General features: G+C 37.1%; 246 protein-coding genes, 13 pseudogenes and 3 riboswitches (1 of these 262 cut by a window edge). Of the genes and pseudogenes, 179 read left to right on the top strand and 80 right to left on the bottom strand.

Going from position 1 to position 230,686, the window contains the following annotated elements; translation table 11 throughout:
- Positions 1 to 878, top strand: partial view of a D-alanyl-D-alanine carboxypeptidase/D-alanyl-D-alanine endopeptidase gene (dacB, locus tag MKX65_RS13855; RefSeq protein ID WP_160547075.1) — the 3' portion only. The gene continues 604 nt to the left of window position 1, outside the view; 878 of the gene's 1,482 nt are visible here — the last part of the coding sequence; its start codon lies beyond the left edge, outside the window; its stop codon occupies positions 876 to 878.
- A 26-nt stretch (positions 879 to 904) separates the two neighbouring features.
- Here the strand turns inward: dacB and MKX65_RS13850 are convergent, their stop codons facing one another.
- Complete coding sequence (locus tag MKX65_RS13850; protein ID WP_160547076.1) at positions 905 to 1,339, bottom strand: hypothetical protein; 435 nt, start codon at positions 1,337 to 1,339, stop codon at positions 905 to 907.
- A 79-nt stretch (positions 1,340 to 1,418) separates the two neighbouring features.
- Here MKX65_RS13850 and MKX65_RS13845 point away from each other — a divergent pair, with 79 nt between their 5' ends.
- From MKX65_RS13845 to MKX65_RS13790, 12 genes are all read left to right on the top strand, one after another.
- Entirely contained in the window at positions 1,419 to 1,712 is a 294-nt protein-coding gene (locus MKX65_RS13845) for a putative quinol monooxygenase (protein WP_160547077.1), read from the top strand.
- 81 nt (positions 1,713 to 1,793) lie between these two features.
- Positions 1,794 to 2,708, top strand: coding sequence for a CBASS cGAMP-activated phospholipase (locus tag MKX65_RS13840; protein ID WP_160547078.1), 915 nt, complete (start codon positions 1,794 to 1,796; stop codon positions 2,706 to 2,708).
- 98 nt (positions 2,709 to 2,806) lie between these two features.
- Positions 2,807 to 3,562: an exodeoxyribonuclease III gene (locus MKX65_RS13835; protein WP_160547079.1), complete on the top strand. Its 756-nt coding sequence runs from the start codon at positions 2,807 to 2,809 to the stop codon at positions 3,560 to 3,562.
- Positions 3,563 to 3,599: 37 nt separating this feature from the next.
- The gene (locus MKX65_RS13830) at positions 3,600 to 4,172 is read left to right on the top strand and encodes a branched-chain amino acid aminotransferase (protein WP_160547080.1); all 573 of its coding nucleotides are present in this window, start codon (positions 3,600 to 3,602) and stop codon (positions 4,170 to 4,172) included.
- A gap of 71 nt (positions 4,173 to 4,243) precedes the next feature.
- Positions 4,244 to 5,158, top strand: coding sequence for a DUF1002 domain-containing protein (locus MKX65_RS13825; protein ID WP_160547081.1), 915 nt, complete (start codon positions 4,244 to 4,246; stop codon positions 5,156 to 5,158).
- 162 nt (positions 5,159 to 5,320) lie between these two features.
- Positions 5,321 to 6,040 (top strand): DsbA family protein, encoded by a 720-nt coding sequence (locus MKX65_RS13820; RefSeq protein ID WP_160547082.1) that lies wholly within the window; start codon positions 5,321 to 5,323, stop codon positions 6,038 to 6,040.
- A 22-nt stretch (positions 6,041 to 6,062) separates the two neighbouring features.
- On the top strand, positions 6,063 to 6,587 hold the full coding sequence (locus MKX65_RS13815) for a type 1 glutamine amidotransferase domain-containing protein (protein WP_160547083.1): 525 nt from the start codon (positions 6,063 to 6,065) through the stop codon (positions 6,585 to 6,587).
- Between the two features lie 498 nt (positions 6,588 to 7,085).
- Complete coding sequence (locus MKX65_RS13810; RefSeq protein WP_340904067.1) at positions 7,086 to 7,595, top strand: hypothetical protein; 510 nt, start codon at positions 7,086 to 7,088, stop codon at positions 7,593 to 7,595.
- 106 nt (positions 7,596 to 7,701) lie between these two features.
- Entirely contained in the window at positions 7,702 to 8,832 is a 1,131-nt protein-coding gene (locus MKX65_RS13805; protein ID WP_340904065.1) for a sensor histidine kinase, read from the top strand.
- Positions 8,829 to 9,428: a response regulator gene (locus MKX65_RS13800; RefSeq protein WP_160547084.1), complete on the top strand. Its 600-nt coding sequence runs from the start codon at positions 8,829 to 8,831 to the stop codon at positions 9,426 to 9,428. Before MKX65_RS13805 ends, MKX65_RS13800 begins: the two co-directional genes overlap by 4 nt.
- 140 nt (positions 9,429 to 9,568) lie before the next feature.
- Positions 9,569 to 9,763 (top strand): hypothetical protein, encoded by a 195-nt coding sequence (locus MKX65_RS13795; RefSeq protein ID WP_119708635.1) that lies wholly within the window; start codon positions 9,569 to 9,571, stop codon positions 9,761 to 9,763.
- Positions 9,764 to 9,933: 170 nt separating this feature from the next.
- On the top strand, positions 9,934 to 10,434 hold the full coding sequence (locus MKX65_RS13790) for a spore coat protein (RefSeq protein WP_160547085.1): 501 nt from the start codon (positions 9,934 to 9,936) through the stop codon (positions 10,432 to 10,434).
- A gap of 48 nt (positions 10,435 to 10,482) precedes the next feature.
- Here the strand turns inward: MKX65_RS13790 and MKX65_RS13785 are convergent, their stop codons facing one another.
- The 4 genes from MKX65_RS13785 to MKX65_RS13770 all read right to left on the bottom strand — a co-directional run bounded on the left by MKX65_RS13785 (position 10,483) and on the right by MKX65_RS13770 (position 15,233).
- Complete coding sequence (locus tag MKX65_RS13785) at positions 10,483 to 12,042, bottom strand: LysM peptidoglycan-binding domain-containing protein (RefSeq protein WP_160547086.1); 1,560 nt, start codon at positions 12,040 to 12,042, stop codon at positions 10,483 to 10,485.
- 85 nt (positions 12,043 to 12,127) lie between these two features.
- Positions 12,128 to 13,549, bottom strand: coding sequence for a prenyltransferase/squalene oxidase repeat-containing protein (locus tag MKX65_RS13780; protein WP_340904059.1), 1,422 nt, complete (start codon positions 13,547 to 13,549; stop codon positions 12,128 to 12,130).
- A gap of 26 nt (positions 13,550 to 13,575) precedes the next feature.
- Positions 13,576 to 13,740: a hypothetical protein gene (locus MKX65_RS13775; RefSeq protein ID WP_340903365.1), complete on the bottom strand. Its 165-nt coding sequence runs from the start codon at positions 13,738 to 13,740 to the stop codon at positions 13,576 to 13,578.
- 53 nt (positions 13,741 to 13,793) lie between these two features.
- Entirely contained in the window at positions 13,794 to 15,233 is a 1,440-nt protein-coding gene (locus MKX65_RS13770) for a DDE-type integrase/transposase/recombinase (RefSeq protein ID WP_160549950.1), read from the bottom strand.
- Positions 15,234 to 15,400: 167 nt separating this feature from the next.
- Between MKX65_RS13770 and MKX65_RS13765 the strand changes: the two genes are divergently transcribed.
- The 4 genes from MKX65_RS13765 (at position 15,401) to MKX65_RS13750 (ending at position 17,989) form a co-directional block, all read left to right on the top strand.
- A complete protein-coding gene (locus MKX65_RS13765; protein WP_340904056.1) occupies positions 15,401 to 15,856 on the top strand; it encodes a hypothetical protein in 456 nt (151 codons plus the stop codon).
- Positions 15,857 to 16,193: 337 nt separating this feature from the next.
- Positions 16,194 to 17,117 (top strand): GNAT family N-acetyltransferase, encoded by a 924-nt coding sequence (locus MKX65_RS13760; protein WP_340904055.1) that lies wholly within the window; start codon positions 16,194 to 16,196, stop codon positions 17,115 to 17,117.
- 127 nt (positions 17,118 to 17,244) lie between these two features.
- Positions 17,245 to 17,397 (top strand): hypothetical protein, encoded by a 153-nt coding sequence (locus MKX65_RS13755; protein WP_340904054.1) that lies wholly within the window; start codon positions 17,245 to 17,247, stop codon positions 17,395 to 17,397.
- Positions 17,398 to 17,476: 79 nt separating this feature from the next.
- Positions 17,477 to 17,989, top strand: coding sequence for a GNAT family N-acetyltransferase (locus MKX65_RS13750; RefSeq protein ID WP_340904053.1), 513 nt, complete (start codon positions 17,477 to 17,479; stop codon positions 17,987 to 17,989).
- A 41-nt stretch (positions 17,990 to 18,030) separates the two neighbouring features.
- Here MKX65_RS13750 and MKX65_RS13745 read toward each other — a convergent pair whose 3' ends face one another.
- Entirely contained in the window at positions 18,031 to 18,786 is a 756-nt protein-coding gene (locus MKX65_RS13745) for a MerR family transcriptional regulator (protein ID WP_340904051.1), read from the bottom strand.
- Positions 18,787 to 19,029: 243 nt separating this feature from the next.
- Between MKX65_RS13745 and MKX65_RS13740 the strand changes: the two genes are divergently transcribed.
- The 4 genes and pseudogenes from MKX65_RS13740 (at position 19,030) to MKX65_RS13720 (ending at position 22,484) form a co-directional block, all read left to right on the top strand.
- Positions 19,030 to 20,229: an MFS transporter gene (locus tag MKX65_RS13740; RefSeq protein ID WP_340904049.1), complete on the top strand. Its 1,200-nt coding sequence runs from the start codon at positions 19,030 to 19,032 to the stop codon at positions 20,227 to 20,229.
- A gap of 121 nt (positions 20,230 to 20,350) precedes the next feature.
- Positions 20,351 to 21,063 (top strand): annotated as a pseudogene (locus tag MKX65_RS27120) (DUF421 domain-containing protein).
- Positions 21,064 to 21,136: 73 nt separating this feature from the next.
- On the top strand, positions 21,137 to 21,814 hold the full coding sequence (locus tag MKX65_RS13725; RefSeq protein WP_340904047.1) for an NAD(P)H-dependent oxidoreductase: 678 nt from the start codon (positions 21,137 to 21,139) through the stop codon (positions 21,812 to 21,814).
- Positions 21,815 to 21,950: 136 nt separating this feature from the next.
- Positions 21,951 to 22,484 (top strand): topology modulation protein, encoded by a 534-nt coding sequence (locus MKX65_RS13720; RefSeq protein ID WP_340904046.1) that lies wholly within the window; start codon positions 21,951 to 21,953, stop codon positions 22,482 to 22,484.
- Between the two features lie 51 nt (positions 22,485 to 22,535).
- Here MKX65_RS13720 and MKX65_RS13715 read toward each other — a convergent pair whose 3' ends face one another.
- Together MKX65_RS13715 and MKX65_RS13710 are read right to left on the bottom strand one after the other, a co-directional pair.
- Entirely contained in the window at positions 22,536 to 22,859 is a 324-nt protein-coding gene (locus tag MKX65_RS13715; protein ID WP_340904045.1) for an ArsR/SmtB family transcription factor, read from the bottom strand.
- Positions 22,859 to 23,275: an SRPBCC family protein gene (locus MKX65_RS13710; RefSeq protein WP_340904044.1), complete on the bottom strand. Its 417-nt coding sequence runs from the start codon at positions 23,273 to 23,275 to the stop codon at positions 22,859 to 22,861. The genes MKX65_RS13715 and MKX65_RS13710 overlap by 1 nt, the downstream gene beginning before the upstream one ends.
- Positions 23,276 to 23,533: 258 nt before the next feature.
- On the opposite strand from MKX65_RS13710, the gene MKX65_RS13705 reads away from it, so the two are divergent.
- The 3 genes from MKX65_RS13705 to MKX65_RS13695 all read left to right on the top strand — a co-directional run bounded on the left by MKX65_RS13705 (position 23,534) and on the right by MKX65_RS13695 (position 26,318).
- Positions 23,534 to 23,980: a MarR family winged helix-turn-helix transcriptional regulator gene (locus tag MKX65_RS13705; protein ID WP_340904043.1), complete on the top strand. Its 447-nt coding sequence runs from the start codon at positions 23,534 to 23,536 to the stop codon at positions 23,978 to 23,980.
- A gap of 74 nt (positions 23,981 to 24,054) precedes the next feature.
- Complete coding sequence (locus MKX65_RS13700; RefSeq protein ID WP_340904042.1) at positions 24,055 to 24,918, top strand: permease; 864 nt, start codon at positions 24,055 to 24,057, stop codon at positions 24,916 to 24,918.
- 122 nt (positions 24,919 to 25,040) lie between these two features.
- Positions 25,041 to 26,318: an IS110 family transposase gene (locus tag MKX65_RS13695; protein WP_340903327.1), complete on the top strand. Its 1,278-nt coding sequence runs from the start codon at positions 25,041 to 25,043 to the stop codon at positions 26,316 to 26,318.
- Positions 26,319 to 27,013: 695 nt separating this feature from the next.
- Here the strand turns inward: MKX65_RS13695 and MKX65_RS13690 are convergent.
- On the bottom strand, positions 27,014 to 28,450 hold the full coding sequence (locus MKX65_RS13690) for a DDE-type integrase/transposase/recombinase (RefSeq protein WP_235252829.1): 1,437 nt from the start codon (positions 28,448 to 28,450) through the stop codon (positions 27,014 to 27,016).
- 414 nt (positions 28,451 to 28,864) lie between these two features.
- The gene (locus MKX65_RS13685) at positions 28,865 to 30,304 is read right to left on the bottom strand and encodes a DDE-type integrase/transposase/recombinase (RefSeq protein ID WP_340903366.1); all 1,440 of its coding nucleotides are present in this window, start codon (positions 30,302 to 30,304) and stop codon (positions 28,865 to 28,867) included.
- Between the two features lie 166 nt (positions 30,305 to 30,470).
- Here MKX65_RS13685 and MKX65_RS13680 point away from each other — a divergent pair, with 166 nt between their 5' ends.
- The 4 genes from MKX65_RS13680 (at position 30,471) to MKX65_RS13665 (ending at position 35,379) form a co-directional block, all read left to right on the top strand.
- On the top strand, positions 30,471 to 32,399 hold the full coding sequence (locus MKX65_RS13680) for an endonuclease MutS2 (RefSeq protein ID WP_340904041.1): 1,929 nt from the start codon (positions 30,471 to 30,473) through the stop codon (positions 32,397 to 32,399).
- Between the two features lie 129 nt (positions 32,400 to 32,528).
- The gene (locus MKX65_RS13675) at positions 32,529 to 33,467 is read left to right on the top strand and encodes a DUF3231 family protein (protein ID WP_340904040.1); all 939 of its coding nucleotides are present in this window, start codon (positions 32,529 to 32,531) and stop codon (positions 33,465 to 33,467) included.
- 100 nt (positions 33,468 to 33,567) lie between these two features.
- Complete coding sequence (locus MKX65_RS13670) at positions 33,568 to 34,590, top strand: zinc-binding alcohol dehydrogenase family protein (protein WP_340904039.1); 1,023 nt, start codon at positions 33,568 to 33,570, stop codon at positions 34,588 to 34,590.
- Positions 34,591 to 34,698: 108 nt separating this feature from the next.
- Positions 34,699 to 35,379: an ElyC/SanA/YdcF family protein gene (locus MKX65_RS13665; protein WP_160545404.1), complete on the top strand. Its 681-nt coding sequence runs from the start codon at positions 34,699 to 34,701 to the stop codon at positions 35,377 to 35,379.
- A 275-nt stretch (positions 35,380 to 35,654) separates the two neighbouring features.
- On the opposite strand, the gene MKX65_RS13660 is transcribed toward MKX65_RS13665, so the two are convergent.
- The 6 genes from MKX65_RS13660 to MKX65_RS13635 all read right to left on the bottom strand — a co-directional run bounded on the left by MKX65_RS13660 (position 35,655) and on the right by MKX65_RS13635 (position 40,458).
- The gene (locus MKX65_RS13660) at positions 35,655 to 35,975 is read right to left on the bottom strand and encodes a hypothetical protein (RefSeq protein WP_340904038.1); all 321 of its coding nucleotides are present in this window, start codon (positions 35,973 to 35,975) and stop codon (positions 35,655 to 35,657) included.
- Between the two features lie 411 nt (positions 35,976 to 36,386).
- Complete coding sequence (locus MKX65_RS13655; RefSeq protein WP_340904035.1) at positions 36,387 to 36,827, bottom strand: hypothetical protein; 441 nt, start codon at positions 36,825 to 36,827, stop codon at positions 36,387 to 36,389.
- Between the two features lie 50 nt (positions 36,828 to 36,877).
- A complete protein-coding gene (locus MKX65_RS13650; RefSeq protein ID WP_340904033.1) occupies positions 36,878 to 37,255 on the bottom strand; it encodes a hypothetical protein in 378 nt (125 codons plus the stop codon).
- A 38-nt stretch (positions 37,256 to 37,293) separates the two neighbouring features.
- Positions 37,294 to 38,169 carry a glycosyl transferase family 2 gene (locus MKX65_RS13645; RefSeq protein ID WP_160545402.1) on the bottom strand — a complete coding sequence of 292 codons (876 nt, stop codon included), beginning with the start codon at positions 38,167 to 38,169 and terminating at the stop codon, positions 37,294 to 37,296.
- A 58-nt stretch (positions 38,170 to 38,227) separates the two neighbouring features.
- Entirely contained in the window at positions 38,228 to 39,196 is a 969-nt protein-coding gene (locus MKX65_RS13640) for an NAD-dependent epimerase/dehydratase family protein (RefSeq protein ID WP_340904031.1), read from the bottom strand.
- A complete protein-coding gene (locus MKX65_RS13635; RefSeq protein ID WP_340904030.1) occupies positions 39,196 to 40,458 on the bottom strand; it encodes a nucleotide sugar dehydrogenase in 1,263 nt (420 codons plus the stop codon). The genes MKX65_RS13640 and MKX65_RS13635 overlap by 1 nt, the downstream gene beginning before the upstream one ends.
- 250 nt (positions 40,459 to 40,708) lie before the next feature.
- Between MKX65_RS13635 and MKX65_RS13630 the strand changes: the two genes are divergently transcribed.
- On the top strand, positions 40,709 to 41,044 hold the full coding sequence (locus MKX65_RS13630) for a hypothetical protein (protein ID WP_340904029.1): 336 nt from the start codon (positions 40,709 to 40,711) through the stop codon (positions 41,042 to 41,044).
- Between the two features lie 79 nt (positions 41,045 to 41,123).
- Entirely contained in the window at positions 41,124 to 43,307 is a 2,184-nt protein-coding gene (locus MKX65_RS13625) for a glycosyltransferase (protein ID WP_340904028.1), read from the top strand.
- Positions 43,308 to 43,567: 260 nt separating this feature from the next.
- Here MKX65_RS13625 and MKX65_RS13620 read toward each other — a convergent pair whose 3' ends face one another.
- Positions 43,568 to 45,067: a transposase gene (locus MKX65_RS13620; RefSeq protein ID WP_340902990.1), complete on the bottom strand. Its 1,500-nt coding sequence runs from the start codon at positions 45,065 to 45,067 to the stop codon at positions 43,568 to 43,570.
- 256 nt (positions 45,068 to 45,323) lie between these two features.
- Between MKX65_RS13620 and MKX65_RS13615 the strand changes: the two genes are divergently transcribed.
- The 9 genes from MKX65_RS13615 to MKX65_RS13575 all read left to right on the top strand — a co-directional run bounded on the left by MKX65_RS13615 (position 45,324) and on the right by MKX65_RS13575 (position 56,028).
- A complete protein-coding gene (locus MKX65_RS13615) occupies positions 45,324 to 45,509 on the top strand; it encodes a hypothetical protein (protein WP_160545397.1) in 186 nt (61 codons plus the stop codon).
- A gap of 284 nt (positions 45,510 to 45,793) precedes the next feature.
- Positions 45,794 to 46,078: a glycosyltransferase gene (locus MKX65_RS13610; protein WP_340906258.1), complete on the top strand. Its 285-nt coding sequence runs from the start codon at positions 45,794 to 45,796 to the stop codon at positions 46,076 to 46,078.
- 674 nt (positions 46,079 to 46,752) lie between these two features.
- Entirely contained in the window at positions 46,753 to 46,917 is a 165-nt protein-coding gene (locus MKX65_RS13605) for a hypothetical protein (RefSeq protein WP_160545395.1), read from the top strand.
- Between the two features lie 86 nt (positions 46,918 to 47,003).
- Positions 47,004 to 48,521: a glycosyltransferase gene (locus MKX65_RS13600; protein WP_160545394.1), complete on the top strand. Its 1,518-nt coding sequence runs from the start codon at positions 47,004 to 47,006 to the stop codon at positions 48,519 to 48,521.
- Positions 48,522 to 49,174: 653 nt separating this feature from the next.
- Positions 49,175 to 49,741, top strand: coding sequence for a hypothetical protein (locus tag MKX65_RS13595; protein WP_160545393.1), 567 nt, complete (start codon positions 49,175 to 49,177; stop codon positions 49,739 to 49,741).
- Between the two features lie 12 nt (positions 49,742 to 49,753).
- Positions 49,754 to 52,096, top strand: a complete 2,343-nt coding sequence (locus tag MKX65_RS13590; protein ID WP_340904026.1) for a putative bifunctional diguanylate cyclase/phosphodiesterase — start codon at positions 49,754 to 49,756, stop codon at positions 52,094 to 52,096.
- A 178-nt stretch (positions 52,097 to 52,274) separates the two neighbouring features.
- Positions 52,275 to 53,333 (top strand): LLM class flavin-dependent oxidoreductase, encoded by a 1,059-nt coding sequence (locus MKX65_RS13585; RefSeq protein WP_340904024.1) that lies wholly within the window; start codon positions 52,275 to 52,277, stop codon positions 53,331 to 53,333.
- A 262-nt stretch (positions 53,334 to 53,595) separates the two neighbouring features.
- A complete protein-coding gene (locus MKX65_RS13580) occupies positions 53,596 to 54,042 on the top strand; it encodes a DUF6376 family protein (RefSeq protein ID WP_340904022.1) in 447 nt (148 codons plus the stop codon).
- Positions 54,043 to 54,429: 387 nt separating this feature from the next.
- A complete protein-coding gene (locus MKX65_RS13575; RefSeq protein WP_340904021.1) occupies positions 54,430 to 56,028 on the top strand; it encodes an aspartate:alanine exchanger family transporter in 1,599 nt (532 codons plus the stop codon).
- Between the two features lie 47 nt (positions 56,029 to 56,075).
- Here MKX65_RS13575 and MKX65_RS13570 read toward each other — a convergent pair whose 3' ends face one another.
- A complete protein-coding gene (locus MKX65_RS13570) occupies positions 56,076 to 56,453 on the bottom strand; it encodes a hypothetical protein (protein ID WP_160549570.1) in 378 nt (125 codons plus the stop codon).
- Complete coding sequence (locus MKX65_RS13565; protein WP_160549571.1) at positions 56,450 to 56,605, bottom strand: hypothetical protein; 156 nt, start codon at positions 56,603 to 56,605, stop codon at positions 56,450 to 56,452. The genes MKX65_RS13570 and MKX65_RS13565 overlap by 4 nt, the downstream gene beginning before the upstream one ends.
- Positions 56,606 to 56,770: 165 nt before the next feature.
- Between MKX65_RS13565 and MKX65_RS13560 the strand changes: the two genes are divergently transcribed.
- Complete coding sequence (locus MKX65_RS13560; protein WP_340904020.1) at positions 56,771 to 57,001, top strand: LacI family DNA-binding transcriptional regulator; 231 nt, start codon at positions 56,771 to 56,773, stop codon at positions 56,999 to 57,001.
- Positions 57,001 to 57,732, top strand: coding sequence for a substrate-binding domain-containing protein (locus MKX65_RS13555; RefSeq protein WP_340904019.1), 732 nt, complete (start codon positions 57,001 to 57,003; stop codon positions 57,730 to 57,732). Before MKX65_RS13560 ends, MKX65_RS13555 begins: the two co-directional genes overlap by 1 nt.
- A 132-nt stretch (positions 57,733 to 57,864) precedes the next feature.
- On the opposite strand, the gene MKX65_RS13550 is transcribed toward MKX65_RS13555, so the two are convergent.
- Positions 57,865 to 58,005: a hypothetical protein gene (locus tag MKX65_RS13550; protein WP_340904018.1), complete on the bottom strand. Its 141-nt coding sequence runs from the start codon at positions 58,003 to 58,005 to the stop codon at positions 57,865 to 57,867.
- Positions 58,006 to 58,332: 327 nt separating this feature from the next.
- Between MKX65_RS13550 and MKX65_RS13545 the strand changes: the two genes are divergently transcribed.
- The 4 genes from MKX65_RS13545 (at position 58,333) to MKX65_RS13530 (ending at position 62,495) form a co-directional block, all read left to right on the top strand.
- Positions 58,333 to 59,433, top strand: coding sequence for a GGDEF domain-containing protein (locus MKX65_RS13545; RefSeq protein WP_340904016.1), 1,101 nt, complete (start codon positions 58,333 to 58,335; stop codon positions 59,431 to 59,433).
- 207 nt (positions 59,434 to 59,640) lie between these two features.
- Complete coding sequence (locus MKX65_RS13540; RefSeq protein WP_340904015.1) at positions 59,641 to 60,510, top strand: cation diffusion facilitator family transporter; 870 nt, start codon at positions 59,641 to 59,643, stop codon at positions 60,508 to 60,510.
- Between the two features lie 237 nt (positions 60,511 to 60,747).
- Positions 60,748 to 61,986, top strand: coding sequence for an ATP-binding protein (locus MKX65_RS13535; RefSeq protein WP_340904014.1), 1,239 nt, complete (start codon positions 60,748 to 60,750; stop codon positions 61,984 to 61,986).
- A gap of 53 nt (positions 61,987 to 62,039) precedes the next feature.
- Positions 62,040 to 62,495: a DUF523 domain-containing protein gene (locus MKX65_RS13530; protein WP_340904013.1), complete on the top strand. Its 456-nt coding sequence runs from the start codon at positions 62,040 to 62,042 to the stop codon at positions 62,493 to 62,495.
- A gap of 20 nt (positions 62,496 to 62,515) precedes the next feature.
- Here the strand turns inward: MKX65_RS13530 and MKX65_RS13525 are convergent, their stop codons facing one another.
- Positions 62,516 to 63,601, bottom strand: a complete 1,086-nt coding sequence (locus MKX65_RS13525; protein ID WP_340904011.1) for a thermonuclease family protein — start codon at positions 63,599 to 63,601, stop codon at positions 62,516 to 62,518.
- 235 nt (positions 63,602 to 63,836) lie between these two features.
- On the opposite strand from MKX65_RS13525, the gene MKX65_RS13520 reads away from it, so the two are divergent.
- Positions 63,837 to 64,457, top strand: a complete 621-nt coding sequence (locus MKX65_RS13520) for an NUDIX hydrolase (protein ID WP_340904010.1) — start codon at positions 63,837 to 63,839, stop codon at positions 64,455 to 64,457.
- On the opposite strand, the gene pdxR (MKX65_RS13515) is transcribed toward MKX65_RS13520, so the two are convergent.
- Positions 64,449 to 65,861: a MocR-like pyridoxine biosynthesis transcription factor PdxR gene (pdxR, locus tag MKX65_RS13515; RefSeq protein WP_340904009.1), complete on the bottom strand. Its 1,413-nt coding sequence runs from the start codon at positions 65,859 to 65,861 to the stop codon at positions 64,449 to 64,451. The two genes, MKX65_RS13520 and pdxR (MKX65_RS13515), sit on opposite strands and share 9 nt — an antisense overlap.
- Positions 65,862 to 65,966: 105 nt before the next feature.
- On the opposite strand from pdxR (MKX65_RS13515), the gene MKX65_RS13510 reads away from it, so the two are divergent.
- From MKX65_RS13510 to MKX65_RS13495, 4 genes are all read left to right on the top strand, one after another.
- On the top strand, positions 65,967 to 66,365 hold the full coding sequence (locus tag MKX65_RS13510) for a GNAT family N-acetyltransferase (RefSeq protein ID WP_340904008.1): 399 nt from the start codon (positions 65,967 to 65,969) through the stop codon (positions 66,363 to 66,365).
- Positions 66,366 to 66,466: 101 nt separating this feature from the next.
- A complete protein-coding gene (locus tag MKX65_RS13505) occupies positions 66,467 to 66,916 on the top strand; it encodes a hypothetical protein (RefSeq protein WP_340904007.1) in 450 nt (149 codons plus the stop codon).
- The gene (locus tag MKX65_RS13500) at positions 66,913 to 67,323 is read left to right on the top strand and encodes a hypothetical protein (RefSeq protein ID WP_340904006.1); all 411 of its coding nucleotides are present in this window, start codon (positions 66,913 to 66,915) and stop codon (positions 67,321 to 67,323) included. The genes MKX65_RS13505 and MKX65_RS13500 overlap by 4 nt, the downstream gene beginning before the upstream one ends.
- Positions 67,324 to 67,482: 159 nt before the next feature.
- On the top strand, positions 67,483 to 68,055 hold the full coding sequence (locus tag MKX65_RS13495; protein WP_340906256.1) for a DUF2179 domain-containing protein: 573 nt from the start codon (positions 67,483 to 67,485) through the stop codon (positions 68,053 to 68,055).
- Between the two features lie 20 nt (positions 68,056 to 68,075).
- Here MKX65_RS13495 and MKX65_RS13490 read toward each other — a convergent pair whose 3' ends face one another.
- Entirely contained in the window at positions 68,076 to 68,762 is a 687-nt protein-coding gene (locus MKX65_RS13490; RefSeq protein WP_340904004.1) for a TetR/AcrR family transcriptional regulator, read from the bottom strand.
- Between the two features lie 191 nt (positions 68,763 to 68,953).
- Here MKX65_RS13490 and MKX65_RS13485 point away from each other — a divergent pair.
- From MKX65_RS13485 to MKX65_RS13470, 4 genes and pseudogenes are all read left to right on the top strand, one after another.
- Positions 68,954 to 70,528: pseudogene (locus tag MKX65_RS13485) on the top strand (BCCT family transporter).
- Positions 70,529 to 70,562: 34 nt separating this feature from the next.
- Positions 70,563 to 72,611, top strand: coding sequence for a CocE/NonD family hydrolase (locus MKX65_RS13480; protein WP_340904003.1), 2,049 nt, complete (start codon positions 70,563 to 70,565; stop codon positions 72,609 to 72,611).
- A 149-nt stretch (positions 72,612 to 72,760) separates the two neighbouring features.
- Positions 72,761 to 73,342, top strand: coding sequence for a pyridoxamine 5'-phosphate oxidase family protein (locus tag MKX65_RS13475; protein ID WP_445677952.1), 582 nt, complete (start codon positions 72,761 to 72,763; stop codon positions 73,340 to 73,342).
- 107 nt (positions 73,343 to 73,449) lie between these two features.
- Positions 73,450 to 74,196 (top strand): GTP pyrophosphokinase, encoded by a 747-nt coding sequence (locus tag MKX65_RS13470; RefSeq protein WP_160549908.1) that lies wholly within the window; start codon positions 73,450 to 73,452, stop codon positions 74,194 to 74,196.
- Between the two features lie 54 nt (positions 74,197 to 74,250).
- Here the strand turns inward: MKX65_RS13470 and MKX65_RS13465 are convergent, their stop codons facing one another.
- Positions 74,251 to 74,841, bottom strand: coding sequence for a guanylate kinase (locus tag MKX65_RS13465; protein WP_160549909.1), 591 nt, complete (start codon positions 74,839 to 74,841; stop codon positions 74,251 to 74,253).
- Between the two features lie 356 nt (positions 74,842 to 75,197).
- On the opposite strand from MKX65_RS13465, the gene MKX65_RS13460 reads away from it, so the two are divergent.
- From MKX65_RS13460 to MKX65_RS13415, 10 genes and pseudogenes are all read left to right on the top strand, one after another.
- Complete coding sequence (locus tag MKX65_RS13460) at positions 75,198 to 75,761, top strand: FAD-dependent oxidoreductase (protein WP_160549910.1); 564 nt, start codon at positions 75,198 to 75,200, stop codon at positions 75,759 to 75,761.
- Between the two features lie 141 nt (positions 75,762 to 75,902).
- Positions 75,903 to 76,952, top strand: a complete 1,050-nt coding sequence (locus MKX65_RS13455; RefSeq protein ID WP_340903998.1) for an NAD(P)/FAD-dependent oxidoreductase — start codon at positions 75,903 to 75,905, stop codon at positions 76,950 to 76,952.
- Positions 76,953 to 77,076: 124 nt separating this feature from the next.
- On the top strand, positions 77,077 to 78,525 hold the full coding sequence (gene hpaB / locus MKX65_RS13450; RefSeq protein WP_340903996.1) for a 4-hydroxyphenylacetate 3-monooxygenase, oxygenase component: 1,449 nt from the start codon (positions 77,077 to 77,079) through the stop codon (positions 78,523 to 78,525).
- A gap of 97 nt (positions 78,526 to 78,622) precedes the next feature.
- Positions 78,623 to 79,459: pseudogene (locus MKX65_RS13445) on the top strand (glycoside hydrolase family 32 protein).
- A gap of 70 nt (positions 79,460 to 79,529) precedes the next feature.
- On the top strand, positions 79,530 to 80,162 hold the full coding sequence (locus tag MKX65_RS13440) for a glycoside hydrolase family 32 protein (RefSeq protein ID WP_340906253.1): 633 nt from the start codon (positions 79,530 to 79,532) through the stop codon (positions 80,160 to 80,162).
- Positions 80,163 to 80,328: 166 nt separating this feature from the next.
- On the top strand, positions 80,329 to 80,676 hold the full coding sequence (locus MKX65_RS13435) for a PadR family transcriptional regulator (RefSeq protein ID WP_119707851.1): 348 nt from the start codon (positions 80,329 to 80,331) through the stop codon (positions 80,674 to 80,676).
- Positions 80,657 to 81,292, top strand: a complete 636-nt coding sequence (locus tag MKX65_RS13430) for an HAAS signaling domain-containing protein (protein WP_340903994.1) — start codon at positions 80,657 to 80,659, stop codon at positions 81,290 to 81,292. The genes MKX65_RS13435 and MKX65_RS13430 overlap by 20 nt, the downstream gene beginning before the upstream one ends.
- 68 nt (positions 81,293 to 81,360) lie before the next feature.
- On the top strand, positions 81,361 to 82,830 hold the full coding sequence (locus MKX65_RS13425; RefSeq protein WP_340903993.1) for a DUF4153 domain-containing protein: 1,470 nt from the start codon (positions 81,361 to 81,363) through the stop codon (positions 82,828 to 82,830).
- 106 nt (positions 82,831 to 82,936) lie between these two features.
- The gene (locus MKX65_RS13420; RefSeq protein ID WP_340903992.1) at positions 82,937 to 83,077 is read left to right on the top strand and encodes a hypothetical protein; all 141 of its coding nucleotides are present in this window, start codon (positions 82,937 to 82,939) and stop codon (positions 83,075 to 83,077) included.
- Positions 83,078 to 83,206: 129 nt separating this feature from the next.
- On the top strand, positions 83,207 to 83,842 hold the full coding sequence (locus MKX65_RS13415) for an FMN-dependent NADH-azoreductase (protein ID WP_340903991.1): 636 nt from the start codon (positions 83,207 to 83,209) through the stop codon (positions 83,840 to 83,842).
- A gap of 39 nt (positions 83,843 to 83,881) precedes the next feature.
- On the opposite strand, the gene MKX65_RS13410 is transcribed toward MKX65_RS13415, so the two are convergent.
- Both MKX65_RS13410 and MKX65_RS13405 read right to left on the bottom strand, forming a co-directional pair.
- Positions 83,882 to 84,427 carry a GNAT family N-acetyltransferase gene (locus tag MKX65_RS13410; RefSeq protein WP_340903990.1) on the bottom strand — a complete coding sequence of 182 codons (546 nt, stop codon included), beginning with the start codon at positions 84,425 to 84,427 and terminating at the stop codon, positions 83,882 to 83,884.
- A gap of 154 nt (positions 84,428 to 84,581) precedes the next feature.
- Positions 84,582 to 85,715 carry an IS110 family transposase gene (locus MKX65_RS13405; protein ID WP_160549954.1) on the bottom strand — a complete coding sequence of 378 codons (1,134 nt, stop codon included), beginning with the start codon at positions 85,713 to 85,715 and terminating at the stop codon, positions 84,582 to 84,584.
- 443 nt (positions 85,716 to 86,158) lie between these two features.
- Here MKX65_RS13405 and MKX65_RS13400 point away from each other — a divergent pair, with 443 nt between their 5' ends.
- From MKX65_RS13400 to MKX65_RS13365, 8 genes are all read left to right on the top strand, one after another.
- Positions 86,159 to 86,674 carry a GNAT family N-acetyltransferase gene (locus MKX65_RS13400; protein WP_340903989.1) on the top strand — a complete coding sequence of 172 codons (516 nt, stop codon included), beginning with the start codon at positions 86,159 to 86,161 and terminating at the stop codon, positions 86,672 to 86,674.
- The gene (locus MKX65_RS13395; RefSeq protein WP_340903988.1) at positions 86,674 to 86,916 is read left to right on the top strand and encodes a hypothetical protein; all 243 of its coding nucleotides are present in this window, start codon (positions 86,674 to 86,676) and stop codon (positions 86,914 to 86,916) included. Before MKX65_RS13400 ends, MKX65_RS13395 begins: the two co-directional genes overlap by 1 nt.
- Positions 86,907 to 87,149 carry a GNAT family N-acetyltransferase gene (locus MKX65_RS13390; RefSeq protein WP_340903987.1) on the top strand — a complete coding sequence of 81 codons (243 nt, stop codon included), beginning with the start codon at positions 86,907 to 86,909 and terminating at the stop codon, positions 87,147 to 87,149. Before MKX65_RS13395 ends, MKX65_RS13390 begins: the two co-directional genes overlap by 10 nt.
- A 334-nt stretch (positions 87,150 to 87,483) precedes the next feature.
- Positions 87,484 to 88,362: a putative bifunctional diguanylate cyclase/phosphodiesterase gene (locus MKX65_RS13385; RefSeq protein ID WP_340903985.1), complete on the top strand. Its 879-nt coding sequence runs from the start codon at positions 87,484 to 87,486 to the stop codon at positions 88,360 to 88,362.
- A gap of 101 nt (positions 88,363 to 88,463) precedes the next feature.
- Positions 88,464 to 89,090: a DUF3267 domain-containing protein gene (locus tag MKX65_RS13380; RefSeq protein WP_340903984.1), complete on the top strand. Its 627-nt coding sequence runs from the start codon at positions 88,464 to 88,466 to the stop codon at positions 89,088 to 89,090.
- On the top strand, positions 89,083 to 89,562 hold the full coding sequence (locus MKX65_RS13375; RefSeq protein WP_340903983.1) for a GNAT family N-acetyltransferase: 480 nt from the start codon (positions 89,083 to 89,085) through the stop codon (positions 89,560 to 89,562). The genes MKX65_RS13380 and MKX65_RS13375 overlap by 8 nt, the downstream gene beginning before the upstream one ends.
- Complete coding sequence (locus MKX65_RS13370; protein WP_340903982.1) at positions 89,546 to 91,165, top strand: ABC1 kinase family protein; 1,620 nt, start codon at positions 89,546 to 89,548, stop codon at positions 91,163 to 91,165. The genes MKX65_RS13375 and MKX65_RS13370 overlap by 17 nt, the downstream gene beginning before the upstream one ends.
- Positions 91,166 to 91,231: 66 nt before the next feature.
- On the top strand, positions 91,232 to 91,564 hold the full coding sequence (locus MKX65_RS13365; RefSeq protein ID WP_340903981.1) for a PTS sugar transporter subunit IIB: 333 nt from the start codon (positions 91,232 to 91,234) through the stop codon (positions 91,562 to 91,564).
- A gap of 58 nt (positions 91,565 to 91,622) precedes the next feature.
- Here the strand turns inward: MKX65_RS13365 and MKX65_RS13360 are convergent, their stop codons facing one another.
- The gene (locus MKX65_RS13360) at positions 91,623 to 92,303 is read right to left on the bottom strand and encodes a hypothetical protein (RefSeq protein WP_160546859.1); all 681 of its coding nucleotides are present in this window, start codon (positions 92,301 to 92,303) and stop codon (positions 91,623 to 91,625) included.
- An 80-nt stretch (positions 92,304 to 92,383) separates the two neighbouring features.
- Entirely contained in the window at positions 92,384 to 92,575 is a 192-nt protein-coding gene (locus MKX65_RS13355; RefSeq protein ID WP_160546858.1) for a DUF5370 family protein, read from the bottom strand.
- Between the two features lie 106 nt (positions 92,576 to 92,681).
- On the opposite strand from MKX65_RS13355, the gene MKX65_RS13350 reads away from it, so the two are divergent.
- From MKX65_RS13350 to MKX65_RS13330, 5 genes and pseudogenes are all read left to right on the top strand, one after another.
- A complete protein-coding gene (locus tag MKX65_RS13350) occupies positions 92,682 to 92,888 on the top strand; it encodes a hypothetical protein (RefSeq protein ID WP_340903980.1) in 207 nt (68 codons plus the stop codon).
- Positions 92,888 to 93,094, top strand: coding sequence for a hypothetical protein (locus MKX65_RS13345; protein WP_340903979.1), 207 nt, complete (start codon positions 92,888 to 92,890; stop codon positions 93,092 to 93,094). The genes MKX65_RS13350 and MKX65_RS13345 overlap by 1 nt, the downstream gene beginning before the upstream one ends.
- An 18-nt stretch (positions 93,095 to 93,112) precedes the next feature.
- Complete coding sequence (locus tag MKX65_RS13340; RefSeq protein WP_340903978.1) at positions 93,113 to 93,859, top strand: hypothetical protein; 747 nt, start codon at positions 93,113 to 93,115, stop codon at positions 93,857 to 93,859.
- Positions 93,860 to 94,182: 323 nt separating this feature from the next.
- Positions 94,183 to 94,509 (top strand): MGMT family protein, encoded by a 327-nt coding sequence (locus MKX65_RS13335; protein ID WP_160546856.1) that lies wholly within the window; start codon positions 94,183 to 94,185, stop codon positions 94,507 to 94,509.
- Between the two features lie 13 nt (positions 94,510 to 94,522).
- Positions 94,523 to 94,687, top strand: a pseudogene (locus MKX65_RS13330) (S4 domain-containing protein); the annotation flags it as partial.
- A gap of 160 nt (positions 94,688 to 94,847) precedes the next feature.
- Here MKX65_RS13330 and MKX65_RS13325 read toward each other — a convergent pair.
- The gene (locus tag MKX65_RS13325) at positions 94,848 to 96,461 is read right to left on the bottom strand and encodes an ATP-binding protein (RefSeq protein WP_340903977.1); all 1,614 of its coding nucleotides are present in this window, start codon (positions 96,459 to 96,461) and stop codon (positions 94,848 to 94,850) included.
- A gap of 186 nt (positions 96,462 to 96,647) precedes the next feature.
- Here MKX65_RS13325 and MKX65_RS13320 point away from each other — a divergent pair, with 186 nt between their 5' ends.
- The 15 genes and pseudogenes from MKX65_RS13320 to MKX65_RS13255 form a co-directional block, all read left to right on the top strand.
- Complete coding sequence (locus tag MKX65_RS13320) at positions 96,648 to 97,181, top strand: hypothetical protein (RefSeq protein ID WP_340903976.1); 534 nt, start codon at positions 96,648 to 96,650, stop codon at positions 97,179 to 97,181.
- Positions 97,182 to 97,290: 109 nt separating this feature from the next.
- Entirely contained in the window at positions 97,291 to 98,457 is a 1,167-nt protein-coding gene (locus MKX65_RS13315) for a TraB/GumN family protein (RefSeq protein ID WP_340903975.1), read from the top strand.
- A gap of 193 nt (positions 98,458 to 98,650) precedes the next feature.
- On the top strand, positions 98,651 to 99,058 hold the full coding sequence (locus MKX65_RS13310) for a His/Gly/Thr/Pro-type tRNA ligase C-terminal domain-containing protein (RefSeq protein WP_340903974.1): 408 nt from the start codon (positions 98,651 to 98,653) through the stop codon (positions 99,056 to 99,058).
- Positions 99,055 to 99,507, top strand: a complete 453-nt coding sequence (locus MKX65_RS13305) for a GNAT family N-acetyltransferase (protein ID WP_340903972.1) — start codon at positions 99,055 to 99,057, stop codon at positions 99,505 to 99,507. The genes MKX65_RS13310 and MKX65_RS13305 overlap by 4 nt, the downstream gene beginning before the upstream one ends.
- Positions 99,508 to 99,529: 22 nt before the next feature.
- A complete protein-coding gene (locus tag MKX65_RS13300) occupies positions 99,530 to 99,823 on the top strand; it encodes an antibiotic biosynthesis monooxygenase family protein (protein WP_160546850.1) in 294 nt (97 codons plus the stop codon).
- Between the two features lie 652 nt (positions 99,824 to 100,475).
- Positions 100,476 to 101,294, top strand: coding sequence for an SRPBCC domain-containing protein (locus MKX65_RS13295; protein ID WP_340903970.1), 819 nt, complete (start codon positions 100,476 to 100,478; stop codon positions 101,292 to 101,294).
- Positions 101,295 to 101,411: 117 nt separating this feature from the next.
- Positions 101,412 to 101,759 (top strand): ATPase, encoded by a 348-nt coding sequence (locus MKX65_RS13290; RefSeq protein ID WP_340903969.1) that lies wholly within the window; start codon positions 101,412 to 101,414, stop codon positions 101,757 to 101,759.
- A 103-nt stretch (positions 101,760 to 101,862) separates the two neighbouring features.
- Complete coding sequence (locus MKX65_RS13285) at positions 101,863 to 101,940, top strand: YjcZ family sporulation protein (protein WP_160546877.1); 78 nt, start codon at positions 101,863 to 101,865, stop codon at positions 101,938 to 101,940.
- 153 nt (positions 101,941 to 102,093) lie between these two features.
- A complete protein-coding gene (locus MKX65_RS13280; protein ID WP_340903968.1) occupies positions 102,094 to 103,113 on the top strand; it encodes an ROK family transcriptional regulator in 1,020 nt (339 codons plus the stop codon).
- 24 nt (positions 103,114 to 103,137) lie between these two features.
- Entirely contained in the window at positions 103,138 to 104,358 is a 1,221-nt protein-coding gene (locus tag MKX65_RS13275; RefSeq protein ID WP_340903966.1) for an MFS transporter, read from the top strand.
- 24 nt (positions 104,359 to 104,382) lie between these two features.
- Positions 104,383 to 104,763, top strand: a complete 381-nt coding sequence (locus MKX65_RS13270; protein ID WP_340903964.1) for a VOC family protein — start codon at positions 104,383 to 104,385, stop codon at positions 104,761 to 104,763.
- 77 nt (positions 104,764 to 104,840) lie between these two features.
- Positions 104,841 to 105,053, top strand: a complete 213-nt coding sequence (locus MKX65_RS13265; RefSeq protein WP_340903962.1) for a helix-turn-helix domain-containing protein — start codon at positions 104,841 to 104,843, stop codon at positions 105,051 to 105,053.
- 87 nt (positions 105,054 to 105,140) lie between these two features.
- A complete protein-coding gene (locus tag MKX65_RS27115; RefSeq protein WP_445677917.1) occupies positions 105,141 to 105,629 on the top strand; it encodes a site-specific integrase in 489 nt (162 codons plus the stop codon).
- Between the two features lie 87 nt (positions 105,630 to 105,716).
- The gene (locus MKX65_RS13260; protein ID WP_340903327.1) at positions 105,717 to 106,994 is read left to right on the top strand and encodes an IS110 family transposase; all 1,278 of its coding nucleotides are present in this window, start codon (positions 105,717 to 105,719) and stop codon (positions 106,992 to 106,994) included.
- Between the two features lie 382 nt (positions 106,995 to 107,376).
- Positions 107,377 to 107,877: pseudogene (locus MKX65_RS13255) on the top strand (tyrosine-type recombinase/integrase); the annotation flags it as partial.
- A gap of 146 nt (positions 107,878 to 108,023) precedes the next feature.
- On the opposite strand, the gene MKX65_RS27110 reads toward MKX65_RS13255, so the two are convergent.
- The 3 genes and pseudogenes from MKX65_RS27110 to MKX65_RS13245 form a co-directional block, all read right to left on the bottom strand.
- Positions 108,024 to 108,281: a DUF5348 domain-containing protein gene (locus MKX65_RS27110; protein ID WP_445677951.1), complete on the bottom strand. Its 258-nt coding sequence runs from the start codon at positions 108,279 to 108,281 to the stop codon at positions 108,024 to 108,026.
- Positions 108,281 to 109,081: an ExeA family protein gene (locus MKX65_RS13250; protein ID WP_340903961.1), complete on the bottom strand. Its 801-nt coding sequence runs from the start codon at positions 109,079 to 109,081 to the stop codon at positions 108,281 to 108,283. The genes MKX65_RS27110 and MKX65_RS13250 overlap by 1 nt, the downstream gene beginning before the upstream one ends.
- Positions 109,074 to 109,574: pseudogene (locus MKX65_RS13245) on the bottom strand (Mu transposase C-terminal domain-containing protein); the annotation flags it as partial. The gene MKX65_RS13250 and the pseudogene MKX65_RS13245, both read right to left, overlap by 8 nt.
- A 164-nt stretch (positions 109,575 to 109,738) precedes the next feature.
- On the opposite strand from MKX65_RS13245, the gene MKX65_RS13240 reads away from it, so the two are divergent.
- Entirely contained in the window at positions 109,739 to 110,983 is a 1,245-nt protein-coding gene (locus tag MKX65_RS13240) for a site-specific integrase (RefSeq protein WP_340906251.1), read from the top strand.
- A gap of 175 nt (positions 110,984 to 111,158) precedes the next feature.
- Here MKX65_RS13240 and tnpC read toward each other — a convergent pair whose 3' ends face one another.
- The 3 genes from tnpC to MKX65_RS13225 all read right to left on the bottom strand — a co-directional run bounded on the left by tnpC (position 111,159) and on the right by MKX65_RS13225 (position 113,358).
- Entirely contained in the window at positions 111,159 to 112,727 is a 1,569-nt protein-coding gene (gene tnpC / locus MKX65_RS13235; RefSeq protein ID WP_340903960.1) for an IS66 family transposase, read from the bottom strand.
- A 90-nt stretch (positions 112,728 to 112,817) separates the two neighbouring features.
- The gene (tnpB, locus tag MKX65_RS13230) at positions 112,818 to 113,171 is read right to left on the bottom strand and encodes an IS66 family insertion sequence element accessory protein TnpB (RefSeq protein ID WP_340903959.1); all 354 of its coding nucleotides are present in this window, start codon (positions 113,169 to 113,171) and stop codon (positions 112,818 to 112,820) included.
- Positions 113,161 to 113,358, bottom strand: a complete 198-nt coding sequence (locus MKX65_RS13225) for a hypothetical protein (protein ID WP_340903957.1) — start codon at positions 113,356 to 113,358, stop codon at positions 113,161 to 113,163. The genes tnpB and MKX65_RS13225 overlap by 11 nt, the downstream gene beginning before the upstream one ends.
- Before the next feature lie 60 nt (positions 113,359 to 113,418).
- Here MKX65_RS13225 and MKX65_RS13220 point away from each other — a divergent pair, with 60 nt between their 5' ends.
- Both MKX65_RS13220 and MKX65_RS13215 read left to right on the top strand, forming a co-directional pair.
- Positions 113,419 to 114,315, top strand: a complete 897-nt coding sequence (locus MKX65_RS13220; protein WP_340903955.1) for a tyrosine-type recombinase/integrase — start codon at positions 113,419 to 113,421, stop codon at positions 114,313 to 114,315.
- Positions 114,312 to 115,331, top strand: a complete 1,020-nt coding sequence (locus MKX65_RS13215) for a site-specific integrase (RefSeq protein ID WP_340903953.1) — start codon at positions 114,312 to 114,314, stop codon at positions 115,329 to 115,331. The genes MKX65_RS13220 and MKX65_RS13215 overlap by 4 nt, the downstream gene beginning before the upstream one ends.
- Positions 115,332 to 115,411: 80 nt before the next feature.
- On the opposite strand, the pseudogene MKX65_RS13210 reads toward MKX65_RS13215, so the two are convergent.
- Positions 115,412 to 116,194 (bottom strand): annotated as a pseudogene (locus tag MKX65_RS13210) (DDE-type integrase/transposase/recombinase); the annotation flags it as partial.
- 131 nt (positions 116,195 to 116,325) lie between these two features.
- Positions 116,326 to 116,856 carry a hypothetical protein gene (locus tag MKX65_RS13205; protein WP_340903952.1) on the bottom strand — a complete coding sequence of 177 codons (531 nt, stop codon included), beginning with the start codon at positions 116,854 to 116,856 and terminating at the stop codon, positions 116,326 to 116,328.
- 125 nt (positions 116,857 to 116,981) lie between these two features.
- Between MKX65_RS13205 and MKX65_RS13200 the strand changes: the two are divergent.
- Both MKX65_RS13200 and MKX65_RS13195 read left to right on the top strand, forming a co-directional pair.
- Positions 116,982 to 117,191, top strand: a pseudogene (locus tag MKX65_RS13200) (tyrosine-type recombinase/integrase); the annotation flags it as partial.
- 8 nt (positions 117,192 to 117,199) lie between these two features.
- On the top strand, positions 117,200 to 118,285 hold the full coding sequence (locus tag MKX65_RS13195; RefSeq protein WP_340903950.1) for a hypothetical protein: 1,086 nt from the start codon (positions 117,200 to 117,202) through the stop codon (positions 118,283 to 118,285).
- 292 nt (positions 118,286 to 118,577) lie between these two features.
- On the opposite strand, the gene MKX65_RS13190 is transcribed toward MKX65_RS13195, so the two are convergent.
- The gene (locus tag MKX65_RS13190) at positions 118,578 to 119,693 is read right to left on the bottom strand and encodes an IS4 family transposase (protein WP_197200116.1); all 1,116 of its coding nucleotides are present in this window, start codon (positions 119,691 to 119,693) and stop codon (positions 118,578 to 118,580) included.
- A 141-nt stretch (positions 119,694 to 119,834) separates the two neighbouring features.
- On the opposite strand from MKX65_RS13190, the pseudogene MKX65_RS13185 reads away from it, so the two are divergent.
- From MKX65_RS13185 to MKX65_RS13165, 6 genes and pseudogenes are all read left to right on the top strand, one after another.
- A pseudogene (locus MKX65_RS13185) lies at positions 119,835 to 120,719 on the top strand (tyrosine-type recombinase/integrase); the annotation flags it as partial.
- Between the two features lies 1 nt (position 120,720).
- Positions 120,721 to 121,092 carry a DUF6262 family protein gene (locus MKX65_RS13180; protein ID WP_340903947.1) on the top strand — a complete coding sequence of 124 codons (372 nt, stop codon included), beginning with the start codon at positions 120,721 to 120,723 and terminating at the stop codon, positions 121,090 to 121,092.
- An 828-nt stretch (positions 121,093 to 121,920) separates the two neighbouring features.
- Positions 121,921 to 122,742 (top strand): hypothetical protein, encoded by an 822-nt coding sequence (locus tag MKX65_RS13175; protein ID WP_340903946.1) that lies wholly within the window; start codon positions 121,921 to 121,923, stop codon positions 122,740 to 122,742.
- A gap of 94 nt (positions 122,743 to 122,836) precedes the next feature.
- A complete protein-coding gene (locus MKX65_RS27105; RefSeq protein WP_445677916.1) occupies positions 122,837 to 123,193 on the top strand; it encodes a DUF4181 domain-containing protein in 357 nt (118 codons plus the stop codon).
- Positions 123,194 to 123,984: 791 nt separating this feature from the next.
- Positions 123,985 to 125,153 (top strand): annotated as a pseudogene (locus tag MKX65_RS13170) (IS3 family transposase); the annotation flags it as partial.
- A gap of 198 nt (positions 125,154 to 125,351) precedes the next feature.
- Complete coding sequence (locus MKX65_RS13165) at positions 125,352 to 126,041, top strand: hypothetical protein (RefSeq protein WP_160546845.1); 690 nt, start codon at positions 125,352 to 125,354, stop codon at positions 126,039 to 126,041.
- A 34-nt stretch (positions 126,042 to 126,075) separates the two neighbouring features.
- Here MKX65_RS13165 and MKX65_RS13160 read toward each other — a convergent pair whose 3' ends face one another.
- On the bottom strand, positions 126,076 to 126,366 hold the full coding sequence (locus MKX65_RS13160; protein ID WP_340903944.1) for a transposase: 291 nt from the start codon (positions 126,364 to 126,366) through the stop codon (positions 126,076 to 126,078).
- 139 nt (positions 126,367 to 126,505) lie between these two features.
- Between MKX65_RS13160 and MKX65_RS13155 the strand changes: the two genes are divergently transcribed.
- Positions 126,506 to 126,655 (top strand): hypothetical protein, encoded by a 150-nt coding sequence (locus MKX65_RS13155; RefSeq protein WP_340903943.1) that lies wholly within the window; start codon positions 126,506 to 126,508, stop codon positions 126,653 to 126,655.
- A 125-nt stretch (positions 126,656 to 126,780) separates the two neighbouring features.
- The gene (locus MKX65_RS13150) at positions 126,781 to 127,386 is read left to right on the top strand and encodes a dienelactone hydrolase family protein (protein WP_340903941.1); all 606 of its coding nucleotides are present in this window, start codon (positions 126,781 to 126,783) and stop codon (positions 127,384 to 127,386) included.
- 42 nt (positions 127,387 to 127,428) lie between these two features.
- Here the strand turns inward: MKX65_RS13150 and MKX65_RS13145 are convergent, their stop codons facing one another.
- Positions 127,429 to 127,689, bottom strand: coding sequence for a hypothetical protein (locus MKX65_RS13145; RefSeq protein ID WP_340903939.1), 261 nt, complete (start codon positions 127,687 to 127,689; stop codon positions 127,429 to 127,431).
- 107 nt (positions 127,690 to 127,796) lie between these two features.
- The gene (locus MKX65_RS13140; protein ID WP_340903938.1) at positions 127,797 to 129,218 is read right to left on the bottom strand and encodes a sigma-54 interaction domain-containing protein; all 1,422 of its coding nucleotides are present in this window, start codon (positions 129,216 to 129,218) and stop codon (positions 127,797 to 127,799) included.
- Between the two features lie 212 nt (positions 129,219 to 129,430).
- Here MKX65_RS13140 and pruA (MKX65_RS13135) point away from each other — a divergent pair, with 212 nt between their 5' ends.
- The 9 genes and pseudogenes from pruA (MKX65_RS13135) (at position 129,431) to MKX65_RS13095 (ending at position 138,636) form a co-directional block, all read left to right on the top strand.
- The gene (gene pruA, locus MKX65_RS13135) at positions 129,431 to 130,975 is read left to right on the top strand and encodes an L-glutamate gamma-semialdehyde dehydrogenase (RefSeq protein ID WP_340903937.1); all 1,545 of its coding nucleotides are present in this window, start codon (positions 129,431 to 129,433) and stop codon (positions 130,973 to 130,975) included.
- A 17-nt stretch (positions 130,976 to 130,992) separates the two neighbouring features.
- On the top strand, positions 130,993 to 132,198 hold the full coding sequence (locus MKX65_RS13130; RefSeq protein WP_340903936.1) for an ornithine--oxo-acid transaminase: 1,206 nt from the start codon (positions 130,993 to 130,995) through the stop codon (positions 132,196 to 132,198).
- Positions 132,199 to 132,244: 46 nt separating this feature from the next.
- Positions 132,245 to 133,537 (top strand): Glu/Leu/Phe/Val family dehydrogenase, encoded by a 1,293-nt coding sequence (locus MKX65_RS13125; protein ID WP_340903935.1) that lies wholly within the window; start codon positions 132,245 to 132,247, stop codon positions 133,535 to 133,537.
- 338 nt (positions 133,538 to 133,875) lie between these two features.
- Positions 133,876 to 134,667 (top strand): annotated as a pseudogene (locus MKX65_RS13120) (amino acid permease); the annotation flags it as partial.
- Positions 134,668 to 134,805: 138 nt separating this feature from the next.
- A complete protein-coding gene (locus MKX65_RS13115) occupies positions 134,806 to 135,129 on the top strand; it encodes an MEDS domain-containing protein (RefSeq protein WP_160546833.1) in 324 nt (107 codons plus the stop codon).
- Positions 135,130 to 135,327: 198 nt separating this feature from the next.
- Entirely contained in the window at positions 135,328 to 136,470 is a 1,143-nt protein-coding gene (locus MKX65_RS13110) for an ATP-binding protein (RefSeq protein ID WP_340903933.1), read from the top strand.
- 30 nt (positions 136,471 to 136,500) lie between these two features.
- On the top strand, positions 136,501 to 137,034 hold the full coding sequence (locus tag MKX65_RS13105; RefSeq protein ID WP_160546831.1) for a DinB family protein: 534 nt from the start codon (positions 136,501 to 136,503) through the stop codon (positions 137,032 to 137,034).
- Between the two features lie 98 nt (positions 137,035 to 137,132).
- Positions 137,133 to 137,717, top strand: coding sequence for a CBO0543 family protein (locus MKX65_RS13100; RefSeq protein ID WP_160546830.1), 585 nt, complete (start codon positions 137,133 to 137,135; stop codon positions 137,715 to 137,717).
- A gap of 178 nt (positions 137,718 to 137,895) precedes the next feature.
- Positions 137,896 to 138,636: a TerC family protein gene (locus tag MKX65_RS13095; RefSeq protein WP_160546829.1), complete on the top strand. Its 741-nt coding sequence runs from the start codon at positions 137,896 to 137,898 to the stop codon at positions 138,634 to 138,636.
- Between the two features lie 56 nt (positions 138,637 to 138,692).
- Here MKX65_RS13095 and MKX65_RS13090 read toward each other — a convergent pair whose 3' ends face one another.
- Positions 138,693 to 138,998, bottom strand: a complete 306-nt coding sequence (locus MKX65_RS13090; RefSeq protein ID WP_160546827.1) for a DUF5634 family protein — start codon at positions 138,996 to 138,998, stop codon at positions 138,693 to 138,695.
- A gap of 167 nt (positions 138,999 to 139,165) precedes the next feature.
- Here MKX65_RS13090 and MKX65_RS13085 point away from each other — a divergent pair, with 167 nt between their 5' ends.
- Positions 139,166 to 140,173 carry a DUF3231 family protein gene (locus MKX65_RS13085; protein ID WP_160546826.1) on the top strand — a complete coding sequence of 336 codons (1,008 nt, stop codon included), beginning with the start codon at positions 139,166 to 139,168 and terminating at the stop codon, positions 140,171 to 140,173.
- 72 nt (positions 140,174 to 140,245) lie between these two features.
- On the opposite strand, the gene MKX65_RS13080 is transcribed toward MKX65_RS13085, so the two are convergent.
- The 4 genes from MKX65_RS13080 to MKX65_RS13065 all read right to left on the bottom strand — a co-directional run bounded on the left by MKX65_RS13080 (position 140,246) and on the right by MKX65_RS13065 (position 143,887).
- Positions 140,246 to 141,412: a chromate transporter gene (locus MKX65_RS13080; protein WP_340906250.1), complete on the bottom strand. Its 1,167-nt coding sequence runs from the start codon at positions 141,410 to 141,412 to the stop codon at positions 140,246 to 140,248.
- A 25-nt stretch (positions 141,413 to 141,437) separates the two neighbouring features.
- Positions 141,438 to 141,746, bottom strand: coding sequence for a helix-turn-helix transcriptional regulator (locus MKX65_RS13075; RefSeq protein WP_160546823.1), 309 nt, complete (start codon positions 141,744 to 141,746; stop codon positions 141,438 to 141,440).
- Positions 141,747 to 141,844: 98 nt separating this feature from the next.
- The gene (locus tag MKX65_RS13070; protein ID WP_160546822.1) at positions 141,845 to 142,747 is read right to left on the bottom strand and encodes an EamA family transporter; all 903 of its coding nucleotides are present in this window, start codon (positions 142,745 to 142,747) and stop codon (positions 141,845 to 141,847) included.
- Positions 142,748 to 142,918: 171 nt separating this feature from the next.
- The gene (locus tag MKX65_RS13065) at positions 142,919 to 143,887 is read right to left on the bottom strand and encodes a zinc-binding dehydrogenase (RefSeq protein WP_160546820.1); all 969 of its coding nucleotides are present in this window, start codon (positions 143,885 to 143,887) and stop codon (positions 142,919 to 142,921) included.
- Between the two features lie 216 nt (positions 143,888 to 144,103).
- On the opposite strand from MKX65_RS13065, the gene MKX65_RS13060 reads away from it, so the two are divergent.
- The 5 genes from MKX65_RS13060 to MKX65_RS13040 all read left to right on the top strand — a co-directional run bounded on the left by MKX65_RS13060 (position 144,104) and on the right by MKX65_RS13040 (position 146,830).
- The gene (locus MKX65_RS13060) at positions 144,104 to 144,991 is read left to right on the top strand and encodes a TSUP family transporter (RefSeq protein WP_160546818.1); all 888 of its coding nucleotides are present in this window, start codon (positions 144,104 to 144,106) and stop codon (positions 144,989 to 144,991) included.
- Between the two features lie 149 nt (positions 144,992 to 145,140).
- The gene (locus tag MKX65_RS13055; RefSeq protein WP_160546817.1) at positions 145,141 to 145,596 is read left to right on the top strand and encodes an Rrf2 family transcriptional regulator; all 456 of its coding nucleotides are present in this window, start codon (positions 145,141 to 145,143) and stop codon (positions 145,594 to 145,596) included.
- Entirely contained in the window at positions 145,574 to 145,759 is a 186-nt protein-coding gene (locus MKX65_RS13050) for a DUF2292 domain-containing protein (RefSeq protein ID WP_160546815.1), read from the top strand. Before MKX65_RS13055 ends, MKX65_RS13050 begins: the two co-directional genes overlap by 23 nt.
- A 183-nt stretch (positions 145,760 to 145,942) precedes the next feature.
- Entirely contained in the window at positions 145,943 to 146,107 is a 165-nt protein-coding gene (locus tag MKX65_RS13045) for a Fur-regulated basic protein FbpA (protein WP_160546814.1), read from the top strand.
- A 120-nt stretch (positions 146,108 to 146,227) separates the two neighbouring features.
- On the top strand, positions 146,228 to 146,830 hold the full coding sequence (locus tag MKX65_RS13040; protein WP_160546812.1) for a DUF6944 family repetitive protein: 603 nt from the start codon (positions 146,228 to 146,230) through the stop codon (positions 146,828 to 146,830).
- An 18-nt stretch (positions 146,831 to 146,848) separates the two neighbouring features.
- Here MKX65_RS13040 and MKX65_RS13035 read toward each other — a convergent pair whose 3' ends face one another.
- The gene (locus MKX65_RS13035) at positions 146,849 to 147,454 is read right to left on the bottom strand and encodes a LysE family translocator (protein ID WP_160546811.1); all 606 of its coding nucleotides are present in this window, start codon (positions 147,452 to 147,454) and stop codon (positions 146,849 to 146,851) included.
- Positions 147,455 to 147,561: 107 nt separating this feature from the next.
- Positions 147,562 to 148,284, bottom strand: coding sequence for a MurR/RpiR family transcriptional regulator (locus MKX65_RS13030; RefSeq protein ID WP_160546809.1), 723 nt, complete (start codon positions 148,282 to 148,284; stop codon positions 147,562 to 147,564).
- Positions 148,285 to 148,487: 203 nt separating this feature from the next.
- Between MKX65_RS13030 and MKX65_RS13025 the strand changes: the two genes are divergently transcribed.
- From MKX65_RS13025 to MKX65_RS13000, 6 genes are all read left to right on the top strand, one after another.
- The gene (locus MKX65_RS13025) at positions 148,488 to 149,942 is read left to right on the top strand and encodes a 6-phospho-beta-glucosidase (RefSeq protein ID WP_160546807.1); all 1,455 of its coding nucleotides are present in this window, start codon (positions 148,488 to 148,490) and stop codon (positions 149,940 to 149,942) included.
- 185 nt (positions 149,943 to 150,127) lie between these two features.
- Positions 150,128 to 150,904: a CPBP family intramembrane glutamic endopeptidase gene (locus tag MKX65_RS13020; protein ID WP_340903925.1), complete on the top strand. Its 777-nt coding sequence runs from the start codon at positions 150,128 to 150,130 to the stop codon at positions 150,902 to 150,904.
- Positions 150,905 to 151,010: 106 nt separating this feature from the next.
- Positions 151,011 to 152,006, top strand: coding sequence for a substrate-binding domain-containing protein (locus MKX65_RS13015; protein ID WP_160546805.1), 996 nt, complete (start codon positions 151,011 to 151,013; stop codon positions 152,004 to 152,006).
- A 144-nt stretch (positions 152,007 to 152,150) separates the two neighbouring features.
- Complete coding sequence (locus MKX65_RS13010) at positions 152,151 to 153,599, top strand: sucrose-specific PTS transporter subunit IIBC (RefSeq protein WP_160546804.1); 1,449 nt, start codon at positions 152,151 to 152,153, stop codon at positions 153,597 to 153,599.
- A 67-nt stretch (positions 153,600 to 153,666) separates the two neighbouring features.
- Positions 153,667 to 155,145, top strand: a complete 1,479-nt coding sequence (locus MKX65_RS13005) for a glycoside hydrolase family 32 protein (protein ID WP_340903923.1) — start codon at positions 153,667 to 153,669, stop codon at positions 155,143 to 155,145.
- Positions 155,146 to 155,159: 14 nt separating this feature from the next.
- The gene (locus MKX65_RS13000) at positions 155,160 to 156,128 is read left to right on the top strand and encodes a carbohydrate kinase family protein (RefSeq protein WP_340903921.1); all 969 of its coding nucleotides are present in this window, start codon (positions 155,160 to 155,162) and stop codon (positions 156,126 to 156,128) included.
- A gap of 62 nt (positions 156,129 to 156,190) precedes the next feature.
- On the opposite strand, the gene map is transcribed toward MKX65_RS13000, so the two are convergent.
- Entirely contained in the window at positions 156,191 to 156,934 is a 744-nt protein-coding gene (map, locus tag MKX65_RS12995; protein ID WP_340903919.1) for a type I methionyl aminopeptidase, read from the bottom strand.
- 187 nt (positions 156,935 to 157,121) lie between these two features.
- Between map and MKX65_RS12990 the strand changes: the two genes are divergently transcribed.
- Together MKX65_RS12990 and MKX65_RS12985 are read left to right on the top strand one after the other, a co-directional pair.
- A complete protein-coding gene (locus MKX65_RS12990; RefSeq protein WP_340903917.1) occupies positions 157,122 to 158,105 on the top strand; it encodes a ketoacyl-ACP synthase III in 984 nt (327 codons plus the stop codon).
- Between the two features lie 123 nt (positions 158,106 to 158,228).
- Positions 158,229 to 158,357 carry a hypothetical protein gene (locus MKX65_RS12985; protein WP_276131208.1) on the top strand — a complete coding sequence of 43 codons (129 nt, stop codon included), beginning with the start codon at positions 158,229 to 158,231 and terminating at the stop codon, positions 158,355 to 158,357.
- 26 nt (positions 158,358 to 158,383) lie between these two features.
- Here MKX65_RS12985 and MKX65_RS12980 read toward each other — a convergent pair whose 3' ends face one another.
- The 3 genes from MKX65_RS12980 to MKX65_RS12970 form a co-directional block, all read right to left on the bottom strand.
- A complete protein-coding gene (locus MKX65_RS12980; protein WP_160546796.1) occupies positions 158,384 to 158,782 on the bottom strand; it encodes a sporulation protein in 399 nt (132 codons plus the stop codon).
- A gap of 373 nt (positions 158,783 to 159,155) precedes the next feature.
- The gene (locus MKX65_RS12975) at positions 159,156 to 159,365 is read right to left on the bottom strand and encodes a hypothetical protein (protein ID WP_340903914.1); all 210 of its coding nucleotides are present in this window, start codon (positions 159,363 to 159,365) and stop codon (positions 159,156 to 159,158) included.
- A 69-nt stretch (positions 159,366 to 159,434) separates the two neighbouring features.
- Positions 159,435 to 159,641: a hypothetical protein gene (locus MKX65_RS12970; RefSeq protein ID WP_340903913.1), complete on the bottom strand. Its 207-nt coding sequence runs from the start codon at positions 159,639 to 159,641 to the stop codon at positions 159,435 to 159,437.
- Between the two features lie 131 nt (positions 159,642 to 159,772).
- Between MKX65_RS12970 and MKX65_RS12965 the strand changes: the two genes are divergently transcribed.
- Positions 159,773 to 160,438, top strand: coding sequence for a serine/threonine protein kinase (locus MKX65_RS12965; protein ID WP_340903911.1), 666 nt, complete (start codon positions 159,773 to 159,775; stop codon positions 160,436 to 160,438).
- A 114-nt stretch (positions 160,439 to 160,552) separates the two neighbouring features.
- Positions 160,553 to 160,652: riboswitch (purine riboswitch) on the top strand.
- Positions 160,653 to 160,693: 41 nt separating this feature from the next.
- Positions 160,694 to 161,983 (top strand): NCS2 family permease, encoded by a 1,290-nt coding sequence (locus MKX65_RS12960; protein ID WP_340903909.1) that lies wholly within the window; start codon positions 160,694 to 160,696, stop codon positions 161,981 to 161,983.
- A gap of 87 nt (positions 161,984 to 162,070) precedes the next feature.
- Here MKX65_RS12960 and MKX65_RS12955 read toward each other — a convergent pair whose 3' ends face one another.
- Positions 162,071 to 162,217, bottom strand: coding sequence for a hypothetical protein (locus MKX65_RS12955; protein ID WP_340903908.1), 147 nt, complete (start codon positions 162,215 to 162,217; stop codon positions 162,071 to 162,073).
- 147 nt (positions 162,218 to 162,364) lie between these two features.
- Here MKX65_RS12955 and MKX65_RS12950 point away from each other — a divergent pair, with 147 nt between their 5' ends.
- The 6 genes and pseudogenes from MKX65_RS12950 (at position 162,365) to MKX65_RS12925 (ending at position 166,508) form a co-directional block, all read left to right on the top strand.
- Positions 162,365 to 162,871 (top strand): CBO0543 family protein, encoded by a 507-nt coding sequence (locus tag MKX65_RS12950; RefSeq protein WP_340903907.1) that lies wholly within the window; start codon positions 162,365 to 162,367, stop codon positions 162,869 to 162,871.
- A 186-nt stretch (positions 162,872 to 163,057) separates the two neighbouring features.
- Positions 163,058 to 163,996: pseudogene (locus tag MKX65_RS12945) on the top strand (ring-cleaving dioxygenase).
- Positions 163,997 to 164,014: 18 nt separating this feature from the next.
- A complete protein-coding gene (locus MKX65_RS12940; RefSeq protein ID WP_340903905.1) occupies positions 164,015 to 164,623 on the top strand; it encodes a flavin reductase family protein in 609 nt (202 codons plus the stop codon).
- Between the two features lie 17 nt (positions 164,624 to 164,640).
- A complete protein-coding gene (locus tag MKX65_RS12935; RefSeq protein WP_340903904.1) occupies positions 164,641 to 165,588 on the top strand; it encodes a ring-cleaving dioxygenase in 948 nt (315 codons plus the stop codon).
- Entirely contained in the window at positions 165,585 to 166,187 is a 603-nt protein-coding gene (locus MKX65_RS12930; RefSeq protein WP_160546781.1) for an alpha/beta hydrolase, read from the top strand. Before MKX65_RS12935 ends, MKX65_RS12930 begins: the two co-directional genes overlap by 4 nt.
- 57 nt (positions 166,188 to 166,244) lie before the next feature.
- Positions 166,245 to 166,508 carry a hypothetical protein gene (locus MKX65_RS12925; RefSeq protein WP_160546780.1) on the top strand — a complete coding sequence of 88 codons (264 nt, stop codon included), beginning with the start codon at positions 166,245 to 166,247 and terminating at the stop codon, positions 166,506 to 166,508.
- A gap of 73 nt (positions 166,509 to 166,581) precedes the next feature.
- Here the strand turns inward: MKX65_RS12925 and MKX65_RS12920 are convergent, their stop codons facing one another.
- Positions 166,582 to 167,040, bottom strand: coding sequence for a DinB family protein (locus tag MKX65_RS12920; protein WP_340903903.1), 459 nt, complete (start codon positions 167,038 to 167,040; stop codon positions 166,582 to 166,584).
- Between the two features lie 154 nt (positions 167,041 to 167,194).
- Here MKX65_RS12920 and MKX65_RS12915 point away from each other — a divergent pair, with 154 nt between their 5' ends.
- On the top strand, positions 167,195 to 167,671 hold the full coding sequence (locus MKX65_RS12915) for a GNAT family N-acetyltransferase (protein WP_160546777.1): 477 nt from the start codon (positions 167,195 to 167,197) through the stop codon (positions 167,669 to 167,671).
- Positions 167,672 to 167,729: 58 nt separating this feature from the next.
- Here the strand turns inward: MKX65_RS12915 and MKX65_RS12910 are convergent, their stop codons facing one another.
- The gene (locus tag MKX65_RS12910; RefSeq protein WP_340906389.1) at positions 167,730 to 167,885 is read right to left on the bottom strand and encodes a hypothetical protein; all 156 of its coding nucleotides are present in this window, start codon (positions 167,883 to 167,885) and stop codon (positions 167,730 to 167,732) included.
- 88 nt (positions 167,886 to 167,973) lie between these two features.
- Here MKX65_RS12910 and MKX65_RS12905 point away from each other — a divergent pair, with 88 nt between their 5' ends.
- Both MKX65_RS12905 and MKX65_RS12900 read left to right on the top strand, forming a co-directional pair.
- Complete coding sequence (locus MKX65_RS12905) at positions 167,974 to 168,330, top strand: VOC family protein (protein WP_160546775.1); 357 nt, start codon at positions 167,974 to 167,976, stop codon at positions 168,328 to 168,330.
- Between the two features lie 12 nt (positions 168,331 to 168,342).
- Positions 168,343 to 169,224, top strand: coding sequence for an aminoglycoside 6-adenylyltransferase (locus MKX65_RS12900; RefSeq protein ID WP_160546774.1), 882 nt, complete (start codon positions 168,343 to 168,345; stop codon positions 169,222 to 169,224).
- A 102-nt stretch (positions 169,225 to 169,326) separates the two neighbouring features.
- Here the strand turns inward: MKX65_RS12900 and MKX65_RS12895 are convergent, their stop codons facing one another.
- Positions 169,327 to 169,725 carry a MarR family transcriptional regulator gene (locus MKX65_RS12895; RefSeq protein WP_160546772.1) on the bottom strand — a complete coding sequence of 133 codons (399 nt, stop codon included), beginning with the start codon at positions 169,723 to 169,725 and terminating at the stop codon, positions 169,327 to 169,329.
- A 301-nt stretch (positions 169,726 to 170,026) separates the two neighbouring features.
- Here MKX65_RS12895 and MKX65_RS12890 point away from each other — a divergent pair, with 301 nt between their 5' ends.
- Positions 170,027 to 170,428, top strand: a complete 402-nt coding sequence (locus MKX65_RS12890) for a VOC family protein (protein WP_160546771.1) — start codon at positions 170,027 to 170,029, stop codon at positions 170,426 to 170,428.
- A gap of 166 nt (positions 170,429 to 170,594) precedes the next feature.
- Here the strand turns inward: MKX65_RS12890 and MKX65_RS12885 are convergent, their stop codons facing one another.
- Positions 170,595 to 172,142, bottom strand: coding sequence for a sigma 54-interacting transcriptional regulator (locus tag MKX65_RS12885; protein WP_160546770.1), 1,548 nt, complete (start codon positions 172,140 to 172,142; stop codon positions 170,595 to 170,597).
- Positions 172,143 to 172,311: 169 nt separating this feature from the next.
- On the opposite strand from MKX65_RS12885, the gene pruA (MKX65_RS12880) reads away from it, so the two are divergent.
- Both pruA (MKX65_RS12880) and MKX65_RS12875 read left to right on the top strand, forming a co-directional pair.
- A complete protein-coding gene (gene pruA, locus MKX65_RS12880; protein ID WP_160546769.1) occupies positions 172,312 to 173,856 on the top strand; it encodes an L-glutamate gamma-semialdehyde dehydrogenase in 1,545 nt (514 codons plus the stop codon).
- A 63-nt stretch (positions 173,857 to 173,919) separates the two neighbouring features.
- Positions 173,920 to 174,834: a proline dehydrogenase family protein gene (locus MKX65_RS12875; protein ID WP_160546767.1), complete on the top strand. Its 915-nt coding sequence runs from the start codon at positions 173,920 to 173,922 to the stop codon at positions 174,832 to 174,834.
- Positions 174,835 to 174,900: 66 nt separating this feature from the next.
- Here MKX65_RS12875 and MKX65_RS12870 read toward each other — a convergent pair whose 3' ends face one another.
- Positions 174,901 to 175,242 (bottom strand): helix-turn-helix domain-containing protein, encoded by a 342-nt coding sequence (locus tag MKX65_RS12870; protein ID WP_340903901.1) that lies wholly within the window; start codon positions 175,240 to 175,242, stop codon positions 174,901 to 174,903.
- 176 nt (positions 175,243 to 175,418) lie between these two features.
- Between MKX65_RS12870 and MKX65_RS12865 the strand changes: the two genes are divergently transcribed.
- The 3 genes from MKX65_RS12865 (at position 175,419) to MKX65_RS12855 (ending at position 178,070) form a co-directional block, all read left to right on the top strand.
- Positions 175,419 to 176,423, top strand: a complete 1,005-nt coding sequence (locus MKX65_RS12865) for an asparaginase (protein ID WP_160546766.1) — start codon at positions 175,419 to 175,421, stop codon at positions 176,421 to 176,423.
- Positions 176,420 to 177,265, top strand: coding sequence for a YitT family protein (locus MKX65_RS12860; protein ID WP_340903900.1), 846 nt, complete (start codon positions 176,420 to 176,422; stop codon positions 177,263 to 177,265). Before MKX65_RS12865 ends, MKX65_RS12860 begins: the two co-directional genes overlap by 4 nt.
- Positions 177,266 to 177,488: 223 nt before the next feature.
- Complete coding sequence (locus MKX65_RS12855) at positions 177,489 to 178,070, top strand: cell wall hydrolase (RefSeq protein WP_160546763.1); 582 nt, start codon at positions 177,489 to 177,491, stop codon at positions 178,068 to 178,070.
- 28 nt (positions 178,071 to 178,098) lie between these two features.
- Here the strand turns inward: MKX65_RS12855 and MKX65_RS12850 are convergent, their stop codons facing one another.
- On the bottom strand, positions 178,099 to 178,926 hold the full coding sequence (locus tag MKX65_RS12850; RefSeq protein WP_160546762.1) for an STAS domain-containing protein: 828 nt from the start codon (positions 178,924 to 178,926) through the stop codon (positions 178,099 to 178,101).
- 201 nt (positions 178,927 to 179,127) lie between these two features.
- Positions 179,128 to 179,215: riboswitch (cyclic di-GMP riboswitch) on the top strand.
- A 121-nt stretch (positions 179,216 to 179,336) separates the two neighbouring features.
- Between MKX65_RS12850 and MKX65_RS12845 the strand changes: the two genes are divergently transcribed.
- The 3 genes from MKX65_RS12845 to MKX65_RS12835 all read left to right on the top strand — a co-directional run bounded on the left by MKX65_RS12845 (position 179,337) and on the right by MKX65_RS12835 (position 183,294).
- Complete coding sequence (locus MKX65_RS12845; protein WP_160546761.1) at positions 179,337 to 181,526, top strand: EAL domain-containing protein; 2,190 nt, start codon at positions 179,337 to 179,339, stop codon at positions 181,524 to 181,526.
- A 5-nt stretch (positions 181,527 to 181,531) separates the two neighbouring features.
- Entirely contained in the window at positions 181,532 to 182,401 is an 870-nt protein-coding gene (locus MKX65_RS12840) for an NAD(P)-binding domain-containing protein (RefSeq protein ID WP_160546760.1), read from the top strand.
- Positions 182,402 to 182,697: 296 nt separating this feature from the next.
- A complete protein-coding gene (locus MKX65_RS12835) occupies positions 182,698 to 183,294 on the top strand; it encodes a cell wall hydrolase (protein ID WP_160546759.1) in 597 nt (198 codons plus the stop codon).
- A 146-nt stretch (positions 183,295 to 183,440) separates the two neighbouring features.
- Here the strand turns inward: MKX65_RS12835 and MKX65_RS12830 are convergent, their stop codons facing one another.
- Complete coding sequence (locus tag MKX65_RS12830) at positions 183,441 to 183,572, bottom strand: hypothetical protein (protein ID WP_340903897.1); 132 nt, start codon at positions 183,570 to 183,572, stop codon at positions 183,441 to 183,443.
- Between the two features lie 129 nt (positions 183,573 to 183,701).
- Here MKX65_RS12830 and MKX65_RS12825 point away from each other — a divergent pair, with 129 nt between their 5' ends.
- The 3 genes from MKX65_RS12825 to MKX65_RS27100 all read left to right on the top strand — a co-directional run bounded on the left by MKX65_RS12825 (position 183,702) and on the right by MKX65_RS27100 (position 184,930).
- Complete coding sequence (locus tag MKX65_RS12825; RefSeq protein WP_340903895.1) at positions 183,702 to 183,830, top strand: hypothetical protein; 129 nt, start codon at positions 183,702 to 183,704, stop codon at positions 183,828 to 183,830.
- 111 nt (positions 183,831 to 183,941) lie between these two features.
- A complete protein-coding gene (locus MKX65_RS12820) occupies positions 183,942 to 184,550 on the top strand; it encodes a LysE family transporter (RefSeq protein WP_160546758.1) in 609 nt (202 codons plus the stop codon).
- A 74-nt stretch (positions 184,551 to 184,624) separates the two neighbouring features.
- Complete coding sequence (locus tag MKX65_RS27100) at positions 184,625 to 184,930, top strand: CBO0543 family protein (protein WP_445677950.1); 306 nt, start codon at positions 184,625 to 184,627, stop codon at positions 184,928 to 184,930.
- 76 nt (positions 184,931 to 185,006) lie between these two features.
- On the opposite strand, the gene MKX65_RS12815 is transcribed toward MKX65_RS27100, so the two are convergent.
- Positions 185,007 to 185,465 (bottom strand): CBO0543 family protein, encoded by a 459-nt coding sequence (locus MKX65_RS12815; protein WP_340906248.1) that lies wholly within the window; start codon positions 185,463 to 185,465, stop codon positions 185,007 to 185,009.
- A gap of 42 nt (positions 185,466 to 185,507) precedes the next feature.
- Positions 185,508 to 186,134 (bottom strand): DUF2238 domain-containing protein, encoded by a 627-nt coding sequence (locus MKX65_RS12810; protein ID WP_160546756.1) that lies wholly within the window; start codon positions 186,132 to 186,134, stop codon positions 185,508 to 185,510.
- Positions 186,135 to 186,338: 204 nt separating this feature from the next.
- Between MKX65_RS12810 and MKX65_RS12805 the strand changes: the two genes are divergently transcribed.
- From MKX65_RS12805 to MKX65_RS12795, 3 genes are all read left to right on the top strand, one after another.
- Positions 186,339 to 188,684 carry an EAL domain-containing protein gene (locus MKX65_RS12805; protein WP_160546755.1) on the top strand — a complete coding sequence of 782 codons (2,346 nt, stop codon included), beginning with the start codon at positions 186,339 to 186,341 and terminating at the stop codon, positions 188,682 to 188,684.
- 132 nt (positions 188,685 to 188,816) lie between these two features.
- Positions 188,817 to 189,962: a substrate-binding domain-containing protein gene (locus MKX65_RS12800; RefSeq protein ID WP_160546754.1), complete on the top strand. Its 1,146-nt coding sequence runs from the start codon at positions 188,817 to 188,819 to the stop codon at positions 189,960 to 189,962.
- A 61-nt stretch (positions 189,963 to 190,023) separates the two neighbouring features.
- Positions 190,024 to 190,350 carry a YnfA family protein gene (locus MKX65_RS12795; RefSeq protein ID WP_340906246.1) on the top strand — a complete coding sequence of 109 codons (327 nt, stop codon included), beginning with the start codon at positions 190,024 to 190,026 and terminating at the stop codon, positions 190,348 to 190,350.
- A gap of 54 nt (positions 190,351 to 190,404) precedes the next feature.
- Here MKX65_RS12795 and MKX65_RS12790 read toward each other — a convergent pair whose 3' ends face one another.
- Both MKX65_RS12790 and MKX65_RS12785 read right to left on the bottom strand, forming a co-directional pair.
- The gene (locus tag MKX65_RS12790; RefSeq protein WP_160546752.1) at positions 190,405 to 190,842 is read right to left on the bottom strand and encodes a GNAT family N-acetyltransferase; all 438 of its coding nucleotides are present in this window, start codon (positions 190,840 to 190,842) and stop codon (positions 190,405 to 190,407) included.
- Between the two features lie 51 nt (positions 190,843 to 190,893).
- Positions 190,894 to 192,099: an MFS transporter gene (locus MKX65_RS12785; protein ID WP_160546751.1), complete on the bottom strand. Its 1,206-nt coding sequence runs from the start codon at positions 192,097 to 192,099 to the stop codon at positions 190,894 to 190,896.
- Between the two features lie 109 nt (positions 192,100 to 192,208).
- Between MKX65_RS12785 and MKX65_RS12780 the strand changes: the two genes are divergently transcribed.
- Together MKX65_RS12780 and MKX65_RS12775 are read left to right on the top strand one after the other, a co-directional pair.
- Positions 192,209 to 194,179: a methyl-accepting chemotaxis protein gene (locus MKX65_RS12780; protein ID WP_160546750.1), complete on the top strand. Its 1,971-nt coding sequence runs from the start codon at positions 192,209 to 192,211 to the stop codon at positions 194,177 to 194,179.
- Positions 194,180 to 194,297: 118 nt separating this feature from the next.
- Positions 194,298 to 194,546: a Parvovirus coat protein VP1-like protein gene (locus MKX65_RS12775; protein WP_340903891.1), complete on the top strand. Its 249-nt coding sequence runs from the start codon at positions 194,298 to 194,300 to the stop codon at positions 194,544 to 194,546.
- Between the two features lie 43 nt (positions 194,547 to 194,589).
- Here MKX65_RS12775 and MKX65_RS12770 read toward each other — a convergent pair whose 3' ends face one another.
- On the bottom strand, positions 194,590 to 195,102 hold the full coding sequence (locus MKX65_RS12770) for a DoxX family protein (RefSeq protein ID WP_340903888.1): 513 nt from the start codon (positions 195,100 to 195,102) through the stop codon (positions 194,590 to 194,592).
- A gap of 60 nt (positions 195,103 to 195,162) precedes the next feature.
- Entirely contained in the window at positions 195,163 to 196,518 is a 1,356-nt protein-coding gene (locus tag MKX65_RS12765; protein ID WP_340903269.1) for a transposase, read from the bottom strand.
- Between the two features lie 402 nt (positions 196,519 to 196,920).
- Here MKX65_RS12765 and MKX65_RS12760 point away from each other — a divergent pair, with 402 nt between their 5' ends.
- On the top strand, positions 196,921 to 197,094 hold the full coding sequence (locus MKX65_RS12760; protein WP_160546748.1) for a hypothetical protein: 174 nt from the start codon (positions 196,921 to 196,923) through the stop codon (positions 197,092 to 197,094).
- A gap of 55 nt (positions 197,095 to 197,149) precedes the next feature.
- On the opposite strand, the gene MKX65_RS12755 is transcribed toward MKX65_RS12760, so the two are convergent.
- The 3 genes from MKX65_RS12755 to pdxR (MKX65_RS12745) all read right to left on the bottom strand — a co-directional run bounded on the left by MKX65_RS12755 (position 197,150) and on the right by pdxR (MKX65_RS12745) (position 201,178).
- Positions 197,150 to 198,520: an aldehyde dehydrogenase family protein gene (locus MKX65_RS12755; protein ID WP_160546747.1), complete on the bottom strand. Its 1,371-nt coding sequence runs from the start codon at positions 198,518 to 198,520 to the stop codon at positions 197,150 to 197,152.
- A gap of 15 nt (positions 198,521 to 198,535) precedes the next feature.
- On the bottom strand, positions 198,536 to 199,735 hold the full coding sequence (locus MKX65_RS12750) for an iron-containing alcohol dehydrogenase (RefSeq protein ID WP_160546746.1): 1,200 nt from the start codon (positions 199,733 to 199,735) through the stop codon (positions 198,536 to 198,538).
- A gap of 63 nt (positions 199,736 to 199,798) precedes the next feature.
- Positions 199,799 to 201,178 carry a MocR-like pyridoxine biosynthesis transcription factor PdxR gene (gene pdxR / locus MKX65_RS12745; RefSeq protein ID WP_160546745.1) on the bottom strand — a complete coding sequence of 460 codons (1,380 nt, stop codon included), beginning with the start codon at positions 201,176 to 201,178 and terminating at the stop codon, positions 199,799 to 199,801.
- Between the two features lie 105 nt (positions 201,179 to 201,283).
- Here pdxR (MKX65_RS12745) and MKX65_RS12740 point away from each other — a divergent pair, with 105 nt between their 5' ends.
- Together MKX65_RS12740 and MKX65_RS12735 are read left to right on the top strand one after the other, a co-directional pair.
- Positions 201,284 to 201,724 carry a GNAT family N-acetyltransferase gene (locus MKX65_RS12740; RefSeq protein WP_160546744.1) on the top strand — a complete coding sequence of 147 codons (441 nt, stop codon included), beginning with the start codon at positions 201,284 to 201,286 and terminating at the stop codon, positions 201,722 to 201,724.
- 168 nt (positions 201,725 to 201,892) lie between these two features.
- Positions 201,893 to 202,189: a DUF3817 domain-containing protein gene (locus tag MKX65_RS12735; RefSeq protein WP_160546743.1), complete on the top strand. Its 297-nt coding sequence runs from the start codon at positions 201,893 to 201,895 to the stop codon at positions 202,187 to 202,189.
- Positions 202,190 to 202,264: 75 nt separating this feature from the next.
- On the opposite strand, the gene MKX65_RS12730 is transcribed toward MKX65_RS12735, so the two are convergent.
- Entirely contained in the window at positions 202,265 to 202,507 is a 243-nt protein-coding gene (locus tag MKX65_RS12730) for a hypothetical protein (protein WP_160546742.1), read from the bottom strand.
- 165 nt (positions 202,508 to 202,672) lie between these two features.
- On the opposite strand from MKX65_RS12730, the gene MKX65_RS12725 reads away from it, so the two are divergent.
- The 3 genes from MKX65_RS12725 to MKX65_RS12715 all read left to right on the top strand — a co-directional run bounded on the left by MKX65_RS12725 (position 202,673) and on the right by MKX65_RS12715 (position 205,944).
- Positions 202,673 to 203,194 (top strand): hotdog domain-containing protein, encoded by a 522-nt coding sequence (locus MKX65_RS12725; protein WP_160546741.1) that lies wholly within the window; start codon positions 202,673 to 202,675, stop codon positions 203,192 to 203,194.
- Between the two features lie 169 nt (positions 203,195 to 203,363).
- A complete protein-coding gene (locus tag MKX65_RS12720) occupies positions 203,364 to 204,008 on the top strand; it encodes a pentapeptide repeat-containing protein (protein ID WP_160546740.1) in 645 nt (214 codons plus the stop codon).
- Positions 204,009 to 204,237: 229 nt separating this feature from the next.
- Positions 204,238 to 205,944 (top strand): methyl-accepting chemotaxis protein, encoded by a 1,707-nt coding sequence (locus MKX65_RS12715; protein WP_160546739.1) that lies wholly within the window; start codon positions 204,238 to 204,240, stop codon positions 205,942 to 205,944.
- Positions 205,945 to 206,015: 71 nt separating this feature from the next.
- Here MKX65_RS12715 and MKX65_RS12710 read toward each other — a convergent pair whose 3' ends face one another.
- Positions 206,016 to 206,216: an aspartyl-phosphate phosphatase Spo0E family protein gene (locus MKX65_RS12710; protein WP_160546738.1), complete on the bottom strand. Its 201-nt coding sequence runs from the start codon at positions 206,214 to 206,216 to the stop codon at positions 206,016 to 206,018.
- A gap of 226 nt (positions 206,217 to 206,442) precedes the next feature.
- On the opposite strand from MKX65_RS12710, the gene MKX65_RS12705 reads away from it, so the two are divergent.
- Both MKX65_RS12705 and MKX65_RS12700 read left to right on the top strand, forming a co-directional pair.
- Complete coding sequence (locus MKX65_RS12705) at positions 206,443 to 207,261, top strand: VOC family protein (protein ID WP_340903884.1); 819 nt, start codon at positions 206,443 to 206,445, stop codon at positions 207,259 to 207,261.
- A gap of 109 nt (positions 207,262 to 207,370) precedes the next feature.
- Positions 207,371 to 207,748 (top strand): VOC family protein, encoded by a 378-nt coding sequence (locus MKX65_RS12700; protein ID WP_160546736.1) that lies wholly within the window; start codon positions 207,371 to 207,373, stop codon positions 207,746 to 207,748.
- A 71-nt stretch (positions 207,749 to 207,819) separates the two neighbouring features.
- On the opposite strand, the gene MKX65_RS12695 is transcribed toward MKX65_RS12700, so the two are convergent.
- Both MKX65_RS12695 and yeiL read right to left on the bottom strand, forming a co-directional pair.
- Complete coding sequence (locus MKX65_RS12695; protein WP_160546735.1) at positions 207,820 to 208,293, bottom strand: hypothetical protein; 474 nt, start codon at positions 208,291 to 208,293, stop codon at positions 207,820 to 207,822.
- 100 nt (positions 208,294 to 208,393) lie between these two features.
- A complete protein-coding gene (gene yeiL / locus MKX65_RS12690) occupies positions 208,394 to 209,050 on the bottom strand; it encodes a transcriptional regulator YeiL (RefSeq protein ID WP_160546734.1) in 657 nt (218 codons plus the stop codon).
- A gap of 83 nt (positions 209,051 to 209,133) precedes the next feature.
- On the opposite strand from yeiL, the gene MKX65_RS12685 reads away from it, so the two are divergent.
- The 3 genes from MKX65_RS12685 (at position 209,134) to MKX65_RS12675 (ending at position 212,961) form a co-directional block, all read left to right on the top strand.
- Positions 209,134 to 210,285 (top strand): MFS transporter, encoded by a 1,152-nt coding sequence (locus tag MKX65_RS12685; RefSeq protein ID WP_160546733.1) that lies wholly within the window; start codon positions 209,134 to 209,136, stop codon positions 210,283 to 210,285.
- Positions 210,286 to 210,523: 238 nt separating this feature from the next.
- Complete coding sequence (locus tag MKX65_RS12680; RefSeq protein WP_160546732.1) at positions 210,524 to 210,664, top strand: hypothetical protein; 141 nt, start codon at positions 210,524 to 210,526, stop codon at positions 210,662 to 210,664.
- Positions 210,665 to 210,849: 185 nt separating this feature from the next.
- Entirely contained in the window at positions 210,850 to 212,961 is a 2,112-nt protein-coding gene (locus tag MKX65_RS12675) for a PBP1A family penicillin-binding protein (protein ID WP_160546872.1), read from the top strand.
- Between the two features lie 66 nt (positions 212,962 to 213,027).
- Here the strand turns inward: MKX65_RS12675 and MKX65_RS12670 are convergent, their stop codons facing one another.
- Positions 213,028 to 214,185, bottom strand: coding sequence for an alkaline phosphatase PhoX (locus MKX65_RS12670; RefSeq protein WP_340903879.1), 1,158 nt, complete (start codon positions 214,183 to 214,185; stop codon positions 213,028 to 213,030).
- A gap of 199 nt (positions 214,186 to 214,384) precedes the next feature.
- Here MKX65_RS12670 and MKX65_RS12665 point away from each other — a divergent pair, with 199 nt between their 5' ends.
- From MKX65_RS12665 to MKX65_RS12655, 3 genes are all read left to right on the top strand, one after another.
- Positions 214,385 to 214,570 (top strand): twin-arginine translocase TatA/TatE family subunit, encoded by a 186-nt coding sequence (locus MKX65_RS12665; protein WP_160546731.1) that lies wholly within the window; start codon positions 214,385 to 214,387, stop codon positions 214,568 to 214,570.
- Positions 214,571 to 214,645: 75 nt separating this feature from the next.
- Positions 214,646 to 215,395: a twin-arginine translocase subunit TatC gene (gene tatC / locus MKX65_RS12660; RefSeq protein WP_160546730.1), complete on the top strand. Its 750-nt coding sequence runs from the start codon at positions 214,646 to 214,648 to the stop codon at positions 215,393 to 215,395.
- A gap of 169 nt (positions 215,396 to 215,564) precedes the next feature.
- A complete protein-coding gene (locus MKX65_RS12655; RefSeq protein ID WP_160546729.1) occupies positions 215,565 to 216,803 on the top strand; it encodes an ATP-binding protein in 1,239 nt (412 codons plus the stop codon).
- Positions 216,804 to 216,876: 73 nt separating this feature from the next.
- On the opposite strand, the gene MKX65_RS12650 is transcribed toward MKX65_RS12655, so the two are convergent.
- Complete coding sequence (locus tag MKX65_RS12650) at positions 216,877 to 217,593, bottom strand: UTRA domain-containing protein (RefSeq protein WP_160546728.1); 717 nt, start codon at positions 217,591 to 217,593, stop codon at positions 216,877 to 216,879.
- A 90-nt stretch (positions 217,594 to 217,683) separates the two neighbouring features.
- Here MKX65_RS12650 and MKX65_RS12645 point away from each other — a divergent pair.
- The 3 genes and pseudogenes from MKX65_RS12645 to MKX65_RS12635 form a co-directional block, all read left to right on the top strand.
- A pseudogene (locus tag MKX65_RS12645) lies at positions 217,684 to 218,212 on the top strand (amino acid ABC transporter permease); the annotation flags it as partial.
- Positions 218,205 to 218,927, top strand: a complete 723-nt coding sequence (locus MKX65_RS12640) for an amino acid ABC transporter ATP-binding protein (protein WP_340903872.1) — start codon at positions 218,205 to 218,207, stop codon at positions 218,925 to 218,927. The pseudogene MKX65_RS12645 and the gene MKX65_RS12640, both read left to right, overlap by 8 nt.
- A 45-nt stretch (positions 218,928 to 218,972) precedes the next feature.
- Positions 218,973 to 219,761: a transporter substrate-binding domain-containing protein gene (locus MKX65_RS12635; RefSeq protein ID WP_160546727.1), complete on the top strand. Its 789-nt coding sequence runs from the start codon at positions 218,973 to 218,975 to the stop codon at positions 219,759 to 219,761.
- 133 nt (positions 219,762 to 219,894) lie between these two features.
- Here the strand turns inward: MKX65_RS12635 and MKX65_RS12630 are convergent, their stop codons facing one another.
- Positions 219,895 to 220,806: a LysR substrate-binding domain-containing protein gene (locus MKX65_RS12630; protein ID WP_160546726.1), complete on the bottom strand. Its 912-nt coding sequence runs from the start codon at positions 220,804 to 220,806 to the stop codon at positions 219,895 to 219,897.
- 147 nt (positions 220,807 to 220,953) lie between these two features.
- Between MKX65_RS12630 and gdhA the strand changes: the two genes are divergently transcribed.
- Entirely contained in the window at positions 220,954 to 222,336 is a 1,383-nt protein-coding gene (gdhA, locus tag MKX65_RS12625; protein WP_160546725.1) for an NADP-specific glutamate dehydrogenase, read from the top strand.
- A 354-nt stretch (positions 222,337 to 222,690) separates the two neighbouring features.
- On the opposite strand, the gene MKX65_RS12620 is transcribed toward gdhA, so the two are convergent.
- Complete coding sequence (locus MKX65_RS12620) at positions 222,691 to 223,530, bottom strand: PfkB family carbohydrate kinase (protein WP_160546724.1); 840 nt, start codon at positions 223,528 to 223,530, stop codon at positions 222,691 to 222,693.
- Between the two features lie 325 nt (positions 223,531 to 223,855).
- Positions 223,856 to 224,476: a helix-turn-helix transcriptional regulator gene (locus MKX65_RS12615; protein ID WP_340903870.1), complete on the bottom strand. Its 621-nt coding sequence runs from the start codon at positions 224,474 to 224,476 to the stop codon at positions 223,856 to 223,858.
- A 212-nt stretch (positions 224,477 to 224,688) separates the two neighbouring features.
- On the opposite strand from MKX65_RS12615, the gene MKX65_RS12610 reads away from it, so the two are divergent.
- The 5 genes from MKX65_RS12610 (at position 224,689) to MKX65_RS12590 (ending at position 228,670) form a co-directional block, all read left to right on the top strand.
- Positions 224,689 to 225,306, top strand: coding sequence for a Fe-Mn family superoxide dismutase (locus tag MKX65_RS12610; protein WP_160546870.1), 618 nt, complete (start codon positions 224,689 to 224,691; stop codon positions 225,304 to 225,306).
- Positions 225,307 to 225,501: 195 nt separating this feature from the next.
- Complete coding sequence (locus MKX65_RS12605; protein WP_160546723.1) at positions 225,502 to 225,708, top strand: hypothetical protein; 207 nt, start codon at positions 225,502 to 225,504, stop codon at positions 225,706 to 225,708.
- A gap of 157 nt (positions 225,709 to 225,865) precedes the next feature.
- A complete protein-coding gene (locus tag MKX65_RS12600; RefSeq protein WP_340903867.1) occupies positions 225,866 to 226,435 on the top strand; it encodes a YitT family protein in 570 nt (189 codons plus the stop codon).
- A gap of 88 nt (positions 226,436 to 226,523) precedes the next feature.
- Positions 226,524 to 227,390: a hypothetical protein gene (locus MKX65_RS12595; RefSeq protein WP_340903865.1), complete on the top strand. Its 867-nt coding sequence runs from the start codon at positions 226,524 to 226,526 to the stop codon at positions 227,388 to 227,390.
- Between the two features lie 95 nt (positions 227,391 to 227,485).
- Positions 227,486 to 228,670 carry an LL-diaminopimelate aminotransferase gene (locus tag MKX65_RS12590; RefSeq protein WP_160549315.1) on the top strand — a complete coding sequence of 395 codons (1,185 nt, stop codon included), beginning with the start codon at positions 227,486 to 227,488 and terminating at the stop codon, positions 228,668 to 228,670.
- 157 nt (positions 228,671 to 228,827) lie between these two features.
- A riboswitch (cyclic di-GMP riboswitch) is annotated at positions 228,828 to 228,910 on the bottom strand.
- A gap of 5 nt (positions 228,911 to 228,915) precedes the next feature.
- On the opposite strand, the gene sda is transcribed toward MKX65_RS12590, so the two are convergent.
- Complete coding sequence (gene sda, locus MKX65_RS12585; protein ID WP_340903860.1) at positions 228,916 to 229,230, bottom strand: sporulation histidine kinase inhibitor Sda; 315 nt, start codon at positions 229,228 to 229,230, stop codon at positions 228,916 to 228,918.
- A gap of 388 nt (positions 229,231 to 229,618) precedes the next feature.
- Positions 229,619 to 230,611 (bottom strand): MsnO8 family LLM class oxidoreductase, encoded by a 993-nt coding sequence (locus MKX65_RS12580; protein WP_160549316.1) that lies wholly within the window; start codon positions 230,609 to 230,611, stop codon positions 229,619 to 229,621.
- Positions 230,612 to 230,686 lie beyond the last annotated feature (75 nt).

The following is a 230,686-nucleotide window of genomic DNA, read 5'->3' as shown; positions in this document are numbered from 1 at the left end:
CACTAGAAGTAAAGCCTGCAAAAAAGGTAGGAGAAAAAGTAAGCTTTACGATGAGGCCAGAAAATACATATGTTCAGGTTGTAAATGAAGCAATAACAAGCGCAAAAGATAGTAAAGAGGATCTTACGTTCACTAGAGATCACTCTACCAATACGATCACGATTTCTGGTCAGATTCCTCAAGGTGCTACAAGTGAAAGTGAGTGGATAGCGGTTTTTGATGCTAGTAAGTATGTTGTACATGTTTTTGATGAGGAGTTAAAAAAAGTGGGTATCCAAGTGGATAAAGGATTCCGCCTAGGAGTGACACCAAGTAATGCGCGTTTAATTGACGAGCACAAATCGATCTCACTAAGAGAGTTATTAGTGCCTTTTATGAAGCTTAGCAATAATGGACACGGTGAGCTATTGGTGAAGGAAATGGGGAAGTATAAAAAAGGAACGGGTAGTTTTGAAGCAGGATTAGCTGTTATGAATGAGAAGCTAACCCCATATGGAATGGACTTTACCAACCAAGTGATAAGAGATGGTTCAGGGATTTCTCATGTGAATTTAGTACAACCGAATGAACTCACGAAGCTGTTGTTCTCTATACAAACAAAGAGCTGGTTTCCAAGCTATTATGGTGCCTTGCCAGTAGCTGGAGCAAAGGAAAAACTGGTAGGTGGAACATTACGGTATCGGATGAATCAAGAACCTTTAGTAGGGAATGTTGTGGCAAAAACCGGAACATTAACGACAGTAAGCTCCATATCCGGTTATGTAAAAACGAAATCAAAGGGCAACATGATATTTTCTATTCTAATAAATAATGTGATGGATGAAGAAAAAGCAAAAAAAGTAGAAGACCGAATGATAGCAATATTAGCGAATCAATAAAGAACCTAGGGAAGGAGCCCTAGGTTCTATTCCTTTTCTTTGGGTTGAAACTTTAATAACTTCATTAACTTTTCTGTTGAGGCTTTAATCGTGTAAAAGTGAGGATGGTTTTCATCATCCCAAATGAGGATATATGGCTCTTCCTCCTCATATGAGAAAATAAGAACAGCCTCATTGACAAAATCATTGAACCATTCATTTTTAACCGTGACGGGTGGATCTAGAGGTATCTTGACCATTACACCTTTTTTGGGGAGTGGATCAAGATTTGTGTACACGCCTGAAATACTTTTAATGATCTTTTCTGTTTCCTTTTGAATATCAGAAGTTGCCGGACTCTCCTGGACGACTTTTCCTTCTTCGATATCAAAAATCTCAACTGGTTTTTGCTCGGCAAAACTAGCAAGTGGAGCTAGAAGGAAAAATACGAAACCAATAACTAGAGTTTTTATTTTCATCATGCATCACCTCATAACTATTATTCCCAATTTAACCGAAATTTTGCTAAAATAAAAGAAGTTGAAAAAGGAGGCATTCTTGATGAATATTATTCATGCACATTTAAAAATAAAGTCAGAAAAACGTGAAGAATTTTTGGAAGTGGTTAAGCCGTTGGTTGAGGGTTCGCAAGCGGAAGAGGGAAATATTCGTTATGAACTATATGAGTTAACCACTGATACTAATACATTTGTCGTATTAGAGGAATGGAAAGACATGGATGCGATTAAGTTTCATAATGAAACTCCGCACTATAAAGACTGGGGGAAGGTAAGCTCAACCTATCTTGCGGCTCCACCTGTTGTGTCTGTTTTTGAAGCAACTAAAAAAAATTAATATTTAATGAAAAACAATCATGTAATTGGTTGTTTTTTTTTTGTTTGGGGAAGTTAAGAAGAATGGAGGAAAGGTGAAAACATGAAGATGTTATGTATTGATGGTGGAGGAATTCGAGGGGTATTTGCAGTTGCTATTCTTCAGGAATTAGAAAAGGATATAGGAATGAGCATTCGAGATTCCATTGACCTTGTTGCGGGTACAAGTACAGGCTCAATCATAGCTGCTTCCATTGCTGTAAAAAGGGAAATGGATGAACTCCTCGAAGGGTACCGCCACTATGGAAGAAGAATTTTCAAACGGAAAGCAAGAATAGGCTTGTTTCGCAGTATTTATAGTGATCGAGATCTACGCCGCTTTATACAAAAAGCATTCAAGGAGAAATCTCTTGCTGAAGTAGGAATTCCACTTTTAATTCCTGCAGTCAATGTAACGGAAGGGAAACCATATGTTCATCGTTCGCATTATGCTGTTCATGAGAAAGGCGAAAATGATCATATTAAGCTTTGGGATGCTGTATTATCCTCATGTTCTGCTCCTATCTACTTTCCACCTAACAATATTAATAATGAAGTCATTACCATTGATGGAGGTCTCTGGGCCAACAATCCGTCACTCGTATGTATTACGGAAGCCATAAACCATTACGAATTAGAAATGGGACAAATAAAAATATTGTCAATTGGACTTGGTCAACAAAAAATCAATTTTAATTCTAAAAAATCTCATTTATGGGGCATAAAGCATTGGATGCCTTTCCGGTTACATACGATGACCTTTACACCAAAGCTTTTGGACCTTGCCCTCCATTTATCATCGGAATCCATCTCATATCAGTGTCAACATTTACTTGGAGATAACTACTTACGATTAAATACGGATTTAGGTAAGGAAGTTCCTTTTGACCAAGTAGAGACAATTGACTGGCTTATTGAATTAGGTCGGCAAGTATATAAAGAGAAAAAACAGGAAATTCTGGGATTTTTACAAAACTAAAAATAAGGATGCAGAAACGTGCATCCTTTTTTCATTTTGGACAGACGATTTAAATTATAGTAAAATGAGCCTCAGATTTAAATAGAGGAGAAAAATAGATGAAGTTTATATCTTGGAATGTGAATGGTTTAAGAGCTTGTGTTAAAAAAGGCTTTTTAGACTATTTTAATGAAATGAATGCAGATTTCTTTTCGTTACAAGAAACGAAGCTGCAAGAAGGTCAAATTGATTTACAGTTAGACGGTTATTATCAATTTTGGAATTATGCAGAAAAAAAAGGTTACTCAGGCACAGCTATCTTCACAAAACATAAACCACTCTCTGTTTCATATGGTGTGGGTGAACATGAATCGCAGTCAGAAGGGCGAATTATTACCCTTGAGTATGAAAATTTCTACGTAGTAAATGTGTATACACCAAATTCACAACGTGATTTAGCTAGATTGCCCCTCCGTTTGCAATGGGAAGATGAATTATCTGACTACTTAACTCATCTAGATAAGAAAAAACCGGTTATCTATTGTGGGGATTTAAATGTGGCCCATGAAGAGATTGATTTAAAAAATCCAAAGAGCAATATCGGAAACTCTGGTTTTACGATAGAAGAAAGAGGTAAGATGTCCAACCTACTAAGCTCTGGCTTTGTGGACTCCTTCCGCTATTTATATCCAGAACAAAAAGATACGTATACTTGGTGGTCATATATGAGTAAGGTCCGAGAAAGGAACATCGGATGGCGTATTGATTATTTCATTTTATCAAATAGGATTGCTCCGAATTTAATAGACTCACAGATTCATTGCGATGTCATGGGAAGTGACCACTGCCCGGTATGTATTGAAGTGAGTTTGTAAAAACTGAATATAGCAATTACTTTAGGAGGATTCTCTCATGTTAAAAGAATCATTACAGAATTTAATTAAAAATCAAAGCAAAGTTGAATTGTATCCAGAGGAATACGATTTTGTCATAAACAATGGACTAACCAACTCTGATACGGAAGTTGTCAAAATTGATGGGAAATCTAGATTTCACGATGCATATATGGAACGCTCAAATAAGGAAACAGAAGAATTTCTGGGAGAGGAAAATGCGAACTTCTTAAATGAGCCGATTACGTATTTTAAGGAACATATGAATGAGTTTCTTTATATGGAATCGAAATGGTTTACGTTAATTGGAATCGATGCGATTTCCTTTGAAGTTGACGACTTATTTAAAACATACGATGTGATGCTCGGTCTAAAAATTCAAAAGAAGTATTCCTCAAAGCTTAGAGACTATTTTACGGAACACTCAGAAGATCCTGAAGAACCTGTAGACTTAATGTTTGACGCGCAAGAAGGCATTTGGAATATCAATTTTTCCCTACATACACTTCCAGGTTTTCGTGAGGATATGACCGTTGCGGAGGCTTACCAATTGGTATACTCATTTATCTTTTCATTTGTTCAAACGATTTAATTTAATGAAATATTAATTAGTCAAGAACATAGGATAGAGAGTACATGCTTACCCACTTAGGAGGAAATAAAATGAAGCTGTTAAAATGGATTTGTATGGTTGCCCTAGCTTTTGTAGTGGTCAGTTCAAATCAAATGGTTTATGCCTCAACTGATTCAAATGATGAGGAAAGTATTAATGAAAAATTTGGTCTTCCGATTGTTGTATATGGTGAAGCCTTGTCCGACAGTCAGAAAGCAGAGGTAAGAGACCTGCTTGAGATAAAAGATACTAGTAAAGTAACAGAAATTACTGTAACAGGGGAAGACCTTGTTTATTATATTGATGGAGATAAAAACTCAAATATGTACTCCTCCGCAAAGATTACACGTAAGGATAAAGGAGAAGGCCTGGTTATTAACCAAGTTACACCAGAAAACATTACAGAAGTAACGAGTGAAATGTATGCCAATGCTCTATTAACTGCGGGAATTGAGGACGCAATTGTAGATGTAGCATCACCTGTTAAGGTAAGTGGACACTCTGCTCTAGTTGGTATTTATAAAGCATACGACGAGGGTAAAGGGACAGAGTTGAATCAAGAACGTACGGAAGTAGCGAATGAAGAACTAACGCTAGCTACAGATCTAGCAAAAAAAGAAGGGCTCGATGAAGATAAGGTAAGTGAGCTGCTAACAGAAATAAAAAAAGAAATTGCCGAACAAAAACCAGCAACAAAGGAAGAATTGGAGCAATTGATTGACGAGAAGCTCCAAACCTTAAATGTTCAATTAACTGCAGAAGATCGCCAGCTACTAATTGACCTTTTTGAAAAAATGCGTAATCTCAATATTAATTTTGATAATGTTCAATCACAGCTAGAAGATCTATCAAAGGATATCCAAAATCGTATTGAGAATGCAATTAGTGAAAATAAAGGGTTTTTGGACACCATAGCTAATTTCTTTAAGTCGTTTATTGATAGTTTGAAGAGCTTGTTTTCATAAATTTTGAATCCCACTATGGTGGGATTTTTTCATGTGAGCAGAATGATTTACAGCGAAATGTGGGAGGGGTACAATTAACGAATCACAAGAGCGTTTAATTACGGTTTCTTGTTGCAAACTATGGTTCATATGCAAGTAAATTATGTTGTAGGTGGGGTTTCTATGAAGATTGAAGTATGGTCAGATTTCGTTTGTCCATTTTGTTATATTGGAAAAAGAAGATTAGAGGAAGCGATTAATCAATTTCAACATAAAGACCAAGTAGAGGTAGAGTTTAAAGCATTCGAATTGGATCCTAACTCGCCGTTAGATCCAACTATGAAAATTCATGAGGCATTGGCTAAGAAATATGGAATGAATGTGGAAGAAGCGAAACGAGCAAATGAAAACATGGCGAAGCAAGCAGCTTCTGTCGGCTTACAATTTCGCTTTGACGATATGATGCCAAGTAATACCTTTGATGCTCACCGTTTAGCTAAGTATGCTCAGACGGTAGGAAAAGAAAAGGAACTGACTGAAAAGCTTTTGTATGCTTATTTTACGGAGAACAAACAGTTATCTAAAAAAGACGTATTAGTAGAAATTGCTGAAAGTGTGGGTATTGGAAGAGTGGAAGTAATGAAAGTATTAGACGATAACACTCTTTATGCGAATGATGTTCGTATCGATGAAACGATGGCACAGCAGTACAAAATAACAGGCGTACCATTCTTTGTTGTGAATAATAAATATGGTATTTCCGGAGCACAGCCTTTGGAAACATTTAAAAATGCGTTAGAAAAGGTTTGGGAAGAGGAGAACGCTATTAGCCCGCTTCAAAATCTGTCTTCAGATGAGGCGGGAGTTTGTACAGATGATTCTTGTGAGATTCCAGAGAAGTAAATGGATATAAGGAGTGAGGAAATTGAAGTTAGAAGGGAAAAAAATCATCCAGTTGGTTAGCAATGACTTCGAGGACTTAGAATTATGGTATCCTGTTTTGCGACTTCGTGAAGAAGGGGCCATCGTTGATATTGTAGGAGAAAAAGCTGGAGAAACGTATATCGGGAAATATGGAGTTCCTATTAAATCAGATCGGGCCTTTGCAGATATTAACCCAGACGATTACGATGCCATTCTTGTTCCAGGTGGATGGTCACCGGATTTATTAAGAAGATTTGAATCGATTCTCAGCATGGTTCGTTCTATGGATCAGGCAGAAAAACCGATTGGCCAAATCTGTCACGCAGGATGGGTATTAATCTCTGCAAAAATCTTATCAGGCCGAAAGGTAACAAGTACTCCGGGAATTAAAGATGATATGATCAATGCGGGAGCTGAGTGGGTGGATGTTCCAGTTATCGTGGATGGACATATAATCTCTAGTCGCCGTCCACCAGATTTACCTGACTATATGAGAGAATTTATAGCTGTTTTAGCTAGTAAATAGTCACCACTCATTACAGACTTAGTAAAAGGTCTCGGGAGCATGAGCTCTTGGGACCTTTTGTCTGTTTTCTTTAATATCAATATTTGGAGATAGGTTGGAATGGGGGAGCTGAATTGAAGTTTAGGACCTTAGAATTCCAGAAATTAGTAGAATGAGGGAACAAAAATTAGATTTAGTGCCTTCGGATTCCAAAAATTAGTAGAATGAGGGAAAAAATTAGATTTAGTGCCTTCAGATTCCAGAAATTAGTGGAATGAGGGAACAAAAATTAGATTTAATGCCTTCAGATTCAAGGTATTAGTAAGGAGAACTAAATTAAATTTTATCCCATTTAGTTGGAGCGGAGGATGGTGACTCGGACCTGCCTGCCGAAATATCTCCGTATCACAACGCACATCTAACCGGTCAGTTTTTACTATTGCTAATATTAATGATCTGAATCTTTTTAAACATTGCCCCGTATATAAGATAAGTTAAAAGCAGTAAGGGGGAGTTCTGGTGAACCAAAAGAAACTGTATTTTTCCGATTCATTCTTTTCTACAGGGAAGACAGATATTTTAACGGAAGAGGAAGAAAAGATTGGAGAGATTGATCTTAAAAGTATGTTTTCTTCGTCTGTAGATATTTTGAATGGAAAACATGAAGTTTTAGTGAGTGGAAAATTCCCGATGCTAAGTATCCATTGGAGAATATTAGATCAAGAAGGTACTGAGTTAGGAAAGTTAAAGGAGAAATTTGCTTTCTTCTCAAAAAAATATTTGTATGAGGCATATGATCGGGACACGTTTTTCATCGACTCTGAATTGTTTTCAAAGGACTATGTGATCAAACGAGAGTCAGACGAAACAGTGATTGCGACATTTAAAAAAGTAAGTGGCATCTTTTCATCTGCCGCTTACGAATTAGACAATCTCTCTAATACGTTAACTTCACCAGAATTAATAGCTGTTATCATGGGTGTAAACGCTATGCAAAAGCGTAATAACTCATCAAATGCCGCAACATAATCTAGAGTTCGCTTACAAAGGTTGCTAATTATAGGCAACCTTCTTTTCATTTCGTAAAGATATGATACTATATAGAAAAAGCTGGTAAGAAAATGAGGTTTGATTCGTGTTTAAAAAACCAATATCAAAAAGAAATTGGGGAATATCGCCATATATTTGGAGCGTTATCAGCATACTCCCTTTTTATTTTATCTTTCAATCATCATCCACTCCTGAAATTGTTGCAGGAATCATACTGACTGTTATATTTTTCATTACCTTACGATTTGCGTTTTTATCAAAACGATGGCCTGTCTACTTATGGACGATGATATTAATCAGTATTTCTATTACTATGGCTATTCTTTTTTCGTTTGTGTACTTTGCTTTTTACATAGCTTATTACAACGGTAATATTAAAAAACGTGTTGCATTTATGACTTTATACGTCATTCATCTTGTCGCAACCACGTTTGCAATCAATTACAATGTGGTTTTACAAGATCCTCAGTTTATAAGACAGCTACCATTTGTCATTATCATCTGGATAAGTGTTATTTTATTACCTTTTAATATATATAATCGTAAGAAGCAAGAGGTGCTTGAAGAAAAGTTGGAGGATGCGAACAAGCGGATTGCCGAATTGGTGAAACAAGAGGAAAGGCAACGGATTGCTCGAGATTTACATGATACATTGGGACAAAAACTTTCTCTCATTGGCTTAAAAAGTGACTTAGCTCGAAGATTGATCGCGAAGGATCCTGAACAGGCCAAGGATGAGTTAAAGGATGTACAGCAAACGGCAAGAACCGCATTAAACGAGGTGCGACAATTAGTATCACAAATGAGAGGGATTCGGCTCGACGAAGAAATTGTACTCGTTAGACAAATATTGAAAGCGGCAGATATTGAGTTTATCTTTAGCCAAGGAAAAACAGTTACTAATATATCGCTTTTTCTTGAAAATATTTTAAGTATGTGTATTAAGGAAGCAATAACGAATGTTGTGAAGCATAGTCAGGCGAATGTCGTTCAGCTGACGATAAAACAATCATCAAAAGACCTAACGATCATCGTTCAAGACGATGGAATTGGTATTTGGCAAAAACAAAGCGAATCATCTGGGCATGGATTAGTGGGGATGAGAGAACGTCTTGATTTTGTTAATGGAAGTCTCAAAATCATCGGTGATGGTGGAACCAAGCTAATTATGAAGGTGCCTCTTGTACAGGTCGCAAAGGAGGAAAATTCAGTATGATTAAAATCGTTATAGCAGAGGACCAGCGTATGCTGTTAGGAGCCTTAGGATCTCTATTAAGTCTAGAGGATGATATGGAAGTAATCGGCAAGGCGAATAATGGAAACGAAGCGGTTTCCCTTGTGAAACAATTACAACCTGATATATGTATCATGGATATTGAAATGCCTGAAAAGACAGGGCTTGAAGCGGCTGAAGAGCTAAAGGGTGGAAACTGTAAAGTAATTATTCTAACTACCTTTGCACGTTCAGGCTATTTCCAGCGAGCACTAAAAGCGGGAGTAAGAGGGTATCTCTTAAAGGATAGTCCAAGTGAAGAATTGGCAAGTTCAATTAGAAATATTGTAGAAGGCAAGCGAATTTATGCACCTGAACTAATGGATGATCTTTATACTGAGGAAAATCCTCTAACGGAAAGAGAGCGCGAGGTTCTTGAGCTTGTTGCGGAAGGAAGGAATACGAAGGAAATCGCTGAGCAGTTAAACATTAAAACAGGAACGGTTCGAAATTACATATCAGCCATTTTGGAGAAACTTGAGGTTACGAACAGAATTGAAGCCATAACACAATCGAAAGAAAAGGGCTGGTTTAAGTAAAACTCTTATACATGCCCACCTGCTCTACCATAGGATAATTTCCTATGGTTTTTATTTTTTATTGAAAATTGGTCATATACCCTTAACACATCAAGAAGTATCGTGACATAACCTATATTAAAAAGGTAGGAGGGATTAAGATGAGTAATAAAGAAGAATTTGAAAAAATTTCCAAACAAAGTATGGATTTATTAATTAATGCTACGTTAAAAAGACATGGCATAAATCTTAATACAAAGCCACAGCTTTCAGATGAAGATAGAGCAGAATTAAAAAGTTTAATTGAAGGACTTAAGCAAAACGTGGAGTCTCTAACGAATATTACAAAAAAGTAAAGGGTAAAAGTGGTTGTGACAAGCAACCACTTTTTCTAGTTTAATACCTAAAAAAATAACTAGTCTATAGTCCATTTTTCTATAAATATAGTCTTTTGCCCTGACAGACCGGGTCAAACTTACATATACCAATAGTGTAATAACTAAAACCATTAAGGAGGAAATCATATATGGGTTCAAGAGTATGGAAAGGCGAAGCCCCAGTTCTTGCTGACAATAGAGGCGGCTACGCATACGACGCACCTCAAAAATTTAATGCATTAGATCCTAATTGCGCACATCCTTGGGATTTCTGCTCAGGTGATGAAACACAGGAAGCTGATCAAACAACTAAAAGCGTGCAAGCATCCTACGAGTCAATCGTAATTAAAGATTCTTGTGATGTGGAAGTAATCACTACTGACACGCAAGCAGCCATCAATCTTCAAGTAGCTCTTCAAGCTGCTATTCAACTAGTGATTAGCATCTCAATCGCTAGTAGCGAACAAGCTGAAGTATTAACACAAGAATTAACGCAAAAATTAATCAATAAGCAAGTCAATCGTCAACAAACGTATATCGAAAACTCTCGTGGCGTAAAAGTAACGACTACTGACACAGATTTAGCTGTTAACGTACAAGTGCTTCTACAAGTTCTACTAGCTCTAGTTGCTAGATTAGACATCCTATAATCATGAGAGAAAAACAAGGAGCTAAATAATAGCTCCTTGTTTCTTTATTTATCTCACTCCAGCAGCCTTTTCGACTTGGACTTGGTGGGAAGAATCAGGTTTGCCATCCACATGTCTTGTACTACCTGAAAAGTACACATCAAAGTGACCCGTAATTCCGTTGTCCATAATGTATTCTCGTTCATGTGGGTAAAAGCTCATACTTGCGGCCAGTTTTCTTCCGTCTACCTCAACAATGACAGCTCGTGGAGTCCAGGAATAGCCTCCCCAAATGTTTTTTGCGGTATTTGAATCGGTTACTGTAATCGTCTCACTATCTGCGTGATTAGCGCCAATCGTCCGTTTTATATTAAATGATTTGCCTGTAGCAACATCTGTTACCTTTGCTACTTTGCCAATTGTAAATACATATTGAGCTTCCGTCCACCAATTTAATAACTCACCATGACTCGGACTGACGGTCTCTTTTACAGGTATATTATGAACGGGGATTCGCAACTCTTGACCAATCGAGAGCATACTTGAGGTGGTTAACCCATTCGCTTGTAAAAGTTCTGCCTGTGGAATTCCGTATTTTATACTTAGACTCCAAATCGAATCACCAGCTTGAATTTTATGCGTGGTAAAGCTAACTGTGCTGATCGGAGTGGAAGTTGCTTTATCACTAATCCGTAATACTTGACCAATTCGTAATACATCACTAACTAATTGGTTACGAGATCTTAGTTCATCAACTGTTAATCCAAACTTTAGTGCGATAGAATACAGATTATCCCCACTTACAACTGTATATGTGTCAGGGAGCGATGGGGTAGATGAGATCGGTCCTGAAGTTGGAGCTTCCGATTGTGTTGAAGGAATCGTTAATACTTGTCCCAAACTTAATACGTCGCTTGATAGCTGATTATTCTTTTTTAGTGTATCCACTGTAGTATGATATTTTTTAGCTAGGCTATAAAGTGTATCTCCAGCAACAACCGTGTGGGTGACAGTGGTAGGTTTGGCTGTGGTTTCCGAAATAGTAGGAGTTTGTGCTATTTCAAGAATAGCTGGAATAATTAGTTTTTGATTTATGGATAGTGTTGTGGATGACATTTGATTGGCTTCTTTTATGCTATCAACTGTTATATTGTATTTTTTCGATAAACTATATAATGTATCTCCAGCTTGGACCGTATGGATCGCTTTTGGAATAACAAGCTTTTGTCCGATCGTTAATGTGTCAGAGGATAGCTTATTCGCACTTTTAATAAGATCCACAGAGGTCCCAAATTTTTTGCTTAATCCCCACAATGTATCACCAGGAGAAACGGAGTAAAAGAAGTTAGAATTTGTCTGCTCAATAGAAGTATTAGCAAAGGCGCGATCAGCTGCTATTGGCAAGGTGCTCATTACGAAACCACCTAACACAACCTTGACAACTGTAATTCTGATCGAAGGATAACGATTTTTTATTAAAAGAGTTGCTTGCTTCATAATATCAGTGCGGATGGATGACTTTGTGCCAAGTTCCTGTGAAAACTCAGTTAAAGTATCGTCCAAGTAAAGAATGAGTTCATATGCTCCGTTATGATTTTGGAGTAACTTATGCCTGATAAAATTGTCCATTCAAATACCTCCTAGAAAGACTACCTAGGAGGTATTTTCCACAGTAAAAAATTTGTTATGCATAAATGATCTTATTCACTGAATTCTATAAATATTTTCGTTGATAATTACTAATTGTAACAAGAGGCCAAATGTAGTTATAACTATGATAATGAATATAAAAACCACCAGGCAAACCGGCCCCTGTTGGATACTCAATCGTCCAATTTGTTTTTTCAAATGATGATAAGAGAAATTCCATTCCAAGCTCTATTTCTTTTGTTGGTTTATCATAATAATGTATCAGTGCGTCAAGAGCCCAAGCGGTTTGTGAAGGGGTACTAGCATAAAGCGGCGTATATTTCATTTTCATGTCACTTGAGCATGATTCACCCCATCCGCCATTATTGTTTTGAATGGAATTCAACCAATTGATCGCTCGTTCGATGGAAGGATCGGACCGATTAACTCCGCAAGCTAATAATCCGGTAACGGCTGCCCAAGTACCATAAATATAGCAAATTCCCCAACGACCATACCATGAGCCATCCTCAAGTTGATGCTTCTTTAGCCAATGTATTCCTTTTTTAATTGTGGCCGAATTTCTATCAATATTCGTGTATTCTCCTAGAAAATGAAGTGTCCTACCAGTCAAATCAGCAGTGGATGGGTCAAAAAGAACTCGATCCTGGTATCGGAAAGGGATAAAAGAGAGCCACTTGTTTGTGATATTTTTTTCAAAAGCAGCCCACCCTCCGTCCTTGTTCTGCATGGAAATTACCCAGTTTACTCCTTTTTTCCAAGCGGTTGAAGGAGTTTTTTTTGCAATAGTGGAAGGCGCAAGGGCACGTAAGGCAGCGGTCGTATCATCTATATCTGGGACCATCGTGTTGATTGGAGAAAAACCCCAACCACCCGGTGGAGTGTCTGGACAATTTATCACCCAATCACCAAAGGTAGTATGTTGGTGATTTAATAAATATTGAGTGGAGCTTGCTATCATTGTATCCGAATCCTTTACACCTGCGATATGCAAGGCACTGCTAATTAGTGCAGTATCCCAAACCGTAGATGGTGAGTTTTCAATATAATAGAGGTCTTTCTCTTCAAAGAGAAAAGATTTCATCCCCTCAATGGCATTTTTAATAAGGTGATGATCTTTTTTGTATCCGAGTGCTAATAGGGAGTAAATCATAAAAAAGGTAGAGCTAAAATAGCTAAATAGTGTACCATTCGACTCTATTCTTTCAAGCATGTAAGCTTCACCTTTATGAAAAGACTCTTCATGAATTTGTTGGGGTATTTTTGCTAGTTTTATAGCTTCTGATTTAATTTTTGAGAGTAATTTCATTGAGCGTTCGTCGATTTGTGACGGATCTTCTTCTCTATCTATATTCAAGTCTTCTAGAGAAGGGCATTGAGGGTGAATATTCATAAAATTTTTATTTGAACAAATGATAATCGGGACCCAATGAGCTCTAGCATAGCCAACGATTTCAAATATAGAAATGGGCGACGGTAGTGTCAAAAGTTCTATGAAAACTATGTAAAGTATTAGATCACTTCCATTGGGGGGACGTGAGGCCCCGCAATCGCTCTTGACAAACAGTCGAAAAAGGTTGCGATAAAAGTATCAAGGGCGATGGGAACAAAAGTAGGCATGACAAATAACCCTTGACCATTACCAATTTTAACCTTTTTCTCCATTCGGTTTGTCAAGAGTTCGCTTCGCCGATTACTGAATAGCCCAAGGGGCTCAGCTAAACAAAAAGTTAGGCGGTTTGCTGCTCGATAATCCAGTTTTGTGCTAACTCAATCAGTTTTGTCCAACGTGCTGGCATTGTCGGAAGCCCTGATAATTCTGGGTTCACGACAGGTACCTTACCTTCCAAGGTGGCGTGCGGCCTTAAAAAGTTAAAGTAAGCCACAAATAAGGTGACAAAAGAAACCGACCCTTGTTGCGAGCCAAAGCCATGAGTGGAGCGATAATTGCCTTTAAATGTTCGATTCAGTCTCTCGATTACCTGTTTTAAAGGTCTATATTCAGTTGAAACTGGGTCATCATTTGTAAGCCCGATTACTTGCTTCACATCAAACGAAATGTCATGTTGTGCGAAAAAGTGTTGAGCTAGTAGGTAGATTGGATTTCCATCTACTACGAAAGTTAGGTCTTTCGGGATCTCCTTCATCTTTACTAACACTTCATCTATCGCACGAATGGCTGACGCTGTATCTCGATTAGGAGACACCGGATAGGAAAGAATGATCTTTTTAACCGCATCAAAAAAGAAAAATAAATAATGCCAGCGTCCACCGACTCGAATATAAGTTTCGTCACCACAGAATTGGTCGGAAAGCTCATACGGATAGTAATCCACATATGGCTTAAGCATAAGAGCCACGCTATTTTCGTAGTTCAATATCGTTTGGTGGGAAATAGCCACACCATGAACATCCTGCATAATGGCAGCTGTCCTACGGGCCGAAAGGCCGTAGTTAACATGGTAGGTTAATATCAAACCTAATGTATGTGGTGAAGCATAAATCCTAGACAAATCTACTGCTGGTAGTTCAGGCGTTTGCTTGGCCAAAGGTAGAAAATCAATATGAAACTGCCGAAAGATATATCTTATTTTAAATGCTTGAGGATCTTTCTTAAATCGTGTCTTCTCTTTGGAGGACATCGCTTTAAGGTTTCTTTGGTAAAAAGAACAGTTGTTGTTTTTGCATTTGTAGACGAAAAAGTCTTTTCTATCCTTAATTTTATCGAGTGATTTTGAACAATGAGGACACTTTAAAATGGCCTCTTTTGAAAAACGATTTTTATCACTGAAAAGACACGAACACACCTTACACTGAAATTGACCTTTATCTCCGTTATTGGCATAAAGATAGTCCGACGGAGCACCACACTTAGGACAATTCATTGATTTAGGTACAACAGTCTTGGAATTAGATCGCCTTTGAACAGGTTTTAGTGACTTACCGTGTTCGTTGAAATACTCCTTCAAAAGAGTTTTGTAATCAAGTTTTTCCAGTGGTTCGATTATCGGAAGATCATCTACCTGGAGTTTTCGATAGGGTTTATTCACAGGTTGCTCTGTTGGTTTTTCAAACATGTTTTTTCCGATAAGTAGGGTAAGCAATGTTCGAATGATTTGTTCTTGGTACTTAATAAAAGTTAATAAATAGGTTATAATTTGAGGGTACAACTTGTCACTTCCTTTTTAGGTTGGTGTTTGGTGTGGTAACCTCACTATTTCCTAAAATTCAGGGGGTGGCAATTTTTTTGCTCAAAAAGCCCTCTATCAAGGTATTTTATAGCCTATTTAATATAAAAGTTTTGACAATACGCAAAAATATATGGAGGTGAAATTATTTGAAAAGATTTTGTATCTTTCTTTTTGGATTGTTTTTTGTTGTTTCATTAACAGGATGTATTGGAGAAGAATATGATTTTTCTCCCCCTACTGCTTCACTTACAAATCCAGAGGATATTACTCAAGAAGAAAAATTAGCAGAAGCAAACATAAATTGGACTTTTGATGAAAAATACAACAAGGAAACGAAGGATATTCTTTCATTAGCAAAAAAGCAAAATAAAATGCACTTTAATTCTGGGCAGAAAGTTCAGTTTTCCCTTCAAGATGGATATTTTGACGAGAAAAATGTGAAAATTTCGCTTTGGCAAAATGAAAACAAAATAGATTTAGAAATGGATAATGCAGGTCCTTATTTCAACTTACCGAAAGATAAAGGCGAGTTTATGATTGTTTTAGACCTACCTACTGATAAAGGAACTGCCCAATATGTAGGAAATATCGTCATTCAATAATAGGAAGTTTAGATAAGGAAATAACAATGAAAAAACGCTTGGTAAATCCAAGCGTTTTTTGTGTTAAAACTTGTGCTAATTACAGAACGAATTATGCTGTTTTTAATACCAAAAATTCATTGTTATTTTAGATTTTCTCCACATTATCTGAACTACTTATTTCAAAGAGGGCCCTTTTTTATTTATAGAAGAATGTGGTGACAGACACCCTCCGTGGACAAAAGTGGGAAATTTGTCCGTCTCGGGTGGACACTTGGTGTTAGATTGTCAAATAGAGGAATTATCCTAGTTATGGAGAATAATTCTAAATAAAGATGGGGGATGAAAGGATGTACATATGGAGAGATTGAAGAAGCCCTATTTAATTAGAAATTTTGAGGAACAGGATGCCAATCAAATCGCCAAGTTTGATTTTATTTCCATGTTAGCTTATCGGTACAATGGGGACTATACTTCAGATAATATTTTCTGTGCTGTTAGTGAAGAGGGAGAAGTTTTCGCTTCCGCACATATTGCACCTGATCAGTCTTGGGGTTTAATCGAAGATCCGAACAAATCTTTGGACTTTGAATTTAAGCTACAGATGGACTTAGCGATAAATGAGAATACAACAGTCCCAAAAGAGGCAGTGAATGAGCTAATGGATGCAGTTATGATTAGAGCTAAAATGATTCGAAGCCAATACCCTAATAAAAAAATTACCCTTAGACATACGATATCTTCTGATGATTTTGAGGAGATGGATTTTTATTTATCAAAAGGATTTATAGCGAAAGAAAATCATTTGGTGATGAAAAGAGATTTAACTGAACCAATCCCTTCATATCCTCTACCAGCAAATATTAGGGTAATGAATTGGAAAATGGAATCTCAAGAAGAGCAGGAAAGTTATTTGCGTGCAGAGGCTGCTGGAGATCCGAACGGGATTTGTTGGAGCTTGAATCATCTTCAATGGACAAAGTCTGGGGCAGAATGGGCTACATTTACTGCATTTGATGGACAAAACGTAGTGGGTAGTGTTATGACATGGGGACTCGGAGAAAAGAGAAGTGCGACTGAAAATATCTTTGTTTTACCTAATTGGAGACGAATGGGGATAGCAAAGGCATTGATTACTGAAGCATTAACTTTTTTAAAGGAAAAAGGGAAAACGGAAGCAACATTAGGAGTGTTTGGAGACAATCGAAAGGCGATTTCACTATACCAATCCCTTGGATATCGCATGTTCTATACCATTATTGAGTTTGGATACGACCTTTAAAATCAGCCTGACAGTTGCTAATTCTTTTTTCATAAATTTTAATATAATTTCAGATAATATTATTTCCATTTACTGTGTATCCGAAGAGAATAGGAGCATGTTAATAATGACGAGGGAGGTGTTAAACTTGCCAAGTGGAAAAGAACTAGAGCAATTACCAATGGCAAATACATTACCTGGTGCTGGTAAAGACACAAGCAAAATGAATCGTACGACATTAACTGGAGTAACTGAAAGCGATTTGCCGAAGCCAGCTCAAGTTTCAAAAAAGAATAAGTAAGAAAACAAAAACCAAATCTTTTAAGTCAGATTTGGTTTTTTGTTATGGTAATATGTGGATTAAAGGGGGAGGGGAAAAGATGGAGATTAAAAACGCTGAACTAACGATTCGATCGCTCAGGAAAGAAGATGCAAATCATTTAGCAAAATGGCTTTCAAACCCTTCGGTACTAGAATACTACGAAGGTAGAGATCAACCTTTTACAATAGAGAAAGTAATGGAAACTTTTTTTCTGGAAGAGGAAGGGTTATCGCGATATATTTTTACATTAGAAGAAAAGCCCATAGGATATATTCAAACGTATACAGTAGAAGACGAGAAAGTAAAGACGTTTGGTATGGATCAATTTATTGGAGAAACGGATTACTGGAATAAAGGAATAGGAACCCTTCTTATTCATACAATGGTTAATTACTTAGCAACGCAAAAGAGCGCTGCAAGAATCATAATGGACCCACAGGCTAGTAATAAAAGGGCAATAAGATGTTACGAAAAATGTGGATTTGAAAAAGTAAAATTGCTTCCGAAGCATGAATTCCATGAAGGAGAGTTTCGTGATTGCTGGTTGATTGAATTATTAATAGAAAGGTAAGTCCATGCTGTAAAAAAAGGAGGGGCAAGTCGCTCCTCCTCTTATTTTGTATAAATGGCTATCGCATCACGTAAAAACTCTGTCGTTCCAGGTTGGTCCTTATCGTAGTAGGCAGTGAATCTTTCATCATCGACGTACATTTGGGCAAGACCAGCATGTGCTTCTTTACTGTACGATGGCCAAAAATAGCAAAGCCATTCCTTATGAAGCTCGGCTGCTTGTTGTGCAAGCGGACCTGCGGGATCACCACTTGTAAAAGCCTGAGCCAAAACATCTCTTATTTGTTGCTCTAAAGTTGTCACCTTTTTATAGTCCTCCTCAGACAGGTTCATTAACTTGGCATTGGATTGTTCTACCGTTTCTTTTCCATACTTTTCACGAATCTCTTTTCCGTATTTCTTTTCATTTTCAGCAAGTAAGTTCTGTTTAAATCCTTCAAACTTCTCTTTATTTGACATGGTCATTCTCCCTTCAGATTCTGCAATAGTCTTTTCCACATTACAAATTAACGTTTCAATTTGTTGCTTCTTTTCAATTAGCTTTAAACGATGTTCTCTAAGCGCTGTTTCTGCGTCAAACGTAGAGGAGGAGAGTATTTCTTTAATCATATCCAAGCTAACTCCAAGCTCTTTATAAAATAGGATCTGCTGAAGGCGATTCACCTCCGATTGCCCATAAATTCGATATCCATTAGAATTCACCCTGCTTGGTTGCAGAAGACCGATTTGGTCGTAATACCGTAATGTTCTCGTACTAATTCCAGCCAATTGTCCGAGTTTTTGAACCGTGTATTCCATATGCTTCACCTCCTGATAAAATCAATATAAACCTTTACGTAGCGTTAATGTAAATAGGGGAAAAAAAATTAAGGGAAATTGGCCTCCCTATACCTGAAACCTTCACCGTATAGAAATGTAAGTATCGTTAAAAATAATAAAAATATGATCCAATATGTAATCAAATGTACTTGTTTTTTTTTATTACGAGGACTATAGTTATCTAGTAATGACAGATGTCAAGACAAGAGGAGGGTTACATAGATGGAAAATAAAGCAATTTCACAAAAAAAATTACTCAGCATCGCAGGTCTTGGTTGGATGTTTGATGCGATGGATGTTGGTATGCTTTCTTTTATCATTGCAGCTCTAAATGCTGATTGGGGATTAACTCCTGAACAAATGGGTTGGATTGGAAGTGTGAACTCGATAGGGATGGCTGTTGGTGCTCTCGTTTTTGGTATTTGGGCAGATCGAATTGGAAGAAAGAATATTTTTATTATTACTCTACTATTATTTTCATTAGCGAGCGGAGCTTCAGCCTTTACTACCACTTTAGCAGCTTTTCTCGTTTTGCGATTCTTTGTAGGAATGGGGTTGGGAGGAGAATTACCTGTTGCCTCAACACTTGTTTCTGAAAGTGTACCAGCTAAAGATCGTGGACGTGTCGTTGTTCTCCTTGAGAGCTTTTGGGCATTTGGATGGCTTCTATCTGCACTTATTTCGTACTTTATTATCCCATCCTATGGTTGGAAAATTGCCTTGATTATTAGTGCTATTCCAGCGTTTTACGCACTTTATTTACGAGTAAACTTACCGGATTCACCAGCATTTTCAAAAAAGAAGGTAGAAAAAAGAACGGTGATTCAAAATATCCAAGACGTATGGTCAAAAGATCACTCACGTTCTACCTTTGTATTATGGGTTGTTTGGTTTACTGTTGTATTCTCTTATTACGGTATGTTCTTATGGTTACCAAGTGTGATGGTCATGAAGGGTTTTAGCATGATTAAGAGCTTTGAATATGTGCTTATCATGACGTTAGCTCAACTTCCAGGTTACTATACAGCGGCATGGTTAATTGAAAAACTAGGACGCAAATTTGTATTAGTCACCTATTTATTAGGAACTGCAGCTTCGGCACTAGTGTTCGGTAATGCTGAGACGACTGCCATCTTAATGACAGCGGGGATTCTATTATCGTTCTTTAACCTCGGTGCATGGGGAGCATTATATGCATATACCCCAGAACAGTATCCAGCTGTGATTCGTGGGACAGGCTCTGGGATGGCCGCTTCGATCGGTCGTGTGGGTGGTATCCTTGGTCCATTATTGGTTGGATCACTAGTTGCAGCAGGCTATTCTATCGGCTTTATTTTTACGATATTCTGTATTAGTATCGTTGTGGGAGTGGTTGTATTAGCGTTCTTTGGTAGAGAGACAAAACAAATTGAATTAACATAAATCTTACGCGAGAACCTGTTTCCAAAGTAAATGGAGACAGGTTTTTCATTTTTATTTGAAATAGTAGCGTTCTTTAATGGTTACGCTAAAGGGGAGCTTTATGCAAGAGAGGGAGATGGATGTGGAAGTACTAAAGGACATTTTATTAGTTTACGGTAGAATCTTTACTATTTTACCGCTCCTATTAATGGCCACATTGTTTATGGGGAAGAGATCAATCGGAGAACTTCCTGTATTTGATTTTTTAGTCATCATAACACTTGGAGCTATAGTCGGAGCGGATATTGCCGACCCAACAATAAAACAAATCCCTACTGCAGCAGCAGTAATTGCACTTGCGATCCTACAAAGGATTGTGACAGCCACCGTAATTAAATATCGGAGAATAGGAAAGGCACTTACCTTTGAACCTACTATTGTCATAGAAAATGGGGAGCTAATTGTAAATAATTTAAGAAAAATTAATTACTCCATCGATAATATTTTACAGATGCTTAGGAGAAAGAAGTATTTGACTTATCCATAGTTCAACTCGGAATCATTGAAGCAAATGGGCGACTTTCATTATTTAAATATGCTGGTGAAGCGCCAGTGGTCAAAAAGGATTTAGATCTTACTGAGGTAGACCATCAAATTAGTTTACCTGTTATTATGGAGGGAAAAATAGATACAACCACTCTTGAACATTTAAACAAAGATGAGGCATGGTTAAGAGAGGAACTCTCGAAAATGCAGGTAAAATTAAATCAGGTATTCTTCGCATCCATAAATGAGAATCTTGTATTACATATCTCTCTTCAAAATCAAGATAAGCCAAACTATATCAACCATTAAGAGCATTTTACTTCCCATCACATAAGGAATATACTATGATCAATACATCACAAACTATTAGGAGACGGTGCATATGACAGATCATTCGAAGAAAAAAGAAGAAGTTCTAGAGGCCTTTCGTTTTAGACATGCGACTAAATCTTTCGACGCATCCAAAAAAATTAGCGATGAGGATTTTCAATTCATACTTGAAGCGGGGAGATTATCGCCTAGCTCTGTTGGATATGAACCATGGAAATTTGTAGTTGTTCAGAATGCTGCCCTAAGAGAAAAATTAAGGGAAGTGGCTTGGGGAGCACAAGGCCAGCTTCCAACAGCTAGTCATTTTGTTGTAATTTTGGCAAGAACCATTAAAGATACAAAGTATGATTCGGAATATGTTAAACATCAAATGTTAGAGGTGAAAAAATTCCCTGAAGAGCTTTTGGGGAAAATTTTAGAAAGATATAAAACCTTTCAAGAAGACGATCTTAACTTATTAGAAAATGAACGAACGATGCTGGACTGGGCCGGAAAGCAAACGTACATTGCTTTAGCAAATATGATGACAGCAGCGGCACTAATTGGAATTGATTCTTGTCCAATTGAAGGATTTAGTTTTGATGAAGTACAGAAGATTTTGGAAGAGGAAAATTTACTCGAGGATGGACATTTGGCTGTTTCTGTTATGGTAGCGTTTGGATACAGAGAGAAGGAACCTCGACCAAAAATTAGGAAAGACTTGAAGGATATCGTTCAGTGGATTGAGTAGGTTGTATATATGAAGAGGGGAAAGAACTTTTGTGTTCTTTCTCCATTTTTATGTTGGAAAAAAAGATTATATTAGTGGAAAATGGTTTGTTGTGAGAAAATAGAAAAATATGACATGTGAGAAGGTGAGGAGAAGAATGAATCGAGTTATGGTGATTGGAGTATCGGCTGGTGTTGGGAAATCAACGTTTGCTAGGAAGCTTGGTCAGAGGTTACATATTCCCGTTCATCATCTTGATACCTACTTCTGGAAACCAGGTTGGATCGAAGCATCGAGTGATGAATTTTTTGAGGCTCAAAATAACCTTGTGGAGAAGGAAAAATGGATCATTGATGGAAATTACACAAAAACTATTCATATCAGAGAATTGAGCTGTGATACGGTCATTTATCTAGAACTCCCCTTACGAACTTGTCTTTACCGAGTAGTGAAGCGATTCCTAACGAACATCGGTCATACAAGACCAGATATGACGATCGGCTGTAAGGAGAAGCTAGATTGGAAATTTATCAAATTTATTATATCCACTTATTTTGCTAGGAAAGAGATGATGAAGGAAAGGTTGAAAACGTATAAAACGATGGGGAAAAAGGTGATTATACTTAAAACGAAGGAAGAGATTGATTATTTTATCACAAAATTGGACCAAAGCGGTAAAAGAGTGATATAACAAACGATTCTTAAAAAAGATAAAGAGTACCGACAATGGTACTCTTTTTACCTATTGTTCCTGTTCTTCAACAAGAAATTTAAGCATGGAGATCTTATTATCCCAGAACTGATCGAAATAACTTAACCAGTCTTTGATTTCTGTAAAGGTTTCTGGGTGAAGCTTGTAGATTTTTTCTCGTCCTGTTTTGGTCATGCCCACAAGCTTGGATTCAGATAATATTCGGAGATGTTTAGATACCGCTGTTCGAGTGATCGGAAATTGATCGCTGATCGCAGTTACCGATAAATCTTGCTTAGCGAGAAGCATTAAGATTTTTCTTCTTGTAGGGTCAGCAATTGCCTGAAACACATCGTGTTTTTGGACAGCGGACATTACGCTTCAACAACCCCGCGCAGCTTCACATCAACAAGAGGTCCCCATCCGCCATTCATCCGATCGCGAATCACTTGATGCGTTTCATTTGCCAATGGAATAACTTCCTCTGTGTCTCCCCAGCCACTATGAACAAGGGTAAACTCGGTCTTCTCGTCCAACTCTTTTAACTCAAATGTTACAACCCATCCATCTGTCCCCCAAGAAAATACGAGGCGGTGTGGCGGTTCTAGCTCTAACACTTTGCATGGACTCGGACCGAACGGAGACTGAATGGTAAAGTTACTACCAACTTCTTGTTGAAAGTCATTTGGCATAAACCAAGATGAAATTCCTTCGGCAGTTGCTACTGCATTCCATACTTTTTTAATTGGTGCTTGAAACACGGTTGTTTTTCGGATATCTTGAACCTTCATTTTTTCCCATCCTTTTAATATAATATGTAACCAAAAGGTTTCCTTTTGTGATTATACGAAACCTTTTGGTTGCATGTCAACTACCTTCTATATTACTACCCTTAGTATTTCCAATTCGCCGGGTGACACGTCAAGACATACAGAAGGACTGGAGTTGGATTAGTGAGCATGGAGAACTTCTTTATTAAGAGTTCTTTTTTTAAAAAATATATTTGCATTTTGCAATTAATATGATATAAATAAGGAGAGGTGAAAATAATGGAAAATTTACGTGATTTATTCCAGGTGTTAACGAGACGATTTGGAATGTTAAATAAAAATTGTTGTTTAGTAGGAGGAATGGAAATATCCCTTGTTCAAAGTCATATCATCCACGAAATTGACAAGCAAAACAATCCGAGTGTACAGCAAGTTGCAGACTCCCTAGGAATTGATGTGACAACATTTAGTCGACAAATACAGAACTTAACAAAGATGGGGCTAATAAAAAAACAACAGCTGCCTGAAGACAAAAGAGTATATGTGTTATCTCTTACGGCAGAAGGAAAGTTTGTTTCTACCGCAATTGATACGGAAATGAACCAATATTTGCAAGAAGTTTTTTCTCAGATGAATGAATTCGAAAAAGACACGGTAGTCAGGTCCATTAAGTTATTAAATGAAGCGATGTCTAAATCCTCAGTCTGTTGTAAGCCATACATATAAGCTGGACATCGATCTTGCTTATATTTTTTATCGGAATATAGTTGTATTTTACAAATAAAATGAGGTGGAGAGGCATGGGAGAGTTTGTTAAGAGTTTTTTTAGTCTTGCGCTTGAATTAACTGTCTTATTTGTAGGAATTTCTTTTTTAATTAACGTTCTACAAGGATATATCCCTTATAAAAAAATGGAGAATATGATGGAGCGCAGCCATCCGCTTGTTAGCGCATTGATTACCCTCGTGTTTGCCTTTGTTACTCCTTTTTGCTCTTGTTCGACCATTCCCGTTGTGGTGAATTTACTAAATAAAAAGGTGCGCTTTGGTACGGTCATGATCTTTTTATTTGCATCTCCGGTACTAGATCCAACCATTTTGACGTTAATGACAGCCACACTCGGTTGGAAGGTAGCAATGGTTTACACATTATTAACAAGCATCCTATCAGTTGCCATCGGATTCACCCTTGAAAAACTCGGTTTTGAGACTCAGGTGAAAAACGTCATTATGACTGGATTTAAAGATCCAAATAAAAATCTAGATTGGAAAGGAGCGTTATTAGAAACATTTCAGCTCATGAAGACGGTTTATCCATTCTTACTAATTGGTGCTTTAGTAGGGGCGTTGATTCACGGGTTTGTACCGACTGATTGGATTACCTCTTACATGGGAACAGACGACTGGTGGTTAGTGCCAATTGCAGCGATCATTGGAATTCCTTTGTATATACGCCTTTCTACCATGATTCCTATTTCGCAAGTTATGATATTGAAGGGGATGGCACTCGGCCCGGTTATGGCGTTAATGATTAGTTCAGCAGGTGCAAGCTTACCAGAGATAAGCTTACTGAATAGTATTTTTCGAAAAAAGCTGGTTGCAGCCTTTATCGGATCCGTGATGTTGATGTCAACATTATCTGGTTTTTTATTTTATTTAATATAGGAGCATTCCTGTTAGAAGGATTTTCGGGGACTTGAACAAAAAAGAGCCCTCTTGGTATGATACGGGGTGTCAAATCGTGTACCGAAATGACCCCTAACTTAGTAAACCAAGGAGGACTCCATATGAATTTTAAACAAAACCAGAAGATAAATCAAGTCACCGAAAAAACACTTGTTGTTGGAATCGACATTGCCAAACGTACACATTACGCATGCTTTGTGGATGATCGTGGACGGGTGCTCCGAAAGTCATTCTCTGTTTCTCAATCTCGAGATGGGTTTGAGCTTTTCTATCAATGTGTTCTAAGTGAAATGAAAGAACAAGAGAAAACGGAAGTTATCGTCGGGATTGAACCTACTGGCCATTACTGGCTCAATTTAGCCTATTTTCTAGAAGAACGAGGCATCCCCCTAGTTATGGCCAACCCTATGCACGTCAAGCGATCAAAAGAGTTAGACGACAATCTACCAACCAAACATGATCGTAAAGATGCGCTAGTAATCGCTCGTCTTATAAAAGATGGACGCTTCAGTTATCCACGTATATTGAAAGACATGGAAGCCGAACTCCGTGTGGGCGCAACCTTTAGAAGTAAGTTGACAGAGGAACTTGGAGCTGTCAAAAATATGATGATTCGCTGGTTAGATCGCTATTTTCCTGAGTTTACCCAGGTGTTTCCGTCATTCGGAAAAATGGCTATGGCTGTACTTGAATGTACCCCATTTCCAAGTGATCTTCATCAGAAACAACCCGATGAAGTTTTAACTCTTTATCGTCAGGTTGAGGGACTCAAATCCCCCCAGAGACCGAAAGCAATGCGTCTCATTGAAGTCGCTGCTAACTCCATAGGAGTAACAGAGGGACGTGAGATGGCCCGTATTGAAATCGCCACACTCGTTCGCCGTTACCACCAGTTGGAACAAGATATTGAAAGTATTACACAGCACTTAGTTGAACTTACACAAACATCCGTAGAGTACGAATGGCTCTCAACGGTTCAAGCACTTGGAGATATCACAATTGTCGATTTATTAGCTGAAATCGGTAGCTTTTCACACTATAGAGATCCACGCCAAATCATTAAACTTGCGGGACTAACATTACGTGAAAATTCCTCTGGGCAGCATAAAGGACAAAAACGCATTTCCAAAAGAGGCAGAAGAAGGCTTCGCGCCCTCCTTTTCCGGGTAATGATGCCGATGATTCGCCATAATGAAGCCTTTAGAAAACTACATGAGTATTACACAAGCCGTAAGGATAATCCGTTACGCAAGAAGCAATCTATCGTGGTACTATGCGGAAAACTATTAAAAGTGTTACATGGAATATGTACAAAGCACAAAGCGTTTGACGCTCAGCGAATGATGAAGGATATTCCTAGTCTCGCAGAGGCTATGTAAAGTTCTACATCCCCTTAACAGACCTAGACAACAGGATGACACGGAGAAGCTGGCAATATTTTTTCCATTCGACCTTGAGTCCCTATAGGAGCTTCGCTAGCCTCTGCCTTATGACTAGACCGAACGAAGGAATGTAGGCACATTGATGCCCAGAGACATGGGAGGGTACGTCATCATAAGCTACGCAGAGATCCATTGTGCATCACATAATTCTCCAACACTACTTACCACTATTATCCAGTAGTGACCGCGTAGCGTACCCATGTGTTGGGATAGATTAACATAATATAAAAATATTGTTAGGGAACGTGTCGAAAAATATTTTTTTGACACCCCACCAACGGGGTAAACCGTTGATAGATCAACATTTATAGAGGGAGGATTTTTCTTGTGTAAAATAGAGGATTTACCTTCATACCTCTAGAATATCGGTAGAATCGGTAGTGTCAAAACTTCTATGAAAAAGTAACCTGAGGGTTTGTTTTTCTCTCTTTTTTGTATTGGAAGTACCCGCAATCGCTCTTGACAAACACGCCAATGGTTTGAGATTCCCTTATCAAGGGCGAAGGGGACAAAAAGAAGGCATGCCAAATAGCCCTTGGTTTTTTCCATTTTAAACCATTGGCAAGTTCGGTTTGTCAAGAGTTCGCTTCGCCGATTGCTGATTTACTCAAGGGCTCTGCTAAACAAAAAAGTTAGGCTGATTGCTCAATGATCCATTCTTGTGCTAAACCAATAAGTTTAGACCATCGTGCTGGCATATTCGGGAGCTGTGATAACTCCGGATTAAGCACGGGCACCTTACCTTCTAATGCAGAGTGAGGCCTTAAAAAGTTAAAGTAAGCCACAAACAATGTGACGAAAGAAACAGAGCCGTGTTCAGATCCGAACCCGTGTGTTGAGCGATAATTACCCTTAAATGTGCGATTGAGTCTTTCAATTACTTGCTTTAGTGGTCGATACTCCGTTGATACAGGATCTTCATTGGTAAGCCCGATAACCTGCTTAATATCGAACTGAATATCGTGTTGGGCAAAAAAGTGTTGAGCTAAAAGATAAATCGGATTGCCGTCCACCACAAACGTAAGGTCTTTAGGAATATCCTTCATCTTCACTAAGACATCATCAATCGCACGGATCGCCGTAGCTGTATCCCGATTTGGTGACACTGGGTAAGAGAGAATAATCTTTTTCACCGCATCAAAGAAGAAAAACAAGTAATGCCAACGGCCGTTCACCCTGATATAGGTTTCGTCCCCGCAGAACTGGTCAGAAAGTTCATACGGGTAGTAATCTACGTAAGGCTTAAGTGTAAGGGCTACTGCATTCTCGTAATTTAAAATGCTTTGATGCGATATAGATACCCCGTGAACATCTTTCATCAGTGCTGCTGTTTTACGGGCCGAAAGGCCATAGTTAACATGGTAGGTTAAAATGAGCCCTAATGTATGTGGCGAAACATATAACCTTGATAAATCTACCTTTGGCTTCTGTGGAGTAGACTTAGACAATGGCTGAAAATCAATTCGAAACTGTCGGTAAATGTATCTAATCTTAAAGGCTTGAGGGTCCTTTTTAAACTGTTTCTTCTCTTTTGAAGACATACCATTCAGTTTTCTTTGGTAATAGGAACAGTCATTATTCTTGCACTTATACACGTCAAAGTCTTTTCGCGCCTTGACTTTCTCAAGTGTTTTAGAACAATGAGGACACTTCAAAATAGCCTCTTTCAAATAGCGGCTCTTTTCGTTAAAAACACAAGTACACACCTTACATTGATACTGTCCTTTGCCTCCATTATTGGCATAGAGATAATCCGATGGAGCACCGCACTTTGGGCAACTCATTGATGTAGACACCGCTGTCTTTACATTAGAACGCCTTTGAACAGGTTTTAAATGCTTACCGTTCTTCTCCAGATATTCTGTAAGAAGAATACGATAATCATGTTTCTGGAGCGCTTCGATGATCGGAAGATCATCCACCTGAAGTTTACGGTAAGGTTTATTTACAGGAGTTTCTTCAGGCTTTTCAAACATGCCCTTCCCAATAAGCAGGGTAAGTAATGTTCGAATTACCTGATCTTGATACTTGATAAATTCCATTAAATAAGTTAATAATTGAGGGTACAAACTTGTCACTTCCTAGCTTTTAGGGATTAAGTGTTCGGTGTCGTAACCTCACTTTTATCCTAAAACTATGGGGGTGGCAAGTTTTTTGCATTTAAACCCCTTTATATCAAGGATTATTAACTTTTTTAATATAAAAGTTTTGACAATACGGTAGAATCGGTAGTGTCAAAAGATTTATGAAAACTACCTAAAGGGTTAGTTTCTCTCCTATTTACTGGATGGAGATGCGCCGCAATCGCTCTTGACAAACACGCCAATGGTTTGAGGATTGTTTAACAAGGGCGAAGGGAACAAAAGAAGGCATACCAAATAAGCCCTTGGTTGTTTCCATTTTAAACCATTGGCAAGTTCGGTTTGTCAAGAGTTCGCTCCGCCGATTGCTGAATTAGCTTAAGGGCTCAGCTAAACAAAAAGTTAGGCTTGTCTTTGCTCTACTATCCATTGTTGTGCTAATCCAATGAGCTTTGTCCAACGTGCTGGCATTGTTGGAAGCCCCTTGAGTTCTGGATTCACTACGGGCACTTTTCCTTCTAAGGCGGCATGCGGACGCAAAAAGTTAAAGTAGGCCGTAAATAAGGTGACGTATGAAATGGAACCATGTTCAGAGCCGAATCCATGAGTGGAGCGATAATTGCCCTTAAAGGTGCGGTTAAGTCTCTCAATTATTTGTTTCAGTGGTCTATATTCGGTCGAAACAGGGTCCTCATTGGTTAATCCAATGACCTGCTTCACATCGAATGAAATCCCATGTTGAGCGAAGAAATGTTGGGCTAAAAGATAGATTGGATTCCCGTCTACCACAAAGGTCAGATTTTCTGGAATCTCTTTCATCTTGATTAAGACCTCATCAATTGCTCGAATGGCTGTTGCTGTGTCTCGATTAGGCGACACCGGATACGAAAGAATAATCTTTTTCACGGCGTCAAAAAAGAAAAATAAATAATGCCATCGACCGTTTACTCTGATATACGTTTCATCACCGCAGAATTGGTCTGAAAGTTCATAGGGATAGTGATCCACATAAGGTTTAAGTAATAAAGCTACGCTATTTTCGTAGTTCAATACAGTCTGATGTGAAATCATCACTCCGTGTACGTCCTGCATAATCGCAGCTGTTTTACGGGCCGAAAGGCCATAGTTTACATGATAGGTTAGGATCAATCCTAATGTATGTGGGGATGCATAAATCTTTGATAAGTCCACGGCCGGCAGTTCTGGTGATTCCTTGGATAACGGCTGGAAATCGATATAAAACTGACGGAAAATGTATCTCAATTTAAATGCTTGAGGGTCCTTTTTGAACCTTTTCTTTTCTTTTGAAGTCATCCCATTGAGCTTCTTTTGATAATAAAAACAGTCATTGTTCTTGCACTTAAACACGTGAAAATCTTTTCTTTCTTTTATTTTCTCGAGAGTCTTGGAACAATGAGGACACTTCAGGATGGCCTCCTTAGAGTAACGGTTCTTTTCACTGAAAAGTTCTGTACACACCTTGCATTGATACTGACCTTTATCTCCATTGTTGGCATAAAGATAATCCGATGGAGCACCACACTTTGGACAGTTCATGGCTTTAGGTACGGAAACTTTTGCATTCTTACGCCTTTGAACAGGTTTAAGTGGTTTCCCGTTCTTCTCTAGATATTCACTAAGAAGAACTCGATAATCAAGCTGTTCCAGAACTTCAATGACCGGAAGGTCGTCCACTTGAAGTTTTCGATATGGTTTATTTACGGGCTGTTCAGTAGGCTTATCAAACATACTCTTACCAATCAATAAAGTAAGCAATGTTCGAATGAGTTGTTCTTGATAGTTTATAAAAGTTAATAAATAGGTTATAATTTGAGGGTACAAATTGTCACTTCCTTTTCTAGGTTGTTGAGAGTGTCGTAACCTCAATTATCCTTAGAATTCAGGGGGTGGCAATTTTTTTGCTTATAAAGCCCTCTTAGATAGGATTTAATAACCTATTTACTATAAAAGTTTTGACAATACGCTTACTCTACTAGGAGGAAAAAAATTGAATAATCATACGTTTGAAACATTGCAATTTGATGTAATAAAAGAAGAAATTGCTCATTATGCATTAACCAGTCAAGGAAAAGAAAAGGTGTTACAACTCACACCTTCCTTTCATTTAAAACAAATCCAATCATGGATCGATGAAGTAACTGAAGCAGCGGAGATCATGAAAAAGAGTTCAAGTGTACCTGTTCACGGACTAGAAGGAATTGATACCTTACTGGGTAGTATCAATAAAGGGGTTGCTCTTCGTGCTGATATATTAATGAAGCTACATGACTTTTTAGATTGCTGTGGAAAAATGAGACGCTTTATGAAAGATAAGGAGTATTTAGCTCCTCGAGTCACTAGCTATATTTACTCCATCGATGACTTGCCTGGATTGGCGGAGGAAATTAATCGCTGTATACGAAACGGCGTTGTGGACGATTACGCTAGCAAGGAATTGCTCAAAATTAGAAAACAAATAGCAATACAAGAAGAGCGATTAAAAGAAAAACTTCAACAAATCGTCCGATCATCCAAACTAAAAACCTATTTGCAGGAAAGTGTTATTAGTCAAAGAGATGGAAGATATGTGATACCAGTGAAAAAGGAATATCGTCAAAAAGTAAAAGGGGCGGTTCTAGATACTTCTGCCTCAGGATCGACTTTATTCATTGAACCTGAAGAAATTACCACTTACCAAGACCAGCTTACCAAGACCAAGATGGATGAAGAAGCGGAAACTCAAAAGATTTTAATGTATCTTACCGGGTTAGTTGAAGAAAAAGAACAGCAAATCCGTTTGGCAGTCGAAACCATGGTTCACTATGACTTTTTGTTTGCAAAGGCAAAGTTTAGCCGAGCAATCGATGGGAGAAGTGTATCTATAAACGAAAATCACTATATTGAATTAATTGAAGCAAGACATCCTTTATTAGGTAAAAATGTTGTCCCACTAAACTTTAAGCTTGGGTCACCTGAACATGCGTTAGTCATTACAGGTCCTAATACGGGTGGGAAAACAGTTGTCATAAAAACGGTTGGACTCTTGACACTAATGGCTCAAGCGGGTTTACACCTACCGGTTGCAGAAGGTAGTTCAGTGAGTATTTTTCAAAATATCTTAGTCGATATAGGGGATGGACAGAGTATTTTAGAAAACCTAAGTACCTTTAGTTCACGAATCGTAAATATTATTGACATTTTAAAAGAAGCCAATGATCGTACATTAGTATTATTGGATGAGTTAGGTTCAGGAACTGATCCAGCTGAAGGAATGGGGCTAGCAACAGCAATCCTAGAACAACTCTACAAGAAGGGAACAACATTATTAGCAACGACACATTATAGTGAGATCAAAGAGTTTGCGGATCATCAAAAAGGATTTATTAACGGATCGATGGAGTTTGATATAGAAACCCTTCGCCCAACCTATCGACTGATTATAGGGAAGGGAGGAGAAAGCCAAGCGTTTGCGATTGCGCTAAAACTAGGGATTCACCCGAAGATCATCGAAAGAGCTCATCAAATAACCTATAAAGAAGACAAGGTGTATCCAGAAACGCATTTCTCACCACAGGAAAAAAGAGAACTCGAGAAGCAAATTATTATCAATAAGTATCAATCGAGAGAAAAAGGAGTGAAAATATCAAACTCATCAGTTCCAAAGTTTAATCAAGGTGATAATGTCATTGTGTCTCCTGAGGATGTGTTTGGTATAGTATACAAAGGCCCAGACGAGAAAGGGAACTACATCGTTCAAATAAAAGGAAAAAAGGAGTCTTATAACTATAAGCGTTTAACTCTTCATATTAAGGCAAATGAGTTGTATCCGCCAGATTATGATTTCGATATTATTTTTGAAACAAAAGAAAATCGAAAGGTAGATAAACTATTATCAAAGAGACATATGGAAGGCTTTAGTATAAATCATGAAAGTTAAACATGATTATTCCTGATTTGGTTACAATACAGGGAAAGAGAGTCACGAAGGGAGAAATCATGGAACATACTAATCACAATGTAAAATTAACTGCTCCAGAGGTCGGTAGCTTGTGGATGCAGTATATCAGTGACAGTTTGTCCATGTGTTCTTCGCCATTTTATTTATCATGTAAAAGATGAAGCCATTGAAAAAGTGCTTCGTTATGCCCTTAGCTTATCAGAAACTCATCTCGAGAAGATAAAAGAGTTTTTTACTAAAGAAGAGCTTCCAATACCAATAGGTTTTACAGATGAGGATGTGTTGGTGGACGCACCACCTTTATTCACCGATACTTTTATGATCGTGTACATTCATACGATGTCCATACATGGGTTGACCAGATATGCAGGTGCAATCGGAACATGCGTTAGAGAGGATGTAAGGAAGTATTTTATTCAGTGTAGTGCTGAAACTACGGAATTGTATGATCATGCCACTGAAGTGGTTTTGAATAAGGGCATTATCAGTAAACCTCCTACCATGACAAACAAGCACACCGTAGATTATGTAACGAAACAAAGCTTTTTGACCGGGTGGTTTGGAAATCGTCGTCCTATTAATTCGATTGAAATCAGTGGAACGTATATTAATATGCATAAGAACATAGTAAAAGTTGTGTTGGAAATGGGATTCAGGCAAGTTACACAACTAAAAGAAATTGAACAATTTATGACTCGAGCGGAAAAACTTTGTAAGAAGCATATGGATATATTATCTAAAATGTTAACAGACGATAACCTGCATGCGCCCAAATCATATGAACAAGAAGTGACAGATTCATCTGTTGCTCCCTTTTCAGAAAAACTTATGATGTATCACATTACCTCACTTCTTTCAGCAACTATTGGGTATTATGGGGAAGCTTTGTCGATGTGTCAAAGACGAGATTTGTCAGGAAGTTATGTAAAGATGATTACAGAAATAGGTTTATTAGCTGAAGACGGTGCGCAATTACTCATTGACTATGGATGGCTTGAACAACCACCTGGTGCTCCAGACAGAAATAAATTAAAGAACGTAAAATAGAAGGAGTTGCTTTTATAGCAGCTCTTTTCTTTTTGGGAGGAAAAAGGAACCATTTATCGAATTAATATATAGAACTAAAAACAGGAGGAGTAATAATTTAATGAAAGCAGTTGGTTTATATAAATACTTACCAATCGATCATGAAGAAAGCTTAATAGATATTAATATAAAAAAACCTTCAGCTAGAGGGAGGGATCTCCTTGTAGAAATAAAGGCAATATCGGTTAATCCTGTGGATACAAAGGTACGTTCACCGAAGATCGTGGAGGAAACAGATCCGAAAATTCTTGGTTGGGATGCAACTGGAGTGGTGGTTGAAGTTGGTGAGGAGTGCACATTGTTTCAACCTGGAGATGAGGTTTTTTATTCGGGAAGTTTGAATAGGCCAGGTACGTACAGCGAGTATCATTTGGTAGATGAAAGAATTGTCGGGAAAAAGCCACAAACACTTAATTTTGCTGAAGCAGCTGCTATGCCTTTAACATCTATCACTGCATGGGAAGCGCTGTTTGAACGCCTCGGAATTGATACAACAAACAAAAATGAAAATCGTTCTAAAACTATCCTCATTATAGGTGGAGCTGGTGGAGTTGGGTCCATTGCCATTCAATTAGCAAAGTGGGCTGGATTACAAGTGGTTGCTACGGCCTCTCGAGAAGAAACAGTGATGTGGGTTAAGGATTGTGGAGCTGATTTTGTGGTTAACCATTACGGATCACTAAAAGATCAATTGGTTAATTTGCAAATAAAAAATGTTGATTACATTTTATGCTCCAACGACACAGACCAGCATTGGAATGCAATGGGGGAGGTTATTAAGCCCCAAGGGAAGATTTGTTCCATTGTTGATAATAAGTATCCCATTGAATTGAATACTCTAAAAAGTAAGAGCGTCACCTTTGTTTGGGAATTTATGTTTACAAAAGCGATGTTTGAAACTGAGGATATGATCTCACAGCATCACATATTGAATAAAGTAAGTAAATTGATTGATGAAAGAATGTTAAAAACAACCCACAAGCAGACTCTATCACCGATACATGCTGAGAACTTACGCAAGGCTCATCGAATGTTAGAGTCAGGAAAAACAATAGGGAAAATTGTTTTAGAGTCATTTGAATAAGTAGCAGTGAACAAATGATACTGCTTTTTTACGAGGTTATGTTTCTAAAAAAGAGTTTGGAAATATGAGTTATTATAAAAATTTATAGTTAGATTAGGAGTTAATTAGGTGAGCTTTGGTGTGCTTTTTATCATAGGAAATATTTTAGCTGTTGTAATTATTAGGTGGTTAATAAAATATAAACAATCTTCTCGTCCATTGGTTATTACTCGAAATGTAATTGTTTTTGGTTATTTCCTATTTCTTATTTCCTTTTTTATCGTGGAGGGGCTAATTTTAAAGGAGGCTTATTCAAAGGAAAAATATAATAAGGAAGAAATAGATTTTGTTATTATCCTTGGAGCTGGTTTACGAGGAGAGGAGCCCTCAAAAACATTACAAGGTCGATTGGATGTGGCGCTGGAGTTTTTGTTGGAAAACCGCGAGATCCCGGTCATTGTATCGGGTGGACAAGGTCCAGGTGAGGCGATCACTGAAGCAGAGGCGATGGGGACATTTTTGGTGAAGAATGGTGTAGAAGTGGACAGAGTGTATTATGAAAGTTTATCCACTGACACGAACGAAAATCTGAAGTTTTCTAGTGGTATGATGACTCAACTTGGTGTGAAAAAGCCAACGGTTCTTATCATTACGAGTGATTATCACTTATTTCGAGCTAAGCTTTTAGCAAAGGAATATGATTTAACTTCTTATGGTCTTGGTGGAGATTCGCCGTTTTTTGTGAAAGTGAACTATTATATTCGTGAGTATTTTGGGCTTGTTAAAGAATCGTTTCTTAAGTTCTTTTAAATATAAACTACTTCTTATATAGACAACAAGTTGCAAACATGTTGATGTGTGCATTTAAAATATGAAGAGGCCTCAAATAGAGTAAGTAGTTCCGATAACGTGGAGAAAATCAGAAATCACAGGTTAAATAACATATGTATTAGCAACATAAATAACAATATAATTAGCACACAAAAAAGGTTGGGGTGATTTTAAGGAAACCTCAACCTTTTTTATATTAATGTGTATAGTGCTTTTATAGAATTATAGCTCCCGTTACTTGAAGAAGATAGCATCTAAAAATTACGTTTTTCTTGTCTCTCAATAAAGTCTTCTTCGCTTATCTCACTCTTGTCATTTAATAAAAGCGATTGGAATTCTTCAAATAATTCTTGAATTTCTTGATGTTGGTTTATAAAATGAATACTTTTGTTAAATTCTTCTTCATCTTTGTATCTTGTTATTTCTATCCACTTTGTAACATCATTTTTGCTATTCAGATACATAGTATGAAAATCTATATACTTCCCATAAATTTTGGATGCCTTTTCTTGAATAGCTAAGTACTCATCTACTCTATCATTCTGTATGTGGTACTGATAAATCTTTACAAACATCATTTCCTCTCCTAACTCAGTTACTTAACGATTCTGATTCGTTAGTTGAAGTAAATAATTTTCAAAATAATTAACTATATTTTAACATAAAATGGTGTCAATCGTTGATTATTCTCTCAATAGCCTCGAATTGACATAGCAAATAACAATGGAATTAACGCACTAATTCACAAGATGACAATAAATGTTGTCGCTCTGTTATTTGATATGTTATTTACTATGCTAATTTACGTACAACTAAAGCAAGAACACTATTATACCAATAAAAAAAAGCATACCAATTACTTTGTTAATTGATATGCTAATTGATAGCCTATTTATAATGTTTCTCCACAAAAACGGAACTACTTACAAATAGAGGTCTCTTTTTTTTGAAATAATTTTTGAAGGATTTGAAATCCAAATACTCTACTAATTAAACTCTGATTTAACTTTGTTTATATATTTTAATGTCTCTTGTTTACTGACAGCTCCGTGTCCGCCTATAGATGGTAAAACAGAAGGACCTGGTTGTACATCATAATAAAAATCTAAAATTACTTTGTTAACGGTACAGTCAGATCCCATTTCTCGTATGCCATTAATAAATGGTATAACGTGATCATTGACGTCTAACTCGCAGTATGCATTTTGAAGATAGTATATTTTGGGGACATAATTAATATGTTTATAGAAATGTATAATGTTAATCCTCTCAGGAAATTTTTCTACAATTTCTTTTTCAGACATTTTGGGATAAGAATGGTTGAAAACATGTTTTACAGGTACTGGTAGCCACTTTAAAAGACAAGTTTGAGGACTATTAACAAAGGCAATAGTATTTTTTATAAAGCCTGCTAGAATTAAGGACATAAACCCTCCACCAGAAGAACCATAAAATATAATATTCTCTGTAGGTATGCTTATTTTTTGATGAGTACTTCTAAAATAGAGGCAATCTCCTTCAAATAAAATCGTTCTTTACTACCTTGTCCCCAACCTAACGATAGTTTTGGATCGAAATAAAGTGTTGGGTCATTATAAAATATCGTGGAATCTTCAAAATCATGTATCCAGGAATGTCTTTGAAAATAGGGTGTAGATACTCTTTTTTCGTTAGCCATTGTCCCTGCACCAGAACCAATAATTAGGAGGTGTGATGATTTTGGCTTAATATTAATTAAAAAATCAAAATCTACTCCTTCCCAAACAACAGTTAAAGTAAATGGCTGAGCTGAAGGTATTGAGAAAGAGCTTAATTGATGAAAATGGACCGTGAATTTAGGGTAACTTTCTATCAATTTACACCACATCCTTCTTGTTTCTTTGTTAAAAAGTTCTAATTTTCAAAGTCATGTTCGTTCTGTATCTTGTTTATATACTTGATTGTAGAGTTTATATCCAACGCACCATGACCACCCAGTGCAGGGTGTACTGCTGGCCCTGGTTGGATAGTGTAGTAAAAATAAAATTTAACCTTATTAACCACACATTTTTCACCGTTTGATTGAAGCCACTCAATAAATGGGATGACATGATCCTTCATATCGATTTCACAGTAAGCGTTCTGCAGATAGTGAATTTCTGGTACATATTTAATCTTTTGAAAAAATCTCATGACGTTAATTCGATCAGGGTATTGTTGCATAATTTCATCGATCGTTAGCCCAGGATACGATAAATCAAATACTTGTTTTACTGGGGTTTTAAGCCACTTTGTTAAGCAAGTTTGAGGACTGTTTACAAGAGCCTTTGATTCTTTTATGTGTCCAGCAAGTATAAGAGACATAAATCCTCCAGCGGATGATCCATAAAATAACACATTACTACTTGGAACTTGTGTTAGACGTATTAACTTTTCTATTATCTTTGCAATATCATGTAGGGAATATCGGTCTTTTGTACCTTGTCCCCACCCTACTAGCAGCTGGTTCCCTAAATATAATGTGGGATCATTATAGTAAATGACTGATCCTTCTAGTTGGTTTATCCAAGAATGCCTTTGGAAAAAGGGAGGGGGAATCCGATTTTCGTTAAAGTTCATTGCTCCTGAGCCCAGGACAAGTAATTTATTAGAATTACTTTTTATTCGAATTAGAAATTCGTAAGTGATTCCTTCCCATTCAATAGCTAATACAAACGGTTCATTAGAAGAAAATTGTAGAGTATCCAATTGTTCATAATTAATTGATATGTGTCGGTATTGGTTTATCAACGGTTTATTCACCTCCTTTTTGAGCTTTTTAAAAATTTTATTCAGAATAACTAAAAAACTACTCATTATTTTTAAACCAATCGATCGTTTCATTTAGACCTTCCGTGAATGATACCTTTGGGGTAAAAGTTAGTAGCTGTGACATTTTTGTAATATCTGGGAATCTATTTGGGATTTCCTCAAATCCTAATGGGTAAACTTCCTCAAAAGGTACATGGACAATAGGGGAGCTTGTAGAAGTTAAATTACGGATAAGTTTGGCTAGATCCAAGATGTTGATCTCTGATTGAGAGCCAATGTTGATAATTTCATTATTACATTTTTCATCTAAAGCACGAATTGTAGCCTCCACTGCATCACTTATAAAAGTAAAGCATCTTGTTTGTGTTCCGTCCCCATATACAGGGATTGGTTCTCCTTTTAGCGCGGCACTAATAAACCGAGGAATAACCCCTGCATAAGGACCTTCTTTAGCTCGTGGACCATAAATATTAAAATATCGAACTACTGTTACTCGCAGTCCCTTAAGACCGTAGCCAAGACATAGAGTTTCCTCTAGAGTCTTACTTACTGCGTAACACCAGCGAAGTTTATCTGTTGAACCATACAATCGATCCCCATCCTCAACAAAAGGAGGTGCTGCCTTGCCATATACCTCTGAGGTTGAAGCAAACACAACTTTTCTATCATATTTTAGTGCGGATCTCAAAATATTTCTTGTTCCATCGATGTTTGTTTCCATTAGTTCAACACTTTTATCCATAGTACTTTTTACACCTAAAATAGCAGAAAGATGAAAAATGACATCGTGATTTGACACAAGCACATCAATAACTTCTTCGTCAATTACACTTGTTTTTAAAAAAGGAATTTTATTGAACAACTTATTATGATAGGATTGCTTACCGTTGTAGAGATTATCTAGAATCGTAACCTTATGACCTTGGTTTACTAGTTCTTCAGCTAAGTGCGACCCAATAAAACCTGCTCCTCCGGTTATTAGACATCTTAGTGATTTTTGGTTCATCAGGTTTCCTCCTCCATAATTGAACGTAAAACTCCTCTTGTATCCACAATCGTTTTTGCATCTTTTTTTACTTTTCCCCAATCAATAGAGCTGTGATCTGTCAATATTACAACTGAATCTGCTTTTTGGATTTCATCGGTTGATAATTCAATTGAATGATATTCTTTGTGATTCAAAGTAAAGTTAGAAAAGTAGGGGTCATGGTATTCAACTTCCAATCCTTCATTTACTAAAAGCTCAAAAATTTCTAGTGATGGTGACTCGCGTAAATCATTTACATCCTTTTTGTAGGCCAAACCTATAAGAAGAACTCTTCCCTTGTCATTTGAAAGGGATTCTTTCACTTGGGTTACTACTTCATGGGGCATTTGATTATTAATATCCTGGGCAACCTCAATCATACGACTTTTCATTCCATATTGATTAACCTTCCATTGGAAGTATAGTGGGTCAACAGGGATACAATGTCCTCCTATACCAGGTCCTGGCCAATATGGAGTAAAGCCAAATGGTTTTGTTGCAGCAGCTTGAAGTGATTCATAGAAGTCTATATTTAATTTCCTGCATAATAAGTACACTTCATTTACCAGTGAGATATTTACAAGACGTTGAATATTCTCAAACAATTTGCACATTTCTGCTACTTTTGGAGAACTGACTGGTACTGGATGATCAAAAGCTTGTTTATAAAGCCAAAGTACCTTCTTAATACACTCCTCTGTTTGGCCACTTACAACTTTTGGTATTGATTGTAATGTATATTTATTGTTACTTGGATCGATTCTCTCAGGTGAATATCCTAAGTAAAAATCTACTCCTACTTTTCTGTGAGGTTGTTCTAAAATGGGTAAAACTATTTCTTCTAAAGTTCCTGGGTAAGTGGAACTTTCAAATATTACCGTTTGTCCTTGCTGTAGGTTTTCGTTGATGAATTTTGTAGCAGAAATAATAAATCCAAGATCTGGTTCACTGTTTTCTCCTAATGGTGTTGGAACGGTTACAATAATATAGGTGGCTTTTTTGAATTCTTCTACGGAATTTTCAGGTAGGGAGGATTTAAATAAACCTTGAATATTGAGTTCTTTTAATAATTGGTCTGATACATCTGGGATATACGTTTTATTTTCTTTTATGCTCTCTATTTTGCTAGAGTCATTGTCAAGACCTAATACAGAAAATCCACAGCTTGCAAAGTGTGTTGCAAGTGGAAGACCCACATATCCTAGTCCGATTACAACTATTTTTTCTTTTACTTCTGTCATTGTGTTTTTTTCCTTCCTTCCAATGTTGAAAATATTGAAACTTCTTTAGTTATGACATGTAGTATAGAGTATGTCGGAAAGAAAAGGGTGTATAGAAAAACAACCTAATTTTCAACATTTTTACAAATATCAACTACCTAAATCAATACAAATTGAAATAAATGTCTAGTCAATAAATAACAAATTTGCACAATCAAAATGCTAACTAGGAGCATATAATGCGAAAGACAATTGAGGAAGGATGAGTATTGTGAATTCAAAACAAATCATTTGCCAAAAGTGTGGATATCTCACGGTGCTATGTAAATGTGAGGAATTGAAAAAGGAAAATGGGAAAGAAAATCATAAACCTACAAAAAAACAAAAAAGTGAGAATAAAAATGAAAATAAAAATAAACAAAACAATTCACAAAAGGTCATAATGAACCTGAATATTTCTTTTGGGGGAGGCACAGGAGGCACAGGAGGCACAGGAGGCACAGGAGATCCGTCATCTAGTTTGAATTTTGAAATAAGCCCTTCAGACATAATAGAAGGTAATCATCATTTAGACATTAGAACAGGTTCCAAAAAGAAGAAAAAATGAGAATTAATAGAAGTTTGTGGAGAAAAGTTATTTCTTATAAAGCCTTTTAGTATTTATTGGCTATGGAAGGAGCTTTCAAGTGGTTACCATTAGTCTTTGTATAATTGTAAAAAATGAAGAAGACACAATTGGTAGATGTCTGGACTCAGTTCAAGGCCTTGTTGATGAAATAATAATTGTAGACACAGGATCTACAGACCAAACTAAACACATAATAAAAAAATATACAGAGCTAATTTACGACTTTGAATGGATTGATGATTTTGCAGCTGCACGAAATTATGCCTTTTCCAAGGCTAAAATGGACTATATTTTTTGGCTAGATGCAGATGATATTTTATTAGAGGAGGATCAAGAGAAGTTCAAATTATTAAAACAAAATTTTGATTATTCTCTGGATGCTGTATCTATGAATTATAACCTTCAAGTAGATGAAGATGGGAATGTCATTTCGAGTTTGCGGAGAAATCGACTAGTCAAACGTCAAAATCATTTTCAGTGGGTTGGACCAGTACATGAGTACTTAGAAGTTAATGGCAATATTCTTAACAGTGATATAGCAGTTACTCATGCAAGTATTCATCATGATTCTGAAAGAAATCTTAGAATCTATGAGATACGATTAAATAGGGGGGAGGAATTTTCACCTCGGGACCTATTTTATTACGCAAACGAACTTTTTGATCATCAAAAATACACCGAAGCAATAAGTTATTATACTCGGTTCTTGGATTCTCATAAAGGATGGGTTGAGGATAATATATCTGCATGCGTTAGTTTAGCAGATTGTTTTCATTATATAGATGATTTAGGAAGAGAATTCCAATCATTGGTAAGGTCTTTTGAATTTGAAGCTCCTAGAGCAGAGGTTTGTTGTAGATTAGGTTATTACTTCATAAAGAAGAACCAACCAGTCCAGGCAGTTTTTTGGTATAAATTAGCCACAAATCTTGAAAAATCAAAAAATATCTGGGGAAGGTTAAATCATGCATGTTGGACTTGGTTACCCCATCTAATGTTATGTAACTGTTATAAAGAACTGGGCAATATAGAACTTGCAATTTTCCATAATAATGAGGCAGCGAGATTTATTCCTGAACATCCAAGTATTAATGAGAATAATCAGATTCTTCATTCTTTACTAGAAAAAAAGAAGTTAGCAAAAAAAGCAGAAATATGGTCCAAGAAAACAAAAGAAGTTGATGAAACATCGCACATCCTTAAAAAGAGAAGAAGTGAAAAATTTAATATAACTTTCATTCTGAACCATTCAAATTTATGTGGCGGAGTTAAATCTGTTCTAGAATACTCTAACTGCTTAGTAAATAGGGGACATATAGTTAATATCGTGTGTCATGATCCAGAACCACAGTGGATGGAATTGGATGCCAACTATATTCAAGTTCCAGCAAATATTCCATTTGTTGAATGTATTCCTAATACAGATATTATTATTACTACTTATTGGAGACAGTTAATAGATTGCTATGAGTTAAATATCGCTCCGGTAATTCATTTTGAACAAGGCGATACCTATATTTTTGAATTTGAAAACCTCGAAGAAAGTATGAAAGAAGAGATACTTTCACATTGGACAGTACCCATTCCGATCATTGCTGTTTCAAAGGAACTTGCTAAGCAAATAGATCGTAAATTTCGAAGAAAACCTTATGTAATCCCCTATGCTCTAAATGAGAACATTTTTTTTCCGAGGCCAAAAGGCCAGTCAAGAAATGAATGTTCAATCGTGATGTTTGTAGGTCCAGAGCAGTGGGCATTTAAAGGAATACCAGACATAATAGATAGTATTAAAATTGTAAAAGAGAAAGGTTACAATATTGAACCAATTTGGGTAACCCAGTTTACTCCTGAATCAGAATTTGCAGGTACCGTTTATGTAAGTCCAACTCAAGAGCAATTGGGTAACCTTTATAGAAAAGCTGATATTTATATTTGTGGTTCTCATTACGAATCATTTGGCTTACCGGTTTTAGAAGCTATGACATGTGGTTGTGCGGTAGTTTCTACACGTAATGTTGGCGTGATGGAGTATGCAGAGCATAAGGGGAATTGTCTTTTAACCAATATTGGAGATCCTAATGACCTTGCAGAGGCCATAATGGAACTCCTTGATGATCAACAAAAAACAAATAGTTTAGTAGAAGCAGGATACCAAACAGCTGAGAACTTTAAGATGGAGCAGGTAATCGATCAATTTGAGAAGTTTATCAATGGTGTTATCCATTGTAAGGTCCATAGTTGAAGAATACTAAATAAAGTGAATGACCTTTCCATATCAAACCATTTATCTATCATTGCGTTACTTGTCCAATCATGGCGAGTAATTTTGAATATAATGCTCATATTTAAAATAGACTCTCGGAATAACTAAGTCATTTTTATGGGATTTGTAAAAAAATAACTGGAAATTAGCTTCGATTCGATGAAAATTCCTTTTTTTCATTTCCTTTTTCAAAAAAATGCATACCAAATAAGCCTTGCTTATAAAATTTTTAAAAATGATTAAGCAGACTTTTTAAAAATGACATTTTCGAGATTCAGCTTTTCTTTTTTAACGTCGTACCAAGCATCAATATGTTGGCACATCATAATGGCATAAGTCCGAATGTACCACATTTTCGTGGAACGATGACGACCTAATTCTAAATGATAATCAACCTTTTCACGTTTGTTCGACCGTTCTACAGATGTACGACGCTTATAAGTTAGCTTCCACTTTTCAGACGTTCTCGGAGTCTTAGTAAACAACCGAAGGTTGTCCTTCCGGAATGTATGAAATGTTCGACCGTATTTAGCTTTAGAACAGGGATTCTCACAAGTAATTTTTGTGCCGCATGCGAGTGGACATCTCCATTTCTGCCGGTTTTTGGATTTATCAAAACCATTGGGCTTCATTTTTAACCCTGCAGAACAAATTGGTGTCCCTTCGGGAGATATTTGTATATCGCTTTCAGTGCTGAAATTTTTCTTGGTTCGAACATTCAGATCAATGAAAGGCTCGATATTATAATGATCTAGCAATTCATAAATAGGTTCCGCATCATGAGCAGCATCCAAGAGAATCTTACCAATTGTGCCCAAGGTAGTGCGTTGCGAAAATTCAATAGAACTGGCAACAAGACTGACAGAATCATGCCGGGAAGCTGGTTGAAGTCTTGGATACAAGGGTAGGTCGTATCGACTGTCGCTAGTGGATAACATGTAGAGATGGTATCCGTTGAAGTAGCGTTCCCGTGAACTGTCCCACCCTGAGTCGATGTCAGGTTGGGAATAATGACGAGGATGGTTACAATTCGTTAGTCCTTGGGCACTGCATTCACAAGTACGCTTGCTTCTTGGAAATCTAGCCGTTTCAATCGGGGTACCGTCTCCGACAACCCCTAGAGCGTCCAAGTCTCCGAGTAAGCCTAGGTTCGCTGATACATGGAGAAATTGAGATTGAAATAATTCAAATAATCGATCGCTTGGCAGCACTTTTTTCTTAGCATCATAACGAAAAAAACGATCGATTAACTTTCTAACTATACCTGGACTTGATGGGGACGCTTTTTCGCCTTTCTTGGGTTTCTTCTTTTTCTTTTTTTGGCGTTTCGGTTTGATATTGGGTTTTATATTAGCGTTATCCCTTCCCCATAAACGGTGGAAAAAATCGTAGAAAGTCCCTATACCAGGAACTTTCCCCGGTTCAAAGCCACTCATGATGGCATAGAAAGGCACTCGATACAATTCATCAACCCATTCAGTAATACTGAGAGTTGGTTTAGCCAAAAGAAGCAAAAGGTAAGAGCGCATCATAGAAGACGGATCACGAGGCTCCGGACCTTTATTCGAATAAGAGCTCCGAAGCCACGAGGTAATCTGAGAAAGGTCAGTGATCCATAACTTGTAAATAATGGGCCAATCATTATTTACAATAGTAAGGACGTTACCAGAGTAATGCTTTCTTAATTGTTCTAAAACGAAGTTTTGGTAATCTTCATGACTAACGACAGTTGGCTTCACCTCAACACCCCAATTCACGGTTTATAAGGAAATAAATCCCTTCGCCGGCGATTATTGTGGTGTTTTCAAAAAGTCAAGTATTTTCGACAAAAAAATCAACAAAATTTCACTGAGGAATTTCCAATTCTTCTTATAAAACGTGAAACATCCCCCTACTAAAAGTAGGAGGAATCAAATAAAAATGGTACAAGAAAATCCTTGTACCATCTAACTCGGCGAATGCCGAGAGTCTATTAAATGGAAAGGAGGGACATGTATGCTCTTTGCTACTGGATCTACTGGTGGAACTGGATCGACAGGCGGCACTGGATCGACAGGCGGAACTGGTTCTACGGGTGGTTTCACAGAGTCTTTTTCCAGTAATTTTAAATTTGATTTGAATGCTACAAGACAATTGGAAAAAAGACATGTGGTGTCTATCAGAACTGGAGAATCTCGCTAAAGTAAAAAGCTTGTGTAATCTCTCATGCACCCTTTAGGGTGTCTTTTTTTTATAAAAACCTTAATAGATTATACATAAAAGAATTGCTAAACCTAAAAGAATTGCTAAACCTAAAAGAATTGCTAAACCTAAAAGAATTGCTAAACCTAAAAGAATTGCTAAACCTAAAAGATTATGTAGACATCTTAACAATGCATAATAATATGCATAATATAGGTAGAGGTACTATATTGTTCCAATACGAGGTAACCAGTAATGTTGGAGGTGTTAGTATGGATTGATCAATTGTTATTCCTGTTCAAGAAGAAGAACAAACAATTGATATGGTATTGCAAGAAGCAAGTAAATTGTCCACAAAAGAAATTATTCTTGTTCTTAATGGTACATCAGATAGAACAGGTGAAATTGTCAAGACTTACGGATGCAAAATTATTTCTCATGATGAGACTCTTGAGAATGATGTGGGTAGAGGCATTTGTGCGAAATATGCAACGGCCGATTGTTTATTATTTTTCGACGCTGATATAAAGGTACAATTCATGAACCATAACCTCTTATCAATGCTATGAAAGATGGTTACAATGTTGCCTTAAATGATCTATCATTCTTGGCTAAACAAAAAAAATGTCCTCATTTTACAACTGTTTGCAAAATTACTCTAAATCAATATCTTCGTCCACCTGTCCTCTCTTTGAATTCAATTTTAGCAGTTCCTCATTTCTCTAAGCAGAAAAGCGATAAATAATATATTAATGAGGGACTTAGGATTTGTGCAACAACAGTTGATGTGATAACAACCAATAAAATAAGGTATATTCATAGTAATTTAGTTACTAAAGGTAAGAAGACAAGTTGGATCATTGGAGATCATTTAAGGGCAGTAAAATATATAGTCCATTAATACGTTCCTCGTGTAGGGGTTCAAGGATGTAGAACAAAAAAGAATGATATATATTCACATAATTACTGTACGGATCATTTAAAAACCCCTCGATATACTCCAATTATATTTATATCAGAACGAACTGAAAAGCTTCAATCAGTAATCGATGAAGTAGCTGGAGTAGATGATTATCCATGTTGGTAAAGCTTAACTATAATTATACCTATTGGACCAGTATGGAATCATTACATCAGGCTATACAGAATGCATTGTAACTGAACTCCCTTAAAATTATTGTTTTTTTTAAATAGTTCAACTGATGGTACAGCAGATGTTGAGGTAAAGTTAGGTGCTGCTCTTTTGGTCATGAAGCAGCCAGTTGGGCTAGATGCAACCTGTTCGAATGGGGCACTTGCATCAAAAGAAGATTCAATAAATTTTATTGTTCTATCTAAAAAAGGACAGACTCCGGCTGAACATGGGAATATTGGCGACCATGAGAATATATCACTTAAAAAAATTTAAAGTGTGTTTCTCCCAATAAAGTTAGGGGATGAATTATTATGAAAGGATTTTTAATAGAAAATTTTGAAAAATGGAGGAAGAAACTCATGGGAGAAAGTGTAACAATCATCCTAATTGGTTCTAATAACTTTGATCCAGCCCTGGTGACAAAAGTTTGGTCTCTAAATCCAATTGAGGTCATAGTTATATTGTCAAACAGTGAGAATAAAGAGTTAATTTCTTATTTAAAATCAAAAGAATGTAAGGTAATTGTAAAAGAGGAAACGGGGCAGAATGAAGGATATATTGCAGCATTGAACGAAGCTATCGGAGATATTTTTCTTTTCATTAATAGCAACGACTCAACTATTCAAACAGAGCAAATAGAGTTATTTCTTGAACCAATCATAAGTTCCCGGGCTGATGTTGTACTAAATAATATATCGCCTTCATTTCTCCAAAAAAGAGTAAAACAATGGCCAGATTGCTTAACTCTGTGTAGGCAAGTTTTTAATGACAGCCTAGGATTTAACCATTTTCTTATTGACTCACTTCTTTCATTGCCACATGCCTTTACAAAAAAAGTAAAGAAATCTTTAGGAACAGATTGCTTTGAAAATCTTGTTGTAGCACATTTGAAAATTTTAGAAAATGACTTTAATATAAGTCGCCACATTTCTATTGAATCTCAATTTATAGGTAACCACTATACCCCAGAACAATCACATTACACAATTCCTATTTCCGATACTGAAATAAAAGAGCTAAATATGTTCTTAGAGGCTTGGATTGAGTGGTTTCGTATTCATGGGGAAAGAGGCAACTATCATGATGGTGGTAGAAGAAGAGATATTGTAGAGGACATAAAAAAATCCAATAAATTATCGGACTATGCTACTATCCATATGGGGTCCGGAAGAACTTCTTCTTTATATGGAGGGAAGCAGCTTTCTATAGTTATCCCCGCACAAAATGAGGAAACAACAATCGGAGCTGTTATTAGTCAAGCTAGGCTGGCAGAGCCGTTAGAAATTATTGTGGTTGTAAATGGATCAAATGATAAGACAGAAGAAATTGCCAAACAGTATGGGACCACGGTCTTAGTATTTGAGGAAGCCTTAGGTATAGATGTAGGTAGAGCGATTGGAGCGCTTTTTGCAAAGGGAGATATTCTTCTTTTTATAGATGCTGATTTCCCAATACACTTTAGAGACCTTCAACAGTTTGGATTAAGTGTAGCGAACGGGGCGGATATTGCACTTAATGATCTAAATATCGATTACTTTCCACTTTACGTGGTTAATCTTTACAAGTATCTATTAAATATGATATGTAATTGCAAAGAATTAGGGGTCGGTTCGTTAGTAGCTGTTCCACATGCGATCAGTAGATCCTGCCTAAATGGAATAGGGTGGGATTCTTTAATAAATCCAAACTTAGCTCATGTAAAAGGAATTCTTCAAGGGTATAAATTAGAAAATGTTCATTTTGTTGATGTAATGAAGCCAAATCGAATCCGTCCGGATCAACACTTCTCAAAATTAGGGCACCCAAAGGCTGTCTTACGTATTATTGGAGATCATCTAGAGGCTATTGCTTACTTGTGTGATAAAGGTGTGAATTGAATTCCATAATCAATATACACTTAGTACTCCATTCGGTTTGGATGGTGGATATGATCCTGTTGTATTTTTATGAATATGTACATTTGTCCTATACCAAATTTCTCCTTTAATAATATAAATATTAGGGAACAAGTTTGAAAAAGGAGTGAGAAGATGTCTTTATTTATGGAAAGATTCAATAAAAAATATAAAGAAGAAAGTAAAGAAAATGACAAGGGAAGGAAAAAAAAGGATAAGAAGAAGAAAAAGAAAAAATCATTGTAGATCATCACAAAGAGTATTTTAAGGAAAAAGTAATAAAATACCTTAAAATACTTCTCAACTGATCCAGTTGGATAAATTAAGATTATGGGTCGTATATTTTGTAGATGAATTCTGTAATTCAAAAGATCATAAGCGTGGTGAAGTGGTACGAAACTGCGCTTTTTTTGTTGAATTTATGATAGATAGTAGACATGAAAGTCGTGCTTCGAGATGTACTAATAAAATGTTTAGTCGAAATGGGATATTAGGTCGGGAGCTTTTATTTAATAACCTCAACTTTTCCACTTCCTTATAATACTATTGTAGTATATATATAGGATAAAAGTAATTCTTATGGCATTACAACTAGATCTGAACTAAGATGATCAATCGAACTAGTGGAGGATAAGATGTTTATAAAAGTTGAGACATTGGCGGATCTTAATACATTTAATGAAATATGGATGGAATGCTGGCTCGAGAAGGGTTATATGCTAGATCCGACCTTCGATGAGACAGACCGATTTATTATTTTGGATCAAGCCAATAGAGAAATTGGTACGATTGAGTTCAAATCCTACTACCCAACGTTGCAAAATTACATTAACACAGTTTTCCCCTTTCATGAGATCGAGATGTTAGAAGCGAATCCCATGAAGGTCATTGAAATAGATAAAGTATCTATTTTAAAGAAATATAGAGGGAAAAACCTCGAAAGATTATTATCTCTGTTTGTTCATTACACAGAATTCTACCAAATGAACTATTGCGTGGTTCTTTTGGAGAGAGTATTCTATAGAGCATTAAGAAATGTATACAAAATACCGATCGAAGCTGTTGCGGATCAAATGTATTATAAAGGTGATTACGTGATTCCTGCAATTATCCACTCTAAAGAGGTATATTCAAATAAACAAAAATATCCATGGATTATTCCTTCCACCCAAGGGTTTGATAGGAAACCGATTTATATATAAAAGGAGAAAATAATGTACGCCCTGAAAAATAAAAAGTTTGCTTACCTTTTTATCGCTTTTTTTATCATTTCAAACTTCTTATGGAATTATTTCTTTCAGCATAAGCAAGCTTTTTTGGACTGGGGTGGAGTTACATTCCAAACCATTGCCTGCTTAACATCTTTTGGCTGGCTTTTTGCAACATATAAAAATGACGACGGCAAGGCCAAAAAGTTTTGGTTATATTTAGGATTAGGAATCTTAAGTTATATAATAGGGATTCTTATTTGGGTGTTTTACGAGTTTATCTTAGGTGTTCATGGAGATACTCTTCTGCTACCAAAAATCTTTTGGATTGGACAGAATGGGTTTTATTTTGTTGCCCTTTTATACATGATGAACGTTGTAAAAAGTAAGTTACTTACCATACGATTTTCCTTTGATATGTTGATCATCATGGCCGTTGCAACCACATTTAATTGGGTGTTCATTATCGCTCCGTTATTAAAAATGAAGGGAAATCCATTTCATCTAGTAGAACTCATGTATCCGATATTAGATCTTGGGGTTTTAGGAGGAGTCATCAGTCTTTTAATTGCTTCAAATACCGTTTTTAATAAAAAGACTTTATATTTATTAATAGTAGGTTTATTGGTACAAATCTTAGCAGATACCTTATTCTCCTATTTATCTGTGAAAAATCTATACACGGTAGGAAGTATTTCAGAGCCTTTATGGATCCTTTCGTTGTTTTTCCTGGCTTTAGCTGGTATCTATCATGAAACACCATCTCAGGTGAAACATAAGAATGATTCACAAATTGAGAATCGATTCTTTGTTAGGCACAGTTTGCCTTATGCGGGGGTGGTGTTGCTATCCTTGTATGTGATCTCTCAAATTTATCACACTGCGCCTGTGGTCGTAGGCCTGTTTTTAACGATTCTATTAGTGGTCTTAAGACAACTTTTTACCTTGTTAGAAAATGATAAATTGGTTTCTGAATTGAATGATTTAAATGAGCAACTTGAGGTAAAGGTTAAAGAGAGAACGGACCGGTTGGTTGAAACGATTAATCAGATGGAATATTTAGCTTATCATGACGTTGTGACGGGTTTGCCCAATAGGAGATTTATTGAAAAGCGGCTTTCAAGAGCGATCAGTAACCATCATGTACGAAGTAAAAAGAAAATAGCCTTCTTGCTACTAGATTTAGACCGCTTTAAGCATATAAATGACAGTCTAGGACATTCATATGGGGATTTATTGTTAAAAGAGGTAGGAGATCGATTAACTTCGAGTCTTAAACCAAGTGAGCTAGTTTGCCGTATTGGTGGAGACGAATACGGAATTTTACTCGAAAATAAAAACGAAATACAAATTGAGAAAATCGCAGAAAATATTCTTACTGTCCTTCGAAAAACCTATGATATTAGAGGGGAAGAACTATATGTGACACCTAGTATTGGGGTGTCAATTTTCCCGGAACATGGCAACAGCTTTGAGTCTCTATTAATGAAGGCTGACACAGCCATGTATAAAGTGAAGGAAGCTGGAAAAAATCACTATAAAATATACCATGCCGAAATGGACATAGAACCTCAAGTGACAATGGAGAACGCGTTACGAAAAGGGATTGAGCGAAATGAACTAGAGTTATACTACCAGCCTCAGGTTTCTCTTGAAAACAATAAGATTGTTGGGGTAGAAGCGTTGTTGCGCTGGATTCGACCTGATCAAGGCATGGTTCCACCTTGCGAGTTTATTCCTCTGGCAGAGGAAACGGGACTTATTCTTCCTCTAGGAGAATGGGTATTGAAAGAAGCTTGTTTGCAATCTGTGAAATGGGGAGAACAGGGTATTTTACCGATTCGAATCGCCGTCAATATATCAGCCATTCAATTTCAACAGAACAACTTTATTGAAAAAGTAACCGAGACTTTATTTGAAACAAAAGCAAATCCTGAGAATATTGAACTAGAAATTACTGAAAGTGTGGCAATGGGTTCAATTGAAGAAACACTTTCTAAGTTGCAATCACTAAAGGAAATGGGTTTCCATATTGCTATGGACGATTTTGGTACAGGCTATTCCTCGTTGCAATACTTGAACCAGTATCCTATTGACCACTTGAAGATTGATCGATCCTTTATTTCTTCACTTCATACAAGTGAGAAAAATGTTGCCATAGTTAAATTGATTGTTTTGATGGCTAAAGGATTAAATTACAAGGTGATTGCAGAGGGAGTAGAAGACGATAGTCAAAAGCTCTTCTTACGATCCATTGAATGTGACGAATATCAAGGTTATCTGTTCAGTCCTCCGTTAAACAGGCTAGATACAGAGGTGCTTTTACAGAAGCAACTCACCAAAAAATAAAAAAGAGGAGCGTTTCTATGTAGAAATGCTTTTTTTGTGGAGAATTTTTTCCGTTTTTTTTGAATAGAGGTGAAAGTAGCATTTTTAGATTAGAATGATTATGATAAAGTTATATATCCAAGTCGCATAGTGTCTAAGGTATACATACATAACTACTTATGGTATAGGAGGATTCATATTGGAAATAGGTGTAAGTACATTTGTAGAAACAACACCGGATGTTGAGACAGGAAAGGTAGTTAGTCATGCACAACGGATTCGCGAAGTGGTGGAAGAAATCGTTCTAGCTGATCAAGTCGGTTTAGATGTGTTTGGGGTAGGCGAGCATCATAGAGCAGATTTTGCTGCATCTTCTCCAGCAGTCTTATTAGCTGCGGCTGCTTCGCAAACAAAACGTATCCGTCTGACGAGTGCGGTTACTGTGCTTTCGTCAGCTGATCCTGTTCGTGTGTTTCAAGATTTTGCAACACTAGATGCGATTTCAAATGGGCGAGCCGAAATTATGGCAGGACGAGGGTCATTTATTGAGTCATTTCCATTATTCGGGTACGATTTAGCCGATTATGACGAATTGTTTGAAGAGAAGTTGGATTTATTACTAAAGATTAGGGATTCTGAAATTGTTTCTTGGTCAGGTAAACATAGACCGGCCATTCATCAAAAAGGAGTGTATCCACGTCCGGTCCAACATCCACTTCCGGTCTGGATTGGAAGTGGGGGGAATTCCGAATCGGTCATCCGTGCTGGAATTCTTGGTCTTCCACTCGTATTAGCTATAATTGGAGGAAGACCTGTACAATTTGCTCCACTAGTTGAGCTCTATAAGAAAGCAGCTGCTCATGCCGGTCATGATGTTTCGAAACTAACGGTAGCTTCTCACTCGCATGGATTTATAGCTGAAGAAACGGAAGTTGCTGCAGACAAGTTTTTCCCATCAACCCAACAGGTCATGAATGTACTTGGACGGGAGCGCGGTTGGGGGCATTATGGTCGTGCTAGCTTTGATGCGGCACGTAGCTTTGAAGGTGCTTTATACGTTGGAGATTCAAAAACAGTGGCAGATAAAATCATTCATTTACGAAAGAACGTTGGGATTACTCGATTTATGCTTCACGTACCGGTTGGCTCTATGCCTCATGAAAATGTAATGAAGGCAATAGAATTACTAGGCAAGGAAGTGGCTCCGATTGTAAAGGATGAAGTTGCAAAATGGGAAACATCTTTAGGTAACGAGTAAGAATGGGAACTTCAAATCATTTGACTTCTCTGCATGCTTACACGTATGATTATTATGAGGATAATTAATATCAAAGGGGAGTAGCTATAACAATAAAGTCGTCATTACGAGATAAAATTCTCCGGCTTTGTTGGGCAATTTTTGTTGCTAGCGAGACCTTTGCCAATGTTTTGGTAAAGGTCTGCCCCTTTTTGTAGGATCATTACCATGTTGGTAGTGATCCTTCTTATTTTTCAATAATAAAATACTGGAGGAGAAAAGAATGAGGTTAAAGCGGTTGGCAGTTGCGTTAACAGCGGTGATTGGATTAAGCGGTTGTTCGTTTTTGGAAGAAGTGAATGGAACACTCGACTACGTAAATCAAGCAACAGAATATGTAAATGAAGCGACGGAGTTTGCAAACGAAGTACCAGCAATGGCCGAGCAAGCAATTTCCGATACACAAGCTTTAGAAGATTTAGAAACAAGATTATTGGAGATGAAACAAGAGATTGAAGCATTTAGTAAACTCGAAGCTCCAAGTATCGCGGAGGATATCCATCAACAGGTTATGGAGCAAAACGACAAGGCATTAGAAGGGATAAATGTATTTTTATCAAATATTGAAAATGGGGAACTAGACCCTGCTTTATTGGAAAATACCGAATTATTTACAACTATACAAGAGTTAACAGAGCTTTCTAATCAAATTCAACAGCTTGGCGAATAATATATATTCAATATTTTGTCGCATAAAAACTTAAGTAGAAATGTAATAGAAAAGGTAAGCGTTGAGCTTACCTTTTTTCTCAATGGGATAATAGATACAGCTTATGCTTTACTAAAGGCAGGCATCCTAAAGATTGTCATTAGCACATAGCTAAGCTTTTCTAGCTTATATAGTACTTTTACTATCATCATAAAGGAGCGGATTAGCATATTCAAAGTATCACCCTCCACATTGAATTGTGTTTTTCAACACAGTCTTAGTTTGCTTTAATAATTTAAGCGTATTCATTAAGGCAATCTCGTGAATTAATGTAGTAAGTTCTTTTTTTTGAATTCGAAGAGAATATAATGGAGAAAAATGTTGCTGTTACTCATGGGGGAATGTGTTGTGGATTGGGTTGTGGTGTTATTAAAGGAACCGCTGCTATTATTATTTGTTATCTTATTCTTAGGCTCTGTTCTCGGACAAATGGAGATAAGAGGGTTAAGTCTGGGATCTTCAGGTGTTCTTCTTGTGGCCATGTTTTTTGGTCACTGGGGTTATGATATTCCTCATACGGTTCAAAATCTCGGATTAAGCTTATTTATTGTCGCAATTGGTTTACAGGCTGGACCGCGCTTTTTCCGTATGATGAGATCTAGTGGAATGATCTTTGGATTTATTGGGTTAATTATTGTATTTGTCGCAGCGATTACAACTGTAGTGGTTGCGAAGGCGTTTGATTTATCGCCAGCACTTAGTATAGGAATTATGACTGGAGCATTGACGAGTACTCCTGGTCTTGCGGCTGCCTTACATGCTACAAATGATCCTCTCGCTTCGGTTGGCTATGGGATTGCATATCCATTTGGCGTATTAGCTGTGGTGCTTTTTGTACAGCTATTGCCTAAGGTATTAAAAGTGGATATGGAGAAGGACCTGAATGAATACAGTGGTCCTGTTAGAAATGAAGAATCACCTGAAGTGACAACTATCGAGGTCATGGACCCAAATATCAATAAAAAAACGTTAAAAGAGTTACGATTTAACCAATATGGTTCTGTTGTCATCAGTCGAGTGATTCGTGGAGATAGAAATATTATAGCATTGAATGATACGGTAATTTTGAATGGTGATCGATTGGTGGCAGTTGGCTTAAGGGAAGACTTAAATCGCATGATTGAAGATATAGGAAAAGAGGTTTCAACAAATTTACAAAACCATGACCACGTAATGATTCGTAAAGTAACGGTTGATTCGGAAGAGATCATTGGGAAAAACATAAAAGAACTTGAGCTAAGAAGGAAATACGGAGTAACGGTTACAAGAATTGAACGTGGAGGATTCGAGTACAATCAAAGTGCAAGATGGCCGCTCGAAAGAGGAGATATATTAACATTGGTAAGTAGTGAAGACCGACTAAACGATGCGGGAAAGCTATTTACTAGAAAGTCACTAGTAGTTACGAATATCCATATTCTATCGCTAAGCTTAATATTATTAATTGGAATTGCGGTAGGAATGATACCTATTCATCTTCCAGGTCTAGGTACGATTACACTAGGGGTGGCAGGAGGACCACTTTTTATCGCCTTGATTATTGGTCATTTCGGAAAAATTGGTCCGATACGAGCTCGTTTTTTCCAACCTTCTAATCAGGTAATCCGTGATATTGGTCTTGTATTATTTTTAGCAGGAGCTGGAACAACCGCTGGTCAGGGGTTAGTTGAGGTAATTCAGGAAGAAGGGTTCCGTCTGGTGTTTGGTGGGGCATTAATCACAGTCATTCCGATGATTGTTGGCTTCTTTTTATCAAGAAAGATATTCAAGATGAGTGTTATCCATTCTCTCGGAGCATTATGTGGGGGAATGACTAGTACACCTGGTTTAGGTGCGGTGAATCAACAAATTGATTCTGATGATGCATCGATTGCCTATGCTGCTGCATATCCTTTTGCACTTATTTTTGTCGCAATTATTTCACAGTTACTTATTTTTTTTCTATAAATTAACAGGTACAAAGCTTAGGGGAAGTGACCTAAGCTTTGTTTTTTTTAACATGACTTCTTTTTTCTCCAAGCTATTTGATTCTGAAGTGACACTTTTTCTAGTGTGAAATTACACTCGAAAGTCTCTTCTACATTCGTAACAGAATAAACTCCTTTAAGCCTAGTTCCCATTTTTCCACATGGTGTTAGTGTACCAACGCCACCATATACTTGGTGATCAAACAGTTGATAATTAAGGGAGTATTCTAAGATACCCTGTTTATTAATTAACCCGACTAATTCTCCTTTTTTTACGTTTTCCCCTTTAATACTCGCATGAATGAGACGGTCGTATTGTTTAAAAGAAAAAATCGTTCCGCTAGGAAAAAAAGATGTAGCGTCCATGGGTGTAAATATAAATAATTTATTATTGTATTCACTCATTCTTCTCCATCCCCCAACTTTGTTCTGCTATAGTCAATAAAATAATCATCGAATGTACGAATCGGCACTACACGAATGGTAGTTCCTGCTGCTTTAATCGTTAAATAAGCGAAAAAATAAATGGTGAAGCATAGTGCAATTAGACCTAACATTGTACTTCCCCCTTTTTTGTGTATGGAGAAAAGGTAAAAGATGATAAGATTACTAGTAAGTTATACCATTTTATTGAAAAACCATTTCTCCCTGTTTATTACATTTTTAGCTTAAATGGTGAAACGCGTTTCAGAGCAAGAAAAAGTTTTTTAAAGGGTGAGTGTATGGCAAATATTCGTGAAATAGCAAAAATGGCTGGAGTTTCTGTTACGACTGTCTCCCGTGTATTAAATGAACACCCCTATGTGAGTGAAGAGAAAAAGGCAGCTGTGCAACAAGCGATGGAGGAAGTGAATTATCAACGTAATATTAATGCTGTTCACTTAAGTAAAGGAAAGACGTATTTGATTGGAGTGGTTATTCCATTTTCGAATTCTCCTTATTTGGATTTTTAGTGGAGGGAATCGCAAATGAAGCAGTTAAGAATAATTACAAGCTCGTTCTCTTTCAAACAAACTATGAGTTGAAAAGAGAAATAGAAGCATTAAATATGCTAAAGCAAAAGCAAATTGATGCCTTAATCATTTGTTCAAGGATTAGTGACTGGGAAGTAATTAATGAGTATAAAACATATGGACCAATTATTTTATGTGAAGAAGTAGAAGACAAAATCGTGTCTTCTACTTATATTGATCATTATAAAAGCTTCTCGATTGCTTTAAAATATTTACATCAAAAGGGGCATCAGCGAATCGGTTATTGCATCGGTAGAAAATCAGGCAGAAATAGTGAAATGCGAGAGGCAGCTTATAAGAATTTCCTACTGGAACACGGGCATCCACTGGTGCTGGATTATATTTTTTATGATAGCTTTCGTTTCGAAGATGGGGAGGGAATCGTCGACCGGTTAAAAGAAATGAACTCTCCCCCTACCGCTTTATTGGTTACTAGTGATCAAGTAGCCGCAGGAATTATTACTTGTGCGAGGGAACTTGGAATACTTGTTCCTAATGAGCTAGCGATTATGGGTTTTGATAATCAGCCCATTGCCAAAATTATGAATATTACTACACTTGAAATTCCGCTTGTTGAGGTAGGTAGAAAATTATTTATTCAAGCGATGCAGTACCCAACGATCTTTCAGGAGGAGATTGAAGTGAAGTTAATCGAGCGATTAACAGTGTAGATCATATAGCCTAGAAAAGTGAAATAGAGGAATTTGTAATTGTTTGTGGCTTGGGCTCCAAGGTATAGAAAAATGGTTTGAAATGATAAATCCCCCACACCTATCAAGATACAGAAGGGTGTGGGGTTTGTTTTACATACCTGTTTTAGGGTTGGTATTGAATTTTCCATTTTTGTTCTCTTTTTCATGCCCATGAATTTGGTCTCCACCGTTACCTTTCTCTTTGACAATCTTTCCACCTAGTTTAACATTTGGGTTAGCTTTTTCAGTCATGATTTTTCACCTCCATCCTCTTTACTATCCAAAAAGGGGACAAATTCTATTCAAAATACAAAAAAAATTTATAATCAAGAAATGGAATCAAAGCTTGGTGGATAGGCTACTTTTCCACGTATGTTTTGAAGAGTATTCTCACTCAATAAAAGATCCTATTTTAGCTCTAATGTAGCACATAAAACAAGGGGTAATGTCCGCCTGAGACGGACAAAACACCCCGAACTGTCCACGAAGGGTGACAGACACCGCAATTGATTTTCATTTTTATGGTAGAAAAGTAGTGTTTCGTATTTTTCAATGTTGAAAAATATGGTATGGTACTTTATGGTGATAAAATTGTTAATGATTAAAGATTTGTTTACGAATTTAGCTATTGTTGTTTCTTTACTATTCCTATACTCACATATCTTTTCGACGAGCCCTCTAACTAAAGACTCCACCATTCTGAGAAAAGTCTTGTTGGGTGTAGTTGGTGGATTGTTTTCTAATATTCTCATGCAATACGGCATTCGAATAGATACAACAATCGTAGATTTAAGACATATTTCGATTATTTTGCTTGCTTTTTTTGGTGGTTCTTTGCCGGCTTTAATTGGTATGGTGTTAGTCATTTTAGGTCGTTTTATTATTGGTGTGAATACGTCTGCGTATGCTTCCGTCATTCTTATGATCCTTATTACTTTATTTTCGATATTAATTTCTTCACAAAGGATATCCAAGAAAAACAAGGTAATATGGATGCTGACCTTTTCCAATATTATTTTTACCTTTGTGATCATTTATTTAGTAAAAGATATAAGTTTATTAGTCAAATTAATCCCCATATATTGGATCATTTCATATATAGCAGGTTTTCTTTCGTTCTATATTCTAGATTTTATTAGAAAGAGTCAGTTTTTATTGGAAAAATATAAATCGGAGTCTACAACGGATGGATTAACGGGGTTAAATAATGTTCGGAAATTTGATGAAGTTTTTAATTCCTTGCTTAATGAACTGAATAAAAGTATTCAAAGTTTGTCTCTTCTTTATATTGATATTGATTTCTTTAAAAAAATTAATGATACATATGGTCACTCGGAAGGGGACCTGGTTTTAAAGCGATTAGGAACGTTATTAACCGAAGGTACGAGGAACTTTGACATCGTCAGCCGGAATGGGGGAGAAGAGTTTACGGTCCTTCTTCCAGACACTTCAGTCGCAAGAGCACTAGATATTGCAGAGTATATTAGAAAAACAGTTGAAAATACAGAGTTTTCCTTAACAGGCGGTGGAGTGATAAAGGTAACGGTATCCGTTGGAGTCGCATCTTATAAAGAAACTACAGAAAACCCAAGCATGCTTATAGAGGATGCGGATAAGGCTTTGTATGTAGCGAAAAAAACTGGACGGAACAAAGTTTGTTGCCATAATTCAATAGGTTAACTACCTTTAGCTCGTGACAAGTTTGTCTCGGGCCCTTTTTATGTTAAAATTTACTTCTTACTCTTGATGGAATAACGGAATTTTACCATGAGAAACACTCTTGGATAGTCAACATTTATATAAAGAGATGAAAAAAGGTTGCTGTAGACCCACCTAACTTTCGATTGTTATTCTATTAAAGGAGGTTTTGGGCTCGGAGGTGTGAATATGGACAAAGAAAGATATGAACAGTTAAGGTTAGGCGAGCGAGGGGCGATAATCAGTATCGTTGCTTATATTTGTCTATCTTTAATCAAATTACTGATTGGATTTTCTGCCCAGTCTGAAGCGTTAAAGGCAGATGGGTTTAATAATTTGACCGATATCATTGCTTCCATTGCTGTATGGATAGGATTAAGAATGTCTCAAAAACCACCAGATGAAGATCATCCTTATGGCCATTGGAAGGCGGAGAATATTGCGTCATTGGTTGCTTCTTTTATTATGATGGCAGTAGGTTTAAGCGTATTACATAAAGCAGTTGTTTCGATTTTCTCGGATGAAAAGGTGGTTCCAGACATACTAGCCGCGTGGACTGGACTTCTATGTGCTGGGGTTATGTATTTGGTCTATCGGTATAATAAAGGGCTTTCGGAGAGAGTGAAAAGCCAATCTGTATTAGCGGCAGCAAAGGATAATCTATCAGATGCATGGGTGAGTATAGGAGCAGCAGTTGGGATAATAGGTTCACAATTTCAACTGCCTTGGCTTGATCCACTAGCTGCTGTAATTGTCGGGATTTTAATATGTAAAACTGCCTATGAAATTTTTTATGATTCCTCTCATCAATTAACAGATGGATTTGATGAACAATTAATTGAGGAATACAAGGAAAGTATATTAAAAACTTCAGGTGTAACGGGCATTAAGGATATTCGCGCAAGAAATTACGGAAATAACACAGTTGTTGATATTATTATCGTAGTAAACGAAAACTTAAGTATCAGAACAGCACATGATATCTCTAGTAAAGTAGAAGAAAAGCTAATAAATGAATACGATGTATATAATGTACATGTTCACGTTGAACCAAGCTAAGAAAAGATGAGGGTGCCCCAAAGTTATGAATTAGCGACACCCTTCCTTTTTACATAAAAAGTGTTTTGAATATATGATTTCCACTGCGGCCGAATAGATTCGCAGCTTTCTGGCACAAATTCCTTCACTTGCATCGATGGAATGTTTTACTATAAAATATTTTCAAAGAATTCAATTTTACCCAATAATTTCTATGATATGATAATAGTAAAAAAATCCATTAATAGAGGCAAGCCTATGAAAAATTGGGGTCAGATCATACTTGTATTTTTTACATTAGGGATAACCACTTATCATAATTTCTCTCATGGAGAGAGTATATTCACTTTAGAGATTCTCTTTTATGGGGCACTAGCGTGGTTCCTTGGAAGGCATTATGACAAGGCGAAGTATTATGAAAAGATTGCAAAGATAAATGAGAGAAGTTATAAGAATCTATTAGATTCTCTTCCTAGCGCAATTATTATTCATAAAGATCAGCAAGTGATTTACGTAAATGATCTGGCGGTCACGATACTTCGTGCTCCTAATCGTGAAGCTCTAATTGGCAAACCAACGTTAGATCTTGTTACTCCAAAGTATGCAGATCAATTGAAAAGACGGACAAAAGATGCATCAAGTGGAAATAAACCTTTGAAAAGCATTGAATATAAGTTGAAACGACAAGATGGAACGACGATGGATTTTGAGGTGTCATCACTCAAAATTATTTTTGAAGGGGTAGAGGCTGTTCTTTCTATCGGAAAGGATATTACAGAGAAGAATGAGCAGACCGATCAATTGTTGCAAAAGTCAGAAAAACTCGCCCTTTTGGGACAAATGGCGGCAGGGATTGCTCATGAAATTCGAAACCCTTTAACTTCCATACGTGGCTTTGTTCAATTGTTTAAAGGCGAGGAAGGTCAAAATGTGTATTATGATATTGTTCTATCAGAATTAGATCGTATCAATTGTATTGTAGGTGAGTTTCTGTTTCTCTCGAAACCAACCACGACAGCCATGCAGCAGCGTGACGTAAAGAAGCTGTTAAATGATGTAGTAACATTAATTCAAACTCAAACGATTCTTAGCAATATCCAAATAAGTATGGAATACAAAAGCAATCTCCCATATGTTTATTGTGATGAAAATCAGTTAAAACAAGTATTTCTAAATATCCTTAAAAATGCTACTGAGGCGATGCCGAATGGAGGAACCATTGAGTTAAAGGTTAAAAAGGATAATGAAAGAGGAGTAGTAATACAAATCACTGACCAAGGTGTGGGGATACCGAAAGAACGTATCCCATCGCTCGGTGAACCATTTTTCACAACAAAGGAAAAAGGTACAGGGTTAGGTTTGATGACTTGTTATAAGATTATCGAGAACCATCAAGGTCAACTTCAAATTGAAAGTGAAGTAGATAAAGGGACTACGGTTCACATTATCTTACCTTCTGCAAAGGTTGAATTAAAAGAAACGGGCACAAGCTATTAAACATTCAAGATAACGTTATAACCTGTCATATTAAGTAGAGTTTGAGGTGGAATATGATTATCGTTAGTGCATGTTTAGCAGGATTTCCAGTTCGATACAATGGGCTTAGCTCTTTAGATGAAAAAGTACATAAACTGGTAAGTGAAAAGACAGCAATCACTGTATGTCCTGAATTGCTAGGTGGACTGGAAACTCCTAGGGAGCCAGCTGAAATTGTCGGTGGAGTTGGAGAAGATGTGTTGGATGGAAAGGCTAAGGTCATAGATTGCATGGGAAAAGACGTGACGGAAGCTTTTGTTCAAGGTGCTTATGAAACTCTTAATGTTATTAAAAAGATCCAAGCAACTGTTGTCGTATTGAAGGAAAACAGTCCATCATGTGGGAGCGGGAAAATCTATGATGGTACCTTTACCGGTGAAAAAGTCGAAGGACACGGAGTAACAGCAGCGTTGTTAATAAGAAATGGTGTGAAAGTCATTACGGAGACACAATTTCTAAAAGAATATTAGAGGATGAAAAAAGCGCAAGGTTACTCCTGCGCTTTTAACTTTATTAAACGAATGACTTCCACGATTAGCACTACTAGTACTAAGAAAAATAAAGCCGTATATATGGGAATTAGCAACAAGGCATTGACCCAAAGGTTTTTGGTCCACATTTTATGAATAAGAAGGGGTTCAATTCCTCTTTTTCTGCTAAAACGCGGGAACATAAAAAAGAGAAGGACCGTTGCTATTGCAAAAATCCCTAATGCTGATGAACCACTGTTTTGCTTACTTTCAATCCGATGTCCTTGCGTCCGATTTTCCTCTGTGGAAGCGTCATTCTTTTCCGAATCTGAAGGTGCCACTACTTCTTTAGTAGCATTCTCTTGAATATTCTCTGCTTCTTTATTATCGGAATACAACCCAACACCACCTGCTTTGGCTTCTAGCATTGCTGCTTCAATGCGGGTTTCGTACTTATAGGTACCATAATCGTAAAAATCCTCGACTAAGCCAGCCTTCGTAATTTCCTCTTGGTGAAGTTTTCCATCAACAAACACCCAAGCTAACAAACGGTCATATTTGTCAAAAAGGGAAGGACCGTCGGTTTCAATGGTTATTTGTCCATTTTGTAATACAGAACACGAAAAGTCGCTTGCTTCTTTTCCGTAAGGTTCCTGTTGGTTGGTACTTTCCGGTGTATCAATATATAGGAACCTGGTTTTATAGGAAGTACCATTAATTGAAAATGTCGCGGTGTCCCCATCTGTACATTTTTCTAATGTGGCATCGTACGTCTTCCCCAATTCCAATAGGTTATTGGTTGAAGTCGATGTGGAATCAACAGCCATTTTTGAAAAAGTATACCCTTCTAGGTCTACTTTACTTTCAGTTAATTCACTTGCACATGAGTTACTATTATGTTTTTTAATTAAAGTGATGAGTTCTGATATATTGGTAGCACTTTTTGCAAGTTCCGTTGGCTCATGTAATAAGTACACGCAATCAGCGCTTCGGAAATGTCCTCCAATCTCATCTCTTGATCCATTATGCGCCCATGCCTGGAAAGGTAGGATGGACATAAGAATAAAGGTAATTATGATAGTAATTATCGAGGTCTTTCTAGTCAATAACGTTTCCTCCTAAATCTAGTTGCTATCAGCTAATATATCATAACGAAAGAAATGCTGAAATAGTAATAAACCTGAGGTGGAAAGGGGGCTACTGGTATTTACACAGGTTGCACGGAGATCATGAAAAATAATTATTGCCAAACAACTAAAGCTATAGTTGTGGCTTGAGGCAACTCTCAAGCTTTTTTGTGATAATATGAATGTATGATTTTACTAAAAAAGGAGAGTTGTTATGGAGTCAGAATTGCTGAGGATTTTTAATGAAGACCATCAGCCAATTGGAGTTGCCACACGAGCTGAAATACATGAAAAAGGATATTGGCATGAGACGTTTCATTATTGGTTGATGGAAAAGGAACAAGGAATCGATTACATATTTCTTCAGTTGCGGAGCCCAAAGAAAAAAGATTACCCACAACTTTTAGATATTACCGCTGCCGGCCATTTACTTGCTAATGAAACAGTAGAAGATGGAATACGAGAGGTGAAAGAGGAAATAGGGTTGTCTGTCCATATGGAAGAGCTGAAATCTCTAGGAATTCTCAAGTATTCTGTTAAAATGGATCCGTTACTTGATAATGAATTAGCCCATGTATTTTTACATCAAAAGAATGTCCCATTCGATTCGTTTGTTCTACAGGAAGAAGAAGTCGCAGGGATATACCGAATAAAGTTTACTGATTTTTCTGCTCTTTGGAGGGATGAAAAGCAGTACATTCCCATGCAAGGCTTTGAAGTGGAAAATGGAGAGAAGAACTTTTTTGAAAAATCTGTTGGCAAGGAACAATTTGTCCCACATGATCAATCGTTTTATGCGGCTTTAATCAATAAAATACAGCAGGAGCTAAAATAGCTCCCATGCTTTTTGTAGTAGGGTAATCCCGTTATGAATTTCGCTTTCTGTTACACCACCATATCCGATCAATACCATTGGATTTAGAGAATAAGTATTTACGTCATAATAAACGGAAGTAGGATACACCTTTACCCCGACTTTTTCAGCATGATTAATTAATTCACTTTCGGTCATGCTGTTATGCACTTCGAGTAAAATATGTAATCCAGAGTCTACCCCAATTACTGTCACTTGGTTTCCAAATTTTTCTGTAATAAGAGTGAGCAGGGTGGATTGTTTTCTCCTATAGGTCGTTCGCATTTTTTGTAAATGCCGATTCCAGTGACCTTCTTTCATAAACAGATACAGAGTTTGTTGATGCAGTCTTGATACAGTCTGCTTATAAATGGAAAAACGATTTTGATATCGTGAAAGAAGGGGTGGAGGAAGCACCATAAAACTAATTCTTAAAGAAGGAATTAAAGATTTCGAAAAAGTACCAAGATAGATAACCCGCCCCTGATGATCAAGGCCTTGTAGCGAAGGAATGGGTCTTCCTGTATATCGAAATTCTCCGTCGTAATCATCTTCAATAATATAACTTTCCGTTTCATTGGCCCATTTCAATAGCTCCATTCTTCGAGAGATGGGCATTACCATTCCCAATGGAAATTGGTGCGAGGGGGTCACATACGCTACGGTTGCTTCACTTTCTCTCAAGTCTTCCATTTTTATTCCATCTTGATCTAAACTAATTCCGAGGAGCTTGACACCTTGATCTCTAAACGCCTCCCGTGATCGGTGGAAGCCAGGATTTTCCATTGCATATACTCTTTCTCGTCCAAGGAGCATTGTTAGAAAGGTAACCATATATTGTGTTCCAGCCCCAATTATGATTTGATCAGGTTCACATCGAACCCCACGCGATTGATATAAATACTTGGCGATTTCGACGCGTAGAGGGAGATCACCTTGCCGATGGCCACTTAATAAGAGGTGACTTTCATCTTCATAAAGGCTTTGTACCGTCAGTTTACGCCAGATAGAAAACGGAAACTCATTTAATGCAATGTTTCCGTGACCAAAATCCACACTTATGGAATTTGCTAAAGGGCTCTGCTGGAAGTTGTCGCGAGCTGCAACGTGTTCCTTTTTAATTGGAAATATATCCATTTCTAATTTGTTGACAAATAATCCCTTTCTCGGTTCACTTTTTACATACCCTTCCGCAATTAATTGTTGATAGGCTGTCTCAACGGTTGTTTGGCTGATTCCCAAATGTGTAGAAAGCTTCCTTTTTGAGGGCAATTTGGTATCCGGAATCAGTCTGCCTTCAACCATTTCTTTTTTTAAAAAAGAATAAAGCTGTAAGTATAGTGGCTCGTCTAGATGGGAGTCTAAAGTAACTGTAATTTCAAGCATTTGTAACACCTCCTTTTTTTGATCTGGCATGGTTAATTATAACATATCTGGCACTTTAGTAATGGTCAGTGGGCAAGTAAAATATTGAAAAAAGGAGATGAAAACATGATTACGATACACTTTGAAGATAGTAAAGAAATTTCTGTAGCTGAACTGGCAGACGTCTTTCGAAAATCAGGGATAAGAAGACCCGTTGAAGACCTACCTAGACTTCAAGAAATGCTAGAACAAGCAGATATTACTATGACGGCTTGGGACGGAATGAGGCTTGTAGGTATAGCAAGAGCCATTACTGATTTTAGTTACTGCTGTTATTTATCAGATTTAGCCGTTGATAAAGATTACCAGAATCAAGGAATAGGAAAAGAACTAGTGAAACGCGTCCAAGAACGGCTAGGAGAAGAAATATCTGTAATCCTTTTAGCATCACCGATAGCCATGGACTATTATCCGAAAATTGGATTTCAAAAAATCCAAAATGGCTATATCATCCCAAGAAAATAGAAAAAATCTAAATTTAATGGGAAATTTGTATGATTCCATGAAGGTTTTTGTCGAAATTTGGAATAATATATAGTAAGAGAATAGAGAAGGAGTGGTCACTTTTGAATTATCATTCCGTCTGGTATATTGCGTTAGTGGCCGCAAGTAGTTTTCTTTTCTTATATACTTACTATAAAAAGAGGAATCAGCCAGTTTTCTTATTATTGTTAGCGGCTATTGGGTTTGGTTATATCATTGAGGGGGTTATTTATAACTTTCTGCAAAGTTATGTGTATTACCCACGAATTATTACTAGTAATCCTACGTATGATAGTAATCTTGGTGCCATCGCTTCTAATGCATTTGTCTTACCAGTTGTGGGCGTTTTTCTTGCGACTTTTAGAAAGAATTGGAGATGGTTACTGTTCTTTTCACTACTGCTCATTTGTATTGAATGGTTGTTTCAAGAGCTTTCTATTTATAAACATAATTGGTGGAGAAATGAGTTTACTTTTTCGGATTATTATTTGTTTATTTTCCAATTATCAAATTATTGTACCGATGGCTATTGAATAAACAAGAAGGCATTCGCCACTTTGTGTTGTTGTTTTTGATTGTTAGTCCGATCTTAGGCACGATGCATATGCTTCCTATTATGTTTTTATCTAATCGTTATTACGATTTGGGATGGTATGAAAATGTGTTTGAAGATACCAATGCATTTGCAGCTGTTTACTATATATGTATTGGTCTATCTGTTGCGACCTTGGCCATATGGAAGAATAACCATAAATGGCTGAAATATCTCGTTTTAATTATTAGCCTATATTCTATTACCCGTTTTTTATTGTTGACCGGAATTCTACATGTTTTTATTTGGTGGGATCCATATTTTTATATTACTTTTCCTGCAATTGTTTTAATTTTAGCCGAAAAGATTAGTAAAAAATTGGGGGATCGTAATGTATCGGAAAAATAGCACAGTGAGTTAACTGTGCTATTTGCTGTGTAAATGTCCGTTATTTTGATTGATTTATGTTTGCTTACATCATGTTAGGGAAGATTGAAAACAGAAAACAGAATGACTATAAAAAGGCAACTAGTTTATTTACAGAAACCGGATTTTTCACTGAGCAGAGTGAAAGGAGGAGAAAGTAAGGTTAAAGATATTATTCTCGTACTAGTTCTTCAGTTAATTTACGTTCCTACCTTTACACTGAGAACCATTTTCCTAGTAAAGGGGTTGAGAATGCAGGCAGCGTTTCTAGGGTTACTTGAGGCCCTCATATACATATTCGGACTATCGATCGTATTTAACGGGGAGCAAAATGTGGTTGTAATGATAGTGTATGCCATTGGATTTGGATTAGGTATCATCATTGGATCCATGATTGAAGAAGCATTAGCGATTGGATATACAACGATTCAAGTGATTTTAACCAATAAAAATATGAACCTCGTTGATCAGCTTCGTAAAGATGGCTATGGCGTGACTGTTTACGAAGGAGAGGGAATCGAAGCCATTCGCTATAAGTTAGAGGTATTAACGAAGAGAAACCAAGAAGAAGGTCTATACGACATGATACAGCAATTTGAACCCAATGCTTTTATTATTGCCTATGAACCGAAAACTTTTAAGGGTGGTTTCTTGCTGAAAGCAATGAAAAAAAGGAAGAAAATGAAGAAGCAAATAGAGGAAAATCACGCCTAATCAAAGAAACACATCTGACCTTAATCAGATGTGTTTTTAGCTGTATTAAAGTTAAGCACCTTTTCGTTTCGAACGATCTCTGTAATATAATTCATCGTGATCGTTGCAGCTTCATTGAAATTATAGGTTCTACGATTGTTTAAGACGTTTGTAAACATTCCTTGCCAAATAAGAATGGTAATTTCATTAATTGCGTCAATATTTTCTTCTTTGATATAGCCTGCTTTACTTGCAAGTTCAAGTACGGACCTTCCTCTTTTAGAGACATTTCTTTCAAATAAAACGGGTTTAAGTTCTTCAGGGATGTTTATCAAGTCACTTGGATACGTTTTATAATATTCTTCTAGTAATTTTTCCGGGTTTTCCCCTAAATCCATGATAAATACCGCATTAAAAATTTCTGGTGTCTCAAAGGAGTGTTTACAAAAACACTCCCATGCCAATAAGTACTGTTCAAGCGGGTCTTGCGCTCTTTGCATGTAGAGGGCGACCTCATCTGTATATGATTTTAGAAACTTCATAGACGCAAAGAAGATCAGATGAGAAACTTCCGAAAAATAATTATAGATGGTTGCACTGTTATATCCTGCACGGTCAGCTACTTTACGTATGGTAATTTTGTCTATACCTTCCTCTTGAATAATCTCAGCTGTTGAGTCTACAAAGTATTTCCACATTCTACTTTTTTTAATGTCCTTCTTGTTCAAATATCATTCTCCTCACAAGTGTATAATTACATTTTACATCAATTGTCTGAATATTTAATATTGTTTTGAAATTTTTTCTATGATATTATAATCATAGTTAAAAAATAATCACGATTACTTTTTTTTATTTTAACACGTAAAAAGCAGTTTTTGGAAAAAGATTTTTAAAAGATAAAAAAGGGGTTGGATAAATGGAAAAGGTAAAAGTTGATCCAGTGGTATTTTGGTCTTCGTTAGTAGTCATTGTTGCGGCAACATTATTATTAGTGCTGAATCAAGAAGCTGCAGAACCCGTATTAAATAAGCTAATGACACAAATTACTTATAAACTTGATTGGACTTTTCAACTTTTGACGGTTGCATTATTTGTCTTACTAGTTTGGTTGATTTTTGGACGGTATGGGAAGGTAAAGCTAGGGGATGGGAAACCTGAATTTTCAAATTTTAGCTGGGGTGCTATGTTATTTTGTGCAGGGATGGGAACAAGCATTATGTTCTGGTCTATTATGGAGCCAATCTACTATTATATTGGTCCTCCCTTCGGTATTGAGCCAAACAGTAATGAAGCAGCAGAGTGGGCCGTTACATATGGGTTATTTCATTGGGGAATTTCCGCTTGGTCATTATATGCGTTACCAACGGTCACCATTGCATATTCTTTCTTTGTGAAAAAGCAATCATCATTAAAAATTAGTACAGCATGTCGTGGTGCATTAGGTAAATATGCAGACGGATGGATTGGAAAAATTATAGATATTTTAGTGATTTGGAGTCTTGTAGGTGGTTTAGGAACCTCCCTAGGTCTTGGTGTTCCAATGATTTCAGCAGTAATAGGTGAAATTTTGGGTATGAAGCAATCACTGGGTCTCAGTATTGTCATCATTTTAATTTGGACAGTTATTTATTGCTCTAGTGCTTATCTAGGACTTTATAAAGGAATCCGTAAGCTAAGTGATATCAATGTTTACCTGGCTTTGGGTCTTGCCGTTTTTGTTCTCCTAGTAGGACCAACTTTATTTATCCTCTCTTATTTCACAAATAGCCTTGGTTTAATGCTTCAAAATATCGTTCAAATGAGTTTTTATACAGACCCAATCAATAAAGGTGGATTTCCACAGGCATGGACGGTTTTTTATTGGGCATGGTTTGCTGCTACAGCACCTTTTATGGGTCTATTTGTTGCACGTATCTCTAAAGGAAGAACAATAAAAGAACTAATAAGTTAGATTCTGCTCTGGGGCTCATTAGGAAGTTGGCTCTATTTTGCCGTTTTTGGTGGATACGCCATGCATCTTGAGCTCAATAATATCCTTCCAATCACTCAAATTTTAAGTGAACAAGGTGGGCCATCGGTTGTGGTAGAACTATTAAACACTTTACCTCTTAGCAAGTTAGTTCTCATTTTCTTTGTTGTACTAGGTTTTATTTTCTTAGCCACATCACTTGATTCTGCCACATACATCTTATCTGCAATTGCAACAAAAGAATTAAAGGATCAGCAAGAACCTGCACGCTGGCACCGATTGTTATGGGGGGCAATTCTTGCAATCATGGCAGTCGCTCTATTAATGGTAGGTGGTCTTAAAGTCATTCAAACTTCATCTGTTATTGTTTCTGTTCCTGTTATTATTATTTATTTGTTATTAGCAATCTCATTAGTTAGATGGTTAAAGCAGGACTTTGGAACGGATCAATCCATTCTAAATCCGGAAAGTAAAGTAACTGGAAGAAAGTCTACCATAACAGACAAGGAGGAAAGTTTTTAATAGAAAATAGAATGTTATAGAGGGAGGTTTTTTCATGGTATTTAATGTGCGTGATACGAATCTGTCTATTAAAACAGAGTATACTCACGAAATTCAAGAGATAGAGCATGTCTGGATTCCCATGTCAGATGGTACTAAATTATCTGCACGGATTTGGATGCCGACTGATGCTGAACAAAATCCAGTACCAGCTATACTAGAATATATTCCTTATCGAAAAAATGATTTTACGGCGTTAAGGGACTCCATTCGTCATCCTTATTTTGCAGGACATGGATATGCTAGTATACGAGTAGATATGAGAGGGTCTGGGGATTCGGACGGAATTCTTTATGATGAATACTTACCTCAAGAGCAAGAAGATGCGTTAGAGGTATTAAGCTGGATTTCCGAGCAGCCATGGGCAACAGGAAGTGTTGGAATGATTGGGAAGTCCTGGGGAGGGTTTAATGGACTTCAGGTTGCAGCTCGACAACATCCTGCATTAAAGGCGATCATTACTTTATGCTCAACAGATGATCGATACGCTGATGATGTCCACTATATGGGTGGGTGTCTACTTGCATCAGATATGTTATGGTGGGCTTCGACAATGCTTGTATACAATGGACGCCCTGCAGACCCTCGGATTGTTGGGGAAGGGTGGAGGAGTTCTTGGCTTGAGCGCCTAGAAAAGACACCTCCATTTGTAGAGAAGTGGGTCGAACATCAGCGTCGTGACGATTATTGGAAGCATGGATCCGTTTGTGAGGACTATTCAAAGATTACTATTCCAGTCTTTGCAGTCGGTGGCTGGGCTGATGGTTATACAAATGCAATTTTTCGATTGCTTGAAGGGCTAGAAGGTCCCCGAAAGGGATTAATTGGTCCATGGGCACATGAATATCCGGAAGTAGCAATACCCGGTCCTGCAATTGGATTTCTTCAGGAGTGTATTCGTTGGTGGGACCACTGGTTAAAAGGGCAAGACACCGGTGTGATGGATGAGCCATTACTTAGAACTTGGATTCAAGACAGTGTTCCTCCACAAGTAGATTACAAGGAAAGACCGGGGAAATGGGTGGCAGAGACAGAGTGGCCATCACCAAATATACAATATGAAGAGTACTGGTTAGGTGAGGGAAAGTTTGCTGAAAGCGCATCAGAGGAAAAGATAGTTACTGTTCCGAGTGTGCAAAGTCATGGATTATATTCGGGTGTATGGTGTCCGTTCGGGCAAGAAGGTGATTTAGCCTCTGATCAGCGATTCGAGAATGGTTCAGCCGTATGTTTCTCTTCCGAACCTCTACAACATGATATCGAAATTCTTGGATTTCCAGAAGTGACCGTGGAAGTGTCTTCTAATAAGCCGAATGCTTTACTTTCTGTTCGGTTATGTGATGTGGACGAAGATGGGGCATCGACATTAGTAAGCTGGGGATTACTAAATCTAACCCACCGTAATAGCCATGAGAATCCTACTCCATTGGAGCCAGGGAAGCGCTATACAGTAACCGTTCAATTAAATGCAGTAGGTCATAAGTTGAAAGCTGGTCATCGATGGCAAGTGGCTTTGTCACCAACTTACTGGCCTCATGCATGGCCATCTGGAGAAGCAGTTACATTACAATTATACTGTGGGAAAAATACAAAATTGAGGCTTCCATTAAGAAATCCTTCTCCACTAGATAACACTCTCCATGAATTCGATCGACCGGAAACTGCTTCCGTGATGGAAAGAAAGATTCTAAGAGAAGAGAGCCGATCACGTAACATCTCTCATAATCTTCTTACTGGTGAATGGGTACTTGAGGATTATTCTGATGAAGGAGCACGTCACTTAATAAGTAATGATATTGAGTATGGAAGTGAAAATAGAAATATCTATCGGATTAAGGATGGAGATCCACTATCTGCAAACGTAACCTGTGAATGGAAATTGAATGTAGGTCGAGGAGATTGGCAGACTAGGCTTGAAAGTTTCAGTACGATGAGCGCAGATAAAAGTACTTTTTATATAAAAAATGAATTATATGCGTTTGAAGGGGAGAAACAGGTGTTTAGTAAAGCGTGGACATCTGAAATTCCTCGTGATTTGATTTAGTGCGCTTAAAGCCCTTGCATTTTCATATGTAAGGGTATTTTTTTACAATTGAAAATTATACAATTACACTATAGACAAAAGGGGAGTTGGATACATTGAAAAAAATTACTTTTAAAGAAACCATTCGTACCGAGGATGAACTTCGATCGATGATGGGGTTTCCAAGTGAACTGGTGAAAAATAAAACTATTTCCATTATAGATTCCCATTGTAGAGATTTTATTTCAAAGTCACCTTTTTTAGTATTATCCACGTCTGATAAGGAAGGGCATTGTGATGTATCTCCGAGGGGGGATTTACCTGGGTTTGTACAAGTGTTAAACGAAAACCAGATAGTTATTCCTGAAAGGCCTGGGAACAAGCGAATGGACTCTATGCGCAATATTTTATCAAACCCTCGAGTGGGCTTGATCTTTTTCATCCCTGGTTTGGGTGAAACATTGCGGATAAATGGACAAGCTGCCCTAATTAAAGATTCAAAAATATTAGAGAGTATGGCGGTGAAGGGTAAGTCTCCCTTAGTGGGTATTGCTGTTGATGTGGAAGAATGTTTTATTCATTGTGCCAAAGCATTTATTCGCTCAGGTTTATGGAATCCATCTTCATGGCAGGAGAAAGAATTATTGCCTTCAGTGGCAACTATCATTTCTGATCATGTGAATTTACCGAATACGACTGCTCAGACTGTAGAGGAAGGGTTAAAAGAGAGCTACAAGGAAAGACTTTATTAGGAGGTGTTTGAAAATTCGTCCTTGTGTTTTAAATTGACAACGTTTGTGAAGAGGTGTACATTTAACTCGGATTAATTACTTCTTTTTTAAAGGGTGAAATAGAACCAATGAGTTCAAATCAAGCACTAGACTTAAAGTTATTAAAAAAGTTTAAAAACGAACTAACAAGATTTATGATGCTATATCAATTTGGTATTGATGAGTTAAACACGAAAATTGATATTTTAAAACAGGAATTTCAATATATTCATGATTACAGCCCCATTGAACATGTAAAATCTAGAATCAAATCACCAGAGAGCATTCTTAAAAAAGTACAGAGAAAAAATCTAGATTTATCATTGCCTAGCATAAAGGAAAACATTAAAGATATTGCGGGAATTCGGATTACTTGCTCTTTTATTTCTGATATTTTTGAGATCAGTAGAATGCTGGAGAACCAGAGCGATATTGAGGTAGTGGAAAAGAAGGATTATATTAATCATCCGAAACCAAACGGCTATCAGAGCTTGCACTTAATCGTGAAAATTCCGGTTTTTATGTCCAATGGCATTGAAAATGTATATGTAGAAGTGCAAATCCGTACCATTGGGATGGATTTCTGGGCGAGTCTCGAGCATAAAATCTACTATAAATTTGATAACGAAGTTCCCGCGTATTTATCGAAAGAACTGAAAAACGCTGCAGATACCGTAGCGATGTTAGACAAAAAAATGGAAGTATTGCATGAGGAAATCCGTAAGTTGGATAGCGATGATGACATAGAAAATGAGCTTAACCTAATAAACGCAAGCGGGCAAAAGCTAAATATTCCGATGGCACTTCTAGAAAGCTTGTCTAAGGATAAAGAGTAGTAGAAACAAATGAAAAAGGACGATTGAATACCAATCAATCGTCCTTTTCTTATATTAATAATCTGTCACAACGATGTCTCGATCAAGAAAGGCTTCAATTACTTCACTAATACGGAAAGAAGTTTGTGGTGAATCATAGTTTTCAAATGCATGCTCACAGCTATTTTTATATGCCATATTCTCGTCATAATGAGACATATGGCGATTAATTACTTCCTCATTATCCTGACGTTCCTTTTGACGAGAGATAACCGTTTCTCGATCTGCGTAAATGAAGAAGCGCATCACACGATCTCCATACATCTCCTTCAATTTTTCAGTACCTTCAGGATTGAGTGTCAAATAAACAAGATTATGCGATTCAAAAGCTTTAACAATATCTTCTTCACGTATTCCGTAATGGAAACCATCAATTTCTACGCTCTCAAGAAATTCTCCATTATCTTCCATTTTTTTGAACGTAGCTTCATCAATAAAATGATAATCTTCTCCATTTTGTTCGTAATGACGTGGTGAACGAGTAGTATAAGAAAGAACTGTTTCCATGTCAAAAGCAGTTGCAACCATTTTGGCAATTGTTTTTCTTCCAGAACCATCTGGACCTGTGTAAATAAATAATTTTTGTTTGTCTTTAATTTCGTACATAGATTACCTCCTGAGAATATATTTAGAATGTTTCAAACAAAGTAAAAGGTGAAAATAAATATCTATATCATCCTATTATAGCAGAAAGAGCCATATTAATCTGATAACAAATATTTGAAGAGATACAGTAGAAGACGAATCTAGGAGGCATTAGGTATCATCATATATAATGATTATGTAAAATATTCTGATAACTTAATATAAGAATGCCAAATTTGAGAGGAAAACGCAAGAAATTAACTTGTTTTTTTGTAAGATAAATTAACAGTATAGTTTGAGATGAGCACAGTCTTTGACACATATACCATTATTTAATAAAATTTACCTATAATTTCTAAAATTCTGGAGGTTTTTTTATGTATGATATTGCCATAATTGGTGCAGGCCCTGCAGGAGCGAGTGCCGCCATATTTACAGCAAAGGCTGGAAAAAAAACATTGATACTTGACCATGATAAAAGCATCACGAAGCGAGCTTGGGTAGAAAATCATTATGGTGTGTCAGAAATAACTGGCCCAGACTTAGTGGAAACAGGTAAGAAACAAGCAGCAAAATTTGGAGCTGAAATCATAAATCTTCCTGTAGTCCATATTGAAAAAGGAGAAGATGGATTTACTGTTCAAACAGAAGAACAAACTTTTGAAGCAAAGCATGTTATTTTAGCAACAGGGGTATTAGCCGATTTGGCAGAAAAAATGGGACTAACAACAAAACCAGGAACAGAGCCAAGAATTCCTAAAAATGTGGTAGTGGATGCGAATGGTAAAACTGAAATCGAAGGAGTTTGGGCTGCTGGTACGATTGCTGGAGTAAGTGTTCATACCATTATTACAGCTGGTGACGGAGCAAGAGTAGCCATTAATGTGATTAGCGAAATCAACGGAGAACGCTATGTGGATCACGATGTATTAAAAGCATAATACAAAAAGGGCAGAAAAGTGTGTAGTAACACTTTCTGTCCTTTTTTTGAATATTTTGATTGTCATAATGTTAAAAAGGTCGTATAGTTATAGTTAATGAGAATGATAATCAATAACAATTGGTTATAGGAGAGTGTGAAAATGGAGAAAATGAATCTTTTTGATGTAACAATCATCGGAGGAGGGCCGGCTGGGCTGTACTCTACTTTTTATAGTGGTTTAAGGGAAATGAAGACGAAATTAATTGAATTTCAGTCTCAATTAGGTGGAAAGATTCATGTGTATCCAGAAAAAATGATTTGGGATGTTGGAGGGATGACACCAGTTCCTGGAGCAAAACTTATCGAGCAACTGGTTGAACAAGGACTTACCTTTAACCCAACAGTGGTACTTAATGAAAAGGTAGTATCTATCGCACGAAACGAAGATGGTATTTTTGTTCTTGAAGGTTCCTCAGGTGAATATCATTTTTCAAAAACAGTGATTGTTGCCGTTGGTAGTGGAATTCTGAAGCCGCAAAAACTGAACATTGAAGGAGCCGAACGGTTTGAGGTATCGAATCTGAACTATACCGTGAAATCTTTAAAGCAATTTAAGGATAAAACGGTAATCATTTCAGGTGGTGGAAATTCTGCGTTGGATTGGGCAAATGAGCTTGAGCCTGTTGCAAAGAAAGTCTATATTACTTACCGAAAAGACAAAATGTCTGGTCATGAGGCACAAGTGTCACAATTACAAAATAGCTCAGTGACTTGTTTAAGTACTTCGTCCATAACGAAATTAATAGCTACTAATGATCAGGAATTGATTGAAAAGGTAGAGATTACTAATAACGTAACTGGGGAGGCAACTCTGTTATCGGTTGATGAGGTAGTAATTAATCACGGATATGAACAGGATGCAGGACTTTTGAAAAACAGCGATTTACATATCAATATGCTCGAGGATTTTTATATTGAAGGAAACTCTTTTAGTGAAACCTCGGTTCCTGGATTATTTGCGGCCGGTGATATTCTTAAGTTCGATGGGAAATTGAACTTAATTGCGGGAGCCTTCCAAGACGCAGCCAACGCTGTGAATAAAGCAAAGAAATTTATTGAACCAGATGCTCATCCAGCAGCAATGGTTTCATCACATAATGATGTGTTCAAACAGCGTAATCGGGAGTTAGTGAAACAATTGGTAAAATAGATATCTGTCAAGAAGGTTAACGAAATCGTTAATCTTCTTTTTTTTTATTCATATCGACCTGGAAAAGCAATATCTCAAGGTTCAGACATATGTATTTATATACCTTTTGAACGGAGGTGTTTTTGTGCCGGCAATAAATGGGCAGGATTTCTTGGAAAGAATTCATCAACTTCAACCTGAGATATGGCTTGATGGAAAGAAAATAACAGATATATGTAATCATGAAGCGTTTAAGGGCATTTTAACAAGTAAAGCAGCACTGTTCGACTTTCAAACGAACAAAAAAAACTTAGATTTGATGACTTATGTTTCTCCAGTAAGCGGAGAACGGGTTGGAACGTCATTTATGCAACCGAAAACAAAAGAAGATTTAGAAAAGAGGAGACTTTCTACCCAAGCATGGGCAAAGTTGTCAGGAGGAATGATGGGGAGATCTCCGGATTACATGAATTCCTGCCTGATGGCTCTTGGAACGGCCTGGGATCATTTTCAAGATTCGCGTTTAATAGGAAAACATATATTACAAATGTATGAGCGTGCTAGGGAAAATGATTTAACACTTGCTCACACATTTGTAAATCCACAAGTGAATCGATCCATGCTTTATTTTGAAGATGAAGAACATCCAATTTCCGCGAAAGTAGTAAAGGAAACGAGCGATGGTATTATTATTAAGGGTGCTAGATTGTTAGCTACTCAAGGTGGAATCACAGATGAGTTGCTCGTCTTACCAATCGGGGGAAAGTATATCGGAGAATCATTTATTTACGCATTTAGTATCCCAAGCACCACCCCGAATTTACGATTTATTTGTAGAGAATCATTTCGTTATCGTTCCTCCGCATTTGATCATCCACTAGGGGCTAGATTTGAAGAAATGGATACCATCGTTGTGTTTGACAATGTTTTGGTGCCATGGGAACGGGTATTTTTATACAACGATTATTCTATTTCTATGGAACTAGCAAGTGAAACAAGGTATTTTACGTTTTTACTTCATCAAGCAACCGCTCGTCAGGTGGTGAAAACAGAGTTTCTTTTGGGACTCGCACAGTTAATAGTGGATTCGATTGATATAGGAAGTTATACGCATGTTCAAGGAAAAGTAAGCGAGATCATTACCGCACTAGAGACCTTAAAAGCCTTATTATTAAGTTCTGAGATGAATGCGAAGCACGATAAGAGGGGGAGGATGGTTCCAGATGTAAATCCATTATCTGCGGCCATAACCACCTTTCCTAGGCTGTATCCAAGATTCATTGAAATTTTAGAAACGTTAGGAGCCAGTGGTTTAATATCCATACCAACTGAAAAAGATTTTGAGTCACCCATACGCGGAGATTTAGATCATTATCTACAAGGTGCGTCATGCGATGCTAAAGATCGAACCCAATTGTTTCGTTTGGCCTGGGATGTCTGTTTAAGTGCCTTTGGGGGAAGACAAAAACAATACGAAAGATTCTTTTTTGGAGATCCGATCCGATTAGAATCTGGACTATATAATAGCTACTCTAAAGAATCTGCTGTGAATCTAGCAAAATCCTTACTAAATAGTAATCTAAAAAAGGAATGACTGTACCAAGCATCTGCTTTTATCGGTAGATGCTTTTTTATAAGTAAAAAAATAGGTGTGTTTTAGTAAAAATTCACGTTGACATGAATTCTTTTGGATGGATACAATGAAGTCTAAGAATGCTAAAGCGTTTTCATATGGAGGTATGATGGTGACTAAATTACATACTGCAATAGACTCAGTAATAAAAGAACAACCAACTGTAAACAAAAATCATTGGAGATTAAATTATCATGTAACCACTCCTGCCTATTGGATGAACGATCCAAATGGATTTAGTTTTTTTAATGGAGAATATCATCTGTTCTATCAGCATCACCCGTAATCACCTGAATGGGGTCCTATGTATTGGGGACATGTAAAAAGTAAAGATCTTGTTCACTGGGAACATTTGCCGATCGCTCTTGCGCCAACGGAAGAATATGACCAGGATGGTTGCTTTTCGGGAAGTGCCATTGAAAAAGACGGGAACATGTATGTGATGTATACGGGGAATACGTGGACAGGGGATGACCATGATAAAGATTTATTACAAGTGCAATGCCTGGCGGTAAGTGAAGATGGGGTTCATTTTATAAAGCTAAAAGAAAACCCGGTTATAGCTGAAGCTCCTACAGGTGATATTCATCCGTATCATATTCGTGATCCGAAAGTGTGGAAACAGGGTAATGACTATTATTGTGTGTTAGGATCAAGAACCAAGGATCATCATGGACAAGTGTTGCTGTATCGTTCTAGTGATTTAGTACACTGGGAATTTATAAGTGTTATGGCTAAAAGTGATGGGGATTTAGGGTTTATGTGGGAGTGTCCTGATGTGTTTCGTTTGGAAGGTCATGATGTTCTCATGATGTCACCGCAAGGCGTCAAGCCGAAGGGAGATTTGTATCATAATCTCCATCAAGCAGGCTATGTGGTAGGGGAATTAGATTAATACAGGTGTCCTTTCACATGACGATTTTCATTTATTGGATTATGGATTTGATTTTTATGCTCCACAAACGATGGAAGATCCTAAAGGGAGACGTATTATGATTGCATGGATGGCGATGTGGGAGAGTCACATGCCTGAGCAAGAATACAATTGGGCAGGAGCTATGACGATTCCTCGACAGCTTGAATGGGTGGATGGAGAAATTTACAGTAATCCTATTCCAGAGTTACAGGAGCTTCGCGGGAATCTGGTTGAGCTTGAACATGTGACGGTAAGGGAAGAGAAAATTATTCCTGAACTTATGGGGGAAAGTTATGAGCTTGATGTAACGATTGATGCAAAATCCACCGAGCAGTTTGGTGTGAAGGTTCGAGTGAGTGAGCAAGAGGAAACAGTTATCGGTTATAGCCGACTAGAAGGAAAGGTGATCTTTGATCGGAATCGGTCTGGAAAAGGTCCAAAAGGAATACGAAAAGCTCCAGTACAGCTAAAAGAAAATCTTCTCCATCTGCGCATATTTGTTGATCACTCATCGGTAGAAGTATTTATTAACGAGGGAGAAAAAGTCATGTCAGCAAGAGTATATCCAGACGAAAACTCCACGGGCATCAGCTTTTTCTCTGATGAAGAGATAAACATCGTAAGCTTAAAAAAATGGGACTTAAAAAAATGTATTCCCCCAATGTGCGAGAGTTTCGCTTAAAAGCATTAATAATGTAAAACCCACTTCAGTGTGGGTTTTTGTTTGTGTAATTGAATTAACTGACTGTGTTTGTAAATTATTTCTTTTTTTTATCCAGGATACTTTACAAGAAGAAAACTAAGAGGTAGAATTTCTATATACCTAAAAAAACTATGTAGGTGAAAAGATGTTTAATCGTGAATTGGTTAAAGGTAGTACTTCGCTTTTGTTACTTCAACTTTTAGAAGAGCGCGATATGTATGGCTACGAGCTTGTTAAAGAACTTGAAAACAGAAGCGGAAATGAGTTTTCTGTGAAAGAGGGTACTTTATATCCGGCACTACATAAGCTTGAAAAGCAGGAATATATTGAGTGCTATTGGAAAGAGCAAGAGAAAGGTCCAGCTCGGAAATATTACAAAATTACAGAAGCTGGTAAAGAAATGCTGCTGGAAAAAACACGTGAGTGGAATGATTTTGTTTCAGTAATGAACAAGATGATGGGGAGAAAGAAGCATGGAACGGCTGAAGAGTGAGTTTTTAGAAAGCCTGAAAGAAAACCTCGGAAACCACAAGGAAAAGGAATCTATAATAGCGGAATATGAAATGCATTTGGATGAACTTTTATTAAGCTTATACCAAATGGAATATGACGAAATTCGGGAAGAAGTCTACTCCAGATTCGGGACACCAGAAGAGATCGCTGCAATGTGGAAAGAAGAGTTATCCTATACACCTAGCAATATGAAGTGGTTGTTTATTGCAGTGAATATTCTGTTCTTTACAGGTGGCGCCGTTCTAACACTTGCACATAATCTTCTTGATTGGGAGTGGTTGACAAATTTATGGTTTAATCTTGCGTCTTTTCCTATCATCATTGCTTTCATTTATATGTTCTTTTGGGCACTTCTCGGATATGAGATTGGGAGGGGCTTTGGTCATAAAGGGAAAAGGGTGATGAAAAGGACCTTTATTTTTGCGTTAATACCAAATGTAACTTTAATGGTCTTAACAGTATTTCATCTTATCCCACGTGAATGGTTTTATCCACTATTAACGGAAACCTTTATCGGCGTCTGTATTTTTTTAACACTTCTACTTTACCCAGTGTGCATAATTAGCTATCGCTGGGGGAAAAAAGCTTCAATCTAAGCTTTTTTTTGCAATAGTACATAGAAAAACTATGTATATAGAAAAACGATATAACGGAGGGAAATTTGATGCGTGAAAAATTGTTGAAAAACGATTGGATCTTTTTGGTTCTATGTGTCATTTTAGGTATTGTTGGGGAAGAAGCTTTTTTTAGGGACCAAATTGGAATATCCTATTTTGTTTTTATTCTTTCATTCTATACGGTATTTTACTGGAGATTTCGTAAGTTTCCGTTTTCACATCAAAGGGTTGGATATTTCATATTAATCTGTATATGGTTATTAACCGCTGGATACTATCTTTATGACACACAGCTTTTTTACGCGCTAAATATTGTTGTCATACCGGCTCTTGTGATCGTTCATTTGTCTCTAGTAACATCGTCTAATAATAGAGTTTGGCATAATTGGTATTTCTTCCTTTACACGTTTCTACGTGTATTTGACGGCTTGAAATATCATGTGTTCTTTACCAAATACATTACAAACCTATCAAAGAATGGGAACCAAAGGAACTTTGAAGTATGGAAAAAAATAATACTTGGTATTACCTTATCCATTCCCGTGTTGTTCATTGTTTTAAATCTGCTCATCTCAGCAGATGCTCAGTTTGAGCGGCTGGTAATGGAAATCCCGTATTTATTTAGCATTAATGTTGAGTTCCTTCTTAGAACCATCATTGTACTTGTTTATACTTTTGGCTTCTTCGGATTCATGCAAGCGCTATTAATTAAGAACAATAAAATCATCCAAAAAGAGGGGCCAATCAACCCTTTATCAATGGACGGAGTCGTTACACTGACTGTACTACTTTTATTAGATTTCGTGTATATCGTTTTTGTTGCGATACAATTTACGTACTTTTTTAGTGGCTCATTGGAGGATGGATATACGTATGCTGAATATGCCCGCCGCGGTTTTTTTGAATTGCTTTTTGTAACCTTGATCAATTTGACTGTTACAACAAGTTCAATTCAACTTTCCAGAACCGTTTATGGTACGTTAAAGAAGTTCATTCGTGTCGCTTTATCTGTGTTAGTTTTATCAAGTGTGGTTCTTCTTATCTCGGCATTTATGCGGATGATGATGTATGAAGAGGCGTATGGCTTTACTTTTACAAGAGTACTTGCCCATTCGTTTATGATCTTTTTAACAGTAATATTTGCTTATACACTGGTGAAAATTTGGCTTGAGAAACTTTCTTTGTTTCATTTTTATTTCATTTCGGCACTCGTATATTATGTAGGTATCAATGTTGTAAATATCGACCAATTTGTTGTCGAACAAAATATTATGAGATACGAAACAACCGGAAAAATTGACATTTATTATTTAAACAATCTATCGGACACGGGAACTCTTGGGCTTATTGATCTTTATCAAAGTGGAGCCGAAATACCAGGATTAGAAGAGTTGCTCATAGGGAGAAAAGAAGATCGATTGTATATAAAAAATACCTCATGGCAGTCCTATAACTTAACCCGGAATAAGACAGATAACGAGCTAAGAAAGTTAAATCTTGCAGAGGAAAAAAAATAATCACATGGGTTAAAAAAGTAGTAAGAATATTTTAAATAATATATTTTTTATTTAAAATAAATAGTAAGATATTGTATATACTATCCTTTGATGGAGGTGAATACATATGGATCAAAAACCGATGCATTATGATGGAAGTTTGCATGGCGCTCCAACAGAAGGGGAAGTGAAAGAGCAAGAGCCTTTTATGATCACTGATGAAATGAGAGCAAACATTAGTGGAAATCCATTTACAACAGAAAACTGAATTTTTGAAGGAAAGGGGCATTCGAAGGAGCGTCCCTTTTTTATTTGAAAAATTTTAGTTAGATGCATACAAAAGTTGTTTTCTCACAAACTAGAATGCACAACAATAGAAGAAAGGAAAGATGAGAAAATGACAAAAGTCCTTTACATTACTGCTCATCCACACGATGACACACAGTCTTATAGTATGGCTGTAGGTAAAGCATTTATTGACACGTACAAAGAAAAAAATTCGGATCACGAGGTCTTACACTTAGATCTTTATAAAGAGGATATTCCTCAAATTGATGTTGACGTATTCAGTGGCTGGGGAAAGCTACAATCAGGAAAAGGTTTTGATGAGCTTTCTTCAGAGGAAAAGGCTAAGGTGGCACGCCTTGGTGAACTTTGTGATCAATTTATCTCTTTTGACAAATATGTATTTGTTACTCCACTTTGGAATTTTTCATTCCCTCCAGTGATGAAGGCGTATCTTGATGCGGTTTCTGTTGCTGGAAAGACATTTAAGTACACAGCCGAAGGTCCAATAGGATTATTAACGGATAAAAAATCTTTACATATTCAAGCGCGTGGTGGGGTTTACTCTGAAGGTCCTGCTGCAGCCCTTGAAATGGGGCACCGTTATTTAAGTGTGATTATGCAATTTTACGGAGTTCCTTCGTTTGAAGGATTATTTGTAGAAGGTCATAATGCGATGCCAGATAAAGCACAAGAAATCAAAGAGAATGCGATTGCAAGAGCAAAGGATTTAGCCCATACATTTTAACACCAAGAGCCAACGAAAAAACTCGTTGGCTTTTTTGCTCTATTGCTTTAAAACTTGTTGTTCCCATTCTGATCTTAATATCCCCATCATAATACGATCGGAATAACGCCCGTCACGATTAATAGCGGAACGAAGTCTTCCTTCTACGATAAAACCTGCTTTTTCATATGCGCGGATTGCCCGACTGTTATAGCCAATGACGTCCAAACCCACTCGATGTAGATTTAACTCATGAAATGCATAACGGAGGATTAATTGTAATGCTTCACTACCATAGCCTTTATTTTGATAGTTTGTATCTCCTATTCCAATGGCTAAAGAACCGACCCGATTATTCCATTCGATAGAGTGGATGACAACAAAACCAATTAAAATGTCATTCTCTATTGTTCGTAACCGGAAATACGCTGAATTAGAGCTTCGTTCTTTATCCTCTTCAAGTTCCGCAATGGAATGCGGATAGGCGATATCCGTATCAAGATTACGTAAATAGTCTGAGTTTTCCTCCCATGATGCCATAATTGCTGCGTCCTCTGCACGGACAGTAGTAAGCTTTATTAATTTCCCCTTAAATAAATTCGTCATATTGTTCTCCCTTTTCTGTGAAAATAAATATGGGTTTAAACAAGATCAGTTGTGTTAATGATATTATTAATGCAATTTTTGCAATAGGAAAGCAGAGGTACCTAAATTTATGGTATCTCGAATATCTTTTTTAACTTTTGTCTATACTGCTAATTTATGTTGACTCATGGTAGGGTTCTTTGTTCTTTAGCATGTGATAGATGATTGTAAGCATTCGATGTCCAATGGCAACGAGTGCTTTTTTCTTTCCTCTTCTTGCAGCTAGTGACCAATATTTAGCGGATAACCTGGTGTTTTTACTTCGTGATGCTGCCCACGCAGCTTCGCAAAGTGCTGACTTAATATGAGGGTTTCCTTTCACCGTCCGTGTGCTTTTTCTTTTCCCTGCACTTTCATGATTTCCTGGTGATAGTCCTGCCCAGGAAGCAATATGTTTGGAAGTAGGAAATTGTTCCATATTTACTCCGATTTCTGCAATTATTGTAGCTGCTGTATCTTTTTTAATACCTGTCATCGTGACAATGATATCCACTTCTTCTTTGTAGTCTTTTAAGATTTCATCTATCCTTTTTTCAATATCTGATATTAACTCTTCTAGATAGACAATGTGCATCCAAGATTGTTTGATAAGAAATAATTGGTGGTCATTTATCGTACCAAACAAGGAGTCCGTAATTGACTGTTTTTTATGAGCCATTCGACCATGAATTCTTTGTTCAACGTCTTTTTGATCTAAGTAACCATTAGACATTAGTTGTTCTAAAAGTTTCCTGCCGGAAACTCCAAATACATCTGAAATTACTGTACTTAATTTGATATTTGAAGTCTCAAGTACCTTTTGGATTCGATTCTTTTCAGATGTCATATGACCAATCCATTTCTTGCGGAGACGAGTTAGATCCCTTAGATTTCTTATGTCCTCTGGAGGAACAAAGCTCTTCTCTATTAATCCATGTCTTAATAATTTGGCAATCCATTCTGCATCTGACACATCTGTCTTTCTACCGGGAACGTTTTTGATTCTTTGTGCGTTTGCCAAGGTAATATCAAAAAAATCTTCTAAGATGTTATAAACAGGTTTCCAGTAAACGCCAGTGCTTTCCATCGCAATATGAGTTACCTGTTTTTCTTCTAACCACTTTAGAAGCCGAAACAAGTCTTTAGTCATAGTAGGAAATGTTTCAGTTTCTTTTACCAGGTCTGCCTCTGATTCACCCATTAGGACACAGGCTACAATAGTCTCTGAGTGAACATCCAAGCCAGCACACCGTTTGTACAATGTTTCCATTTGTTCAACCTTCCAGAATTATATTCCACAAACAGTGGAATGAATTTGAAATTAAGCATTTTTCTGTTCGTAGTCATCTCTCATAGGAGAGAGCTAACAATGGGTTGTGCACCAAATTCATTCCAACAGTTTTTTGTACAGGGTAAGACCACCAATAAGAGCCACGTCATATACTCACTGTTTGTGGTATCTACATTATGGAGTGGGGAACCAATTTTCATTCCTGGGTTAAGAGCGAAAGATCATGATTGTTTTTTGTATGAATATGAAGGAATCACATCATGCTACGCAATAAAATCTTGCCCCCTAAAGTCTAGATAACTTAATCTTAATGTTCTTTTTCCCATTCAGCAATCTAATATTTTAGGAAGAAGGAAATATTTCCATTTATATCGAATGTTTAGTCTAGGAAATTTATATTATGTTTTATAGGAGTGGCAATGATGTTTATAGAAACAGAACGGTTAATAATAAGAGATTTTGATATAAACGACTACCTAGCAGTTTACGAATATACATCAAATTTGGATGTAATGAGGTATATTCCAGAAGGTGTTTTCACTAAAGAAGATGCAAAGCAGTTTGTGTTTGATAATATGGGGGAGAAGGTTGAGAAGTACCCGGTTATATTAAAAGAAAGTGCTACTCTTATTGGACATATTGTATTTCATCGTTATTTTGGCGAACACACTTATGAGATTGGATGGGTGTTTCATCCAGATTATTATAATAAAGGATTTGCCTCCGAGGCTGCGAAAGCAGTAATGCAGTATGGATTTGAGGAATTAAAGTTACATCGAATCATCGCTACATGTCAGCCTGAAAATATAGGTTCCTATCGTGTAATGGAAAAAATCGGGATGAGACGGGAAGGATATTTTAAAAAATGTATCCCAAATGGTGATGGGTGGTGGGATGAGTATTACTACGCCATCCTTGAGGAAGAGTGGAGGAAGTAATGAGCCAAACAAAAAATATCAGTCTAGATCTATTCCAACTTAAATATAAGGAGAGGTTATTTTCTTTTGAACTTCCTAACGATCAAGTGAAGTTTACCGCCTTGCCTAGTCATGTGCTCGAAGTACAAGAGGGACAATTTCCGATTGTGATTGTAGAAGATGACGTTCCTGTTGGTTTTTTCATTTTCCATTCGACTTCACGTGTGAAGGATATTCAAATAACCCCAATTCTATGCTATTAACGGCATTCTCCATTGATTATTCAAAACAGGGGAGGGGTAATGCAAAACAAGGATTACTGTTGCTCAAGAAATATATACAAAATCAATTTCCAAGCTGTGACGAAATCGTTCTAGGGGTTAATCATCAAAATGTCCCAGCGCAAAATCTGTATGCACGAGTAGGATTTCAAGATACGGGGAGAAGAGTGATTGGTTCGCTTGGAGAACAGTTTGTTATGACTCTACATATATAAGTATTCCTTGTTTAGAGCTGCTAATTTGGTAGCTCTTTTTTATATTCAGGGGAATTTATCTGCTTTTTTTCTTAATTAATTCAGTGGTCAACCGATACTAAGAGTATTAGTACGTAGCGAAAGAAGGAAAATAGTATGACCTCCCTAGAAATAGACTCTAATATCCATATACTATTGTTTCTTTTTGGGTATTTCCTTACCATTTTGACAGTGGTCCTAGTTTCAAGGAAACTAGTAAAAAGAAAATTGTCTGAACCACCTAAGCGGTTTGGGAAAGCTCCCACCTTATTATTTGTTTTATTATCATTGGTCCTTTTGGTTTTCGGATATATACTTGATAGTACTTTACGGGAAAAATGCGAATTTAACTAAGATACATGTTCCTCCAGTAAATGACATAAGAGTCATGGTATATAATAGTAAGCTTCTTACAGAATCCAATGAAAAGAGAGACATTGAGCTAGAGCTTCACCATGCTGTCATTGCCGAACAATTCGAAGTGTTTTATCAACCTCAGCTTTCCTTAATTTCCGGGAAACCTATTGGGATGGAAGCTCTCATTCGATGGAATCACCCAACGAAAGGGATTATTTCTCCATTGAAGTTTATACAGCTAGCGGAGGAATTACATTTAATTAATCAAATTGGGTTATGGGTATTGAAAAAGGCTTGTACGCAAACGGTAGAGATAAATGAGTTGTTTGGCCTTGATTTACGGGTGTCTGTTAACTTATCCTCGGTACAACTTCAGCATCCTCGACTTTTGCAGGATATTAAAGAAATACTTAAAGAAACGGGATTGGAACCGAGGTTATTAGACTTAGAAATCACGGAAGGAAGCCTGTTTAATTTTGAAAAATCAAGTCAGATACTTGAAGATATTAAGAATTTAGGGATTCATATTAGCTTAGATGATTTCGGAGCAGGATATAGCTCACTAAGTTACTTAAAGAAATTAAGTATTCATCGTCTAAAAATCGATCGGATATTTCTATTAAATATACCGAAAGAAGAAGATACCCTCATGACATCAATTGTTACACTTGGTCATAACCTGAATCTAAAAGTACTGGCTGAAGGAGCAGAAACGTTAGAACAGGTGAATTTTCTAAAAACAATAGAGTGTGATGAAGTACAAGGTTATTATTTTGCAAAGCCTCTACCTTATTCTGAGTTTACCGCTTATCTTGATAAATACTTAAATATAGACTAACACGCGATTAAACAGGAGAATCGCGTGTTTTTTAATTAGAAAAATGAAACCAACATACCAGTGGTTTCGTATTACATTATCAAAAGTAAAGGAGGGTATAGATGAAAATCAGTCGAAAATACCCAATTTTTGATGAATCTGTCGAGAGAGAGTTACTTACCAAAAGCTGGATTGCTCTACGAGAACCGAAAAATGTATGGAGTTCTATTTTACTTTCATTGCCGTTTATGTTTTTAAATGGTTGGATAACGATTTCGATTGTGAATCTACTTTCTCCTTTAACTTTAAAGGAATTCGGAATATCAGATAACGGTGTAGAAATAAACTTCAACTTAATTTATGTTGGAGCTCTATGGCTCTTGGTTGTGATCCATGAGATATTACATTTAGTTTTTATTCCTAATTTTCATAAGTCGAAAATAACATATATAGGACTTAGTTGGTTTGGCGGTTTTGTAATCACAGAAGAGAAAATGAGTAAAATTAGGTTTCTTATCATCTCGATTGCTCCTTATTTGCTCCTCTCCATCCTATTACCATTGGTGCTAGGTTGGTTAGGTCTTTTATCAACTCCTGTTAAAATACTAGTGCTACTAAATTCATTGGCCTCTTCAGTTGATATACTCGTTTTCTTTCTAGTCTTATTTCAAGTACCTAAGCACGCTGTAATTGTAAACGGTGGTCCCAGAACATATTGGAAGTTATTGGAGGAGCTTAAAAATGTTTGAGGTTCGTAAAATAAACAATCTTTCTCAAGTAGATATCAATGCTTTGATATCAGAGAGTAAAAAAGAGGGGTTCAATTTTGTAAAAAGGTTAGTTAATGACTATGAAACTGGTGACAACCGTTTTTCTCTATCTGGTGAAGCGCTATATGGTGTTTTTGCTTTAAATGGAGGACTTGTGGCAATAGGTGGACTAAATCAAGACCCCTTTTCAAAGCAACCTAGCATTGGAAGGCTGCGAAGGTTTTATGTAAGAAAAAGATATAGAAGGATGGGGGTAGGGAAATTATTATTAGAATTAATCCTCTCTAAAGCTGCTCCACATTTTCATGTCATTGTTTTACATACAGACACAATGGAAGCAGATCGATTTTATCTAAGTTTTGGATTTCAAACGGGAGAGTATTTCCCAAATAGTACTCATTTTTTACTCTTAAAGGGAAACGAGAGGATCGGGAATGAAAGTTCAAAGTAAGTTCATTCGCATGACAAAGGTGTTGTCTCTAGCATTTACTATATTTCTAGAAATCTACTGGTACAAGCTACGAAGAAAGCCTGAATCAGAGTGGGAAAAGCTTTGGGGGAAGATTGGTGAGCGGTTTCGGAAAACCCTGTTCGAATTAGAAGGTTTATTGATTAAAATTGGTCAAATATTAAGTATTCGTTCAGATTTACTTCCACATGGATTTATCAAACAAATGGAGGACCTGACTGATCATGTACCGCCGTCAAAATGGGAGGATATAGAGAAAATCCTTGAAAAAGAATGGGGAGGCTCTATTTACCAGCATATTGAATCTATTGAAAAAGAGGCGATCGCATCTGCCTCTATCGGAGAAGTGTACCAAGCATTGTTAAAGAATGGAACAAAGGTGGCTGTAAAAGTTCAGCGTCCAAACATACAATCTATCGTTCAAATCGATTTTCGGACACTAGGAATGATCATTTGGTTCGCTGACCATTTTGTCCCGGTACCGAAAGGATTTATTAATTTTCAAATGTTATATAAGGAACTAAGAGAAGTGATTGAAAGGGAGCTAGACTTTGCAAAAGAGTTAGAGGCCCTACAATCATTTTCCAACCGATTTAGTGATCATGATACAGTTAAAATACCAAATGTATTTCCGGAGCTCTGTACGAAAAAGGTGCTTGTCATGGAATGGGTAGAAGCAATAAAACTGACCGATGTCGAAGGGTTAAAACAGGTAGAAATCAGTCGTAAAGAAATCGCTCAAAAACTCATTGAACTCTTCCTGCCACAATGGTTAGAACCAGGTTATTTTCACGCAGATCCTCATCCGGGAAATGTGATGATTAGTCAGGAAGGAAAAATTATTTTATTAGATTTTGGAATGGTAGGACAAATCAGTAAAAGAGATGCCTCTTATTTTCAAGCACTTATTGAGGCATTCTTAGCCAAGAATTACAAAAAGGCAGTAGAGTGTTTGGCACAATTAGGATTTTTACTGCCAGATGCGGATACTCAAGTAATGGAGAGGCTTTTATCTGAGCTCTTGTCCTTTCAAATGAGCGAGTTGAAAAATATGGACCTACTTGCTTTAAAGTTAGAAATGAACGACATAATTCAAGCCCTTCCCATTCAGGTACCTACAAGATTCGTGTTTTTAGCACGGTCTGTTGGAACAATAGAGGGGATTCTTCGAAACGTGGCTCCAGAAGAAGAACCACTAGATCTTGGGAAACCAGTGTTTATGGATTGGCTTAGGAACCAAAGTAATAAATGGACCTTTATCTGGCAGTGGCTTCAATCACAACCGATCTTTAAAGTACTTCACTCAGCCAATGAATTTCTTCAAACACCACAAAAGCTCGAGCGATTAAAGGAAACCGAACAAAGACGAAAGTTCCTATTTATTACTCAAGAAAATCATAAAAAGCAAATGTTTCAGCTTTTGTTAGTTGGATTAATGGGTGTAGGGTTTGGGTTGTATGTAATGAACCCTTTCATTTGGAAAATAGGAGTGGGAATATCAGCAGCTTCCTTTGTAGCCTATTTAGGTGCTAGCTATAAGCAAAAAAAATGGATGAAATACATGCCGGAGAAGAAGAGGGTATAAATATCAGGGAGTGCGCTAAATCGGTAATATCACTTAATATTATAAAAAGAAAGAGGCTTATTAACAATGAAACATATTCTTTTATGCTGTGGTGGGGGATTTTCCTCAAGTTTATTGGTTACAAAAATGCAGGAAGTTGCGAAGCAATACGGAGAGGATGCCTATCATATTTGGGCAATTGGTGTAGGAGAAGTTGAGCGACATTTAGAACATTTACGAAAAGCAGATGTGTTACTTGTGGCTCCACAGGTACGCTATTTACTTCCTGACTTTCAAAAATTAGCCAAAAAAGAGGGATTGCAGTTACCGATAGATATGATTCAACCCATGCACTACGGAACTTGTAATGGCCAAGCCGTTTTAACGTTTGCAGATGAATTAATAAATAAAAAAATATAAGCAAGAACCGGTTGAGCTAAAAAATAGATCACTCAAATCGAGTGATCTAGCTGGCTGCTTACCGGTCATAGTTAAAGTCGCTTAAAGAATCCATATGGCTCGCGATCATGGCAATAATCGTACTAGCTTCCTCTTTAGAGAAGATAAAATTGGTTTCGTCTTTTATTAATTCGTCGTCATCTGTCCAAATTCTGTTCACTCTGCGAAGAACACCGTCCCCTGTCTCTTGGACAATACCGAACTGGTAGGAAACTTCAATTTCATCTTCGTACATAAAGGCCGTCACTTCAGGTGTCTCCCACTCGACATCAACTTGTTCTAGTATATCATCGCTTTCATCTTCATCGTCCATAAGAACATAATCAACTTCAACATCGTCATTTTCGTCGTCGTCCACTTCGTAGTAATCATCATCATCGAAATCATCATCATTCATAAAGTCATGCAAACTTTCATGGACCGCATCGATTATGTCCTCGATATCAGCAAGGATTGTTTTTGACGTTTGCCCAAGCTCTACATCAATGGAATCAATATAGAACTCTTCGTTATGTGGATCGAAATAAAGGGTACAGAAATACTCTCGATCATCGTCTTCTGTTTCTACGTAAAACTCCATTCGTGGATGTTTTGCACCACGATCAACAGACATATGACCTACTTGATCATACTTATCACAAATAGACTCTAGATGATCCTGCAATTCGCCACTTACTCGGTCAAACCATTCTAAAGACATAGAAAATCCCTCCCTTTCAAGGTTATCGTTCATATTATTTCCTACTTTTTCATTTAGGTACGTACCATAAAAAACCAATATTAAATATGGTGGCTTTCACAATAGATATCGACGATCTTTTCTATTTCATCGTGGTTCGGAAAATTCCCGTGAAAATCAAAGGTAATTTCTTCTTTGAAATCACCATGATGATACACTTGAATCGAACCCTTTTGTTTAATCACACTAAATTCGGTCTCAAACGTCCAGCCATTTCTTTGAATTGCTCCCAAACTTTATTCCCTCCTATGCCTTTTAACAATAGTATTTACCTAACAAAATATTTTCGTACATAGTTCTGATTCTTTAAAGCATCCTATCATTAGGAGGTGTGTGACCGTGGAACCAAGAAAACCTGGAAGCGATAAACTACCTGATTTTGAACAATTAGATGATCGTGTAATCGCCAAACATACAGAAGCACCCATGTTAGTTATTAAAACAAATTTAGATCCAGAGGATTCTACAGTGGATAATCCTTATTATAAAAATAAAGACTTAACAGATACGAAAGAATTTACAGATTACTTTGAGGAGAAAAAGTAATGTACACAAACACTTCTTCTAAATTGGGAGAAGTGTTTTTTTATGTAAAGAAGGACTATTACACGTTTGAAACAGAGACAAACTCAATATTTGTGTTATTTTTATGGAAATATGTAACATTTATAAAAAAAGTCCCGTCTACCTTAATAGTGAAAACAGATACAGCAAACAACATAGCAGCGGATCAACCACCCATTTATTGTTAGGAAAGGGTGCAAGGCGGAATGTTAAAAACAAGAATATTATTACTAATCGGGATCGGACTATTTATGGTGTTGCTATTTCTAACACCAAGTTTCTTACCTCCAAAAGCTGTCCCGGTATTGGATCTTTCTGCAAAGGCAGAGGAAAAGGTAACAAAAGAAGTTAAAGAAAAAAAGAAAATCACAAGTGTTCAATGGAAAGGAAATATATATCTAGACCTTGAAACACATTATTATCATTTTTCTACCACCAAAAAAGGCACAATTCATGTAACTTGGGGACCGAATACAGATGGTTCAGATTTTATCATTACTGATCAAAATTGGGGATCCATGTATGGTAATGGAGATGTATTACCTGCAGGTGACTACATGTTTGTTGTCACTTCCAATCCTATCGAATCACAGGAAGATCCGTCACTTCTTACTTACGAATTTACGCTTAAAGGCCTTTTGTTCAAGGAAGCACCAATTACTACGCTTCCTCAATTAACAATCGAGAGTCCTGTTAATTTGGTAACACTTCTACCAAAAGGCGATCATACCATCACTTTTAAAGGTCGTACAGATGCAGATTTCTTACTATTTGGTGCTTCTGGATTTGGGGATGAAGTGACGGAATCCTTAACTAGTTCATTTGAAAAGCAACTTGTATTCAATGAAAAAAGTCCAGCCTATAATTTTTATAGAATAACAGCTACCAATGAAGCGGGTAATGCTGTTAATCGATATTTTGAAGTATTGTATGAGGGTGGCATAAGAGAATAACAGGGTCACATTCGAGCTGAAATAGACGGAGAAATTCCGCTTAATTAATAATTATTATTAAAAATAGCTTACAATAGACGGAGAAATACCTCCTATTGGCTTTGAAATTTCGAAAAGGGGAGATTTTGCTTTGCATAAGCGGAAAATCTTCCCTTATTTACCCCGAAACGAGGGTCCATTCTGCATCTAACGGAAAAATCTCCGCTTATTCAGTACGTATTTTAAGCAAAGCATCTCAAAGTGGAACCCTTTACTATTTTTGTCCTCAGCTTTTATTATTTGAGAATGTTATAATTTAATAGACGGAAAGAAAGGATATTCACATGCAGCCATTTACAGAGCAAGTAGTAATGATAATAAAAAATATTCCTGAAGGAAAAGTAATGACCTATGGGCAAATTGCCAGACTTGCCGGTAGTCCAAGAGCTGCTCGTCAAGTGGTTCGTATCCTTCACTCGATGAGTAAAAAGTATGGTTTGCCTTGGCATCGGGTCATAAACACAAAAGGGCAACTCTCGATCCAGGATGATTCTTCGTATCAAGAACAAATCTTATCTTTACAAAGCGAGGGTGTAAAAGTAAGCGAAAAAGGACAGGTTTGCTTAGATATATTTCAGTGGAAGCCAAAAGGGAAAGAGAGTAGCAATTAGTTGTTGCTAGTTCTCTGAAGCAAGACGAATGATAGAGAACAAGGGTGTTAGAGTAAATGGAGGAAAAATAGAAGATATCCATTTTCATTTAACCCTTTCTGACGGCTTGATTATTCAAGTCGGTAAACGAAAGTTCGTCCAAATACAATTAAACAATCTTGGTACAGTATTTGTATAGTGAATTTTCAGAGTACTATGCTGTGCAAGAAATAAGATAGTATTGGTGGGGGACAAGGAATTGCAATGGTGGTAGAGCAAGGATGATGCAATTAGGGACTGGTAGAGTGTAAAATGTAAAATGAACAGCAGCTTCCGTTAGTCGTGGAGCTGCTGTTTTATTATGGCTTTTTATGAATGGGGAGTTCTATTACAAATGTGGTCCCTGAATTTTCCATGCTTTTGGCAGTCATATGACCATTGTGATTTTCAATAATTTTCAGTGAAACCGATAGGCCCAAACCGGTCCCCATATCCTTCGTTGAAAAAAATGGCTCGAAAATATTTGTCAGAATGGAGCTAGGAATCCCTTTTCCATTATCACTGAACTTTATTTGAATATACTCATCTTCTACATTAGTACAGATTCTTACTTCTAGTGGAATATCACTTTCTGCCTGTAAAGAATTTTGAAATAGATTAATAAATACCTGAAGCAACTCTTCACGATTGCATAAGATAAATAGATTCTCCGTATGTGATGGTATATGAAAATCCAGATTTACGTTGTGCAGCAAAGCTTCACTTTTAAGGAAATTCCATAAATAGTCTGTAAAGAAATGCTTTATTTGCATGCGTTCAAACGCTTTTTCGGAAGGCTTTGCAATACTTAGAAAATCTGTAATAATTTTATTCGCACGATCAATTTCCGGAATGAGTAGATTCGAAAATAATTGACCGGTATCACTCCCCACCTCTTTTTCAAGGAATTGGAGGTACCCACGTACAGTTGTTAGAGGATTCCTTATTTCATGCGCGATACCAGCCGCGATACCAGCCGCGATACGCCCCGCTAATACTTGTTTTTCTGCCGTCTTTATCTTTTCCTCCATAAAAAAGCGATCGGTCATGTCACGTAGTTGTCCGTACGCTCCGATAACCTTGTCACCCTCATAAATCGGTTGTGCATCGAAAAGACAAATAATTTGGTCTCCAATAGTACTTTGAAAAATGACTTCTTTACTATCATAAATTTCATGCAAAGTAAGAACCTTTTTAAAATAGTTTCCTATTATAGGAAGTTCATTAATACTTGTAAAAGAATGTTGAAAGATTTCCTTAACAAAATCAGTAAATTCTAAAATGATCCCATTTGCATTTGTAATAATGATTCCGTTTCTGGCTCCATTTAGCAATACTTGATTAAAGATATTAAGCTTACGATTTTGTTTTCTTAAAAGCAATTCTCTCTCAATAGAATCGACTAATTGGTTAAGCATTGGCAAAAATAAAGGATTGTGAAAAGCAACAGGGACCATTATATTTACACTACCTAATAGATTATCCTCATCTTTGTAATGAAAAGGTGCGCCATAGCAAGCCATTTCATGAAGAAAGGTGTGGTAATGGTCCTTTCCTACTAACTGAACGGGATGCTTGTGTTCTAATGCCAGACTAACTACATTCGTTCCTGTATCTTCTTGTCTAAATAAACTTCCCAAGTGAATACCAAATTGATCAATAGTAGACTTAATGAGGTCGTCACCTGCGAGGTCTAATAGGTAACCTTCTGCATCTGAAATAGCTATAAAAATAGGAGTTTCTTGTAAAGTAAGAATCAGTTTTTCGGAAAAGAAACGAACAACTGACAGTATTTCTCTATACGCTTCTTGTCTTTTTTGAACATCTAATTTGGATAAAGTTACTCTGGGACGAACGATCTCATTTGGCTTCATCCCAATTTCTTTACACTTCAGCTTTGAAAGTGTGACATAATGCGGTTCCTTTTCATTCATTGAATAGCACCTCAAAAATAATAAATGCAAATTGTATTATAACATGGAATATGTATCTTTTATCCAAGTGTTTTACCCTTGGGGAAAAACATAAAGAAGATGGGGGTAATTAATAAAGTTATCGAAACTTTTTCTAAGCCTCTTCGTAAATGATTTTAAGCAAGATTATTAAAAAGGAGGGCTAGGGTGAAAACTCATAAGAACTTGTTTTTATTTGTCTTTGGTATCTTTATCTTATCTATTTTTTCAGTGTTCACCTATTACATTAAAAATGGTGAATTTGTAAAGTGGAGCCATTCTTGGGTAACGAAAGATAATGAAATATTCTTCGAACAAAAAACACCCATTTACTTAGGCTATTCCTTGGATTGGAACGGGATAGGAAAACCAGTGATAAAAGATATTCTTTTTCTTAAAGAAGATGGTACGGATATAAAAGAAGAGAAAGATCAAATAGAAATCATCCCATTCATTATAGATGAGGATTTTGGTTCCATGTTTTACGAAGTTGATGCCACTGAAGAGGGAGTTGTGGAACGGCTTCGTCCAGTCGAAAATTATAAAGTAACAAATGAAAAACTAGAGATTGTATTAAAGGTGCAACTGAAAGATAACAATTGGGACGAAGACATTGCTAAAATGGTAATTGAATATAAAAACCTAGGGATTCGTCGAAAGCAAACGATTCATTTTGATGGCATTATTGATAAAGATAGCTAAGGTAAAAGGCGCAATTGATGATGCGTTCATGATATAATGGACAAAAAATATAGACATCATTATTAGGTTAGTAGACAAATCATGTGATGGTTTTTAAAGGAAGGTATCTATGGTAGAAGATAACATAACAAGGATTCATCTAGATGGAAAAGAATACATACTTATTGGGACTGCCCATGTGTCGAAGCATAGTGCTGAGCAGGTGAAAGAGGTTATTGAAGCTGAGAAACCTGATGCTGTGTGTGTAGAGTTGGATAAGCAAAGATACCAATCGATTACGGAAGGTAACAAGTGGAAGGAAATGGATATAATTCAAGTGATTAAGGAAAAGAAAGCCTCCTTATTACTGATGAATTTGGCGATTTCTTCCTTTCAAAATCGAATGGCCAATCAGTTTGGCATTAAAGCAGGGCAGGAAATGATACAAGGAATTGAATCAGCGAAGGAATCGGGCGCAACACTTGTACTCGCCGATCGGAATATTCAAATTACCTTTGCTAGAATTTGGGGTGGCATTGGCCTTAAAGGAAAAGCGCTTCTTTTAAGCCAAGTGATCGCAGGTATTTTTAGCAAGGAAAGTATTACGGAAGAAGAATTGGAAAAAATGAAAAGTCAGGATACGCTTCAAGCGATCCTTAATGAATTTACGGAAACCTTTCCGCGATTAAAGAAACCTCTGATTGACGAACGAGACCAATATCTTGCACAAAAAATAAAAGAGGCTCCTGGAGAAAAAATTGTTGCCGTACTTGGAGCAGCACATGTACCAGGTATCAAGGAAGAAATTAAAAAAGAACAGGACTTAGCAAAGCTAACCTCTGTTCCCCCTAAATCAAAATGGCCAAAAATCATTGGCTGGAGTATTCCAGTAATGATCTTAGCAATCATTGCGTATACGTTTATTGCAAACCCGCAAGCAGGGTTATCCCAAACATTCAGCTGGATTTTGTGGCACGGTGGATTATCCGCATTAGGAGCAGCAATTGCACTCGGTCATCCATTGACGGTTTTAACAGCCTTTTTGGCAGCACCGATTACTTCCTTAAACCCAGTTCTGGCAGCAGGCTGGTTTGCCGGACTTGCCCAAGCTTATGTCAGACGCCCAAGTGTTAAGGATTTTGAAACGTTGTCTGAAGACGTGTTTAGTGTAAAAGGATTCTGGAAAAACAAAGTTAGCCGAATCTTATTAATTGTTGTATTATCAAATCTTGGAAGTACACTTGGAACAGTTATTGGTGGAGCAGACGTTATTCGAGTATTTTTCGAGAACTTATAATGTAAGAAGATGAAGACCAAAGAGGTCCTCATCTTTTTTATTATTTAGGGCGGAGCTATTGAAGGGTTTAGCTCCTTGGATATCCAGAAATTAGTGAGTTGGGGGAACTAAATCAGCATTTAGAGTCTGTGATTTCCAGAAATTAGTGAGTTGGGGGAACTAAATCAGCATTTACAATAACGCAATTGGTGGATTGCTTGGAACAGATCAGAAGTTTTCAACCGTAGGAATTTCATTTGGGTTGGATGTAATCTATACAGCGATTAGCGCAATCAAGAAGATGAACCAGGAGGAATCTAGTATCGATTATTATATTATTCCAATTAACTCTGAAATAGAGTCATTAAAAGTGGCGGAGCAGCTTAGGGAAAGGGGTTATAACGTAGAAATGGAATTAGGAAAAAAGAAACTTGGGAAGTTGATGGAAAAAGCAAACAAAGAACGTTTTCCAAGTGTCAGTATCATAGGAGAAGAGGAAATAAAATTGAATCAAATTAAAATAAAAGAGATAAAATCAGGTCAGGAAAGAACAGACCATTTTAAAATAAAATTATGGTGTATAATGGAAAGTATCACGACAGCAGGTGAGAAATATATATGAAAATACGAAAGCTTAATACGGGGGAATCAGTGCCATTCGATTTGTTACTTCAAGCTGATCCTTCTCCAAAAATAGTAGAAGAGTATATCAATAGGGGGGATTGCTATATAGCAGAAGATTCCAAAATAATCGTTGGCGTGTACGTAATACTCCCTACTAGACCTGAAACCGTTGAACTAGTAAATCTGTCCGTTTTAGAGAGTAAACAAGGAAAAGGGCTCGGTAAAAAGCTTATTTTGCACGCCATTCAGATAGCGAAGGATCGAGGATTTCAACGAATAGAAATTGGTACCGGTAATTCCAGCATTGGACAGCTGGCTCTTTATCAAAAATGTGGCTTTCGGATTGTGGGAGTAGACATCGACTTTTTTAATAAGCACTACCCCGAGGAAATCTACGAAAATGGTATCCATTGTAGAGATATGATTCGACTATCAAGAAACTTGTAAGAAAAGAAAGGGGAAGTTTTTTATGATATTAGAAGCGGTAATGCTTCAGGTAAGAGAGGGTCTTGAAGAGGAATACGAGGAGGCATTTCGACAAGCATCCGGGATTATTTCGAGTATGAGAGGCTATCTTTCACATGAGTTACAGCGCTGCTTAGAAGTAAAGGGCAAGTATTTATTACTTGTGAAATGGGACACACTAGAGGACCACACAATTGGATTTCGTGGGTCAGCAGAGTACCAGGAGTGGAAACTATTATTACACCGTTTTTATGACCCGTTTCCTACAGTAGAGCATTTTAGTAAGGTTGAACTTTAAGTCTGAGATATTTTATGAGGATCCTATTAGAACTGGTGCGAATCGTATTATTGTTCGGTTTTCTAGGGAGCTTATTTTGGACGCTATTTACACTTATTCATGAGTATCTAGAAATAAATTTAGCTAATAAAGAGTGGATGCTTTTTCTTTCCATTTTTATTCTCTTTTTTGTTTTATATCGGAATAGATGGCAGTTTAGTGGATGGTATAATGGGAAGGGGAGAGAAAAGCTTCCCAAAAAAGTTACGAATGTATTAGTTTTTTGTGCATGTTTACTTCTCATTTTAGTTCCTTTTTTAAACATGAAATAGGTCCAGATAAACGATTAGGGGGTTGCACTGGCAATCCTATTTTACTTTCTGTTTGAGACATTGTAATTCATAAATTTAATTATATGATTGGAAAGTGATTTACGTTTTTGTGCCTTTATTGGTTTTAGAGCGGGGTGGGCAGTTTGAATTTTATTTACATTGCTTCTTCAGTAGGAGAGCTATTTATGGAAATATCTTTAATAAGACATGGAAGATCAAAATGGGTACGACTTTATAGGAATAATAAAGGATTAGCTGATTTGATATTAAGCTCTTCCTTTTTAATAATTAATATGTTACCATTTAGTCACATATAATAAGTGACCATAAGGTAACATGATATGTTTAAAACGAATCTGGAAAGGATCATTATGATGGAGGATGAACCTTCGGCTCTTTTTAAAGCACTGGGCCACCCGATCCGAAGACGCATTCTTGATATATTGAAACAATCGCCCCAAACGACGGGAGAACTAAATGATTTTTTCCCCGAAGTATCAAGATATGCAATAATGAAGCATTTATCAGCCTTGCAAGAAGGCAACTTAGTAATTGTTCGACGAGAAGGGAAGTACAGGTTTAATTATCTAAATGTCATTCCATTAGAGGAAATGAACAAAAGATGGGTTGGGAAATATATGAAGAAGGATGCCCAATCACTACTGAATTTAAAATCAGTAGCTGAACAAACAGGAGGAGAACTAGAAATGGATCAATCAAAACAAGCACGAGTGTTCCGTATTGAGCAAGAAGTAGTCATAAACGCACCACGGGAAAAGGTTTTTAAAGCGTTAACCGAGAAGGCAGAAGACTGGTGGGAATTTCGGTTAGCTCCAAAAGGTGTGCCGTCAACCTTTTCTTTTGACCCTGTACCAGGAGGACAATTTATTGAAAAATGGGGCGAAAATGATGGAGCAGTATGGGGAAATGTGTATTATGTAAATGCTCCAGAGGAAATTCGACTACATGGTCATTTAGGCATGCGTGGGGCTGTTAATAGTGCATATACCTATCGATTGATTGAAAAAGAAGGCGTTACAACCCTTCAATTATCTCATACAGCTTCAGGCATTCTTGAAGAAGAATGGGAGGAATCACATACTCATGGATGGAAGCATCTTCTTGGCACGTTATTAAAAAAATATGTTGAAGAACAATAGCTGATCCAATCTCAACTGGAGGAACATAATCATGGTAGACGTGTTTACTGAAATCATCATAAATCGTCCGTTAGAAAAAGTAACAACGTATGCATCCAATCCGGAAAATGCTCTAGAATGGTATGTAATATACAGTCGGCCGAATGGAAAACTGAAAAAACGATACAGAAAGGATCTCAAATTGCATTTAAAGCAAATTTTCTTGGACGAGAACTTGCTTATGTATACGAGATTACTGAATTCCAACCAGGGAAGAAGTTAGTCATGAAGACTTCTTCTGGTCCGTTTCCAATGGAGACTATCTATACATGGGAGGAAATTGAAAGGGATGTTACTCGTATGACTCTTCGAAATAGGGGAATTCCCACTGGCTTCTCTAAACTTTTCTCTCCTTTTATGTCCACGATGATGAAGAAAGCAAATATAAAGGATTTGAAAAAGATAAAAGCCATTCTGGAGGATTAAGGATAGGGAATATTTTCCAGTATTGATGAGTAGGCATTCGCCCTTCCGATTTCTTTCTGTCATCATAGGATAGTATGGTAACGCTTTAGGGAGGTGTTTATGAATGTATAACAATAGTTTTGCGTTAATCGTTGTACTATTCATCTTGTTAATTATTGTTGGTTCTGCGTTTGTTGCCTAAATGGCATAAATATGTAAAAGAGTCAGCCTTAACTGGTTGACTCTTTTTGATTTTAAAAAAAATTTGTTATTGTGTGCACGTTTTTAGTGTGCTATTGTATTTTTGTAACTTATTAAAGATGTTTAATAAGTGTCTTGAAACGGTGGTGAAGTGATGAGTGATTTAATTGCAACTCCGAAATCAATGAAAAATGTCATCTTAAAGGGAATTCGAACGGGATTACTTGAACTAGGGAGTGCAACAAAAGTTGAATTAAGTAATAAATTAGGAATTAGTTTTCCTACGATTAGCAAGTTTCTCACGCAAATGGAAAAGGATGGAGAACTGTTGGTGGTTGGCCTTGATGATTCGAGTGGAGGAAGAAGGGCTAAACGCTATTCATACAATCCAGAGTATATGTTGGGCTTGGCAATATTTTTAGAAAGTAATGAAACTCACTATACCGTTTTTAATTGTTTGGGTGAGGTAAAGAAGCAAGGGAACACGTCAAGCGTATTAAAGAATAACGATTTAAGTCTGTTAACAAAGCGTATACAGGACATCATTGCGGAGTATCCAGGAATATCTTCCATTGCGATTGGCGTACCTGGGTCGGTCGATAATGGTCGTATATTTTACATACCTGATTATGACCATTTGCAGAATTTTGATTTAAAAGGATATTATGAAAATCTTTTTTCTATCCCTGTTGTAGTGGAAAACGATATGAATGCAGCCGTACTTGGCTACTTTAAATCGCTCGGGCATACGGACAATCAGTCTCTCGTATACTTGTATTTTGGCCATAATGGTCCAGGGGCTGGTGTTTTAATTAATGGAGATGTAGTGCGTGGACGTTCCTTTTTCTCAGGTGAGGTATCCTTTGTTCCTCAGTACGAAAAACAAAACTTCTTTCAAGCCTTGGAAAATCGATCGGCATTTCTTGATGATCATTCATTGGATGCGGTAAGTAGGTTAGTAGCTACATTTGTTGCAATAATAAACCCTCATATGGTTATTTTTTGTCATGGTGAAGTGAATGAAAAGGTTCTTGAAAAGATTAAAAAACAAAGTTCGATCTATGTTCCGTGTGAGCATCTTCCTGAACTAACCGAAAGTAATTGGAAACAAGACTATTTGTTAGGATTACAGAATTTAGGGCTAGAGCTCATGATCACAAAAACAAATATATAAACAGACATGAGAGGAGAACTTCTAATGGCAACATTTTTCTTAGTGATCATTTATTTGGCTTTTATCAGCTTAGGTTTACCAGATTCTTTATTAGGGGTTACATGGCCATTAATGCGATCAGAATATGGAGCACCAATGGAAATGGCTGGCTGGTTATTTATGACGATTGCAGGTGCCACGATTGTTTCGAGTCTATTTACAGGGAAAGTTCTTAATAGGTTCGGTACTGGTAAGGTGACTTTTATTAGCTGTCTCTTGACGGCTGTAGCCATACTTGGATTTAATTTTGCACCATCAATCATATGGTTGTTTTTTTGTGCCATCCCACTTGGATTAGGAGCAGGTTGCGTGGATGCTGCTTTAAACAATTATGTGGCTGCCCACTATAAGGCACACCACATGAGTTGGCTTCACTGCTTTTGGGGAGTAGGCGCTACACTTGGACCAATTATTATGTCTTCATTTCTGACAGGAGATCAATCGTGGAGAAGTGGATATTTTGCCATTGCTGGTCTTCAGTTTGGATTAGTCGTCATTCTTTTCTTAACCTTGCCGTTATGGGAAAAGGTAGCTAGTAAATCGACCAACAAACTTAACACAGAAATAGATGCTTCTATCAGCCATACTACCAAAAATGAAAAGCCTATTAGAATTAAGGGAGTAAAGTTAGCCATGGCTACATTTTTATTTTATTGTGGTGCTGAAGCGGGAATAGGTCTTTGGGGAAGTAGTTATTTGGTAAACGTAAAGGATTTGTCAGTTGGTGTAGCGGCTCAGTGGGTTTCTTTGTATTATGGAGGCATTACGATAGGCAGGTTCTTGACCGGCTTTATTACGCTAAAGGTGCATAACAAAACGTTAATTCGCTCAGGCCAGCTTACAGCGCTTGCTGGTACGATCCTTTTGCTATTACCTCTACCTTCAATCTTTTCTCTGGTAGGTTTAATATTAATTGGTTTAGGTTTGGCACCCATTTTCCCTTGTATGTTACATGAAACTCCAACACGCTTTGGAAAAGAACATTCACAGACGATCATGGGTTATCAAATGGCGCTTGCCTATACGGGAAGTACCTTTTTACCACCATTACTAGGATTGGTGGCTGCTCAAACAACGATTGGAATATTCCCCTATGTGATCGTACTCTTTGCTTTTGGAATGTTTTTGGCTTCTGAAAGGTTAAATAGAATCATGGTCGAAAGGAAGACCTTATTGAAAAGAAATACTGAATCACCTGCCATATGACCCAAGAGGGAGGAGTAGAGAGATATGAAAATTGAGCATATAGCCATTTGGGTAAAAGATTTAGAAAAGATGAAAGCTTTTTATGAAAGATACTTTAACGGAAAATCAAATGAAAAGTATCATAATGTGAAAAAAGGCTTTGAATCTTATTTTATCCAATACGAAAGTGGAGCGCGTTTAGAGATAATGCGCAAAATAGGTGTGGATAAAGAAGATCGTGCTGACAGAATTGGTTGGGCACATGTCGCTTTTTCTCTTGGCAGTAGAGAAAAGGTCAATGAACTTACGGGAAAACTTCAAGAAGATGGGTATGTGCTCGTAGATGGGCCTCGTTTAACGGGTGATGGTTATTATGAAAGTGTTATAAAAGACCCTGAAGGGAATCTTATTGAACTAACCGTATAAACCATAAGTAAAGGCTACCTTTCTGAACTGCACCCCAATTGTTAGACACCACTAACAATTGGAGGTGCAGTTTTTGTATGACTAAATATTCATTCAAAGATAAATTAGAAATTCTATTAGGCTACAAGGAAGAAGAAACTTCTCAAAGCGAATATGCAAAAGAAAAAGGTGTTATAAAAGCACAATTTCAATATTGGCTACGCCTATACGAACTTCACGGAGAAGAAGGTTTACAATCAAGCTATACAAACTACACTACAGAGTTTAAATTAAATATACTACAATATTAGTAGGCTAATAAGTACAGAATGTCATTTCATTCTGTTATTTTTGTACATATTAAAGAGATAAACAATACTAGTTATTAATAGTTTAATATGTATAATTTATTAGAGGGATGTGATGAGAAAATGAGGGTACAAGAGGTATTACTTGATAATAATAAAAAAAGATACATTCTTTTAGACGAGGAAGGATTGCCAGTAGTTGAGGCAGTTAGATATTTAAAATATTTGGATTCTATAGGTAGGAGTATAAACACACAAAAGACTTATTGTTATGCATTAAAGCACTATTTTACATTTCTAAAAGAGTCGTCTCTTTGTATACCAGAAATATCGATTAATCTGTTAAGTGATTTCATAATTTGGCTAAAAAATCCTTATCATTCTATTAAGGTGACTCCAATAAGTGAAAGTCCCTCAAATAAAACTGCCAAAACAATAAACCTAATACTTACCGTCGTAACAAATTTCTACGATTACCTATATAGAACTGAACTATTACATACGGACATATCGGAAAAAATAAAAAAGAGTAGTTTTACTATAGGAGCATTCCTGTTAGAAGGATTTTCGGGGACTTGAACAAAAAAGAGCCCTCTTGGTATGATACGGGGTGTCAAATCGTGTACCGAAATGACCCCTAACTTAGTAAACCAAGGAGGACTCCATATGAATTTTAAACAAAACCAGAAGATAAATCAAGTCACCGAAAAAACACTTGTTGTTGGAATCGACATTGCCAAACGTACACATTACGCATGCTTTGTGGATGATCGTGGACGGGTGCTCCGAAAGTCATTCTCTGTTTCTCAATCTCGAGATGGGTTTGAGCTTTTCTATCAATGTGTTCTAAGTGAAATGAAAGAACAAGAGAAAACGGAAGTTATCGTCGGGATTGAACCTACTGGCCATTACTGGCTCAATTTAGCCTATTTTCTAGAAGAACGAGGCATCCCCCTAGTTATGGCCAACCCTATGCACGTCAAGCGATCAAAAGAGTTAGACGACAATCTACCAACCAAACATGATCGTAAAGATGCGCTAGTAATCGCTCGTCTTATAAAAGATGGACGCTTCAGTTATCCACGTATATTGAAAGACATGGAAGCCGAACTCCGTGTGGGCGCAACCTTTAGAAGTAAGTTGACAGAGGAACTTGGAGCTGTCAAAAATATGATGATTCGCTGGTTAGATCGCTATTTTCCTGAGTTTACCCAGGTGTTTCCGTCATTCGGAAAAATGGCTATGGCTGTACTTGAATGTACCCCATTTCCAAGTGATCTTCATCAGAAACAACCCGATGAAGTTTTAACTCTTTATCGTCAGGTTGAGGGACTCAAATCCCCCCAGAGACCGAAAGCAATGCGTCTCATTGAAGTCGCTGCTAACTCCATAGGAGTAACAGAGGGACGTGAGATGGCCCGTATTGAAATCGCCACACTCGTTCGCCGTTACCACCAGTTGGAACAAGATATTGAAAGTATTACACAGCACTTAGTTGAACTTACACAAACATCCGTAGAGTACGAATGGCTCTCAACGGTTCAAGCACTTGGAGATATCACAATTGTCGATTTATTAGCTGAAATCGGTAGCTTTTCACACTATAGAGATCCACGCCAAATCATTAAACTTGCGGGACTAACATTACGTGAAAATTCCTCTGGGCAGCATAAAGGACAAAAACGCATTTCCAAAAGAGGCAGAAGAAGGCTTCGCGCCCTCCTTTTCCGGGTAATGATGCCGATGATTCGCCATAATGAAGCCTTTAGAAAACTACATGAGTATTACACAAGCCGTAAGGATAATCCGTTACGCAAGAAGCAATCTATCGTGGTACTATGCGGAAAACTATTAAAAGTGTTACATGGAATATGTACAAAGCACAAAGCGTTTGACGCTCAGCGAATGATGAAGGATATTCCTAGTCTCGCAGAGGCTATGTAAAGTTCTACATCCCCTTAACAGACCTAGACAACAGGATGACACGGAGAAGCTGGCAATATTTTTTCCATTCGACCTTGAGTCCCTATAGGAGCTTCGCTAGCCTCTGCCTTATGACTAGACCGAACGAAGGAATGTAGGCACATTGATGCCCAGAGACATGGGAGGGTACGTCATCATAAGCTACGCAGAGATCCATTGTGCATCACATAATTCTCCAACACTACTTACCACTATTATCCAGTAGTGACCGCGTAGCGTACCCATGTGTTGGGATAGATTAACATAATATAAAAATATTGTTAGGGAACGTGTCGAAAAATATTTTTTTGACACCCCACCAACGGGGTAAACCGTTGATAGATCAACATTTATAGAGGGAGGGTCGAAGTATAAAGACTTTCTTTACCATGTTAATAAAGGTAAAGATAATAAGAAAAATATTTTAAAGTTAAAGGTGCCTAAACAGAAAATAAAATTATTAACAAAAGAGCAAGTTGACACAATATACCAATCTACTATTAATATTCGAGATAGACTGCTAATTAAACTATTATTTGAAACTGGTTTTAGAATTGGCGAGGCTCTTTCCCTGTACCTAGAGGATTTTAAATTTGATCATAAAAACGGTCATAGGATCTGCTTAACAGACAGAGGAGAACTTGTAAATGGAGCTAAGTTAAAATCAGGTGAACGGACTATTTATGTCTCTCAAGAATTAATGGATTTATATGATGATTATTTGTATGAAGTTGTAGATGAAATGAATGCAAAAACCAATTTTGTTTTTGTGAAGATTACCGGAAAAAACGTTGGACAACCCCTTAGCTATCAAGATGTGGGTTCTTTGTTTAGGAGATTAAAAAAGAAAACTGGGATTGATATACTGTAAACGAGCACATTATTCCAGACGCTGTTTTTCACTCTAACTCGGCGAAAAATCTGAAATAATGTGCTCTTTTTTTCACTTTATTCCGGAAAGTTCCAATTCTTGTTCATATTATTCCGGCTAAAACATTAAAACAAAAACCCCTAAAAAGGGGGATCAACTCGAAAATATTCTTGGATTTTTATTCGAATCTTATATATTTCTTGGCTATGAAGGATAAACATTACGTCGTTATTCAAAGTGACGAACCAATCTAGATCTTTCTCTAGACACGCTCTTAGGTATTGATTGTTGATTCGTATTTCAAAATGATAACCTTGGTCAATCCAATAGGAAGACTGCCCAATCCAAACTCTCCATTCTTGATCGCTATGATTGAAGACCAATATTCCTCTTTTCATCATAGTCTACTATCCTCAATGGCTAATCTTACGATTTCCTCATCAATCTGTTCTTTATTAAGTTGAGAACCAAACAATAGACTGTTAATGGTTAAAGTATTAATTACTCTTGGATATCCCTGTGACCTTAAGGTTATCGCTTCTTTTGCCGCCTCCGTAAATATTGGCATTTTTGCCCCAGCTATTTTCATATGGTGATCGATATAATTAGATACATCATCTTTTGTTAGTGGTTGAATCTCATATTTCATGATGATTCTCTGAGTAAGTGGTCGATGATGATTTAAGGCTAATCGAGTCTTCAAATGAGGTAAACCGGATAACACTAAAATAAACGGATTTGTAGAGTCCATCTGAAAGTTAAATAATAACGCTATATCCTGTAAAAATGCATCCTTTGCCATGTGCATTTCATCTAGTATAAAAACAGGTGTAATTCTTCGTTCTTCTACAATTCGCTCAATTCCTCGTTGAATTTGCCGGAAGAGGTCTACTTTCCGGAATTTTGGTTCTTCTCCTAATCCATAAGCTAAACCGCGATAAAAATCCATTACTCCTCCGGTTGAAAGGGGAAAATAGATTACTTGATATAATGAAGGGCTTAGGGAATCTTTAAATGACCGTAAGGTAAATGTTTTTCCTGCACCAGGTTCACCTAAAAGAAGACCGATACCTTTAGATTTTTCTAAGTATTTTAATGCGCTTAATGCCCCCTTATAGTCAGTAGAGGGGAACGCATCTGAAGGACGTATTTCTTTTGAAAATGGTGATTGGGCTAAGGAATAGAAGGATTTATACATTTTCTTCACCTTCTTTCAGTTCGGTCGATCCGCTTAATAAAAACGGGGATTGAACTCGTTTCGCCTGGGCGTTGACTTTGAAAGAAACTGGTATCGCTTCCGCCACCTTTTGATCATTTTCAAAAATAAAAACGCCTTGTTCATCAAACCTGACATCCACAGGCTGCCCGATAAATCTTGGAGGTACTTCATAAAGCTGCTTGTTTAATGTAATCGTTCCATCTGGTTTCACCTTCCGGTGTTCCCGTTTTAAGAAGATTGTTTCAAGAATAGCAGTATCCTCTAAAAATGACACTTCATGAAACTGGGAGTGAAAGACTTCATGAGGCGTTTTTCCTTCTAGAGATGAGTGAACTCGACGATGATAATCTTCCTCTAACCACCGCCAAAACCGTTCATTTAACTCTTCCAATGAGTGAACAGGGTCAGTTTGTAAAAGTGGATAAAACCTTGTTTGAATGGTCTTAAAGAGCCTTTCAATCTTACCTTTATTATGTAAAGCTTTTCATTAAAAAGGTAATGTAAAGAAAATGATAATGTAAAGTAAAGTAATAAAGTGCTTATATAGCAACGCTTCTTATTGTTTTACTTTACATTATCATCCTATATTTTATATAGGCAGAAGCCTAATAAAATATAGGGAGGTTTTTTAAATTGGTGAATAAAAAACAGCAATCACTTCATGAGCTTACAGCCCAAGTGCAGGATTTCTTGAAAGATCTTTCATACTCTAATGCAAGGATTAAATTTTATCAATGTGGCTGGGCAGTAATAGAGCAATTCATGCAAGAAAATGGTATGGAGTACTATGATGCAACAGTTGGTGACTCTTTTATTAGTAGTGTGTTAGGCAAAAAATCTTTTTCAGAACTTAACAGACGAGAAAAAGACAATATTCGTTGTATCAGCGTACTTACGGAGTATCAGACCACTGGAGTTATAAAATTTAGGTCAATTAAAAAATCTTACGATTTTGAAGGAGAAATCGGAGATTTTATTGTGGATTTTTTAGATTTTAGAAAATCACAAGGGCTGTCAGTGGACACATTAGATAGTAATAAAATTTATCTTTTCAGATTTTTAGTCTATCTTAACTCAAACAAAATTCTATCCCTATCAAAATTAGACAAAAAACACGTTCTAGGTTTTATTGGTAGTCTAGGATTCTATTCTAAGGCCACAATTCACTGTACTCTTTCTTCTTTAAGAAACTTTTTAAGGTTTTTATCTGATAATCGATTCACTGCTTACGATTTAAGTTATTTGGTACCTAAAAGTAGCTATAAAAAGGAAACTCACCTTCCTACCACTTATTCAAAAGATGAGGTTAAAAGCTTACTAGAATCAGTGGACAGAAGCAGTCCAAAGGGAAAAAGAGATATAGCGATGATATTATTAGCAGCTAGGCTAGGATTACGTGCATCTGACATTTGCGGTCTGAAGTTTGAAGATATTCACTGGGAAACTAACACTATCTGTCTAATTCAGAAAAAAACAAAGGAGAAAATAGAACTTCCACTCTTGGCTGAAATCGGAAATGCAATTATTGATTATCTGAAATATGGAAGGCCAAAGTCGGAATTGCACTATATATTTATTCGTGCTGGACAACCGTATGGCAAACTTGAGGAACCAACCCTACATAGTATTGTTTCCTTTTATTTAAAACGAGCTGGTATTAGTAACATTGATAAAAAGAAGCGTGGACCACATGCATTGCGCCATAGCCTCGCTGGAATATTATTAGAAAAGAAAACACCACTGCCAGTTATCTCGGAGGTTCTAGGACACACCAATACTGAGAGCACAAAAACCTATCTTAGAATTGATCTAGAATCACTTCGTCAATGTGCTTTGGATGTACCCCCACTAACATCGCCTCATTATCAGGGGGTGAATTAAATGGAATTCTACGGAGTTAATGCTCTACTTATTGAACAATATATTTCATTTAAAAGAAATTTGGGATATGCATTTGATAACAAATATACTGTAAGCCCGAATTATAAAAAATGCGCACCTACCGGTACGCATTACAAATAGCCGTAAATTCCGATTTTTTTAATCGAATTACGGCTTATTTCATATAAATTCTACATTCTGCCTGAATCATTTTTGACCAGGGCATATATCGATCTAAAATCTCAGGATTTTGATGGATGTTGAGATTTGGTAGATCCGTTAATAGTTTCTTTATGTATTCATAGAAATCAACACCGTTACTTTTGGCTGTTTCTGCGATACTCAAACAGATGGCATTCGCTCGAGCACCAGCTTCGCTGACCGAAAATAACCAGTTTTTTCGACCTATAACGTTTGGTCGGATGGCGTTTTCGGCTGGATTATTATCGATTTCGATGCGCCCATCATTCAAGAATGCTCTGAGTCCATTTGCCCTGTTCAATGTGTATTCAGCTGCCTTCGCGAGGGCATTTTTTCCGAAGAACGGTGACGTTTCAACCCATTCAAGGAATTTATCAACAATTGGTTTCGAGTATTTTTGGCGTTGTTTTCTGCGCTTACTCGGAGACAAATGTTTAAATTTCCTTTCGAGTCTATATAAATCATCACAAAAGCTTACACCCGTTTGGCCATTTTTGCTGTCAGCTTTCAACCAATAACGACGAACATGCGCAAAACAATTTGCGAAGGAAACACCTTCCAACTTGTCATAGGCAGAATAACCATCACAAATAATTGTTCCAGAAAAACCTTCTATGAAACTCTCAAGTACAGATCGAGCCCGTGATAAAGCACTTTGAAAGAGCGTTATTGGAGGACCTTGGCATGGAACACTTCGATAAACCCAGTTATAGGCATTGGTTTGACCAGATTTTCCGTCAGATCGGTTGATGATTTGGCTATAAGTTTCGTCAACATGCAATAGAGATTTAGCCATCATCACTCGCTTCATTCGTTCGTAAATAGGCATTAACCAATCGTGTGATGCACGAATGACCCAATTGGAAAGGTTCTTGTCATTGGTATTCAGGCCATAACGGTCCCATTCCTTTACCTGACGGTAAAGTGGTAGGTATTGTGAAAATTTATCATATATTACTTTGGCAAGTACGCTAGGACTTGCGATGCTTCGTTGAATAGGAGGCTGTGGTGCTTTACCACGTTTTATTTGCGCCTTGTGAAATGTATCGCCTTTACAGTCTATACATCCAAGAGCGTGTTCAACGTGTTGAATTTTCTTCATTTTTGCGGGAATAAATTCTGCCTCTTCTCGTACAATTGTACTGCCAATTTCAATCATTTGTCCCTGGCAACAGTCACATAGCGTGTTTTCAGGATAATAGTGAATTGTTTCTACTTCGATGTCATCATGTAATGAATCATTTCGTTTTTTCTTTTGAATATTTCGTACAACAGTGTAAGAAATCGTCTGTTGGCTTTGTTCTCCTGGGGGATCAGGATCATTAAAAGACGGATCATCTTCAAATAGTGACACTTGCCCATCCGGTGTATTGTACTTCGATTGTTCGGTTTTTGATCCATATAAAAGCTTAGTTAAATGGCGAACTTGCTCGGTTAACGCTTCAATTTGTTTTGATAAGTTTTTGTTTTGTTGATTCGAATGAGCCAATTGCTCTTCGAGCAGTTGGATTAATTTTTCATTCGTAGAAGAAGCGTTCGCCATATCATTCACCACTATTCGTTCAGTTTCGGTCTTTTTTATTATAACCAGCTCGAACAGTAGAATAAAGATAAAATTGGTAGCTTACTGAATTTAGAATACACCTTTTGATGATGGTTGGATCGCCTTTGGCTGCTGTAAGGATAATCCCTCAAGGAGCCATCGAACCTCCTGCTGAGAAAGTTTGCGTACTTCATTTTCGTCCTTAGGCCATTGCAGTTTACCTTTATCCAAACGTTTATAAAGCATGGCAAAGCCATCACCGTCGAAGTACAAACATTTATAGCGATCTTTACTCCACCCGGAAAATAAGAAAATCGAATCACTGTACGGATCCAGTTCGAAAGAATCCTGAATCAGTGTGGCCAATCCGTCAATACCTCTTCGCATATCGGTTCTCCCACAAATGATATAGATATTTTTCACACTTGTATAATCATGCTTCATTGCTCTTCAACTCCCTCATAACGGCCTGAATGATGCGCTCATCTACGCCGTTGAAGAAGGATATTTCAACGTTTGCCGTTTTGATCGTGCAAACGCTATTTGATGGAGTTGGAGAAGTGGGTGTAACGAAATCTTTATTTTCAGCGTGGAGTGAAACGGGGACGATCGTTAATTTTTGTTTTGGCATAAGAAAAAGCACCTCCTTTAATTGATACATGTATCGTACCAAGAGGAGCTGCAGGTTTATATGCGTTGTTTGATTGGGGGCTTACAATATACTTTTAAGATGTTCGATGATTTTACTGTTGAGAATGGAGCAACCTCTATCGGGTTGACTAAAGAATTAGCTATTAAATGGGCAGAAAAACGTCCAAATGAATCTGACGTTACAAGATACAAAAGGGTCAATACTATAATAAATTTTTCTATTTACTTGAATCAATTAGGTTACGAATCATACATTCCGAGGCAACTAAAATCCTATAAAACCACTTTTACACCATTTATCTTCTCAAAAGAAGAGCTAGAGTCATTCTTTCATGCGTGTGAAACCATTGAGATTAAAGGAGATACAACTATTAGGCAGATTCTCCCTGTTGTTTTTCGCTTGATTTATGGATGCGGATTAAGAGTGAGTGAAGCATTAAACCTTAAATGTGAAGATGTAAATCTCGATGAAGGCTACATTATAGTACGTGAAACAAAGAATGGCTGTGATCGAGTACTTCCACTTTCCGATTCATTAAAAAATGTGTGTTTTCAATACAAGAAGTATTGTTTATCAAAACAAATCCCTAGTGATTACTTTTTCCCACAGAAGTACAATAAAAAATATGCGTCCAATACTATATATAGGTGGTTTCGTAGAATCCTTTGGGAAGCTGGTATTCCCCACGGGGGTAGAGGAATGGGACCACGGGTACATGATTTAAGGCATACATTCAGTGTACACTCATTAGCGGAAACGTCCCGTAAGGGACTCGATCTATACTATTCTCTCCCTATTCTTTCTAAATACCTTGGTCACTCATCCTTAGAAGCTACAGATAAATATGTTAGGCTAACCTCGGATATGTATCCAGAATTAATCCAGGAGGTAAATAGTCTTTGTTCATATTTGTTTCCAGAGGTGAAACTGCCATGAAACCTACGGACTTTTCATATTATCTAACAGGATTTCTCTCTAAGTTTCTCCCAGGTGAAATTGGTGCGAGCAAAAATACCATTGCTTCTTATAGAGATACATTTATACTCTTTATTCGCTTCCTAAAGGACGAAAAGGAAATTTCTGTAGAGCAGTTAACCTTAAATAAGATAACTAAAAGTATAGTGGTGGATTATTTAGATTGGACAGAGGAAAAGCGACAATGCAGTACTTCAACTAGAAATGTACGACTTGCTGCTCTCCACTCATTCTTTAAATACCTGCAATATGAGAACCCAGATAATCTATTAGAATGGCAGAAAATCCTTTCTATTCCGGTCAAAAAAACAGAAAAGAAATCCGTTAACTATCTAACCCTTGATGGAATTAAACTACTATTAGAAATGCCGAATCTTAATACAGAAGCTGGACGGCGCGATTTAGCATTGATAACACTAATGTATGACACTGGGGCAAGGGTACAGGAAATTATTGACTTAACACCATCTATGATTAGATTCGACAAACCCTACACTATAAAGTTAATTGGTAAAGGGAACAAAGCTAGAATCGTGCCATTAATGGAGCCAACAATGCAGATTGTAAAAAAATACATGGAAGAGCAGAATCTTTTGCGAAATTCCGCTAACTTATATCCTTTGTTCTTTAATAAGAGAAAAGAAAAACTGACTAGGGCTGGTATAAATTATATTGTAGACAAGTATAAAAAATTAGCACGTGAGGAAAACAAGATTTTAATACCTGAGGTATTTTCCTGCCACTGTCTGAGACACTCTAAGGCAATGCATCTCCTTCAAGCAGGTGTGAATCTTGTTTATATAAGAGATATACTAGGTCACTGTTCAGTACAGGTAACAGAAATCTACGCGAAAACAGATTCAAAACAAAAAAGAGAAGCAATTGAGAAAGCTTATGTAGATGTGTCACCAACTGATGAACCGGTATGGGAAAAGAATGAAGGTTTATTGACTTGGTTGAAGACGTTTAATAAATAACTAACACTTGATAATGTAAAGTTTAACGAAACATAAACACCAATTTTTCTATAAAAAATGGTTGAACTTTACATTATCATTTTCTTTACATTACCTTTTGCCCTTGGATCGAACGGAGCTGTGTGAGCTAAAGTAACTCCAAGTCTTGCACATGCATATTGGAGTGTTTCAGATCGATAGATCTTTCCATTATCTGAATAAATCATTTTTGGTTTTCCTCTTCGAATAAGAGCTTCTTTCGTTACGACTCTTAATCCATCAAACTTTTCATCTGAGAAAAACTGCGCAAATGGAACTAGACGAGAACAATCATCAATATAAGCAATCAAAAAAGTCTTCTGTGCTTTCCCATTAATCCTGATATATGGCCCATGAGACAAGTCTCCTTGCCATAATACATTCACCTTTTCATGTGCGAACCGTTTTCTTTCTGGAATTGCTGAGTATTTCTTCTCTATTAGATTGTTTTTTTTCAGTAATCGATTTATAGTAGAATATGATATTTGGTTTTTTTGTATTTCTCCACGCGCCATTAGTTGTTCGTAGAACACACTAACGGGCATATGGAGATTTTTTTTTCTAGTTTCAATAATTTCATCCTGATCTTCAGGTGATAGTCTTCTTGAATCTCCTCGGTCCGCGCGGTTCTTTGGTTTTAATGCCTCAAAACCATTTCTGCGATAGTGAAGAAGCCATTCTTTTATTGTTTTTACTGCAATTTTCCGTTCCCCATAGTAAGGAACTGAATGAACTTTTCCTTCCAAATCATTAAGATACGTTTTGGTATCCACTTGCCCATTAAATAGAGGGGCAATGAGTCCAAAACGGAATAGAGCAATCTGTTCGCGTTCTTTTTCATTCATGGAAATATTCCTCCTTTGTAGAAGGACAACCGGTTATCCATGTTATTATTCTACTTTTTTTGTCATTTTCTGACGATGCAAAAGGTGTGTGGGACAAATAATATTTTTGTATCAACACAAATATGGTAGAATTAATTTGCCATAAAGTATGTTGATAAATGACCCCAGCTCCTTCGTAAGAAGGAGGATTCTCCAAAATCACGGATCATTTTCAAATATTTTATGGCCTCTTTTTTTCGATTGCTTGATAGTCCCGTTGAATGTCCGATATCGGTGAAAAAACTATGTACCCAATTTAGTTTCCTATCGTATCTCTCAAAATAGAATCTTAGTAATTGGCGGCTGCTATTGTTTTTCCTTTTTTGAATGAACTCCTGTATAAGGTCTAACACGGTTCTAATGGTGTGCTGAAAATAAGGGATAAAAAAATCTGGCAAGATAGATATACTCACTTTACAAATCAAACACTTCATTCGGCATATCGGAATCTTGATTGTTAATTCCTCAGTGATACCAAACCTCCAATAGTATCCATTTCTATGAACATTTCCATATGATATACACTTACAATTAGGACAATAATCAAGCTGAGGAAAGCTATTATTTTTCCCTCTATCAGCATATTCTTTTAAATCGATTCCAAAATCAAAAGATATCATCATAAAAAAACTTCACCCCCATAATATGCAAAAAATTTAGCACATTATCTCGGTAAAGTGTAGTTGTTTTTCCGAAGGAATTTGAAAAAATGGTGGTGTTTTCTGCAGAATAAAAGTGACTGTTTACAGATATACACCCTCACCAGCTAAGACACACACATGCCAATCTCTTTTATCAACAAACAAAAGATATTAAACAAGTTCAGGAGAGACTTGGGCATTCCCAAATACAAACAACAATTGACCTTTATCTGCATCCTAGTGATGAAGATATTCGTGCTGAATGGGAAAAAGCTAAATGGGCTTTTCAAATCGGTAATAATAAAGAAGAGGAGTAATTAATTTAGTGAATAAAAGTGTTACTAATAGAAACAGCCAATTTTTAAAATATATTGAGGAACTAAGTTCCTATGAACAAAAAGACTTTAAAGAAGATGGGTCCTTTATAATAAACAAAATTGAAAACCCATACTTTCTAAATGAAACTAGCTGGAATCTCGATATATTTAGTTCCATTTCAAATTTCAATGATGAATATAAACGTGCCTTAGGAAAAAGACAAGCTGGTCTTAAACTTTCCTTCTCTTTCAAGAATAGTAACCTATCAACTGAACTTAAGTATATCTATTATAAAAAAATATTTAACTATGAATGGGCATTAGTAACAACATTTGGGCATCAATCGACTTGTTTACGAAAGTTTACTGATTTTATAAATAAAGCTTACCCTAAAGTGAATTCCCTGTTAGAACTAGATCCAATTAGGACTGATATTAAATGGATTAATTACTTACAATCTAAAGGAATTAGGACTGAAAAATTAAATACGAACAAGGATACCGGATTATCATATGTAACTAAAACTCAAGCTGCAGGCTTTTTCAATTTAATTTTAAAATCTTTAATTACATACCTTGATGACAGAATTGAATGGGAAAAAGATAAATGGGATATGAGGAACTTATATAAGGATTACGGCATCGCCTATAATGAATCAAAAGCAAACTATTATATTCATTTTTCTTCAATAAAAAACCCCAACTTGAAAGAAGGATGTAAACAGTACATTAAACAACGACTTTTAAGTGGTCATAATTTTAGTACATCAGCAGCACAGTTGTATACCCGATATTTTCCGGGATTTATAAATTTAATAACAACATTAGAACCCGATTGGAATGATTTTCAAGAATTAACTCGCAATCATATCCTACAGTACATTGAATATTTAAATAGTTATACAAAAAACTTCACCCATAAAAAAGCTAATCCTGAAAAATATAAAAAAGAAGCGCTCAATTGTGTATCCAAATTTTTAAGGGATAGCCAAATGTACGAGTATGACTTTGCACCTAAAAAAAGTGTCTCAACTTTAATCTATCCTGAAGACAAACCAACTGAAAAAAAGAAACCATATGACCAAGTCGATTAAATTCCCGAATTTGTATTGGAGAAACTGTTTAATAATATTAATGAACTTCATCCAAATGTTCAGCCAATTACATGGATTGCTTTTAAGACAGGTCTTAGAATTTCCGATACTCTTGGGTTAACTCATGATTGTTTAGTTAAATTCACTAGTGTTGCATAAATAATGTCATAATTTTCAGTTTAATTATTGTTTCTATTTAGAGCCAAAAAGGTAAATGCCTAATTAAAGGTGGTTCTGTCCATTTGGAAATTTATTTACAATTAGACCTGTGCGACGACAACAAATTCGCTTATCAAGGGATGGCTTTTCCTTCAATCTTTCGAAGCCAGATATGCGCTGGTTTCCACAATGCAACCCTCAAATAACGGCTAATTTGTAAAGTTTTTCGCTTACTTCTTGTTTCAATTTGTACAAGTACATGTAGGCAAAAAACAATAAGCGCGATAAATACTTGATTTTGAATCGCCCATTCGCTCTGACCGTAGAACTTTTTGATGCTGAGATGTTGTTTGATCCATTTGAAAAACAATTCAATTGCCCAGCGTGATTTGTACATTTCTGAAATTTCATCTGCACCTAAATCAAACCTATTGGTGATTAAATGGAGCTCATTACCTTTTGAATCCAAGACCTTTAGCAGGCGAAAATAATTTTCAGCACGGTTTTGTGTCGTACCAATCAACACCATTTGATCCAATAAAACAGACGTATTTTCAGGTAGTTTAAAGTTGTAAACTTCACGTATTACAGCGTTTTTCCGTAGCCTTGAAAGAAAAAAGTAGCCATCATCGGTCATACGGTCAAAACGTTCATAATCTAGGTAACCACGGTCAAACACATACATGCATTCTTTATCATCTACCATGATTTCGAGCTGGCCACGGTCATGTTCTTTGGCAGTTGTCATAACGGCTTTTTCAGGGTAGGAAATTCCTTTTTCCATAAACACAAGACGCAGATGTAACTTCACTCCAGCCTTTGTTTTGCGGAAATTTGCCCATTTATGATTCGTCAAATTGAGTGGCAATGTGCTTGAATCTATGATTTTTAACGGCATCACAAGGTTGGTGTAGTGCGTTTTGACATGAATTTGGGACACTAAATCAAGAAAAAGCCTTTGAAATAGATCAGGATTCATACCATTTAGACGGCGTGACAGCTGAGAAATACTAATAGAATCAAGGTCAATTCCCTTTTGAAGCTGGTCATCGAAAAGACAATCGCCTAGGGCATGAAGGCTTTCAACTTCTTGTAGCTGCGCAAAAAGCAGTAATTTTAAGAACGACTCTGTCGTTAATTTTTTCGTATAGTAATCTAATTTCATCATTTTCACCTGTTCCTCAAATAATTGAAGATTTATTGGTGAAAACCATTGTCCAAATGAAGTTTTTGGTGTAATCTTGTCCATGAGTTGGTCCTTTTTTAGTGGATTTGGACGGGTTACCACCTGACTTATCCATTATAAAGGACTTTTTCTTTGCACAAAATAATAAAATTGAACATTTCAAATGTTTTTAATAGTTAATTTAAATTAATGCAACACTAGTGAGTTAAATTAAATGATAAATATCAAATTGTAACAGACATTGAAAAGACCTATGTTAAAGGTCATTCAATACCTATTGATGAACATTTAGCTAATATAATAGCTGTGTTAATTGATAGATCAAGACAAATGAGCAATGATGATAATAATCCGAAAAGATACATTTTTGTCCGTTATGTGGGTGCTAGAAAAGGAAAGCCCTACTATCAGCATTGGGTTGCAGAACAACTTAATATATTGGCCAGAAAGGTAAACATTGTAGATGAAAATGGCAACATATTTCACTTTACCAACCATCAATTTAGGCATACATACGCTATAAAAATGTTAAACAGTGGAACAGATATTTTAACGGTACAGGAGCTTCTGGCTCATGCTTCACCTGAAATGACTATGAGGTATGCACGATTATTAGACGGAACAAAAAGAGAGGCTTTTGAGAATGCGATAAATCAAGGTGTGTTTAGTTTTGATCTAGATGGAACAATGTATAATGTAAAAGAGAAAGAAAATGTTCCTGAGGATGTACTTGAGTGGTTATGGAGAGATCACAAACTAAGCGCAATAGATAATCCTTACGGTTCTTGCAGAGCTAGACTCAACGGTAATTGTCCCTATGCAGAAGAACCCCCTTGTTTAACCTGTAATGGTGGTAGTCCTTGTAAGGACTTAGCAGTTGGTCTATCTGATATGGATGTAGCCAAGTATGATATTCATATTGAATCAACAAAAAGAATGATTTTAATTGCTAAAGAATACGGAAGAGAGGAAATTGCTTTAAAAAACGAGAAAAATTTAGACAGATTATTAAACATATACAATACTATCAAATCAGGTAATATAGTGTTTGGGCGATTGGATAGATTGAAACGAAAACAAGGGGTATAATATGGATTCATATGACAGAAAGAAACACCTAAAACAAATCCATGAAAATAGAAAAGTTATTACTACGAATAAAGTAGATGAAGCTATAAAGAGGCTCGTGAGAGCCAATAAAATTATTAATTTCAATAGCGTTGCAAATGAGGCAGGAGTAGCAAAAGCAACTTTATACAACAATATATTACTTCGGGAACGAATTGAAACACTTCGTTCTCAACAGATTCAAAGTCCTTCTAAAATAAAAGAAATGAATGACAATAATAAGGACGCTATTATAGAATCTCTAAAAAGAAAACTTAAGAGATTAGAACAGGAAAACAAGGTGTTACGTGACCAATTAAAGGTTGCATATGCTGAAGTTTACAAAAAAATTTAGTGAACTATCAATTACGGATTTTCTTTAAATAATAACCCTCAAGAAGACGGGGAGTGTAGTAACCCCCCCGTTCTCTTAAATAGTTCACTTCAAAATTTCCTTGGAGTTCACTATTGGCACCCACCTTTTCCACTCCCAAAATATCTTCTTTCGGATATTAAAAAAACTTTTTAGTCTATGAGGGTTTGAAAAAGCCACACATTATTAAATTGGTTGTACATAGTTATACAATCATTTTTGTACATTCTAAATGTAGCATTTGTATAAACCAAATTTTATCGCACATTATAGTTCGTCCAAATTAAACCTATAGTTTTTTACCATTAAAACCCAATAATGTGTCTCTATATGTTCAACCGAATTTACCCTTGTGAACGTTAATTTGTATGAAACAGTCTCTGAAATACACTCTTTAATGGAAATGATACGTACTCAGGTCATTTGACATGAACCCTTTACCTACAAGATACTCCTTCAAAACAAGCTCTAACTCTAGTGAGGAACAAACTAGTAACGGAATACACAAAAGCTGAGGTATGCATTTAATGAATATATTAATGCATATATTGGCTACTTTAAATATTTGGTTATCTACTGAATCCACCTTCATTAAGCCAGCTAATTACAATCAAACTTATATCTTCGAGTTCTAGAAAAAAATTTTTCTTCTAAGATAGAAGTCTATGTCATAATTTTGCCATAAATTTGGAAGTGTATTAGTTGAAATGTTCCGAATGTTCTTTATAATGGTACTTAGGGGGTGGTTAATGGGAATATTTGGTTGAAAGAATTAAATATAATATCAATTATTAGGAGGAGATTTTATTCATGAAGAAGAAAAAAAGAAGTATTAGGTTTTTAGTATGTCTCTTAGTTGTATCCTTGTTATTTAATGTTTCTTTACCTGTTTTCGCTGAAGAAGGTAGCACAACACTACCATTAGAAAATAAGGATATTTCTAAAGAAGAAAAGCAAGTTCTTAAAGATGCAATTGACAACCCAGTATATGTGAATGAGAAAAGATTATCTAAGAAAAATAGAGACATAGTTAAAAAGTTCACTAAAAATCCAGATGAATATTTGGTTGAGGCTACTATAATAAATGATCAGCCTGTATTATTATATAACACTTCAGATGTTGATGTTAAAATCGCAAACACCGATGGTATAGTTGAAGTTATTGAGAGAAAAAACGAAAACACTTTTACCATTAACGATGTAACACATACACTCAATTATGAAGAAGTTTCAGAGGAATTAAATACATCATCTTCTTCTCTAGAAGGTACTACAATGGCTGCTTCTTCAGGTTGGGTTGCTGGTTCAAATCCTGGTGGAACTTGGTATGTTAACACCACAAGTTGGCACAACGTTCACGCCTCAAATGCTTTTGGCTCTTATACTGTCGGGGCTCTTGCAACTCTAATTTCATACTTTGTGAATCCGCTAGTTGGAGTTGTCACTGGTATTGCATCAATTCTCATTGGATCTATGTATAGTAATACAAGTGTTGCAAAAGTATATAAAACCACTTATACACATCAATATCCTATCTATAGGAGAGATCATTTTCAAGTTTATGCGGTATACAACGGGAATAACATATTCCTAGGAACTGAAAATAAATACTATTATCGTTCATTTGGATAACATTATATAATCTTTTTACCTCTAAACTGTTATTTTAGAGGTAAAAAGATCATAAAATAATAATTAAGACACAAATTTTGGGAGTGGATACCAAGTGAGTCAATATGTATTCTTAGTGTTAATTTTATTTAGTTTTGGAATATGTTATTTTGCTTTAAAAAACATCTTTAAAATTCATCAAAAAAAAGGTAAATACGTACATCTTAACAAAATACACAAAGTAACTGAAATTGTAATCATTTCATTAATACTAGTATTCACTTTTCTATTTAGTTTTGTCTTTAGATATAATGTCGGAGTCCATTATTTTATTGGAGCTTTATCAGTACTTTTTGCTTTCAGGGGATATATGGAGTGGAAGTACAATAAATTAGAGAAGCAATATATTTTTAGTATTTTAACGAGTATTACTTTCATAATTTCATTTATAGGAATAGAACTTCTTTCCTAATATGTACCTTCCCCTCTATAGAATCACCTTGATTTTCTAGTTAAGAACCCATTCCCTTACAAAGGAGCACCGCAGATTTCAATCAATCTGCAGTGCTCCTACATCTAATAATAGCCCATCAAGTTTAGAGTCCCAGAAAAGACTAGGTATATAGTTTCAATTACGGTATCGAGTTGCAGAAAGGCTAAATCTAAATAAACAGGTATAAATAATTATTCAATTTATAATAATAGTGCTTCTCACTAACGGCTTTCATTAATGCATAACTCCTCATGCTCAGTTTGTGATCCATCTGCATTACCTAGACTTGGATGATGTGTTAATTTCAACAATTGTTTGCTTACACATTCATGTTATAAATTGAGTCGTTCTATTATCAGTTTTTGTAAAGAGGTTAACGAATAATTTCATAATAGGTACAACTTTACAATTTAAAAATCAATTTGGCACCCCGCTGATAACTTTTTCACGTTACACCCTGTAATGAGCATTTGCCTCCCATTAAAATTGTGTTCAGCTAGTTTTGCTTATGGAAAGATGGCGACCAGTTTATACCGATAGGTATAATGTAATTTGGAACAACTTTACACATTAAATCCTGAATGCATTTTTTCAAATATCTAGACAATTAATTCAAAAGATAATGAGAAGAAGTTCGTTAAATTCGTAATACAAGGAAGGTGGTTTGTTAAAGAATAAAGAAAAAAGCTAATTAACATATTAGATATGTCTAATATGTTAATTAGCTTTTTATTGTTGAATTTTTTAATTATAAGTATTGATAATTTTAACTAGACGTACTAAATTTTATGGCTCATTCGGGTACGTCATTAATGGATACCGCCGCGACCTTCATGCTTCCTGCTTTTTCAATGGTTTATAAGTGGAAGAAGAAATTCGAAGAAGGTGGATTGGATGCCCTTGAACCAAAGAAAAAGGGGCGTCCATCTATGTCTAAAGAAAAGTTGTCAAAATCAACGAAACAAACACCAGCTGAAGGCTCTGTTGAAGCACTAAAAGCGGAAGTAGAACGTTTACGCATGGAAAATGCATATTTAAAAAAGTTGAATGCCTTAGTTCAAAACAAGGAAAAATCACCAAACAAGACAAAGCACAAGTAGTCTATGAATTAAGGCATGAGTTTCCGGTGAAAGAATTAGTAAAGTTAGCAGGGTTCCCACGTAGCACCTACTATCACTTAGTAAAACAAATGAATTGCCCCGATCCAGATGCCGATTTAAAGAATACAATTAAGGCAATCTATGACGAACATGAAGGTCGTTATGGTTATCGTCGTATTCGTGATGAATTAGGAAATCGTGGGCAGAAAGTAAATCATAAAAAAGTGCAACGAATTATGAGAGAATTAGGATTAAAATGCCTGGTACGTATTAAAAAATACAGATCTTACAAGGGAACAGTTGGTAAAATTGCGCCTAATATTTTGGATCGTCAGTTCAAAGCAGATTGTCCAAATGAGAAATGGGTTACGGATATTACGGAGTTTAAATTATTTGGTGAAAAGCTTTATATGTCACCTGTACTAGATTTATATAATGGAGAAATTATTACGTATACAACTGGATCTAGACCTACCTATTCACTTGTGTCAGACATGTTGGATAAAGCCTTGGAACGCTTACCAGAAGACCACCAGCTTCTCATGCATTCGGATCAAGGCTGGCATTATCAAATGAAACAGTATCGTCATGTCCTTAAAGAAAAAAAGATTACACAAAGCATGTCACGTAAAGGAAACTGTTACGACAATTCTGTGATGGAGAATTTCTTCGGCATTATGAAATCAGAGTTCCTCTACCTAAAGGAATTTGAAAGTGTCGAACATTTTAAGGTAGAACTAGAGAAATATATCCATTACTATAACAACAAACGGATTAAGGCAAAATTAAAAGGCATGAGTCCGGTACAATACCGAATTCATGCCCAACGAGCTGCCTAATGAAATAACCGTGTCTAACTTTTAGGGGTCACTTCATTCAGGGTGGCTTTTTTTATTTTTACTGATCTAGCTATCTTTTATCAGAACAGGGTCTAACCCTATTTTGAATCCATAAATTAATGGGGGCATTTTTTTCATTTAGGCATATGATGAAATGGTCAATTAATAAATAGATAACATGAGTAGGAGGTTGTATCTATGTACAACTACGGTAACCCGTATTACTATGCCTATAATTATCAACCAGTCCAACCTTATTATTATTATTTCGAAGATCCATCTGTTTCTGCTTTAAGACAACCAGTCGATTTAGGGAGAAGATGGGAAGTTGAAGAAGGTGGTTGGAGAGCTGTTTGGACAAGACGTGGAAACAGCAATGTGTTTGATGGTAGATGGACGAGAGCCGGACAAACGCCAATTACTGCTGTATTGAGAATGACTGTGGACGGCAATTTCGTCTGTATTTCAAGAAGAAATAGTAGCGACGGAAACAATTGTCAGTATGTAGGCAGAATTGAAGGGAACAGAGTTGTAGGTAGCAATGTATGTAACAGAGGCGGCGGGTCTTGGAGCGGTACGATTTTAAGAGGAGGTGCAGAACCAGATTTAGGCAGAAGATGGGAAGTAGAAGAAGGTGGCTGGAGAGGAGTTTGGACACGACGAGGAAATAGCAATGTATTTGATGGTAGATGGACTAGACAAGGGGCAACTCCAGTTACAGCCGTGTTAAGAATGCAACAACAAGGAAACCAGGTTCGAATTGAACGTAGAAATAGCAGCGATGGAAACAACTGTACCTACACAGGTAGAATAGAAGGACGAAGAGCATCTGGAAACTTCACATGTGACCAAGGTGGAGGAAATTGGAGTGCTACAATCACTGGATAATGAAATGGAGAAGGGCTACTGATTAGTAGTCCTTTTAGTTGTCTCTTCCCTTTAACTGTGGGATAAGGATGTAGAGCAAATAGATCCCTAAATAACCACCGGTCAGTAAGAAGAGAGGGTTAAGGAAAATTCCATGAATATTGGTCATAAATACGGACTCATCTTTGATAATGTCATAAATTGCAAAGGCAGAAATATTGCCAAATATAAGGGAGCTAATGAGAGCGGCTAGATGAAAAAAGTTTTGGGTGTTTTTCCATTTCTTTTGTAGGATTACCATCAATAAAGGCAATGCCGCACTGGTTAAAAGTAAAAAAAGTTTCATTAATATCCCTCCATATTACCTAATTCTAATTAATATTACTCTTTCCCTTACAAGAAATTTACCCACTTTTAATAATAAAATCACTCTAATAAAACATACTAATTTTAGTATGAAACTTAATGGAAGGAGAATTCATATAATGAAAAAAACAAACGAATCCTCTAATAATGAACCTACCATTGCACCTGGAATGAACACGCAAGAGGAACTTGATCGAGACGCTACAAATAAGGATTTGGAAAGAGGAGAAGTAACACACGTAACAAGAGTGGAAGTAGATCCGATGTAAGGGTTGCGAAGGCAATCCTTTTTTTGTGTAAAGATGTGCTCTAATTTGCTAAAATGGATTAATAAGGATGATGGGAAAACTATGTGGATCCCAATAATTGTGGTGAAACAAGTAGGAGTGGTAAATTGAATAAGTCTGACAAACTCATCATTGTAATCCATGAGATATATGGAGTTAACCAACATATTAAGACATACTGTAATCATTTTGCCAAGTTGGGTTATGAGGTTTTTTGCCCTAATCTTTTAAATAAAGAACAACCCTTTCCCTATGACCAAGAAGAAACAGCATATCAGTATTTTACAAATGAAATCGGTTTTTTAAAGGCAAGAGACAAGATTAATATAATAATAAAAGAAAATAGGGAAAAGTATAAAAAAATTTACCTTGTCGGATTTAGTGTAGGAGCAACCATTTCTTGGCTTTGCAGTAATGTTAATGATGTTGATGGGGTAATTGGTTATTATGGGTCGAGAATTAGAAATTACATGAATGTCTATCCAAAATGTCCTGTATTACTATTTTTTCCTGAAAAAGAAGAAGCTTTTGATGTAGATGATATAAACCCTAAATTAATAGAAAAGAACGTAGAAGTATACAAATTCGAAGGAAAGCATGGATTTAGTGATCGCTTCTCTATGAAATATAATAAACATTCTGCCGAAGCAGCATTTCAAATTGTGGTAGATTTTTTAGAAAGTCTAGACGTGCGCCATATACCAATCAATTGAACGGTCAAAAACACAGTGGAGAGGGATAATCTCCACTGTGTTTTATTCTGAAAATGTAATCGGTGACCCCGTTGACGTGTGTTGATTCATCCATTCTAGAGAGACTTTTGAGACCGTGTGCCAATCAGGTATTTCTGATTTGTGTTGCTCGACCCAACTCATGCAGAATTGTGAGTCAATGCCGTTTTCTTCACATTGTTGTAAAAATGATTGGATACTGGATTCCGTACAATTTTCGAAAGAGCCACAGGTGGTTTGAAAAATCTTCTCCATTTTCATTTGTAGTGCATTTTCCTCGACCATTATTATTCCTCCCATCGATATTTGTTTGCCAACTTAAGTATCTCCATATGTGAAAAAATTATTTTCGATAACAGAATTTCTTAATACAACGATTCCAATTTCTGTATTCAATTTGATTCAATATTTAACTTTTTCATTCGGTACTGTAGACTTTGTCGACTGAGTCCAAGTAGGTTGGCTGACTTAGAAATGTTAAAGTCGTTTTTCTTTAGAACATGTTCGATATATGATCGTTCAAATAATTCCATTTGGTCTTTTAGTGGGACGGTAACATCATTGCTCTCTTTAATAAAATGGTCCACTGTTGATAAAGGGATCATCATTTCTTTCATTTGCATTTTGCTTCGATATTGGAAAGGTAAATGAGCGTATTGAATCTCTTCTTCATCCATAATAATGTTCATGGCAGCCTCAATGATATGTTCAAGTTCTCGAACATTTCCGAGCCAATCATATTCCATGAACGACCTCGTAACTTCTTCAGATAAACCCTTCACGTTCATTTGGAAACGATTATTGTATTTTTCAATAAAATGCTTAACTAAGAGGGGAATATCTTCCTTTCGATCCCTTAACGGTGGAACAAAGAGCGTGACAACTCCCAGTCGATAATACAAGTCTTTTCGTAAATGATCATTGGCAATCGCATCAATGGGGTCTTCATTAATATTGGCAATGACTCTCACATCTACCGAAGTATCTTTTGTATCACCTACACGACGTATCATTTTTTCCTGTAAAACACGTAATAATTTAGCTTGAAGATTTAGATTTAAGGAGTTGATTTCATCCAGTAATAAGGTACCGCCATTTGCTTGTTCAAATAACCCTGGTGAGTCAACAGCACCTGTAAATGCTCCGCGCTTGGTTCCAAATAATAGACTTTCAATTAAATTGTCGGGTAGGGCTGCGCAGTTTTGTGAAATAAAAGGAGCCGAAAACCGGTTGCTAGCATTATGAATGCTTTGTGCAAACAGCTCCTTTCCCGTTCCGGTTTCACCAACAATTAACACATAAGAAGAGGTTCGTGCAGCCCGTTTGGCAAATTCAATGACTTCCTTAATCGCAGGACTATTGCCGATAATATGATCAAACGTAAAACGAGTCGTCCCTTTTATATTCATATTTCCTTTCATAAGGCGTTCTAGTTTCGTAACATCATTGGCAATTTCAACGGCTCCTTGAATTTCACCATCTTTAAAAATAGGAAATGTATTATTGATCGTTGTAATTTCTCGACCTTTATTGTTGAAGTACGTTTGTTTGACATTCGTGGTCTCTTTGCCTTCTTGAAGTGCTTGTACTAGAGTACTAGATTGATCGTCTTTAAACATAAACACATCTAGTAGATTTTTATCAATGACATCATGTAAATCCATTGATTCCATCTGCATCATTTTTTTGTTATAAATAATGGTCTTTCCGGTTTCATCCACGGCGTGAACGCCAACCTCTACCTCGTCCAAAATTCTCTCATATAATTTATTAACATATTGAAGATACGATAATGATTTCTTTGAATTCTCCATGAGCGTTCTCCCTTGATTTAGTCTCATTACCAACTATTTAATCAAAACAAACTTCATAACGCAAAATATTTTTTGCTATTTGTGACAAAAAATCGAAAATGGTGCAAAAAATCATTGCGTCTTCTTTAAGAGAAACCTTTATATGACGCAAAAATAAGAGTTGGCACGAAACTTGCATTAAACATGTTGAAGAATCAAAAGGGGGAAAAAGAATGAAACCTTATACACATGAACCATTTACCAATTTTTCGATTGAAAAGAATAAAAAAGACTTTCAAGAAGCACTAGCTTATGTTCAAACACAAATTGGAAAAGACTATCCTGTGATTATTGGAGAAGAAGAAATTACAACAGAAGAGAAAATCGTTTCAATTAATCCAGCGAATAAGGAAGAGATGATAGGGACCGTATCGATGGCCAATCAAGAGCTAGCGGAGAAAGCAATGCAAGCTGCTCTGACAGCATTTGAAAGCTGGAAAAAGTGGAAACCTGAGCATCGTGCAAACATATTATTCCGTGCTGCTGCCATCATGCGCCGACGTAAACATGAATTTTCTAGTTATCTAGTAAAAGAAGCAGGTAAACCATGGAACGAAGCAGATGCGGACACAGCAGAAGCGATTGATTTTCTTGAGTATTACGCTCGTCAAATGCTGAAGTTGAAGAACGGAATGGATGTGCAAAGTCGTGACGGTGAGTACAATCAATTTCACTATATTCCACTTGGAGTAGGAGTCATTATTTCACCGTTTAATTTTCCGCTTGCCATTATGGCAGGAACGACGGTTGCAGCCATTGTCACAGGAAATACGGTGTTATTAAAACCAGCTAATTCAACACCAGTCATTGCGGCAAAATTTGTAGAGTTAATGTATGAGGCGGGATTACCTAAGGGAGTATTGAATTACGTACCTGGTAGTGGTGCGCAAATCGGAGATTATCTTGTTGATCATCCGAAAACTCGCTTTGTTTCGTTCACGGGTTCTCGTGAAGTGGGTTGCCGGATCAACGAGCGTGCAGCCAAAGTTCATCCTGGACAAATTTGGATCAAACGTGTAATTGCTGAAATGGGTGGAAAAGACACGGTGGTCGTAGATAACGATGCGGATCTAGATCTAGCAGCAGCTTCAATTGTTTACTCCGCATTTGGATTTTCAGGACAAAAATGCTCTGCAGGATCACGAGCAGTCGTCCACCAAGATGTGTATGAAGAAGTGCTTGAAAAAGCTGTTTCCTTAACAAATCAGCTGACTGTAGGGAATCCAGAATTACTAGAAACTTACATGGGACCTGTTATTGATGAAAAAGCATATAAAAAAATCATGGAGTATATTGAAATTGGCAAACAAGAGGGCATGTTAATGGCTGGTGGTGAAGGAGACGATTCTAAAGGATTCTTCATTAAGCCAACCATATTTGCCGATGTAGATGAAAGAGCACGCTTAATGCAAGAAGAAATCTTTGGGCCTGTTCTAGCATTCTGTAAAGCTCGAGATTTTGACCATATGTTGGAGATAGCGAATAACACGGATTATGGACTAACGGGTGCCCTCATTTCCAACAACAGAGAGCATATTGAGAAAGCTAGAGAAGAATTTCATGTTGGAAATCTTTACTTCAACCGTACGTGTACAGGTGCTATCGTTGGCTATCAACCGTTTGGAGGCTTTAATATGTCAGGAACCGACTCTAAAGCTGGTGGCCCTGATTATTTACTATTGCATATGCAAGCAAAAACAACTTCAGAAACTCTATAAAACAAGGAGGCAACACAATGAATCAAACAACTTCAAAAACTACTAATATTATTGCACAAACTCAAAAATTTGGAGCAAACAACTATCATCCGCTACCAATCGTGATTGAAAAGGCAGAAGGTGTATGGGTGGAAAATCCGGAAGGCGATCGTTTTATGGATATGCTGAGTGCTTACTCAGCAGTGAATCAAGGGCATCGTCATCCGAAAATCATTCAAGCTCTAAAGACTCAAGCAGATAAAGTCACACTAACGTCACGTGCCTTCCATAATGATCAGTTAGGTCCTTGGTACGAAAAAATTTGTAAGATAACCAAAAAAGACATGGCACTTCCAATGAACACAGGGGCAGAAGCGGTGGAAACAGCTCTAAAAGCAGCACGTCGCTGGGGGTACGATGTAAAAGGGATTGTAGAGAATCAAGCAGAAATCATCGCTTGTACAGGCAACTTTCATGGGAGAACTCTTGGGGCAGTATCCTTATCATCAGACCCTGAATATAAGCGTGGCTTCGGTCCACTTTTACCAGGGATTACGTTAATTCCTTACGGTGATTTAGAAGCTCTAAGAGGAGCGATCACGCCAAATACGGCCGCTTTCTTAATGGAACCGATCCAAGGAGAAGCTGGAATTCTATTACCACCAGAAGGGTTCTTAAAGGCTGCTTCTGACTTATGTAAAGAACATAATGTATTGTTTATTGCAGACGAAATTCAGGTAGGCTTAGCGCGTACAGGGAAAATGTTTGCATGTGATTGGGAGGAAGTAGATCCAGATATTCTTATTTTAGGAAAAGCACTTGGTGGCGGAGTATTCCCAATCTCTTGTGTGGTCGCAAACTCTGATGTACTTGGAGTATTCAACCCAGGTTCACACGGATCTACATTTGGAGGAAATCCTCTAGCTTGTGCTGTGTCGCTTGCTTCTCTTGAAGTAATTGAGGAAGAAAAACTAGCTGAGCGTTCTCTAGAATTAGGAGAGTATTTCCTAAATCAACTAAAAACAATCAACAATCAGAAGATAAAAGAAATTAGAGGAAAAGGGTTGTTTATCGGTGTAGAACTTACTGAGGCTGCTAGACCATATTGTGAGCAACTAAAGGAAGCTGGTTTATTGTGTAAAGAAACCCATGAAACGGTGATTCGTTTTGCACCACCATTAATCATAACAAAGGAAGAAATCGATTGGGCGTTTGAAAAAATTCAAAACGTGTTAGGTTCTTAATTGTTAATCGGTAACCAATATTACTAATTCGACGAGGGGTAGAATGATGCCTAATAATACTGTGGTAAATGCGATCGAAAAGGATCATCAAAAGGAACAAGAATCTCTTAACTTGTTTTACTCAACGCAAACGGTTATTCAAAAAGCCTTAAATAAGCTAGGGTATACTCACGAAATGTATGAATTGTTAAAAGATCCAATCAGAATGCTAACGGTTCGTATTCCGGTCCGAATGGATGATGGGACGGTTCAAATTTTCACTGGTTATCGTTCGCAGCACAATGATGCCGTGGGACCGACAAAGGGTGGCGTACGTTTCCATCCGGAAGTAGATGAGGAAGAGGTAAAGGCCTTATCGATCTGGATGAGCTTGAAATGTGGGATTACGGATCTTCCATATGGAGGCGGAAAAGGTGGCATTATTTGTGATCCACGAAAGATGTCCTTTAGAGAACTTGAGAGATTAAGTCGTGGATATGTTCGGGCAATCAGCCAAATTGTTGGACCAACAAAGGATATTCCAGCACCAGATGTGTACACGAATTCACAAATTATGGCGTGGATGATGGATGAGTATAGCCGTTTGCGAGAGTTTGATTCTCCCGGTTTTATCACAGGAAAACCAATCGTATTAGGCGGATCTAAGGGCAGAGAAACTGCAACTGCCCGAGGAGTAACGATTTGCGTCGAAGAAGCGGTAAAGAAAAAAGGCTTTGAATTACAAGGAGCAAGAGTGGTTATTCAAGGGTTTGGAAATGCGGGAAGCTATTTAGCAAAATTTATGCACGATGCCGGGGCGAAGGTGATCGCTGTTTCAGATGTATATGGCGGAGTTCACGATCCAAATGGGCTCGATATCGATTATCTTTTAGACCGACGCGATAGTTTCGGAACCTTTTCTAAAATTTTTGAACACACGATAAGTAATTCAGAGCTATTAGAGCTTGACTGTGACATTTTAGTCCCTGCTGCCATTTCAAATCAAATTACCGCACTAAATGCAGCCAATATTAAAGCGAAAATTGTGGTCGAAGCTGCTAATGGTCCAACCACCCTTGAAGCAACAACCATTTTAACAGAACGAGGAGTATTATTAGTGCCAGATATTTTGGCAAGTGCCGGAGGAGTTACGGTTTCTTACTTTGAATGGGTGCAAAATAATCAAGGCTATTATTGGTCAGAGGAAGAGGTCGATGACAAACTATCTAGAGTAATGATTCATTCCTTTGAAAATATATATCAAACAGCTGCGCTTCACCGTGTAGATATGCGATTAGCAGCCTATATGGTAGGGATTAAAAAGGTGGCAGAAGCTGCTAGATTCCGAGGATGGGTATAAAGTGAGCTGTTGAACCAACATTACCGAATCCGATTAGAATTAAAAAACTCTTTCCGAGAAAAGGGAAAGAGTTTTTTGCATCTCATATGCAAAATTAACGCTCATATGCCAAATCTGTTTGCAGAATATGTTTGAAAAAAGTTCATAAATATACTTTTCAATTTGGCATGAAATTTGCATCACTAAGAATGTAATCGCATACTTACATGGGGAAAAGGGGGATAAAATGAATATTCCGGAAAACAACACTTCACATGAGTTAAAAAGAACAATGAAGACTCGTCACTTATTTATGATCTCATTAGGAGGGGTAATAGGATCAGGTTTGTTTTTAGGATCTGGCTGCCGTGAACTTTTCCTTTCAGGGTACAGAATTGATTGGGATAGCTGCAGGAGAAAGTGAAAACCCAGAGAAAACAATTCCAAAATCTATCAAGCAAACGGTTTGGAGAACTCTTGTATTCTTTGTACTAGCGATCTTTGTGGTTGCTGGATTAATTCCGATGGAAAAAGCCGGAGTGATTGAGAGTCCGTTTGTTGTTGTATTTGATAGTATTGGAATTCCATTTGCTGCTGATATTATGAATTTTGTTATTCTTACAGCCTTGTTATCGGTTGGGAATTCAGGATTATATGCAGCTACTCGTATGCTGTATGCGATGTCAAAAGTAAAAATGGCCAGTCCTGTTTTGACAAAAGTAAACAAAAATGGTGTACCAATGAATGCCTTGATTTTAACCATGGGAATTTCTCTTTTGTCACTACTTTCAGGATTTTTTGCAGCGGAAACCGTGTTTGTATGGCTGCTTTCAATTGCTGGACTCGGTGCACAAGTCGGTTGGATTTCAATTACGGCATCTCAGATTGCTTTCCGTAGAAAATTTATTCGGGATGGTGGTAAGTTGGAGGATTTGAAATTCAAAACACCGTTTTTTCCAGTGCTTCCACTGATTGCGCTTACATTAAATGTTATTGTCCTTGCTAGTTTAGCATTTGACTCTGAGCAACGATTAGCTCTTTATTTTGGCGTTCCGTTTGTTGTTGCTTGCTACTTGATTTATCACTTCAAAATAAAAGCACAACATGAACACAAAGAAGAAGCAAATTACCAAATACGAAAAGTACAATAAACATACAAAACAAGAAAGCTTTATGACCTCTATGGATATAAAGCTTTTTTTAGTTAGTTTGTACTATTCATAATATTAGAAATGAAAAAATCCACTCATTGCATTATACTTAACTTACTACGTATAGGTGAGGTATTTATGGAAAATAAAATTGTACCTTTAACGAATTTGATAGACTTAAAAAATCATGGTCATATATTGTATACATACAATAAGCTTGATAATTATATTGAAAATGCCATCTCATATATCGTATCGGGGATTGAACAAGGTCATCACATCATTTTTATCGAAAGTAATGATACCTATGAAAAAATGAAAGGCATATTAAGAGGGATGTTGACGCAGGATGCTCTTGACTGTATCCATTTTCTTGATAACTATGAGTTTTATCGACTTTATGATGATTTTCATTGTGACTTAATTGTCAGTCATTTTTCAGATGTTATTAGTCATTTTTAAGAAAATCATATTACCGTTAGAACGTGGGCCAATGTTTGTTGGAATGATGAAAGGGAAATTGAGTTGAAACTTGAGAGTTTCGAAAAAACCGCTGATCAATGTGTTCGACATTCCAATCTCATATCGGTTTGTGCTTATAACGGGAACAAAATAACCGCCACTCTCCAAAATAGCATGCTAAAATCCCACGAGTATATTATGACCGATCATGAATTAGTGAAATCTTATTTTTATAAAAATAATTCCGTTCATTTACCTTTGTTAACTATCGCAAAAGAAACCCAACTAGAAGAAAAATTAATTGCAACAAAGCATCAGTTACAGTCTTTTATCTTTCAAAATTTAGATCCTGTTGTCATCATTGATAAGTGGGACAAAGTCATTACAGTAAACGCAGCATTTCACTCAACCTTTGGATTCACCGCAATTGAAGTGTTGGGTCTAGATGCTAGCGAACTTCCTATCCTACCAGATGATAGAAAATTCGAAGTGATACTTAATAGAAGTTTTACTGTTCTTGGTGAAAAGGTGAAAGGGTATGAAACGATAAGAAAAACAAAGGATGGCAAAGTGCTTCAGGTACACTTGTCTTGTTTCCCATTGCTTGATGAAAAAAATGAGTTAGATGGCTGGGCTGTAATCATACGGGATATTACCGAAAGAAAGCAAGCTCAGGAGTTGTTAATTAAGTCAGAAAAATTGTCTATTGCTGGTGAGCTAGCTGCCGGCATTGCTCATGAGATTCGAAATCCAATTACTTCGGTGAAAGGATTCCTTCAATTGATGCAATCAAGTAACTTTGAAAAGCAGATTTATTATGACATTATGTCTTCTGAAATTACACGAATAGAGCAAATTCTTAGTGAACTTCTTATGTTAGCAAAACCACAAGCCGTTCATTTTGCACGTAAAGATGTAATGGTACTTATTCGAGATGTAGTTACGTTACTAGGACCTCAAGCAACGCTCAATAATGTTCAAATCATCACGGATCTAAAAACAGAATTAACACAGATTATGTGTGAAGAAAATCAAATCAAACAGGTTTGCATCAATTTTATTAAAAATGCGATAGATGCAATGCCTGATGGAGGAAACTTAACCATACAACTGATTTCTAGTAAAACACAGGAGTTAATCATTCGTTTTATAGACGAAGGAAACGGAATTCCAGATGAACTAATTTCAAAGCTTGGTCAACCATTTTATACGACGAAGGAGAAAGGGACGGGTCTTGGGTTCATGGTGAGTAAAAGGATTGTAGAGAATCATCAAGGGACAGTCAACATTTGTAGTGAGGTAGGGAAAGGTACTACCATTGAAGTGAAATTGCCGAACTAAAATACTTGTAACATTGAAAGGAGAACAAGAATGAAACAAATGCTAAAGTCAACTGAATATGCATCTTATTATTCCAGGTATGTAGACTTGGTTCCTGAGGGAGATTTGACTAGTATCTTATTGCAACAAATGAACGAAACAGTGGATATTCTTAAGGGTTTAACTGAGCAACAGGCCCATTTTTCTTATGGAGTAGGAAAGTGGAGTATCAAAGAAGTGATCGGACATATTACGGATACTGAACGAATCATGGGATATAGGCTATTATCTTTTGCACGTGGCGAAAAAGCTGAACTACCAGGCTATGATGATAATGAATACGTAAGAAATGCTTACTTCAATTCTCTATTCCTACAAGATTTACTTGAAAACTTTGAAATCACTCGGGAATCTACGTTACAGTTAATAAAAAGCCTTCCAAAAGAAGCATACATACGTAGAGGAAAAGCTAATGGATCAGAGGTTTCTGTTCGTGCAATAGTATGCATTATTGCAGGTCATGAATTACATCACCGTAAACTTATTGAGGAGTACTATATTGGTTCGAAGGAATTTCCTGAATAATGAGTGCGTAAAAAATTTATAATTCGTGTTTCTTTGGATATGATTGGTCGAAATGGGTAAGGATACAGTTATTATTGTATTTTTAAAGGATGATTAAATTGTCAAATACCCGTCTTGAACAATTCGACAAAGCCGTACAATTGAGAGAAGACTCAACCGATTTATTAATTCAGATTTGGAAAGAATATCATTTGTACTCTACATTGGAGTTCTGGATAATGGTATCGATACTTGTTGTTCCATTGTTAATATTATTTTTTAAAATTGATAAAAGTAAGATTTTTTTAATTGGATTTTATGGCTATAGTGTACACGTAATTCTTGCTTATGTTGATATTTATGGTATGAATGCAGGATATTGGCACTATCCTTTTCAGTTACTACCTTCCTTGCCAAGTTTATCAGTAGATGCCAGTATTGTCCCGGTAGTTTGTATGCTTATGTATCAATGGACGTTAAATCATAAGAAGAACTACTATTTATATGCTATATTAACGGCAGGTGGTTTTGCGCTTGTATTTAAACCATTACTTGTAGGACTTGGTTTATTTAAACTGTATGGAAAAGCTAATTATATTTATTTGTTTGTCGGGTACGTTTTAATCTTACTTACAGCAAAATTCATGACCAATGTATTTTTATGGGCTCAAAAAAGATATGGACCTTCAACTAAACAATATTGACCTTGCCTTTACAAAAAGTAAAGGTTTTTTTATGGAAAAGTGTGTAAGAGAAGGGATAAAGTACCTAAATGTAGAATTAGTTAAACTTGTGTTTCTGCAAACAATAAAAGAAGAGGAAAGGGAAGTTTATCATCCACTAGAAAAAGTACTGGAATTGTTAAATAGGGGGAATAAATAAATGGAAGTATCATTATTGTTACAATATGGTTGGGTTTTGCTTATTTTAATTGTGCTAGAAGGTTTATTATCTGCTGATAATGCCCTGGTCTTAGCGATTATGGCAAAGCATTTACCAGAAGACCAACAGAAAAAAGCGATAAATATCGGATTGCTTTTAGCATTCGTGTTTAGAATAGGGGCTATCTTCATCATTTCGTTTCTATTCCATGTGTGGCAAGTACAAGCCATTGGAGCAGCGTACTTAATTTATATTGCTTTAAAGCATTTGTTCACGAAGCACGAGCGTGAAAAGGACGCGAAAGGGAAAAGTTATCGTGCAACTGTAGCTTCCATCGCTTTAGCCGATATTGCCTTTGCAGTGGATTCTATTTTGGCTGCCGTTGCTCTTGTTCTTGCTTTACCAGACACACCGCTAGGAGATATTGGTGGAATGGATGCAGCTCAATTCATTGTTATCCTAATAGGTGCAATTGCAGGGTTAATTGTTATCCGATTTGCTGCAGCATTCTTTGTTAAGATCTTAACTGAACGTCCAAGTCTAGAGCGTGCTGCCATGCTATTAGTTGGTTGGGTAGGGATTAAACTCCTTATGCACACTCTTGCCCATCCATCTGTTCACATTATTTCACACGATTTTGTTGAAGGTCCAATTTGGAATACCATCTTCTGGTCTGTCATGTTATTAATCGCGCTTGGTGGTTGGTTCATGTCGGGTAAACAAAAAGCAGTTGGTCACTAATTTTAAGAGGTGCATGAATCCTACTGGATTTGTGCACCTTTTTCATTACTTATGTATTAGTGCAAGTGCTGTAAAGCATCCTCTATGCTCCCATATCCTTTTTTGTCATCAAATTTTGGTTCATCCGCTTCTATAGTCCATTCTTTATTAATAAGTGAAAATTGTCCATCTTGATTCATTTTATATGTTTGATGAAGCATATATGTTCCACCATTTTGGTTAATGGTATAGCCAATATAATATTCTCCATTTTGCCCTTGCTCTTCGAAAAGACCTATATCTTCTAACTTATAGGTATCCATTAACGTGTGAAAAGATTGTTGTAATGTGTTCATAATTTCCTCACGTGTACCATATTCCATCTTAATCATCCTTTCAGGGTGTATGTAAAATAAATCCTCTATCAGTAGTAATATCCTACAGAGTTAAATTTATTAGAAAAAAAGTGAAATTACGAACGTTTCCTTATAAAACCAATAAATGTTTGGAAAGCTAAAATAACTACACAACTTAAAGGGTGTTATATGGAATGGATGATAAGACAAAAATTCGGTTGACGGCCGCTGAAATGGCGATGTTATGGACTCAATATATTAACGACACAGCTTCCATTTGTGTAAATAGTTATTTTTTAGAAAAGGTAGAAGATATGGAAGTCAAAACCGTAATTGAATATGCTCTAAACGCTTCAAAACAAAATATCACCTTTTTAAAGGAGCTATTTACAAAAGAAAGCTTTCCCGTCCCGATGGGTTTTACTGAAAAAGATGTACACGTAAACGCACCGAGACTTTTCTCGGATACATATTTCTTAATGTACTTAAGAAATATGTCTGTCCTTGGGATGACGGCAGGAGGAGTTTCACTAGGTTTGGTCACTAGGCCAGAAGTGGTAACCTTTTTTAAAAGTGTTCTGAAAAAAGCAGTTGGCTTACAAGATTTAACACGAGATTTAATGCTAAAGCAAGGGACTTATGTCCGACCACCCTTTATTTCTACTCCAGATAAAGTTGATTTTATTGAAAGACAAAGCTTTTTAACTGGATTTTTAGGAGAAAAAAGGGCACTTTTGGCACAAGAAATTACGATGTTGTTTAATAATATCCAAACAAATGCCATAGGAAAAACGTTAATTACAGGTTTTGCTCAAACAGCTCAATCAAGAGAGGTAAAAGATTACTTTATAAGAGGAAAACGAATTGCGCAAAAGCATATCGATATTTTTAGTGACATTCTAAAAAAGGAAGATTTACCTGCCCCAATGACATGGGATACCGCTCTGTCGGATTCGACCATACCTGTTTTTTCAGAGAAACTAATGATGTTTCACGTTTCTGGTATGATTGCGGCTGGTATAGGAAATTATGGTGCATCCATGTCTGGGAGTCCTCGTAGAGATTTAGGGTTGAAATATGCATCCCTTATACCTGAGATCGCCCTCTATGCAGAGGATGGAGCGAATATTATGATCAAACATGGTTGGTTAGAGGAACCACCTCAATCGGACAATCGAGAGAAATTAATAAATGGGGAATAAAAAGACCAAATGTAGGAGGACGATACATTTGGTCTATTATTTGGTAGTATTCTTTACTACTTTTTTCAATCATTATATAAGTGTCATGAGTGATCCACCGATCACACCAGTTAGTACAATAATCCATGGAGGGAGCTTCCAGTATACGAGCATACTGAATAAAATCGCAGCAAAAGCAAAATCAATTGGTGCTAAAATGGAACTGGTCCAAATAGGTTGATAGAAGGCGGATATTAGAATGCCTACCACCGCCGCATTTACCCCCATTAATGCCCCTTTTATTTTAGGATTACGGCGTATAGTATCCCAGAAGGGTAGGGCTCCCAACACAAGAAGAAATGCAGGTAAGAAGATGGCAACTGTCGCTAATAACCCACCTTGCCAACCGCTTATGACTGTTCCTAAATAAGCAGCAAAGGTAAAGAGGGGACCAGGTACGGCTTGAGTAGCGCCATAACCAGCTAAAAATGCTTCTTCCATTAACATTCCAGTCGGAACAAATTCACGTTCTAGTAATGGTAATACTACATGTCCGCCACCGAAAACTAATGAACCTGATCGATAAAAACTATCAAATAAAGCTACCCAATGAAGTGATGTGGCCTCTCTTAAAATTGGTAGCAATAGTAAAAGGCTGAAAAATACTAATAAAGAAATGACTCCAAAACGCCGACTTATTGGAAAATTCATGTTTTGTTCATGTGTATCTGTTTGCTGTCTGTAAAGGAAAAATCCGAGAATCCCTGCAATGACAATCACTCCTACCTGAGTGAAGGCTGTTTGCCAAAGGAGTGTTACAATGAGAGCAAATAGTGCAATTGCTTTTCTTTTCATATCAGGAGTTAAATTGCTTGCCATACCTAAGATTGCATGGGCAACGACTACAACAGCAACAATTTTTAATCCGTGTATCCAACCCGCTTCACCTACTTCAAATCCACGAAGTAAAAGAGCAAATACCATAAGGGCAACAACCGACGGGAGAGTAAAACCGATAAATGAGACAATTCCTCCAAGAACTCCAGCTCTCATGACACCAATTCCAATCCCGACTTGGCTACTAGCTGGACCTGGGAGGAATTGACATAGTGCGACTAAATCAGCGTAACTTTTTTCATCTAACCACTTTCTTTTGCGAATATACTCATTGTGGAAATAACCTAAATGGGCAATTGGACCGCCAAAGGATGTTAATCCTAATTTGGTAGACACAATAAGAATTTCCAATAATGATTTCAGTTGATTCACCATATCACCTCAAAAGCTAATCTTTTATTTCTTTAAATAATTCATATGCCTTAATTCTAGCCTCATTTAAAATGTGAATGCCTTTATCGGTTGTTGAATAATACTTTCGTATTTTCCCTTCAACGTTTTTCTCTTTCTTTGATAACAATCCATCTTCTTCCATGGAGTGAAGAATAGGGTAGAGAGTACCAGAACTTATGTTGTAGCCATGTTCTTTTAGTTCCTCTAGCATCCACACACCAAAGATTGGTTTTTCCTTGGCATGATGCAAAATATGAATGTGAATAAAGCCTAGAAATAGTTTCCTCAATACCTTGTCTTCCAAAGATTCACCTCCAAATTACCAATATAGGAAACCGATATTGACTTTCGAAATCGATTATACCATTAATCCCTAGTATTTCTACTTATAACACACATTATTTACAAAACCTTTACATGGTTGGAGTGTTTTGTTGCTTGATAGGTTACGATTTGTGGATAAGCAATGCCTGACAAAATAATCAAAACACCTAACCATTGCACCCAGGTTACCTGTTCTTGAAGTACCCATACAGAAGCGATTACAGCTACTGGGAGTTCTCCAGCACTAAGGATACTAGCAAGAGCCGGACTTATCTTAGGGGCTCCTAGGGAAAAGAGAACTATGGGAATAACTGTTCCGAAGGCACCTAAAAGGAAGCTATAAAACCATATATCGTCTCCGAATGAAGAAAACAACACTTTAGGTGTGAAAATGGTTAGTAGTACTAATAAACCCCCAGTAGATATGTAGAAACTACGAGTAATTAAAGGGAGTTGAGTTTCCACTTTGCCACTTAATAATATAAATAAGGACATCATAAAAGCAGCAAGTAGACCAAAAATCATTCCTAATATATCTATTTCCTTGACATTGCCTCCAACCATTCCACCTGCTAAAATAGTGCCTGATATTAAGAAAATGAGAGATAGAAGAGTGGATTTAGATGGCCATTTTTTGGTTGCTATTGAATGAATCAATATTCCCATCCACGTGAATTGAAAAAGTAAAATGATCGCTATAGAGGCTGGAATAGTTTGTAAGGAATAGTAGTAAAAAACGCCAGTCAGTGCCGTGCAGGCGCCAACTGCCGCCAAACGTATAAACTGTTTCAAACTAACTTTTTGTCTAGAGAAAATAATCATTAGGATAAGCATAATTCCCCATCCAAATCCATATTGTCCGGCTGTTACTTCTCGAAAACTAAACCCTTCTTTGTAAGCCAATTTCACAATCGTTGACAAAATACCGAACGAACAGGCTCCTAGAAAAACATAAAATGAATATAAAACCAAGCGATACAAAATCTAACCCCTCCTAAAAATATAAAGAACCCATCTTTATTGTTTTAGTTTCCAGAAAACAATAAAAATGGGTTCTTTGAGTTAACAAAATTATACTTTTTACATAGGGAATATGACAAGGGAGTACTTCTATTTTTTAGAGTTTGAGGAAATAAGTTTTTATCATTCATATCAAACGGTGATCACGACTTTACCTTGAGCATGACCTTCTGAGAAATAATCGAAAGCATCAGTAATCTCACTTAATTTATATGTTCTATCGATAATTGGCTTCACTTGACCTGATTCCAGTAATTGTTTCACATAGATTAAGTCTTTTTGATTAGCTCTCTGAAGTATATTTCTAACTTTCTTCTTTCCTATGATCGATGTCCATGGTGCTTGTAGCATGGTTTGAAATAACTGTTCTCCTGATCCTCCGACGTGAAGAAAGATGCCATTTGGATTCAATGATCTCTTATAAACGGATAAGGGCTGGCTTCCATTTACACCTAAAATCAAGTCATACTTTTCCTGTGTTTGGGAGAAATTCTCTTTCTGATAATCGATGACATGGTCAGCACCAATTGAGAGTAAAATGTCTATATTTCTTGTGCTGCACACCCCTGTCACTTCAGCACCAAGGGATTTTGCGATTTGCACAGCAAATGTTCCGACACCACCAGATGCTCCATATATCAAAACTTTTTGTCCAGGTTGAATGTTCCCTTTATTCCGAAGTGCTTGCAAAGCAGTAACTGCAGCCATAGGAACCGCTGCTGCTTCCTCAAATGATATATTTTTCGGTTTTAGTGCAAGAGCATCTTCAGGAACACAAACATAATCTGCAAATCCACCCCAGCCGTATGCAGATAAATCACCGAACACCTCCTCACCTAGTTGAAATTGTTTTACTCCAGTGCCTATTGATTCAACTTCACCTGCAATATCGCCTCCAGGTATGGAGTATTTGGGTTTAAATAAACCAAAAGCCAATCGAGCCAAATACGGTTCGCCTTTTAAAAGGACGAGATTCCCATAATTAACGGAAGAGGCATGTATTTTCACTAACACTTCCTTTTCTTTAGGAATAGGTTTATCCACCTCTTTTAATGAAAGTGCTTCAGAATTCCCATACTTTGAACAAACAACTGCCTGCATGTAAATCCCTCCTAAATCAATCGATCTAAATAAAAATTCACCTAGTGTAAAGATATTCCATCAAGTAGGACTTAAAAACCGATTAGGTTCTTTTTAACAAACAAAAGATTGTTATTAAAAAATTTTAATTATTTTTTAAATTCCTAGTTTACAGGTAGGGATAATATGGATTATAGTATAGAAACAAAGTTACTTGAGAAGTTTGGAGGCTATGAAATGAAAAAGTTTATTGTATTTGCGTTTATTGGTTTATTTGCTCAACTAATAGACGGCGCATTAGGAATGGCGTACGGGGTGACATCCTCATCCATGTTACTTGCTTTTGGAATTGCACCAGCAGTTGCATCCGCATCGGTTCATTTAGCAGAAGTGGTAACAACAGCTGCATCTGGAGCTTCACACATTAAATTTGGGAATGTTGATAAGCAAACCGTAGTCAGACTCGTCATACCTGGATCAATTGGAGCATTTTTAGGTGCTACATTTTTGAGTAATATTCCTGGTGATCTTGCAAAACCCTATATTTCTATTTTTTTACTTGCCCTAGGGGTATATGTTTTAGCTAGATTCTTATTTATGTTTAAAGTTGGAGAACAGAAAAATAATATTGGATTATCAAGAAAAAAATCCATTCCACTAGGATTGATCGCAGGTTTTGCTGATGCAACTGGTGGAGGAGGCTGGGGTCCCATTGCAACGCCTGTTTTACTATCTCAAAAAGGAATCAGTGCACGTAAAGTAGTTGGTACAGTGGATACAAGTGAATTTGCCATTGCCGTATCTGCAACGCTTGGATTTTTAATCTCGCTTGGTTGGGAACAAGTAAATTGGTTATGGGTAGGAGCTTTAATGATTGGTGGATTAATTGCTGCACCGATTGCTGCCTGGTTAGTACAAAAAATCCATGCTCAATTAATGGGTGTACTTGTAGGCGGATTTATTATCCTAGTTAATTCTAGAACTCTTGTAACCACATGGATTGACCAAACAAGTGTTTATCCGTTTGTTTACACAGGTATTGCTGGTATTTGGATAGCTTCTATTGTATATATCGTAATAAAAATCAAAAATACAAATACGAATGCAAGTGAAGTATTAAATTAAGTCCGACCCCCCCTAAAGATCACAAAGTAATTCATTTTATATGCAAAAGTCGACTGATTTACTCAACAATTAATTTTTTATGTTAAAATGTTGACTAGAATACTCGACTTTTCGAATAACTGAATGAGGGGAAAATAGGGGGAAAACAAATGAAGGTTTCAAGTAAGGGAGAATATGCGCTAAGAGCATTACTTGTTCTTGGGGAACATCACGGAAGAGTAATATCGATTCAAGAAATTTCAGATAAAACTTTAGTTACTGTAAGTTACTTAGAACAAATTTTATTAAAGCTAAAAAAATTAGGGTATTTAGAAAGTAAAAGAGGGACAAATGGCGGATATATCCTAAAACGCGAGACAAGGGACATAAACATTGGTGAAGTCATTCGGGTGTTAGAGGGACCACTTTCTCCTATGGGATGTGCATCCATTACGAAATACGAACCCTGTCAATTAGAGCCTTCATGTCAACTGAAACCGCTCTGGTCGCTTGTAAGAGATACCATCGCGTATGTGTTGGATCAAGCAACTTTAGAGGATTTATTGGAGAATCGATTAACTTTGAACAAAGGGGATGATTTTCTTGCTTTCAAAAGGACAAATTGATGAGCAAGTACTAGAAAAAGTGAAGGTTTTACTCGAGAACCTAGAATATGGGACGGTTCAAATAACTGTACATGACTCTCAAGTGACTCAAATCGATAAAATAGAAAAACACCGTTTACCTTTACAAGCAAAAGGAAAAACACAACAAAAACATGCTAGATAACAAAAATAAATACATGCCGATCGGACAACCGAAGGCTCCTGTTAGTTAACAGTTCATGAACATGGACCGTTTCTAAGGGGGCTTTTTATTTTATCCAGAATATAAAAATTTCAGTTTGGTTTTCCAAAAGTACAGTAGTAAGACTTGTTGGTAAATGAATAAACTAAACTGGAGGTATAGAGGATGTCAAAACAATTAAGATCAGCAGTAGAAAAAAGAAAGAATTATTTAATTAATTACTTAATCAAAGCAGGAATCTACAAGAAGAACGAGCGACATTTGTTTGAGTTAACACTTACAGACTTAGAATTAGAGTATAAAAAGTGGAACCGAGATCGTAAAGAATAAGTGTGGACCTTCGTTTAGCGAAGGTCTATTTTTTATAAGTTCATTCGTTAGTGACTGGTCATGGGTAACACGCCTAAAAGAGTTGAATATAATTTAACATACAATATTAAGGAGTTTGTTATGGACGATCAGGTTAAAGAAATATTTGGAGCGGTAATAACCGCAATAGGGACAATACTTTCAGCGATAGCTAGTATACCTACACAGTCCACTAGAATCACAGAACTATACAAAAGCTTAGATATTGTTGGTAATACACTTCAAGGGACGGGCAATGCACTTCAAGCAGATGGGCAAATAACCCCCTCACTCGAGAAACTAGGTAATGAGATTCAAGCAATAGGAAACAGTACGGTTGTTGCTGGCCTTCTTTTGGATGTAGAAGAAGTAACGGAAGAAAAATTAGTGATCACGGGTAATTTATTACAAGCATTAGGGGGCGGTGTAGCATTAGGGGAGGAATTTGAGGACCCGTCCGCTCCTGGGCAAATTTACAATATATACGGGAACCTACTCCAATCTACAGGGAATTCGCTTCAAGCAATTGGAGGGTCTATTAACTTAAGAGATAAGGAAGAGTCTGAATCAGTATCTGAATCTAATTCAGATTCGCCTGGTGATATAATTATCTTTACTGGAAGTTGGATTCAAGCAGTTGGTTCAGTAATTTCGGTATTGGGTACTCTTCCGGAAGAAAGCAAACGGGGTGTTCCTTCTCCTTAACACCCCGTAAGTTCTTCTCTACCTACTTAAAAGAAGTAATTTTATCCCCAACCCAGCAAAAATCGTTCCCTTAAAGTAATTTATAATGTTAGATACCAAAGGGTTTCCACTCAACTTGTCCCTTAATCGGGAAGAGAATAATGACACAACAAAAAAGACAATAAAGGTTTCAATAATGAAGATCATCCCTAAGAAAAAGATTTGAAATGATTCATCACCTGTACCTATATGCACAAATTGTGGTAAAAAGGTCAAAAAGAAAATGGGCATTTTGGGGTTAGCGATATTGGTGATAAAACCTTTTCTAAAGAAGCCTTTTAGTTGTGCACCTTCTGGTTCTAATTGAGTTGGTTGACTTTTTTCACGAAAAGATTGAATGGCTAAGAATAGTAAATAAACAGCTCCTACATACTTAATTACTTCAAAGATAAATGGTGATTTTTGAACGATGATGGACAAGCCAAACGCAGCAAGCAAGGTATGAATAAAGGTTCCAGTTAAGGAACCTAAAATCGTACGGACTCCTGCTTTTATACCTGATGAAATACTTTGTGTAAGGACAAATATCATATCGGGACCAGGTATAAGAATGATAGATAGAGACATGCAAATGTAGAAAAACATCGTACTACTCCTTCAATTTTCTTTTTTACATATTAAAACATAGAAAAAGAAAATCTCTCAAGAGAGTCTACTAATGTGTTAGCAATCTACCAGACTAAAGAAATGTTCTAGCTTTGTCTATGTACCTCACGTGCAAGAGATTCTAGAATATAAACGACGGGCACTTGAGTGGTAATATTGGCTTTTTCATAAATCTCTTCCGTCACGTAATAGGCAATGTTTACATCAGATATTTTGGCAATTGTTGAACGTGTGTTATTAGTGATGCTAATAATTGTACTTCCTTCTTGTTTTAATTGGTTCAAGTGTTCAATTGTAAAATAGTTTTCACCTGACACGGATAACGCGATCGTCACGCTTTTATCATGGTGTTTGGAATGAAGCTGTAAGAAAGGGTCCTTTATATAAAGGGAAAATTTACCCAAACTAGAGAAGTATCTGGCTCCATATTCAGCAACAATACCTGAGCTTCCACTCCCGATAAAAAGAACATGATCGGCTTCTGCAATTAGTTTTGCTGCCTCTATAATTTTTTCTTCTAAATCTCCATTTAATGTCCGCTCGAAAAACTCAACTACTGAATGGTCTGAATACTTTAGTGTTGTTTTTTTCTCTTCACCCAGATGCATTTTAAGCTTAACTTTAAATTCTGAAAAACCTTCGCAATTAAGTTTACGGCAAAAACGTAATATGGTAGCTGTGGATACATGTGTTTCATCGGCTAATTCACGTATTCTCATATAGGCAACTTTCTCACCATTTTGGCAAACATAATTATATATAGATGTTTCTAATTCATTGAATGATTTAATGACCTCATTTGTAAACATAAAAGGAACCACTCCTTAAAAATCGCTGCTCTTTAATCATACTTTTATTAATGTAACATAGTGTTACAACTTTGTAACGTATAACAACCGTTGTTATTAAAAACTAGATACTCCACAAATATTTACTATCAGACGAATTAAAATTACTATATTCCTATAGACTAACTAAAGTCATTTTAGAGAAAATACTAGGAGGAACAATCATGAAAAACAATCAATTCCCAGATGGGTTTTTATGGGGTGGAGCTACGGCTGCAAACCAATTAGAAGGAGCATATAACGAAGGTGGTAAAGGATTATCCATCTTTGACATGGTTCAATTTGTTCCAAAAGAAGAACGTGGTAATGAGATCGAAATGGACGTGAAAAGCAAAAAAGAACTAGAAGATCTTTTAGCAGGTAAAGGCGGAGATAACTTCCCTAAGCGTCGTGGAATCGACTTTTACCATCGTTATAAAGAAGATATTGCTTTGTTTGCAGAAATGGGCTTTAAAACATTCCGTATGTCTATCTCTTGGCCTCGTATATTTCCAAACGGTGATGATAGAGAGCCAAATGAAGAAGGACTAGCTTTCTATGACAAGGTATTTGATGAGTTATTAAAGTATGGAATTGAGCCACTTGTCACTTTATCACATTACGAAATTCCACTTAGCTTAGTACAAAATTACAATGGTTGGGCAGATCGTCGTGTAGTTGATTTATTTGTAAATTATGCTGAAACGGTATTCAACCGTTATAAAGGAAAAGTAAAATACTGGTTAACTTTTAATGAGATCAATATCTCTACACTTTCTCCGTATATCGGAAGCGGAATCTTAATTGACGAAGTGGAGCATAAAGAACAAACGGTATATCAAGCTCTACATCATCAATTTGTTGCTAGTGCAAGAGCGGTTAAAGCATGTCATGAAATTATTCCTGAAGCTATGATTGGATGTATGTTAGCTCGTATGGAAGTATATCCTGAAACATGTAGTCCAGATGATGTGTTAGAAGCACAAAAAGAAGATCAAATGAACTTATTCTTCACTGATGTTCAAGTTCGTGGATATTATCCAAGCTATATGTTGAGCTATTTTGAAGAAAATGATATTAAAATTAACATGCTTCCTGGAGACGAAGAAATTTTATTACAACATACTGTAGACTTCCTATCATTCAGCTACTACATGTCTATGGTTGCTAGTGGGGCACCAGGTAAGAAAAAGGAAAAAGGAAACTTCTTTAGCGGAGTGAAAAATCCTTACTTAGAGTCTTCGGATTGGGGATGGCAAATCGATCCTAAAGGCTTACGTATCACATTAAAGAAAATGTACGATCGCTACCAAGTACCTTTATTTATTGTTGAGAATGGTCTAGGCGCTTACGATAAAGTAGAAGAAGATGGTTCTATCAACGATGATTACCGTATTGATTATATGCGTGCACATATTGAACAAATGAAAGAAGCTATTAAAGAGGGCGTAGATCTTATTGGTTACACAAGCTGGGGCTGTATTGATTTAATTAGTGCAGGTACATCAGAAATGTCTAAACGCTATGGTTTCATCTACGTAGACCAAGACGATTATGGCAATGGTACATTAGCAAGAAGCAAGAAGAAATCGTTTGATTGGTATAAAAATGTGATTGCTTCCAATGGGGAAGAACTATAAAAACATATTATATTTTAGGAAGGCATCTCAATTTTGAGATGTCTTTTTTCTAGTTTTGGAGTCAAACACATTTATAGCATCGAGCCATTGCTTTCTACTTTGCCCATAATATTACTGTTTTTCATTTTTAAAAAGGAATAAAATGGTATGATAGAAAGTGAATCAATTAACCCAAAGGAGTAATTATGACATTTCTATTAAATCAAAAAACCAATGTAATGGCAGTTTTATTTCTAATAGGAATTATTGTTATCTCGTATGGAATGTGGCTTTGGGCTGGAACAGTATTATTGCTGTTATTGATAGTTATGAAGAATACTAATTTCCGGTTTTTAGCTTCCATTTTTATATGTTTTCTTGTTAGTTTAATGATTTACCAGTTAATCAATAATGAGATTGGCCAATATGATTTTCAGAAAGAGACAAGAATTATATTAAACCGTAGTCTACTTTTGATAATTGTAACGGGCTTATACATTTTTCATCGATTAAGTAAAAAGGAGTTCTTTTTTTACCATCACCATCCTCGGTGGAGTCAAGTGATTAAATTACCCTTTCACACGATAAAGCTCTCCAATTTATTGGTTGTCGTGGTTGTATCTTCTGGAGCAGCGTTTCTCCCATTTGTTTTACAAAAAGATCTGCTTATAAGTAATTCATTCATTGTTTTTTGTATTTTATTTTCTCTTATTAACGCTACACTAGAAGAATGGATATGGAGGGGGATTTTATTATCATCCTTAGTTAAATATGTTTCGGCTTCTTATGCACTGATTGTTACAAGTATTGGATTTGGACTAATGCATCTGATTATTGGCATTCCATTTATTCTTTGTCTCTTCTTTTCATTAGGAGGATTTTTCTATGGAGTGATAGTTTTAAAAACAAATAGCCTTTACCCATCTATTATTTTTCATATCGTGTTCAATATAGGCATGGTGTCTAGTGGTTTTATTCTTTAATTTATGGGGGAATTATTTTGAAAAAAGTAGGAAAGATTATTTTAGGTTTTTTGTTGTTATTGGATTTGGTAAGATTACATAGAAGAACTCAAAACGGAGTGACAATATGACAACAATTGCAGATATTGCTCGTATCGCTGGTGTGGCGAAAAGTACCGTTTCACGTTACTTGAACGGTGGGTCGATTGGAGATGCGACAAAACTGAAAATAGAGAGAGTGATAAACGAGACGGGGTATGTTCCGAATACGTTTGCTCAAAGCTTAAAAGCAAAGAGAACGAGTATTATTGGAACGGTTGTTCCGCGATTAGATTCTTTTGCTTCTGCAAGAACGCTCATTGGGATTGACGAACAACTCAGAGAAGCTGGATGCCAAATGGTCATTTCCAATACAAGTCAAGATGAAGAAAGAGAAATTGAGAGTCTTTATAGCTTTGCAAGACAAAAGGTAGCAGGCATTATTTTGTTAGCTACTAAAATAACTGATCAGCATCTAGAAGCTTTTGAAAAAATTGATATTCCGATTCTTCTAGTAGGTCAACAGCATGATGAAGTATATAGTATTATTCATCAAGATTACGAAGCAGCAAAAATAATGGGAAAACATGTTTTGGAGAAAGGTCATAGAAAAATAGCATATTTAGGTGTAACTCCGAAGGATATTTCTGTTGGTGTGCAACGGAGAGATGGCTTTAAAGATGCAGTATCAGGTATTGATGAGTGTGAAGTCAAATATTATGAAACAGGGTTTGGTATGGGTGAGGCTCTTGATCAAGCCACACGAATTATTGAAGATTTTCAGCCATCGATTATCGTTTGTGCGACAGATAATATTGCTCTTGGTGCCTGTAAAGCAGCCTTTATAAAGGGGTTAAATATACCAAAGGATTTATCTGTTACTGGGTTTGGGGGATATGAGGTTACAGAGTACATTCATCCAAGCCTTACGACTGTTAAATATGAATTTAAACATGCGGGGAAAATAGCAGCGAAAAAAATGCTTAAATTAATTGAAGGGGAACAAATAGAAAAAATTACCTACACAAATTTTGAATTAATTTCTCGTGGAAGCGTTGACAGTTTCATAAAGTATGAATTATAATCAACTCATCGGAACCGGTTCCAAACCAACAAGTCTAGGAACCGGTGATATAATACTTAAAAAAGGAACCGGTTCCACAGGTGGATAATTTTTTAACAAAGTTTGGAATCGGTTCCACGATAGAATAATAAGGAGGAAATACCAATGAATTATTCATTAATTGCTGAAGAAATCCTTAAAGCTATTGGTGGCAAGGAAAATGTGTCAGCTGCTGCACATTGTGCGACAAGACTTCGACTAGTTTTAGAGGATGAAAGCTTAGTAAATACAAATGTTCTTGAAGAAATGGATGTAGTAAAGGGAACGTTCTCAACGGGAGGTCAGTATCAGATTATCCTTGGATCCGGAACGGTAAATGAAGTATATAAAGAGTTTACTAGGTTAACAAATATAGAAGAAATGTCTACGAGCGACGTAAAGGATGCTGGATCAAAGAAAATGAATCCGCTTCAACGTTTTGTAAAGATGCTTTCTGATATATTCGTACCTATTATTCCAGCGATTGTAGCCGGTGGTTTATTAATGGGGATTAACAATCTATTAACGGCTCAAGACTTATTTATTGCGGGAAAGTCGCTTGTGGAAGCAAAGCCTGAACTCGCTGATTTAGCCGCACTAATAAACACTTTTGCAAATGCTGCTTTTGTTTTCTTACCGATTTTAATTGGATTTTCAGCCACCAAACGTTTTGGTGGGAATCAGTATTTAGGAGCAGCTCTTGGAATGCTGATGGTGCACCCAGACTTATTGAATGGGTATGGTTACGGAGATGCTTTGTTAAATGGGACGATTCCGGTTTGGAATATTTTTGGATTAGAAATCGAAAAGGTCGGTTATCAAGGAAGTGTTTTACCAGTTCTTGCAGCATCGTTTATTTTAGCAAAGATTGAAAACGGTTTACGAAAAGTCATTCCATCTGCATTAGATAACTTATTAACACCATTATTAACTATATTTGTTACAGGACTTTTAACTTTCACAGCAGTTGGACCGATTACACGTTCGGCAGGGAACTTACTAACAGACGGCTTAATTTGGTTGTATGACACGACTGGTTTTATCGGGGGAGCAATCTTTGGACTACTTTATGCGCCAATTGTAATCACAGGTATGCACCACAGTTTTATTGCAGTAGAAACGCAATTGCTAGCAGATATGGCTAAAACAGGCGGTTCTTTTATCTTCGTTATTGCTGCCATGTCAAATATTGCTCAAGGTGCGTCAACACTAGCAGTCCTATTAATTACGAAAAATGCCAAAACAAAGGGTGTGGCTTCAGCAGCAGGTATCTCAGCATTACTGGGTATTACGGAGCCAGCTATGTTTGGAGTGAATTTAAAACTGCGTTTTCCATTTATCGGTGCCATTATCGGGTCAGCAGTTGGAGCAGCGTTTGTGACGCTATTTAAAGTAAAAGCTGTTGCTCTTGGTGCGGCGGGTCTTCCAGGTATTATCTCTATTAAGCCTGGATCCATTATCTCTTATATTATCGGAATGGCAATTGCCTTTGCAGTAGCCTTTGCTATGACATTTGTATTAGGAAAGCGTGAGGAAATGAAAGAAAAAGAAAAAAACGGTCGTAAAGCAGCTTAAAGATTTAAAAATGAGGAGGGAGAATCAAATTTTGATTCCCCTCTGTTTGCATAAGGAGAATACTAACATGGAATGGACAAGAGAACGAAGATATCGAAGGTTGGAAGAAGTAAGTCAGGAAGAATTATTTGAGTTGGAACGAAGAGTGAATCATTCTTTATGGAGACAAACTTTCCATATACAACCGAAAACAGGATTGTTAAACGATCCAAACGGTTTTTCCTACTTTAACGGAGAATACCATTTATTTTATCAGTGGTTCCCTCTAGGACCGGTTCACGGGTTGAAATATTGGTATCATGTGAAATCAAAGGATTTGGTGAACTGGGAAGATGCTGGAATTGGGATCAAGCCAGGTGACTATTTTGATAGTCATGGAGCATACTCAGGGAGTGCCATCGAACATGAGGGGAAGCTGTATTTACTTTATACGGGAAACACGCGTGATAATGATTGGGGAAGGAATCCCTATCAATGTTTAGCCGTGATGAATCGAGAGGGGGAAATATCAAAGCTTCCTCCGGTTATATCTGAGGTGCCAGAAGGATATACCGATCATTTTCGTGATCCGAAAATATGGAAAAAAGACGATCAGTTTTTTATGGTGATCGGGGCTCAAAGATCAAATGAAACAGGGTGTATAGTCCTTTATCAATCAAATGATTTATTGAGTTGGTCTTTTAAAGGTGAAATGAAAACAGAGCTTCCCCCCTTCGGTTATATGTGGGAATGCCCTGATTATTTTGAATTGGGAGATCGAGGCATTCTAGTTTTTTCACCACAAGGAATTGCTCCAGACGGTGATTTGTATCAAAATATCTATCAATCTGGATACTTGATAGGGAATCCGCTTGATGTGGAGAATGGTTTATTTTCCCACGGGAAGTTTCAAGAACTGGATCGTGGCTTTGATTTCTACGCACCACAAACGATGGAGGATCATAAAGGGAGACGGATCTTAGTTGGATGGGTGGGTCTTCCAGAAATCGACTATCCAACGGATGCGGATGGTTGGGCTCATTGTCTATCCTTACCAAGAGAGTTAACCGAAAAAAACGGGAAACTACTTCAAAATCCAGTAAAAGAACTACAAGAGTTAAGAAAAAATGAAAAAGGTATAGAAGATACCCTAGAGGATGAAGGTAAATCTTACGTTGGGTTCACCGGCACTACTTACGAGCTAACCACTGAATTTCAAAACCATGATGCTAAGACCTTTGGGATTGAATTTCGAACAGGAAAAAATGAAAAAACGATCATTACTTATGATACGATAGAAAAGAAGCTAGTCCTCGACCGGACACATTCTGGTATATCTTTTGCTACGTCTTATGGGACAGTGAGAAAATGTGCGCTGGACAGCAAGAAAATTAAGCTTCAGATGTTTGTTGATGTGTCTTCAGTTGAGATTTTTGTAAATGATGGAGAAGAAGTTTTTACAAGTAGAATCTTTCCTAGTCAAGAGAGTCAGGGAATTCGCTTTTTTGCTACAGGAGGGAAGGTTTCTTTTCAGGCGAAAAAATGGGAATTACAAACAAATCAGTAGAAAGAGGTAGGGAAATGGGGAAGTTATTTTCTATCGGAGAAGTATTAATTGATTTTATCCCTTTGGAAAAAGGAAAAGCATTAAAAGATGTAGTCTCTTTTGAACGTGCACCAGGTGGGGCTCCGGCAAACGTAGCGGCAGCTGTAGCCAAATATGGTGGATCCTCTTCAATGATCACTAAGCTTGGAGTAGATGCGTTTGGTGATTTTTTAGTAGAGAAGTTGGAAGAAGCCGGTGTAGAGACAGATAAAGTTAGCCGGACGACAGAGGCCAATACAGGTCTTGCCTTTGTTTCTCTTCGGCTAGATGGAGAGAGAGATTTTTCTTTTTACCGTAATCCATCAGCTGATTTACTTTTAGATGAATCAGAAATTGATGAAGAGTGGTTTAATAAGGGAGATATTCTCCACTTTTGTTCGGTTGACTTAGTTGAAAGCCCAATGAAGCAGGCGCATACGAAAGCGATTCGAGCGATGAAAGCAAAAGGCGGCCTTGTTAGCTTTGATCCGAATGTTAGACTTCCTCTATGGAAGGATGCAGAAGATTGTAAACATACTATTCTGGCATTTATTCCAGAGGCACATATCGTCAAAATTTCGGATGAAGAGCTCGAATTCATAACAGGAATAGCTGACGAACAAAAAGCCCTTACTTCTCTATTTCAAGGAGAGGTAAAAGCAATCATTTATACAAAAGGAGCCAGCGGTGCAGAACTTTATGTAAATGGTAAAAAGTATGAATCTCATGGGTTTAAGGCAGATGTTCAGGATACAACAGGTGCTGGAGATGCTTTTATTGGAGGCTTTTTATACAAGCTTTTAGAAAATAACGCCAGTATGGAAGAATTGGAACAACTGCTAGAGACAAAAGCAGAGGAGTTTCTTACATTTGCGAATGCAAGTGGAGCATTAACGACAGAAGGCAAGGGAGCGATTTCTGCCCTTCCTACAAAAGAGGATATTAATAAATTGATCAATAAATAGCGAATGGGAGCTTGCTGTGGATATAGCAAGCTCCTTTTTGAACTGTGATTAAACACATAAAATTATCGAGTAATGACGATCGGTCCATTCTTAGTAAGAATGATGGTATGCTCACATTGAGCAACAAAACTTTTTTCTGTGACGTATGTCCAGTCATCTCCTTCGTTTTGGAACACTTCCTCTTCTTGGGTGGAGATGAATGGTTCAAAAGCGATAACCATACCATCTTTTAATAGTTCATCATCCCAGGTCTCATTGTAATTATAAATATGATCTGGGGCTTCATGAATTCTCCGTCCGATACCATGACCAGTTAGATTTTTAATAACTGTTAATCCATTCTTTCTGGCTACAGACATTACTGCTTTTCCGAGTCCACTTTTCTTTGAGCCAGGTTTTGCTTTCTTCAAGCCCATTTCGAATGCTTCTTTTGCTGTTTCACAAATCTTCGTAAGAATAGGGTCTCCCTCACCAACAACAAAGGAAATACCCGTATCGGCGAAATAGCCATTTTTAGAGCCGGACACATCAATGTTAACAATATCTCCTTCTTGTATCACACGTTTTCCGGGAATACCATGTGCCACTTCTTCATTCACACTTATGCAAGTATAACCAGGAAAGTTATATTCACCCTTAGGTGCAGAAATAGCTCCGTGCTCTTCAAAAAGAATACCAGCCATATCATCAAGTTCTTGTGTAGTAATCCCTGAAACCGTCTTTTTTACCAATTCCTCACGAATCAAGGAAACGATTCTCCCGATTTCCTTCAATCCATTAAAATCTTCTTCTGTTTTTGCAATCATAATAAATCCCCTTCAACAAATATTAAATAAAAGTTCGATTGTTCTAGAATACCCTTTTCTTGCGGGAAAATCCACTTTTACTAATCGAGAAAAGGTGATGAAAAAAGTTCTCTAAAACTACATATTGTTAGCACCAGATACTAATAGTTAGTTATAATGGATATAAATCTGTTTATGAGGTGAAGGAATGAACAATTCGAGAGCACAAATCACTGCCGTAGGTTCATATGTACCAGAGAAAATACTAACGAATGAAGATCTAGAACGGATGGTTGACACTAACGATGAATGGATCATCAAACGAACGGGTATAAAGGAAAGAAGAATGGCAAGCGAACAAGAGTTTACAAGTGATATTTGTGTAAAAGCGGTAGAAAATTTAATCGAAAAAAATAACAAGTCTGTACATGATGTAGATATGATCATTGTATGTACCATGACTCCAGATTTCAAAACTCCAAGTGTCGCTGCATTAGTCCAAGCTCAGCTAGGAATTCCTCATACCGGAGCAATTGATCTGAATGCAGCATGCGCAGGGTTTACCTATGGTTTACACGTTGCCAATGGTTTAGTTACTGCTGGTTTGAATAAAAAGGTGTTGGTTATTGGTGCAGAAACGATGTCAAAGATAACTGATTTTACTGATAGAACCACTTGCGTTTTATTTGGTGATGGTGGGGGAGCGGTTCTTGTGGAATATAATGAACAGTACCCTAGTTTCCTCTCCTCTCATTTAGGTTCACAAGGGGAATTAGGGAAGAACTTATACTGTACAGATTTATCTGAGAGTATAAACGGAGAAAGCCTAACGACAACAGGAAACATTACACAAAATGGGCGAGAAGTATATAAATGGGCTGTTAATACGGTTCCAAAAGGGATGTTGTCGGTATTAGAAAAGACACAAATAAGCTTACAAGAAGTTGATTGGTTTGTACCACACAGTGCGAATCTTAGAATCATTGAGTCCATTTGTGAAAGAAGCCAATTTCCGATAGAAAAAACACTAAAAAGCTTAGTGGAATACGGGAATACCTCTGCAGCAACGATTCCACTTGCATTGGATAAAGGGGTAACGGAGGGGAAAATAAAACGTGGGGATAAAATTTTGTTGTACGGATTCGGTGGAGGATTAACTCACGCCGGGGTGTTATTGGAATGGACAGTTTAGCATGATTTTCCTATCAAATTTAAATGAATGCTTTAGTTTTATTGAGGGAAGATATGGTGTAGGATATCCAATCCTATTTGAGCACATGCTTAATAAAAATTAAAGTAGCATGGAGGGACCAATATGGGAAAAAAACATCGTGCACAAGCGAATCGTCCGAAAAAAAATAATCATATTCCTGCTGAAGCTATCGTTGCTGAACACGAAGCGCATGCAAAAGAAAATTCTGCAAAAGGTAGAAAAAATACGTAGGGAGGCAATTGCCTCCCCAATATTAATCAACTGCTACTTTTAGTAAGAATAACCAATTCATCATGATCTTTACTTGTCAGGTTATCTGAGTAGACAAGATTTGTATGGAATCGATAGGTAATATTGCTAGTGGTTGGTTGGAATTTATCAGTTATCACAAAAGTGAAAGGGAATTTAAGCGTTTCATTTTCACTTAATTGCTCTGACATTAAAATCGTTGTCACTTCTTCAACCGTATCGAAGCTTCCATCATCGTACGTTTTAACTAAACTACATTCAAGCCTCTTAACCTTTTGAGTTTTACGTCCCCCATGAAGATTAAAACAACCAGTTATTGTCTCACCGATTTGAGCAGATGTCTGATTAATTTTAAGGTCAACAGTAGGTGCACCGGCTTTTAGTAGAGTAGTAAATATATTAAACAATTGATACCCTCCATTTTATGGATAAACTAATTATTTGAGTATTTATATTTTCAGTATTAGATTGTAAAGCAATAAATCTAGGTGGCGAATATGTTTCCAAGGTCAATATTGAAAGTACATAAAGTTTTATTGTAATAAATAGCGTTAGTAAAATAAAAATACTCCTGTGTGAATCACTGTCCAACTAAACTTTCTTCTCCTCTATTATAAAGTTTATATTAGTAGGTGATGGTTGGATTTAGATCGTTTTTCTCCTCCTTAAAAATAAAAAACCTCTACCAAATATGGTAAAGGTTGGATGACGAAAGAAGTGAAGTTCGTAGAAAATTGGAGTTCACCTAAAACTAAAAGACCAACTCCCGACTGAGATGGTCTAATGTTGAAGTAATTGTCTTAAAAAGTCAGCATGCCTTCGGTTGGTATCGATGACTTCTTCAACGATTTGTCTGCTTTCAGAATCTAAATCTCCTCTTACAAGTTCTTCTGAATAGTGTACACCGTAATCATCTACACCTTTTAAGGCATCCTCAAGGATGTCTTTAGGGTCCTCTGAGAGCATCATTCGATGCAAATAACCTTGCATGGCTCCCGTTATTCCTTCACTATCAGCTGGTACACCACTTAAATTTTGAATTCGCTCGGCAAGTATTTTTTAGCTCCACTTTTTAATGCGTTCGATATTGTCTAAATAATGGGAGACAATGTCAGTAAATGAATAACGAGAATCTCCAATGAAATATTCAATCGAGTGTTCATCACCGATGTCATTGTTTCGTGTGTGACTGAATCTTGGCTGCACATGGCTATTTTGAATTAATGCTTTTGGAAGCTCAATGGCTAACTTTTTATTTTCGTTCACTCCAACCACCTCCAGGATAATAAATACCTATTAATGGGTTGTCCATTATATGACAGGTCATAATATTTTATTAACTTGAATGATTGTGATACCCTAACTAAGTAGATTTCAAGATAGATAGGTGGCTGTATATGGAAAAAGAATTTGAAATTGTTGATAAGCTCCTGTCCCATATAACTATTTCTTCGAATTCAAATAATCAACCCGTTTCGATTCATGGGAATGTAAAAGAATTGAAGTGTATTGGTATTGGTACGGATGCAGCTGTTTTTCAATATATTCATGGGCCAGCCTACGCATATAAACTGTTTGCTGATGATAAATTAGAAAAAGTTCAGATGGAAGCAAAGGTGTATGAAAAACTTGGAACTTTTCCTTATTTTTCGACTTTCTATGAAGCCAAAGACCGGTATCTAGTCGTAAGTTATGAGTCCGGCATTACCCTTTATAATTGTCTCCAGCAAGGAATTCATATTCCATCACAGGTGATTCAAGAGGTGGATAAAGCAAGAGCTTACGCAAGAAAGAAGGGTTTGAATCCTCGTGATATTCATCTGAAAAATATACTATTGCAAGGTGACAATGTGAAAATCATCGATGTCTCTGAATATTTATTACCTGGAGATGACGGTCGCTGGGAGCATTTAAAAAGAGGATACGAGGAGTATTACCGTATAATAGATGGAAAATCCATTCCAACATGGTTGTTAGAAACCGTTAGGAAGAGCTATAACAATAGACAAACAACCAGCATTGAAGAATTCTTTAAGGATGTCTTGAAGTTGAAGTGGTTTTAGGAGGAAGTGTGAACTTTCTCTTTTTTTTGAGAAAGTTTAAAAGAAAAGTTTATGAAATACGAGTAAAATACGAACAATAAATGTTTACGAATGTTAAAAGTTCGTATATAATACATTTTGTTGTGATATTTCATTCGTATATTCTTAGAAATATGGTCTAAGAGTCTCTACTAGGAACCGTTAATTCCTAACTACGAATGGGTAGGACAAGTCTACCCATTTATAGTTAGGAATTTTTATTTCTTAGGAGGATTTATGGAACGCTTTTTTCATTTAAAGGAATTAGGAACAAATGTAAAAACAGAGATTCTCGCTGGAATCACTACTTTTTTAACGATGGTATATATCATTTTTGTAAACCCTGCGATTCTTTCAGCGGCAGGAGTACCTTTTAATCAAGTGTTTGTGGCGACGATTGCCTCAGCCGTTATCGGTACGTTGATCATGGCTTTATTGGCTAAATATCCAATCGCTATTGCTCCAGGGATGGGGATGAATGCTTATTTTACAAGTGTAGTAGCTGTTCATGGAATCAGTTATCAAGTTGTTTTTGGAACTGTGTTTTTAGCAGGTGTGTTATTTCTATTATTATCTTTTACGAAGTTGCGAGAAACATTAATACATTCCATTCCAGATTCTTTAAAATATGGGATTACATCAGGAATTGGCCTTTTTATCGCTTTTATTGGATTAAAAATGGCGGGAATTGTCGTTGCGAATCCAGGTAATTTAGTAGCTTTTGGGGATCTTCATCAACCGGTAACGATTTTATCTATCGTCGGATTGTTCGTAACTCTTATTCTGATTGCACGTAAAGTAAATGGTGCATTGTTTATTGGAATGCTTGTAACAGCTGTAATTGGTTACTTTACAGGTGACTTAAAATTTGATGGAGTGGTTGCCACTCCACCACCAATTGTCTTTTTTGACATTGATATCTTGGGTGTTTTCACCAACGGATTGTACACGGTTGTTTTTGCCTTTTTACTCGTTACGATTTTTGATACAACTGGAACGATGATTGGGGTAGCAGAACAAGCTGGACTGATGAAAAATGGAAATCTACCAAAAGTAAAATCTGCACTGATGGCAGATGCTGTAGCAACAACTGTAGGGTCAACGTTAGGAACTAGTCCATCAAGTGCGTATATTGAATCATCAACTGGAGTGGCTGCTGGTGGTCGTTCTGGTTTGACTTCAATCGTAGTAGCTATTCTGTTTTTCTTGGCATTATTCTTTTCACCAATCGTCTCAGCTATTTCATCATTACCTGCGATAACAGCTCCTACATTAATTATCGTTGGCTGTTATATGATGGAGGGGTTATCAAAAATCAACTGGAAGACTTTTGATGAAGCTTTTCCTGCGTTTGCTATCATTCTCACGATGCCATTAACAGCAAGTATAGCGACGGGAATATCCATTGGATTTATTACGTACCCATTAATGAAATTGGTAAGTGGCAAAGGTAAAGAAGTTCATCCTATTTTGTATGTTTTTGGAGCGATCTTTATTTTGCAAATGATTTTCTTTCCTTCCCATTAATCTTAAAAAATGAGTTTCTTAGCATCAAGAAAAGGACGTTGACTTATGGTCTAACGTCCTTTTTATAATTAACAATTAATTATACCTTTACACATCTGAAGAATCATCGTAATCATATCTGAAACCATCTTTTTGAGCGGAGATGTTTTGATCTGAGTTCATATCCTTTTTATTTTGTAATTCTTGGTTGTCATTGGTTACCGATAAGTTTTGTTGATTTTTATTTTCATTCATTTATTTTGGCCCCCTTATGCGATGTTTCTTCATATATTATTCCTGAATTTTTCCTTCCTATTCTGTTAAGGAGTCTTTTATAAATCTATACATTAAAGACGTTTCTTTAGGTTAAACTGTGAACAAACACTTGAGAGGATAGTAGGTATGCACGTTACTATTGCGATACTAACGATCTTTGCAGCGATAAAGTGGGGAAAAGGGAAAAACTGGCGCGAATATCATCCCAGTATGCTATTTATTTCCACAGGTGGTTTGCTGTATGAATATATTGTACAAGAGAATACATTGTGGAAATTTCATCCTGATTTTCTCTATGGTCATGAATTGGTTGTCATTATTTATGCAATAAACACGATGCCCTTAAGTATCTTTTTATTTCTCTCCCACTTTCCTAAGAAATGGTTACAACGGGTCTTTTACATATTTATTTGGTCAGCAATTTATATTTCAGTTGAATGGATTTTACACATGTTTGGCCGAATATCGTATCAAAATGGGTGGTCCTTAATGTATTCATTTCTATTTGACCTTGTGATGTTTTCGGTTATTGCTTTACATCACTATAAACCACTCCCAGCATATATCATTTCTATGGTTATTATTATTTTCTTAATTGTGCAGTTTGAAGTTCCGTTTAAAATTGCAAAATAGCCAAAGTTGTTTAGACTTTTGTTCGATACATCTTTGGCTTCTATGTTATTTCAAGCTCTTGACTTATAAAATCATCTATTTTATAATATCTTTAAATCAAGATATTTAATTTCAAGGTAATATTAATATATATCTCAGTTTCGAGATATAAATGGTATAACTTTTAAAAAATGGGAGTGGTTTTTAATGGTCAAAAAAAGTATGGGAATTCATCATATTACAGCTATTGTCGGTCATCCTCAGGAAAATGTGGATTTTTATTCGGGTGTGTTAGGGCTTCGTTTAGTTAAACAAACGGTGAACTTTGATGATCCGGGAACGTATCATCTCTATTTTGGAGATAAAGGTGGAAAACCAGGAACCATTATTACCTTTTTTCCGTGGGCTGGTGCTCGTCAGGGGGTTATTGGTGACGGTCAAGTAGGTGTTACTTCGTATGTAGTTCCTAAAGGAGCGATAACATTTTGGGAAGAAAGATTAGAGAAGTTTAATATCCCATTTACCAAGATCGAGCGCTTTGGGGAAAATTATCTTGAATTTGATGATCCGCATGGATTACATCTTGAGATCGTTGAAAGAGAAGAAGGGGAAGCGAACCAGTGGGAATTCGGAGAAATTACAGCTGAATATGCGATTAAAGGATTTGGTGGAGCAACACTATTATCGACTCAACCGAACAATACAGCAGACCTGTTAGAGAAAGTAATGGGGCTTGAAAAAGTAAGTGAGGAAGGTGATATGGTTCGTTTCCAGTCTACGGCAGACATCGGAAACATTATTGAGTTATAACGAACACCGATTGGGCGTGGACAAATGGGAGTGGGGACGGTTCACCATATCGCGTGGAGAGCTGCGGATGATGCCGATCAACTGGACTGGAAAAAACACGTGGAAGATAATGGATATGGAGTAACTCCTGTGCAAGATCGAAATTACTTTAATGCCATATACTTTAGAGAGCATGGAGAGATTTTATTTGAAATTGCAACAGATCCTCCAGGATTTGCTCATGATGAGTCTGTAGAAACGATGGGAGAAAAGCTTATGTTGCCAAGCCAATATGAACCACATCGAATTCAAATAGAACAAGGTCTGCTTCCGTTTGAAGTTAGAGAGCTAGATTAAGACGAGGGGATTGATTACATGCTTTCCATTGATCCGTCAACATTGACCGAAAGAGAAAATTACAAGCTCTTAATTGGTAGTATTATCCCAAGACCGATTGCATTTGTTACCTCATTATCGGATGAAAGGGTACTAAACGGTGCTCCTTTCAGCTACTTTAATATTGTATCCTCGAATCCTCCGATGATCTCCTTATCGATACAGAGATCAGGTGGGAAACAAAAGGATACAGCTAGAAACATACTTCATTCAAAGGAATTTGTTATTCATATCGTTGATGAAGATAATGTAATGAAAATAAACGAAACGGCAGCAACTCTTCCACCGGATAAAAGTGAAATTGAACTAGCTCAATTAACTCCAGTGAACAGTGTGAAAGTTGCTGTACCTGGAATTAATGAGGCGAAAATCCGCTTTGAGTGTACCTTAGAGCAGTCACTTGAATTAGGTGGAGGAGATACACCTGGCTGTGATTTAATCATTGGAAAAATTGTTCACTTCCACATTGATTCAGCCATTTATCACGAGGGAAAGATTGATCCAAGAGGCTTGGGAGCCGTAAGTCGGTTAGCCGGAATCAATTATGCCAAAATAGGTGACATCTTTTCGATTGAAAGACCAAAATAAAAGTGGGTGGGGAAAACATGTTAAAAACTGTAGGCATCCATCACATTACAGCCATGGTAAATGATGCTCAGCGTAATATAGATTTTTACGCAGGAGTTTTAGGTTTAAGGCTTGTGAAAAAAACGATTAATTTTGATCGTCCGGAAGTGTATCATCTCTATTTTGGAAATGACTCCGGACAACCTGGAACGGTGATTACTTTTTTTCCTTGGGCCCATCAGTTAAAAGGGAGAATTGGAACCGGGCAGGTTGGAGTCACCAGTTATACTGTTCCAGAGAACTCTTTCTCCTTTTGGGAGGATCGATTACAATCGTTTGGAGTTCGGTTTGTAAAAACGAAACGATTTAACGAAACGTATTTGAGCTTTCAAGATCCTGATGGATTGGAGATTGAATTGGTACAACGACCAAACGGTCCCGTAAATGAGTGGAATGTGAACGGTGTTGGTCCAGAGGTTGCGATAAGAGGATTTGCAGGAGCTAGTCTATTGTCCGCAAAACCCCATAAGACGGCAGATGTGTTAGAAAATGTTCTCGGACTTACATGCGTCGGGCAAGAAGAAAACTTTTTACGGTTTCAGTCAGAAGGGGAGCTAGGAAACACAATTGATATTAAACTATCTCCGTCTGTTCGAGGATTGATGGGTGCAGGAACCGTCCATCATCTTGCGTGGAGAGCTAAAGATGAAAACGAGCACCAGAAGTGGCGAGAACGATTAGTGGAAAAAGATTATTATCCAACTGACATTCTTGATAGAAATTACTTTCAAGCGCTATACTTTCATGAAGAGGGTGGCATTCTTTTTGAAATAGCTACTGACCCACCAGGCTTTACTGTTGATGAACCCCAAATAGACCTTGGTAAGAATTTAATGTTACCATCTTGGTTAGAGTCAAAAAGAGAAGAATTAGAAAATACGTTGCCACCAGTTGAGGTACGAGTGTTGAAAGGAGAAAAACGATGAAACATATTTATCAAAAGGGAAAAGACCTACAAAAACCAACTTTGTTATTGCTACACGGTACAGGTGGAAATGAATTAGATTTACTACCTATAGCTGGTATGATTGACGATTCTGCAGGTGTGTTAAGTGTGAGAGGAAATATTTTAGAGAACGGCATGCCTCGATTCTTTAGGCGTTTAGCTGAAGGGGTATTTGATATCGAAGATTTAATTTTCCGTACAAAAGAGTTAAATGAGTTCCTAGATGAAGCGGCAGCAAAATACGAATTTGACCGAAACAACATCGTAGCGGTTGGATATTCAAATGGTGCCAACATTGCGGCAAGTCTGTTATTCCATTATGAAAATGCCCTGAAAGCTGCCGTTTTACACCATCCAATGGTCCCTCTGAGAGGAATCGAGCTTCCTAATTTGGAAGGAACATCGGTGTTTATTGGTGCTGGGACAAATGATCCTATTTGCTCGCCGGAAGAATCAACAGAGCTACAAAAGCTATTAGAAGGTGCGAATGCAACAGTCGAGCTTCATTGGGAGAACCGAGGGCACCAACTTACTGCAGATGAAGTCGAAGCAGCAGCTAAATGGTATCGAAATTTATAAAAATACAAGTGTTATGTTCAGGGTAAACTAACATATCTAACTTTGAGGAGTGAAGATATGTTTTTGAATGGCGCCATTATCGACGGTATCTTTGATTCCTCTGTAAATGAATTCACTTTACAGAGAGTGAAAAGCTTTGATACACAATCGGTTCTTAATGAATCGCAAATAAACAATATTTATCAATACTTACACTTGCATCGGGATAATGAGGACGGACAAATCATTACTCTCTATGATCAAATGCCACTACGACTTTCAAAAGAGGAAAGCAACCAATTGATTGGGGATATAGAGAAAGTGATGGCAATGTACCACTAATGGGTTTTTAAATGGAAAAATGTAAACATAGACCGCATACATTTCTTCGGGAAAGTTGCGGTCTATACATGTTTTAGAGAAACTTCTTAATATCTAAAATGGCTTGCATATGTAAGCCTTCGTGGAAAATTGTACGAATGAGTACTTGTTCAATCGTATGCATTCCCATCTCAGTTGGCGGAAATTCTTCCTCTAATCTTTCTCCATACATTTCTTTAATCTTTACAGGTTGTTCACTTAGTAACTGCTTTAACTCTTGGAAAGAAGGAGTGTCCTTTTCAAAACTATCAGGACTTGATCCATATCCAAACCATGATTGAAATTGCTCTGGCACACCTGTTTTTTCATTCGTAACCGCTTGGATCCATAGATACTGATCTAGATAAATATGTCCAACATTCCATCGAATATTATTTTTAAATCCGTCAGGTATGATTTCCGCTTGTTCTTCCGATATACCCTTTAAGACTCCCAATAACTCACTTCGATAGCTTTCCAATTGAGTCAACAACACCTCATGACGTGGATTCATTATACTTTCCCCCTTATTTTTGAATATGTAATTATTCGATAAGTTGAACAATTATCCTGCTAACAAAAGAAAATAAATGGTAAGTATATGCTATAATTGTAATATATTTCATATTCGTAGATTGCCTATATTGGAAATATAAAGGGAGCGGGTCATGAACTATAAAATAATGAAAGCGAATTCAAAGGAAATGGATTTACTGCAAAATTTACTTCAATTTTATATTTATGATTTCTCAGAGTTTATTGATATCGATGTTGAAGAAAATGGGGAATTTAGCGAGTATCCACTTAGTAAGTACTTTACAGAGCCGGATCATTTTCCATATTTACTTTCGGTAGAGGGGAAGTATGCGGGGTTTGTTCTTGTAAGATTTATACAAGAGGAGAGAAAATCGTATTTTTCTATAGCAGAATTTTTTATTATGAAAAAATACCGTCGTGCAGGAATAGGTACATTAGTGGCAAAAGAAATTTTTCAATTACATAATGGCAGTTGGGAAGTAGTTCAGATGAGTAAAAATATACCAGCACAAGTTTTTTGGAGAAAAGTAATCAATGACTTTACTAGTGGGAATTACAGTGAGACTGTCTTAGAAGGAAAGCGTGTAACTCAAGAGTTTAGTAGTTAACTTTCGTAGAAGGAGAAGGCTATGAGGAATTGGAAAAAAAATAACCTCAATGATGAGGTTATTTTCTGTTTGCTTGACGTCCGCTTTTTTTCTGACTTTGTGATTTTGAGTTTCCGATTTGAAAATCATCGCCTAATTCTACATCATTACGCTTATCCTGCTTTTCAATTTTTTCTCTAGTTTGATCTTTGTTTTGCATTCCTTGATGAGACAATTCTCTCACCTCACTTTCATGTAGTATCGGTTGTAGTATGTGCATGGTTGGAAGAATTATTTATATATAAAATAACGGAGGTAACTTCATGAAAAACCCAATAAAAAATGAGGTTGGTACAGTTTTTATCCCTGTTAGTGACATTGAAAAAGCAAGAGATTGGTATTGTGATGTATTAGGTTTGCCATTGGATGGGGAAATCTTTCATGGTCATATCTATGTCCTTCCCATGAAGGGAACCGGAATTGTTCTAGATAGTAAAATCTATTCAGATGAACGTGTCTCCACCGTGCCAATGCTCCATTTTAACACGGATAATATCGAAGAAGCCTTTCATTATTTGAAGGGAAAGCAGCAGGTGGAAATCGTTACCGACATTCAGCACGGTCATTATTTTAATATCAAAGATCCAGATGGAAATACACTTATGATCTGTAAGTGTTAACGGAGGTGAAACATGCGAAGCGAAAAAGAAATGCTAGATCTAATTTTACGAGTGGCAAAAGAGGATAACCGAATTCGTGCAGTTTATATGAACGGATCAAGAACAAACTCTCACGTTCCGAAGGACATTTTCCAAGATTATGACGTGGTTTATGTTGTAGAGGAAACGGCTTCATTTATTGAAGAAAATACATGGATTAATGTGTTCGGGGAATTGCTTATGATTCAGGAGCCTGACAGAAATGACCAATTCATTGGTAGGGAGGTCGATTTGAGTCAGTCATACGGGTACTTAATGCTTTTTACAGACGGTAATCGTATCGATCTTCGTATTCAAACACTAGGAGAAATGATTAAGGATTACGGGAGTGACTCACTAACAGTGCCTTTATTGGATAAGGATGGAGTCTTACCAATCATTCCACAAGCATCTGATGAAGGCTACCATGTAAGACGCCCAAGTATTAAACAATATCTGTCTAATTGTAATAATTTTTGGTGGTGTCTTCAAAATGTAGCAAAGGGGATTTGGCGTGACGAATTGCCTTATAGCAAGCAAATGTTTGAGTTGGTTATTCGATCAGAATTACATCAAATGGTTGATTGGTGGATTGGAAGTCAGCACAATTTTAAGATATCACCTGGGAAATTTGGGAAGTATTATAAAAAACATTTGCCCAAGAGGTTTTGGGAGATGTATAAAAAAACTTATTGCGATAGTGAGTATGATCATATGTGGGAATCGCTTTTTACAGCCTGTGAATTATTTCGGATTTTGGCAGTTGATGTGGGGGAAGAATTGGGTGTGGAGTACCCGTATATAGAGGATAAGAACATGATGATGTATTTAGAAGGGGTTCGGAACTTACCTAAGGATGCAACGGATATTTATTAATGATTTTGATCATTTATTATTGTTAGATATTCCAATTAGGGTGGACCTATTATGTGCCGATCTCTTTGTGTGAAAAGGCAGGTGAAACCCATTTTTCACCTGCTACATTTTTGTAAATTGTTTAAATAGCTGTATGTTATTGATTTCCTCTAAATGAATTTCTGATAATTTTTCCAATATATTTAGTCCTTTATTGGTCACACGAATGAGCACGCTACGGCCATCTTCTGGGTTACTTTCTCTTTCAACAAGACCAGCTTCCTCACAGCGGTCGATCAGGCCAACACATGCATGATGAGTAATTTGAAGTCTTTCTGCTAGCTCGCCTGTTGTAACAATACTCTTTCCAGGGAACCCTTGAATGGCTAATATTAATTGATGCTGCTGAGAGGTGATCCCTTGTTCTTTTGCAGCTGCTTCACTGAATTTTAGAAATTTACGAAGCTGATAACGAAATTCACCTAAATATTCATATATTTCCTTTGATAATAGAGAACTCAACTACTTTCAACCTTTCTCGTCTGATTGATATTTATATCTTAACATGATATAATCAAAATACCAAATAATATCTTAATACGATATAAATAACTTGAGGTGATGGGGATGCATGAAGAAGTGGGGAAATGTAAGAAATGTGGGAAGACGATTTTCTGCTTGGATGGTTTTCTCAATGGGGTAGTGGACACTAATGGCGAGATTGAATGTTTTCCTTGTTCAGAGGAACAGTTTCAGGAGTAAAAAGTTCTCGAATAATAGTAAGTGGATGTCTGTGGAAGATCAATAGAAGGGAAGATAAGAATTGAGTGAATCATTAATTAGGGTAGGAACGACGTATATACCGGTAACTAATGTGGAAGACTCTGCTGACTGGTACGTTACGAATCTAGCTGCAGAACTTAGTTATCAAGATGCAGACAAAGCGATTATTAATCTAGCGAACCAAAGTTTTTTCTTAGTTAAGGCCAATGAAAATCAATCTTCTAATTTCTTAGATTATAAAGGGGGAAAATGGTTTTCAGTCACATTCGAGGTGGATGGAATGGATGCCTTACAGAATTTACATAAAGAATTTAAAGAAAAAGGTGTGAGAGTTGGCGACATCGAAAATAGAGGTCATGCAGGAAGAAACTTTGTCTTTTATGATCTTGATGGAAATGGGTTTGATGTGTGGAGTGAATTGAGTCCTACATTTAAAAGATAAACAACTTATGGCCCGAGGAGCTAGAAAAAGTGCTCCTTCGGGTCATAAAGCCTGTTTTATAACCCGATGATAGAGGGAAAAAGATCTTTTGAGTCATAAAAAGTCTTTTATAACCCGAGCTTAGATGTTATTGGGTGTTAAAAGTCATAAACCTAAAAGACTAAATTTACAATCCATATTTCTTCATCTTATTATATAAAGTCACACGTGACCATCCGAGCATTTTGGCTGCAGCGGATTTATTTCCATACGTTTGATGAAGAACTTGAGTGATTTTGGACCGTTCATCCTCAAACGTTTCCTCACGCAACACATTGACGGTAGGCTGGGACTTGCTTTTAAAAAGGGCGGTTGGCAGTTCGGCAACAGTGATCATATTGTCATCAGCCAAAATCATCATTCGTTCCACCGTGTTTTTGAGCTGACGAATGTTTCCGTTCCATGGGTAATGCATGAATGTGACCATTACCTCTGGGGCAACAACGGGAACAGGCTTATCATATTTAGCAGAGAACTCTTTTAAAAATAATTGGACGAGTTCTGGTAAATCCTCGATCCTCTCGCGTAAAGGTGGGAGAGGCACCACAACAACATTTAATCGGTAATACAGATCTTCACGGAACAATCCTTCTTCCACCATCTTCTCTAAGTCCCGATTGGTTGCAGCGATAATTCGTAAATCAATGGGGATGGGTTCATTCCCGCCCACACGATAGTATTGCTTTTCTTGTAATACGCGGAGCAGTTTCACTTGCAACTCAAGTGGAAGCTCGCCGATTTCATCTAAAAACAAAGTTCCATTCTTCGCAGCTCCAATTTTACCTAGTTTTCCTTCCTTTACAGCGCCTGTAAATGCTCCTTTTTCATATCCAAACAGTTCACTTTCAAAAAGGGCAGCAGGAATTGCTCCACAGTTCAAGTCGACAAAGGGTCCCTCCGCGCGTGTACTCGCCTTATGAATGGCTTGCGCAAATAACTCTTTTCCAACCCCACTTTCACCTGTAATCATGACGGTAGCATCCGTCCGAGCTACTTTTTTGGCAAGCGTAATAGATGTATTTAATGCTTGACTACGACCTTTAATTTTATAAAAAGGGTCATCGATTTCATTCGGCTCAATTTGACTTTCTAAATCCTGAATATATGCAGCTGTGGTGGATAGCTCATCATTTAGTTTTACGATATCGGTAATATCACGTTCTACCGAAATTCCTCCAACAATCTCTCCGTTACTCAGTAAAGGAAGGGAGTTAATCAACACGTGTACATCTTGTTTTGGCTGGTTGTATTGTCGAGTAACCGTAGATCCGTCTGATAATGTCTTCATTAATACGACCGATTCTTTTTGGAAAAAGTTCGTAATGGGATTTCCGATGATCGTTTCAGCAGCTGTCTCGTAAAGTTCTTCTGCCTTTGGATTCCAGGCGACCACCTGCCCCGATTGATCGACGATCGTAATGGCGTCATCAACCGCTTGTAATAGTGTTTCGTACATATTGGACAAACTTTTCCATTCTTGAAAAATACATTCGAAAAGTGCAGACTTCGGAACAACAAAGGCTGGATCACCAGAATCATCTACTAAAAGGACATCCTCTAAAGCTTTTACATCTGACAAACGAGCATGTAGGGGATAGGTTTGCATTTCTTCTATATAAATAGCTCCATCAATTGGTTGGGAAAGAGCTTGAAGCAGAATGTTTTTATTTATCATCCGATCACCTTCACTACTGTTAATTTGGTTTACAAAATTGTAAAGACTTTACACATATTTTACAATCTTGTAAATGTACTGTACAGATAATTTTCCCATTTTCGTACTTTTTTAAGTTGGCATGCTTCTTGCATATTAAATGGATATACAAACAAAGAGGAGGATGTTTATGTATTCTTACAAACATGAACCATTTACAAATTTTTCACTTGAGGACAACCAACAAGCATTTAAAAAAGCTTTAGAATTAGTAAATTCACAGTTAGGAAAAGAATATCCGCTAACCATTGGCGGAAAGAAGATCACAACAGAGTCAAAAATTACTTCGTATAACCCAGCAAACAAAGAAGAAATAGTAGGGGTAGTTTCAAAAGCAAGCAAGGAAATCGCTGAAGAAGCCATGCAAGCGGCGTTAACCGCGTTTGAATCTTGGAAAAATGTTGAGCCAGCCACGCGTGCCAATGTTTTATTCCGTGCGGCAAACATCATGCGTCGACGTAAGCATGAATTCTCTGCCTATCTAGTAAAAGAAGCAGGAAAGCCGTGGAAAGAAGCGGATGCTGATACAGCTGAAGCAATCGATTTCTTAGAGTTTTACGCAAGACAAATGAATCAGCTTTCTGCTGGGGTACCGGTTCAAAGCCGTGATGGAGAATTTAATCAATACAATTATATTCCACTTGGGGTAGGTGTCATTATTTCTCCTTTTAACTTCCCGTTAGCCATCATGGCTGGAACAACCGTAGCGGCAATTGTTGCAGGAAACTCTGTATTACTAAAGCCTGCAAATAACACGCCTGTAGTGGCAGCTAAGTTTGTTGAATTAATGGAAGAAGCCGGACTGCCAGAAGGGGTTCTTAACTTCGTTCCTGGAAGTGGAGCAGAAATTGGTGATTACCTAGTGGATCATCCAAAAACTCGTTTCGTTTCCTTCACAGGTTCACGCGAAGTTGGTTGCCGTATTTATGAGCGTGCTGCAAAGGTACAACCAGGTCAAATTTGGTTAAAGCGCGTGATCGCTGAGATGGGCGGTAAGGACACAGTGGTTGTAGATAAAGATGCGGATCTAGAGTTAGCTGCAACGTCCATCGTTTACTCTGCGTTTGGTTTCTCTGGTCAAAAATGTTCAGCCGGTTCACGTGCAGTTATCCATGAGGATGTGTACGACGTTGTATTAGAAAAAGCAGTCGCTCTTACAAAGACTTTATCACTTGGAAATCCAGAAGATGTGAACACATATATGGGACCAGTAATTGATAAGGCAGCTTACGATAAAATTATGAGCTATATTGCAGTAGGAAAAGAAGAGGGGCGTATCGCAGCTGGTGGAAATGGTGATGATTCAAAAGGATACTTCATTGAACCAACCATTGTAGCGGATGTGAAGGAAAAGGACCGTCTGATGCAAGAAGAGATTTTTGGACCTGTAGTGGCGTTCTGTAAAGCTCGTGACTTCGACCATATGATGACGATTGCCAATAACACAGACTACGGTTTAACAGGAGCTCTGATTTCTAATAATCGTGCCCATATCGAAAGAGCGAGAAAAGAGTTCCACGTAGGAAATCTTTACTTCAACCGTACGTGTACAGGGGCCATCGTTGGGTACCAGCCATTTGGTGGATTCAATATGTCAGGTACTGACTCAAAAGCAGGCGGACCAGACTACCTGGTATTACACATGCAAGCGAAAACAACTTCTGAAATGTTCTAATTGAATTCTGGCTCGGGCTGCACGTACCAATGTGCAGCCCCGATATAATGGGGGAGAAAGAGAATGATAGAGGCGATTTCAAAAAACTTCTTTTTAAAAGTATCGCAAAACAAGTCGATGAACAAAGCTGCTCGAAAATGGGGTCTTCGCTTTGGGGCTAGTCAGGTCGTTGCGGGAGAAACGATTGACACAGCGATTACAGCGGTAAAAAAGTTAAATAAAAATGGAATCGTTGCCACACTCGATCATCTTGGTGAGTTTGTATCGAGCAAAGCAGAAGCTAGTGAAGCAACTGATTATTGTGTACGTACATTACATGCGATGGCATCTGCGAAGGTAGATGGCAATCTTTCAGTAAAAATGACGCAATTAGGTTTAGACATCGATAAGCAGTTTTGCTTAGACAATATGAGAAAAATCGTCTCCACGGCAATACAATACAACAACTTCGTTCGGATTGACATGGAGGATTCCACACGCACTCAAATTACACTAGATATTTTAAAGGAATTACGCAAAGATTATGATAATGTTGGTACAGTAATTCAAGCGTATTTGTATCGATCAGAGACAGACGTGAGAGAATTAGTGGGAGTTCCGCTTCGCTTAGTTAAAGGAGCGTACAAGGAGCCTGCAGAAGTCGCTTATCAGGAAAAGACTGACGTGGACAAGAACTATATGACGATCATTAAAGAGCATTTAAAAAGTGGAAGCTACACGGCAATTGCCAGCCATGACCACAACATCATTGCGAAGGTGAAGGAATTTACCAACCAAGAAAACATTCCTACCTCTCAATTTGAATTTCAATTTTTATACGGTTTTCGTAATGAACTTCAGCAAAGTCTCGTAAAAGAAGGCTACAAAGTTCGTGTGTATGTTCCGTTTGGGGATGACTGGTTCGGCTACTTTATGCGTCGTTTGGCGGAAAGACCGCAAAACATTGCGTTTGCTTTTAAAGGATTCTTTTTTAAATAAGGCTCTTTTCTAAAACATTGTTGCTAAATAAAAGTGTAATAAGAAGAGAAGCGTGAATGTGGAGATTCAGGCTTCTTTTTTGCTGAAAGTTGAAATCTCCCTTTTTATACGTGTAAAAGCGATAAAATCTATCATTTCTTCCTTCGATAATGATTCTCCGTCCAATGTGAGTGCCATTGATTCCTCCTCAACTAGTTTGGTTAGCTCTAACGATTGCTCACTTCGTCCAAGAATATGGTCCACACTTGTTTCAAATAAATCGGCAATATCAGATAATGCCTGCAGAGAAGGCTCTCTATATCCATACTCATAACCTGCGTATGTACTTTTTGCGATTTCTAGACGATCTGCCGTTTCCTGCATCGACCACTTTCTACTTTTCCTCAAAGTTACTAATCGAGATAACACGGTTCATTCTTCCTCCAATGACTGATTGTTTTGTTCATTATAGCATGTTAGTAATGACAAGAATACAAAAATGTGCGCGAATTGAAAACAAATATTGCTTTATTTAATGATTTTATTATAATAAGCTTATAATAAATTGCAAATCGCGTACATATACGTAGAGGAGAAGAGAAACCATGAAAAAAATATTACTGCTTGCAACTGGAGGGACCATTGCATCGTTAGAGGGAAAGGACGGATTGGTTCCAGGACTAGCGCCAGTGGACCTGTTAAGCTATTCTTCGGATGTATCCTTGGCTGCTGATGTGACTTGCGAGATTTTAATGAATAGAGACAGTACGAATATGCAGCCGGAACACTGGATAGAAATGGCGTCTAAAATTGCTGATAACTACGATCAATATGATGGATTTGTTATTACGCATGGAACTGACACGCTAGGGTATACATCTTCTGCATTATCCTATATGCTGCAGGGTTTAAATAAGCCGGTTGTAGTTACGGGATCTCAAGTTCCGATTAGTTTTAAAAGAACAGATGCGATTAAAAATCTAAACGACGCCATCTGCTTTGCTTGTGAAAACGTTGGTGGAGTTTATGTTGTTTTTGATGGACGAGTGATCATTGGGACAAGAGCGGTAAAAATGAGAACGAAAAGCTTTGATGCGTTTGAAAGTATTAATCATCCTTATGTAGCACAAGTAAGAGAAAACAAGGTTACGTATTACTGGAGACCAGAGCAAACGATTCAGTCATTAAAATTAGATGTTAGTCTTTGCCCAGATGTGTTTGTTCTTACCTTACATCCAGGTACGAAGCCTGAAATTTTTGATTACTTAAAAGGACTGTATAAGGGAATTATAATTGAAAGCTATGGAAACGGTGGGGTTCCATTCGAGGAAAGAAGCTTGCTACCAAAGATTAAAGAATTGACTGAAGCAGGTGTTGCAGTTCTCATTTCGACACAGTGTCTAGAAGAAGGTGGAGATCTGTATTTATATGAAGTCGGACGGAAAGTAAGTCAGTACAATGTGATCGTCTCCGGAGATATGAATAAAGAAGCAATCGTACCGAAGCTAATGTGGGCTTTAGGTCAAACGGACGATCTGTCTCAGGTGAAAGAAATGATGGAAACACCGATTTCGTATGATCTATCCGTTGAATGGGGTCAAGAAGAGTGAGACAAGCCTATCATTTATTTCTTTTACATGTAGGGATTGCCCTAGTAGCGATTAATATTCACTTTTTTCTAGCACCTAATCAATTTGCTGCCGGAGGATTAGGTGGTTTGACGATTGTGATGCATCACTTTTTTCCTAACGTTTCGATTGGTTTACTAATGTTATGTTTTAATGTAGTTTTGTTTGGATTAGGTTTCATGTTTCTCGGTTTTAGCTTTGGTCTAAAGACGATTTACTCTAGCTTTATGTTATCGTTTATGGTTTGGTTGTTTGGGGAAGTTGCTCCGATGGCTGAACCTCTAAGTGAAGATAAACTGATTCAACTGATGGTCGGTGTATTAATTGCTGCACTGGGATTGGTCATCGTGATGAAAGAGGGAGCTTCAACCGGAGGAATGGACCTGATCGGCATGATATTAAATAAGTATTTTTCAATTGATATAGGTAAAGCTGTGTTGTTTTCCGATATGATTATCGTACTGCTGTCGATTGTTGCGTTTGGTGTGGAAAATGGGTTATATGCACTATTTGGAATTGTGTTAAGAGGGGTCGTTATTGACTATTTAATTCAACAGTTTAGTTTAACGAAGGAAGTTGTCATTATTAGCTATAAATGCGATTTAATTAAGAACTTTATTATTGAAAATCTAGGCCGCAGTGCTACCGTGCATGAAGCCAAAGGAGCCTTTAGCAACGAGCAAAAGGAAGTCATAACAATCGTCCTAAAACGAAGCGAGTTTCATTCGTTGAAAAAATATATTAATGAAATCGACAAACGAGCTTTTATTAGTGTACATAATATGAGTGAGGTCGTCGGAAATGGATTTAAGAGTATGGTTTAGGTGGAAAAATCTCGTGTTACATTTCTGAAATATATGTAATATACAAAAAAGCAATCATTATTTTCTTAAGTAAACCTGGTAATTACACCCATCATATTAGTGGATAAAGCCCGGTCTATCAATATATTGTGTCAATAAAATTTATTTGTCCAATAATTGGAACATGCACGGGTATATTACATCTGGTAACCTTCTTGGTATCGACAACAAGGAGGTATTTTTTATGAAAAACATTCTAAAAAAACTACTTGTTCTCTCTACTCTATCGTTCACATTGGTTGGGTTCGAAACTACTTCGAGCGCAGCTGAACAAACTCTTTCAGTGAAAAGTGGAGAAACATCTTGGAAAGTAGTAAGCAAAACGGATAACTCTGCTCTAGAATTAATAAAAGAGAATCATGATAAATTTCCAACATTATATGAAAAGGAAATTGATGTTACAGATCAGGAAAAGGAATTGATGGCCCGACTCGTAAGCGCGGAAGCAAAAGGAGAGCCGTACGAAGGGAAAGTGGCTGTGGCAGAAGTTATTATTAACCGAGTAGAGCATGAAGAATTCCCTGACACAGTAAAAGAAGTTGTATATGAGCAGGTATCTGGTACGTATGCATTTTCTCCTGTTCAAAATGGAGAGATTAACAAGCCAGCGGATGTGGAATCAGTGGAAGCGGTAGAAGAGGCTCTAGTTGACAAAGAGAATGATTCAGAGGCTATATATTTTTATAATCCGGAAATCGCAACGGACACATGGATTTTATCAAGACAAGTGATAGAAACAATTGGAAACCATCGATTTGCGATTTAAAAACCAGGGAAAAAAAACCATGGTTTTTCTATTGAATAATGTATTGCTTTAATGCTTGTTGTAAAGTTCCTAATGTTTTTGTCTTCATAAAGAAGGAGGAAATATCTAAATGAATCATCTTTTTAACCACTTCGGCACGTAAACCAGTAATAATCGAATGGCAACCCATCATGGAAGTACCATCGATGATTTTCATGAGATGATCGATCACGTCGGGTTCCATATTGCCAATTCCTGATAAATCAATAATTAACGTTTGAATTCGTAGTCTTCCAATTTCTGTGAGAACCTTTTCTTCAAGTATGGCCGTTCGGAAGGAGTCTACGGTCCCAATTAAAGGCAAAATACATACAGAAGAAGTGATTGGAATAATAGGTACTGATAGATTTTCAACTAGTTGTCTTTGTGCAACAATTAGGGCATCTTTGTAATTTGAATAACTGATAAAGAAAGTATTCAAAAACTGGTCGACACGGTTATTAATTTGTAGCTCGAGATGAAAGAAGTCATCCAAATCATATTTGTTGGAAAGATTGTTAAACGATTGAATAAATCTCCAAAGTGTACGCCTTATCGCTTGAACCCACTCCAGTTTGAAGGATAATTCAATTGAATGGGTTGCCCAGACAATTCCCTCCTGCTTGGCAAAAGCTTTCAGTGCATCTTCATTACCATCAATAATGTCAATGACCAGCTTTTGAGCATTCGAGACTAAGTTGATATTACCGATCCTTAGTATTTCATCGATCCGATCTTTTACATTTACAGCCTCTAGAAGAAGTGAGTTCTTAAATTTATCTTTATTTTCTTCAATAAAGTATTTTAAGTCAAAAGAAGCTTGATATGTAAGTTCCATAAGATGTTCCCCCTTTTACATTTCCCCAAGAACTGATACCCGTAAAATGTATTTGATAAACATGTTTTTACAATAAATATTAATTATATATTTAATGAGGAAAAAGAACGATTTTTTAATTAAAAAAACAGTGACTTTTATCATAGTTATCGACTATTTTCGACAAATCTTCTATAATATGTTTGCTAAAATATAAAATAAAATTGAAAAAGGCAAACTCATTGAAAGGTGGGGACGCAAAGCTACAGGTCTAAGGTTCAAAAGGAACTAGGATGGCTGAGTTGCCAAGGGAATAATCGGAAGACCTATATCCCTTTTGGTATAGGTCTTTTCTGTATTTCTTTAAATTTATTGGCCATACACCTTTAACATTACAATAGAAATATAACAGAAGAGAAGAAGGTCATGTCATGAGCAACCAAAAATTCGATTTATTGGAGAAAGTGTTTCATACAAGTAATGATTACTTAATTGTAAAAGATGTTAATGGAAGATGGATCGAAGCAAATAAAAAGACCCTGCAATTATTTGATATTGAGGAAGGGGCATATAAGGGAAAAACGGATGAACAACTTGCACAGAAATACAAAAAGTTTGAGAACTATGGTCCTATTTGTGTTCATTCAGACAATCAAGCGTGGGTAAGTAAAACAGAATTTCAATTAAAAGAATCGTTTCGTATGGATGGGAATGACTATACATTTCATGTTAGAAAGATTCCACTTTATGATGAGAACGGTTATGCAGATAGTTTAGTCGTAGTAGGTAGAAATATTACGGAGCAAGAAAAATACCAAGCCATTAGTGATAAACAGTATAAAGCCTTACAAATGATTGCGTCAGGTGAACCATTAATTGATGTTTTTCGAAATATTGTGAATGCTGTGGAGGTACTATCTAGTAACAGTATTTGCTCGATAATGTTTTATGAAGAGAGTGAGAATTGGTTACGTAACGGATATTCACATAGCTTTCCAGATGGATTTTTAAAGAAAATCGACCGGTTTCCAGTTGGTTTGAACTATGCATCTTGTGGACATGCTGCTTTCACGAAAGAGATAGCAATTGTCTCGGATATTGAAACTGACCCATCTTGGTCTAATTGGAAAACGATCCCTTTGAGCTATCAATTGCATTCTTGTTGGTCGATTCCCATTCTGTCGTCAAAAGGAGAATTATTCGGTACATTTGCGATCTATCATCCTGAAGTAAGAAAACCAAAGTCGTATGAAATCGAATTACTTAAAGTATTTAGTTATTTAACTGGATTAGCGATTGAAAGGGATAATCAGGTAAAAGAAATCCAATACTTGGCATCTCATGACACATTAACAAATCTCCCGAATATCCGATTTTTAAAGGATGTTATTGATCGTTTAATTAGTAGACAAGATGAGTTTGCGATTTTGTTTATTGATTTAGACCGATTTAAGCCTATTAATGATACCTTCGGACACGCGGTAGGAGATCAGGTGTTAAGTGAAGTAGCAAGGCGGATAAACTCAAATATCCCGAAGAAAGGGATCGTCACCCGTATGGGTGGTGATGAATTTGTCATCCTTTTAAGAAAAATGAAAATTGAGAAACAACCAAAAGCAGTGGCAGAAAAAATATTACAAGAAATAAAAGAACCGATAATAATAAATGACAGAGAGTTTTACGTATCAGCTAGTATTGGGATCAGTATGTACCCATTTCATGGTCATACAGGGGACATATTAATTAGAAATGCAGATGTTGCGATGTATAGTGTAAAAGGCGAGGATGGACAATCCATCCAAATGTTCAATGATTCCCTCACGAAGCACGGTACAGAATTATTTATGTTACAAGGAGAACTTCGTGAAGCAATCAAGCAAGAGCAATTTTTTATACAATATCAACCGAAAATTCAATTGGCAACAGGTAAATTTACTGGTCTAGAAGCACTCATCAGATGGAAGCATCCACTGAAGGGGAACATCAGTCCTGACACATTTATCCCATTAGCAGAGGAAAGTGGATTTATTGATGCGTTAGGAGAATGGGTTCTCCGGGAAGTATGTTTACAGGTAAAGAAGTGGAGGGAGACAAACCTAGCACATTTACCTGTTGCAGTAAATGTGTCTGTGAGACAATTTGTTTTAAATGATATCCCCAGTTTAGTGGAAGATATTCTAGCAGAATATGATCTACCATCCGAATCAATTGAGATTGAAATTACAGAAAGTGTGCTAAGTAAGCATGAATATTTAATTCAAAATGCAGTTAGCAAGCTTCAAGAAATTGGAGTGAAAGTGTCAATTGATGATTTTGGGACAGGATATGCTTCAATGACGTATTTAAAACAATTTCGTGCAAATAAAATCAAAATTGATCGTTCTTTTATCAGCTCTCTTCCACATGATGTAAATGAAGCAGCCATCGTTTCTGCGGTTATTACATTAGCGCGTGATTTACATATGGATGTTATTGCAGAGGGCATTGAGACGAAGGAACAACTCGACTTTTTATTAGAAAAAGGCTGTTCTGAAGGCCAAGGGTACTATTTCAGTCGTCCGGTATCTTCAAATGAAATCGAGGAACTATTTGAAAGAGTAAATAAATTTAAAAGGGAGTGAAAACTTTGAAAGTTGGATTGATCGGCTTAGGAAATATGGGTTTACCGATGGCTGAAAATCTTTTGAAAAATGGCTATGAATTAGTAGTATACAATCGGACGAAAAGTAAATGCCATGACCTAACCACAAAAGGAGCCATTATAGCTAACACTCCTGCTGAAGCAGCAAGACAAACGAATATCGTACTTACTATTCTTTCTGACGATACAGCATTGGAGAACGTTGTGTTTGGTGAGGAAGGAATACTTGCGGGGTTACAACCAGGAGGCATTCATGTGTCTATCAGTACCATCAGTGTGTACTTGGCAAAAAAACTAACGGTTGACCATGAAAATGCCAGTCAACATTTTATTTCTTCCACCGTTTTAGGTCGTCCTGAGGCAGCGGCAGCAGCTGCTTTACGCTTTATAGTTGCAGGTCCAGAAGAGGCAAGGAAGAAAGTAAAACCCATCCTTCAATCGTTAGGGCAAGATGTTTTTATTGTTGGTGAACAAGGGTATTTATCAAATGTGGCTAAACTAGGAAACAACTTCTTACTTGTTTCCATGCTAGAGTCCTTATCAGAGATCTTGGTTATGGTAGAGAAACATGGAGTTGAACCAAAGCAGTTTTTAGAAATTATTAATTCTCTGTTTGCATCTCCAGTTTATAATACTTATGGAAAAATGATGACAAATGAACAGTTTGATCCTGCTGGCTTTAAGCTAAAGCTAGGATTAAAGGATGTGAACCTAATGATTGATGCAGCGAATGAGGTATCCACCCTGTTGCCAATTGCTAATCTCGCGCAATCTCACTACAGTTATGCGATCGAAAAAGGCTGGGGAGATTTAGATTGGTCAGCGATCATGAAGGTACTAAAGGAGATCAATTAAGTAGAGTCAATAGGCTCTACTTTTAATTTGTGGAGGAAAATAAGAGTCGGGGTTAGGCAAAATGTTGACCAAAAAGCTTGTCATCATTTAGAAATATACCTGTAATATCCCTCGAATCAAGAAAAAAATGAAGAGACATTGCTGGAAATTTGATCCTTTTCAAAGCTTATGAACCGTTGATGCTATTGCTATTGGGAAAATTAACTAATTGAAGGGAAATTTTGGTTCATGAAACGGTATGTTACATCTGGTAATCTACTAGTTGTTCGAGAAAACAGCAATTGGAGGTACAAACTATGAAAATGGTAAAAAAATTACTAGTGATCTCAACTCTATCATTTACATTGGTTGGATTCGGATCAGCAGCAGGTGCTGCAACTCAATCACATGTAGTACAAAAAGGAGATACGTTCTGGAATATCGGGTCAAAGTATGGTGTATCTGTATTAAATTTAATGAAGCAAAATAACAAAACGACATCACTATTATATCCAGGTGAAAAGCTAGTGATTCCTGCAACTAATTTGTCAGCAGCTGATAAGGATTTATTAGCGAGACTAGTAAGTGCGGAAGCTAAAGGGGAGTCTTACGCAGGGAAAGTAGCTGTTGCGACAGTGATTTTAAATCGTGTGAATCACCCAGATTTTCCTAATACAGTAAGTGAAGTCATTTATCAAATCGACCAAGGTTATTATGCATTTACACCTGTTAAAAATGGAACTATTAACCAGTCAGCAGATGAAGAATCAAAGCGTGCAGTTGACGAGGCGCTAGCGTTCCAAGGGCAAGGACAAGGTTCATTATACTTTTACAATCCACAAACAGCCGCAAGCGACTGGGTGTTCTCTCGTGAAACCACGATTACAATTGGAAACCATAGATTTGCGAAATAAATAATAGCAAGAGGGAATGTCCCTCTTGCATACATAACATTTCTACCCATAAATAGCCATTTGATCTCATCATTCGCTGTATTATGTAAAAGATAACGTATTGTGTTCAAATAAATAAGGCAGGAACTAATTCCTGCCTTATGGTGTTACTTTTGTTTTTTCTGTTGGGCCTTCATTTTATTACTTGTTAACTCAGCTGCGTATTCCTCTTGTGACATTCCTCGTTTTGCGCTTTCAGACTCAATCTTTCTAGTCTTGTTATCATTACGATTTGGCATAGTAACACCTCCCTTTAAACAAAGATATTTTGTACAAAGTTTACACTTCTATTCAAAGGAGAATACGTATGAAAAAAATAAGTAAACTAAAACCGTATTGCCAAACAAAGATAAGGAAGGTGAGACAAGATGGCGAAAAATAAAAACAATCAATTTAAGAATAATAAAAATGCTTTACCTAAAGCGGATGTAGAATTTTCGTCTGAAAATGGGTTAGAAAGAAAAGCGTTGAAGGCATTGAAGAAAGTAAATAAGTAAAAATGGAAAAGTCGAATTCCGTTATTTTAGGGAATTCGACTTTTCCAATTAGTAGAGACTCATCCAACTATTTCTTATAAACTATAAGAAATAGCATCAGGAGGAGTTTTCATGTTTGAAGCAATTATTCATGGGTTTATTTTAGCATTTGGATTAATCTTGCCTTTAGGAGTTCAAAATGTTTTTGTATTTAACCAAGGCGCGACACAAGCTCGATTTTTAGGGGCATTACCGGTGATTATTACTGCGGCTATTTGTGACACATTACTTATTTCCCTAGCCGTCTTAGGAGTCTCGGTGGTGGTTCTTGACTATGATTGGTTAAGAATGCTTTTGCTTTTTGCAGGCATCCTCTTTCTCATTTATATGGGATTTGTTACTTGGAATAGTAAACCAGCTATGAATGAAGGGGAGAGTGGAATATCTTTTTCACCGAAAAAACAAGTTATTTTTGCTATGTCGGTATCGTTGCTCAACCCTCATGCCATTTTAGATACAATTGGAGTGATTGGAACTAGCTCCTTAGCCTATTTAGGTTTTGAGAAACTAGCATTTGCTATTACTTGCATACTGGTCTCATGGCTGTGGTTCCTTGGCTTAGGAATTGTCGGAAGAATGTCGGGTAGGCTTGATCAATCTGGTCGCTTCTTATTGATCTTAAATAAAATCTCAGCAATTGTCATGTGGGGGACAGCTATTTATATTGGTGTTACCCTATGAGTTTCAAAAAAAGGTCTAAAACCATTGGGATAGAGGTCCATGCTTTTTTGTTTGCCTGCATACTTCATCTATGAATAGATGGAAGAATTGGAGGGAACATACAAACAAAATCATTCAACCATCCATATATATTTCCCGCGTATTTACTTTATCGAGATGCTATCATTCCTCTACTCGTACTCATTTTCGTGAATGGTTTTTATACAACCAAAGGATTGCGAATTAGGGCAATTTATTTCTTTATATGCTTCATCTGTTTACATGCTATGGAAGTACTTTTACTACAGTATAAAATAATCGAATATCTCAAATGGAAATGGTTGTTTTCAGCTATCACAAATGTTGGATACCTGATGATGGGATTATTCATAGTTCATTGATAAAATGAAATAAAAGTCAATCTTCTTTAAGGGAAGATTGGCTTTTATACTGAAGAAGTTTATTTCATAAAAGTCTTTATTGAGTCTTAGATAAACTTCTAATCATACCCATAAGCGCTCGTACAATAAGAAAACTAAAGGCGATCGACAGAAAACTATAATAGGAGTTCCACGATTTTTTATAGCTTATCAATTTTGTCTTCCTTTCAAGAAAGTGTTCAGCTATGGCAGAGGGAACACTAAAATAAAGACATTTTTTTACTATGTCAAATACGCTAGAGGTTTTAGTGATTTGGTTAAAATACACACATGAGATCGGGAACAGTAAATAACTAAATAATACACTGATATCAAAGCCGCTGATTAGATTCACAGGATATTTTAAGAACCCTTTTCTTACAAGTAAGTTATCAATAAAGGTAGCGAAGTAACTTTTCAGAAAAAATACTAGCAACCAATCTTTAATAGGTGGTTTCCTTAATAAGTTAATGAACAACCCAAGACTGATAATAAATAAAGCTTTCAAAATATTCATTTCTAATTTATTCCTCATAATATCCTCCTTACTTGAAATAGTTTATCCATCGGACTTTTTCCTCAAGTATTTATTATGTACGCTAGTAAGAAGAATCAAAGCAATGATTGAGCCTGCAAGGGTAAGCGACATATCCCACTGTGAATCCCATATATCACCTTGAGTGCCTAAAAAATCCTTCGATGCTTTTCCGCCATGTGTAATGATCGACACAAGCCATTCAATGATCTCATATAAAGCCGAAATAGCAAGGGCTACACTTAAGGAAAGGGAAGCTAACCATTTTCCTTTTGATAGTGATGATTTTCGGATTAAGATTTCTCTTATAACGATGATCAAAAGTCCTTTTAAGAAATGACCGAACCGATCATAGTGATTTCTTTCGAAATGAAAATCATCTTTAATCCAATTAAAAAGGGGGACTTCAGAGTAGGTATAGTGCCCTCCGATAAAAGTGAAAATGGACAGAATAGCAATGATGAAGTAGGAAAGGGTTGTGAGTTGAAATTTTTTATAAATAGCAATCACAACAAGCAGTCCAATAACCGCAGGGAGTACCTCCAATGTCCATATTCGATAACCAACAGGTTTAATAGCCGACCAAATAAAAACAGCAACTACAATTAGTAGCAGGAGCAAATGAATTTTTATGCCAGCCTTTTTACTCAATATTTTCACCTCCACTTATAGTATTGACAATCGATAGTAGGTAAATGCAGTCAAGTAGTTCGTTCGAAGGATACACTCCATCTGCAGGTTTCTTTAATGGAATATCAAAATGGTTGTTATTAAAAAGTGGCAAAGCATTTACAGAAGAGCTGCTAAGCTCTTGACTGACCTTGCCAAATCTTTAATGAAGTAGATGGAAGCTGGATGGACCTGTATAAGGTTTATCCAGTTTTTTGCATTATTAATGAGTTAATACAAATAATAGGAAAAATACGTTTCGGATTTGTGAAGGGAAATGGTGTTCGCATGTGGAAGGATTGGGGCGTAGCAAAGAAAGCAGCATTACACTTTGTCATTTTTTATATCACCATTAGCTGCTTGTGGGTTTTATTATCCGATTATATTTTCACAAGAAACCTAAATAATTTTCCTGAATGGATGAATACGTCAAAAGGCATGTTTTTTATCATATTAAGTGGGTTTGTCTTCTATAATTTATTAAAAAAAATGATCAAAGATATTATTAAAGATGAGCGTTATTACAGACTAATTGTAGAAAATGCTTCTGATTTAATTTTGGTGATTGATCAGCATGGAAAAATGGAGTACATTTCTCCATCGCTTCTATCGATTGTTGGCTATCACCCACAGGATTACATTGGAAAAACGGTAAAAGAAATATTCAGCCAAGAAGAGATAACAAAATTAAGGTACAGCTATATACTAAAAGATCAAAATGTACCAATAAAATTTAGAATAAAGAATAAAAGTGGGAGAACCATTCTTCTCGAAGGTAAAGGGGTGTCCATCGCTGACGAAAAGGATTCAGGCCGGTATGTCGTTATTGTTCAAGATATTACGGAACGTGACAGAGCCGAAAGAGATCTATTAGAAAGTGAAGAGAGATATCGGAAGCTAGTCGAATATTCACCTGAAACAACTTTGATACATAAAAATAGAAAAATCATTTACGTGAACCAAGCTGGCGTAAGGTTAATAGGGGCTCATCATTCTAAGGAAGTCATGGGAAGAGATGTGCTAGATTTTATCTATCCAGAGGACCTAAACCAGGCTATTGAAAAGATGAAGCAAGTCAAAAAGGGGATATCTGAAATTAGTGAATATCGTATCCTAAGGTTAGATGGTACAGTCATTTATACGGATATGATGGCGTTTTTAACGACCTATGAGGGAGAAGAAGCTACTCAAGTCATAGTCAGAGATATTTCAAAACGGAAAAAAGCAGAAGAACAAGTTCAGTTATTAGCATATTACGATTCATTAACCGGCATGGCAAATCGCAATCTTTTGTATGAGCATTTAAACGAAACAGTAACAAGAAGCGAAAAGATAGGACAATCCTTTGCTGTCATGTTTTTGGATTTAGATCGGTTTAAGATGATCAATGATACGTATGGACATAGTTTTGGGGATTTATTATTACAGAAGGTAGCTACGAGACTAAAGAACTCTATAGGTGAGGAAGGAAGTATCTTTCGTTATGGAGGGGACGAGTTTATTATTGTCCTAAAAACTGGTAAACGGTCTAGAGTGTCTGAGATAGCGGAAAAAATCATTTTTACGTTAGCTTCCCCATTTGTAATCAATGACCGACAAATGTTCATTTCAACAAGTATAGGAATAAGTGTCTACCCAAAAGATGGAGATAATGTAGAAGCGATTATCCAAAATTCAGATATTGCCATGTACAATGCAAAGGAAAATGGAAAGAATAATTACCAATATTACACTTCTTCTCTAAATCTTAGTAATCAAAGGCGAATGGAATTAGAAACTGGGCTACGGAATGCTATTAACAATAACGAGTTGAGCCTTCATTATCAACCTCAGGTAAACCTTGTATCCAATCAAATCATTGGATTAGAAGCATTGGTCCGTTGGCAACACCCTAAATATGGTTTTATCTCTCCAGCAGAATTTATCCCACTTGCCGAAGAGACAGGCCTCATTTTCTCGATTGGAAAGTGGGTATTAAAAACGGCTTGTACTCAGTGTAAGCAATGGATTGATTTCGGTTTACCGATTGAGAGTGTATCAGTTAATGTGTCTCCCTTACAATTTCGAGAGAAAAACTTTGTTTCATCCGTCAATCAGATACTAGAGGAGTCGGACCTACCTCCGAGATATCTTGAACTAGAAATTACCGAAAGTGTAACTAGCAATGTGAATCAAGCACTGAGCATTATGAAAGAAATTAAAGAACTCGGGGTAAGATTTGCTATTGATGACTTTGGTACGGGGTATTCTTCTCTTAACTACTTAAGACATTTTCCCATTCATAAGTTAAAAATTGATAAATCTTTCATTGATGAAATCAATCAGCATAAGGATGGAGAAGAGATTGTAAAAACAATCATTGAATTGGGTAATCGGTTACGTTTTCAGGTCATTGCTGAAGGAGTAGAAGACGAACAGCAACTTTCCTTCTTAAAAGAAAATAACTGCTATTTAGCGCAAGGGTATTTCTTTAGTAAGCCACTTCCGGCAGAGGAGATTGAAGTTCTTTTAAGAAAGAAAATAGTGGAGTAAAATACCTTTCAAAAGCTTTTAGATGGAAGGTATTTAATTTGTTTATAAAATTTTCCAAATTCTCTTTCCTTCAATTGGAAATATAGTTATAATTAGTGTAAAAATACACTATTTGTTTAACAGGAGGGAATTATGAGGTTATTTGGAGCGATTGTAGTTGTTTTCGTTTTTGGGTTTATTGGATTCTATGGAACTATCATTCTAACAATCTCAAGATCGTCCGAGTTTTATCCTATTTTTACCCCTATTGTGGCACTTGGTTTAATGATTATTTCAATCTTAGGTATTTATGACCAATTGAAGAAAAAGGTAGTAAAACGACTCTCAATCGGATTTCTGGCTCTGGCTGTATGTGTGGTGGGTGGCTTTGAAGCTTATCAATCTTATTTAAAAAGTCTGGAAGTGGTAAGTACGCAAGATGTGGATTTATCTCAATATCTCCCGTTTGTTGAAAACTCAAAGGTGGTAACGTTAGATGAGGCTTCTACGTTTAACATTGAAGAAAATCCTCCAACTCTAGATGGAGCCACGGCTCTTTATCCGGTATATGCAGGATTTGTTCAAGCTGTTTACCCGGAAAAAGAATATTCATTAGATGAAAGTGAAGTGGTTTCGACTCAAACGAGTTTTGCGTTTAAGCGTTTAGTAAAAGGTGAGGTTGATATGGTTTTTATGGCACACCCGTCTGAGGAACAAATGAAGAATGCTAGACTCCAAGGAGTGGAACTAACTTTAACCCCGATTGGAAGAGAAGCCTTTGTGTTTTTTGTTCACAAAAACAATCCAGTGGAGGAGCTAACGGTTGAGCAAATTCAAGGGATCTATTCAGGAGAAATTACCAACTGGAAGGAAGTAGGAGGAAAGGACGAAGAAATCCGTGCCTTCCAACGACCAGAAGGAAGTGGCAGTCAATCAGCACTAATCAATTTTATGGGAGATATCCCCATTATGGATCCGCCATCAAAGGATATCGTTTCCGGAATGGGAGGCATCATTCGGGAAACGAGTAATTATCAAAACCGTCGAAATGCTATCGGTTACTCGTTCAGACATTTTTCAGAGGAGATGGTGCAGAATGGAAAAATAAAGAATATTTCCGTAAATGGGGTACTTCCTACAAAAGAAAATATCCAGAGCGAGACGTATCCAATTGTCGCCAATTTCTTCGCTATTACAGGGAACAGTCAAAACCCTCATCTTGATGAATTTCTCCAATGGATACAATCAGAGCAGGGGCAGGAAATTGTTGAGCGAACAGGTTATGTTCCGTTGAAGTGATTTCTGACTGTGGTAATATTATGTAATGAAAATTCATTAGAAAAAACAGGAAGTGGTTTCAATTATCAGTGCATTCATATTGTTTTTATGTGCAGGAATAGCTGAAATAGGTGGTGGCTACTTAATCTGGCTTTGGCTACGAGAGGGCAAACCGGTGTATTGGGGAATAGCTGGTGGAATCGCATTAGCTCTATATGGTGTGATTGCAGCATTTCAATCTTTTCCTTCCTTTGGTAGAGTATACGCTGCCTATGGTGGAGTGTTCGTTGTGCTTTCTGTCCTATGGGGATGGGGAGTGGATAAGAAAACACCTGATTTCTATGATTGGGTAGGAGCTGCAATCTGTGTATTAGGGGCTGCCATTATCCTTTTTGCCCCACGTCAATAAAAAGGCGTATTGCTTTAGAACGTAGCAATACGCTTTTTTTCTTATTGAAAGTAATTATTTCGTTAAATCTTTTTTCATTAAAACATGAGGAATGTTTGCGTCCATAAAAACATCTGAGGCGGTGTGATAGCCCAGCTTTTTATAAAAGCCTTCTGCTTGGGTTTGACCGTGCAATTTTGCATGTGTCATGCCTTTTTCAAGAGCAATTTCTTCCAGTGTTGAAATGATCATTTTTCCAAGTCCATATTTTCGGTACTCTTCTAATATACATATTCTTTCTAGTTTGCCAAAGTGGTAGACAAATCTTACGCGTCCTGTACCTACGGCTTCTTCCTGATAATATACTAAAATATGTTCGCAATCTGCACCTAATGTATCAAACTGATCAAATTCTTCCTCAAGTGGCACATCTTGTTCATCAACAAAAACCTTCTCTCTAATGGAAAAAGCTTTTTGTAAGTCTTCTTGATGGGTAATTCTTTTTGAAAACATGTTCTCATTCCTTTTGTCTAATAGTGGTTGTTGACTCTAATATAACAAAAATTAATTACTTGTCGTAGCAGTAACCTGCACTGAATGGGTCATTTTTATAAAGAAGGAAAGAAAAAAGCCAACCAGTAAAATACAGCCTAACACGCTAAAGGACAACACGTAAACTCCCATTTCAATTAAGTTCAATGCCAATAGAGGTCCAGTACTAGCGCCAACAAATAATATAAAGGCATTGAATGAAACCGCACTGCCTCTAGCATGGCCGGCTAGTTGGCTAACAATGCTGATTACAATTGGATTGGCTGTGGCAATTCCTAAAACAAAAATGATACTTGCAAAAATAATGAACGGGAGGGATGGGCTTACACCTATTCCAAATAATCCGGCAGCAGCAAGAGCTAATCCTGTTTTTAGGGTCAGAGTGGTTCCTAATTTTTGTGCGAGTCTCCCGGCAAATAGTGATAATAGCATTCCTATGATTCCAGCAGAACGAACGAATAAGATTTCATTTTCCGTTAAACCGAACTGATTGGACAGATAGCTTCCCAGAATGGTATACATACCTACTAATGATAACAATAGGGAGAAAGTAATACAAAAGGCCAGTAGAAGCTGTGTTTGTTTTCCTAATAAGGTCATCTTTTTGAAAGCTTCAAGCATATGGACATGAGGTCTGGTCATTTCATCCTTTGGCAAAAAGAAAATAATTAGAATAAGAGTAAGGAAATAAAGAGTTCCCAGCAAGAAAAATATAGCCTGCCAGCCCCAAAGTTCATTCACTAATCCACTATACACTTGCCCCACCACTCCAGCCATTAAAAGACCCGAACTGACAAATCCAACAGCTGTTAACCTTTTTTCGGGTGGAAACATTTCACCTGCATACACCAAAGAGATAGGAGCAAAAGCAGCAGAAATCAGTCCTTGTAACCCTCTTAATATGAGTAGTATGTAAAAATTGTCTATAAAACCTATGGCAAAGGTGATGAAGGTTAAAAGACTAATACTGGTCACTAAAAACACTTTTCGACCATAACGATCAGAAAATGGACCATAAAGTAAACATCCTACGGCATAACAAATCGAATAAGAACTAGCGAGCCAAGCCACCTGGGTTATGTTTTTGTGAAAAATATCAGACAATACCGTGGCTAAAGGGATGGTCACGTACATGCAAGATAATACGACTAACCCACACCAGAATAAGATGCTGGTCATTAAAGGATAGTTATATAGTGGTTTATTTGGTTGTGTCATTTCATAACCTCCCGTTCACAATTTTGATAAAAATTAAACTAATCATTGTAGAAGTTAAACCGATATACATAGTGACATTATTAAAATTGATCATCTTGGAGGGTTTAACTTGTTGAAAAAATTTGTCTCACTCAAAATTAGAACGAAACTAATATTGTTTTCGTTAGGTATTCTTTTATTACCATCAATCATTATTGGTACGCTTGCATATTCTAGTGCCAAGCAGGAAATTGAAAAACAAATGATGTCTACTTCCTTAGAGAGTATTATGTTACTAGACTCATTTATTACAAGTACGGTCAGCCTTAAAGTACATGATGCAGAAACGTTTGCCAAAACGGTCACATCTGACTTAGTTAAGGGTGAGGATAGCCCAGAATTACGTGTTAAATTAGAACAATATACGAATCTTCATCCTGAAACCGTTAGTATCTATTTAGGAACAACAGACGGATTGATGATTCAAAATCCAAGAAAAGAACTTGCGGCAGATTATGACCCTAGACAACGTCCGTGGTATCAAGAAGCGATGGCGAATAAAGGACAAGTCATCATCACAGATCCGTATGAAGCTTCTTCAGGTGGAATCGTCATTACTGTAGCAAGAACAACGGATGACGGCAGTGGCGTGATCGGAATTAACTTAATGATAGGCAATATTACACAGTCGGCCAGTAAAATCAAAATTGGAAATGAAGGCTATGTGATTCTTTTAGGTAGAGAAAAGAATATGATTTACCACCCAACGGTAGAAGCTGGAACCTTAGCAGAAGAAGATCATTATCAGCTTATGTACAAGGATAACAAGGGAGAATTTGACTATCAATTAGATTCTCAAGATAAAAAAATGAGTTTTACAACAAATGAACTTACAGGTTGGAAAATCGGTGGCACGATGTATACCAGTGAAATTAGTGATAGTGCCTCTCCAATTTTTAACAAGACATTAATCACCGTAATGATCTCGCTAATAATCGGTGCGGTCGTAACCTTTTTCATCATCCGTTCCATTGTACAACCTATTCGTCGTCTAGTTGGAAGCACATTAGCCATTAGCGAAGGGGACCTAACACACGAGATTGAAGTTAAAGGCAAGGATGAGATTGCAGAGTTGGCTGCATCGTTTAAAAATATGACTGACAATCTAAAAGAAATCATTACACAGGTGGATATGAATACAGAGCAAGTAGCGGCTGCCGCTGAAGAATTAACAGCATCATCTGATGAAACAACGATCGCTACCAAACAGGTGGCAAACTCGATCCAACAGGTTGCAAGTGGTGCTGAAAGTCAAACCATTGGAATTGATAAAACAGTAAGTACGATGAATGAAATTACTCATGGCATGGAAACCATGACGAACAATTTCGTTCAAGTAAATTCCCTTACACAACAAGCAGTAAAACACGCTGAAGAAGGCGGAGAGTCGGTTCAACATACGGTAGCACAAATGAACGAGATTCATAGGCAAGTAGAAAGTTCAGATGTGATTATTAAATCACTTTACGACCGTTCAAAGCAAGTAAATGAGATTATCGGTGTGATTAGTGACATTTCTAATCAAACGAACCTTTTGGCTTTAAATGCTGCGATCGAAGCGGCAAGAGCTGGGGAGCAAGGAAAAGGGTTTGCCGTAGTGGCTGATGAAGTTCGTAAACTTGCTGACCAATCTCAAAGCTCAGCTAGCCAAATAGCTAAACTCATTCAAGCGATCCAAGAGGATACAGAGAGATCCGTAGAAGCCATGCAGCTTGCAACAAAAAGTGTGCAAGACGGAATACTTGTATCCAATAAAACGATTGAGAAGTTTGACGAGATTTTAAATGGAGTAAGAGTCATGGCACCTCGAATAGAGGAAGTATCACAAATAGCAGAACAAATTACAGCAGAAATTAAAAATGTAACTGACACATCTTATGAGCTATCTGAAATTGCTAAGGAAAACGCATCCTCTTCAGAAAATGTGGCCGCGTCAACGGAGGAACAACTAGCATCTCTTGAAGAAGTCGCTTTGTCAGCCAAATCCTTATCAGAAATGGCCGAAAACCTTCAGGAGCTCGTTAGAAAGTTTAAGATCTAATAATTAGCAGGAGTCCTAAAAAAATTTTAGGGCTCCTTTTTCTGTTGGACAACTCTCCATACAAAAGAAGGGGGTGATACATAAACTGTGAGTAATATGAAATGAAGGAGGGGATGAGGTGCCTTGTTACCCGGGTTATCGTTATTGTGGTCCTGGTTGTAGTGGACCAGGACGTCCCGTCAATCAATTAGACGCACTTTGTATGAAGCATGACGCCTGTCTTCGTCGCTATGGGTCACATAGAATGTGTGACGAAATATTTATGCAGCGAATGATACCTATTAGGAATCAACGGAACAAAATGGGAAGAGATGCCGCTATCATGAGTGGTTTTATGAATTTAAAACGAATGTTTTCAGCTCATTGAGGAAATAAGAAAATCCCTTACGAATGTGTAAGGGATTTTCTTATTATGCTTCTTGATGAAGTGGATTCGTCTTTTTGTTGAATGCTTTGCGAATGATTGGTAGTACATAATAATCTAAACCAAATCTTCCTGCGTTGTAACCAGCTACAATCAAAATGACGCCCATTAAAATATCTGTTGGGTTATGAGATACAGTTCCAGCAAGTACGAATGCGAAGTTCATTAGGACTCCGAAAAAGGCAGCTGCCGTAGTGAAGCATCCAAGGATTAAACCTAAACCAACTAAGAATTCTCCCCAAGGTACTAAGAAGTTGAATAATTCAATATTTGGTAATGCGACGCCTTCAAGGAAAGATACATACCAACCGTATACAACACCATCTGGACCTGCTACCGGATTAGCGATAGCGCCTTTTAAAAATCCTGCAGCATCAAAGCCACCACCAGTTATTTTCCCCCAGCCAGCTGTCATCCAAGCAAACCCGAGATATACACGTAAAACTGTCAATAGACTAGCTACAATCTTGTTTTCTCTTAATAATTGAATCAATTTCATAATTGCCTTCTTTTAAAAAAGTCGAGAAAATCCCTAATGAGAAATTGTACTTTTTTAAAATTAAGCTACTTGTTTTTGTTGGATTTCCATTTGTTTTCTAATACGGTCTACAGCTAATTTTGAAGCATTGTAAACAAGTGTGACAAAATCAAAATGAAGTTTTGCTTTTTTTCCCTTTCGATGACGGACATTACCTAATTGGAAAAATTCTTTCAAATACGCATTTACCCGTTCAACAGCTGTTCTTTCTGCGAAAAGGGTTTTCCATTTTTCTGAACCTCGTGCTGGTGCTGTGTATTTTCTGAGGTCTGTTTCGATTCTGACTTTATAGACTTTTTGACATAACGAGTCTTTTGCTAAAGGACAATCTTTACACTCTTTTGGCCGAACAAATTTTAAAGATTTATATGTCTTGTCATAGCTATCATAGCGGTACGAGTGCTCTCTGACGCAAGTAGGAGCGAAATGTTGATCATAACCAACTATTTCACCTTCACCACGTTTGTTATAAGCGATAATGGAGTGAGCATCCATCCGAAAAAGTTGTTGATAGATTGGAACAAAATCATAGCCTGCATCCATGGAGCCATACTGAATAGAAAGCGGAAGTTGTTGAATACCCTTTAAAAGAGGTATCGCAGCCTTGCCATCATTCAAGTTACCAGAACTCATAATGGATTGAAGAATATATTGACTCTTCGAGCCAACCGCAAGGTGGGCTTTGTATCCATACCAGAACTCGTTTTTTCCTTCGCTGTTTTTCTTAATCCCCCATGCGGGTTCTACAGGCATTTCTGAGCGGAGCTCTTCTAGGGAAACATCAAGTTGGGCGGAAATAGGCTTTTCGTAAAGAGTCATATTCAGCTGTTCTTCGAGTTTTTGTTGATCAAATTGTTCTTTTTCTTCTTTCTTTTTACGGCCACGCTTTTTCGGTTCTGGTTTTGGTTTTTTTTCTTGGGCAGGTGCATGATCCCTTGCTTCAAAATGTGTGGCATCAATCGCTATGTTTTCATCATTAACAAAACCTTCTTCAATGGCATGAAGAAGAATGGATTCCTTAGTTTTCTCAATGGCGTTTGTTTCTGATAGCTTCTCAATTAAACGGGAATATGAAGCTTCAGAAGGAATCTGATCCGAAACTAAAAATCCGCATTCAAGACGAAAGATAAAATCATGTTTAAGTCTTTTAATAAGATCCTTGATTGTAGGAATACGCTCGATAAATCTAGCCACCAAAGAATAGATCATCGCAGAGTAATTCAACTCTGTTGGAGCACCTAACCAGGATTTTTTTGAGACGGCAAAAACAGCAGTGTCCATGTCAATAGTTGAGAAAATGGCATTATATCGTTGGGTAGGTTCTAGATCGAATAAATCTTGAATGCTAAATAGGCTTCCTTGTCTTATAATAGGCATAGGGAGTCTTCCTCCAGTCGTTAGAGTTGGTTTGGTCACTTACTCATTTCGACATTTGGGGAGGTACTCCTTTTTTAGTATCTAAAAAACCTTGAGCCCGTAGGGCTCATAATTATGAAATTCATTCAATTGATTAAACATAAATGATTCCTTCTTTCGAAAAAATGTTTTTGTGTTTCTATATTCATAATATACACCGTTGATATATAGAAAAACATAGGTTTGTGATGTTGTTCACAAAGTGTTAAAAGCTTAATGAATAAAATGTGAACACGACAGTTTTGCAGTCATCTGGGATTAAATCAATTATTTAGTAGATTTTATGTTATAAAATGTTTAACAATTAGTATAAAGGGTATAGATACAAGAAATCTCATTTTATCAACTAGGAGGGGAAGTTCTTTGGAAGGAACGAGGGTCGTACATAGAAATCAAGAGTACATAGTTATGCACGATTACAAGAACGGAATGGTAGAGATACGCAATAGAAATTATAAGTTTGATATCCGATTGGTTTCTATTCATGAGCTACTTTTTTCTAGTGGACAACAAGAAGAGTACGGCCAAACGGGTTGATCATGTGATTTCGGGAAGCCTTTACGTTTAACTATCGTAAAGGCTTTTTTCCTTTTTATTTCAGAAACCATTTTAATTTTTTCAATCCATCTTTCACATTTGGATAGCGAAAGGGTAAATCAAATTTTGTTGTTTGTTTTAGTACACTTTTACGATGAGAAAACGTGTCAAAGCTTCCTTTTCCATGATACGCACCGATTCCGCTTGAGCCCACCCCGCCAAAAGGCAGATAAGGAGAGGCGAGATGATAGACGGTATCATTGATACAGCCACCTCCGAAAGAAATCTGATGTAATACCTCTTGTTGTATGCTCTCATTCTCAGAGAAAAGATAAAGCGCTAAAGGATTCGGATGTTTATGTATCCCATCAATAACATCTGAAAGCTCGCGATACGGAAGGACAGGTAGAATCGGACCAAATATTTCATCCTGCATAATGGGATCTTTCCATGTAATCTCTGTCAAAACAGTCGGTTCAATCGTTAGCGTTTCCTCATTTGACCCTCCACCCATGAACATGTCTCCATTATTCAAAAAGGTGAGCAATCGGTCAAAATGTCGCTTGCTCACGATACGTGTGTATTCCGGATTTTCGATTGCTTTTGCGCCATACAGCTCATGAGTTGCCAACTGAAAATCCTGTAAAAACTCATCTCTTATGCTCTCATGAACATACAGGTAATCGGGTGCCACACAGGTTTGACCGGCATTAATAAATTTCCCCCAGGCAATTCGTTTGGCAGCAAGCTTCACATTCGCATCGTGATGGACGATACAAGGGCTTTTTCCGCCTAATTCGAGTGTAACAGGTGTAAGATTTTTAGCTGCTGCCTCCATAATGACTTTTCCAACAGGAACGCTTCCGGTAAAGAAAATGTAGTCAACATCCTCTGCAAGTAGAGCTTGACTTGCTTCGACTCCGCCTTCCACTACGGTAATATATTCTTCTGGAAAAAGGTCAGTAATCATCTTTCTTAGTAATTCAGAGGTTTTGGGTGTTAACTCCGAAGGTTTTAAAATCGCACAGTTCCCGGCAGCGATTGCTCCAATTAGCGGTGCAATCGCCAGTTGAAACGGATAATTCCATGGTGCAATAATGAGAACGACACCGTATGGATCTGAGTATATATAGCTTGTCGATCCAATATGGCTAACAGGGGTTTTTACTTTTTCTGGCTTCACCCAGTCGTTAATATGCTTCAGAGTGAAACGAATTTCCTCGAGAACGACTCCAATTTCGGTAGCATATGCTTCAAATTCTGCTTTATTTAAATCCTCTTTCAGGGTGTGAAATAGAGATTGTTCATTTTTACGAATGGCCTCCCGAAGTTTTTCTAATGCCTGAATTCGATAGGACAATTCCTTTGTTGCTCCTGAACGGAAAAACGCTTTTTGTTTTAAAATGAGTGAATCGTAGTTCTCCATATGTGCAACTCCTAATTATTCCTTTATCATTTCATATAAACTAAATAAATCGTGTTTGTCTAATATTTTTGGAACCGGATATAGAGGATTGGCTTCACGAAACGCACGGTCAACCATAATCGGAAGGTCCCGATTTTGTAGACAATCGAATGTATTTGGGATATTCATGTCCCGATTCAGTTTTTTAATTTCTTCAATAAATTTTTGGGCTTTAAGAGAGTCCGTTTCGTCTGCTGAGGTAATGCCAATCAAATCGGCTAGCTCTGCTAACGGTTGATGGACGCTCTCTCCATAATACTCTAGCACATAAGGGAGAATAATGGCATTCGCTAGGCCATGGGGAACCGAGTAAAATCCACCTAATGTATGGGCGATTGCGTGAACATAGCCAACATACGCACGAGTGAATGCAATCCCAGCCAAATACGACGCCTTTTGCATGTTTTTTCGAGCCTCGATATTTGATCCATTCGAAAATGCCTCATAAAGATTTTCAAAGATTAATTGAACCGCTTCTTTGCTGCATTGAAGGGTTTCTTCTGTATTGCTTCTGCCAATGTATGCTTCCACGGCATGGGTGAGGGCATCCATTCCCGTCGTCGAGGTGATAGGAGGAGGAAGCTTCATGGTAAGCATCGGATCCAGAACGGCTAGATCCGGGATCAATACATGGTCATTAATCGCATACTTTTCGAGTGTTTCACTGTTCGAAATGACCGCAGCTACTGTCGCTTCACTCCCTGTTCCAGCAGTTGTTGGTACCGCAATGAGTGGAGGAGTTGGCTTTCTTACCTTTAGCTGTCCTTTCATTTCAGGTATCGTTTTACTAGGACGCGCAATTCGTGCAGCGACTCCTTTTGCGCAGTCAATGGGTGAGCCGCCTCCAAAACCGATAATTCCATGGCATTGATAGTCTTTATATAATTGTAAAGCTTCTTCAATATTATTGATCGTTGGATTTGGTACGGTTTCGTCATAAATAACATAGTCAATTTCTTTTCCTTCTAACCCAGCCAGTAAACGATCAAGCAAACCAATGGATGTAATCCCTTTATCGGTCACAATTAAAACGCTCCCAATTCCTTTCAGTTTCAAGAGAGGGGGAAGCTTGATCAGGCTGTTTTCTCCTTCTAATAGCTCAGGCTTTCTCCAATCAAAAAAGGGAGCAGCGGTTTTATAGGCGAACTGATACATTCGACAATAGAGGTTGTACATCGCAATTTCCTCATTTCTAAAAAGGTCTACTATTATTAAATGAGGAAATATTTGGAGAAATTCCTAAAACCTCCAAGCTTGTTTCAGCAATTGTACACCTAATTGGATTTGTTCGATTGATAGATTACTAAAACCAAGCTTAAGTATGGTTCCCTGTTCGTTTGTTACATAGTAAATGGATGTTGGGTACACTTTCACACCGTGTGAAAGTGCTTGTTGAATCAGTTTGTCCTCTTTTGTTGCTCCTCGAATCCTGATTAGTATATATAATCCTGATTGGGAACCGATGATTTCGATCGCCTCTCCGAATGCTTCCTGCAGGCAGGTGACTAGATTGTGCATCTTCCGTTTGTAAGTGGTGCGCATTTTCCGAATATGTGAATCCCAATATCCATGTTCCATGAAGCGTGCCATCGTTCGCTGATGAATGCTCGAGGTACCTTGCTCCAGACCGGAGAACTGTTCTACATATGGTTTGATTAGAATGGAGGGCAATACCATGTAGCTTAAACGGATCGAAGGGATAAATGCTTTTGAAAAAGTACCAAGGTAAATCACACGCGCACCAGCCTGTAACGATAATAAGGCCGGTATCGGCCGCTGTTTGTAACGAAATTCGCTATCGTAGTCATCTTCTATAATAAATCCATCCTGTGTTTCCGCCCATTTTAGTAATTGCTGCCGTTCAGGAACAGGCATGGTGACACCGGTAGGAAACTGATGGGACGGAGTGATGTATACAAGCTTGGAGTCCGTCATTTCAAGCTGTTCAAGTGAAAGTCCTTTTGCACCTACTTCTATGGGATCTAAGTGATACCCATGTAGTTGAAAGACTACCCGAGCTCCGTCATAGCCAGGATTTTCTACGGCAATGCTAGAAAAATCTTTTTTTAGAAAAAGGGACAAGTGCATCAGTAGTTGTTGCGTGCTGCTGCCGATGATGATTTGTTCCGGTGTGGTTTGAATTCCTCTTGATTGAAGTAAGTAGCTAGAAATTTGACTTCTCAGGAGGGGATCACCCTGCATTTCTCCGTAAGTATAAATCATGTCTTCCTTTAACACATCGTTACTACATCTTCGCCAAGCTTTTAACGGGAAAGCCTGTTGATCAACGGTTCCAGCACGAAAATTCACTTTTATTGATGCCTCGCTAGCGCGAAGGTTATTCTCTATGGAAATGGAGTGCTGTAAATCAATAGGCTCGAACGCTTCGACAAAGTACCCTTTTTTCTCTTCACTTCGTATATAACCCTCTGCCATTAATTGTTCATACGCAATAAGAGTGGTGTTTCTGCTCACATGTAAAATCATAGCTAACTGACGAATGGACGGAAGCTTTGTATCATTGGGGATCACTCCATCTTCAATAAGGGAGCGAATATTTTCATAAATTTGTTTATATTTAGGACTCTTATCGTTTAGTTGTAAGACTAACTCTTTCATTAAGAACTCCCATCTGACATATGTATTTGATAAAAACTGTTCCTTTTATTATGTCAGATTGATTGTAAGATAGAAATAGATTTATTGAAAGAAGGGAAGAGGAAGATGGATATTATGAAGGCCGATATAACTTTACTAGAGCTAATAACCCCATTATTCAATGCATACCGGATGTTTTACGAACAAACTAGCAATCTTGAAGGTGCAAGACAATTTATTCAAGAAAGAATAGCAAATCAAGAGTCAGTCATTTTTCTAGCAATGGAGGGAGAAACGGCTGTTGGATTCACGCAGCTTTATCCAACCTTTTCGTCTGTTGGTATGAAAAAAGGATACATCCTTAACGATTTGTATGTAGATACAAACTATAGAATGAAAGGCATCGGTAGAGCATTAATACAGGAAGTTTTTCAGTTTTGTGAAGAGAGAAATGCCCATTTTGTTCAATTAGAGACGGCAGCAGATAATGTTCAGGCTAAGACCTTATACGAAAAGATGGGGATGCAGTTATCAAATGAGTATGATTGTTATGTGAAAAGGTTCTAGAAATAGGGGAAGAGTGAACCAAAGCTTGGATTCAGGGCTTTGGTTTTTTAATTACTTTTTTACAGTGATAATTGTACAAACATGTTATTATATATCTATTAATGGTAAAAATGGCTATCATAGTCATTTGAGAAGCAATATGGATTAGAAGCCAGGAGGGAAAAAAGAATGCTTAACTCGCCAATCGCAAAATTTCGGTTCATGGGCCTCTTAGAGGGTGTATCTCTGCTCGTCTTGATATTTATTGCTATGCCCCTTAAATACTTCGCAGGGTTTCCGGAAGTAGTCACATTGGTTGGTTCGATTCACGGTATGCTATTTGTCATGTATGTGTTTATGATTGCGTATGTCACTTTTAAAATTAGGTGGTCTTTTGTATGGATCACATCGGCATTTGCTGTTGCGTTTATTCCTTTCGGTAATCTGGTCCTTGATGCTAAACTTCGTAAGTCACGTTACAGTTAATTTGTAATGAATTCCTTTGTATGCGGTTACTATAATTCTTTATAAAAATTGGCTACCAAACATTGGTAGCTTTTTTTACGATTGCGATAACTTAATCATTATTTTTTCTACCGTTTCTTTTTCAGTGGATGATCTTACAATCGTTGCAATATCAGAAAGTACTTTTTGGCAATGCTCGGCTTCTTTCGCTAAAGATACGAGATGTTTTAGATCGCTGTAGGATAATTCATTTACTAAAGCTTCCCATTTGTACCCATCCTCGTAATCTCGTAAAATTCCTTCCACATTACCTATCACCGAATTCTTCACACTACGCATGGTTACTCCTCCTTGATGTTCTATTTTTAAAATTATATTTGAGAAAGATGAAGGTAGTTTTAATGTGGTGTAAAGATCATGAAAATTGTTTTTAAATAAAACAAGTGCATAGTACGTGCCAAAAATTAGAGTATAATAATCAAAAAGAAGAAGCGAGGAAGAACGATGACAGATAGAATAACAAAAACATGTTCACAGTCCAGAGTGATTAAGACAAGCAGGGTGTTTCCACTAGATACCAATAACCATGGGACATTATTTGGTGGGAAATTGATGAGCATGATCGACGATGTCGCATCGATTTCTGCCTCAAGACATGCACGATGTGAGATTGTAACGGCATCAACGGATTCGGTTGATTTTCTATTTCCCATCCAAAAGGATCATTCAGTTTGCTTGGAATCTTATGTCACTTGGGTCGGGAAATCTTCTATGGAAGTGTTCGTTAAAGTGATTTCAGAGAATCTGATGACGGGGGAAAGGCAATTAGCGGCAACCTCCTTTCTAACGTTTGTGGCCCTATCTAAAGAGGGGAAAGCACTGACTGTGCCTTATGTAAAACCTGTAAGTGAAGAAGAAATCATGATGAATGAAAGTGCACCAATGAGGGCGGACAATCGAAAGAAACGAAGAGAACATAGTAAAACCTTAGGGGAAAAAATCAATGTGAACGTACCTTGGGGTTGATAATTATTTTGTCTAGTTGTTTGAAGTGCAAAATTTGCACTAACCTTGCTATTTAAACGGTAATCCTCCACTAAAATTACAGGTAATTAAAAAATAAAGACTTAAATAAGATTTGATTTTTTAGTATGGTTAGGGAATGAATGGTAATTGAAAGATTTAGAGGTGTAGTATGTCAAAAATAAAAATAGATGGTCCAAAAGTCTCAACCGACTTGCCACATGCTAATTTTCATGATGTTTTTTATGAAGAAGAAGCAGAGTTAGTCAACTGTTCGGTGGTAAATTCCCAAGTAGAGAATGAGGAAATCGAAAGGCTAATTCTATCAAAAGTTATTTTTAGAAACGTCACATTTATAAGCAGTTCCTTTGTCAATATAGATGTAACCGATGTGTTATTCGAGAATTGTAATTTATCAAATGTACGTTTTTGTGGAGGAAATCTGCATCGAGTGGAGTTTAAAGATTGCAAATTGTTAGGGTTAGATTTGTCTGATGCGATCTTAGGGAATGTTCTTTTTGAAAACTGTGATTTGAACTTAAGTAACTTTGCTGATACTCGTCTAAAACAAGTGAATTACGAGCAATCAACGTTAAAAAGTGCTAACTTTTTCAACTCTAAATTTACTAAGGTAGCTCTTAACCGATGCGATCTGAATGATGTAGATTTTACCAATACCATCCTTAAAGGGGTTGATATTAGTACTTGTACGTTTGAACAGATCAATGTGTCGACCGAAAGTTTGGTGGGCTGCGAGGTATCTTCGAATCAAGCAATTGGGTTTGCGAGGTTATTAGGGTTGAAGATAAAAGAGTAAATTCATGTATTTAGCAAATAATCATGGGTGCAATGTAGAAAGAAAATCCATATTTGATACAGATAACAAAATTAGAAGATCATCTTAAGGAGCGTTAATGAAATTTAACCTCCTTTTTATTATGTAATGATGTCTAAAATTTGAACAAAATAGTAAACATTGTTTCGTATATTCCGATAGTACTGATAGTAGATGTTATATATGTATTAGACGACAGGAGAGAGTAACAATGGGGAAAAACATCATAAGAATAAATCTCAAGCTAGGAACAAAGATCAATTTAATTGTTATATCAATGATCACTATTTTATCCTTAGTTATTGGATTTGTAGTGAACGGAGAGATTACGAGGGGGATTAAAGAGTTTGCTACTGAGAAAGCAAAAGGGGATTTAGGACTCGCTTATAGATATATTGACAACAAATACCCTGGAGAATGGGAAGTCAAAGATAATACGCTTTATAAGGGAACAACCCAGATCAATGATAATAATGAAATCGTAGATACAATTGGAGAAGAGACGGGAGACACCGTTACGATTTTTCTTGAAGATACACGTGTGACAACCAATGTATTGATAGATGGAGAGCGTGCAATTGGTACACAGGCTTCAGCGGAAGTAGTTGATACTGTCATTACAAAGGGAGAGTCTTTTTATGGGGAAGCAAATGTAGCAGGGAATATGTACCAAACCGCTTATATGCCGTTAGAAAATGCTTCTGGAGAAGTAATCGGAATTATGTATGTAGGTGCTTCAGAAGAGATAATTAACAATATTTTATCTTCTTTCATACTCAAATTCGTTGTTGTATTGGTGATAATGATCGGTCTAGCCTCTGGGGCTGTGTATTGGTTCACATGGAAAATGAAAAAGAGACTTTCGAATCTTACAAAGGCACTTGATATGGCTGGAAATGGTAATTTCACTGCGGAAGTTGAAGATCACTCAGGTGATGAGTTAGGTACTTTATCTGATAGCTATAACAAAATGTCAGAGAGTCTTAAAGACATGATGAATGAGGTTATTTCCACTTCTGAACTTCTTGCTTCTTCATCGGAAGAATTAACAGCAAGCTCAGAACAGACAAGTAAAGCAACAGAGACGATTACAGACTCCATTCAACAGGTAGCAGATGGTGCAGAACAATCCACATCAAGTGTACAGGAGAGTGCAATAGCATTAGAAGAAGTCACGAAGGGCATACAGACTATTGCAGATAATGCATCGATCGTTTCAGAAGTAAGTGGACAAGCCACTGAAAAGGCTAAAGAGGGCGGATTGTTTGTTGATAAAACGGTGAATCAAATCAATGAAATTAATCAATCGGTTTTCGCAAGTGGTGAAGTAATAAAAACGCTTGAACATCGTTCACAGGAAATTGAGAAAATCACAAATGTCATTACAGCAATTGCAAATCAAACAAACTTATTAGCTTTAAACGCTGCTATTGAAGCGGCAAGGGCAGGGGAGCATGGAAAAGGATTCGCGGTTGTTGCGGATGAAGTTCGAAAGCTTGCTGAACAATCACAGCAATCTTCTTCACAGATTTCGACATTAATCAAAACTATCCAAGAGGACATGACCCAATCTTCCCAATCTATTGAACAAGTTTCTGTCGACGTAAAAGAAGGGTTAGCGATTGTTAACCAAACTAAGGAGACTTTTAAAGAAATCCTTGAATTTATGAGTAATTTAACAGAGCAAATTAATAATATGGCAGCAACGTCAGAAGAAATATCAGCAAGCACTCAAGAAGTTTCCGCTACTGTATCGGGAATTATCAATATTTCTGAACAAACATCCATGCATTCGCAGAACGTAGCAGCTTCAGCAGAGGAACAACTTGCATCTATGGAGGAAATCGCCACATCTGCATCGGCATTATCTAATCTGGCAGACGATTTAAAAGTTTTAATTGGAAAGTTTAAGGTCTAAATGAATGTTCATATAAAATGACTGGCCACTTATGGCCAGTCATTTTTGGGTTCAATGTTTCAATTATTCAGTTATTTGTAGAGAAAGGTACGGCGATTTTTGGAAAATAAACGTTGATAGATGGTGAGATAACTGTCTAGTCTTTGACTGATACGGATGGTATTTTGGCTGCCAAACCCTTCTTGCATCCCAGTGTAAATCAATTCGCCACGAATAAGTTCAATTTTAATATATAAGTATACTTCATCATTTTCAAAAATAATCGGCGGCATATCAATGACTCCTATGGCTATAATTTCTCTAGGTCGTATAAATGTTATTATTACATATTTTTAAAAGAAAAGGGAATATTTGATAGCAATTTTAATAAAATGTTTATTTTTTGTAAAAAAGTCACTTGATACCTAAAATTTTCGATAAAAAGTAAAAGAATGATTGACATTCAACTAGGTTGAACCTTTATCCTAAATATGTAAACCAAATAAAGGGAGTGGTTAGATGTATCGATGGGATGGAGGGTTTATTATGGTGCATCCTGATCAATTTGAGGATGCTATTCAATGGTATCAGGACGTATTTGGCTGGGAGTGTGTGGATCAAATCACTAGTTTGGTTGGAAGAAAAGGGTTTATGAAGATGCCTAGAGCTGGAATGGTAACAATCAAGTCGTTTGAGCGGGATCATGATCACTTACAGTCTCCAGAAACAGAAGGAAACGTGAGGCTCGGATTTGCCACATATCATCTGGAGCAAACCCTTTCTTATTTAAACGATAGAAAGATAGAGGCTTCGGCTATAAAGCAGCTTCCGAGCGGACAAAGATATTGTGATATTGTAGCATTTGACAACACAAGATTAACGTTAGTAGAGGAAAACAAAGGAGAGGACGAAAGGGAGTATCCTCCATCAGGAGTGCTTGGTTTTGGTACGGTGAATGTCATTATTCATGTGAAGGATCCCAAATTTTCAGCCTCCTGGTATAAAGAGCATCTTGGGTTTGTGATTGAGGAAATAGATGAGGGGAGAGGTTTTGCTCACCTCAAGACAGAGGATGCCTATGATAGAAACGTATTAAACGAATGTTTTTGGGATCATATTTGGCTTTTGAAAAGTCAGGACACTGTTACAAAACCCAATGATAATCGAGCAAGAACCTATTACGACATTCGGCCTGAGTTTGTTTTCGATGAATATCATAGGCTGATAAAAAATGGATTGGAACCTTCTGATATGGCTGGTGACCCAATAAATGGTTGGGGTGGTTTTCATTTTTATGATCCGGATAATAATCGTATTAATGTGTGGTCCTATAAATGACCGTATGAAAATCTTTTTTTCTCGACAAAAGTATTAATTTTTTTAGTGGAAGCGTTATAATTATATAGGTAGTGAAAGTCCTAATTCCATCTAAAAGGGGTAGAAATGAATGATTAACAAAGTTGGTCAAATCATGTTGTATGTTACTAACCAAGATGAGGCAAAAGCTTTTTGGACAGAAAAAGTAGGGTTTCAGGTCGTTTCTGAAGAAGATAACGGTCAAGGTTTTAGATGGATTGAGGTGGCTCCAAAGGACGCAGAGACAAGTATCATTTTACATAACAAGGAATTTGTAGCGAAAATGTCGCCTGAATTGAATTTGGGTACACCTTCTTTAATGTTTTTTACCGAAAATCTTGAAGATTTTTATAACGATTTATCGAATAAAAACGTTACAGTTGGAGAATTAGTCAATATGCCTTTTGGAAAAGTCTTTAACTTTGCAGATGATGAAGGAAATTATTTTGCGGTAATGGAGAAAGAATAGGGCCCAGGGTTAAGAAAAGAGGACTTTGCTCATTGAGGGCAAAGATCCTCTTTTTTGATTTCATAGATCTCTTACTTCAGATGATTTGTTCTAATAAACTTTAAATGCCAAGGTAATCCTACGAAGAAAACGAATACAAATACAGGAATAGAATAGTAAAACTTCCATATATCAGATGTCATAATTCCCGTTTTGTGAGCGATCCACTCCAGGACAGTTGACAGAATGATAAAAAAGATGATTAACGCTTTTTTACGTTTGGTAGCTTCGAAAAGATTTAGAAAAATGATGGCAATAAGAGAAGGAATTAACCCATATAATAACAGCTCGGGTAATCCATCTCGTTTCGTACCGATGTCAAAAATATCAAACGGTGCCGCTATTGTTATATTAACCATCCAAACCACATAGCCTATCACGCCAAATGTGGTATATATTTCAGTTTTATTTAATTTTTTTGGCATGAAAAGAAAAATGAGGATAAGTACAATACTTAATGTGATCGGATACCATATTCCTTTTACAATGTCAAAATTTGGGTTCATGATTCTACCACCTACTACAGTCTTTACCAATATATTTTCCTAATTTATAGGTAATATGTAGTGGTGTGTATGAAAAAGTAATTAAGTAGATCTGATCGAATTATTTAGCTAATTGTTGCAGCCGAGATCGATCGACAATTAGAAACCCGCGAGAATGTTTCTTTATCGTTCCTTCTTCGCCTAGCTTTGCAAATACATGCAATAAATGACGGTATGACACACCTAAGTATTCACAGACTTCGGTGTGTTTTTCTTTGTAAAAATCATGATCAGCTGAAACAAGTATAAAAGCAGCCAGCCGGTTAATTAACGGATATACTTGATTTTCGGTGTACTTCGCTGATATGGTTGTTGCTTTTTGACTGAGAAAAATGCATAAATGCCTTAAAAAAGTAGCGTCCGTGAGCAACTTCTCTTTACAAGCCTGAATGGGAATGGCAAGACAAGTAACTTTCGTAACGGTTTGGATCGCTTTGGATATACGTTCTTCATTTAAAAGTTCAATTTCTCCCATAAAAGTAGGGGCTTGCAAAAAATTGATCAGTGATACTTTCCCGTTTTCGTGGGTCACATAGAGCTTTGCTTTGCCTTCAACCAGATAGTATAAATACTCAGGATAGGAGCCTTCTTGGAAAATAAATTCCCCACGTTCAAACTGACATACTTGAATATAGGGTGTGATAGGAAAGGAGAACAGGGATTCGATTGGGTATCTTGTAAGATAGTAATTGCGTAAAGGTTCAACTAAAAATTGCATGAATTCCTCCGAAAAAATATGAGATATCTCATATTATTGTATGAGTGTTCATGATATGATGCAAGAATCACGGAGGTATGAAAATGAATATTCAACATTGGCTTTCACGAAATTTCTTTGTATTTTTTATTACATGGGGTGCATTTTTACCCTATTGGACAGGATGGCTCGTACAAGATAAGGGATTAAGTGTTACTGAAGCAAGTCTAATTATGGGAATAGGATTAGTGGCAAGAGGACTTTCCACGCTGTTCGCTTTTCCTTTTGCGTCAAGATTTTTAAGTGCTCATAAGGTGATTCTGAGTTTGACGGTTATCTCACTCATTGCGACTATTCTTTATATTCCATCTTCTTCGTTTACAACCTTATTCGTTGTTACGATCCTATTTAGTGCTGTTTATCCGACACTCCTGCCTGCTGTCGAAAGTGCTGCGGCAGTGTTGGTGAGTCATCATGGAGTACATTATGGGAAAAGTCGAAAATACGGATCGATTGGGTTTGTGGTTTCCGTTTTTATCATTAGTATGTTAACAGGGCAGTGGGGAGAGCAAGCTATATTATGGAGTATGTTTGTCGGTCTTGGTTTCATGCTATTTATGTGTTTTTTACCAACGCCTACCATTTTATTAGAGGCACCATCGAAACAAAATCGAAAAGGGGCATTATCTGTCCAGAAATTATTAGAAGTAAAAAGCTTTCCGATTGTATTACTCATTGTTGTGTTGTTACAAGGAGCACATGCTTCTTATTACAACTATGGATATATTTATTTACAAGACTTACAAGTGAATCAATATTATATCGGTTTGATTATTAACATAGCGGTCATTTTTGAAATCTTCTACTTTATGAAAGCCGATTCCTTGTTTCAAAAATGGAATACTTCCTCCTTATTATTGCTAGCGGCAGTAGGTTCGACTTTAAGATGGATCCTTTTGTTTTTGTTCCCCAATATCTGGGTATTTATACTCTCTCAAGGTTTACATGCATTATCCTTTGGAGTGGCACATTACGCGTTTATCACTTATATCACTAAGAATCTACCAAAGGAACAGATTCCAAATGCTCAAGGAATTTATTCCGCGATTGCTTTAAGCTTGAGCACGGCTGTATTAACACTGTTAGGTGGATTCTTGTATGAGATTTCTCCGAATCTTGCCTTTTTAGGAATGATTATTTGTACCATTCCAGCGATTCTTGTTATTATTGGGTCAAGAAGGCGGTTTAATTTTTAAAATAGGGTTGAAGAGAGCATCGGACTATAGTTCATGCTCTTTTTATTAGATTAAGAAATTGCAAATGTTGGCTTTCGAGTTATAAACGGTTTCTTATGACGCGTAGGCTTCTGTTTTTTGGTCTCTCACGTCATAAACCTTTTCTTATGACGCAATTCTTCTGATTTCTCTCCTATTATGTCATAAAGTTTTTCTCATGGCGCACCATATAAACATATTAAGTTTCGGGAGGGTCCATATGGAAAAAGAAAACAGTGAGTACAAAAGTATTCATCAAATGAAAGCAGAAAATGAAGAAAAGCTAGAGATTAGTTCAACGGGTTATGGGTTAGAAAATGCAGTTGAAGAGAATGAAACAAAGAAGTCAGACAATAGTTAATAAAGGTAGACCATTAAAGTAGGGCGTTTATCCACTAGGATGAACGCCCTATTTATTGAAAAAACGTTTGAACGTGAAGTTTTATTATTTATAATGATTCAGTGCATTACTTCTAATAAAAACGGGTAGTAAAACAAGTGGAGACTTTTTATGTTTAAATAGTGGGGGAAAATGACGTGGGAAGAATGGAAAGACGACAACAAAGAAGGGCATCAAAGTTTTCTTGGAATGCCTTTACTTCAAAGAGCACAAAAATGAAGATTCTAGCAGCGGCTATTGGTGTGGCTCTCGTTTTCTTTATGATTTTTAATATCTTAATCTGGACAACAGACGTGAGCAAGTTAGAAGAACCTGCACCACAACCAACTATCATTTTTGATCAAAGGGGAGAGGTCGCAAGTAAAATTGCCTCTTCTAATATTGAAGGGGTAAGTATAGAGAAAATTCCGGAAGACGTTGTACATGCGGTAATTGCAACAGAGGACCAGAGGTTTTATAAGCATGACGGAATTAACTATTTTGCCATTGCGAAGGCATTGATAAAAAACACCTTGAGCGGAGAAGTTGTTGCTGGTGGTAGTACACTAACGCAGCAGCTGGCTAAGAATGCTTTTTTAACACACGAACGGACATATACGAGAAAGTTTAAGGAACTTATTATTACTAAAAGAATAGAACAAAAGTATTCGAAAGATGAAATCATGGAAGGGTACTTAAACCAAATTTACTTTGGTGAAGGGGCATGGGGAATCCAACGTGCTGCCCAGACGTACTTTGGAAAGGATGTTAGCGCATTGACTCTTGGGGAATCGGCCATGATTGCAGGATTAATTAAAGCACCGTCCATCTTGTCTCCTTTTAAAGATATGGAAGGTTCGGTGGAACGAAGAGATCTTGTTTTATCACTAATGGAAAAAGAAGGCTATATCACGGGAGCGGAACGAAAACAAGCAAAAGAACAGCCCATCGTTCTAGAAGGGAAAAAGATCGATGGATATAAAGGGAAATATCCTTATTATGTCGACCATATCATTGCAGAAGCGATTGAACAATATGAACTAACCGAGAACGAAATTTTGTCAGGTGGTTTGAGAATTTATACAGAACTAAATCCAGTCATTCAGAACGCGGCCGAGGAAGTGTATAACGATAATAGCTTATTTCCTGAAAGTACGTCTGATCAGTTGCTTCAAAGTGGGGCAGCTTTTATTGACCCAGCGACTGGAGGAATTACGGCCCTTGTGGGAGGCCGAGGAGAACATGTATTCAGAGGGTTTAACCGTGCGACTCAATTGGAGCGTCAGCCAGGCTCTACGATGAAACCATTAGCTGCATATACCCCTGCCCTTGAACAAGGATATGACATATTTGATAAGCTTCAAGATCGTCCGATCGATATTAATGGATATCAGCCATTGAATTATGACAAACGATTCCGTGGAGAGGTAACGATGTATGATGCCTTGGTTCACTCTTATAATGTGCCACCCGTCTGGCTTTTGCAGAAAATGGGGGTGAAATATGGGGTAAATGCCGTAGAACGCTTTGGTATACCATTGACGGAAGAAGACCAAACAGCCGGTATGACTCTGGGCGGCTTACACAAAGGGGTCTCCCCTTTAACCATGGCACAGGCCTATTCTACATTCGCTAACAAAGGGGTACGAATAAATGCCCATTCAATTACCCGTATTGAAGATGCAGAAGGAAAAGTGATCGCACAATGGAAAAATCATGCGATCAAGGTGACGGACCCTGAGGTTTCTGAGAAAATGACGTATATGTTAAAAGGGGTCGTTGAAGAAGGGACAGGAAAAAATGTAAAGGTAAGTGGGTGGGATATCGCTGGAAAAACTGGAACGACCGAACTTCCATTTGCTAACGAGGCTGGAACAAAGGATCACTGGTTTGTCGGGTATTCTCCTGAAATGGTAGGAGCGGTTTGGATGGGGTACGATCAAACTGATGAAAATCATTTTCTAACCACATCAAGCAGTTCCACCGTTACCATTTTATTTAAAGAAATATTTAGTCGGTCCTCCTCAGTGTTCACCGAAAAAGAATTTGACCTTTCTTCTATAGAAAGAAAGTATCTTGATGCGAGAAAAGAAGAGGAAGAAGACGAAGAAGAAAAAGAGGAAGAAGAGGAAGAAAACGAAGAACATGAAGACGAGGAGGATGAAAACGAAGACGACGAGAAGGAGAGAGAAAAAGAGGAAAGAGAAAAAGAAAAGGAAAGAGAAAAGGAACAAAAAGAACGAGAGAAAGAAAAGAAAAAAGGTAAGAATGATGATTAGAGTTTTTAGGAAAAAGGCATCTACTCTACTGTGTCACTTCACAGTAGGTGCCTTTTCCTATTTTTCTTAAATTTTCACTCCATGACGCTCAAAAGCAGCTGCTTCAAGAACAGAGATCCCTTGATTTTCAGCGAATGACTTTAGTTTATCTGACACATTTGGTGCAAACAGCTTGCCAGGAGAAGAATAAGACATTTCTCTCGCTCGTGCGGAGTTGCTGCGAGCGAATGGTCCCCAAATCGCAAACGTCTTACCTGGTGTTTGAATATTAACAAAGAGTGTTTTGCCATCAGGTGAGAATATCGGACCAGCTAATTCTGAGCCACTTAAACGGTTATTCGCAAAAGGATAGATGTTTCCTTCTGGTGTAATCCCCATGATACGGTCGTTTCCGGATCCATCCTCTGCAAACCATAAATCTCCCCAAGGTGTCATGCAAATATTATCCGGTGACTCCATTAGTTCTCGATCGGTTGCTTCATAGAATAGCTCCAAGGAATTGGTAGCTGGTATGTAGCGGTAAATACGTCCAAGAGTTTTCTCCCCAGCCGAGCTGTCATCAAACCAGAACACACCGGCTTGGAAAAAGGCTCCTTCTAGCTTTTTAAATTCGATACAACCTTGTGCTTTTGCATCCTCACGACATAAATCCGGATTCAATTCCTTCCACACAATTCCAATCGTTTGTCCTGTTTTAAAGGTACTTGCTTTTGGAGAAGCAATTTCTTCAATAGCAGCAGCGTATAATTTACCGCCTTTTTGCAAGGCACCTGGTTTTTTACTCGTGTCATTTGGAATGAAGCGGTATAAATAGCTTGGGCTCGCATCTTCAGTCAAGTACACATACCCTGTCGCTGGATCGATGGCACAAGCTTCATGAGAGAAACGGCCCATGTCCTTGATTGGTGTTCTTGACAGTTCATTTTCTGGATCTAATGGATCAACTTCGAATACATAGCCATGTGTGGAGGAACGTGTTTCTTCACAAGTTAACCAAGTTCCCCAAAGAGTGGCTCCACCTGTACAATTTCTGATCGTACCTGAAGAACTTACATATTCCTTTACTACGTTTCTAGCATTATTAATGATTAGTGTCGTTGTACCACCTACAGCTGCAGGGCTATAAGGGTTTGTTCCAATAACTGGGTTGGTGGCGCTTGTCCCTAATTCGTGGTTACGAACTAGAACAGTAGTTGTTCGGTCCTTCGAAAGCGGCCATTCCATCAAAAGCTCCTGGAATCGCTGTACCGTTAGTCATTGGCTTACCTATTTCCTAAAGTGCTGTTGGGGAGAGGTGAATTCTATTTTCACTATTAATAATTTCATAACACTTTTTTACAGTAGCTTCATTGGTTTTGGTTTTTCCCTCCCCTATAATCAAAACTATTAATAACAAATACTAGTGAATGAGGAGGTTTTTCGATTGTTTCAAAATATAGGAGTACCTGGCTTAATCCTTTTGCTTGTGATTGCATTAATTATTTTTGGTCCCTCAAAGCTGCCTGAACTTGGCCGAGCAGTGGGTTCCACGTTAAAAGAGTTTAAAAAATCCACGCGAGAGTTAGTATCAGATGATGCACCTGTGAAAAAAGAGGAAAAAATAAATTAAAAGGAATTTGTAAGATGTAAGTGGTTATTCCTACTTACATCTTATTTTATGGAACGAATAAGAGGGGGCAAACAGATGCAAAACAGGGATGTCCATTTAGTAGAGCATTTAGAAGAGCTTCGGAAACGAATCATCATCACATTAGGTGCCTTCATGATTTTCCTTACGGGAGCTTTTATTTTTGTGAATGACTTATATAATTGGTTAATAAGGGACCTAGATGAAAAGCTTGCCGTACTTGGGCCGAGCGATATTTTGTGGGTGTATATGATGTTATCAGGTGTATGTGCTTTTGCATTTACCATTCCTGTAGCGGCTTATCAAGTGTGGAGGTTTGTCACACCCGCATTACATAAGAAGGAAAGGGAGGTAACACTCCGGTTTATCCCTGGCTTTTTTCTATTATTTATTTTAGGAATCAGTTTCGGGTACTTTGTTTTGTTTCCAATCGTATTAGGGTTTTTGATGGGGCTTTCTGAGGGACAATTTCAGACCATGTTTACAGCCGAAAAATACTTTAGCTTCTTAATCAATCTTACATTGCCCTTTGGCTTTCTGTTTGAAATGCCACTGGTCGTCTTGTTTTTAACAAGATTAGGAATTCTTAATCCAATGAGACTAGTAAAAGCGAGAAAGATCTCGTATTTTGTGCTTATCGTGGTATCCATTCTTATCACACCACCGGATTTTGTTTCAGATTTTCTGGTCATCATTCCGTTGCTTGTGCTTTATGAAGTGAGTTTATCTCTTTCCAAAATTGTTTACAAAAAGAAGTTAAAGGATGAGGCGAAAGAGGAGGCGGAGGCTTATAGCGAAGTGAGCTAGCAAATAACATAGAAACCGTTGGAGGAGCAATCTTAGTGATTGCTCTTTTTTATTTAAACAAATTTATTGGCTTTTTTTGTCGGATAAAGGAATTAGAAGATTTTTAGCGAATAAATGATAGAGAAAAAATATTATTGTATGGCAAGTATTTTACAGGGGGACGGGCTCCATGCTTCATGGAATAGAACTCATTTTAAATCAAGTGTTAATGGTGCTTTTTCCTATTTGGACGTACCATTTGTTATTTCAGAAAAAAGGGTCTAGACAACGGTTTAAACCAATGCTTGTATTGGTTCTAACCATCTCTCTTTTGCTAACCCTAACATTTTCAATTAATTATTATGATACATTTTATTTTGATTTAAAAATGGTTCCTATCATTATTGCTTTTCTATATGGAAGCAATCCATGTGGATTATTGATTATCGGTATTACCGTTGTTTATAAAATCATTTTTAATGATGATCCCCCATTAATAACAGTGATAAATTTTGGAATTATAAGTGGATTACTTATTCTTGTAGCAAAGAAATTTCGTACATATAGTGATTTTAAAAAGATCTTTTTAATTAGTACTCTTTATGGACTTATAACTATTACGAGAGGAATTTTGCTGGTTTATACGAATCACTCTCAGGAAATAGGAATCGTTTTTACCTTTTCTTTCATCACTTGGCTAACTTTATTGTCAGCAATGTTTATTTTTGAAAATATGAACAAGCAGATGGAATTAGAGCTTAAAGTGCAACGGGCAGAAAAGTTCGATGTGGTTGGTCAGCTTGCCGCATCAGTAGCGCATGAGGTAAGAAATCCGATGACCGCTGTTCGAGGCTTTCTACAGCTTATGAGTGATGATGAAAATTTAACTGAGTCTCAAAGAAGATACATACATATTTCAATGGAAGAATTAGATCACTCACAGGTCATCTTATCTGAGTACCTGTCCTTAGCTAAGCCAGCTACGACCGACTTGAAAATTCTCAACTTAAAGGCGGACTTAGAAAATATTATCGAACTGATGAGGTCATTTACGAATCTTCAAACCATTTCCATCGTTTCTTCATTAGAAGATAGACTGTTAATCAAAGGGGACAGTTCAGAAATCAAGCAAGTTTTTGTAAACCTTCTTAAAAACAGCATAGAAGCGATTGGAGAAAAAGGCGAAATAATGGTTAGTGCTTATCAAAATGGAAAATATGTAATAGTAGAGATTGAAGATAATGGTCAAGGCATGTCAGAAACACAACTGAAATATCTCGGTACCCCTTTTTATTCGACAAAAGATAAAGGAACGGGAGTCGGGCTGTCTCTTTGTTACAAAATTGTCCATTCGATGAAGGGTACGATATCGGTAAGAAGCAAACAAGGAAAAGGGACGAGGTTTACGATTCAATTTCCATCAGTATAATAAAAAATTATCAAGCAAACATAAAACCCGAATAGTTTCCACTTGTACGAAGTGGAGAGCTATTCGGGTTTTTTTAACTAAACGTAAATTTATATCCTTCCCCAACGATGAGCTGGTTTCCGATATGAACAGGTTCGTGATTTTGATCAAAAATGACCGTTTTCATTAAAAACAAAGGCTCACCGGAAGGTACTTCTAACAACTGCGCTTCTTCCTCTAGTGCACGGACAATTTCTAACGATGTTTCACCAGGATTAGAAGGGTGAATATGGTGTTTTTCTTTTAATGTTTGATAAAGGGAGCCATCTAAGTTTTCATTTAATAAGAATTTATATTTGTTATAAGGGAAGTAGTTGTTTTCTAGCATTAATGGATTTTCTCCTGCATATCTGACACGTTGAATATAGACGACAAGATCATCAGGTTCCAACTGAAGCAATTGAATGACTTCCGGTTCCGGCTGAAGAATCTCTCGTTTGATCACCTTGCTGCTCGCTTTTACCCCGTTTGCTTCACAGGCTGCTGAAAAACTAATGAAATGGACGATCTTTCTTTCGATTTTCGGTTTGCTAACAAAGGTTCCTTTTCCTTGTTTTTTAATCAGGTAGCCTTCTTCAACTAATTCGGTAATCGCTTTTCTCACGGTGACTCTACTAATATCATATTTCTCGCTCAATTCCACTTCCGTGGGAATTTTTTCTCCAGACTTCAGCTTCTTATTGACAATCTCACTACGAATGGATTCCTTTAATTGAAGATACAGTGGAATCTTGTTCTCCTGGCTAAGCATTTATTTCACCTTCTTTATAAAAATGTATACGCTGTATTTGTAAAACGTATTGTATCATCTTACCCTGTGGAGTGCCACTCATTTGTCTTATTTACACTTGGGATTATCCTAACTTTATTTAAAATCAGTAAGTTTCGGCTGTTACGTTGGTTTGCCGATGGTTCTACAATTATTGATTATTTACTACGGATTGCCACAGATCATAGGGTTTGAAATCACGGCCTTTCCTGCAGCAGTTATCGCATTTGGAATGAACTCAGCCGCTTATATTTCTGAGATTATTCGCGCAGGAATTTTGGCTGTTGATAAAGGACAAAGTGAGGCATCTCTTGCTCTTGGAATCCCGTACCGTCCTATGATGAAGGATATCATCCTCCCGCAGGCAATGAAGAACATCTTGCCCGCACTAATGAATGAGTTTATTACTCTTACAAAGGAATCTGCAGTCGTAACAGTGATTGGTGCGATGGATGTGATGAGACGAGCGTATATCGTCGGTGGCCAAACGTATCGTTATTTTGAGCCACTTCTGATTGCGGGGATCATTTATTACATTTTGGTCATGGTTCTTACGATTTTTGGAAAAGCGATCAAGAGGAGAATGAGAAAAAGTGATTAAAGTAACGGACCTCGAAAAATCGTTTGGAAGAAATACGGTATTAAAAGGCATTTCAACAGAAATTAAAGAAGGCGAAGTGGTGGCCATTATTGGACCCTCTGGATCTGGAAAGTCGACATTTCTTCGGTGTATGAATCTACTAGAAACACCAACCAAGGGGGAAATTTGGTACCGGCAAACAGAGGTAACCGATCACAAAGTAGATATTATGAGTATTAGACAGAATATTGGAATGGTCTTTCAGCATTTCCACTTGTTTCCACATAAAACCGTTTTAGAAAATCTAACGTATGCACCAATGACCGTAAAAGGGATGACTAAGGAAGAGGCTGAAAAAATTGGCTTAAACCTCCTAAGTAAGGTAGGTTTAGCGGAAAAAGCAGCCGAATATCCAAATCGTTTATCAGGCGGTCAAAAACAACGTGTAGCTATCGCGAGAGCACTAGCGATGTCACCCGAAGTGATGCTTTTTGATGAACCTACCTCCGCACTCGATCCAGAGATGGTGAAGGAAGTGCTAGATGTGATGAAATCCCTTGTACAAACAGGAATGACCATGGCAATCGTTACCCATGAAATGGGATTTGCACGTGAGGTAGCGGATCGGGTGTTATTTTTGGATGATGGTAGATTAGTAGAAGATTCACCACCAGCAGAGTTTTTCTCCTCGCCAAAGAGCAACCGGGCAAAGGAATTTTTAGAAAAAATGCTATAAAAATATTCGTCCTGTACTTCTTCAGTAGAGAAGAGGGGTTTAACAATGAAAAAGTTTTATTCAGTATTTATGTTGGTGTTAGTGATGAGTATATTGGTTGCATGTGGAACGTCAAATCCTTCAACGTCTGGAAGTGAAGAACAGGATGAAACAGAGGAGAAAAAGGTATTAGTAATGGGAACGTCAGCTGATTTCCCGCCATTTGAATACATTGATACAGCAAAAAGCGAAGAAATTATTGGTTTTGATGTGGATATTATTCATGCGTTAGCTGAGAAATTGGGGTATGAAGTCGAAATTAAAGATATGGATTTTAGCGGATTAATCGCTGCCCTACAGGCCGGGAAAGTTGATTTCGTTATGTCAGGCATGGCGCCAACCGCAGAACGAAAACAAAATGTTGATTTTACTGACAGCTACTACCGTTCCGATTTGGTTTTATTATTTGAAGAAGATAGCAAGATCACAAATGCAGATGATTTAAGTGGGAAAGTTCTTGGAACTCAAGTGAATTCCTTCCAAGAAGAAGTAGCAAAAGAATTAAATGACACGGTGGATTTTACCCTTGAAACACGTGACCGCACGCCTGACTTAATACAAGAACTAAAATCGAAGCGATTTGACGCGGTGATTATGGAAGAAGCCGTTGCGATTGGGTATATGAGCACAAACGATAATCTCAAAACGATCTCCGTTCCCAATGGAGAAACACCTGGTACAGCCATTGCTTTTCCAAAGGGAAGCGAGTTAACAGAAGAATTTAACACGGCTTTAAAGGAAATGATGGATAGCGGGGAAATCGATGAACTGGTTGTGAAATGGTTTGTTGAGTAAATAGGGAAATGAGACTGGCTTCAAAATCGAGTATGTCCTGATTTTGAAGTCAGTTTTTTTATTTGACTATAATTATATTATGTTAACTAGTCGAGTGAGGGACGAATCTTATCTTTCGTCCCAATTATATATGCTACTTTTTAAACTCATTCAATCTTTCAAATGTTTCAAGCAAGAAATCATAAAACAGAGCTTCGGTAGGGAGTAGTTTCCGTTGGGTTGGATAGATTACGCCGACCGTTCTGGTCAGGCTGGCATCCGATAAGGGGATCATAACGGTGGATCGTGGGGTGTTATCCACCAGTGTCATCTCGGGCATCAAGGCGACACCTAATCCAGCCGAAACCAACCCTTTTAATGCATCAATGTCCTTTCCTTCGAAGGCAATTTTTGGTGAAAAACCAGCATCCTGACACCCCTGAACCACTTGTTCGCGAAAGATAAATCCTTCTGGTAGAACACAGAAAGAGTCATTCTTTAAGTCACGCAGTCGAATGGAATCTCGGTCCGCTAAGGGGTGGTGAAGTGGGATAAGAGCAACGATATTTTCTGTGAAAAGAATGTCTCCTTTGATTTTCCCTTCTTTTTCCTGATGGGGCATGGGAGCAATCATGGCTAAGTTGTATTCCCCATTGATAACACCATCGATTAAATCATAATAAAGGGCATTGCTCATATGAAACTTAGCATCCGGGTATCTGTTCCGAAAGGCATAAATAATAGAAGGTAAGGTATGTGCGGCCATACTAATGGGAAACGCAATTCGAACGGTTCCTTTTTCCGGATTAAGATATTCTTCTACTTCGCGCTTGGCATCCTCCATCATGTTCCACACTTGCTTCATTCGTTCATAAAAGATTCGACCTAAAGGGGTTAACCGTACACTTCTACCTTCTCGGATAAATAGTTCGACCCCCAATTCGTCTTCTAAATTGAATATTTGTCTGCTAACAGAAGACTGAGCAACATGTAAAGCATCGGCAGCTTCTGTGACATGTTCTCTTTTTGCTACTTCTAAGAAATATTGTATTTGCCTTGTTTCCATTTTTACCCGCTCCTGATTCATGCGTTTAATGCATGGATTTAATCGAATTTTGATATTGGAACTATTAATTACAAAATTATAAAATGAAAACACATTTAAGAAAAGAAAATATTCTTAACTTTATAATAGATTAGGGGCGAAATTTTTATGAAAGTGTTAGAAAAAGTAGAAGAAAGCCAAACGCAAACGGTAAAAGAGTATGTCAATCGTTTATTTACAAAGGTTCAAGAGAGCAATCCAAATGAAGGAGAATTCCAGCAGGCAGTAAAAGAAGTACTGGATTCTTTAGTACCCGTTCTTGTGAAAAATCCAGTATATATTAAACAAGCCGTATTAGAAAGAATGATTGAACCTGAGCGCTTGATTTCTTTCCGAGTTCCATGGGTAGATGACAATGGAAATGTAAAAGTCAATCGCGGATATCGTGTTCAGTTTAATAGTGCCATTGGACCTTATAAGGGAGGACTTAGATTTCACCCTTCTGTGAACGCGAGCATTATTAAATTCCTTGGCTTTGAGCAAATTTTTAAGAACTCTTTAACTGGGCAGCCGATCGGCGGTGGTAAAGGTGGATCTGATTTTGATCCTAAAGGAAAATCAGATTTTGAAATTATGCGTTTTTGCCAAAGCTTTATGACAGAGCTTAGTAAACATATTGGACCAGACACGGATGTTCCCGCTGGAGATATCGGAGTAGGGGCGAGAGAGATCGGTTATATGTTCGGTCAATATAAGAAACTAAGAGGCGCTTATGAGGCCGGCGTATTAACAGGAAAAGGAATTGGGTATGGTGGAAGCTTAGGCCGAAAAGAAGCAACTGGCTACGGTACGGTTTACTTTGTGGATGAAATGCTAAAAAGCAAAGGATATAGCTTTGATGGCAGTACGGTTGTGGTATCTGGATCAGGAAATGTTTCCATTTATGCGATGGAAAAAGCGATCCAATTCGGTGCAAAAGTGGTCGCATGTAGCGATTCATCAGGCTATGTTTACGATCCGAATGGAATTCAGTTAGATACCGTTAAACGCTTAAAAGAAGTAGAAAATAAAAGAATTTCTGAATATGTAAAGGAACATGCTGGTGCTATCTATCAAGAAGGTTGTTCAGGGATTTGGACCATTCCTTGCGATATTGCATTACCATGTGCGACGCAAAATGAATTAAATAAAGAAGCAGCAGAATTGCTAGTTTCGAATGGAGTAAAAGCGGTAGGTGAGGGAGCAAACATGCCTTCCACATTAGAAGCCGTTGAAATTTTTATCGAGAATCAGGTATTATTTGCTCCTGCTAAAGCAGCCAATGCTGGTGGAGTGGCTGTATCTGCATTAGAAATGGCGCAAAATAGTGCAAGATTAGCTTGGACACAAGAAGAAGTGGATCTTAAATTACAACAGATCATGAAGGATATCTATACAAAGAGTCAGAAGGCAGCCGAAGAATATGATGCACCAGGTAATCTGGTAGTCGGAGCGAATATCGCTGGGTTTGTAAAAGTAGCGGACGCGATGATCGCACAGGGAGTTATCTAATTATTACAGACAAAAGGTCACTATTAAGTGGCCTTTTTCTGTTTTAAGAGATGGAAAAAGAATATTCTTTGGAAAAGCAAAATATATAAGAAGTAATAGAAAAATGTATCCTTAAGGTGCTGATTCTTTGTATAGAAATAAAAATGTTAATTTATTTATTATTTTGCTGTTTATCTTGTTTATCGTTCTTTTGGTGCATGTGATTCTTCATGTTAAAGTTTATATAGTATACAGTGCTAGTATTGGTTCGATTTTCATGATCGGGCTAATCATTGTTCTTATCATATTACTTTATTTAAAAGGATAATAGAATGAAGAAAACTCGCCCTGAATATGAGCGAGTTTTTTGTGTTCCTATTCTTCATATTTTAATCCGTATCCAAACGCGCCTTCCACCATGCAGGTGGTTGCAGCAAACTCGGCTGCTTTACTTAGGGCTTCTTGGATTAATTCATCTTCTTCTGTACTCGCCGAATGACCAACATAGTTTAACAAAAACGCTGTAATAAACGAATCTCCCGCACCCAATGTGTCAACTGCTTCAACAAGCTTGGGAGCTTGAGTGTAAAAGCTTGTCCCGTTATATAAAATTGCTCCTTTTGATCCAAGAGTTCCAACGACGATTTGACTACCAAGGGAGTGAACTTTTTTAAGCAGTTCCTTCACTTTGATTTCGTCGAGATGGCTGCAAGATAGAAAGCTATAGGTCACAAAAGGGGCAACTTGCTCGATGTATTCTTCTGTAAAATCATCAGAAAAATCAAAAGAGATTGGAACGCCAGTTGATTTAATTTTTGGGAGCTCACGTTCTATGTAGCTATATTTACTGGAGTGAAGGAGCTGAAAACTTTTAATATATTCTAGGTCCTCAGCTGATAAAGGATAATTGCTTGTATTGCTGATGCCACCCTTATTGCTGCGAAGGAACACGCGATCTCCATCCACTAGGTCAACCATGGCATAGCCATTTTCACCTTCCATTACTTTGCAATGAGAAATGTCTACGCCGAGTTTTTTTAACGTGTCTTGATTATGCGCGGCTGCCAAATCTGTTCCGAAAATGCCCATAAAAGAAGAATCGCTTCCAAGCTGTTTGGCATAAACCGTAAAATTTAATGTGTTGCCACCAGGATACATCGTTTGTATATCAACATACTTATCTACGACATTATCTCCAAAACCAATGACTTTCATTTAAGTAATCCTCCCTATGCTCTATTCTAAAGAAACGTTATAAAACGTATTATAATACATTTGCACAGAAATTTCAGTAAATTTAAGAGGGAAATTAATTAAAAGCAAAAGAAAGGTTTATGACGTGAGGGGTAAAAAAACAGAAGTGAATGCGTCATAAGAATGGGGTTATGACGTGAGAGGTGAAAAAACAGAAGGAAATGCGTCATAAGAAAGAGTTTATGACGCGAGATCTTTAAAAAAGATATGGCCGCGTCATAAAACAATAGAATCGATATTCTTAAACGCAAAAGGGACTTACCAAGCTGCTGGTAAGGTCCCTTTTTTATTCACGAAACACAAATCGACAGTGGTCATCTCCATCTGTTTTGCAGCAAATCCGATCTACTTGTTTGGTACCTACCACGTTTTTGAACATGTCTGTTTCACATCGGCAAGCGATCATAAATTCTTTGGCTACCGCATAGATTGGACAGTTATACTCAATCATTTCATAGGAGTGTTCGTCCACTTGATTCACTTCGGTCATATAGCCTTTGTCATTTTGTAGTGTGGCGAGCTCTTTTATTTTTTCAGACAAATTCTTTTTCTCTTGAACCTTTAATTTATATTCATCCGTAATTCGTTTTTCTCTTTTATCAAATAAAAGCTGAATCGTTTCTTCTCCATGGAGTTCTTGGATATCTCGTAGAAACTCGACACTTATGCTTTCATAATTTTTTGGAAAAAGCTGTTCTCCTTTTTCGGTTAAAGAGTACATTTGAAGGGGACGGCCCAGGGGCTGCTTAACTTCTATCGATTGGATGAGATGATCTTTCTCAAGAATAGTTAAGTGCTTTCTGACAGCCATGTGGGTAATGTGTAACCGTTCGGTCAGCTCATTAACAGCCAGTGACACTTCCTTCTTCAATAAATCCAATATATGTTCTCTGGTGTTTTTACTCACGACTGTAACACCTCAATTCTATCGCAATATAAGACTTATTATACTATATAGTATAAATAATGAAAAGAAACGCTCCTATTTTGAAATAAATAAGAAAATTTTAGAAAAAAGATGATGCAAATACATTGAAAAATTTGAAAGATTGAGGTAAATTAAAAATATACTTTTTAAACCATAAAGTATAAAAAGAACAATTAAAGGGGATTGTTATGATGACAACTTACACATTACCAACATTAGCTTACGATTTTAATGCATTAGAGCCTCATATTGACCAGCAAACAATGGAAATTCATTACGGAAAGCATCACCAAACATATGTAAATAACTTAAATGCAGCTCTTGAAGGAAAAGCTGACCTTCAAGAAAAAGATTTAGAAAGCTTATTGAAAAACCTAAACGACGTGCCTGAAGCGATTCGAGGAGCGGTTAGAAATAACGGTGGTGGACATTTAAACCACACATTGTTCTGGGAAGTGATTGCGCCAGCAGGGAATGCTGTACCAAGCAGTGACTTAGCAGCAGCGATTGAAAAAGCATTTGGTAGCTTCGACAGCTTCAAAGCAGAATTTACAAAAGCGGCACTTACTCGTTTTGGATCTGGTTGGGCTTGGCTTGTGGTAAACGAACAAGGCGCTCTTGAAGTAACTAGTACACCAAATCAAGACAACCCAATCATGGAAGGCAAAGTGGCGATCCTTGGCCTAGATGTGTGGGAGCATGCGTATTACTTAAATTATCAAAACAGAAGACCAGATTATATTGAAAGCTTCTTCAACATCATTAACTGGGATGCTGTTTCAAGCAAGTTTGAGCAAGCAACTAAATAAGAAACATATACAGGAACAAAACGAGCGATGCTTATTTAAGCATCGCTTTTACTATTTCACCACTTGTTATGTTGTACTAGAGAAAAACAATAAATACCTGAATATGCTTTAGTAGAGGATGTAGTTATTTCCTATAATAAAAATGTTATGGAAGGTAATTATATTACAGTAGCAAATACAAAAGGAGTGATAGTCATGCCTCAAATTGATGTAAATCAGCTAAACCAAGCAAAAGCAAATGTAGCTCTCACGCAAGAATTATTAACAAAAGCAATTGAAAAAGCAAATTCTGATCCTACACTCGCTCAAGAAGCTATTAAGCAGGCATCAAACGAAATTTCGTCTGCTCTAAGTGCGGTAGCTCAGGTACAAAATACTTCACAAGCACAATCGACAGAATGATAAAATATTGAAGTTTTTTAAATCCCCATGACATTGTCAATGGGGATTTTATCGTAGGATACACTTATCAGTATTAAATTCTTGCCTAGTCTACATTTGTTTAACATTCTTAAACGATAAATCCTGTCATAATTATAGATTAAAATGACAGGAAAAGGTGATTATTATTTTCGAGAGATTTCTAGCTACTATTATCGGAAGCTTGTTATTAGGAATTGGAGTAAATGGATTCTTTGTTCCTAACCATTTAATTGATGGTGGAATACTTGGAATTGCCTTAATTATACATTACTTTTTTGATTTTCAGACAGGAATTACAATGGTGGCATTAAGTCTTCCAATATGTGTTTTTTCATCATTGAATGACAGGAATTATTTTTTTAATAATTTACAAGGGATGTTGGTCTCTTCTTTATTCATTGATTTGCTCGCTCCCCTTCGTTATCAATTTTTAGTTCCACACTTTCTAAGTGCATTAATTGGAGGAGTAATCATTGGAGTGGGTGTTGGTTTAATGCTCCGATATAAAACAAGTACTGGTGGAACGGATTTATTAGCAAAAATCATTTCAGAAACTTTTTCCTTTAATATAGCGCTTGTAATTATTTTTATTGATGGATTAATTGTTTTAGCAGGATTTACTGTGCTCGAATTAGAAAGTTTTATTAATTCATGCGTAGCTATAACAATAGTAGGACTAACAATTTCCTTAATAAATAGGAATTAGGACTGGTACTTATGAATCTTTAGGTAATTTTACGTTTCCTAAATATTTAATCTTTGGATGGAAAAGAATATGAAAAGTGAGGTGTGATATGAGAAACTTTTCATTATTTGTGATAATAGGAATTCTTATCTGTCTTTGCATTTTTCCGGTAGATTCTAAAGCAAATGAACAAAAGTATGACGATGATGATCTTCCGGTTAGCTTTGAAATTGAGATTCTTCCTTGGGAGGTCGCCAAAGACATCTTGCCAAAATATAAGAAATTTATCGTAATTGATGTCGAGACGGGGAAACAGTTTCAGGTTCAAAGACGATCGGGGAGCAGACATGCAGATGTTCAGCCTCTTACCACTAAAGATACAAAGATCATGAAGGAAGTATATGATGGAAAGTGGAGTTGGAAAAGAAGAGCGATTATCGTGAAGGTAGGAGATCAATTTATTGCTGCTTCTATGCATGGAATGCCTCACGGAGGAGGAGCACTCCAAAACGGATTTCCTGGACATTTTTGCATTCACTTTTATGGAAGCACCACTCATCGCTCAGGAAAGATGGATAAACTCCATCATCTAATGATCTTAAAAGCGGGCGGAAAAGAAGAAGAGTACCTACATACTGTTGATCCGTATGAAATGATCGAGTTTTTTGTTACAGGCTTAAAATATCAAGACCCACATTTACTAAAAGTAACGATTGCGGAAAATAAAACTTCTACAAAATTAAAGAAAATGGCCAAATCATTTACTTATTTCCGGATTACTTCTATGTCCTTTTTACCAGTGGAAGATCTGGAAGGGCAGCTGGTGCTAGAAGTTCCGGTAGAAGTAAAATATCACACAGATAAAAGTGGAAAAGTAACAAAGAATATAAGTATGATTTTAATAAAAAATAGTGTGATGGATCGGTGGAGAATTGACTCGGAGCATTTTTTCAATCAAATACAGGGGAAAAATTGAAAACCTACATGATTAGGTTTTCTTTTTTTGCTATACTAAAAAACAAACCATTTTAAAATGGTCGTATAGTTTTGAACAATAAGGAGACAACCCAAATGAAATTAAAGGCATCAGCTAAGATCGACAAACTAACAACCTCCATTTTTATAGACTTAGCCAATCGAAAACATGAACTATTGAATAGTGGGAAAGATGTGATCGATTTAAGTGTTGGTAGTCCTGATTTACCTCCATCGTCTTTGGTGATGGATACAATTGCTACATATAGTAAAGATCCAGCAAATTATGGATATACGCTAAAAGGAACGGCTGAGTTTAGTGAAGCGGTTAGTTATTTTTATAAAAATCGTTATGGAGTGGAGCTTAACTCGAGGGATGAAGTTCTTCAGCTCATGGGTTCACAGGATGGACTTTCACACTTGGCAACGGCGATGGTGAATCCGGGTGAATATGTGCTTGTACCTGATCCAGGTTATCCCATTTACGAGGCGAGTGTCACGATTGCGGGCGGAGCCGTGTATCCAATGCCCTTATTAGAAGAAAATGATTTTCTTCCTATTTTAGAGGACATACCGGAAGAGGTGTTAGCACAAACAAAAATGTTGATCTTGAGCTACCCAGGAAATCCAGTGACTGCCATTGCGGACAGGAGCTTTTTTGAAAAGTTAGTAGCTTTTGCGAAGAAGTATGACATTCTGGTGGTACACGATTTCGCTTATTCGGAACTTATTTTTGATGATCATCCTCAATTGAGCTTTATGTCTATTGAAGGGGCGAAAGAAGTGGGCATTGAATTCAATTCTTTATCGAAGACCTTTAATATGGCTGGCTGCCGAATTGGATATGTGGTCGGAAATGCTCAGGCATTACAAATTCTAGCCTCACTAAAATCACATATGGATTATGGAGTGTTTTTACCAATCCAAAAAGCAGCTGTAGCCGTATTAACTTCTGACTTTGCAATGCTTGCTGAACAAAAATACATATATGAAGACCGAAGAAATACTTTAATTCATGGACTGAACCAGGGCGGATGGGAAGTGAAAACTACTCCGGCAACGATGTTCATATGGACGAAAATTCCCCAAGGTTGGACCTCTCGCCAGTTTGCTTTTGAATTACTTGAACACGCGGGTGTGGCGGTTGTACCAGGAGATGCTTTTGGAGCAGGGGGAGAAGGATACGTGCGAATCGCATTAGTACAGCCTTCTGAAAGATTAGCAGAAGCCGCAACGAGAATTCAGAAGTTTTTACATACCTATCAACCTCAAACCAATTGATACCAAATCCCTATCATAGTAGGAACTTTACTACTTGTTAGGGATTTTTTGTTTTTAAAAAAATGGGAGTATGTGCATTTTGTAATATGAAAAAAACCTGTCCAATGCTTGGTAGTGGGTATAGTAAGTGTAGTGGTAATCAAAAAAGAGGAAGTTTCCTGGCGGCTCGGCTACCATAGCGATTGCGTTAGGCCCGTGGCTTTGCGTCTCTTATTTTCATAAGGTTTGCCTTTGCAGGATGGGGGTTATTTGATCTGTTCGGTTGCTAAATCAATGACAGACTGTAAAAGTTCAATGTCGATCCATATTTGCTCTCTTATCGCTTGATCTGTACATTTCGAATGGTCATCATGTAAAAGCTCTAATTCTTTTTTGAAATAAATCACATCAAGCGCATCTTGAAGACTTTGCTTTGATATAAGATCATGCTGTGAATACATCAACCTTCTTATCGCCTCATTTTTTAAAAATTGGATAAACTCTTTTTCTAAGTTAAACTTAATGGCTCGAATTATAATCGTTGATAATTGTTCATCATCTAGTCTTTGTAGCGAATTCATACGGAAATCCTTTCTAACATTCTACTAAATTAGTATATATAGGATAAGTTCATTAGTCCAAAGGTAACTGCATACACAAAAAGATATTTTTCGACAAAATCCGCAGGGGCTAATTATTCATGCGCGACATATATCATTACCCGTTATTGAAGAAATGTAGACATAAAAAAGCAAAAAAAATGTAGGGAAATTATGGTTAGAGTAAAATGGGTATTGTTATTACCCGGGGTTTCGTGGGTTGATGGGAATAAGTTGGCGTTTAGGACCTGAGATTTCCAGGAATTAGTGGAATGGGGGAACCAAGTTTGGATTTAGTGCCCGTGGTTTCCAGGAATTAGTGGAATGAGGGAGCTAAACATCAGCCTAGTCCCACGAATCCAAACTACAATCAAAGGAAAGCCTCCGCTAACAACGTATACGTCTCCATTTTATCCTGAAAGATATAAACATTATTAATAATCATAAATTCATCTGTACGATACCGTTCGCTTAACCTAAGTATGTCCTCTTTCACTTTCTGGGGTGTACCAATGATCATGCGTTTGCGATTTTCTTGGATTTTAACTATGTCTGCACTTGTTAGAGGAATTCGTTTTGCCTCCTCAATAGACATAATCTGAGTATCCAGTCCTTTTTCGATAGCTAAAAGCCACATGTCCTGGCTTAAAGCCAATTCTTCTGCTTTTTCCTGAGTGGATGCACAAACCACGAATACGCATACATTTGCTTTTGGTTTTTCGAGCAGAGGGGAGGGCTGGAAGTTTTCATAATAAAAGTTTAACGCCGATTGTCCGTTAACCGGAGTAATGAAATGTCCATACGTAAAGGCTGTCCCATATTCTGCAGCCAACCTTGCACCTCGGTGTGTAATTCCGAGCATCCAAATGTCAGGTACTCTTGAAGAAACGGGGTAGGCATTCACAGACTCATAAGGATGGTTGGCAGGTACGTCATTACGCAGAAAGGCTTGCAAATCCCTGAGTTGACGTGGGAATTCATTCAAACTTTTCCTTAGTCCATCTGTTAATGCGATTCGTGTGGTTGCAGCACCACCTGGAGACCGGCCGATTCCTAGGTCGATCCGGTTGGGAAATAAGGCTTCTAATACTTTAAAGTTTTCGGCAATTTTATATGGGCTGTATTGTGGGAGCAAAACACCGCCAGACCCGACAATTATTTGTTTTGTGCGCGAGGCAATATGAGAAATGAGCACTTCCGGAGAAGAGCCTGCGATTCCGTTTGAATTATGATGTTCGGCAACCCAAAACCGAGTATACCCTAATTCCTCGGTTAATTGCGCGAGTTTCAAGGTATTTCGTAGTGCAGTTGGGGCCGTTGCTCCTTTACTGATAACTGATTGATCAAGAACACTGAGTTTCAAAACATATCCTCCAACTGAATTAATTAATTCCACTTTAAATGATGTAGGACCATGAAGCAAGAAAAGTAACCCTTC

The sequence above is a fragment of the Robertmurraya sp. FSL R5-0851 genome (assembly GCF_038002965.1).
Classification (GTDB): domain Bacteria; phylum Bacillota; class Bacilli; order Bacillales; family Cytobacillaceae; genus Robertmurraya_A; species Robertmurraya_A beringensis.
This window is presented reverse-complemented; position numbering and strand designations above follow the sequence as displayed.

Coding starts and splice junctions, on each gene's coding strand:
- MKX65_RS13845 (WP_160547077.1), top strand. CDS start 1,419: ATGAATATTATTCATGCACATTTAAAAATAAAGTCAGAAAAACGTGAA.
- MKX65_RS12865 (WP_160546766.1), top strand. CDS start 175,419: ATGAAAAAAATATTACTGCTTGCAACTGGAGGGACCATTGCATCGTTA.
- MKX65_RS13180 (WP_340903947.1), top strand. CDS start 120,721: ATGGATTCATATGACAGAAAGAAACACCTAAAACAAATCCATGAAAAT.
- MKX65_RS13090 (WP_160546827.1), bottom strand. CDS start 138,998: ATGGAATATGGTACACGTGAGGAAATTATGAACACATTACAACAATCT.
- MKX65_RS13140 (WP_340903938.1), bottom strand. CDS start 129,218: ATGGAGAATTCAAAGAAATCATTATCGTATCTTCAATATGTTAATAAA.
- MKX65_RS13760 (WP_340904055.1), top strand. CDS start 16,194: ATGGAGAGATTGAAGAAGCCCTATTTAATTAGAAATTTTGAGGAACAG.
- MKX65_RS13455 (WP_340903998.1), top strand. CDS start 75,903: ATGGAGAAAATGAATCTTTTTGATGTAACAATCATCGGAGGAGGGCCG.
- MKX65_RS13325 (WP_340903977.1), bottom strand. CDS start 96,461: ATGAATGAAAAGGAACCGCATTATGTCACACTTTCAAAGCTGAAGTGT.
- MKX65_RS13015 (WP_160546805.1), top strand. CDS start 151,011: ATGACAACAATTGCAGATATTGCTCGTATCGCTGGTGTGGCGAAAAGT.
- MKX65_RS13215 (WP_340903953.1), top strand. CDS start 114,312: ATGAAACCTACGGACTTTTCATATTATCTAACAGGATTTCTCTCTAAG.
- MKX65_RS13440 (WP_340906253.1), top strand. CDS start 79,530: ATGGAAGATCCTAAAGGGAGACGTATTATGATTGCATGGATGGCGATG.
- MKX65_RS12740 (WP_160546744.1), top strand. CDS start 201,284: ATGGATATTATGAAGGCCGATATAACTTTACTAGAGCTAATAACCCCA.
- MKX65_RS13260 (WP_340903327.1), top strand. CDS start 105,717: ATGAATTTTAAACAAAACCAGAAGATAAATCAAGTCACCGAAAAAACA.
- MKX65_RS12765 (WP_340903269.1), bottom strand. CDS start 196,518: ATGCCTATTATAAGACAAGGAAGCCTATTTAGCATTCAAGATTTATTC.
- MKX65_RS12885 (WP_160546770.1), bottom strand. CDS start 172,142: ATGATAAATAAAAACATTCTGCTTCAAGCTCTTTCCCAACCAATTGAT.
- MKX65_RS12850 (WP_160546762.1), bottom strand. CDS start 178,926: ATGGAACTTACATATCAAGCTTCTTTTGACTTAAAATACTTTATTGAA.
- MKX65_RS12815 (WP_340906248.1), bottom strand. CDS start 185,465: ATGAATATTTTGAAAGCTTTATTTATTATCAGTCTTGGGTTGTTCATT.
- MKX65_RS13020 (WP_340903925.1), top strand. CDS start 150,128: ATGACATTTCTATTAAATCAAAAAACCAATGTAATGGCAGTTTTATTT.
- MKX65_RS13420 (WP_340903992.1), top strand. CDS start 82,937: ATGGATCAAAAACCGATGCATTATGATGGAAGTTTGCATGGCGCTCCA.
- MKX65_RS13375 (WP_340903983.1), top strand. CDS start 89,083: ATGTTTGAGGTTCGTAAAATAAACAATCTTTCTCAAGTAGATATCAAT.
- MKX65_RS12950 (WP_340903907.1), top strand. CDS start 162,365: ATGCACGTTACTATTGCGATACTAACGATCTTTGCAGCGATAAAGTGG.
- MKX65_RS13670 (WP_340904039.1), top strand. CDS start 33,568: ATGAAAGCAGTTGGTTTATATAAATACTTACCAATCGATCATGAAGAA.
- MKX65_RS13295 (WP_340903970.1), top strand. CDS start 100,476: ATGTTTAAAACGAATCTGGAAAGGATCATTATGATGGAGGATGAACCT.
- MKX65_RS12635 (WP_160546727.1), top strand. CDS start 218,973: ATGAAAAAGTTTTATTCAGTATTTATGTTGGTGTTAGTGATGAGTATA.
- MKX65_RS12730 (WP_160546742.1), bottom strand. CDS start 202,507: ATGCGTAGTGTGAAGAATTCGGTGATAGGTAATGTGGAAGGAATTTTA.
- gdhA (WP_160546725.1), top strand. CDS start 220,954: ATGAAAGTGTTAGAAAAAGTAGAAGAAAGCCAAACGCAAACGGTAAAA.
- MKX65_RS13480 (WP_340904003.1), top strand. CDS start 70,563: ATGGTATTTAATGTGCGTGATACGAATCTGTCTATTAAAACAGAGTAT.
- MKX65_RS12685 (WP_160546733.1), top strand. CDS start 209,134: ATGAATATTCAACATTGGCTTTCACGAAATTTCTTTGTATTTTTTATT.
- MKX65_RS13065 (WP_160546820.1), bottom strand. CDS start 143,887: ATGCAGGCAGTTGTTTGTTCAAAGTATGGGAATTCTGAAGCACTTTCA.
- pdxR (WP_160546745.1), bottom strand. CDS start 201,178: ATGAAAGAGTTAGTCTTACAACTAAACGATAAGAGTCCTAAATATAAA.
- MKX65_RS13695 (WP_340903327.1), top strand. CDS start 25,041: ATGAATTTTAAACAAAACCAGAAGATAAATCAAGTCACCGAAAAAACA.
- MKX65_RS12735 (WP_160546743.1), top strand. CDS start 201,893: ATGCTTAACTCGCCAATCGCAAAATTTCGGTTCATGGGCCTCTTAGAG.
- MKX65_RS13405 (WP_160549954.1), bottom strand. CDS start 85,715: ATGGAAACATTGTACAAACGGTGTGCTGGCTTGGATGTTCACTCAGAG.
- MKX65_RS13740 (WP_340904049.1), top strand. CDS start 19,030: ATGGAAAATAAAGCAATTTCACAAAAAAAATTACTCAGCATCGCAGGT.
- MKX65_RS13560 (WP_340904020.1), top strand. CDS start 56,771: ATGGCAAATATTCGTGAAATAGCAAAAATGGCTGGAGTTTCTGTTACG.
- MKX65_RS13615 (WP_160545397.1), top strand. CDS start 45,324: ATGCTCTTTGCTACTGGATCTACTGGTGGAACTGGATCGACAGGCGGC.
- MKX65_RS13290 (WP_340903969.1), top strand. CDS start 101,412: ATGGTATGTAATATACAGTCGGCCGAATGGAAAACTGAAAAAACGATA.
- MKX65_RS13105 (WP_160546831.1), top strand. CDS start 136,501: ATGAAACAAATGCTAAAGTCAACTGAATATGCATCTTATTATTCCAGG.
- MKX65_RS13475 (WP_445677952.1), top strand. CDS start 72,761: ATGATGGGGTTTCCAAGTGAACTGGTGAAAAATAAAACTATTTCCATT.
- MKX65_RS12770 (WP_340903888.1), bottom strand. CDS start 195,102: ATGAAATTGATTCAATTATTAAGAGAAAACAAGATTGTAGCTAGTCTA.
- MKX65_RS12805 (WP_160546755.1), top strand. CDS start 186,339: ATGGACCTGTATAAGGTTTATCCAGTTTTTTGCATTATTAATGAGTTA.
- MKX65_RS13280 (WP_340903968.1), top strand. CDS start 102,094: ATGAGTGATTTAATTGCAACTCCGAAATCAATGAAAAATGTCATCTTA.
- MKX65_RS13300 (WP_160546850.1), top strand. CDS start 99,530: ATGATATTAGAAGCGGTAATGCTTCAGGTAAGAGAGGGTCTTGAAGAG.
- sda (WP_340903860.1), bottom strand. CDS start 229,230: ATGAATTCGCTACAAAGACTAGATGATGAACAATTATCAACGATTATA.
- MKX65_RS12835 (WP_160546759.1), top strand. CDS start 182,698: ATGAAAATGGTAAAAAAATTACTAGTGATCTCAACTCTATCATTTACA.
- MKX65_RS13095 (WP_160546829.1), top strand. CDS start 137,896: ATGGAAGTATCATTATTGTTACAATATGGTTGGGTTTTGCTTATTTTA.
- MKX65_RS13830 (WP_160547080.1), top strand. CDS start 3,600: ATGTTAAAAGAATCATTACAGAATTTAATTAAAAATCAAAGCAAAGTT.
- MKX65_RS13520 (WP_340904010.1), top strand. CDS start 63,837: ATGGAGTCAGAATTGCTGAGGATTTTTAATGAAGACCATCAGCCAATT.
- MKX65_RS13275 (WP_340903966.1), top strand. CDS start 103,138: ATGGCAACATTTTTCTTAGTGATCATTTATTTGGCTTTTATCAGCTTA.
- MKX65_RS12920 (WP_340903903.1), bottom strand. CDS start 167,040: ATGAATCCACGTCATGAGGTGTTGTTGACTCAATTGGAAAGCTATCGA.
- MKX65_RS12990 (WP_340903917.1), top strand. CDS start 157,122: ATGAACAATTCGAGAGCACAAATCACTGCCGTAGGTTCATATGTACCA.
- MKX65_RS13715 (WP_340904045.1), bottom strand. CDS start 22,859: ATGTCCGCTGTCCAAAAACACGATGTGTTTCAGGCAATTGCTGACCCT.
- MKX65_RS13835 (WP_160547079.1), top strand. CDS start 2,807: ATGAAGTTTATATCTTGGAATGTGAATGGTTTAAGAGCTTGTGTTAAA.
- MKX65_RS13460 (WP_160549910.1), top strand. CDS start 75,198: ATGTATGATATTGCCATAATTGGTGCAGGCCCTGCAGGAGCGAGTGCC.
- MKX65_RS13315 (WP_340903975.1), top strand. CDS start 97,291: ATGGTAGAAGATAACATAACAAGGATTCATCTAGATGGAAAAGAATAC.
- MKX65_RS12940 (WP_340903905.1), top strand. CDS start 164,015: ATGCTTTCCATTGATCCGTCAACATTGACCGAAAGAGAAAATTACAAG.
- MKX65_RS12820 (WP_160546758.1), top strand. CDS start 183,942: ATGTTTGAAGCAATTATTCATGGGTTTATTTTAGCATTTGGATTAATC.
- MKX65_RS12965 (WP_340903911.1), top strand. CDS start 159,773: ATGGAAAAAGAATTTGAAATTGTTGATAAGCTCCTGTCCCATATAACT.
- MKX65_RS13540 (WP_340904015.1), top strand. CDS start 59,641: ATGGACAAAGAAAGATATGAACAGTTAAGGTTAGGCGAGCGAGGGGCG.
- MKX65_RS13415 (WP_340903991.1), top strand. CDS start 83,207: ATGACAAAAGTCCTTTACATTACTGCTCATCCACACGATGACACACAG.
- MKX65_RS13785 (WP_160547086.1), bottom strand. CDS start 12,042: ATGGACAATTTTATCAGGCATAAGTTACTCCAAAATCATAACGGAGCA.
- MKX65_RS13305 (WP_340903972.1), top strand. CDS start 99,055: ATGAAAATACGAAAGCTTAATACGGGGGAATCAGTGCCATTCGATTTG.
- MKX65_RS12855 (WP_160546763.1), top strand. CDS start 177,489: ATGAAAAACATTCTAAAAAAACTACTTGTTCTCTCTACTCTATCGTTC.
- MKX65_RS13160 (WP_340903944.1), bottom strand. CDS start 126,366: ATGAAACTTTTTTTACTTTTAACCAGTGCGGCATTGCCTTTATTGATG.
- MKX65_RS12800 (WP_160546754.1), top strand. CDS start 188,817: ATGAGGTTATTTGGAGCGATTGTAGTTGTTTTCGTTTTTGGGTTTATT.
- MKX65_RS12975 (WP_340903914.1), bottom strand. CDS start 159,365: ATGCAAGGTTATTTGCATCGAATGATGCTCTCAGAGGACCCTAAAGAC.
- MKX65_RS13795 (WP_119708635.1), top strand. CDS start 9,569: ATGAGTAATAAAGAAGAATTTGAAAAAATTTCCAAACAAAGTATGGAT.
- MKX65_RS13345 (WP_340903979.1), top strand. CDS start 92,888: ATGTACACAAACACTTCTTCTAAATTGGGAGAAGTGTTTTTTTATGTA.
- MKX65_RS13285 (WP_160546877.1), top strand. CDS start 101,863: ATGTATAACAATAGTTTTGCGTTAATCGTTGTACTATTCATCTTGTTA.
- MKX65_RS12825 (WP_340903895.1), top strand. CDS start 183,702: ATGGCGAAAAATAAAAACAATCAATTTAAGAATAATAAAAATGCTTTA.
- MKX65_RS12610 (WP_160546870.1), top strand. CDS start 224,689: ATGACAACTTACACATTACCAACATTAGCTTACGATTTTAATGCATTA.
- MKX65_RS13550 (WP_340904018.1), bottom strand. CDS start 58,005: ATGACTGAAAAAGCTAACCCAAATGTTAAACTAGGTGGAAAGATTGTC.
- MKX65_RS13175 (WP_340903946.1), top strand. CDS start 121,921: ATGAAGAAGAAAAAAAGAAGTATTAGGTTTTTAGTATGTCTCTTAGTT.
- MKX65_RS12670 (WP_340903879.1), bottom strand. CDS start 214,185: ATGGAATGGCCGCTTTCGAAGGACCGAACAACTACTGTTCTAGTTCGT.
- MKX65_RS13225 (WP_340903957.1), bottom strand. CDS start 113,358: ATGCCAAAACAAAAATTAACGATCGTCCCCGTTTCACTCCACGCTGAA.
- map (WP_340903919.1), bottom strand. CDS start 156,934: ATGATTGCAAAAACAGAAGAAGATTTTAATGGATTGAAGGAAATCGGG.
- MKX65_RS13265 (WP_340903962.1), top strand. CDS start 104,841: ATGACTAAATATTCATTCAAAGATAAATTAGAAATTCTATTAGGCTAC.
- MKX65_RS13035 (WP_160546811.1), bottom strand. CDS start 147,454: ATGTTTTTCTACATTTGCATGTCTCTATCTATCATTCTTATACCTGGT.
- MKX65_RS13425 (WP_340903993.1), top strand. CDS start 81,361: ATGCGTGAAAAATTGTTGAAAAACGATTGGATCTTTTTGGTTCTATGT.
- MKX65_RS13370 (WP_340903982.1), top strand. CDS start 89,546: ATGAAAGTTCAAAGTAAGTTCATTCGCATGACAAAGGTGTTGTCTCTA.
- MKX65_RS12785 (WP_160546751.1), bottom strand. CDS start 192,099: ATGACACAACCAAATAAACCACTATATAACTATCCTTTAATGACCAGC.
- MKX65_RS12675 (WP_160546872.1), top strand. CDS start 210,850: ATGGAAAGACGACAACAAAGAAGGGCATCAAAGTTTTCTTGGAATGCC.
- MKX65_RS13000 (WP_340903921.1), top strand. CDS start 155,160: ATGGGGAAGTTATTTTCTATCGGAGAAGTATTAATTGATTTTATCCCT.
- MKX65_RS12900 (WP_160546774.1), top strand. CDS start 168,343: ATGCGAAGCGAAAAAGAAATGCTAGATCTAATTTTACGAGTGGCAAAA.
- MKX65_RS13825 (WP_160547081.1), top strand. CDS start 4,244: ATGAAGCTGTTAAAATGGATTTGTATGGTTGCCCTAGCTTTTGTAGTG.
- MKX65_RS13085 (WP_160546826.1), top strand. CDS start 139,166: ATGGATGATAAGACAAAAATTCGGTTGACGGCCGCTGAAATGGCGATG.
- MKX65_RS12655 (WP_160546729.1), top strand. CDS start 215,565: ATGCTTCATGGAATAGAACTCATTTTAAATCAAGTGTTAATGGTGCTT.
- MKX65_RS12790 (WP_160546752.1), bottom strand. CDS start 190,842: ATGTTTTCAAAAAGAATTACCCATCAAGAAGACTTACAAAAAGCTTTT.
- MKX65_RS13545 (WP_340904016.1), top strand. CDS start 58,333: ATGGTGATAAAATTGTTAATGATTAAAGATTTGTTTACGAATTTAGCT.
- tatC (WP_160546730.1), top strand. CDS start 214,646: ATGCAAAACAGGGATGTCCATTTAGTAGAGCATTTAGAAGAGCTTCGG.
- MKX65_RS13055 (WP_160546817.1), top strand. CDS start 145,141: ATGAAGGTTTCAAGTAAGGGAGAATATGCGCTAAGAGCATTACTTGTT.
- yeiL (WP_160546734.1), bottom strand. CDS start 209,050: ATGCAATTTTTAGTTGAACCTTTACGCAATTACTATCTTACAAGATAC.
- MKX65_RS12695 (WP_160546735.1), bottom strand. CDS start 208,293: ATGAACCCAAATTTTGACATTGTAAAAGGAATATGGTATCCGATCACA.
- MKX65_RS27110 (WP_445677951.1), bottom strand. CDS start 108,281: ATGAAAAGAGGAATATTGGTCTTCAATCATAGCGATCAAGAATGGAGA.
- MKX65_RS13390 (WP_340903987.1), top strand. CDS start 86,907: ATGCTATTAACGGCATTCTCCATTGATTATTCAAAACAGGGGAGGGGT.
- MKX65_RS13360 (WP_160546859.1), bottom strand. CDS start 92,303: ATGTCTTTAGAATGGTTTGACCGAGTAAGTGGCGAATTGCAGGATCAT.
- MKX65_RS13465 (WP_160549909.1), bottom strand. CDS start 74,841: ATGTACGAAATTAAAGACAAACAAAAATTATTTATTTACACAGGTCCA.
- MKX65_RS12710 (WP_160546738.1), bottom strand. CDS start 206,216: ATGCCGCCGATTATTTTTGAAAATGATGAAGTATACTTATATATTAAA.
- MKX65_RS13590 (WP_340904026.1), top strand. CDS start 49,754: ATGTACGCCCTGAAAAATAAAAAGTTTGCTTACCTTTTTATCGCTTTT.
- MKX65_RS13430 (WP_340903994.1), top strand. CDS start 80,657: ATGGAACGGCTGAAGAGTGAGTTTTTAGAAAGCCTGAAAGAAAACCTC.
- MKX65_RS13750 (WP_340904053.1), top strand. CDS start 17,477: ATGGAGATTAAAAACGCTGAACTAACGATTCGATCGCTCAGGAAAGAA.
- MKX65_RS13710 (WP_340904044.1), bottom strand. CDS start 23,275: ATGAAGGTTCAAGATATCCGAAAAACAACCGTGTTTCAAGCACCAATT.
- MKX65_RS13745 (WP_340904051.1), bottom strand. CDS start 18,786: ATGGAATACACGGTTCAAAAACTCGGACAATTGGCTGGAATTAGTACG.
- MKX65_RS13110 (WP_340903933.1), top strand. CDS start 135,328: ATGACCGATCATGAATTAGTGAAATCTTATTTTTATAAAAATAATTCC.
- MKX65_RS12985 (WP_276131208.1), top strand. CDS start 158,229: ATGGGAAAAAAACATCGTGCACAAGCGAATCGTCCGAAAAAAAATAAT.
- MKX65_RS13570 (WP_160549570.1), bottom strand. CDS start 56,453: ATGAGTGAATACAATAATAAATTATTTATATTTACACCCATGGACGCT.
- MKX65_RS12720 (WP_160546740.1), top strand. CDS start 203,364: ATGTCAAAAATAAAAATAGATGGTCCAAAAGTCTCAACCGACTTGCCA.
- MKX65_RS13010 (WP_160546804.1), top strand. CDS start 152,151: ATGAATTATTCATTAATTGCTGAAGAAATCCTTAAAGCTATTGGTGGC.
- MKX65_RS13190 (WP_197200116.1), bottom strand. CDS start 119,693: ATGGACAAGATTACACCAAAAACTTCATTTGGACAATGGTTTTCACCA.
- MKX65_RS13820 (WP_160547082.1), top strand. CDS start 5,321: ATGAAGATTGAAGTATGGTCAGATTTCGTTTGTCCATTTTGTTATATT.
- MKX65_RS12845 (WP_160546761.1), top strand. CDS start 179,337: ATGAGCAACCAAAAATTCGATTTATTGGAGAAAGTGTTTCATACAAGT.
- MKX65_RS12930 (WP_160546781.1), top strand. CDS start 165,585: ATGAAACATATTTATCAAAAGGGAAAAGACCTACAAAAACCAACTTTG.
- MKX65_RS13655 (WP_340904035.1), bottom strand. CDS start 36,827: ATGTCCTTAATTCTAGCAGGCTTTATAAAAAATACTATTGCCTTTGTT.
- MKX65_RS12905 (WP_160546775.1), top strand. CDS start 167,974: ATGAAAAACCCAATAAAAAATGAGGTTGGTACAGTTTTTATCCCTGTT.
- MKX65_RS13470 (WP_160549908.1), top strand. CDS start 73,450: ATGAGTTCAAATCAAGCACTAGACTTAAAGTTATTAAAAAAGTTTAAA.
- MKX65_RS13700 (WP_340904042.1), top strand. CDS start 24,055: ATGGGAGAGTTTGTTAAGAGTTTTTTTAGTCTTGCGCTTGAATTAACT.
- MKX65_RS13205 (WP_340903952.1), bottom strand. CDS start 116,856: ATGATGATATCTTTTGATTTTGGAATCGATTTAAAAGAATATGCTGAT.
- MKX65_RS13850 (WP_160547076.1), bottom strand. CDS start 1,339: ATGATGAAAATAAAAACTCTAGTTATTGGTTTCGTATTTTTCCTTCTA.
- MKX65_RS13725 (WP_340904047.1), top strand. CDS start 21,137: ATGACAGATCATTCGAAGAAAAAAGAAGAAGTTCTAGAGGCCTTTCGT.
- MKX65_RS13840 (WP_160547078.1), top strand. CDS start 1,794: ATGAAGATGTTATGTATTGATGGTGGAGGAATTCGAGGGGTATTTGCA.
- MKX65_RS13125 (WP_340903935.1), top strand. CDS start 132,245: ATGCCTAATAATACTGTGGTAAATGCGATCGAAAAGGATCATCAAAAG.
- MKX65_RS13380 (WP_340903984.1), top strand. CDS start 88,464: ATGAAAATCAGTCGAAAATACCCAATTTTTGATGAATCTGTCGAGAGA.
- MKX65_RS13145 (WP_340903939.1), bottom strand. CDS start 127,689: ATGGTCGAGGAAAATGCACTACAAATGAAAATGGAGAAGATTTTTCAA.
- MKX65_RS13115 (WP_160546833.1), top strand. CDS start 134,806: ATGGAAAATAAAATTGTACCTTTAACGAATTTGATAGACTTAAAAAAT.
- tnpC (WP_340903960.1), bottom strand. CDS start 112,727: ATGGCGAACGCTTCTTCTACGAATGAAAAATTAATCCAACTGCTCGAA.
- MKX65_RS13005 (WP_340903923.1), top strand. CDS start 153,667: ATGGAATGGACAAGAGAACGAAGATATCGAAGGTTGGAAGAAGTAAGT.
- MKX65_RS13600 (WP_160545394.1), top strand. CDS start 47,004: ATGGGAGAAAGTGTAACAATCATCCTAATTGGTTCTAATAACTTTGAT.
- MKX65_RS12830 (WP_340903897.1), bottom strand. CDS start 183,572: ATGCCAAATCGTAATGATAACAAGACTAGAAAGATTGAGTCTGAAAGC.
- MKX65_RS13335 (WP_160546856.1), top strand. CDS start 94,183: ATGCAGCCATTTACAGAGCAAGTAGTAATGATAATAAAAAATATTCCT.
- MKX65_RS13165 (WP_160546845.1), top strand. CDS start 125,352: ATGTACAACTACGGTAACCCGTATTACTATGCCTATAATTATCAACCA.
- MKX65_RS13220 (WP_340903955.1), top strand. CDS start 113,419: ATGCGTTGTTTGATTGGGGGCTTACAATATACTTTTAAGATGTTCGAT.
- MKX65_RS13130 (WP_340903936.1), top strand. CDS start 130,993: ATGAATCAAACAACTTCAAAAACTACTAATATTATTGCACAAACTCAA.
- MKX65_RS13040 (WP_160546812.1), top strand. CDS start 146,228: ATGGACGATCAGGTTAAAGAAATATTTGGAGCGGTAATAACCGCAATA.
- MKX65_RS12955 (WP_340903908.1), bottom strand. CDS start 162,217: ATGAATGAAAATAAAAATCAACAAAACTTATCGGTAACCAATGACAAC.
- MKX65_RS13435 (WP_119707851.1), top strand. CDS start 80,329: ATGTTTAATCGTGAATTGGTTAAAGGTAGTACTTCGCTTTTGTTACTT.
- pdxR (WP_340904009.1), bottom strand. CDS start 65,861: ATGCTTGAAATTACAGTTACTTTAGACTCCCATCTAGACGAGCCACTA.
- MKX65_RS12595 (WP_340903865.1), top strand. CDS start 226,524: ATGAGAAACTTTTCATTATTTGTGATAATAGGAATTCTTATCTGTCTT.
- MKX65_RS13270 (WP_340903964.1), top strand. CDS start 104,383: ATGAAAATTGAGCATATAGCCATTTGGGTAAAAGATTTAGAAAAGATG.
- MKX65_RS13720 (WP_340904046.1), top strand. CDS start 21,951: ATGAATCGAGTTATGGTGATTGGAGTATCGGCTGGTGTTGGGAAATCA.
- MKX65_RS12960 (WP_340903909.1), top strand. CDS start 160,694: ATGGAACGCTTTTTTCATTTAAAGGAATTAGGAACAAATGTAAAAACA.
- MKX65_RS12700 (WP_160546736.1), top strand. CDS start 207,371: ATGATTAACAAAGTTGGTCAAATCATGTTGTATGTTACTAACCAAGAT.
- MKX65_RS13800 (WP_160547084.1), top strand. CDS start 8,829: ATGATTAAAATCGTTATAGCAGAGGACCAGCGTATGCTGTTAGGAGCC.
- MKX65_RS13565 (WP_160549571.1), bottom strand. CDS start 56,605: ATGTTAGGTCTAATTGCACTATGCTTCACCATTTATTTTTTCGCTTAT.
- pruA (WP_340903937.1), top strand. CDS start 129,431: ATGAAACCTTATACACATGAACCATTTACCAATTTTTCGATTGAAAAG.
- MKX65_RS12705 (WP_340903884.1), top strand. CDS start 206,443: ATGTATCGATGGGATGGAGGGTTTATTATGGTGCATCCTGATCAATTT.
- MKX65_RS13660 (WP_340904038.1), bottom strand. CDS start 35,975: ATGTTTGTAAAGATTTATCAGTACCACATACAGAATGATAGAGTAGAT.
- MKX65_RS12605 (WP_160546723.1), top strand. CDS start 225,502: ATGCCTCAAATTGATGTAAATCAGCTAAACCAAGCAAAAGCAAATGTA.
- MKX65_RS13400 (WP_340903989.1), top strand. CDS start 86,159: ATGTTTATAGAAACAGAACGGTTAATAATAAGAGATTTTGATATAAAC.
- MKX65_RS13535 (WP_340904014.1), top strand. CDS start 60,748: ATGAAAAATTGGGGTCAGATCATACTTGTATTTTTTACATTAGGGATA.
- MKX65_RS12680 (WP_160546732.1), top strand. CDS start 210,524: ATGGAAAAAGAAAACAGTGAGTACAAAAGTATTCATCAAATGAAAGCA.
- MKX65_RS12650 (WP_160546728.1), bottom strand. CDS start 217,593: ATGCTTAGCCAGGAGAACAAGATTCCACTGTATCTTCAATTAAAGGAA.
- MKX65_RS12935 (WP_340903904.1), top strand. CDS start 164,641: ATGTTAAAAACTGTAGGCATCCATCACATTACAGCCATGGTAAATGAT.
- MKX65_RS13580 (WP_340904022.1), top strand. CDS start 53,596: ATGAGGTTAAAGCGGTTGGCAGTTGCGTTAACAGCGGTGATTGGATTA.
- MKX65_RS12915 (WP_160546777.1), top strand. CDS start 167,195: ATGAACTATAAAATAATGAAAGCGAATTCAAAGGAAATGGATTTACTG.
- MKX65_RS13510 (WP_340904008.1), top strand. CDS start 65,967: ATGATTACGATACACTTTGAAGATAGTAAAGAAATTTCTGTAGCTGAA.
- MKX65_RS13045 (WP_160546814.1), top strand. CDS start 145,943: ATGTCAAAACAATTAAGATCAGCAGTAGAAAAAAGAAAGAATTATTTA.
- MKX65_RS13030 (WP_160546809.1), bottom strand. CDS start 148,284: ATGTTTACAAATGAGGTCATTAAATCATTCAATGAATTAGAAACATCT.
- MKX65_RS13365 (WP_340903981.1), top strand. CDS start 91,232: ATGAAACATATTCTTTTATGCTGTGGTGGGGGATTTTCCTCAAGTTTA.
- MKX65_RS12715 (WP_160546739.1), top strand. CDS start 204,238: ATGGGGAAAAACATCATAAGAATAAATCTCAAGCTAGGAACAAAGATC.
- MKX65_RS13250 (WP_340903961.1), bottom strand. CDS start 109,081: ATGTATAAATCCTTCTATTCCTTAGCCCAATCACCATTTTCAAAAGAA.
- MKX65_RS13340 (WP_340903978.1), top strand. CDS start 93,113: ATGTTAAAAACAAGAATATTATTACTAATCGGGATCGGACTATTTATG.
- MKX65_RS13395 (WP_340903988.1), top strand. CDS start 86,674: ATGAGCCAAACAAAAAATATCAGTCTAGATCTATTCCAACTTAAATAT.
- MKX65_RS12750 (WP_160546746.1), bottom strand. CDS start 199,735: ATGTACAACCTCTATTGTCGAATGTATCAGTTCGCCTATAAAACCGCT.
- MKX65_RS13790 (WP_160547085.1), top strand. CDS start 9,934: ATGGGTTCAAGAGTATGGAAAGGCGAAGCCCCAGTTCTTGCTGACAAT.
- MKX65_RS13155 (WP_340903943.1), top strand. CDS start 126,506: ATGAAAAAAACAAACGAATCCTCTAATAATGAACCTACCATTGCACCT.
- MKX65_RS13595 (WP_160545393.1), top strand. CDS start 49,175: ATGTTTATAAAAGTTGAGACATTGGCGGATCTTAATACATTTAATGAA.
- MKX65_RS12925 (WP_160546780.1), top strand. CDS start 166,245: ATGTTTTTGAATGGCGCCATTATCGACGGTATCTTTGATTCCTCTGTA.
- MKX65_RS13530 (WP_340904013.1), top strand. CDS start 62,040: ATGATTATCGTTAGTGCATGTTTAGCAGGATTTCCAGTTCGATACAAT.
- MKX65_RS12755 (WP_160546747.1), bottom strand. CDS start 198,520: ATGGAGAACTACGATTCACTCATTTTAAAACAAAAAGCGTTTTTCCGT.
- MKX65_RS12620 (WP_160546724.1), bottom strand. CDS start 223,530: ATGAAAGTCATTGGTTTTGGAGATAATGTCGTAGATAAGTATGTTGAT.
- MKX65_RS13060 (WP_160546818.1), top strand. CDS start 144,104: ATGAAAAAGTTTATTGTATTTGCGTTTATTGGTTTATTTGCTCAACTA.
- pruA (WP_160546769.1), top strand. CDS start 172,312: ATGTATTCTTACAAACATGAACCATTTACAAATTTTTCACTTGAGGAC.
- MKX65_RS13640 (WP_340904031.1), bottom strand. CDS start 39,196: ATGAACCAAAAATCACTAAGATGTCTAATAACCGGAGGAGCAGGTTTT.
- MKX65_RS13025 (WP_160546807.1), top strand. CDS start 148,488: ATGAAAAACAATCAATTCCCAGATGGGTTTTTATGGGGTGGAGCTACG.
- MKX65_RS13410 (WP_340903990.1), bottom strand. CDS start 84,427: ATGACGAATTTATTTAAGGGGAAATTAATAAAGCTTACTACTGTCCGT.
- MKX65_RS12630 (WP_160546726.1), bottom strand. CDS start 220,806: ATGGAAACAAGGCAAATACAATATTTCTTAGAAGTAGCAAAAAGAGAA.
- MKX65_RS13705 (WP_340904043.1), top strand. CDS start 23,534: ATGGAAAATTTACGTGATTTATTCCAGGTGTTAACGAGACGATTTGGA.
- MKX65_RS27115 (WP_445677917.1), top strand. CDS start 105,141: ATGTATAATTTATTAGAGGGATGTGATGAGAAAATGAGGGTACAAGAG.
- MKX65_RS12875 (WP_160546767.1), top strand. CDS start 173,920: ATGATAGAGGCGATTTCAAAAAACTTCTTTTTAAAAGTATCGCAAAAC.
- MKX65_RS13635 (WP_340904030.1), bottom strand. CDS start 40,458: ATGACAGAAGTAAAAGAAAAAATAGTTGTAATCGGACTAGGATATGTG.
- MKX65_RS12725 (WP_160546741.1), top strand. CDS start 202,673: ATGACAGATAGAATAACAAAAACATGTTCACAGTCCAGAGTGATTAAG.
- tnpB (WP_340903959.1), bottom strand. CDS start 113,171: ATGAAGCATGATTATACAAGTGTGAAAAATATCTATATCATTTGTGGG.
- MKX65_RS12590 (WP_160549315.1), top strand. CDS start 227,486: ATGAAATTAAAGGCATCAGCTAAGATCGACAAACTAACAACCTCCATT.